Raw genomic sequence first — 230,170 nt, 5'->3', positions numbered from 1 at the left:
GTCCTAGCTCGTTCGATCACGCCGTCTCGGTGATCGTTGGCCGCAGTATCGTGATCGCTATGCAGCCACGGCCCCTTCTTGGCCGTGCCCCTGCTCCTCACCGCGGAGGCCCCGCGCGGACGCCCAACCACTTCTGGTTCGGGCCGGTTCCCCGACAGTCGTCGAGGGACGGGGCCTCCAAGTCCTCGGGGTTGCCGTCCCGGAATCGGACAGCAAGCCTTGCAGGTCAAGAAATTCTCCCGGCGCGGGGTAACCCGCGTGCTGTGGCTCAACAGTGTCAACGATGCGGGTCACGTCCCCACCCGCGCTGAGCTGACCGCCGGCACCGATCTCACGGATGCCATCGCCGCCATTGACGGCTGGACCCTGTCGAACCAGGCCATTGACGTTCCCGACCTGGGCTCGACGTTCGAGTCGAAGATTCCGGGCACCGACCAGGCCGACGACAGCAGCCTCGGCTTCTACGAGGACAAGGTGTCGGACGACATCGAACAGCTCCTCAAGAAGGACGAGACCGGCTGGGTCGTGTTCCTGCGCAAGGGCGATGTCTCCGGCTCGCGGTCCATGGACGTCTTCCCGGTGCGTGTCGGCTCCCGCAGTCCGAACTACTCGACGGACAACGAGGCCGCCAAGTTCACCGTCAGCTTCTCGATCACCGAGAAGCCGATGCAGGATGCCGCAGTCCCAGCCTCCACGGTTCCGCCGAAGGTGGAGAAGTGACGCCGGTGACGAACGACGTGCAGGCAACGCCTGCTGCACCGGCCGCCGCCGTAGCGAAGGATGCGCATTGGGCGGCGAAACTGGCGAAGCTGCGAGCCCGGCAGCTCCCCGAGTACACACTGGTGATCTGCGACGACCTGCACGCCAAGCAGCACCTGGACGAGTCACTGCGTGAGCTCGCCCGCTGCCGCAGGGCGGACGCGGAGAACGGGCGCGATTACAGCGAGGCGACCCTCGCGGCAGAACAGGCCGTCGAAGAGGCGCAAGAGTTCTTCGACAACGTTTCCACGGAGCTGACGTTCAAGGCCCTGCCCCGACCCATCCTGGACGGACTGATCAAGAGGTTCCCCCCGACCGAGGCCCAAGCCGAGGACGGTGACGCCTGGAACCCGGAGACGTTTCCCGCCGCGCTGATCGCTGCGGCACACATCGAACGGGATGATCACGGGGCGACGGTGGAGGGCATGAGCGAGGCAGATGCCCAGGATCTGCTCGACTCGTGGCCAGTCGCAGAGTCGAACACGCTGTTCGCAGCAGCGTGGCAGGCGCAGCAGATCGTGCGTACGTCCACCGTGGAGCTGGGAAAAGGCTGATCACGGACGCACAGCTCCGCGCGGAGCTGGAGCTGTGCGACCGGTACGCCATCCCGCAGTCGCAGTTCCTCGGAGCAGGCGACGGACGCTGGAGTGAGCTGGACCGCGCGAAGGCGCTTGCGTTCACCGCCTTCCGGCGCAGCATCTGTGACGGGTGCGGGACCCGGCCTGCGGAGTGGGACGAGGAGCACGGTGGGGACCGGTTCGCGTACGTCACCACGACGGTGCGCTGCCCGGGCTGCGAGCTGATCGCGCACGAGCAGGACCAGGTGCCCGATGGCGCCGACAGCTACGGGGTGCGCATCGGTTTGGTCCCGCGCGCGTAGCCGGGCGGGTGGGTGAGGGGCGGGGTTTCGAGAGGGGCGCGTGGGGAGTAAGGGCGCCGGCGGGTGTCGTCCTACACGCTCAGCGTTCAGGCGCGAGCGGACTTCGCGAACCTCCTGTCGGAGATCCGGCAGGCCTCGCGCGCGATGCGCGGGCTGGGCCGGGACACCGATGCCCTCAACCGGAACCTTCGCCGGATCGCCTCGGGCGCCCGGGGTTCCGCTGCGGGGCTTCGGGGCCTGGGCCGTGACGCGGACCGGACCCGGGCGGGGCTACGTCGTGTCGGCGCGGACGGGCATGCCTCGATGCGGCAACTGCGTCACGGGCTGCTCAGCGCCCGGCAGGAAGCCCACCACCTGCGCGGCGTGCTCGTCGGCGGGGGAATCGTTGCCGGGCTCGCGGAGATCGCGAAGGAAGGCAACGAGTACCAGCGCGCGATCAACAAGTGGGGCGCGGTCACCAATGCCAACGGGCAGGAGATGGTGCAGGCCGCCGCCAAGGCCCGCGAGCTGGGGGCGGACCTGCAACTGCCCGGTACGTCGGCGGCGAAGGCTGCGGACGCGATGCTGGAGCTCGCCAAGGCGGGCCAGACATCTACGTCGAGCATCGCCAACGCCCGCGCGGCGATGCAGCTGGCCGCAGCTGACAACCTCAGCGCCGCCGATTCCGCCCGCTACCTGGGCGACGTCATGGACCAGTTCGGGCTCAGCTCGAACCACGCCGGACGCGCCGCCGATGTGCTGGCCGCATCGGCGAACGCCGCTTCGGGCGGCTTGCAGGACATCTACTACGCGATGTCCTACACCGGCCCTGTCGCCGCTCAGCTGGGCATCTCGATCGAGGACACGTCCACAGCGGTGGCGATGCTGGCCCGTTCCGGCATCCTCGGCTCCAAAGCAGGAACGTCCCTGCGCGGGATGCTCACCAACCTGGCGCGCCCCACCGCGCGGGCCAGGCAGAGCCTGGCCGAGCTTGGGATCGAGGCGTTCGACGCCCCGGGCAACTTCAAGGGCCTGCGCACGGTGGTCGAGGGTCTGGAGAAGGCCCAGCACCGGATGTCGCAGAAGGAGTTCCTGGGCTCCCTGGCCGATGTGGTCGGCAAGCCTGCTCTGGCGGGTGCGTCGGCGCTGGCACACCAGGGTGTCGAGTCCTTCGACCAGATGCACACCGCGATCGCGCGGACGGGGGCAGCGGGTGAAATCGCCGCCTCGCAGACCAAGGGGCTGTCAGGTGCGGTCACCCAGCTCAAGACGCAGGCGAAGAACGCCGGTCAGGTTCTGTACACGGCGGCCGCGCCGGGTCTGGAGAAGGTCACCCGGCTGTTGACCGCAGGGATCTCCGCTGCGACGCCCGGTATCGCAGGGGCCCTGGATTACGTCCACGACCTCTACACGCTGGCCGGGCCGTCGGCGTCGAAGGCCGTCTCGGCCGGGCTGAGTGAGGTGAAGGGCGCCCTCGGTGGGCTAGGCAGGCCGGTGAAGGACCTGGCTTTCGACGCTGCCGCAGCGGGCGTGAACGTGTTGGTGAACGCGGGGCGCGCGCTCCTCGATGTTCTCGACAACGCGGCCTCGGCTGCGGCGCCCGTGGCGGAGGCCATCAGCGATGTCGCCAAGGAGGCCGATGCTGGTGGGACGGCGCTCGACATCATCGTCACGGCCCTGAACCTGATCACCTCCGGTGCCGGCGCCGCCTCAGCAGTGCTGGTGCCGATCGGGCATGTCGTCGCCGGACTGGTGCGCGCCTTCGGTGCTCTCCCCGGTCCGATTCAGACGGCGATCGTCGCGATGCTGATGGCACGCCGGGTCGCCCCGGTGATGGCACGGCTGGGGCAGACCGTGTCCGGGCCGGTGGTCGGCGCGTACCGGTCGCTCGGGGACCAGATGCGGGTGCAGGAGCGGCTCTCCTCCGCGCAAGGGCAGTCCATCGGCCGCATTGGACAAGCCCTGGCCGTCATGCAGACGCGGATTCCGGTCGTCGGGCAGATGACCAGCGCGTTCCGCAGCGCCTCCGGCCCGATCACCGGGGTGGCGCGGGCGATCGGCGCTGGTGTCGGTGGCGCTGCCCGAGGGCTGATGGGGGCGCTGGGCGGCCCGTGGGGTGTGGCGCTCGCAGGTGCGGGTGTGGCGCTGTCGATGCTCGCCTCGCATCAGCAGCAGGCAGCTCAGGCAGCGGCGGAGCACCAGTCGCGGATCAGCAGTCTCACCCAGGCGTTGCAAGAGTCGAACGGTGCCATCAACGGCAACGTTCGCGCGGTAGCCGCGCAGTCCGTCATGGACACGAAGGTCTTCGACGGCAAGGAACGGCTGGTCGACGTCATGTCGAAGGCCGGGGTGAAGGCTCGTGAGCTCACGGACGCCTACCTGGGCCAGGACGGCGGCCTGAACGCCCTGCAGAAGCGGCTGAACGACACGGCGGAGGCCAACGTCGAGTGGGTCGCGACGCAGGGTGGCGCGGCGAAGGCCTACAACGACCAAGGCCTCGCGGCGGGCCGGGCCGCGGATGCGCTGGGCTCGGTCAAGGGCGAGATGTCGCAGGCCGTGAAGGACGCCAAGGATCTCGCGGACGCCACAGGGTCTGGGGGGCGTTCGGCGGCCAGTGCGGTGGGACCGTTCGGGCAGTTCTCCGACGCGATGCGCCGCCTGTCGGACACGACCGCGGACGCGGACTCGCGGGCCCGCGCCCTGCACGATGCGCTGAACATCCTCGCGGGCGGATCGGTGGACCTGTCCGCGGCGGAGAGCCGGTTGAACCGGTCCGTGTCGGATGCGTCCGACGCCCTGAAGGGCGGAGTCGACCACGCGCAGGGATACGGCAAATCCCTGCTGAACATGGACGGCTCGCTGTCGACCGTCACCCGCAACGGCCAGAAGCTGTACGACCTTCTGCAAGGCCTCTCGACGAATTCCGCGGATGCCGCGCTGGCCGCGTACCAGTACGCGGAGGCGTCCGGGAAGACCGTGCCGGAAGCGTTGAAGGCCGCGCAGGCGCAGATGGCGACGGCCCGTGAGTCGGCGCTCTCTACCGCTGAAGGGTTCGGCCTGTCTGCGGAGCAGGCAGCGAGGCTCGCGGACAGTGCGGGTCTGGTGCCTGAGCAGGTGTCGCTCGTCTTGCAGACGGCCGGCATGGATGAGGCGATGGCCGAGCTGATCGCCGTCCAGCAGACGCTGAAGGCCGACCCGGACAAGAAGACGATCACCATCGCCACCCTGTCCGACGACGCTCGTGCGGACCTGGAGGACCTCGGTTTCAAGATCCACGACCTCAAGGACCGTCGCGTCGAGGTCACCGCACCCACCGAGACCGCGCGCACAGACCTGGACTCGTTGATCGCGAAGATCGCGGAGACCCCCGGCAGCAAGAAGGTCAGTGTCACGTCGGCGACGCAGTCGACGATCACCAGCCTGGAGGAGGTCAAGCAGAAGATCGCCGGTCTCCCGCCCGGCCGGATGATCCCCATCAGCGCGCCCACGGCAGAGGCCCGGCGGCAGCTGGAGGCGCTCGGCTTCTCGATCACCGCCATCCCGGCGAGCAAGAACGTCTACGTGTCGGTGCCGGTCGGCGCCGCGACGGGCAATGTGGCCACGATCCAGGGCGCCATCGACAGCTTGCACGGCAAGACCATCGGCATCGGCGTCTACCGGACCGAGTACATCAACACCGTTCACCAGCAGGGCGGCAACTACGGGCCCTACAAGGACGGGTACCGGCTCGGCAAGGCCGATGGCGGCATCGTCACCTACGCGGACGGCGGCGTCCGCAAGGAGAACCATGTCGCGCAGATCGCACGCGGCGGCACCTGGCGCGTGTGGGCGGAGGACGAGACGCAGGGCGAGGCTTACCTCCCTTTGGCCCCCAGTAAGCGGGCGCGCTCGAAGATCATCTTGAACGAGGTGGCTCGGCGCTTTGGCGGCCAGGTCGTCTACAACGCCTCTGGGGGCCTGTCCGACTGGTCGTATCAGCCGCTGGGTTCCTCCGGGCTGACGGTGTCGGATGTGATTTCCAAGTCACAGCGCAAGGGCAAGGGCGGCAAGGAGCACTTCGACCTGCGCCTGTTCGAGAAGAACCTGCGCCGCTCCGTACGCACGGCAAAGAGCTGGCGCAATGACCTGGCGACGGTGGTTCGCAGGGCGGGCACGGATGTCGCTAAGGCGTTGGAGGACATGGGCGAAGACGGTGTCGCGCTGACCCGGAAGATGGCTCACGGCTCGAACCGGTACGTGCGTGACATGGCCAGCCAGCTCACCAAGCTCGCCGGTACGGCGCGGGCAACGCTGAACGATTTCACCGGCCAGTTGAACAACGCCGTCAAGAACAACAGCGCGTTCCAGAAGAACCTGACCACGCTTGCTTCGCGCGGGTACACGGCGCTCGCGCAGCGCCTGGCCGAGCAGGGCGATGAGAACGCGGAGGCACTGGCCGCTCAGGCGGTGAAGGACCGCAAGAAGGCGCAGAAGGCCAACACCGCGGCGAAGAAGGCGGCGACCTCTCTCGACGGTGACCAGCTCGCGGACCTGGTGAAGCTGGTCGGGGCCCTGTCGAAGAACAAGGGCATCCACTCGGTGGCCGAGGCGACGGGGCTGGCCGAGGACCGGATTATCGAGGTCGGGAACCTCGCAAAGAGTCACATCAGGAAAACGGGCAAGGCCGACCGGTTCTTGTCCGACCTGGTGAAGGCGAACGCGGGCAAGGCGTACGCGAACGGCGGGATCTGGGAGCCGGGCGTGTACTCCTCACCCCGGGGGCTGATCAAGTTCGCGGAGCCCGAGACGGCCGCGGAGTCCTACATCCCGCACGCCGGCGCGAAGCGGGGCCGGGCAACAGCGGTGCTGGCTGAGACTGCGGACCGGTTCGGATACGGCCTCGCCCCGCGTCGGCTGGTCGACGCGCACGCCGGGCGCGGGCGGATCACGGTGGTACACCAGGCTCCGGCGATCGGACAGCAGACGATCCACGTCTCCGGGTCTGCCGCCACGGCCGACGACATCGCGGCGACCGTCTCCTATCAGATGCGGCGTGCCCGCCGAGGCGGTGTCCTGCGATGAGTGAACTCACCGATTTCCAGATGGAGATCGCCGGGGTGCGGCTCGGGCACGGCACGAGCGTGCCGGTCGCGCAGATCGAGGGCCTGGCCCGTCCGGCTGTGCGGGGCGAGGTGGTGGAGCAGCCAAACGCGGATGGGGCCTGGCTCGGCGCGGACTGGTACGAGGCGCGCACGCTGCGCATCGACTGCGGCGTGAAGACGCCGGGCGATCCTGCTGCTGCGGCCCGTATCGTCACCCAGCTGGAGGAAGCCACCGATGATCCGCGGGTCCGCACGGTGGGCGGCGCGGTGACCGCGCTGCGGATCAAATGGCCCGGTGCTCCGGTCCGAGTCCTGTTCGGGCGGCTGCGCAAGGTGGAAGCGTCGTGGGAGCAGGCCGCGTTGGGCTGGGTTCCTCTCGATCTTGAGTTCACCGCTCCCGATCCGCGGTATTACGCCGACGTCGAGCAGTCGGTGGGGCTGCGGCTGGGCTGGCTGTCCGGTGGCGGATTCACCGCCCCGGTTCAGGCGCCGATCCGGGTGAGCGATGGCGGCCAGTCGGGGCAGGACCGGCCGGGCTGGGTTACCAACAACGGCACCGTCGACGCCTACCCGATGATCACTGTGCACGGGCCGTGCGCGAACCCGATGATCACTCATGTGGAGACGGGGCAGCGTATCGATCTGGGGATCACCGTGCCGGTGGGTGAGTACGTGCGGGTCGATACCCGGCCCGGGCGCCGCACGGTGGCGCGGCAGGACGGCGGCACCGTCGCCACTACCTCGCCGCTGGGCAGCTTCCGGCTACCGAAGGGCCGCAGCGAAGTGCGCTGGACCGCCTCCGATCCCACTGCGTCCGCCCGCCTGACGGTGGTGTGGCGTGACGCGTTCAAGACCCTCGTGAACCCGAAGGAGAACTTCGTTTAATGACGCTCGCCCAGGCCCCGCTGCTGGTGAACGGCGCTACCCACAGTGCGCAGACGTTCCGGCAGATGATCAAGGATCTGTCGCACGGATCGGAGGGGGTGACCGAGGCCGCCGACCTCAAGGTGGCGCCGCTGCCTGTTCCGGGTGGCGGTGTGCAGATCGCGGACGGCTCTGCAGTGATCCGCGGGAAGGCGTCGGCGTGGCAGGGCTCGTACACGGCGTACAACATCGGCACGGCGACGGTGGATATCGCGCCGACGGGTGCTGCGCCGCGTTCGGATCTGATCGTGCTGCGGGTGCAGGACCCGGAGTTTGAGGGCGGGCTCGATCCGGCGAAGGACGCGGTGAACTTCTTCGACGTGATCCCCAACGTGTCCTCCACTGCCTCTGCGGTGCCCAAGGGGGTGACGGGGGTGCCGTTGGCCCGCGTGGATCTGCCCGCGAGCACGGGGACGGTCACCGCGGGGATGATCCGTGATCTGCGGCGGGTGGCGAACCCGCGCAGGGAGCGCACCCTCTACACGGCGTATCCGACGAAGATGAGCAAGGCGTGGAAGGACGACGACAAGTGGCATGACTGGCCGCCCGAGGCGCGCTGGCAGATATCGGTGCCGGCGTGGGCGACGAAGATGATAGTCACCATCACGGTGGCGGGTCTGCGGATGGACTTCGACTCGCTGTACGGGAAGCTTCAGCTCGTGTTCGGCACGGTTCACGGCCAGGACACGGTCGTGGACGACAACCAGGGCAAGGTCGTGCGTCGGCAGACGACGGTGGTCGCGGACACGTTGATGCTGCCCGCTTCCTACCGGGGCACCACGCAGGTGCTGTACATGCAGGCGAAGATGGCGAAGGACTGGAAGGGCGATCTGAGTGTCGACGGGGGGACGTCGATCATCGCCGATGTCGAGTTCACCGAAGGACCGGTGTAGCGGTCGGTGGCGTACCGGTATTTGACGCAGCACGCCTTGACCGGCGAGTGGCTGTCGCACGATCTGCCGCTGCGTGGGGTGGAGTTCGGTCCGGACTTGAACGGGCCGGGTCATCTGCGAGGCGCGCTGTCTCCTCGTCTGGCGTGGTCGCATCCTGGGCTGACGGACCCGGGGAACACGTTGCTGTACGCGGAGGCGGGCGGGCGGATCCGGTGGGGCGGCATCATCTGGCAGACCGAGCCCGATGGCGGCACGATGCAGGTTGAGGCCGCGGGGTGGTCGTCGTATTTGCAGTACCGGCATGACCTGGACGGGGAGCTGGGCGGGCGCGGCCCGTACGTGAACGCTGACCCGTGCCGGGTGATGCGTGACATCGTCACCTACGCGCAGTCGGTCCCGGACGGCAGCCTGGGCATCACCGTGGACGACACGACGTCGACGGCCAAGGTGGGCAGTCCGGCGGAGCCGTGGCATTCACGCTGGTGGGAGACACCGGTGCTCGGTGACCTCTTTGACGACCTGATCAAGGCTCCTGATGCGCCGGACTATACGTGCACCACCTGGTGGGGCAAGGACCGGCATCCGGTGCGGCGGATTCGAATCGGCTACCCGCGTCTGGGTGCGCGCCGCAGCGACATCGCGTTCAGCTCGGACACCAACATCGTCGGCCATACGCCGGTCACCTACAGCGCAGACGAGTACGCGCAGGTCGTGATCGCCACCGGGGCGGGTGAGGGGCGCTCGCAGCAGCGGGCCGTTGACGCGGTGCGCAACAAACGGCTGCGCCTGGAGCACGTGCTGGAGCTGCCGGAGGTGCGTGGCCGCGATGCGCTGGCGCAGCGGGCCCGCAGGGAGCGGGCCTGGCGGCAGAGCCTCGGCCACGTCGAGGAGATCACCGTCCGCGACCATCCCGCCGCGCCGATCGGGTCATGGCAGGTGGGTGATGACGTACAGGTGTCGGTGCGCGATGAGTGGGCGAACTGGTCGGGCTGGTGCCGCATCACCGGCTTCACGATCCGCCCCGACACCGACTCCGGCGAGACCGCCCAGCTTCAGCTCGAACCGGCAGGCGCCCACCAGTACGCCACCGCTGCCTGACCTCGAAGGAACTCTCGTGCGTAACGACATCGGCGCCCGTCTGGCCCGCCTGGAAAAGCTCGTGCAGACCATGATCCGCGCCCCCAAGCTGGTCAACGCCAGCCTGGAGAACGGCGCGTTCGACGTGTACGACGAGAACGGCTCGCCGCGCGCGGTGATCGGCCAGCAGCCGGATGGCACCAGCGGCGTCACCGCGGTCAACGGCCCCCGGCCGCCCATGCCCTCGCCGGCCGTGGTGGAGCCAGTGCTCGGTGGCGTGCGCGTCACCTGGGACGGCGGTTTCGCCGACGGCCAACCGGCCCCGCTGGATCTGTCCCGCGTGCAGGTGCACGTCCTGTCGTCAGCTACCGGGCAACCGGATCTGCGGTGGCCGACCACGACGATCGAAGCCGCGTCGGGAGCCTCGGTGACGGTCGCGGTGAACCACTACGGGCCGGTGTGGGTGCGACTGATCGCCGTGAACACGTCCGGCATACCGAGCCCGCCGTCTGAGGCGGTGGAGGCCACGGCGCGCCGGGCCGCGTCCGATGACCTGGGCCAGGGGGTTGTGCGGCGCGATCACGTTGCCGCTGGGGCGATCACCGCCGACCTGTTGGACGCGGACGCGATCAACGGCAAGATCATCACCGGTGCCACGGTCCAGACCGCCGCCGAAGGCCCTCGCGTCGTCCTGAACGCGGCCCGGCTGCGGGCGATCGGCAACAACGGCTCAGCGATCGGCATGGAACCTAACGACGTCTATCCGTACATCTACTGGGCGTCCGTCGACGGTTCGAACCAGGCCTTCATCAACGTCAGCGGCTCCAGCTCTTCGGACGCGAACATCGGCATCAACTCCGGAACGTTCACGGATGCGGACGGCAATGGCGTCTACCGGTGGCGGACCTTCTTCGGCAACGACTTCTTCACCGCTGAGCGCATCACTGCCAGGGAGGCCAAGCCGGTCGGCGGGCGCCTCTTCCTCAGCAAGAACTCCGCACAACTGGGGTCCGGGGAGGACGGAGGGAGCCTGTCGCTGAGTCAGGGCGCCGCCACCCTGTCCGCGGCATCGATCCGGGCGGCGGGCGTGCTGCGGTCGGACAACGTCTCCATGGGCACGGCGACCATCACCCCGGTGGCGAACAAGCCCACGTCCATCACTTTGAGCGGCGGGAACATCAAGGGGAAGCACTTCCGGGCGTTCGTCACCCCTGTCACCTCCGTGCCCGGCAAGACCGTCGTCGGGGTGGGCGTTACAGCCGTCTCATCGAGCGGCCTGACCATCTGGGTCCACCGCACCAACACCACTCAGACACTTGTGAACTGGATGATCATTGGAGAGGACTGAGCCACCCATGGACGACCCGACCCCGGTCACCATGACCGCCACCTGCCGCACGCCGGAATGCCCCGTGTCAGGACGGCCGTTCACGGCGACCTTATACGCGAACGCGGAGCCGCCCACCTATCGGGGGATCTGCATGCGGTGTGGTCAGGCTTTCACCGATCTCGTGCCCCTTCACGTCTAGGTCCTGCCGGTCCACCCGAGCTCATTACGGTGCCGTTCTGGTGATGGGCTCGCGTCGCGGCAGCAGGTGCATCCTCCGCAACCAGCGCCATCGTGTCCCGCCCCGGAGGCCCGCGTAGCGGATCGTCGCCTCGGGGTGCACGGTTCGAACCCACAGCGGCCTGCCCACGATGATCCGTTCAGCACCGGCAAGCGGGTCCCCTTCGTGGAAGCGCCACCGACCGGCCTCCAGGACGACGTCGGTGTAGACCTTCGCGAGCACGGTGCAATCGCCATTGTGGCCGACGGTGTAGCCGCGGGTCGGCGGCCCGCGTGTTCCTCGTCGGTACCCGTCATCCCTTGGTGCAGGGCGATCTTGAGTGCTTCCACAGCAAGGGCTTCCGTATCGTCTTCGGTCGGGGGTCCGTCTCCGTCGCCGGCCCGAAGCAGCTTGTCGATCGCGGGCGCTTCGGAGGAGATCCAGCCGCCTTCGAAGTCGTCCCAGGGGCCGAAGCCGCTGACGTTGTCCTGGCTCCCGAACAGACAGACGTCGATTCGTTGGCCCGCCGGGCTATGTGCCCGGAGGTGTAGTAGGGCCCCCGGGTTTTTCGCGTAAATGCCCTCGAACTGGGCGAACGAGACCCGTCCGGTGGCCTGGATGAACGCTGCGGGCGGCGGCATGGCGAAGTCTTCGACCACGGCTCTGCCCAGTGCTCGCCGCACTCGCCGCGCCTCCTCCAGTCGGTTGCGGGTGAGGCGTTCCCGGCCCGCGAGGCCCGCCTGGAATCCCCCGGCGCCGATACCTACCGTCCAGCGCGCTCGGCCTGTCAACTCGACGCCGTTGTCTTCCGCGAGCCTCTGGATGGCGCGGTCCGACCAGTACAAGAAGCTTCCGATCATGGGGCTGTCCTTCCGCCGTCGGGGCGACTGAGCACCACTCTGGCGGATTTAGGGATGCTCGGGGCCACAAGCGGCGAAAGGTTCCTCCGCTGTTCCGGCAATGCTGTCTCTCGCTCTGCGTCCATAAACGCGAGCCGTGGCGTCCCGGTTTTCACGAAATGGCGTCGCTGAGCCTGGTGTTCGGCTTACCCTCAACTCGTGCGTACGCGCTGCCCCTTCTGTCTCACCCACGTCCCGGCCATCGGGATCGGGACGACTTACAGGAGGTTCCGCATGCGTAAGTACAGGGAGTGGCTTCAGCGGCTGGGTCGCCGCGAGCTGGTGTTGATCGTCATCGGCGCGGTCGTGTCCGCGTTCGCGTCAGCGGTGGCAGCCAGACTCGTGGAGGCCATGCCGTAGGAGCCGACCCCGATGTCTCAACCATCGGGGTCGGCGGCTCTGCGGCCGCTCCCACAGGGCGCCCCTGTCCTGCACCCTGCGTGGTGCGGACGGGGGCGCTGTGCTGTGTGTAAGGACGAGTGCGGGCTTGTTGGCGGTCAAGCTCGCTTCGACATCCCATCCGTTAGACAGAAGGAGATGTCTAAGTTCTCATCTCTTGGCGGGTACTCCCGAGCCTAGTTGATTGCAGTAACCCGCGTCTTGGACTCCGACTAAGCAATCACCACTGACAATCTATTACTGCCACCTCATTCCTTTAGCTCTATTAAGGCGTACATTTCGGACGATTTAGATACCTTTAAATGTTATTCGCTACGTTTGAGCAGCAAGCGCACAAGAAGGAGCAGGTCAGAGCGGCTACGGCCTTCACACACGTACGATCACGGTTGGGCTCGGGGCTGCTCAGGAGTGATCGCGGTGTCCATGCCTCCCAGCGCCGAGCCGACGCTCTGGGAGCTGCACCGTGCCGTCTCGCAGCTTCGAGAGGACCTTCGTGGCGACCTCGCGCGGCTCGCGGCACGTCTTGATTACGTCGTGACCGAGGACGTGTACCGGGCGGATCAGCGCGGCGTGGAGCAGCGGATCACACATCTTGCGACGGGTTTTGGCACCTTGCGGGCCGAAGTGGATCAGAGTCTGGAGCGCACGGAGCAGCAGCGCCGTGAGGATCAGGCGCAGGCGATGGCGACGCGTCGGCTGGTGTTCAGTTCGTTCGTCTCGCCGGTGCTGTTGATGGCCCTCCAGCTGTGGCTGGCTTCGCGAGGTACCGCCTCGTAGCAGGCCTGGGGCCAGGGGTTGTAGTTGGGGCGCGGGGAGAACAGTGAGCGCCGATCGTGGCGACACCTATCAGTGCCGACCGTCTCGTTGCCGCGCTGCGTGCCGAAGGCGTGCACGTGGTTGAGCGGCCGGGGTGGAGAACCCACAACAGGAACCACAAGGGGCCGTTCGGTCCGGTGAACGGTGTGGTGATCCACCACACCGTGACCTCGGGTACCAGCAACACGGTCAGCATCGTTGAGCGCGGTTACGCGGGTCTGCCGGGCCCGCTGTGTCACGGCATGATCGCCAAGGACGGCACCGTGTACCTGATCGGTCACGGCCGCACGAACCACGCCGGCCGCGGTGATGGTGACGTGCTGCGGGCCGTCATCGCCGAGCGCGGGCTTCCCGCTGCGAACGAGGCGGGCACCGACGGCAACACGCATTTCTATGGCTTCGAGTGCGAGAACCGCGGTGATGGCACCGACCCGTGGCCGAGGGCTCAGCTTGAGGCGATCGAGCGGGCGGCGGCGGCGCTGTGCCGCGCGCACGGCTGGAGCGCGGCGAGCGTCATCGGTCACAAGGAGTGGCAGCCCGGCAAGGTCGACCCCAAGGGCTTCACCATGAGTTGGCTGCGCGAGCGCGTGGCCGCCCGGTTGAAGTCGAAGCCGTCCAGCGGAGGTTCAGGCAGCGGCTCAGCGGGTGGTTCGCCGGCGGGCTCGTCGACCTACGTAGTCAAGAGCGGCGATACGCTGTCCGGGATCGGCAAGAAGCTCGGCGTTCGCTGGGAAGTTCTCGCCCAGGCCAACAAGATCAAGAAGCCGTTCGTGATCAAGGCGGGGCAGAAGCTCACCGTTCCGGGGAAGTCGAGCGGCGGCTCCTACTCCGCTCCTCCCTTTCCGGAGGGTCTTGCTCCGGGCCGTTCGGCACCGTCTGCGCAGGGTCTACAGAAGGCGCTGAAGGACGCCGGCTGGCTTGACCGGTCGGTGCCGCTGTCCGACGCGTACGGGCCGCAGACACAGAAGGCCGTCGCCGCCTTCAACCGCAAGCACAACCTTTTCACCGCAGGTCACCCCAATGATCCGGCGATCGGCCGCCGGGGCTGGAGCCTCCTGCACGAACTCGCCTACGGGAAGTAGAACCTTGATCGGCTTCATTCACGCGCACAGCACCCGCCTCTACACCATCGCCGCAGCAGCACTGGCTCTCGTCGCCTACTCCGTCGACGGTCTACCGACAGGACTGATCCTCGCCCTGGTCGCCGCGATCCTCGGTACCGGTGAGGCCGTCCAGCGGGTGGAGGATCGCAAGACGGTCAAGGCTCTTCACCAGGAACCGCCTGCGCTTCCGTAACCGGGTAGAAAAGACGCAGTACGCCGCCTTCCCGGATTCCACCATCCACGGAAAAGGTTTACTGCGTCGACGGCACCAGAATCCAGCGACAGCGTCGCATTGCCTTTCAAGTCGTCAGCATGCGCAGGAAGGCCCGAATAGAATCGACTCATTCCACTTAGGCCATATGCCGAAAACATAACTTGAGGGATATGCCCCGCTGGTGACACCAGGAGGCATTCGGCGCCTCACCCCACGCCTAGGGACCTCGCCTCCTGTATATCCCATGGGCGAGACTCACGAAGCCCTCCTCACCCTGGAATGTGCACCGATACGCCGGCAGCGCCTGAAGCCATTTAGTTGACTCCAGGGGTGGAGCCGGGTGAGCGTGCGGCGTTACACCAACCGGAATTGAGCTTCCAGAACGGAAGCCGCGTTCAGTTCCGCGACGGCGATCAGCGGCTCACCGCTAAGGCTCATTAATCACCCTCCGCAGTCCGCCGGGTTAGCGGAGTGGGGTAAAACTCCCAAGCAGGTCACGCAACTCGGAAGAGGGACACGAAAGAGGCCTCCATCATGACAATGACGGAGGCCTCTCTCGTCAGACGTAAGGAGTCACACCCAGAGACATCGGAATGCGCCCCTTACCTACTTTCTAATCCTATGCAAGTACAAGGTTAGAAAGGTGGGACGGTCCGACCCGTCAGTCCAAGAGTCCAATATCTTCAGGAAGGCTCCGAAGAACTTCTCGGCGCTCCTCCATGGTGGCTTCATTCTCCATTTGTCGGATGATAGACGTCAGCTCCTCTCGCTCCAGCCTAGACAGAGCAGAGAGCGTCGCCGAAGCGTCCTCAACGAAAGCCGTCGCGGCTTCCAGGGACACGGACTCTTCGTCTGACAACTCCAGCGACAAGAGCAGGTCGATCAGTGCGCGAGCGACGGTCATGTTCACGGCTCTACGATCCTCGCCTTGATGTTCACTATGTTTTGTTGCCCTAGCATTCTAGTGGCTCGCCGGTAGGCACGCTGGTCAGCAACCTCCCAGATGGCGGTGCGCCCGTTCTGGGCAAGGGCCATAGATTGTCGGGCAGCAGCTAGCTTCGACTTCTGAGTAGTAGCAACCCCCAGTTTGCGGTCAATCAACTGGCCGTTGCTTATACCGTCGAACCGGACTGCTGCTGAAGTCCCATCAGCCTTAACGTAGTCAAGTGCAGGAACCAGCCGCTTCCCCGTAGCAAGTTCACTTCGGGCTCCAGCAGTTCCAGCCTCATACGCATCTGCAGCGGCCGACCTAGTTGTCCCCTCAGGGGTCCACCGCACCTTTCCGAGATTCGCACTAGTTGATGCCGCCTTGTTGAGGAGTTGCCGCTCCATCTGGCGCCCAAAAGCGAAGAATACGCTGCCTGCCCACGTGGCCCCTGCGGATGACGAAGCCGAACCGGCAACCTCACAAGCAGAGTCATCGTGGTGGACGGTGCAGTTGTAATAGTCATCGAGAACGGTCAACTCTTTGTATCCGCGCGCTGCGCGTTCACGGAATCCGGAGTCACATCCTGAACTTACGGAGAAGCCGCAGAGATTGGTGTTTGTGATCTTCGGGGCCTTCAGGCCGTAGTCGAGCGCCCGGGAGCACGAGGCGTCGCATGTGTTGATTGCCCTGGTTCCCGCGTACTGGTCGTAGTAGCCGTAGTGCGAGGTTTCCCAGGGGTATTTCTGTTCCCAAGTCTGTCCCGTGGAGAAGTCCGGGGAGGCATGGGATTCCTTGAACTGCTGCTCGCCACCACACTCAGAACCTCGACACATTACGGAGTCGGAGAGTCCCGTAGGGTCGGAGTTCGTAATCGGGTTGTTGCTCGAATACGCGTAACCATTGAGCGTGTGGGGCTCTTGGGCTTCCAGGAGCGGGTCTACGGAGATGAAGCGCCCCGTTGCCGGGTCGTACTCACGTGCGCCCAGGTGGGTGAGCCCTGTGGCTTTGGTGTCGTCGGTGCCACCGACGAATCCCTTGGAGCCGGGCCAGGACTTGGGCGTCTCTCCACGAGGCCCGCCGAAAGGCAATTGCCTGCGTTGGGTCAGGGCCAGGTCTGCTGCGCTGATGGCCAGTTGGCCAGTTCCCTGGTGGTCACCGATGGTGAAGGTGAAGGAGCCGTCGTCGTTGCGGATGGCGTTCTGCCCTCCGCCGAGGTCGAAGTAGCGGACGGCTTTGGGCTTGTCGGCTCCCTTAGCAAGGACGACTTCGGTGTGGCCGAGATAGAGGGTGGTCTCCGTGCTGGTGCGCCCGATGAGGCGGTTCCCGTCGGCGTCGTACAAGTACTGGGTGCGCTGGTCGGCTTCGCTGACCTTCGCGAGGTGGCCTTCTGCGTCCCAGTTCAACTCCTGGCCTGGACGGCGGGTGGTGTTGCCCGCAGCGTCATAGCCGTAGTCCTCCGTTTTGGTACCGGCTGGGCCGGTAGTGGTGACGGACGAGAGGGTATGCGGTTGTGGCTTGCCCGGGCCGGGGTAGTCGAAGTCGCGTTTGATGTCTTTGCCGGTGTCGCCGGCGGGGTTGTGCTGGGTTTCCGTGCTGCGGTTGCTGGCCTTGTCGTAGGTGTAGGAGTGCCAGTACGGGGCCGGGCCGTCGATCTTGTCGGCTGCGGGTGTATCCGTGCAGGCGGCGGTGGACTGCGTCCATGCTTCCGTCAGGCGAGCCAAGTAGTCGTAGGCGAAGCACTGGTTGTCGGTGCCGGTGCGAGAGACATCAGCCATCGACAGGACGTTGCCGGCCTCGTCGTAGCCGTAGGTGACGGCTCGGTCCACACCCTCCTGGCCCTCACGATCCACGCGGGTGGTGGCCAGTCGCTGGGTTCCCCGTTCGTACGTGTTGGTGACCTGGGACTTCTTGTCCCCGTTGGTCAGGCCCATGGTGTACGTCAGGGGTTTGCCGGTGAAGCTGTAGCTGACGCTGCTGGTCATACCCTGGCCGTAGACAGAGGTCGGACGCAGCGTTTGGTCTTCGTATCCGTAGTTGACCGATCCGCCGGGCAGGGCCCCGGCGGCTGAGTAGCTGGTGGTGCCGACCAGGCCGGAGGGCTTGTACTGCGTGCCGGATTGGTAGGTGCCCTGCAGCTTGCCTTCGCTGGCGGGGATGACGACGGCTGTCTTCGTCGGCCGGTAAAGCTGGTCGTAGTCGGTGACCTTGGAGGTGTAGGCCTCGCCGTCCACATAGCGAGTGGACTCGGCGAGCTGGCCCTTCGCGCCAGTGACCGTGTCGTAGACCCACTTGGCGCGCAGCGGGCCGGTGGGCGAGTCCTCGTGCAGCTCGGTCTTGCGACCGAGGTTGTCGTAGACGTATGCCAGCGCCGGTGTGTCGGTGCGGGAGCCCTTGGTGTAGGTCAGCTGCCCGCGGTCGTCGAAGCGGCTGCTGCTGGTGCCCTTGTCGGGGTCGGTGGCCTCGATCTGACGCCCAAGCTGGTCGTAGCGGTAGCTCCAGCTGCTCCCGGCTGGAGATGTGACCTTCTCCAGTTCACCGCGGGGCGTGTACTTGTAGGTGGTGGCGTCGTATGCGGCGTCCACATTGTGTGAGTGCAGTTGGCGCAGTTCAGTGGTGTTGCCTCGGGCGTCGCTGAGGGTCGTGGTCGCGGTGTCACCGGCAGGCGGGATGACGGTGACTCGGTCTCCACCGTAGATGGTCTTGGTGGTGTTGAGGACCTTGCCGCCATCACCGTTGCCGGCTATCTGCTTGACCTCAGTGGGGCGGTTTTGTCCGTCGTAAGCGGTGATGGCCTGTGAGTCGACGGCGAGCGCACTATCAGGTTTGAACAGCTCGGTGCCGGGCTTGATCGTTGCGTAGTAGGGAGCGAAGGTCCTTTCCGCAAGTCCCCGCTCGTCGTAGAAGGTGTCGGCGAGCAGCGTTCCGCCGTCGGGGCCCGGGTTCTGGGTCTGGCGCTGGCGCAGCAGGCCGTCGTACAGCGTGTACGACGTGATCTGTCCGCCGTTGTTGTCCAGTGTCTTGGTCGCCACGGCGACCGGCTTGTTCTCGGTATAGGTGTAGGTGAATTCGTAGTTGGGTGTCTGGCTGGTGGCCCGTGCGAGCCAGACCTTGCTGGAGCGCCCCAGTGCGTCGTAGGCGAATTCGGTGGTGACGCCGTTGGTGTCGGTCTGCTTGACCGTCTGCCCGCGCAGGTCGAGGTTCTTGATCGTTGTCTGTGCTGTTGAGGTGTCGAGGAGTTTCGCGGGCGGGGTGGTGACCTTGGTCTGCGTCGGCAGGCCGGTGCTCGGCGTGTAGACGGTGGTCGTGGTGCGGCCGTCGCTGCGTTTGGCGCGTACGGGCGCCGCGTCGCCGTCTGTGGTGACGTCGGCGGTGAGATCAGTGCTGGTGAGCACGCGGCCGTAGCTGTCGAAGGTGGCGCCCGTCTCCAGGTAGGTGGCCTTGGTTCCGGTGTGCTTCTTGAGTGTGGCCGTGGCGGTGACGTCGCCCTTGGCCGGCGCCTCCCCGTAGCCCTGGTTGTCGTAAGCGGTGCGGACGTCGGAGATGACGTCCTCGGCACGGTCCGGTGCGGTGTCACATGCCTTGGCGACGGTCTCGACCCTGTCGGGGAGGTTGAGGAGGTTGTCCTTGGTGTTGGTCGCGTAGGTGGTGCGGGTGCACTGGTTGTCTGCGGATGTGGAGTTGTCGCCGAAGTCGTTGGCTTCGGTGACGCGGCCTGCGACGGTGTCGTGCTGGGTGGTTGTGGAAGTGATGCGCCACTTGGTGCCGCCGCCGTTGTCGGTGGAGGTCCAGTTCTTGGTGCTGGAGGTTCCGGTGAGGTTGGCTGTGACAGTGCCCCAGTCGCGGACCTTCTTCGCGGTCTCGTGGTGCCAAGGGCGGCTGACGGCCTTGCTCAGGATCTTGCCGCCGGGCTTGTCGTAGGAGGCAGTTTTGTACTGCATGCCAGCCACGGACTCGTGGTCGGTGATGGGGTCGCCCTCGCCTTCTCCCAGGGAGACAGAGACGGACTTTGTTCCGCCGTCCTTGTTCTTGCGGTCGCCGTCCATGCCGCGCAGGAAGTAGGAGTCCTGCTGCGTCTTCATGGCAGCGGCTCCGCCCTGGCCTCCCGTCTGGACGCGGACGTGGCCGTAGCCCCGCCACTGTGACCACGTCTTGTTCTTCTTCTTGGTCAGGCCGTCGTCGTCATCGAAGTGCCACGCGGCGTCACCGAGGTACTCGTACCGGGTGAACTGGTCGGGGGCTCCACCGGTACGGTCCTTGGAAACGGCGGAGGTGACGACGTACTTGTTGAACCAGTGCTTTTCCGGGTCGCTCTCGCTGTCGCCCCCGATGTACTGGGGGAAGCATCGAGTGGTGTTTGTCTCCGGCGTGGGCAGACTGCCCCAGTTGCAGGCGGGGGCCGAGTAGTCGACTGCGACCTGCCCACCGGACTCGTCCGCTACTGCAGACAGCCGGGACTTGATGAAGGGTGCGTAACCGTCGCCGGTCTTGTCGAGGCGATTCTCCAGCTGAGTGTAGGAGAGGGTCGTCTTCGGCAGGGTGATTGCGGGGGTGGCCGACTCGCCGGTGTGCTGGATGCTGTCCAGCAGAAGCTGGTAGTCGGTGTCAGCCATGCCCCAGCGGTGGTTCAGCTTCCATGAATCAATCTTGCTGTACGTGCCATCGCTCTTGAGCACCTGTGTGGTGACTTCGGTCAGACGCTTGCGGGTCCAGAAGGACGGGGACAGGCGGCCGTTGTCACACCTGGTCCCGGCCTTGCAGTTCAGGTCCCAGGGGGTGTCGTACCAGTAGAACGCCTTGTCGCCGATGGTGTCCGCCGCGCAAGTCACCCCGGTTTGTGGCAGGCACCGCTCTGCGTTGTCGAAGACAACCTGTCCCTGTGGCTTGTCCGCGAACATGTCGGAGGACTTCAGTCCGTAGTCGATGCGCTTGAGGTAGCCGCCGCGGGTGTAGGAGGTGTCGTCCTCAGCCTTGAGGTTGCGACCGTAAGAGTTGGTCTCCTTGGCGTAGTGGTAGCCCATGGCGTTGCCGTGTGGGTCCACCGCGTAGTCGACGTTCCACCGCCAGGCCTGCTGGCACCAGGAGTCGGCGAACGAGTCCTTGTGGCAGTCCTCGCCCGATTCGTTGCCGTATACGGGCACAGTCCAGGTGGAGTTGGTGGCGTCCTTGCCCTCGGCCCAGCCGGGGAGCCGGTTGTAGCCGAAGTAGTAGCGCGTGCCGTTCGGGCTGGTCAGGCGCCAGTACTCGCCGTCGTTGTCGCCGTTGCCGCGGGCCGTGGACTTCCTCCGGACGATGCGGGTGCCGTCATCCTGCTTGAGCTTGTACTCCTCGGTCGCCTCGTCCTTGTCGGGGTTACCGGCCACATGGACGAGTTCGCCGCCCTTGCCGTTGAAGCTGATGAACGCGTTGTCGTAGTCCCAGCAGAGGTCACCGGGCTTGTTCCCGTCGGCGTTCTTCACCCCGTCGTCCGCGCACGACTTGTAGCGCCGCTCGATGAATCCTGGAGACAGGTCGAAGCCGTCGCCGGCCCAAGACCCCTGGTTGTTCGATCCCCCCGTACGGCCGTCGATCGAACCTGATGAGTACGACAGACCCACACTCGGCTTCAACCCGCCGGGTACGGCTGGCACGTTCATGTCGTAAGACCAGCTGAAGTCGCCTGTGTTGAGGTTCGTGCTCCATGCGGCGGACGGGGAGAGCGGGCTCGCCTTGTAGTCGCCCTTGTCACCGTCGGCCGACGAGGTCGCAGCCAGGACCGTGGGTCCACTCGCCGCGAGACCTACCGACTTGGCGCTCAGTGAGTGCTTGGCCGTGTCGTTGACCGCAGCGACAGGAGTGCCGGTACGGCAGGACGTCTTGGCGGGGGTGGTCAGAGCGCAGGAGGGCAACTTGATCAGTTGCATCCGCGAGGCGTAGGCGCCGCCGAAGGCCTGCGCGAAGTCGCCGTAGTCAACAGTGACTTGCAGCTTGGGCTTCGCACCGGTGGTGGATCGGGCCTGGTCTCTCGAAGTCGCTCGAGCTTTGGCCTTGGCTTGCGGGGAAAAGTCGGGTTTCAGGGTGAACAGCATGCCCTTCACCCCTACGTCAGCTGCCTGTTTGCGGCCCATGACGCGGGTCTCTACCTGTTCCAACGTGCTTCGTGTGGCCGGCTGGACCTTGTTATGGCTGCTCGCGGCACGGCCGACTCGGATGGGTGGGCCCTTGGGGGAAACAAGAGACATGCCGTCATCGGCGCTGGCTGCCGGCAGGTCCAGCGTCGAGGTCGAGGGCTTGGGCCACGCGCGCTTCGGCGCCTTCACCGGTACGCGTGGGCCCTTGGTGACGGAGCGGGGCTTGACCTTGCCGCTGTGGCTGCCCGCCACCGGTTTTTCCGACTTGGGCAGGCCTGGCAGTCCACCGTCGGCTGCGGCGGCTGGAGTTGCCGTCGTCTGGAGCAGGCTGCCGATGAGCACCGCGGACAGTACGAGCGAGGTCCGGCGGAGCCGTCTGCCTCCGCGCGAATGCGCTGGTGTGGGTTGCATGTGTTGATGAATCCATCGCTGCCGGGCGCCGCGCCCTTAGGGCGCGGCGCGGAACGTGAGAGGGGAAGGACAGCAGAGGTCGGTGTGAGCTCGGCCAGGCGGCCGAGCTCACACCTGTTGCGGGATCAGCTCCCGGCGGGTACGTCGGTGGGGATGTCGAACCAGGATCCGGCCAGTTCGCTGACCTGGCTGTCGTTGAGTGCGCCCTGGAAGGCCCATACGTCGTCGACGGTGCCGGCGAAGTAGGTTCCGGTGGCGTCGCCCTTGGCCTTGCCTACCTGGAGGGACAGCGGTGCTTTGAAGGTGAGGACGTTGTCGGCCCAGGCGGTGAGATCCTGGCAGGCCGCATCATCGGCGTCTCCGTCGCCGTCCGCGTCCCCGCAGGCGACCTCCTGCAGCACGCCGTTGACGTAGAGGCTGGCTTCTTTGGCGAAGCCGTCGTAGACCACCGCAAGGTGGTTCCACTCGCGTGCGTCGTAGAACTCGGTGTTGCTCACCCGTGTGACTGGTGCATCCGTACTGTCCTTGGCCGGGAGCGTGAGTTCCCAGCGGCCCAGGCCTTCAGGGTCCTTGTCGTCCGGCTGGAAGCGCACTGTGAAGGCATCGTTCTTGAGGCCCGCACCGCTGACCAGGGTGACACCGTGGTCCGGGATGGCTGCGGTCTGGGCCCAGGCGGTAACGGTGAAGCTGGCGCTCGTATCCATCGGCATCAGGGTGGTGCCGGCATAGGCGTCCGTGCCGTTCAGCTGCAGCCCGCTGTTGTCGATCATTCCTGTGCCGAGCTGCGCGCCGCCGTGGAGATTCATCGGGCGCTTGGCTGCGGAGGAGTCCAGCGTGGTGGTTCCGCTGCTATTGGTCTCCTCGAAGTTCCAGCGGCCTTTGACCAGGGGGCGCTGTTTGAACATCTGCTGGACCTCTTCGGCCGACACTGGCCGGTCCAGGAGGCGTAGGTCGTCGATGCTGCCCGGGAAGTGGTTCTTGACCTGGCCGCTGTAGCTGCCCGCGCCCAGATACATGGACTGATCGGCGTAGAACGCGCCGGCCAGCGGTACCGACCCGGCCTTGGCCCCGTTGACGTACAGGGTCAAGGTGTTGGCGACGGTGTCGTGCACGCCCACCAGCTGCGCCCACTCGCCCACGTAGGCGCTGGCACCGTCGTCCTGCATGGCGCGGATCGGGGTCGCGTCGGCGGCATCGGCCGAGTACTGGTTGACGGCCCACCGGTTGTAGGTGGAGGAGTAGTACAGCTCGAAGCCGGGACGTTCCTTGCCCGCTTGCGCGGCGATGATCGCTGCGCCGTCGGGCTTCTTGTCGAGCTTGGCCCAGGCGGAAACTGTGAAGCTGCGGGAGGTGTTCAGATGCGGCCCGCTGATCTGACCGATCCTGGCGTAGCCGTTGGTGCCGTTGAAAGTGGCGGCCTTGCCCGCGATGCCGGGGGTGCCGGTGGTGACACCACCGCGGTAGGCAGCGGGCAGCACTCCGCCATGCCCGGTGATCTCGGTGGCGTCCGCTGGCTCGTCCAGATCGAAAACCGCCAGCGCGGGGCGGCCCGGGTCACCCACGGTCTGCTTCGCGTGCAGCTTGTCGACCTCGTCCTGGGCCAGCGGCTTGTCGAAGAGTTGCACTGCGTCGACCGCTCCCGGGAAGAACGCCGCTGGGTTGCCGCTGTAGGAGGCGGCACCGATCTGCAGGCCGCGGCGGGCCTCCCACGGACTGTCGTAGGCAGTTTGGCCGACCAGCGTGCCGTCCACGAACAGCTCCAGAACGTCGCGCGTCGAAGAGTATGAACCGATCAAGTGTGTCCACGTGTCCGCGGCCACGCCGCCGGGCTTGTCCGCCATGGCCCGGGCGATACCTGAATCAGCGGTGTCGGACTTGTACTGGTTGAATGCCCAGCGGTCGTACGTCTTGGAGTAGTAGAGCTCGAATCCCGGACTGTGGTTGCCAGGCTGGGTGGCGATGACCGCCGCCCCCTCGGGCATCTTTGACAGCTTCACCCACGCCGAGACCGCGAATCCGCGGCTGGTGTCCACCACAGGAATGTCCGTGGCGGCATAGCCGTCTGTACCGTTGAACGACAGGGCCGCGCCCTCCATGCCGGCCACGCCCGGGGTCGCTCCGCCGTGCAGCTTCGCGGTGCGGGCCGGCGTCGAGCCCTTGGCCTCATTCGCGTCCGCAGCCTCGTCCAGCTGCCAGGTGGCTCGCTCCGGCTGGCCCGCCTTGACTCGGTACTGGTAGGTACGGATTTCGCTGCCGTTGCCCGCGCTGTCGAAGGCCTGGGCCGTGATGAAGTTCAGCCCAGGTTTGGCCGGCAACACCTTTGCGGTCTTCGCCGCGCCGCCTGACGTGGTGATCTTGTGCTTCGCACTGGGATCGCTGTTGATGCCATACCAGTAGGTGGTCACATCGCTGTCGGCGGCATCCAGTTCGAAAGACCCGTACTTTCCCACGCCGTCGTACCACGGATCCTTGGGGTCCTCCGGTTCGGAGGCCGGGTACTCACCGGAGGAGACCGCAGGTGCCTTGGGTACCTTGGTGTCGTAAACGAAGTAGCACGCGCTGGGGTTTCCCGCGTACGACCACGGTGAGTACTGCGCCCCGTCATAGACTCGCGCGTACCAGTTGACCTGCTTGTTGACCGGGATCGTCGCCGGCAGACTGATGGCGAAGCTCGAGCCAGAAGGGTCCGCCGACGTACGGCCCGGCTTCCAGCTCCCTCCGTCCCACTTGGCCTGGAACTGCACCGAGACGTCGTCGCCGTCCGGGTCCTTCACATCATTGGCATAGATCTTTCCCCGCGTGCGCACCCGGGCTGCGTTCTCGGAACTCTTGCAGGTCCCGCCGTACTCCATCTTCAGCTGCGAGCTCCGGAGCTGCGCGGGCGCACGGTTGTACTTCACCCGCAGGAACGCCTTGTCGGAGAACCGCTTCCAGCCATATGCGTCTGACTCGCTGGCAGCCTGCAGACCAAACGTCATCGTCGAGTCCCGGCTATCAGCCGCATCCTGGATCGCTGAACGGATGTCGAACTCAGCATCCTTGGCGGCGCAGCCCGAGTAACCGTGGGCGAATGACTCCGACTTGAGTTTCCTGATCCAAAACCCCGAGGCGTTCTGAGAGTTCCAGGTTGTAGAAGACGAGATGTCCTTGGTCTTCCACAGCTCCACGGTGCGGTCCGAACAGGAAGCGGACCAGGTGTTGCGGACCACAAACTCGGCCGACAAGATCGACTTGCCTGCAAACTTCGAGACCGCAATGCGGTAGAAGAGCCGCTTGGTGTCGTTGGGCTTGCAGTAGTTCCAGTTGCAATAGCCCATGCCCGCGTCATGGCTGCCGTTGAACTTCCACTGCGGTTCGTTGTCCCAGTGCTTCGACGCCATCGTCCACGCCGTCGCGCGCGGCGAATGCCATTGTGGGTCGATGAACACCGGGTACGTGGTGTCCGTGCCCTTCAGGACGTCCGCATCCGGCGTCAGCACCAGCTCCTTGCCGCCAGCAGGGACCTCCACTCCGACAGGCGCGAGCTTGCCGGATTCTCCGGCCGCAGGCTCTTCCCCAGTCGGCGAGGCTGTTACTGCGGTAGCTGCGCCTGCCCGGGGCCGCGCAGCTTTCGCACTCGGCGTACTACCGGCCCCCGGGCTGGAGTCCCACATCATGGGCTTCGGTGCCTCGAAGACCGCCCCCCTGGCGCCGTGGTCGACTGCCTGCAGCATGCCCTCGGCGGTCTCTTTCACATCCATTCCGTCAGCCGTCAGCTTGAGCCGCAGCTCAGCCAGCTCCGAACTCTCAGCGGCCTTTGCGCTCTTGACGACCAGCAGCTGTGTGAATCCGTCCTCCTGTGCCCCCATCCGCAGGTCCACATCCGGAAGCACGTCAGGGTAGATGGCGGTCGCACCCTCCAGCCGCGGTGCGGGCAACTCGCCGGGCCATGACAATGCCAGCTCCCGACCGGCCTTCGTTATCCGCACCAGCGGCTCATCACCACCGCCTGAGAACTCAAGACCTACCGTGGCAACTTTCGGCGCCACGGCTCCCCCAGCAGACTTGACCAGCTCGGTGTCCACCGCCTTCCACTGCTCACCCACCCGGGCCCGGACCGGGCGCAGGTACTCCCGCGCCTCCAGGTTCCCGTCGGCCGTCGCATAGGTATCGCTGCTCTCACCGCGCAGCGAGGTCACCTCGACTGGTTTGCCCGTGCGCTTGGCGGCTGCCAACGCTGCCTCGGCACTCGCCTCTTCGCCAGGCGAACCTTCGTGCTCAGCCTTCACCACTGGGGGTGTGGCCGGCGAGTCGGCTGTCGCGGTCGCCGCCGGGACGAGGCTCGTCACGATGGCCACACTCACCAGACTTGCCAAAGCCCCAGCACTGCCGCGCGAACACACGCGCCTCCACATATCCCACCCCGACCTGTCACAAAGATGAAAGTTCCCTTAACGAGGGAACCAAACCAGGACTGTATGTAGTCGCCAAGTAAAGAACCCAGTAGGCCATTCAGGGCGCATGCCACAAAAGGCTTGTCACAGTTGTGACTTCGGTCACGGTTGTGCCCAAGAGTGCATCGGCTTCATAACATCAGCGGTGGCGGCGGCCCCCAAACAGGGCTTCACATCCGGAAGGCCCTCCTCCCACACGCTTCGGCCCCGCCGTCAACCACGAATCCAACCCATCGAATCCTCAGTCGCTAGCACTATTCTGCTCTCCTGGATGTGTCGTCATAGAGAGGAGGCAGATGTGGCGAAGCCGCTGTTGTGTGGCCGGCAGGAGATCGGGCGGGTGTACCGCATCAAGCCCGAAGTGATCAGTAATACGTGGATCCACCGGGGCGTCCTCTCCTACGAGCACGCCGTGATCGTTTCGGGTAAGCCGGTCTGGCCCGGGGGGTTCGTCGAGTCACTGGCGTTGCCACCTGGCTCTCGTGGCCGGCAGCTCGACGCGGAGGAGCTTGCTGCACTGGAGGCCGAGCAGGGGGCAAGGGTGCGCCCCCGGAAGAAGGGCGAGCTGCCCCCGCTGGTCGGTGCGCAGGAGTACGCGGAGTTGTTCGGGGTGACGCAGGTCGCTGTGGGGCAGGCCGCGAAGGCTGGTTCGGGCCGGGTGGCGGAGCCGGACTACGCCCTGTCCGGTTCGAAGGTGTGGCTGCTGGAGTCTGTGCTCGCACATGCGCCGACCACGATGGAGAAGTCACGCAAGAAGATTTGGGTGTTGCGCGAGGATGTCGCCGAGGCACTGGAGCAGGGCCGGTACGACGGCCCGGGGTCGTTCTTCTCGCAGCGGGGGAACAAGGTTCAGTAGTTCCGCACGGCCGACTGGGGCCGCCACCAGCATCTGTCCCGGCAGCCGCCAACTTGGCGCCTGGTAGAGCGTTGTGATCAGCCGGCGGGGGGCGCCGGTAGGCGGGCCCCGCCGAGTTGCACCCCCCAAGAAGGAGAGTAGAATTTCCGTACAAGGTGTGAGGGGTGCCTGCGCTCCCCGATAAGGCATGGCGCAATATAGGTCGCGATGAAAACTATGGAGGGTTGCATGGTCCCCGTTCAGATGGAGCTATCCATCGCGCCACTGCGACACCCGGGGCCGGGGATCGCGGGGGCGAGCATCCAGGAACGCTTCGAGGCGTTCCACCAGCTCAACCCGTGGATTCTGGTGCAGCTGGAGTCGCTGACCGCCGACTGCGCAAAGCGCGGGCTGCGGCGCATCGGCATCGGGATGCTCTTCGAGGTTCTGCGCTGGCAGTACGGGCGGGCCACGAGCGGTGAACCGTTCAAGCTGAACAACGACTTCCGCTCCCGCTATGTCCGACTGCTGGTCCAGCGTCACCCCGAGTGGGCGGCCCTGTTCGAGACCAGGGAACTCCGCACACCTTGAAATAGGTCCCGATACTTAAACTGGAGATACGCGTGAACCGCCCGATACCGAAGCTGCGGACCCGTAAGCCCACCGGCGTGATCCCCTGGCCGATCGTCTTGATTGAAGGCGAGGAGAAGAGCGGAAAGAGCCACCAGGCGGCGGAGTTCACCGGCTGCGAGCAGACCGGCCAGGCGTACTGGCTGGAGCTCGGCGAGGACACCGCCGACGAGTACGCGAACGTGCCCGGTGCGGACTACCTGCTGATCGAGCACAACGGCACCTACCGCGACATCCTCGGCCAGATCGAGGCCGTGCACGCGGAGGCGACCCGCGCGGCTGTCGCGAAGGAGAAGCCGGTCGTCCTGGTCATCGACTCGGGGTCGATGCTGTGGCGGATGCTCGTGAACTGGACCAACGAGCGGGCCAGGCGCTCGCGGACGGGCCAGAACACTCTCAGGCAGGCCCCGGACGCCGAGGTCAAACCGTCCATGAACCTCTGGAACGACGCGGCCGAACGGTGGCAGCGGGTGATGTACCTGGTGCGCACCATGCCCGGCATCGTGGTCCTCCTGGCCCGCGGCAAGGAGGTCGCGGCGGTCGACGGAAACGGCGATCCGATCCCGCGCACGAAGGACTGGCGGGTGGAAGCGCACAAGTCTTTGGCCTTCGATGCGACGGTGTGGGTGCGCATGCGTCGCGAGGAGCCGCCGCAGATCATCGGCGCTCGTTCGTTGAAGTTCCAGGTGCCGCGCGGCGGGCAGCCGAAGCCGATGCCTGACTTCTCCATCGAGAAGCTCGTGTTCGGTCTGATGGGCTGCTCGATCCACAATCAGCCCAAGCCCACCCCGGAGCTGACGGGCGATCTCGCGCAGGCCTGGATGCCGAAGGTGCACGAGGCCGCCGCACAGGGCGTGGAGGAGCTGAAGAAGCTGTGGCGGCAGGTCGAGGCCGATGAGGGTTTGGACCGCGACGAGGTGCTGGTGGTGCGCGCGGCGATCGAGCGTGCGGCCACGGAGCTGAAGAACCCCAGGAAGCTCAGCGATCCCACCAGCGATGACGTGTCCCGCCTGCGGGCTGCTGCCAGCAAGCAGCAGGACCAGGACGCCGAGGGCACGTCCGTCGAGGAGCCCAGCGTCGAGTTCGCCGCCTGACCGCGCTCCGCTTCCCCCTTCCTCTTTCCCCTGCGCTGCCGGGGCCCGCCGCGTGACGGGCCGGGCCCCGGCGCGCCTTCCTGGAGAATTGCTGTGACCGCCACAACGACCAGCGCACCTGCACCCCTGTCGATCTGGGATGCCGCACGAGCCGCTGACGCCCGGCGCCCGCGCTCGGTACAGACTCAGCTCGGGGCGTCGGACACCATTTGCGCGCGCCGGCGCAGCGAAACATCATCAACTTCTACGCCACCACCGGACAGGAATGGCTGAAAACACACCAGGATCAGATCACCACGCACATAACAAACCCGCCACTAACAGGCACCTTCTCAACCCGGATGCGCACCACCTGGGCACGCAACCACACAACCCGCGGACTCACCCTGCACTGGGCCACAGCTCAACTCCCGCCCACCCTCCTCCACGAACTCATCCACCGAACCCTCAACCTCCCCCCCCATCGCCAGCAACCACGACCTCAACAACGCCCTCCGCCGACTCTGGCTCGGACGGCTCACCACCCCAACCCCACCCCTTCACTCCAACCACAAGGAAGAACAACAGCAGTGACACCCCCACGTACCAACGCGTACCGCCCCGGCCTGGGAAAGAGCTGGCACGCCGTATGGGCCGTGACCTACTACGGGGCAGCCGAAGACGGCCTCGGCCCCTCACCGAACGGACGCTGCTGGACAACCGAACTCGAAGCAGACCCACGCACGTCAAACCGAACCATCGGCCACCAGGCCTGGCTATACATCAACCACGAACGGCCAGACATACCCGAAGTCGACCTGCACAGCGCCCACATCCAACTCCAGGGCTACGCCGCCGACCCACCCGACCAGAACGGAAAGCTGCCCCGCCTGCACGACGTGCGCTGCACAGCCTGCGGCTCACCAGACGTCGAGTTCACCGAGCACCCCGACGCCTCCTGCCAGACCTGCGGAAAACACCAAACGCAACGGGAGGCCGCACTGTGCTCCTCACACTGCACGAAGTGCACACCCCTGAGGTCAAGGCCCGGGACGCCCTGAACCGCGAAAACGTACCGGCTGCTGTCCTGCACATTGCGACAGCAGCTGCGGACGCCCTCCTGCCTACTGTCAGCCGAACAGGTCGCTGATACCGCCTTGGCCATCCGCTCCATTCAAGATCGCGGCGCTCATCCAGAAGGGAAACCAAGAACCCGCGCCGGCAGAACCGGGGCGGCAACCAACCAGACGACAGGCAGAACAGTGAACAGCAGGCAGCAGACCAGCCCCCTCCTGCCAGAAGTGTGCGATTTGTCAGGCATCTGGCGAGCGTAGGCGGCGCTCACACGCCGCGCATGAGTAGCCGTACCCAGTTCGTCGCTGAACGAGGATTGCCAGTTCGTCCCGGTGAACGACCTACACCGCGCATCGGAGCAGAGCCCCGCCGGGGGGCCGGTGAAAGGCACTGGCCGCCGCCTTGCCGTCTCGGCCGCGAACTCTGAGCGGTAGTCAGGAAAAACCGTCGTGAGGGCCTACCTGCAAGGACGTCAGACTGGCGGAACAAGTAGACGCAGCAGCTGGTCCTGGAGGCTCTCCGGGGGACACGCGGGGGACAGAAGGGCAAGGACGGTCACGGAAAAGCCGGGTAAGACAGGGCACGGTCCGGAATCGAGGATCTGAGACCTCACCCACTGCCCCGCTGCCGCACCGTCGAACCCGCTCGCCCCTTCACCACCTCCAGCTGCGCGTGCACGCGTCGTCGCAGGTCAGCGACGTGGCTGACGATTCCGACGCTGCGGTCCCGTTCGCGCAGGGAGTCGAGGACGTCCAGGACCTCGTCGAGCGTCTGGTCGTCGAGGCTGCCGAAGCCCTCGTCGATGAAGAGTGTGTCGAGCCGGACGCCTCCCGCCTCGTCGGTGACGACGTCCGCGAGACCGAGCGCGAGGGCGAGGGAGGCGAAGAACGTCTCGCCGCCGGAGAGGGTGGCGGTGTCGCGTTCGCGGCCCGTCCAGGCATCGACCACGTGGAGCCCGAGGCCCGAACGGCCGCGTCCGGTGCGGCCGTCCGAGTGCACGAGCGTGTAGCGGCCCGACGACATGCGGTGCAGCCGGACGGTCGCGGCCGCGGCCACCTGTTCGAGGCGGGCCGCGAGCACGTACGACTCCAGGCGCATCCTGCGTTCGTTGTCCGCCGACGTGCCCGCAGCGAGACCTGCCATGCGGGCCACCCGGTCGTGCGCGGCGCGCAGCGGCGCGAGCCGCCGCGTCGCCGCGGCCGTGCGGGTGGAGAGCCGGTCGAGTTCGGCGCAGCGCCGTGCGGCGGCGTCCCGCGCGGAGGCCGTGTCCCTGAGGCGTCGTGCGGCGGACTCGGCGTGTTCGCCGGCGGCCCGGAGGTCCGCGGGCGGCCGCTGCGCCGCGGCCGCCGTGTCCGGTTCGGCGAGGACGGAGCGCACGGCGGCGTCGTCGTTGCGCCAGGCGTCGATGCGGTGCTGGACCTCGCGGTACCCGGCGTCGTCGAGGAGGGCGGCCGAGGCGGCCGTCGGCGTGTCGAACCCGGCGCGGAAGGCCGCGTCGGCGAGTCGCGCGTCGGCGTCCTTGAGGCGTTCGGCGGTGTCGTCGGCGGCGCGGACGGCGTCGGCGGCCTCGGTGAGCAGTGCGGCCTGCCGCTCCAGCTGGGCGGCGCGGTCGGCGACGCTGCCGGTGGCGCCCCGCGCGCGGGTCAACTCGGCTTCGAGGGACTGCTGTTCGCGTTCCAGGGCGTCTCGCAGGGTCGTCCTGGACGCGGCTCGCCGCGCGGCCTCCTGCTGCTGGGCGAGCCTGCGGTCGTACTCGCGCTCGGCCCGAGCCAGGGCCTCGCGGGCGGCGTGAAGTCCGGAGGCCAGGTCCCGCGCCTCGGTGTAATCGCGCCGCAACGCATCCACGGCGTCGGTGAGTTCGTCGGCGGTGGGGTCCTCGTCCGGGGACCCACCGGGCGAGGTCTCGTGCGGGTTCGTCGCCGGGCCTCCCCGCGCGGCGGCCTTCGCCGCGGCCAGGGACTCCCTGACCTCCCCGAGAGTGCGCTCGGCGGCCGACCGGGACTCGTCCGCGCGACGATGGGCGGCGAGCGCCGCCTCTTCGGCCTGCCGGTCCACGTGTCCGGCCACCTTCCGCGCGGGGGCGAGGTGTTCCGTGGCTCCGCACACCGCGCACGGCTGGCCGTCGGTGAGGTGGGCCGCGAGTTCGGCGGCGATGCCGGTGAGGCGCTGCTCCTTGAGGGCGAGCCAGTGTTCGTGGGCCTCCGTGGCGGACTCGCGGGCGGCGAGGGCGTGTTCCTGCGCCGCGGCCGCGTCCCGGGCGAGCCGGTCGCGGCGGCGGGCCGCGTCCAGGCGGGCCTCGGCGGGCGCGAGCTGGCCCCCCAGGCGCTCGGCGCGGGTCGCGGCCTCCTGGGCGGACTCGATGCGCTCCAGGAGCGCGGACCGGGTCGTCTCCCAGCCGTCGAGCCAGCCCGACGCCTCCTGGAGCAGCTCGTCGTCGGCGCGTTCCTGACGGTCCAGCGCGGTGCGTTCGGCGGTGATCTCCGTGGTGCGTCCCTCGGCGCGCCGGGCCGATGCCAGGCCGCCCAGCTCCTCGGCGGCCGTGCGCGCGGCGGCGGCGAGGCCCGCCGCGCCGGACGAGGCGAACGTCTCGGGCAGTCGGCCACGCGCGCGTGCCTCGGCTTCCGCGGCGCGGCGGTGTTCGGTGTCGGCGGTGTCGCGCAGGCCGAGCGCGGGCGCGACCTTCTCGGCCTTGCGGGCCCGTTCGAGACGCTCTTCGAGGACGCGCTGTTCGTCCACGCGCGCGTGGAGCTGGTCGGCGCGTGTTTGTGCCTCGGTGAACCGGCGCTGCAGCCGGTCGAGTTCGCGTACGTCGGCGAGGCGGCGTTCCGCGCCCGCTTGGGCGGATTCGGCGGCGGCGAGCGCGCAGTGGGCGACAGCGAGGCGTTCCCGCGCGCCCGCGCGGGCGACGGCCGCCCAGGTGAGGACCGCGTCCGCCAGGCCCGGGTCGCCGGGCGCCAGGTCGGGCAGGGGCAGCTCGGCTTCCTGGCCCCCTTCACTCGCGGCCTGCTGCATGCGGTGCGCGTCGGCGAGGAGGGCGGCGTCGCCCTCCTTGACCTCGGCCTCGGTGGTGCGCCGCTGTTCGGCGAGCCGCTGCTCCACGGCGGCGAACCTGCGCGTGTCGAAGAGGCGGCCGAGCAGTTTGCCGCGTGCCTCGGCGTCGGCGCGCAGGAACCGGGCGAAGTCTCCCTGGGGCAGGAGCACGACCTGGCAGAACTGTTCCTTGCTCATGCCGAGGAGCTGGCTGATCTCCTCACCGATCTCCTGGTGGGAGCGGCTGAGGGCCTTCCATCCGCCGTCCGGGCCCTCCCCGGAGTCGTACTCGCGCAGCCAGCTCTGGGCCTTCTCCGTGGTGGTGCCCGTGCCACGCTTCTTGGGACGTTCCCACGGGGGTTGGCGGGTGACCTCCAGGCGGCGTCCCGCGACGGTCAGTTCGAGGCACACCTCTGTGCGGGTGCCCTGCTGCGCGTGGTCGCTGCGCAGCGTCATGCCTTGACCGCCGCCCTGTCGGGCGCCCGGCACCGAGCCGTAGAGCGCGTAGCACACAGCGTCCAGGACGGAGGTCTTGCCCGCGCCCGTCGGGCCGTGCAGCAGGAAGAGGCCTGCGGCGCTGAGGTCGTCGAAGTCGATGTCCTGCGCGGTGCCGAAGGGCCCGAAGGCGGTGATGCGGAGTCGGTGGAGTCTCATCGGGCGACCTCGCGCAGCGTGGCGTCGGTGCGGACCGCGTCGAACGCGGAACGCAGCACTTCCTGTTCCTGCTCGTCCGGTCCGGCACCGCGCACGTGGGTCACGAAGTCCTCGGCGATCTGCTGGTCGCTGCGGTCCCTGAGCCGCTGGGCGTACGAGACGTCCGGGTCGTCCGGGGCACGGTCGGGGGCGAAGACGAGGCTGAGCGTGTGCGGGAAGCGCTCGCAGAGCCTGGCCATCGGGTCGTCGGGGCGCACCGCGTCGGTCAGGGTGGCCTCGACCCACGCGTCCTCGTGGCGGGCGAGGTCCGGGGCGTCGAGCAGCTCGTCGAGGGTGCCGCGGATGCGGGCGAGCGCGCGCGGCACCGGGCAGTCCACGCGCTCGGCCTCGATGTGCCCGTCGGCCCCCAGGTCGACGAGCCACATGCTCTTGCGGTGGTCGGCCTCGGAGAACGAGTACGGCAGGGGTGACCCTGAGTAGCGCACGCGCTCGCCCAGGGTCTGGCTGCCGTGCAGGTGTCCAAGGGCCGCGTAGTCCACGCCCTCGAAGACTCCGGCGGGCACGGCCGCCACGCCGCCGACGGTGATGTCCCGCTCGCTGTCGCTGACCTGGCCGCCGCTGACGAAGGCGTGGGCGAGGACGACGGAGCGGGTGCCGGGGGCGCGGCCTGCGAGGTCGGCCCGCACGCGGTCCATGGCGGCGCCGATGACCGCCTCGTGTCCGGCCTTCTCCACCCCGAACGCGTCCTTCACCAGGGCCGGTTCGAGGTAGGGCAGGCCGTAGAACGCCACGTCCCCGTGCGGATCGGTGAGGATCACGGGCTCCGCGCACGCGGCCGGGTCGGTGCGCAGGTGGATGCCCGCGCGGTCGATGAGGCCCGCGCCGACGCCGAGGCGGCGCGCCGAGTCGTGGTTCCCGGAGATCATGATCGTCGGTACACCGAGGTCGGCGAGCCGGTGCAGGGCGTCGTCGAAGAGCTCGACCGCCGCGAGCGGGGGCACCGCTCTGTCGTACACGTCCCCGGCCACCACGACGGCGTCCACGTCGCGCTCGCGCACGGTCGCCAGCAGGTGGCCGATGAACGCGGCCTGGGCGTCGAGCATGTTCACGCGGTGGAACGAGCGGCCCAGGTGCCAGTCGGACGTGTGCAGCAGCCTCATGATTCCCGAGACTATCGGGCGGGTCGGACATCACGGGTGGCCACTCCCGTAACTCCCCCGGTCCCCCACGCGGCTCCCTCGAATCCGCAGCCGTCAGACATCCCGGCGTCAGGCACCTCGGCGTCAGGCATCCCCGTACGCCTCTCCCCCGAGCTCGAGCACCGCGCTGCCGGCGGTGGCGTCCGCCAGCCAGCCGCGGAAGGCTTCCACATCCGCGTCGGGCAGCCCGATCTCGATCGCGACGGCTTCTCCGTAGCGCACGTCGCGCACCTCGCGGCCGGCCGCCCGCAGATCGTTCTGGACCTTGCCCGCGCGCTGGTGGTCGACCGTGACGGTGGCGAGGCGGAAGCGGCGGCGGGTGACGGTGCCGAGGGCGTCGAGCGCCTCGCCGACCGATCCTCCGTAGGCGCGGATGAGTCCTCCGGCGCCGAGCTTGACCCCTCCGTAGTAGCGGGTCACGACGGCGGCGACGTAGCGCATGTCGCGGCGCATCAGCATCTGGAGCATCGGGACGCCCGCGGTGCCGCCGGGCTCGCCGTCGTCGCTCGCCTTCTGCACGGCGGCGTCGGCCCCGATGACGTATGCGAAGCAGTTGTGGCTGGCGGTCGGGTGCTCCTTGCGGACGCGCGCGACGAATTCCTGGGCCTCCCGCTCGGTGGCCGCGGGTGCCAGGGCGCACAGGAAGCGCGAGCGGTTGATCTCGGTCTCGTGCACGCCCTCGCGGGCCACTGTGCGGTACTCGTCCTGCATCACGCCAGCGTAGGCGCTCGTCGGGGGCCGTCCGCACCCGGGAGGGCGGCCGGGTGGCGTAGGCCACAGCCCGCACTCGTGTGCGGGTCACCCGGTACCGTGATCTCCCGTGACGTCACCTTCGATACCCGCGCGCCAAGTCCCGGATCCGGCGGGACCCTTGGCCACTCTGCTCGCCGACGTGCCCGTCACCGTGGTCGAGACCCACGACGACCCTGCCGACGCGGTCCTCTTCCCCGAGGAGGAGGCCGTGGTGGCGAACGCGGTGGCCAAGCGGCGCAACGAGTTCACCACGGTGCGGCACTGCGCCCGCACCGCGCTGGCCCGCATCGGCGTGCCGCCCGCCCCGATCCTGCCGGGACACCGCGGCGCCCCCGGCTGGCCGGACGGCGTCGTCGGCAGCATGACGCACTGCGCCGGGTACCGCGCGGCGGTCGTGGCCCGCGCGGGCGAGGTGACGTCCGTCGGCATCGACGCCGAGCCGGGCGAGCCGCTGCGCGACCCCGACGTCCTGAACCTGGTCGCCGACGAGACGGAGCGCGCCGTGCTGGCCTCGCTCGGCTCGCGACAGCCGGCCACACCTTGGGACCGGCTCCTGTTCAGCGCGAAGGAGTCCGTCTACAAGACGTGGTTCCCGCTGACCGGCCGCTGGCTCGGCTTCGAGGACGCGCGGGTGGAACTCGCCCCGGACGGAACGTTCACCGCCCGACTGCTGGTCGAGGGCCCCGTGGTGGCGGGCACAGAACTGAAGGGCTTCTCCGGCCGCTGGACCGTACGGGACGGGATCGCCGCGACGGCCATCGTGCTGCGCTGAAAGCCGGGGTGGCCCGGCCCGGTCGCTCTGCGCCGGCCAGGTCGCTCCCTCACCCGACGGACGCTCCGCACCCTCACCCGCCCGCCACGTCATCCACAAATCCGACGGCCGAGTCATCCACGCGCCCGGGCGCCCGGACCGAACCGCCGATCCGGTCCCCGGCCACCCACCTGTCCGCGCGGCCCGGCCATTCACTCACGCAGGTCACCCGCCGATCCAGCGCCCCGCTCGCCCGGGCCACTGGGCCGCCGGGCCACCCGCTCGCCCAGCGCCCCGGCCGCTCACACTCGCCCGGTGGCCGGGCCACCCGCGTACCCGGCCGGCCGGGTCACCCGCCCCCCGGACCCGGATCGCCCACCCCCTCCCTATACGTGGGCCGACCCCCCAGCCACGTGCCCAGCACGCGCGCGTGGTGGATTTTCATCGGGTCGACCGCGCGGGGGTCGGCGGAGAGCAGCAGCAGGTCGGCCGGGGTGCCCGGGGTGAGGGTGCGGCGGTTGTCGGCGCAGGCCTGGTGGGCTACTCCTGCTGTCGCGGCCGTCAGTGCCTCGTCGACGGTGAGCCGCTGGTGCGGGAGCCAGCCCTCGGCGGGCTCGCCCGTGAACGTGCGCCTGGTGACGGCGACTTGGATGCCCTCAAGCGGTACGTGTGAGCTGACCGGCCAGTCGCTGCCGAAGGACAGCCGGGCTCCGCTCCGCGCCAGCTCTCCCATCGGGTACTGCAGCGCGGCACGCTCCGCGCCGATGCGCGGGATGGACAGCTCGGTCTGGAGCGGGTCCGGCTGCGCCCACAGCGGCTCGAAGTTGGCGATGACGCCGAGCTCGGCGAAGCGCGGCAGGTCCGCGGGATCGACGACCTGGACGTGGGTGATCACCGGGCGCCGGTCCCAGGCCGGGTTGGCGGCGATCGCGGACTCGACGGCGTCGAGCGACGCACGCACCCCGGCGTCCCCGATGGCGTGGATGTGCGTCTGGAAGCCGTCGGCATCGAACGCCCGCACCGCCTCGGCGAGGGCGCTCGGCTCCCACACCGGCATGCCGCAGCTGTGCGGCGCGTCCAGGTAGGGCGCGAGCATGGCGGCCGTACCGCCCTCGACGACGCCGTCGCTGAAGTACTTCACCGTCCGCGCGGTGAGCAGTTCCCCGCCCTCGGCCGCCACGCGCGTGCGGGTCGCCGCGAACGGTTCGCGCTGCTCGCGCCAGCGGTCGGGGTCGGCGCGCTGCGCCAGGTCCACGCGCAGGGATAGGGCCCCGCGCCGGACCGCGGCGAGGTACGCGTCCGCCATCTCCGACTCGACCCAGGCGTCCTGGACCCAGGTGACGCCCGCGCGCGCGTACGCGTGCCCGGCGCGGCGGATCGCCTCGACGAGCTCGTCCTCGTCCCGCGCGGGCACCTGGTCGAGCACGAGGTCACAGGCGTGCCACTCGCGCAGGGTGCCGAGCGGGCCGCCGTCCGCGCGGCGCACGATCCAGCCGAGCCGCGGCTCCGGAGTCGCCTCCGTCACTCCGGCCCTGCGCAGCGCCTCCGTGTTGCACCACACGGTGTGGTAGTCGTGGGCGCGCAGGACGACGGGCCGGTCGTCCACCGCGGCGTCCAGCCAGCGCGCGTCGAACTCGCCGTCGGGTGCGAGCGCGGGGTCGTACGAGGCGCCGACGATCCACTTCGCCTCCGGGTGCCGCCGAGCCCACCGTCGGACTTCGGCGACGATCGCCTCGACGGAGTCCAGCTCCTTGATCTGGGGCCCGAAGCTCTCCAGGCCGCCGAAGAGCGGATGGGCATGCCCGTCTCCAAAGGCGGCCATCAGCAGTCCGTCGCCGATGTCGACGACTTCGTCGGCGGTGCGGGCGAGGGCGCGGGCCTCGTCGCCGAGCGCGAGGACGCGGCCGTCGCGGACGGCGAGGGCCGTCGTGTCGGTGTCGCTTCCGGTGCGGACCGCGCCGAGGAAGACGAGAGTCGGTTCCGTCATGATGATGTCGCTGTCTCCTTGAAGTCCTTCACGCACGACGACCGGCGAATGCCTCGCACCACCGTGCCGCCGGAGATCCCGCACGCGCGCAGATCCCTCACGCGCGCTCCGCGTCCACCGTCGTCAGCCGCTCGTACGCCGCCGGTGCCCGCCGCCTCATCCGCAGCGCCACCGCCGCCCCCGCCACGAACACCACCGGCAACGGAGCGATCAGCGCCACGTTGACACCCCTGGACGCCCCGGTGAGCAGGTCGAGGTCGGCGCAGACCAGGACGATCATGACGGCGAGCCCGGCGCAGGCCAGCAGCGGTGCGGCGACCACGCGCCAGGACGGCATGCCTCTCCGGTCGCGCCGGAAGAACCCGTACACGGCGAGCGCCGCGAGGGCCTGCAGCAGCATCACGCCGAGGATGCCCGTGCCGCTGCTCCACAGGAAGGTGACCGTGTACGGATCGGCGCCGGCGACCATCGTCACGACGATCACGGCGAGCGCGACGGCCGACTGCGTGAGCACCGCGACGGCCGGCGCCCGTGTCTTCGGCGACACCGTGCCGAGCCGGGCGGGCAGCAGACCCTCCCTGCCCAGGGCGTAGAAGTAGCGGGCGGCGCCGTTGTGGAAGGCCAGCGTGGCGGCGAACGCGCTGGTGATGATCAGTACGTGCATGGAGTCGGCGGCCCAGGCACCGGCGAACCGTTCGGTGGCGGAGAACACCATGTCGGCGCCGCCGTCCCCGGAGGCGACGGCGCGGGCGCGGTCGGAGCCGTACGCGTTGATGATCATCCAGACCGTGAAGGTGTAGAAGAGCGCGAGGAACGCCACCGCCACATAGGTGGCACGGGGCACGGTCCGCTCGGGCCGCCGCGCCTCCTCCGCGTAGATCGCCGTCGCCTCGAAGCCGATGAACGCCCCTATGGTCAGGACGAACATGCCGCCGACGCCCGGCTCCCCCAGCCCGGCGGGCGAGAGCGTGCCGAAGTCCAGCCCCTGCGGGCCGCCCCCGTGCGCGAGAACGCCCGCTTCGAAGACGAAGAGCACGAGGACTTCCAGGACGAGCGCGACGCCGAGGATCCTGGCGCTGAGCGTGACCCGGAGGTAGCCGAGCACGCCGATGGCGACGAGACCCGCCGCGGCCCATGTCCACCAGGCCACGCGGACGCCCGTGAGGTCCTCGAAGCCGGACTCGGTGAACCATCCGAAGGCGGCGAGCAGTCCGACCTCGATGGCGTTGTACGCGACCAGGGCGACGTACGCGGACCCCGCTCCCGCGGGGCGCCCGAGCCCCCGTCCGACGTACGCGTAGAACGCGCCGGCGTTGCGCACGAACCGGCTCATGGCCGTGAAGCCCGTGGCGAAGACGACGAGGAGCAGTCCGGAGATGAGGTAGCCGAGCGGCGCCGCGTCGCCCGCCATGCCGATGGCCAGCGGGGCCACGCCCGCCATCACGGTGAGCGGGGCGGCGGCCGCCACGACGAAGAACACGAGGTCGCCGGTGCCGATGGCGCCGCCGCTGAGGCCGTCGGTGCCTGCGGGCGCGGAGGAGACGGGTCTGGACGAGGTGGGTGCGGTCACGCGCGATCTCCCGAAAACTAAACCCTTTAGTCCGGGCAGGACCGTACTGTGCGGGGGAATCATCTGGGAAGAGGGCATCGAGTGACGGACAGAGGACGGCCGCGCAGACCGGTGTTGAGCGCGGACCTGATCGCGCGCGAGGCACTGGCGATGATCGACGCCGACGGCTCAGGCGCTTTCAGTCTGCCGAGGCTCGCCGACCGTCTCGGCGTGCGGACCGCGTCCCTGTACAACCACTTGGACGGCCGCTCCGCCGTCATCGAGGGCGTACGGCGGCTGGTCGTCGAGGAGATGGACATCTCCGCGTTCGACGAGCTGCCCTGGTCGGACGCCCTTGCCGCCTGGGCACGTTCGTACCGCGACGCGTTCGCGCGCCATCCGCACACCGTCGAACTGCTGGCCACGACGACGATCAGCTCTCCCGCGACGCTCGCCATGTACGAGTCCGTGGTGGCGGCGCTGGCGCGCGGCGGCTGGCCGGAGCGGCATCTGGTGGCGGTCCTGACGAGCGTGGAGTCCTTCCTGCTCGGCTCGGCACTCGACCTCGTCGCGCCGCCCCTCATGATCGACCCCTCGGATCACGCTCCGCGGGTGCCCGTCCTGGCGGCGGCACTGCGAGCCGCGTACGCCGACCGCAAACCGGCACGCGCCGACCAGGCCTTCGACACGGGGCTCGACGCGCTGATCCGTGGCCTGGAAGCGCGGTTGGCCGAGGTCAGCGACCCCCGCCGGCCCCGCTCTCGCCGGCCCCGCTCTCACGCTCCGCGAGAGTCGTCCAGAACAACTGCTCGTAGTGCGCGAGGAGTCGGCCGAACCGCAGATGGGCCGCCGTGACGCGGTCCCGGTCGAGGCCTGCCCGTACCGCGGCGAGAGCCTGCCTGTCGAGGTCCGGCGCGGGCTCCGCGAACAGGTCGAAGAACCCGCACGCCTCGTCGTCGAAGCCGTAGTGGTCGCGCAGCCCGCGGGCGATCGCGGCACAGGAGTGGCCCCAGGCGGCGAAGTTGGCGGTGAGCGCGAGGACGACGTCGGCGGGTTCGCCGTTCAGGGCGAGCCAGGCGACGTAGGCCGGGTAGGCCTGGCAGCCCGGGTGCGGTTCGTACGTCGCCGCCTCGGACCTGCTCACCCCGCAGGCGTCGAACAGCGGGTCGAGCCGTTCCCTCGCGACGCTCTCGCCGTCGGCGACGGTCTCGAAGAAGGCGGCCGATTCCAGGTCCTTCGACTCGGCGGCCCGCTGTGCCAGGTACTGGAAGGACCGCCGGTCCGAGGGGATCACGTGCCGCTGCTCCAGCGCGAGGAGCGCCACAGTCCGCAGTTGCGCCCGGCCGTCGGCGACGCGCGGCACGACCGGGTTCCTCTCCGGGTCGGGGGCGAGGCGGGCGGCCGTGGTCCGCAGGAGTTCTTGTGCCGTCGGAGTCATCACGCGCACCTTCCGCTGGGCGGGAACTTCTCGGCCCGACTGCTAGTTTCTACTCTGCTGTAGAAACTGGCGGGGGCCCGGACCTGCGCGCAGCGTACCGGGGACTCGTCCAACACCCCTGATACATCGATACGTTTATGGAGTTTCCCCATGGCTCTGTGGGACCGCGTCAAGGAATCCGCATCGACGATGCAGACCCAGCTGATGGCGAAGAAGAACGACCTGAAGAGCGGAGCCTTCCGCGACGCGAGCATGGCGATGTGTGCCCTGGTGGCGGCGGCCGACGGCACCGTCGACCCGTCCGAGCGCCAGCGCGTCGCGCAGCTGATCGGCACGAACGAGGTGCTGCAGAACTTCCCCGCTGACGACCTGCGCCGCCGCTTCGACGAGTACGTGGACAAGCTGACCGCCGACTTCGCGTTCGGCAAGGTGAGCGTGCTCCAGGAGGTCGCCAAGGCGAAGAAGAAGCCGGCCGAGGCCCGCGCGGTGATCCAGATCGGCATCGTCATCGGCGGCGCCGACGGCGACTTCGACAAGGACGAGCAGGCCGTCGTGCGCGAGGCGTGCTTCGCGCTGGACCTGCCGCCGCACGAGTTCGACCTCTAGGGACTGTGCCGGAAGCCCTGCCCTGCCTGCCCCGCGGCGTCCGGGCGGACGACGGGACTTCCGACACACGCCCTGGGCACTCCAGTGGACCGCCCTCCCCGGGGCGGTCCACCCCGGCCGCCGTCAGAGCGGCGTCGCCGCCCGCAGGATGAGGACCATGGTGACGGCCGCGTTCGCGGAGGACATCGCGGACACGGCGGTGCCGAAGGCGGCGGACCACAGGGCGAGCCCGACCCCCGTGAACACGGACGGCCGGGTGGCGGCGGACGGAGCCGGGGCGAGGAGCGCGGCGACGCGGCGCGGTACGGGCCCCGGCGCCGCGAGCCCCGCCAGGGTCGGCGCGGGGGCGCTCCGGGAGACCAGCGCAGCCTTGCCGATCGCCCGGGCGACGACCCGCCGGTCCCGCACCGCGCGGGCGGCGGCCTCGTCGGCCCAGCGCTCCGCGGCGAAGGCGACGGAGGTGCGCAGCGGCCGCAGGAAGGGGTTGGCGCGGGCGGCCAGCTGTGTGACGAGCAGATGCCGGTGGTGCCGTGCCGACAGATGCGCCCGCTCGTGGGCGAACAGCGCGCGGCGCTCCGGTGCGGCGAGCCGGGACAGCATCCCGGTGGTGACGACGACGCGGCCGCCGCGGCGCGAGGGCAGCGCGTAGGCGTACGACGCCTGGTCGGCGACGACGGCGACGGAGCCGCCGCGCAGCCCTTCGAGGGCGCGGCGCCCGCGACGGCGTACCCGGGCGTGCCGCCAGAGCGTGCGCGCACAGGCCGCGCACACGACGAGCAGCGCGGGGATCGCGACCTTGCCCGCGACCTCGTCATAGGGGACGGCCGCGCGCACCTCGGGGTCGGACCATCCGTCCGGCAGCGGGTTGCCGGGCAGTTGGGCGGTGCCGACGACCATCAACAGGGCGAGGCAGAGCGTGCTGCACAGCGCCATCACCCCGGCGACGGCGGTGAGGAGCCGTGTCGCGGTACGTGGGTGGAGGTGCTGCTCGGCGAGGCGGGCGATCGGCCACGCGGTCAGCGGCAGCACGAGCGGCAGGAAGACGAAGACGCCCATCAGCGGATACCCCCCATCAGCGAATGACCCCGGTGGGGCGTCAGTCGTCGGCCTCGGCGCCGGCGTGTCCGAGCAGGTCGCGCAGGAGCTGCTCGTCGTCGGGGGTGAGCGTGGTGACGAAGCTGGCGAGCACGGCCTCGCGGTCGCTCTCGCCGTCGAGCACCTTGCGCATGCGGAAGGCGGCGAGCCCGGCCTCGTCCGACGCGGGCGTCCACGCGAAGGAGCGGCCCGCGCGCTCGCGGGTGACCACGTCCTTCGCGAGGAGACGGGTGAGGATCGTCATGACGGTGGTGTACGCGAGGTCTCCGCCGATCCGCTCCTGCACCCAGGCCGCGCTGACGGGTCCGCGCGCGGTGTGCAGCGCGGCGAGCACCTGTGACTCCAGCTCGCCCTGCGCGCGTCGGCGCAGCCGCGGCTGCCGCTCGCCGTGCGCGTCGCGCTCGCCGTGCGAGTCGTGCTCGTCGTGGTGCGTCATGCCCGCGATCCCTCCAGCCTCTGTGCGCTCCTCGGCGGACGGGGAGCGCCCTATCGTAACGGGACGCGACCGCACCACCCACTTCTACACTCCTGTAGATTTCAGTGAGCCAGATCCAGATCAACAACCCGATCCAGAACTCGGACCGTAGGAGGACATCGTGGGAGTTTCGCTGGCCAAGGGCGGCAACGTCTCGCTCAGCAAGGAGGCCCCGGGCCTCACCGCCGTCGTGGTCGGCCTGGGCTGGGACGTGCGCACCACGACCGGGACGGACTACGACCTCGACGCGAGCGCCCTGCTCTGCGACGAGTCCGGCAAGGTCGTCTCCGATCAGCACTTCGTCTTCTACAACAACCTGACGAGCCCGGACGGCTCGGTCGAGCACACCGGTGACAACCTCACCGGTGAGGGCGAGGGCGACGACGAGGCCGTGAAGGTGAACCTCGCGCAGGTGCCCGCCGAGATCTCGAAGATCGTCTTCCCCGTGTCGATCCACGACGCCGAGAACCGCGGCCAGAGCTTCGGCCAGGTCCGCAACGCGTTCATCCGCGTGGTGAACCAGGCGGACAACGCGGAGATCGCGCGCTACGACCTGTCGGAGGACGCCTCCACGGAGACCGCCATGGTCTTCGGCGAGCTCTACCGCCACGGCGCGGAGTGGAAATTCCGTGCGGTCGGCCAGGGTTATGCCAGTGGGCTGCGCGGCATCGCGTCGGACTTCGGCGTGAACGTCTGACACGCGCACGGCTCTGACGGCATCCCGCCGCGACACACGAGGAGGCAGGCCATGTACGGCGACGACGAGACGGTGCGCAGGATCCTGACGGAGCTCGGCGACACCTGGGCCGTCGTGGGCCTGTCGAACAACCGCGACCGCGCGGCGTTCCGCGTCGCGTCGGTCCTGCAGCACTTCGGCAAGCGCGTGGTGCCCATCCACCCCAAGGCGGAGACGGTCCACGGCGAGCAGGGGTACACGTCCCTGTCCGCCGTGCCGTTCCCGGTCGACGTGGTGGACGTCTTCGTGAACAGCTCGCTGGCGGGCCGGGTCGCCGACGACGCGGTCGCCGCGGGTGCGAGCGCGGTCTGGTTCCAGCTGGGTGTGATCGACGAGGCGGCGTACGACAGGACGCGCGCCGCGGGCCTGGACATGGTCATGGACCGCTGCCCGGCCATCGAGATCCCGCGCCTCGGCTGAGACGGCCGGACCAGGGCCTGTGTCGGAAGTCCCGTCGTCCGACCGGAGGGCGGGCCCCGCGGCGTCCGGTGCGTGCGATCGCAAGGCGGAGGGTCGCCCCGATACTGGTTGTACCGGGGCGACCCGACAACGCCGCTGGGGGTCCCCCCGCGCCCTTCAGGCGTGGGGGAATGCGTGCCGGACGTCGCGGGGCAGGCGGGACTTCCGACACAGGCCTTAGAACGGCTGGTCGGGCCAGTCGAGCAGGCGGGCGCCGATCACCGCGGTCTGGAGCGTGTAGCGGTGCACGGGATCGGCCGGATTGGCCCCCGTGAGCCGGTGGATGCGCTCCAGGCGGTACGTCAGGGCGCGCACGCTCAGCGAGAGGCGGCGGGCCGCCTCCGCCGCGACACAGCCCGAGTCGAAGAACGCGGTGAGCGTGTCGATGAGGGGCCGCGCGCCGCCGCGGGCGTCCCGCAGCGGGCCGAGCGTATGGACCACCAGATCGGCCATGGCCTGCCGGTCGCGGGTCAGCACGGGGTAGACCAGCAGGTCGGCGGCGTGCAGCACGGGTTCGTCGAGTTCGAGGCGCTCCGCCAGGTCCAAGGCGTTGAGCGCCTCCTCGTACGACTGGACGACACCGCCCGGGCCGGGCTGCGGGCGGCCGATGACGACGCGGGCGCCGTCGACGGCGGCGTACGCGTGCTTGGCGAAGAAGGCGAGGACCTCGCCCTGGTCGCCCGGGGCGATGCACACCAGCCGGCCCTCCTTCGTCGTGAGCAGGATGCTGCGGTCGCCGAACCGGCCGACGAGGGCGCCCTCCACCTCGCGCGGCACGGCGTCCCCCTCCTCGTAGCCGCGCGAGCCCTGGGCGACGGCGACCGCGTGTTCGTAGGAGAGGCGCAGCCCGAAGCGTTCGGCGCGTTCGGCGAGCCTGCCGAGATCGCTGCGCCCGTGGAGCAGGTCATCGACGAACTCCCGCCGGGCGGCCTCCTGTTGGCGTACCGCCAGGCGCTGCGCCCGTTCGTACCCTTCGGCGAGGGCGTCCACGGCCTGCTCGACGGCGGCCAGGACACGGTCGGCGGGGGCGTCCCCGGCAGCGGGCCAGTGGGCGCGGGTCGCCGCGAGGTGCGCGCCCACCAGAGCCCGCAGCCCGAGCCCCGCATCCGCCGCCCGCTCCCCCAGCGCGCGCCGCGAGTCCAGCTCGTCCCGGGTCAGCCGGCGCCCGGTCGCCGCGGCGGCGGCCAGGATCCGGTCATAGTCCTCGAGATAGGCCTCGGGTATGCCGTGCCCTGCCATGTCCGCCCCCGGGGTCCTGGTGAAACGGCGTCACCGTGTCGAATGATTTGCTTTGCCATCTTTCTAACCCATAAAGCCCTTCGGCCGGTAACCGCAGGGCTACGGCGCCGTCCAGGTCGTACGGAGAGCTCTGCGTACGGACCACGTGACGTTCGACGCAAACGGCGTCCGCCCGTTGTGGAGGGACGCCCCGAGCTGATCGGGTACGAGGGCCGGGACCCAGGAGAGGCGCCGGTGGAGCCGGCGAGCACAGGAGAACTCCGCATGACGACCGGGTACTTCACGTCCGTCGACGACGTCGCCGCACGCCTGGCCACCACCGGCTATCTGGCCTCGCCCGCCGTCGCCACGACCGTCTTCCTGGCCGACCGGCTCGGCAAGCCCCTGCTGGTGGAGGGCCCGGCGGGGGTCGGCAAGACGGAGCTGGCGAAAGCCGTCGCCGAGGTCGCAGGGGCGCGGCTCGTACGGTTGCAGTGCTACGAGGGTGTCGACGAGTCCCGCGCCCTGTACGAGTGGAACCACGCCAAGCAGTTGCTGCGCATCACCGCGGGCCGCGACGAGTCGTGGGACGAGACGCGCACCGACATCTTCAGCGAGGAGTTCCTGCTCGCGCGGCCGTTGCTGACCGCGATCCGCGGCGCCGAGCCGAAGGTCCTGCTGATCGACGAGACGGACAAGGCCGATGTCGAGGTCGAGGGGCTCCTCCTCGAAGTCCTCAGCGACTTCCAGGTCACGGTTCCGGAGCTCGGCACGGTCAGGGCGGAGCGCCGCCCGTTCGTCGTCCTCACCTCCAACGCGAGCCGTGAGCTGTCCGAGGCGCTGCGCCGCCGCTGTCTCTTCCTCCACATCGGTTTTCCCGAGGAGGAGTTGGAGCGTCGCATCGTCCGGATGAAGGTGCCCGGTCTCGACGAGGCGCTCGCCGCGTCGGTGGTGCGGGTGGTCGGCGCGCTGCGCGCGATGGACCTGCGCAAGGTGCCGTCGGTCGCGGAGACCATCGACTGGGCGCGGACACTGCTGGCACTCGGTGCGGACACTCTGGACGAGAACGTCGTGCGCGACAGCCTCGGTGTGGTGCTCAAGCATCAGGACGACGTGCTGAAGGCGGCCGCCAAGCTGGACCTGGACGCGGTGTGACGGCGCCGCCCGACGGCGTCACCGGGCGGATCACCGGGCTGGTCAAGACGCTCCGGTCGCACGGCCTGCGCATCGGTCCCGGCGAGACCGTCGACGCCGCGGCCGCCCTGGAGGCGCTCGGTCTCACCGACAGGGAGCGCGTCAGGGAAGGCCTCGCCGCCGCGCTGCTCCACCGGGAGAGCCAGCGCGCGGTCTTCGACCCCGTCTTCGATCTGTACTTTCCAGCGGGCGTCGGTGCGCCGGTACGCGGTGACGGCGACCGGGACGCGCTGCGCGAACGACTCGTGGCCGCGCTCGCCGCGGACGACCAGGCTCTCCTCGCACAGCTGGCGGGTGAGGCCGTGGACGGCTTCGGCGGGTACGGCTCTCCCGGCCAGGGAGGGGACGGCTGGTCCTCGTATCAGACACTGAGCAGGCTGCGGCCGGAGACGCTGCTCGCACGTGTCCTCGCCGCTCTCCGCGCGGGACCGGCCGAACAGGGCGCGGACCGGGCCGCGTTCACCGAACGGCTGCTCGCCGACGAGGTCCGGCGCCGCATCGAGGGTTTCCGTGCGCGCGTAGGGACCGAGGCGCGCCGCCGGGTCGCCGAGCGGCGCGGCACCGAGGAGATCGCCCGCCGTGCCGTGGCCCCCAGCGCCGACCGCGTCGATTTCCTCCTGGCGGGCCGGGGGCAGCTGGACGAACTCCGTCGTGCGGTGCATCCACTCGCCCGCAAGCTCGCGACGCGCCTCGCGGCCCGGCGCCGCAGGGCCGCGCACGGCAGCATCGATCTGCGCCGCACCCTGCGCGGTTCGCTGTCGACCGGCGGCGTGCCGATGCGTCCCGTACTGCGGCGCCGCCGTCCCGCGCGTCCCGAACTCGTCCTGCTCTGCGACGTGTCGGGTTCGGTCGCGGGCTTCGCGAACTTCACGATGCTGCTGGTTCAGGCGCTGCACGACCAGTTCGGCAAGGTGCGCGTGTTCGCCTTCGTCAACCGGGTCGACGAGGTGACGGACCTGCTCGCGCACGGCGGCACCGACCCGGCCGGGCTCGGCGCCCGCATCCTGGACGAGGCGACGGTGACGGGGTGGCACGGCAGCAGTGACTACGGCACGTCCCTGGGCGAGTTCGCCGAGCGGTACGTCGACGCGGTCGGCCCGCGCTCCACGGTCTTCGTCCTCGGCGACGCCCGCACGAACATGAGCGACCCCAATCTCCCCGCCCTGCGGCACATCGCCGACCGGGCCCGCCGCGTCTACTGGCTCAACCCCGAGGGGCGCGGGCAGTGGTCGAGCGGGGACTCGGCGGCGTACGCGTACGCCGAACTCGTCGAGATGCACGAGTGCCGCAACGCGCAGCAGCTCAGCGGGTTGATCGCGCGGCTGCTGCCGGTCTGAGTGCCTGCCGCGCCATTCCCGCGCACACGCATACCCAGACCGCCACCGCACGACCCGCCGACGGCCTCCTGACGTGTGCCTTTGCAGCCCATGGGCACTCGGCGGCCTGCACTGCGACAGGACGACATTCCGTGACCGCACAGGCACAAGCACACCCACAGACCCCGCCGAAGAACATCTTCGTGATCGGCCTGGACGACGCGAACTTGCCCCCTGCGCCTGCCGGTGCGGCCGACGGCGGAGCCGGAGAACGCGTCGCAGCGGCCGTTCGGCGAGCCCGAGGGCACCCCGCCGCTCGCCACCACGCAGCTGTCCCCTCCGGAGCAGCGCTGGGAGGTCAAGCGTGACCTGGTCGGATACGACTCCTCCCTGGAGATCGTCAAGGACCGGGGCACCGTGCGCTACGACGAGATCGGGCTCGACGTCGGATGCCGCGCCTTCGAGCGGTACACGGCCACCGGCGACGACTTCACGTCGGTGGGCGGCGAATCGGACTGGACGATGCGGTTGCGGCGGGACGAGTGGGACGTGAGCGTGCGGACCCGGACGACCCTCAGGTGCGACGAGGACCACTTCTTCGTCGACGCGACCCTGGACGGCTACGAGGGCGAGCGCCGCGTCTTCTCCCGCACCTGGAAGGAGACGCTGCCCCGCGACTGGCTCTGATCCACGCGGGGCCTGCCGTGGCGGCGGCGCGGCGGCCGGGTTTGGCACCGGGTCCGGAGGAGACTCGGTCCGGACGCCGACACCCTGGAGGCCGCTGTGCACGCCGTCACGGAGCCCGCATGAACGCGAAGAGGCCCGGCCCGCTGCCGGGGCGCCCCGAGTCGTACTGGATGGAGACCAGCGCGTCGACGTCCCACCCGTCGCTCGCCGAGGACATCGAGGTGGACGTCGCCGTGGTCGGCGGCGGTGTCGCGGGGCTCAGCACGGCCTGGGAGCTGGCGCGTGACGGGCGGTCGGTCGCCGTCCTGGAAGCCGACCGCATCGCCGCCGGAGTCACCGGCAACACCACCGCCAAGCTGACCGCGCTGCACTCCCTGGTCTACGACCGGCTGCGCCGCACCCGCGGTCCGGAAGGTGCCCGCCTCTACGCGGAGTCGCAGCAGCAGGCGGTGGAGCACGTGGCGGCGATCAGTGCCGAGCTCGGCATCGACTGCGAGCTGGAGCGCGCGCCCGCCTACACCTACACCACGCGGGCCGACCGCACCGACGAGCTGCGGGCCGAGGCCGCCGCGGCCAGGGACGCCGGGCTCGCCGCGTCGTACACGGACGAGACCGGGCTGCCCTTCCCCGTGGCCGGCGCGGTACGCGTCGAGGACCAGGCGCAGTTCCACCCCCGCGCCTATCTGCTGGGCCTGGCCGAGGACCTGCGGGCGCGCGGCGGTGTCATCCACGAGCGCACCCGGATCACCAAGCTGCACGACGGGGCTCCCTGCGCCGTGACGACCGAGGTCGGGCACACGGTCACCGCGCGGTCCGTCGTCATCGCCACGCACTACCCGGTCTTCGACCGCGCCCTGCTGTTCGCCCGGCTCTCCCCGCGGCGCGAACTGGTCGTCGCGGCGCCGCTCGCCGCCGGGGAGGACCCGGACGGCATGTACATCACGCAGGACGAGGGCAAGCGGTCGGTGCGGACCGCGCCCTACGGCGGCGCCGGCGGGCGTCTCCTCATCGTCACGGGTGACAGCTTCACCCCGGGCACGGGCGACCCCGCCGCCGGTTTCGTGGCCCTGGACAGGTGGATGCGGGAACGCTTCGACGTCGGCGCGACGGCGTACCGGTGGGCGGCGCAGGACAACGACGTCACGGACGGCGTGCCGATGGTCGGGCCCTTCCACCCCGGCGCCCGGCACACCTATGTGGCGACGGGGTTCGGCGGCTGGGGCATGAGCGGCGGCGTCATGGCCGGGCAGCTCCTCGCCCGGCTCGTCGCCGGGGAGAAGTCCTCGTGGGCCGAGCTGTACGACCCGCGGCGGCTGTGGAGCACCGTGCGGGAGATGCCGTCCCTGCTGGGCCAGCAGGCCGAGGTCGCCAAGCACTTCATCGGGGACCGGCTCCGCACGACCCACGTCGACTCCGTCGACGACATCCCGGCGGGCGCCGGGGCCGTGGTCCGCGTCGAGGGCCGCCGCTGCGCGGTGCACCGTGACGAGTCCGGCGCCCTGCACGCCGTCTCCGCCCGCTGCACCCACCTCGGGTGCCTGGTCGCGTTCAACGAGGCGGAGACGACGTGGGAGTGCCCCTGCCACGGCTCGCGTTTCGCCACCGACGGCTCGGTGCTGCAGGGGCCCGCGACGCGCCCGCTGGAGCCGCGGGAGCTGCCGGACTCATGAGGGCCCGGGCACCGGCCCGTCCGTGAGCGGCGCGGGCAGGCCGTCGAAGGTGCCGGTGCGGGCGAAGCCGAGCCACGCGGAACGCAGGGCCCTGCCGAGCCTCTCGGTCTCCTCGCGCGGCGTGCTGCCCAGCATCGGTGCCGACCGCCAGGCGTCACGGGTGCCGAAGAGCAGCGGCAGTTCGAGGCAGTGGGCCGCCCCGAGCGGGGACCCGGCGGGCCGCCAGTCGACGCGGTACGCGTGGACCCGGGCACCGGCCCGGGCCAGCCGCTCCGCGTGGCGCGTCAGCGGCTCCTCGTACACCTCGCGGGTGCGCACGGCCGCGTCGTCGTCCTCGCCCATGAAGACGATCATGTCGTCGGCGTTCCAGCCGTACAGGACGTCGAGGCCCCGGACGCCGTCACCGGGCGGCCCGCCGGGAGCGGGGACGGGGCCGGCGCCCTCCACCGGTATGAACGCGGGTTCCATGCGCCGGCCCGCGCCGCGCAGGTGGTGGCGGGCCGTCTCGCCCTGTGCGGCGAGCAGGGCGGGGAGGTCGGCGGTGCGCGGGTCGGTGCCGAGCGCGTCGGCGAAGTACCGGCCGAGTGCGTGGGACTCCGCCGCGGGCCGGGCGGTGATCTCCAGCGGCGCGCTCTGGAGGATCGCCCTGCGGAACAGGCCGCGCGCCTCGGGCAGTTCCATGAGAAGGCGTACGGAGATCCCGCCGGCGGACTGTCCGAGCACCGTGACGTCGGTGGGGTCGCCGCCGTATGCGGCGATGTGCGTGTGGACCCACCGCAGCGCCTCCACCTGGTCGAAGAGACCGAGGTTGCCCTCGCTCACCCCGTCGAGGAGCAGGTAACCGAGCGCTCCCAGGCGGTAGTTGACGCTGACCACCACCACGTCGCCCTCGGCGGCGAGCACTCCTCCGTCGTACCAGTCCATGAGGCCGGCGCCGCTGCTGAAGCCGCCGCCGTGCAGCCATACGAGCACGGGCCTGGGTCCCGCGTCCCGTGCCGGGGTGGCGATGGACAGGTTGAGGCAGTCCTCGCCCTGGGGGTGGACGTCCGCGGGCGGGCCCATGACGAAGTCGAGCCGGGAGGGCGGTTGCGGAGCGATCTCGCCGGAGGCGGGGCGCGGATCGTCGTCCGGTACGGGGCGGGGCCGCCCGAAGCGCTCCGCGGTGGCATAGCGGATCGGTCCCGTACGCAGCACTTCCGTACGCGGCCCCACGGTGTCGGTCACGCGACCGCCCCCTAGCTCTGGTAGTTCGTGCGTCCTTCGTCGTCGAGATCGAAGGGTTCGTCGGGGATGATGCAGAACTCGTTCCCCTCCGGGTCGGCCATGACGAGGAACCCGCCGTCGTCGTACCCCTCCAGCCTGCGTCCGCCGAGCGCCTCGACCCTTCGCTGCTCGGCGGCAAAGTCGGACGCGGCGAGGTCGAGGTGCATGCGGTTCTTCACCGTCTTGCGTTCGTCGACCCGCTGGATGCCGAGGACCGTGCCGTTCTCGCGCCGTAGCCAGATGTAGGGACCCGTGCGGCCCGCGACGGGCCAGTCGAGCAACTCGGACCAGAAGGCGGCGACCGGTTCGGGGTCGACGGCGTCGATGATGAAGGCTTTGATCTCCATGGCTGATCCTCCCAAATCAGACCAGCGCGTCGGACCGCGGAGGACCGCCGGGCGTGTCGTGGTGGATCGGTGTCAGCGCCCCGGTCAGCGGGCGGCCCGTGCCGCCCTGGCGTACCGCGACGATCTCCGCCGCGATGGAGAGGGCCGTCTCCTCGGGGGTGCGGGCGCCGAGGTCGAGGCCGATCGGCGAGCGGAGCCGGGCCAGTTCGGCCTCGGTGACGCCCTCGTCGCGCAGCCTGCGGTTGCGGTCCTCGTGGGTGCGGCGCGAGCCCATGGCGCCGACGAACGCGACGGGCAGCCGCAGGGCCGCCGCGAGCAGCGGCACGTCGAACTTGGCGTCGTGGGTGAGGACGCACAGGACGGTGCGGGCGTCCGTCACGGTGCGGCGCAGATAGCGGTGCGGCCACTCGATCACGATGTCGTCGGCGTCGGGGAAGCGGTCCCGGGTGGCGAAGACGGGGCGGGCGTCGCAGACCGTCACGTGGTAGCCGAGGAACGCGCCCACGCGGACGAGGGCGGCCGCGAAGTCGACGGCACCGAAGACGATCATGCGGGGCGGCGGCTGGCTCGACTCGGCGAGGACCGTCACGTCGGTGCCGCAGTGCGCTCCGCTCTCGGAGACGACGAACTCCCCGGTGCGGCCCGCCGCGAGGAGGGCGCGGCTCTCCCCCACGGCGGTGCGGTCGAGGTCGGGGTGTCCGCCGAGGGTCCCTTCGTCGGTCCCTGCCGGGGTCACCATGAGCGGCCGGCCGAGGAGTTCCGCCGGGCCTCTGAAGACCCGGGCCAGGGCCGTGGCCTGCCCTTGGGCGGCGGCCGACAGGGCGGCGGCGAAGACCGCCCTGTCGGGTGAGTCCGCGGCGACCGGGGCGACCAGGACCTCGATGACGCCGCCGCAGGTGAGTCCGACCGCGAAGGCGTCGTCGTCGCTGTACCCGAACCGTTCGACGACGGCTTCGCCCTGGTCGAGGGCCTGGACGCACAGGTCGTAGACGGCCCCTTCCACGCAGCCGCCGGAGACCGAGCCGATGACGTTTCCCTCGCCGTCGACGGCCAGCGCGGCGCCGGGACCGCGCGGTGCGCTGCCGCCGACGCTCACGACGGTGGCGACCGCGAAGTCCCGGCCCTCCTCGACCCAGCGGTTCAGGTCGGCGGCGATGTCAAGCACGGTGCGTTTCCCCGGGTGCGGTGCCCGCCCGCAGGACGCGGTCGGGGCGGATGGGCAGGGACCGGTGGCGGACGCCGGTCGCGTGCCGGACCGCGTTGGCGATGGCCGCGGCGGCGCCGACGATGCCGATCTCGCCGACACCCTTGATGCCGACGGGGTCCTCCGCGTCCGGGTCGTCGACCCAGTCCGCCTCGATGTGCGGCACGTCGGCGTGCGAGGCGATGTGGTAGCCCGCGAGGTCGGGGCCGACGAGGCCGCCCGTCGCCGGGTCCCTGACGGCCTCTTCGTGCAGCGCCATCGACAGGCCCCAGGTCATGCCGCCGATCAGCTGGCTGCGTGCGGTGAGCGGGTTGACGATGCGTCCTGCGGCGAAGATGCCGAGCATGCGCCGTACGCGCACCTCGCCGGTGGTGACGTCCACCGCGACCTCGGCGAACTGCGCGCCGAACGCGTGCCGTTCCTTCTCCGCGAGGGCGCCGATGACGTCACTGGTGTCCGACCGTGCGGTGAGACCGTCCGGCGGGATGTCGCCGCCGGGCACCAGCTTCTCCCGCAGTTCGCGCGCGGCGAGCATGACCGCCCAGCCCCAGGACCGGGTGCCCATGGAGCCGCCCGCGATCATCGCGGGGCCGAAGTCGCTGTCGGCGATGCGCACGCGGACCCGGTCCGTGGGCACTTCAAGGGCGTCCGCGGCGATCAGGGTGAGCGCCGTGCGCGCGCCGGTGCCGACGTCCGCGGCCGTGATGCGCACGGTGAAGGTCCCGTCGGCCTCCGCCGTCACCGCCGCCGTGCTCGGGGCGACGAGCACCGGGAAGGTGGACGCGGCGGTGCCGGTGCCGAGGAGCCAGCGCCCTTCGCGGCGCACTCCCGGGCGCGGGTCGCGGTCCGCCCAGCCGAACCTGCGGGCGCCCTCGTCGAAGCAGGCGAGCAGGTTGCGGCTGCTGAACGGCAGCCCGGACACGGGGCCCACGGCCGGTTCGTTGCGGGCCCGCAGCGCGATCGGGTCCACGCCGCACTTCTCGGCGAGTTCGTCGAGCGCGGACTCCACCGCGAAGGAGCCCGGGGCCTCGCCCGGGGCCCGCACCCAGGTCGGCGTGGGCACGTCGAGGCGTACGACACGGTTGACGGTGTGGTGCGCGTCGGCGGCGTACATGGGCCGCCCGAACCCGGCGCTCGACTCGACGAACTCGTGGACCGTCGACGACAGGCTCTGCCCCTGGTGGTCGAAGGCGAGGAGCCGTCCGTCCGGGTCGGCGCCGAGCCGGACGCGTTGCGTGGTGGGGCTGCGGTAGCCGATGAGCGAGAACATCTGACGGCGGGTCATGACGACGCGGACCGGCCGGTCGAGGACGGTCGCCGCCATGACGGCGAGCACCTGGTGGGCCCGCGGCCCCTTGGATCCGAAGGCGCCGCCGACGTGCTCGGCACGCACCCGCACCGAGGATGCGTCGAGGGAGAAGAGGCGCGACAGTTCGTCCGCGATCCAGGTGCTGCCCTGGTTGGAGTCGACGACTTCCAGTCGCCCGTCGTCCCAGCGTGCCGTCGCGGCGTGCGGTTCCATCGCGCTGTGGTGCTCTTCGGGCGTCGTGTACTCGGCGTCCACGACGTGCGCGGACGCGCCGAGCCGGGCCTCCAGGTCGCCCACCGCCGTGCGCATCCCGTCGCCTTCCGGCGTGTACGTGCCCGGGCGTCCGGCGGAGAAGGCGACGTCGTGCGGCTCCTGGTCGTAGTGCACCACGAGCGCTTCGGCGGCCTCCCTGGCCTGTTCCGACGTCTCGGCCACGACGAGCGCCACCGGCCAGCCCACGAAGGGCACCCGGTCGTGCTGGAGGACCCCGACGACCGGATCGGGCTTCCCGAGCATGCCGACGTAGTCCGCGTCGACCCGCGGGGCGTTCCCGTGGTGCAGCACGGCGAGGACGCCGGGCATCGCGAGGACGGGCGCGTCGTCGACGGAACGGATCCGGCCGCGCGCGATGGTGGACAGGACCAGCCAGCCGTGGGCGAGGTCGGTGAACGGGATCTCGCCGGCGTAGCGGGCCGCGCCGGTGACCTTGTCGACGCCTTCGATGCGGGTGTGCGCGGTGCCGACGGCGCCCGTCACCGCGGTGGTTGCGGTGGTCGTGGTCATCGGGCGGCCTCCTCGGTGAGTTCGGACAGCACGGCCACGACGAGGTTGCGCGTCAGCGTCACCTTGTAGCCGTTGTCGGGCAGCGGGCGGGCGGCGGTAAGTTCGGCGTCGGCCGCGGCGGCGAAGGCCTCGGCGGTCGCCGGGCCGCCGGTCAGCGCCTGTTCGGCCGCCCGGGCGCGCCACGGTCGGGACGCCACCGCGCCGATGCCGATGCGTACGTCCCGTACGACACCGTCCCGCACGTCGAGGGCGGCGGCGATCGAGCCGATGGCGAAGGCGTAGGAGGCGCGCTCGCGCACCTTGCGGTAGCGGGAGAGCGCGGCGACGGGGGCGGGCGGCAGCGTCACGTGGGTGATCAGCGCGCCGGACGGCAGCGCGGTCTCCAGGTGCGGGGTGTCGCCCACGGGCAGGTAGAACTCGGTGATCGGCAACTCACCGGGGCCTTCGGCGGTTTCGTAGTGGACGACCGCGTCGAAGGCGGTGAGGGCCACGCCCATGTCGGAGGGGTGCACGGCCACGCAGTGGTCGGTGGCGCCGAGGATCGCGTGGTTGTGGTGCTCGCCGCCGACGGCCGAGCAGCCGGTGCCCGGCTCGCGCTTGTTGCAGGGCTTGGAGAGGTCGGTGAAGTAGCCGCAGCGGGTGCGCTGGAGCAGGTTGCCCCCGACGGTCGCCATGTTGCGCAGCTGGCCGGAGGCGCCGGCGAGGACGGCCTGGGTCAGTGCGGGGTAGCGGCGGCGTACGTCGGGGTGGGCGGCGAGGTCGCTGTTGGTGACGGTCGCGCCGATGCGCAGCCCGCCGTCCTCGGTGGTCTCGACGGTGTCCAGGGGCAGTTCGCGTACGTCGACGAGGAGCGCGGGGCGTTCGACGCCGGTCTTCATCAGGTCGACGAGGTTGGTGCCGCCGCCGAGGTAGCGGGCGTCGGGGTCGGTGCCGAGGACCGCGACCGCGCCGGACACGTCGTACACGCGCTGATAGCCGAAGTCCCTCATGCCGCGCCCTCCTCCACTGCTGCTCCCTCTTCCGCGCGGGCGGCCTCGGCGACGGCCTGCACGATCGACACGTACGCGCCGCAGCGGCACAGGTTGCCGCTCATCCGCTCGCGGATCTCCTCGGCGGTGAGCTCGGGCACGCCCGCTTCGGGGCGCACATCGGCGGTGGCGGCGCTCGGCCAGCCCGCCGCGTGTTCCTCCAGCACGCCGAGGGCGGAACAGATCTGCCCCGGCGTGCAGTAGCCGCACTGGAAGCCGTCGCGGTCGAGGAAGGCCTGCTGGACGGGATGCAGCCGGTCGCCGTCCGCGACGCCCTCGATGGTGGTGATCTCGCGGCCTTCGGAGGCGACCGCGAGGGTGAGGCAGGAGACGGCCCTGCGGCCGTCGATCAGCACCGTGCAGGCCCCGCACTGGCCTTGGTCGCACCCCTTCTTGGTGCCGGTCAGATCGAGCCGCTCGCGCAGTGCGTCGAGCAGGGTGGTGCGGTGGTCGACGGACAGTGTGTGCTTCTCACCGTTGATGTTCAGGGTGAGGGCACTGGACGTCGATGGAGCCATGAGCAGCCTTCTTTCGCGGATCGCGTCGAACGAGGCGGTCCCGGCCGGGAGATCGGGATGAGCTCGGGGAGATCGGGGTGAGATGGCGCTGTACGGGAGGGGGAAGACGTCGCCGCTTCGGCGGCAGGGGTCGCCAGTGGACGTGGCTGCGGTATGGTGAGCCTAAGCGGACAGCTGTCCGCTCACCGTCGAACTTAGCGGACAGTTGTCCGCTCAGCAAGGCACCCTCAGGCCGTGCCGCACGGAACAGGCCACGACGCGCCGAAGGAGAGCGAATGGGTCAGCACAAGACCCCGCCCCTGCGCTCGGACGCCCAGCGCAATCGCGAGCGGATCCTCGAAGTGGCCCTGGCGGAGCTGACGCTGGCGAGTGACGCGCCGCTCAGCGTGATCGCCAAGAAGGCGGGCGTCGGCCAGGGCACGTTCTACCGCAACTTCCCGAACCGCGAGTCCCTCGTCCTCGAGGTGTACCGCTACGAAGTGCAGCAGGTCTCCGACGCCGCCTGCCAGTTGCTGGCGACCCGCGAACCCGATCGCGCCCTGCGGGAGTGGATGGACCGCCTTGTCCGGTACGCGATGGCCAAGGCGGGTCTCGCCGAGGCGATCCGCAAGGCCACCAGCACGCTCGGCAGCCTCGCCGGGGTCGGCCCCGGCCCGCTGACCGAGGCCGTCGGCCACCTCCTGCGGGCGAACGAGGAGGCCGGAACCATTCGGCCGGGGGTGACGCCCGACGACTTCCTGCTCGCCATCGCCGGGCTCTGGCACATCGACCCGCACAGCGACTGGGAGTCCCGGGCGGGCCGGCTGATGGACCTCGTCATGGACGGACTGCGGGCCGGGGCACCCGGCGGCCGGGAACGCGGATAGGTCCGCTTTTCCGCAACGCGGATGAATGCGCGGCGGCGCAGAATGCCCGGAGCGCAATTGTTGCCCGCACGTAAATGCACGGAACAAACATCGCGATCACCGCGGCCGAGCTGGGGCCGGTTCGTCAAATTCCGCTAGAGCCGAGCATGAGCCCGCTCCCACGCCGTGTCCGTTTCCATGCGGTCGACAGGGAGCGGGCGGCCGGGCATCGAGCGCCCCCCCACCCGCTCCGACCACCTCATCGACGCAGATCCGGATCCGGAGCGGATAAACAGTATCCGGCCATTCCGCCACCCCTGAAGAGCCATTTCTCACCAGGCGGGAAAACCCCGAACTCCCGCATTTTTCACCTGGTGGGAAACCCCCGGTCACGCTTGACAATCTCCCGTGCGGACGCCACATACTTCTGTCGGCGACGGATTCGGGCCATGAGTTCCCGGACCACTGTCCCAAGGGGGAAATATGTTCAGCACTATCGACGCAGTCGCGCGCAAATGCCTGCCACGCCCGTCGGGGAAACCCGATCCGCATCGCGGCCGGACACGTCGATCGAACGCGTAGCGCCGAAGCGACCGATGCCGAAGCCGTCATCCACCTGACGCCGGCGTCGACATCCGTACGTTCCCGCGCGGCACCGCCGAGCGCCGGGCCCCGGCAGCCGAGGGCCCTGCCCTCCATTTGCCCGGGCCGGCCATTCATCCGGCGCTTCCGATGAACTCGAACGGTAAAGACCATGCAGCAGACTCTGAATCCGATCGACGAGATATTCCTCTCCATTCCCCGTGAACTCACGCCCGTACAGGGCAAGTTCATTCGCTTCCGGGGTGACGTGCCGTCACTGGACGTGCTCCGCCGGCACCTGGCGGAGCGGCTTCCCGCCCTCGCCCGCCTGACGTACCAGGCCGTGCGTGCGGGGCGCCGGACCGTCTGGTCGCCGAGCGCGCGCTTCGACCCCATGGACCACGTGCTGGAGCTGAAACTGCCCGAGGGCAGCTCGCTGGACGAGGCACTCACCGACGTGATGCGCCTGCCGCTGCCCGGTTCGGGCGCGCTGTGGGACATGTACCTGGTCCACGGGTACGCCGTCGGCGAGTACGCCGTGTGCTACCGCGTCCACCACGGGCTGGAGGACGGAATGGGCACCGTGCACGTGGCCGCCGTCCTGTTCGGCGACCACGTCCCGGCGACGGCGACAGCCGGGAGCGCACGGGGGCCACTGCTGACCGCGGGCCCCGCGGAGCTGGCGAACGGCATGCTGACCGTGACCAAGGGCATGGTGCGCGGGCTGCGGCCCGCACACCCGTGGCCCAGCCTCTTCAGGTCAGGGCCCGACCAGTTGGCGGTGTGCAGCACGAGCGCCACCCGGCAGGAACTGAGCACCTTGGGGCGGAAGTACGGCGGCACGGTCACCGACGCCTTCCTCATGGCGCTGCGCGGCGCGCTGAGCGCCTGGAGCCGCTCCGCGCAGGACGACGGCGCGCCCGGGAACGGTGAGGGCCACGCCGTACGGGCGGCGGTCGGCGCGTCCCCCGTACCCGTACGCATGCCGCTGAGCACCCGGCACAAAGCGGAGGAGGCAGCTGTCGGCAACCATCTCGCGACAGCGGTCGTCACCCTGCCGGACGGGCGGCTGCCCACGGCCCCCGCCTTCCACCAGCTCATCGACCGGACGCACCGGATGCGCAGCAGCGGCCTGCGGCCGGCCAGCCGGGCGCTCGTCGGCCTGCTGCCCGCCGCCTCCACCCGCATGGCCGTCAAACTCCTGCTCAACCCGAGCACGGCCCCGCTCTACGCGTCCAGCTACTCGCTCCCCGACTCCCTCACCTTCAACGGGGACCCGGTCATCGACGTCGTCCCGATCGGCGTGCTCCTGCCGGGCAACGGACTCTCCGTCACGCTGCTGTCCTGCGGCGCCCGGGTCCAGGTGAGCTTCCTCCACGACCTCAGGCTTCCCGACGCGGGCCGGCTGGCCACGCTCTGGCGCGAAGCGCTGGACGCCCTGCCCACGTCGTAGCGAACCCCTCGGCGCCCTCGCCCCCACCAGCACCTCCCGTCAACTCCTCTGGAGAATCCCTATGTTGAGTCGGTCCAGCTCACGCGGCCATGCCGGATGGACCCTGGTCATCACCGGTCTCGCCGTCTTCATGGCAGCGCTGGACAACCTCGTCGTCATCACCGCCCTGCCCGCGATCCAGTCGTCCCTCGACACCAGCCTCCAGGACCTGGAGTGGACGGTGAACGCCTACACGCTGGTGTTCGCCGTGTTCCTGCTGGCCGGGGCCGCGGCCGGTGACCGGTTCGGCCGTCGGCGCATGTTCGTGGTGGGACTCGTCCTGTTCACCGCCGCCTCGGCGGCGTGCGCGCTGTCCGACACCTCGCAGCAGCTGGTCGTCGCCCGCGCGGTACAGGGGTTCGGTGCGGCGCTGGTCATGCCGCTGACGCTGACCCTGCTCACCGTCGCGGTGCCGCCGCGCCGCCGGGGCCTCGCCCTCGGGATCTGGGGCGCGCTGAGCGGACTCGCGGTGGCGCTCGGCCCGCTGATCGGCGGAGCGGTCGTGGAGAAGATCTCGTGGCAGTGGATCTTCTGGGTCAATGTGCCGATCGGCGTCGTGGTGCTGGTGCTGAGCCTGTGGAAGCTCGCCGAGAGCAACCGTCCCGAGAGCGCCCTCGACCCCGTCGGCACGCTGCTCGTGTGCCTGGGCATGTTCGGCGTCGTCCTCGCTCTCGTACGGACCACGGACGACGGGTGGACCGACGGCACGGTGCTGGGTTCGCTGCTCGGCGGTCTTGTGCTCCTCGGCGTGTTCGTCGGCTGGGAGCTGCGTACGCGTCATCCGATGCTGCCGATGCGCCTGTTCCGCAACCGCTCGTTCAGCGCGATCAACACCGCGGGTCTGATGATGTTCGCCGCCATGTTCGGGCTCGTGTTCCTGCTGACCCAGTTCATGCAGAACATCCAGGGGTTCTCGCCGCTGGAGACGGGCGTCCGGATGCTGCCGTGGACGGCGATGCCCGTGGTGATCGCCCCGCTGTCCGGACTTCTGACGTCACGGGTCGGCAACCGGCTCGTGGTGGCGGCGGGACTGCTGTTCCAGACCGCCGGCCTCGGCTGGCTCGCCGCGGTGGTGAGCGTGGACACGCAGTACGCGGACATGGTGCCCGGCCTGGTGCTCGGCGGCATCGGGCTCGGCCTGTTCTTCGCGCCGGCCGCCGAGATGGCGATGGGCGTCGTCGCCCCGGCCGACCAGGGCATCGCCTCCGGAGCGAACAACACGTTCCGCCAGCTCGGCGGTGTGCTCGGCGTCGCGGTGCTCACCTCGGTGTTCACGGCACGCGGCGGCTACGGCTCCCCCCAGCAGTTCGTGGACGGTCTGGAACCCGCCGTATGGCTCGGCACCGCCATCTCGGCCTTCGGATGCCTCGCCATCCTCGCCGCGCCCCGGCGATCCCGGCAGTCCCCCACCACGGAGGCGGCGCCCGCGAGCGCCACGAAGCAGGCCGCGCGCGGCGGCGACCCGCTGGAGACCTCGCACCACTGAACCCCCCGCGATCCCGGACGAAACGTTCAAGTCGGCCCATCGGCCTCGGAGGCGAGATGTACGACGTCATTGTCGTGGGAGCCCGCATCAGCGGTGCCTCCACCGCGATGCTGCTGTCGAAGGCAGGTCACAGGGTCCTGCTGCTCGACCGGGCCGTGTTCCCGGGCGGGAAGGCCGCGGCGACCAACCTGGTCCACCCGCCCGGCATCCTGCGGTTGAAGAAATGGGGGCTGCTCGACGAGCTCACGGCCACCGGCTGCCCGCCGATCCGCGAGTACGGCCTGCAGAGCGGCCCCGCACGCCTGATGGCCGAGCTGCCCAGCGTGGAAGGCGTGAACGAGGCCTACTCCCCCGAGCGCAGCCGGCTCGACCAGATCCTGCTCGACGCCGCGGTCAAAGCGGGCGCCGAACTGCGGACCGGTGTCTCGCTGCGCTCGCTCCTGACCGACGAACACGGCACCGTGACCGGCGTCCGCGGCGAGACCGAGGACCGCACCCCGGTCATCGAGCACGCCCGCCTCGTGGTGGGCGCGGACGGCTCCAACTCCACCGTCGCCCGGCTGGTCGACGCCGAGAAGTACGACGCCCACCCGGTGCTCAACAAGAGCCACTGGTCCTACTGGGAGGGCCTGCCGCACGACGGACGGGTCCGCACCTACCGCCACGCGCACAAGCACGCCTTCACCTGGCCGACCCACGACGGCCTCACCATCGTGGGCGTGGCACTACCGGTCGCCGACTTCAAGGCGAGGAGCGACGAGGACCGCGACCGGACGGTGATCTCCGCGTTCGAGGAGGTGGACCCGGCACGGGCCGAACTGCTGCGGCAGACCAAGCGGGCCGACCGCTGGATGACGGGCTCGGTGCCCAACTTCCTGCGCCGCTCCGACGGACCCGGCTGGGCCCTGGTCGGAGACGCCGGATACACCAGGGACCCGATCACGGCCGCCGGCATCACCGACGCGCTCCGTTCGGCCGAGCTCCTGTCGGAGGCCGTCGACGCGGGCCTGACCGGACGCAGGCCGCTGCCCGAGGCGCTCGCCAGTTACGGCAGGCAGCGCGACGCGCTGGTCTCGGGCCACTACCGCTACACCCGTGACCACGCGACCATCGCGAACCACTCGCGCGAAGAGATCGCCTTCATCCGCGCCATGACCAGGAGTCCCACGCACGGCCGGGACATGGTCGGCATGTTCGCCACCATGATCCACCCCTCGCAGTTCTACTCGGCCGCCAACATCCACGCCCTGCTGGACCACCTGGAGCCGGGCGCGGGCCCGGGCTGGAAGCTGCGCATGGTCCGCTGGCTCGTGCGCGGAGCCCCCCGGCACGTCCCTCCGGCGCCCCGCGTCGCCGACCGGCTCATCGCCAAGAACCTCGGGCCCATGGGCACGTATCTCGCCTGACGGCCACCGCGCCTTCTCTCCCTCTCTCACCCTTTCTCACCTTTCCGCACCACGACGGAGGATCCGACATGCCCGAAAACACGTCCACCGAGCTGCGCACCGCGATTCTCTTCCCCGGCCAGGGCGGCTTCGACGGTGAGGCGCTGCGCCTGGCCCACGCCCGCCACCCGCAGGTCCGCCAGGTCTTCGAGCGTCTCGACGCGGAGACCACGACGCTGTTCTCACGCCGAATATCAGACCTGGTCCTGGGGCCGGAGCAGGTGGAACTGCGCCGGCTCCTGGCGGAGGACCCATGGGTCTCACAGGTGGCCATCTACGGCGCCGGGCTCGCCGCGTACGAGGTGCTGACCGCCCAGGGCGTGCGGCCCGACGTCCTGACCGGTCACAGCCTCGGCGAGATCACCGCCCTGGTGGCCGCCGGCGCCTTCTCGGTCGAGGACGGGGTGCGCATCGTCGCGCAGCGCGTCGCGGTCATCGCCCGGCAGTCCGGCTTCGAAGGGCGCATGGTGGCCCTGTCCGCGGGCGCGGCGAAGGTGCGCCGACTGCTGGAACTGCTGGAGGACCCGCAACTGGCCGTCGCCACCGAGAACCACGACGAGCAGACCGTGGTGAGCGGGCCCGGAGAAGTCCTGGACCGCCTCGTGGCGATCGCCGGTGAACTGCGCATCGGCGCCGTCGAGATCGACGCCGCCTTCCCCTTCCACTCCCCCGCCCTCGCACCGGCCGTTCCCGAGTTCGCCGCGTACGTGGGGAAGCTGGACCAACTGCCGCTGCGGTGCCCCGTCTACTCGCCGATCCTCCAGCGCTACTACGAGCCCGGCGACGCCCTGAGCGACCTGCTGGCGGAGCACTTCGTCAAGCCGGTCCGCTTCGCGTCGGCCGTGCGCCACCTCCAGGAATCCGGTGTCACCACGTTCGTCGAGGCGGGCGGGCGGGCCGCGCTGACCAAGCTGGTCACCCGTCTGACGAAGGGGTCCGACGTGCGCTCCCTGGCCACCCTGGCCACCGACGACGACGCGCTGCTGACGCTCGACGCCACCTTGCGGACGCTGCGGCTCGCCGGTCTGGCCGACCCGGGCCGCGCCCCGGTCCTCGCCGAACTGCTGCCGGAATCCGTCTCCGCCGAGCTGTTCGAGGCCTACTGGAGCGAGCACGGCGACGCGGTGCTCCAGCGGATCGTCGACGACCTCGCGGCCTTCCGGCCGCAGCCGGCCACGTCTGCGGCCACGGCACCGGTCGCGGCCCCGGCCACCACCGTGGTCACGTCGTCCCTCGCCGACGAAACGAGCGGCTCCGCCGCCGCGGGCCCCGACCGCGCGGAGGTCTTCGCCGAACTGCGCAGCCTGTACGCGGAGGCCCTCGAGTACCCCGAGGAGGTCTTCGAGGGCGGGGTGCAACTGGAGGCCGAGCTCGGTGTCGACTCGGTCAAGCAGGTCGAGCTGCTGTCGAGGGTCTCGCAGCGCTACGGCCTGCCTCCGCGCGAGTCCGGTTTCCGGCTCTCGGACTACAACACCATCGACAGGCTGGTCGATTTCGTGGTCACCGCACTGGCCGGCCAGCCCACCGGCGTCACGGTCTGACGAGGGCCGACCGACTCCGTTCGCTCTCCCGTTCTCGCTCAGAAGGACATGTGTGCCATGAAAGACCTCACCGGCAAGGTGGCTCTGGTCACCGGCGGGTCCAAGGGGACAGGAAAGGCCATCGCGAGGGAGCTCGCCGCGCGTGGCGCCGACATCGTCCTCAACTACTTCCACTCGCACGACCAGGCCAAGCGGACGCGCGACGAGATGGTCGCCGAGGGCTTCCGGGTCGATCTCGCCCGGGCCTCGGTGGCCCGTCAGGAGCAGGTCGACCGGATGCTGGCGGAGGTCGACCGGCTGCACGGCCGGCTCGACATCCTCGTCAACAGCGCCGCCGACGGCGCGTTGCTGCCCATGGACGAGGTCACGGACGAACACCTCGACCGGGCGCTCGAGACGAATTACAAGGGCGGGCTGCGCGTGGCGCGCGCGGCCGCGCCGCTGATGGCACGGGGCGGCGGCGGGTCGATCGTCACGGTCTCCGCCCTCGGCGGCTCGCAGATGGTGATGGCCAACTACTTGGCGTGCGCCCCTGCGAAGGCGGCCGCGGAGGCCGCGTCCCGGTATCTGGCGGTGGAACTGGCTCCCCTCGGCATCCGGGTCAACACGGCGTCCGCCGCCATGCTGACCAGCGAGGTGGCGGACAAGTTCCCCCGGGCGGCGGAGATGCAGGACGTCATCGCCAGGGCGACGCCGTGGGGCCGGCTCGGACGGCCCGAGGAGTTCGCCGCCGTCGTGGCCTTCCTCGCCTCGGACGACGCGCGCTGGATCACCGGCCAGGTCATCCTGGCCGACGGCGGGCTGACGCTCGGTGCCGCGCTCCTCTCACCGCCGAAGACGGCTGAGGAGACGGCTGATGCGACGGCCGGGAAGACGGCTGAGGGGACGGCACCGGAGACCGCTCTGGAGGCGGCTCTGGAGACGGCTGTTGCGACAGCGGAGGCACCGGTCCGGGCGGCCGTCCCAGAGCCCATTCCGGAGCCCACGCCCGGACCCGTGCCGGCCCCCGAGCCGGACCCCGAGGACGATGCGATCGCCGTCGTCGGCATGGGGCTCGCCGTCGCGGGCGCGAACAGTCCGGAGGAGTTCTGGAAGCTCCGCATGACGGGCGACGAGCTCTTCGTCAAGGTCCCCGCGGACCGCTGGCAGCACGAGAACTTCCACTCGGCCGACGCCGAAACCGAGGACAAGGCGTACGCCGACCGCTGCGTGTTCATCACCGGCTTCGAGCCCGCGGCCGGTGCTCTCGACGGCATGGAGGGCAGCTCCGACGAGCAGGAGCAGACCACGAAGTGGCTGCGGCACAGCCTCGTCCAGGCGCTCGACGGGGTGCGCTACGGGGACAGTGACACCTGCTCCTTCGTGGTCGGCTACACGCCTGACGGAAGCCAGTACCTCGAGGAGGCCGGTGTCCTCGACAGCATGACCCGGCTCACACACGACATCGTCGACGACCTGGACCTGCCGGCCGACGAACAGTCCGCGCTGCACTCGGGTTTCGAGACGGTACTCACCCGGCGCTACGCGCACGGCGACGCGCCCGCGTCGCGCTATCTGCCCCACAGAGTCGGCGAGTCGGCGATGCAGGGCATCTTCCCGCCGTCCACCGAACTCCACATGGTCGACACCGCCTGCTCCTCATCCCTGTACGCCATCGACATCGCGGCCAAGGGTCTGATGATGGGCAAGCAGGACATCGCCGTCTGCGGCGGCGCCTTCGCCCTGGCTCCGCGCGGCACCGTGCTCTTCTCCAAACTGCAGGGGCTCTCCAAGAGCGGCCAGGTGCACGCGCTGGACGAGGCCGCCGACGGTGTGATCTTCGCCGACGGCGCGGCTCTGGTCGTCCTCAAGCGGCTCAGCAGGGCCCGGGCGGACGGCGACCGGGTGCTCGGCGTCCTGCGGGCGTTCGGCTCGTCGTCCGACGGCAAGGGCAAGGCGATCTACGCGCCCAACTCGGCCGGTCAGAGCCTCGCGGTGCAGCGCGCGCTGGAGGACGGCGACGTCGACGCCGACGACGTGGAGTGGATCAACGCCCACGCGACCGGGACCCCTGCCGGTGACCTCGCGGAGTTCACCATGCTGCGCGAGCACTTCGGCACCGCTCGGCCCACCGCGGTCACCTCCAACAAGTCGCTCATCGGGCACACCGGCTGGGCCGCGGGCGTGGTCTCGCTGATCGAGAATCTGCTGGCCCTGGAGCAGCGGACCATCCCCGGCCAGTTCCGGTTCAGCAAGGCCCGCGAGGACTTCCGGCTCTCGGAGACCGGCCTGCGGATCGGCTCCGAGCCCGTGCGGTGGCCGCCGCGGGAGGACCGTCCCCGGCTCGCCGCCGTGTCCGGTTTCGGCTTCGGCGGCACCAACGCCCATCTGATCGTCTCCGAGGACACGTCCGACACCGCACGGCACACCGCTCCCTCACCCTCGAAGAGCGCACGACCCGATGCGGCCACGGCCGCCGGAGATTCGGACCGGTCCGACCGAGTGGTGATCGTCGGCTGGTCGTCCCACCTGCCCGGCCTGACCGGGCGTGACGAGGTCGCGCGCTGGCTGGACGGCGGGCCGCGGCCCCTCGGCACCTTCGGCGCCGACTATCCGTCGCCGCCGTTCAACGAGGTCCGACTGCCGCCCAAGACGATCCGCGCCCTGGACCGCTGCCAGTTGATGATCCTGCAGTGCGCGCACCGGCTCCGGGACCAGATGCCGGAGTTCTGGGGCGACCAGGCGGCCAAGACGGGTGTGTTCGTCGGTCACATGGGCCCGACCCGCGCCGCGATGCTCTACGCCAACCGCTGCTATCTGGACGACGTCGAGCAGGCGGTCGCCACCGATGCGCGCCTGGCCGGTTCCGCCGCCGCCACGAAGGTGCTCGACCGGCTGCGCGATCAGGTCCGCGCCATGATTCCGGCGTCCAACGAGGACTCGTTCCCCGGTCAGATGCCCAACGTCATCTCCGCCCGGGTCGCCAACTACTTCGATCTGCACGGCCCGAACATGACGATGGACTCCGGGTTCGCCTCCGCCCTGTCGTCGATCAGTTCGGCGACCCGCTACCTGCGGACCGGCGAGCTCGACTTCGCGCTGGCGGGCGGCATCAACGGCAACAGCCTGCCGGAGTACCGCACCCTGATCGGGGACCTGCTGCCGGCCCAGGAGGGCGAACTGGCCGAAGGAGCCTTCCTGTTGGCCCTCACCACCGAGGAGCGCGCCCGGCAGGCGGGCCTGCGGGTCCTCGCGTACGTCGACGAACCCCTCGGCAGCACGGCCGCCCCGCCGACGACCGCCCCCGCGTCCGAACTCCCCCCGATCAGGTGCGGGGATCCGGAGTACGCGCGCTACCTGGGCGCGGCGGGCGGACTCGCCGTCCTCAAGGCGCTGCACGGCCCGGCCGGCACTGTCGAGGTCTCCTGCACCGACAGCGACGACGCCCCCGGCGTCCGGCTCCGGCTGACGGTCCCCGGATCCAGCGCCCCCGAGCGGCAGGACAGCGGTTCGCCCGAAGCCGCGGCGACCGGAACGCTGCCCGACGTCTTCGTGTCCGGCACCCACACGGGCGACGGCACGCCCTTGCGCGTACACCGGCAGGTCCCGGTGCTCGAAGCGGCACCGCCCCGACGGGTGCGGGACGTGACGCCGTTCCTCGCGGACGGCACCGTGGTCGTCACCGACGCGCCCGATCTCCTCGCCCGTGCGGCGGGCCCGGACCTCGCACTGACCGTACTTTCCACCGCTCCGCTCGACACCCCGCGGCCGGGCTGGCACCACCTGCCGCGCCTCTCCGCCGAGACGGTCGGCACAGCCCTGAAGTCCGTCGGCGGACCGGTCGGCCACCTCCGCGTGCTGACCGACCTGGGCCGGAGCGCGCCCTTCGGGCAGGAGGTGCGCGCCGAGGCGGTCAAGCCGCTGCTCGCCCTGCACGACGCCGTCTTCCTGGCGCTTCAGCACTCCTTCGACGACCTCTCCGCAGACGGGTCCTCGGTCGTCATGCTGCTCCTCGACGCGGTGCACGGCGGCACTGCGCATCCTTGCTCGGGCCTCTTCACGGGGCTGCTCAAGAGCGCGGGCAGGGAGCTCGGCGACAGCACCGGTTTTGGGCTGCTCACCTCGTGCGCCGACCCCGTGGAGGCGGTCCGGCTCGCGGAGGAGGAGAGCCGCGCGCACCGGGACTTCCCGGTGGTCTTCGACGACGACGGCGTACGCCGGATGTACCGGCTGCGCGCGGAGCCGAACGTCCTGGACACCGGAACCCCCGCCGTGCTGGACCGCGACTCGGTGGTCGTCGTCGCGGGCGGCGCCCGCGGCATCACCGCCGAGGTGCTCAAAGCGGTCGCCGAGCACATCGGCCCCCGGCTGTACGTGTTCGGCAGCAACGCGCTCGACAGCTATCCGCCGTCCGTCTTCGCCGGCAGCGACGAGGAGTTCGCGGCGGGCCGCGCGGCCTACATCTCCGCTCAGCTCGCCGAGCGGAAGGGCCGGACCGTCGCGGACATCAACCGGGCCTATGACCGGATGCTCAACGCCCGCGAGGCGAAGAGGAACCTCGACGCCATGGCGGAGCACTGCGGCGAGGGGCGGGTCACCTACCTGCCGTGCGACATGCGGGACGGCGCCGCGGTGGAGAAGGCCGTCGGCGAAGTGCTGGCGGCGCAGGGAAGCATCGATCTGCTCGTCAACGCGGCGGGGCTCCAGCGTTCGGCGCTGATCAGGGACAAGGACTTCGCGGAGTTCACCGCCATCCGCGACCTGAAGGTGGACGCGTATCTGCATCTCAAGCACGCGCTGCGTGCCGCGCCGCCCCGCCTGTGGTGCAACTTCGGGTCGCTGCTCGGGTACTTCGGCCAGCTCGGTGAGTCCGACTACGCCTCGGCGAACGACTTCCTGGCCTCCATGTCCGGCCACGCGGCCGCCACTTCGGACCGCGTCGAGTTCACGATCGGCTGGACGCTGTGGGCCAGCGTGGGCATGGGCGCCAACGAGCTGACCAAGGCGTACTACGAACGGGCCGCTTCCTACAGCAACATGGCGGTCGCCGAAGGGGTGCACCACTTCTTCCAGGAACTGCACTCTCCCGTCCGGCGGCCTTCCGTCGTCCACCTGGGGGACGCCGAGCGGGCCACGGTCGAGAAGTTCTATCCCGGCTATCTGACGGCGCCCGGTGGGTCGGACGGAGGCTTCTTCCTGCGCCGCCTGCTGTCGTCCGACGAGCGGTCCGCTGTCTTCGAGTGCCCCTTCGACCTGGAGACCGACGGCTATCTGGAGCACCACACGGTGCGCGGGGAACCGACCCTGCCCGGCACGTTCGTCACCGAGATGGCAGCGGAGGCGGCGCGGCACCTGGTGCCGGACCGGCACGTCATCGCCTTCGAGGACCTGCGCTTCGAGCACTTCCTGCGCGTCTACCGCGGCCTGTCGTCGGCCCCCCGACGGCTGAGCGCCCGGATCGTCGACACGGCGGGCGACACGACCGTCGTCGACGTACGGATCACCCAGGACGTGGTGTCGCCGGCGGGCGTCGTCCTCATCGAGGACCGGGTGCACTTCACAGCCCGGGTCGTGCTCGCCGACGCCTTCCCTGCCGCGCCCCGCTGGGAGGCCTGGGACACCGCCGACGACACCCCTGTTCCGGACCCCTACCACCTGCCGGGTTCCCCGGTGCGGCTGACCGGACCGTTCGTGTCCACGACGGACACCCGCATCCATCCCAAGGGCAAACGGGGCCGCTACGCACTGGACCTCCCGGCGGACGACCCGGCGTTCTCGCGCTTCGTCGTGCCGAGCATCCTCCTGGACGGTCTGGCCCGCGTCGGTGTGCTCGATCTGGTCGACGGTCATCTGATCCCTGTCGCGGCGCCGCTGTCGATCCGACGCATCGACCTCTACGAGGACGCCGACGACCAGGTGCTCTCCGCGCAACAGGCACCGATCGAGCTGTACGCGACACCACCGGGCTTCGACCTCGCCGCCGACCGGGTCGACAACCGGTTCGTGGCCGCCCGCTCCGACGGCCGGATGCTCCTGCAGATGAAGGACATGCGGGCGACCCTGATCGGCTACGTCGACGCGCGGACCGGCGAAGCCGTCGCCATCGAGCGCGACTGACGGGAAACGGAATTCGATCATGCTGTCCGTACACGAGGCACAGGAAGCACAGAAAGCACAGGAAGCCCGCGACGCACGGACCCGGCCCGCGGGTCAGGTCCCCCCGGACACCGACGCGCCGGTCCAGCCCGTCACCCGCATGGAGTGGCACCTCACCGCCCTGCCGGGCCCCGCGCCCGAACCCTCCGGCCTCGCGGGCATGCGGGTCCTCCTCCTGGGAGGCGACACCGCCGGCACCTCCGACGAAAGCGCCACCGCCGCCGCGGTGGAGCGGGAACTGAGCGCGCACGGAGCTCGCGTGATCCGCGACGGGCGCTCCCACAGCGGGATCGACGCCATCGTCGACCTCACCATGGGCCGGCTGCCGGAGGGCGAGGACCCGGCAGACGCCTGGCGTCGCCCGTTGCTCCGGACGGTCGCGGCGCTGCGCGGGACGTACGACGACTGGGCGGCGGAGACCTCCGCGCGGCGGCTGTTCTACCTGGCCGTCACATATCTGGGCGGCGGGATGGGCCAGCACCCCGACGACGATCTGGCGCAGCCGCTGGGCGGCATCTGGGCCGGCCTGGCCAAGACGCTCCACCGCGAACTGCCCAACTGCAATGCCCGCGTCGTCGACACCAGCCTCGCCGCGGCCGGGGATCTGCCGAGGATCGTCGCCGCCGAACTCGGCCGGACCGGCGAGCTGGAGGTGGGATATCGCGGAAGCCGACGGCTGACGCTGACCCCGATGGCACGGCCCGTGAAGGATCCCGTCCTCGGCCTGGGCGCCGACGACTGCGTGCTGATCTCCGGCGGCGGCCGCGGCATCGGCTGGGAGCTGGCCCGCTCGCTGGCGGACACCTACGGCATGCGCGTCCTGGTGACCGGCCGCGAGGCCCTGCCCACCGGGGACGAGCCGTGGTTCGGGCTGAGCGAGAGCGAACTCAAGTCGTACGAGAAGGGGTTGTGGTCGCAGCGGCGCAAAGGCCGATCGTTGGCCGACATCCGGCAGGACATCGTGCGCACCCGCCGCCTGTGGGAGCTGGCCGCCAACATCACCGGGGCCCGGGCGCGCGGACTGCGCGTCGACTACGCCCGGTGCGACTTCTCCGACCGCGAGCAGGTCCGCGCGCTGGTGCGGCGCGAGGGCGCCGCTCTGACGGGTGTGGTGCACAACGCCGGTGTGGACACGGCGGCCAGGCTGCCCAAGAAGTCGGACGACGAGATCGCACGGACCGTCCACATCAAGATCGCTGGATTCACCCACCTCTTCGCGGAGCTGCGGGGCCACCGCCTCAAGTTCTTCTGCAACGTGGGGTCCCTCACCGGCCGGCTGGGCGGCATGGTCGGCCAGCTCGAGTACGCGGCCGCCAACGAGGGGCTCGCGCGGCTGGGGCGGTGGGCGGGCCGCCTGGCGGAATTTCCCGTGATGACGCTCGCGTGGCCCACCTGGGACCGTATCGGCCTGATCGCCAACTTCTCGGCGACGCTGCGTTACATGACCGCCGTCGATGTCGGCGACGGCCTGGCCAGATGGCGGGCCGAGCTGCTCGCGGGGTCGGACGGCGAGGTCACCTTCGTGGGACCGTTGGGCAGAGCGATGAGTCCCGGTCAGGCCACGGACTACCCGGTCGTACCCGATCTGCCGGGGTTCGCCGGCACGTACCCGAGGATCCACCATCTCGGCGAGGTCACCGCGTACCGGCCCCACGACCGGCTGGTGTCGCGCGTGACGTTCGACCCGGAGACGGCGCCCGTCCTCACGGACTTCACGGTGGGCGGGGTGCCGGCCGTGCCGGTGAGCATGCTGTTGGAGAGCGCGGTGCGGGGCGCGGAGTGGATCGTGCCCGAGGACTTCCCGCAGTTGCGGGTCGGCTGCCTGGAGAAGGTGGTCGTCCCGCTGGAACTCCTGCGCCTGGACTCCGGGACCGCCGTGTGGGAACGAGAGGTGTGCGGCGCCCACGAGGGGCTCGCCTGGGTGGTCACCGTGCGCTTCCGTCGCCCGTCGGACGGCGGGGACGGGCCGGAGGCGAGTCTGCGGGTCGTCCACGACTCGCCCGAGGCACGCTCCTTCGTCCCGCCCCGGTCCGATGCGCCGCGTACGACGACCTGGCGGTCGGGTCGGCCGCTCCTGCGCTGGCGTTCGTCCGTCGTGCCGGTCGCGCTCTGGTCCGAGGAGCCGGACGGCAGACGGGTGGCCGAGGTCCCGGCGTGCCCTCCCAACGACCTGTGGGCCACGCACCACGTACCGCGCACCTCCCTTCCGGTGGGCGCGCTGGAGAACGTGCTCATGGCGTGCGCCAAGCAGAGCAACGGCCTCTCCGTGACTGTCGACCCGCTGACCGTCGGCAGGTTGGCGCTCCACTCCGAGGAACACGGGATGTCCGTCGTCGAGGGCGACCCGATCCTCGGCATCTGGAAAGTGCGGCGCCGGGACTCGGGGGCGCCGGTCATGACCGTCTCGGGCCTCACCGGGCCGCTTTGATCCGACTCGACCGTCCACACATCAGAGATCACATCAGAAGTTCTGGAGAGGAAAACATGTCGACCCTGCAGGAGAACAAGGCCGTACTGGAGCGCTACTACGAGGAGTGCCTGAACAAGGGCAACCTCGACGTCATCTACGAGGGCGCGGGCGACGACCACATCAGTCACGGCACCGCGCCGAACGGCAAGGAGGGCGTGGAACACCTCAAGGAGTGGGTGCGGCTCCAGCGCGCCTCGTTCCCCGACCTGCACGTGACGGTCGACGACTGGATCCTGGAGGGCGACAAGGTCGTCAGCCGGTTCACCGCGCGGGGCACCCACACCGGAGAGCCCTACGAGGGCGTACCGGCCCAGGGGCGTGCGTTCGCGGTGAGCGGCATCGTCATCGACGAGTTCAAGGACGGCCTGATCGTGGAGAGCTGGTTCTCCCTCGACGGACTCGACCTGGCCAAGCAGCTCGGCGCGCTGGGCTGACCGGGCGGCCCCGGCGCCTGTGGGCGCCGGGGCCCGACCTATGACGAATGGGCGAGTCCAGAGAAGGAGATTCTGATGACGGCACAGCTCCCCGTACTGATCACCGGTTGTTCCTCGGGTATCGGCCGGGCCACCGCCCTGCGGATGCACCGGTCGGGGATGCTCGTCTACGCCACGGCGCGGCGGCCCGAGACGCTGAAGCCGCTGGCCGACGACGGCATCCGCACCCTGCCCCTGGACGTCACCGACGAGGCGAGCATGCGGTCCGCGGTCGACGCCGTCGAGGCGGCGCACGGGTCGGTCGGAGCCCTGGTGAACAGCGCCGGGTACGCCCTCTCGGGAGTCGTGGAGGAGGCCGGCCTCGACGACATGCGTCGGCAGTTCGAGACCAATGTCTTCGGGCTGGCCAGGCTCAGTCAGATGGTCCTGCCCGCGATGCGCGCCGCGCGCAGCGGCACCATCGTCAACATCTCGTCGATCTTCGGCCGTTACGCGGTGCCCGGTGGGGGCTACTACCAGGCGTCCAAGCACGCGGTCGAGGCGCTGAGCGACGCGCTGCGCCTGGAGACGGCCGACTTCGGCGTCCGCGTCGTCCTCATCGAGCCGGGTCCCGTGCGCACGACGGAGTTCGGGACCACGTACGTCGCCAACTTCAAGCCCGTGAGCGAGGACTACGCGGAGTTCCGTCGGCGTACGGCCGAGTACTTCGACGCGATCTACACCGGCAGCCGGCGCACCTTGGCGGGCACCTTCACGATCCAGGCCGACGATGTCGCGCGGGTCGTGGAACGTGCCGTGCGCAGCGGGCGCCCGCACGCCCGTTACCCCGTCGGTTTCCTGGCCCGCAGCACCATCGCGCTGCGTCGTCTCGCGCCCGACGTCGTCTTCGACAACCTCTTCGTGCGGCGCGCCTTTCCCGTGCCGCGGAGACTCGACCGCCAGGCGGCGCCCGCCCCTTCGCACCTCCGACAGCAGGGAGAATCTCGATGACGACCACCGCATCCGCCGACTCGCCGCTCGCCTTCGCCACCGCGGTCGGCGCCACGGCTCCCGGCCCCAAGGGGGCGCCTCTGGTGGGCAGTCTCAGCTCCTGGCGGCGCAACACCGCCGAGTTCCTGCTGGGGCTGCAGCGCGACTACGGCGAGGTGGTGCGGCTGCGCCTCGGGCCGATGACGGTGCATCAGGTCACCGGTCCCGAAGCGGTGCACCAGGTGCTGGTGAAGAACCACGGGAACTACGTCCGCGGCCCGCTGTACGAGCAGTTCGGCGTGGTGATGGGAAAGGGCCTGCTCACCACGGACGGCGAGTACTGGCGGAGCCATCGCCGTGCGGTGCAGCCGGTGTTCTCGAAGCACGCCGTGCCCGACATCATCCCGAACATCGTCCGGGCGACCGGCGAGATGCTCGACGAGTGGGAGGGCAAGGCGGCGCGCGGCGAACCCGTCGACCTGATGACCGAGATGCTGCGGCTCACCCTGGTCACCCTCAGCCGTTCCCTGTTCGCGTACGACATCAAACCGTCGTCGCGGGTGCTCAAGCAGATCGTCGACGACGTGGTCGAGGTGATGTTCCGCCGCGGCACGCTCTCCGAGATGCTGCCGTCCTGGCTGCCGACCGACCGCAAGCAGAAGATCGCCCGTATCCACCACGTGTTCGACAAGATCGTGGCCGATGTGCGCAAGAGCCACGCGGAGACCGGCGAGGGCCCGCTGATGGCCCTGATGGAACAGGCCAAGGACCCCGTCACCGGCGAGCCCTGGACCGATCAGCAGATCCGTGACGAGCTGCTGACCATCTACCTCGCGGGTCATGAGACGACCGCGGTGTCGCTCTGCTGGACCCTGCTCTCCATCGCCAACCACCCCGCGGTGCAGGAGGAACTGGACAGTGAGATCGACCAGGTCCTGGGAGGCGGGCTGCCGGACGCCGAGAACACCGAAGCCCTCGCGTACACCCGGATGGTGGTGGACGAGAGCCTGCGGATGCACCCGCCGATCTGGATCTTCCCGCGGGCCGCTGTCGGCCCGGACACTCTGGACGGCTATGCGATCGAGGCGGGCTCCTCGATCCTCCTCTCGCCGCTGGTGTCCCACCACAACCCGCGCCATTGGGAGAACCCCCTGGCCTTCGACCCCACCCGCTTCACGCCCGAGGCCGTACGGGAACGCCCGCGCATGGCGTACCTCCCCTTCGGGGCCGGACCGCGCCAATGCGTCGGAAACACCATGGCGCTGCTGGAACTGCGGACCATCGTGGCCATGATCAACCAGCGGTTCAAGGTCAGCATGATCCCCGGCGACTCGCTGGGGTACGGGTCGCCGGTGATCTCGCTCAGGCCGCTCAAGGACGTGATGGTGCGGCTGACCTCCCGCGAGCGCACGTCCGGGGCGGCATCACGGACTCCCGTGGTCCCGCGGGCCGCCGCGGTCAGCCGTCAGAGGTGCCCGCGGGCAGCCGGAACCCTGGAGGACCAGGCCCCGGAGTCGCTCGCCTGAGTGAAGCGCGCGGCGGCCCCCATGACGGCCTGGACGCAGGCGGCGGGCCGTCGTGGCCCGGCGCCCTCGGGCCTGAGAACCAGGACGGACCCCATCACGAGACCGTCCCAACTGACGGGAGCGGCCCAGCCGTTCCAGCCGCGGGCCCACTCCTCGCTCTCGACGGCGTACCCCGACTGCCGGATGTCCTGGAGCGACGTGCGCAGCTCGCCGTCGTCGCGGTAGGCACCGGGGCCCGCCTCCCCGGGCGGCGGTTCGGCCAGCACCTGGTCCTGGATGACCTCGGGCAGGTGGGCGAGGATCGCCCGGCCGCAGGCGCCGGTGCGCAGCGACTGGGAGATGGAGAGCAACGCGCGGTGTCCGATGCCCAGTTCGGTGAGGTCGGAGTCGCCCACGGCCATGTCGAGGCACTGCTTCCTGGCGCCTCCGAAGGGGGCGAGGACGAACAGGAACACCAGGCCGCCGTCGGTCTCCTCACGCAGTTCCTCCAACGCCGCGTGCGCCACCGCGGCGTTGGGTTCGTGCATCAGCGCCTTCAGGCCGAGCCGCGCCGCTCCGGAGCCGAGCCGGTACAGGCCGCGCGACTCCCGTACGAACGTGCCGTCGTGGACACCGGACTGCAGGATCCGGTGGACCGTGGAGTCGTCGAGACCGGTCGTCTCGGCGAGTTCGCCGGGGCCGTGCGCCGGCCCGCCGAGCTCGGTGAAGGCCCGTTGGACCCTGAACACCCGGGCAGCGTGGACGCTTCCGCCCTGGGCAGCGGATCTTGTCACCGTTTTCCCCTTCCCCGTCGACCACGCGGCCGGGCCTCACGGCCCGTACCGCGTCGCGCCGCGAGCATGGATCGCCCCGACGCGGCCCCATGGTTCCGCACGCAGCCGCCGCAGCACCGTCCGGAGCCCGAACACCCCGTTCTTCCGTCGTGCCTCGAGGCGGACGCGTGCGTTTCTCGAGGCGGACCGTGCGCGTCTCGAGCGTTTCCGCTCGCTCAGGCTCCCCGGCCCCCTGGCTCTCCCTGGCTCGCCTGCGGGCGGGCGTGGCCCAGATAGGTGACGACGGGCTTGCCCTCGGGTTCCAGCACGAAGTCGGTCATCCGCGGGATCGCCTCGTCGGTGATCTTTCCGCCGCGGCGGGCGATGGTGGCGCGGACCAGGCCGACCACGCTCTTGGGCTTGAAGGAGCAGATGTCCTCGTTGCGCAGGCCGTGCGCGGCGAGCGCGGCCGCGATCTCCTGCGGGGTGCGGAACCGATCGTTCGTGTAGCGGTCGCCGGGCATGATCCGGGTGAGCGGCAGGGACTGGAAGGCACCGAGGTAGATGAGGCGGGACACGGGCGTCCTGTTGACCGTGTCGTAGAAGAGGACACCGTCGGGGAGCAGCAGCTCGGAGGCGCGTGCCACGACCGCGTCGAGATCGCCGGTGATCTCGAAGGTGTCCGTGCAGAAGACGACGTCGAAGCGCCGGCCGGAGAGGCCGGGATCCTCGGCGGGCGCCGTCACGTACTCGACGGATTCGTCACCCGCGGCCTGTCGGGCAAGGTCGGTCGCCCGGGCTGCGGGATCCAGGGCGACGACGTCGAAGCCGAGTCCGGCGAGCCCGCGCGCGAGGAGGCCCCGCCCGCTCCCGATGACCAGGGCGCGGCGCCCGGCCGGGTCCACACCGAGCCGCTGGAGGACCGTCGTCAAGTACTCCATGCGCACCTGCTGAAAGGTGAGGGCCCGGATGTGCCGGCCGTCGACCGCGTCAGGTGCGAGCGAGTTGAGTTCGATGAGCGGAGCCATGACACCCTCCCGATTGGTTCCCTTAGGGAACCCAACTCTAGTGTCTTAAGGGAACTCGGATAGCCTCGAGGGGTGACCCGAACCTCCCTCACCGACGTGGCCTGCTCGATCGCCCGGGCGACCGACCTGTTCGCCGACGCATGGACGGCGCTGATCATGCGGGACGTCCTGATGGGCGTCACGCGCTTCGATGACATCGCCCACGACTTGGGCATTTCGCGCAAGGTGCTCGCGGCGAGACTCTCGCGGCTGGTGGAAGAGGGCGTCCTGCGGCGTGAGCGCTACCAAGACCATCCGCCGCGCGAGCACTACGTGGCGACGGAGAAGGGCGCGGACCTGTATCCGGTACTGCTCGCCCTGATGCGGTGGGGGGACCGCTGGCAGAGCGGCGGGTCCGGGCCGCCCCTGCGCCTGCACCACGTGGAGTGCGGGCACGACACGGAGCCGGTGACGGTGTGCGCGCGCTGCGGCGGCGCGCTCACCGTCGACAACACCACCCACCTGCCCGGGCCGGGCGGCCGCGTCGGTCCGGGCACCCGGGTGGTCGGCCCGCTGGTCGCGGGGCGGCGGCAGGCCGACTGAACGGCCGCGGAGGCCGCCATTGGTTTTCCGATACCTCCTATTCGTTTTGTCATTGGCTCCCTATGTCCGATGGATTTACGTTGGGGACATCGCCGTCCTGACGTTCTGCACCCAGAACGTCAGACCGACCGCCCGACCACCCCGCCCATCCCGTTCATCGGAGGCCCCCCATGTCGAAGATCCTGTTCGTAGTCACCGGCGTCGACCACTGGACCCTGGCCGACGGAACCCGGCATCCGACCGGGTTCTGGGCCGAGGAGGCCGTCGCGCCGTACGAGGCGTTCAAGGCCGCAGGCCACGAGATCGTCGTCGCCACGCCCGGCGGCGTCGTCCCCACCGTCGACGGCGGCTCCCTCGCTCCCGAGGTCAACGGCGGACAGGAAGGCGCCGAAAAGGTCGCCGCCTCGCTCGCCGCGTTCACCGAGCCCCAGCACCCGGTCAAGCTGGCGGAGGTGAACCTCGACGACTACGCCGCCGTCTTCTACCCCGGCGGCCACGGCCCCATGGAAGACCTCGCCGTCGACGCGGAGTCCGGCAGGCTGCTCACCACCGCCCTGGAGTCGGGCAAGCCGCTCGGCATCGTCTGCCACGCCCCCGCCGCGCTCCTGGCCGCCGTCTCCGCCGACGGCCTGCCCTCGTTCGCGGGCTACCGCCTCACCGGCTTCACCAACGCCGAAGAGACCCAGGCCGGCCTCGCCGACCGGGCGAAGTGGCTGCTCCAGGACCGCCTGGTGCAGGGCGGCGCCGACTTCCAGGAGGGCGAGCCCTGGGCCCCGCACGTGGTCGTCGACCGCAACCTCGTCACCGGCCAGAACCCCGCGTCCTCCGCGCCGCTCGCCGTCGAGCTGCTCGGGAAGCTGGCCTGAGTCATGGGCACCGACCGGCTCGACGAGGTCCTCGACGCCGCCTACGACTGCCTCACGCGGTACGGCGCGCGACGCACCACGATGGACGACATCGCCTCCGCCATGGGCGTGTCCCGGTCCGCCGTCTACCAGTACGTGCGCGGCAAGGACGACGCCTTCCGCAGGCTCGCCGGACGCCTCCACGAGCAGGCGCTCCGGCGGGCCAGAGAGGCCGCCACCGCCGACGCCCCGTACCCGGAGAGACTGCACGGCGTCCTGGCCGCCAAGCTCGACCTCGTCCTCCAGCTCGCCGGAGACTCCCCGCACGGCGCGGAGCTGCTCGACGGGAAGGCCCGTCTCTTCGGGGACATCTGCACGGCGTTCACCGGGGAGCTGCGCGAGGTGCTGACCGGCCTGTTCAGCGAGGCGGGCACGGTCGCGGGCGCCACGCCCGGCGAGGCCGCCGACATCTGCGTGGCGCTGGTCGTCGGCCTGGAGGGGGCGCCCGAGCCCCGCGGGCTGCTGGCCCCGGCCACCGAGGCCCTCGCCGTCGGCCTGCTCGGCACGGCGGCCCCGGCACGGGACGGATGACGCACCACGGGCAACTCGTAACGCATGAGGCGTCACGCGTCACGCATCACCAAGAACACACCGCACCGCACCAAGTACTCCTGAGGATTTCCCGCATGACCAGCACAACCACCACGCCCAGCACGACCAGCACCACCCCCGACGCCGCCCTCACCGACCGGACCGCCGCCCTGGTCGCCCGGCTCCGCGCCGCCTTCGCCACCGGCCGCACCCGGCCCCTCGCCTGGCGTCAGGAGCAGCTGACCCGGCTGCGCGCGCTGTTCACCGAGAACCGCGAGGCCATCGCCGACGCCCTCCACAGCGACCTGCACAAGCCCCGCCCCGAGGCGTACGGCGCCGAGGTCGACCTGCCCGTGCACGAGATCGACCACACGCTGGCGCACCTCGCACAGTGGCTGGAGCCGCAGCGGCTCGACCAGGCCTCCCTCGCCGGACTGCCCGAGGGGTCCACGGCCGGCACGCAGTACGAGCCGCTCGGCACCGTGCTGGTCATCGCCCCGTGGAACTACCCGGTCCAGCTCTCCCTCGTACCGGTCGCCGGAGCACTCGCCGCGGGCAACACCGTGGTCCTCAAGCCGAGCGAACTCGCCCCGGCGACCTCGGAGTTGATGGCGCGCCTGGTACCCGAGTACCTGGACCCCGCGGCCGTCGCGGTCGTCGAGGGCGGCATTCCCGAGACCACGGCACTGCTCGCCGAGCGCTTCGACCACATCTTCTACACCGGCAACGGCACGGTCGGCCGCATCGTGATGCGCGCCGCCGCCGAGCACCTCACGCCCGTGACCCTGGAACTGGGCGGCAAGTCGCCGGTGTTCGTCGACCGTGACGCCGACGTCGCCACCGTCGCCGCCCGGCTGGCCGACGCCAAGTTCCGCAACGCCGGGCAGACCTGCGTCGCGCCGGACTACGTCCTGACCGACCCGGGCACCGCCCGCGCCCTCGCAGGCGCGCTCGCGGAGGCCGTGGAGCGTCTCTTCGGCGCGGACCCGCAGTCCTCACCGGCGTACGGGCGGATGGTGAACGAGCGGCACTTCGACCGCGTGAGCGCCCTGCTCGATTCGGGTACGACGGTGTTCGGCGGGCGGACCGACCGGGGCGACGTGTACATCGCGCCGACCGTCCTGACCGGCGTGACGGCGGACGACCCCGTCATGGCCGAGGAGATATTCGGCCCGGTCCTGCCCATCGTGGAGGTCGCGGACCTGGACGAGGCCATCGCGTTCATCAACGACCGCGACAAGCCGCTGGCCCTGTACGGCTTCACGGAGAACGAGACGACCCGGCACCGCCTCGCCACCGAGACCTCGTCCGGCGGACTGGGCTTCGGACTGCCGATGGCCCATCTGCGCGTGTCCGACCTGCCGTTCGGCGGGGTCGGCGAGAGCGGCATGGGCAGTTATCACGGCCCGCACTCCATCGCCGCGTTCAGTCACCGCCGCGCTCGCTTGGACGTGCCGCTCAGCACAGGCAAGTAGCCCTACAGCAGTGTGCGCAGGCGAGTTGAGGAGGGAGACCCACCAACTCGCCTGCGCACACAGGGGTTCACACCGCGGAGCGTTACGCGCCGCTCGCCTTCAGCATGTCCTCGCGCTCGACGATCTTCACGCGCTCACGGCCGTGCGGCTCGCCGAGGGACTTCTCCGCGGCGTCGAGGCGGTACCAGCCGTCCCACGTGGTGAAGCGGACGTTGCGCTCACCGAGGAAGGCGTCGACGGCCTCCGGCTCCGGCGACGCGGGCGTGTGCAGTCGGCCGTTCTCACGGTCGTCGAGGAGGCTCGCGACGGTCTCGTTGGCGTCGCCCTTGGTGTGGCCGATGAGGCCGACCGGGCCGCGCCGGATCCACCCGGTGACGTAGGTCGACCGGAGGTGCTCGCCGGACTCCTCGATCACCCGGCCCGCCACGTCCGGAACCGTGCCGGACGCGACGTCCCAGGGCAGCTTGGGCAGTTCGTCGGAGAGGTAGCCGACGGCGCGGTAGACCGCCCCGAGGTCCCAGTCCTTGAACTCGCCGGTGCCCTCGACGTTCCCGGTACCGTCGAGGGCGGTGCGCTCCGTGCGCAGGCCGACGACCTTGCCGTCCTCGCCGAGGATCTCGACGGGCGACTCGAAGAAGTGCAGGAACAGCTTGTGCGGGCGGTCGCCGACGTCGCGGATCGCCCAGTTCTCCAGGGTCTTGGCGACCATGTCGGCCTGCTTGTTGCCGCGCCGGGTCGCGATCGAGCCGTCGTCGTAGTCGATGTCCTCGGGGTCGACGATGACCTCGATGTTCGGCGAGTGGTCCAGCTCGCGCAGCTCCATCGGGCTGAACTTCGCCTGCGCGGGGCCACGGCGGCCGAAGACGTGGACCTCCAGCGCCTTGTTGGCCTTGAGCCCCTCGTGGACGTTCGCCGGGATCTCGGTCGGCAGCAGTTCCTCGGCGGTCTTGGCGAGGATGCGGGCGACGTCGAGCGCCACGTTGCCGACGCCGAGGACGGCGACCTTCTCGGCCTCCAGCGGCCAGGTGCGCGGCACGTCGGGGTGCCCGTCGTACCAGGACACGAAGTCCGCGGCTCCGTACGAGCCGTCGAGGTCGATGCCGGGTATGTCGAGCGCGCGGTCGGCGGTGGCGCCCGTGGAGAAGATCACGGCGTCGTAGAAGCTGCGCAGGTCGTCCAGGCTGATGTCGCGCGGGTAGTCGACGTTGCCGAAGAGGCGGATCTGGGGCTTGTCGAGCACCTGGTGCAGGGCCGTGATGATGCCCTTGATGCGGGGGTGGTCCGGGGCGACGCCGTAACGGATCAGGCCGAACGGCGCCGGCATCCGCTCGAAGAGGTCGATCGACACACCCGGCTCGACCGCCACTGCGGACTTGAGCAGCGCGTCGGCGGCGTAGATACCGGCGGGGCCGGCTCCGACAATGGCTACCCGCAGAGGGCGAGGCATGTTGGGGTTCCCTTCGAGCGGTGATGGAGTGACTCGAGGGAAAGCCTAAACTAAGGCAAGCCTAAGTAAGTAGGCGGGTCTGATTTATGACCTCATAAGGCAGCCTTATGTCTCCCATCATATCCGCTTGGGTCCTGTGCCAGGTCCACGCTTCACACGCTCGCGAGGAGTCCTTCGAGCGGGGCGGGCACTTCTCCGGGGGCGAGGGCCTCCGTCAGCAGACCGCCGTAACGGATCTTGCGTCCCTTCTTGGTGCCGAGGAAGCGCCGCAACTGCTGGTGACGCGGCGTGCCCTGGTGGGCGGGCTGCCGCTGCAGAGTCTGCCAGGCCCGAAGGTCGCCCTCGTCCCGGACGATCTCCTCGACCCTCGCCGTGCCCAGCGCGCGGATGAGCTCGTCCTCCAGGTCCGCGGCGCAGACATAGATGTCCCGCCGCGACGCCCCGGCCCGCTCGAGACCGCGATCGTAGAAACCCTGCTCGCGCACGTCGCACAGCCCCGTCAGGCGCAGGCCGAGACCGGGCGGCCCGAGCAGCCCGGCGTACCGCCCGACGCTCATCGCCCCGCCCATCGGTACGACGCACACTCCCTCGGCGGCGAGATCCCGCCCCCGCCGCGCGGCCAGCGCGTCGACGGCCGCGAGGTCGCTGGGCCCCTCCAGCAACACGGCGGTCCGCAGCCCCAGCCGCGCCGCCAGATCACTCGCGGGCCCACCGGGACCACCCGCCGCCCAGTCGCCGACCGCGTCCCTGAACGCCCACATGTCCGCCATGGGAACGAGTCTGCACGTCGGCCGCCCGGCACGGCACCGAATATCGGCGGGACAATCGCCCCATGACAGGCTCCACACCCACATCCGACACCCCCGCCGGCCCTGCCGGCCGCGACACCCCCATCGACCACGGCTATCTCCTGGACAACGCGCGTTCCGAGGCGGGCATCCGTTTCGACGCGCTGAGCGAGCTCTTCGACCCGGTGACCTTCCGGCACGTCGAGGCCTTGGGCATCGCTCCGGGGTGGAAGTGCTGGGAAGTCGGGGCGGGCGGGCCCTCCGTGGTGACGTGGCTGGCCGACCGGGTCGGCGGTACGGGCCGGGTGCTGGCGACCGACATCGACACCTCCTGGGCCTCCGGGGCCGCGGGAGACGTCGTCGAGGTCCGTCGCCACGACGTGGGCCGGGACGACCCGCCGGTGACCGGCTACGACTTCGTGCACGCGCGGCTGGTCCTGGTCCACGTGGCCGACAGGGAGCGGGCCCTGCGCTCGATGGTCTCCGCGCTGCGGCCAGGCGGATGGCTGCTCCTCGAGGACGCGGATCCGGCGTCTCAGCCACTGATCTGCCTGGACGAGTACGGACCCGAGCAGGTACTGGCCAACAGGCTGCGCACCGGGTTCCGTTCCCTGCTCGCGACCCGCGGGGCCGACCTGTCCTACGGCCGCAGACTCCCCCGCCTGCTGCGGGAGTCGGGCCTCACCGACGTCACCGCGGACGCCTACTTCCCGATCACGTCCCCGGCCTGCGACGTCCTGGAGGCGGCGACGGTGCGGCACATCCGCGCACAGCTGGTCTCGGCGGGGCTCGCCACCGACGAGGAGATCGACCGGCATCTCGACAACGTCACGTCGGGCCGCCTCGACCTCGCCACAGCACCCTTGGTATCCGCGAGGGGCCGACGCCCGACGTGGTGGTGATCGGCCGGGCCCGGCGCGTCCAGAGGGCCATCCTGGGCGCGCCGGTCAGTCAGCCGAGCCACCGTTCAACCGGCGCTCGTGTCACGCGACATCGAACCGGTCCAGCTCCATGACCTTGACCCACGCCGCGACGAAGTCACGTACGAACTTCTCCTTCGCGTCGTCGCTCGCGTAGACCTCGGCGAGCGCGCGGAGCTCGGAGTTGGAGCCGAAGACCAGGTCGGCGCGGGTGCCGGTCCACGTGACGGCGCCGGAGGCGTCGCGGGCCTCGAACGTGTCCTGTGCCTCGGACGTCGACTTCCACTCCGTGTCCAGGTCGAGCAGGTTCACGAAGAAGTCGTTGGTGAGGGTGCCGGGGCGGGCGGTGAGGACGCCGAGCTTCGAGCCCTGGTGGTTGGCGCCGAGGACGCGCAGACCGCCGACGAGGACGGTCAGCTCCGGGGCGCTCAGGGTCAGCAGGTTCGCCTTGTCGAGCAGCAGGTACTCGGCGGGCAGACGGTTGCCCTTGCCGACGTAGTTGCGGAACCCGTCCGCGGCCGGCTCGATCTCGGCGAACGACTCCACGTCGGTCTGTTCCTGCGTCGCGTCGACGCGGCCCGGCGTGAAGGGCACCTCGACGGCGAACCCGGCGTCCTTGGCGGCCTGCTCGACGGCGGCGCCGCCCGCGAGCACGATCAGGTCGGCGATCGAGACCTGCTTGCCGTCCGTGCGGGACGAGTTGAAGGACTCCTGGATGCCCTCCAGGCCGCGGAGGACCGTCGCCAGCTCGTCGGGGTTGTTGACCTCCCAGCCGCGCTGCGGCTCCAGACGGATCCGCGCGCCGTTCGCGCCGCCGCGCTTGTCGCTGCCGCGGAAGGAGGACGCGGCGGCCCACGCCGTGGACACGAGCTGCGACACCGACAGATCCGAGGCGAGGATCTGCTCCTTGAGAGCCGTGACGTCCGCGGCGTCGATGCTCTCGTACGTCACCTCGGGCAGCGGGTCCTGCCACACCAGCGTCTCGCTCGGGACCTCCGGGCCGAGGTAGCGCACGATCGGGCCCATGTCTCGGTGCGTCAACTTGAACCAGGCGCGCGCGAACGCGTCCGCGAACGCGTCGGGGTCCTCCTTGAAACGACGCGAGATCTGCTCGTAGACCGGGTCGAGCCGGAGCGACAGGTCGGTCGTCAGCATCGTCGGCGCGTGCTTCTTCGTCGCGTCGAAGGCGTCGGGGACGGTGCCCGCGCCCGCGCCGTCCTTCGGCCGCCACTGGTGCGCGCCCGAGGGGCTCTTGAACAGCTCCCACTCGTAGCCGAAGAGGATCTCGAAGAAGCTGTTGTCCCATGTGGTGGGGGTGTCGGTCCAGATGCCCTCGAGCCCACTGGTGATCGCGTCGGCTCCGACGCCCGTGCCGTGCGTGCTCCGCCAGCCCAGGCCCATCTGCTCCATGGGCGCGGCCTCGGGGTCGTCGCCGACCGCGTCGGCCGGGCCCGCGCCGTGGGTCTTGCCGAAGGTGTGGCCGCCCGCGATGAGGGCGACGGTCTCCTCGTCGTTCATCGCCATCCGGCGGAACGTCTCACGGATGTCGCGGGCCGCGGCGATCGGGTCCGGATTGCCGTTGGGGCCCTCGGGGTTGACGTAGATGAGGCCCATCTGGACCGCGCCGAGCGGGTTCTCCAGCTCGCGGTCGCCGGTGTAGCGCTCGTCGCCGAGCCAGTCGGTCTCGGGGCCCCAGTAGACGTCCTCGTCGGGCTCCCACACGTCGGCGCGGCCGCCGCCGAAGCCGAAGGTCTTGAGGCCCATCGTCTCCAGGGCGACGTTGCCGGTGAGGATCAGGAGGTCGGCCCACGAGAGCGACTGGCCGTACTTCTTCTTGACCGGCCACAGCAGTCGGCGGGCCTTGTCGAGGCTGGCGTTGTCCGGCCAGCTGTTGAGCGGGGCGAAGCGCTGCTGGCCGGCGCCGGCGCCGCCGCGGCCGTCGCTGATGCGGTACGTGCCGGCGCTGTGCCACGCCATGCGGATCATGAACGGGCCGTAGTTGCCGAAGTCGGCGGGCCACCAGTCCTTGGAGGTCGTGAGCACCTCGGCGATGTCCCGCTTCACGGCGGGCAGGTCGAGGGTCTTGAACGCCTCGGCGTAGTCGAACTCCTCACCGAGCGGGTTGGCCACGGCGGGGTTCTTCGCCAGGATCTTCAGGTTGAGCCGTTCCGGCCACCACTGCCGGTTTCCACCGCCCTGCGTCGGGTGCGGCGCGCGGTGCACCACCGGGCAGCCGCCCGTCTCCTCCGGTTTGGGGTCGGTGACGATCGCGTCGTGGTTCTCGGTCATGTGGGAATCCTTCCGGAGGGGCGGATCGCGGTGCTCAGGAGCTGAGGGTGGTGGTGCGGGTGCACGCGCGGGTCGGAAGGCGATCCGGTGACGTGAGGTGTTCCGGTGAAGTCACGTGTGATTTCCTGCCGTTGCCCTGACCCTTGGCTGCCAGCCGGATCCGATCCTACGATGGACGAAATCCAAGTCAATACGACAGACAGGCGCACGCGTATTCATTCGCGAGGACTCTGCACAGTGAGGGTTGGTGGCCATGAGTGACCTGCTGCAACGGCTCCGCGGACGCGGCTGGCGGATGACCGCCCAGCGCCGCGTGGTCGCCGAGGTGCTCGCCGGCGAACACGTCCACCTGACCGCCGACGAGGTGCTCGCCCAGGCCACCGCCAGGCTGCCGGAGATATCCCGCGCTACCGTCTACAACACGCTCGGCGAACTCGTCCTGCTCGGCGAGGTGATCGAGGTGACCACGGACGGCCGCGCCAAACGCTACGACCCCAACGCGCACCGCCCGCACCAGCACTTGGTGTGCTCGGGCTGCGGCACGATCCGCGATGTCCACCCCTCCGGTGACCCCCTGAGCGACCTGCCGGACTCCGAACGGTTCGGTTACGCGGTCTCCGCGGCGGAGGTGACGTATCGGGGGCGGTGCCCGGGATGCGCGACGGAACAAGGGCCGTGACGAAGGAGCCGAGCCGGGCCCTCCGATTTCTCTGGGACGTACAGGCGGAGGTGGCCACCGCGCGGGGCAAGAGGGGCTTCGACGCGGAGCGTGCCGCCTCCCTCATGCATGTGGCCGTCGACAAGATGAACCTCGAAGGGTTCCCGGGTCCTCGCGGCGACGTCCTCGACCGCTTCCGTAATCCGCCTGCGCACTGGCCCCCGGCGGGGCCGCACGAAGACCGCGGGATCCACCAGTTGATCCACTCGCTCGCCGACACGGTCGAGGAACACCTCACCGGCCCCTTCGCCCGGCCGGTCCTCGGCTCGCTCGCCACCGGCGAGATCAACGCGGTCACCCTGCGCGTGCCGGGCTCGTCCGAGCACATCGTGCTGTTCGAGGACGAACTGCCCACCTATCTTCTGCTGTTCAGCAAGGCTGTCGCCTATGCCCTCCCGAAGGCGGGTGACGGACAGACCGCCTTCGCCCGCAGCCAGGACCGGGTGCGCGACATCGTCGAGAACTCGCCCGAAGCACTCCTCCGGTTCAGGGAGGTCGTGCTGGCCTATCTGCTGCACGGCTCCCCGAACCGGGCACCGCAGTACTTCGCGCCGAGCAGGATCAACCACACGGCCGTCCACCTGCTCCACGCGATGGAATGCTTCGTGCTCGGCCACGAGTACGGCCACATCGCGGCCGGCCATCTGTCCGAGAAGGTCGGCCGACGGCGGCTGCTCGGGGACGAGGACCTGGAGTTCGACGAGGTCGAATGGTCCTGGCAGCAGGAGTTGGTGGCGGATCAGCTCGGCTGGCGGGCCGCGCTTTTGACCACGTCGTCGGAGGAGGAACCCAGCCTCTACGGCCACATCGGCGCCGAACTGTTCCTCTTGGCGTGCGAGGTCCTGGAGAACGCCCGGAACCTGTTCACGACGGGGGCCGAGGCACCCGACGCGTCCGCGGGCACCCACACCCACGCCGACGCCGACGCCGACGCCGACGCCGACGCCGACGAGCGGAACGGCTCGCACCCCCCTGCCTGGTTGCGCCGCGAGATGCTGCGCGAAACCCTGACGAATACCTTCACTGAGGACTCCGACCTGTACGTCGAAGCAGCGCAGAGCATCGAGGAAACTGTCGCCGTGCTGTGGGAGCACACGGCACCCCTCGTGGAAGAACTGCGCCGCACCGGCCACACGCCGGACGCCCGTTGGACCTGACACCTGACCGTCCCGAACCACGAGACCCGGGCGACCTGCCTCTCACCGCTTGGGACAGCCCCCGGGCACCGGCTTGGCCGAGACAACACGGGACAGCTGAATCCGCCGCTCCTCGGCTCCGCTCACCCGGATCCGCACGAACTTCTCATCCATGGAGAGGAGTTCGCCGCAGCGTGCGGTGCCCGATGTCTCCACCACCCGGAAGCCCGGCGCGGCGACCCGCTCTCCGTACCAGGTCAGTCCGACGGCAGCCGTCACCGCCGCGAGCGCCGTGAAGCCCGCGACGATCGCACGCCGCAGATCGGTCACGGCCCGGCGCGTGACGGTCCGCTGTCGGACGAGGAGTTCCTCCAGGGAAGCCTCCGCGAGCCTTCGCCGAGGCATGCCGAAGGCCGCCCGCATGGCGAGGAAGGCGCCGAGTGCGGCGAGCGCCAGGCCGCCGAGCAGCAGGATCCCGACCGTACGACGCGTACCCGCCGTGAGCCCCTGAATGCTGTCCGGGCCCTTGACCACACCGACCGTGGTCAGCAGGGCGAGCAGCGCGGCCAGGCCGTTGCGCCAGCTCTCCGCCTGCTGGCGGACCCTGGACAGCTCCTCGTCGAGCAGGCGGCGCGCCTCCTCGGCCCGCCGTCGTCCGGCCGGGGTGCTCGCCGGTCCGGCCGTGACCCGTATGGCCACCTCACTGCCCCCATTCCACGGTCAGCACCCAGGAGGCGCCGCATCCCGACTCCTCCCCGGCGTCCGGGTGGGCGCCGCCGCACGAGCAGATCACCTCGATGTCGCGCCGACCGCCGCGGGCCGCGGCCCGCCTGAGGGCGCGGGCGAGGAGGCCGCGTCGTCCGGAGCCCGCGCCGAGCATGTCGGAGTAGGCCACGAGCCGTTCCGAGAACACCGTGTGGTGCTCGCAGCGCGGGCAGGGGCCCGACACCACGACGACCTCGGCGAGTTCCTCGCTCGGATGCACTCCGACCGATGCGGTGGCCGCGGCGGCCGCGTTCCACTCCGGCTCCGACACCACCCGGTACGGCAACTCGACCGATTCCTGCTCCGGTGAGCTCTGCATGGCCCCTGCCCCCTTCTCCCGGCTCTCGGTTCGAGAGAACAGGGTGCCTCACCCTCAACCGAGGAACGACAACCGCACCTTCCGCTCCGGATTGTCGACGTTCGTATCGACCAGGCACACCGACTGCCACGTCCCCAGCTCCAGCCGGCCCTCGACGACCGGCAGGGTCGCGTGGGGCGGGACCAGGGCGGGGAGGACGTGGTCGCGGCCGTGGCCGGGGCTCCCGTGGCGGTGCTGCCAGCGGTCGTCCGCGGGGAGCAGCGTGTGCAGCGCGGCGAGCAGGTCGTCGTCGCTGCCCGCCCCCGTCTCCAGTACGGCGATGCCCGCCGTGGCGTGCGGGACGAAGATGTTGAGGAGGCCGTCGCGGCCGTCGGCCGCCTCGCGCAGGAAGGCCTCGCAGTCGGCGGTGAGATCACGGACGACCTCGGTCGATCCGGTGGTGACCTGCAGGACTCGGGTGGTGAACGCATCGGGCATGGGTCCATCCTCCCCCACGCCGGCTCCCATTCCCTGATACCGGGAGTCCGCCTTTCGAGACGCCATTGACCGTGCGCTGACGAAGTGGCTACGTTCTGCCGCATGTTGCGTTCAGCCCTGCTCACCACGCGCGGTCACATCGACCTGCTGCGGGTGGCCTCCTCCGCGTGTCGTCGCGGCCGCTGACGCCCTTTCCCCGCTTTCGCGTTCTCCTCTCTCCCGGTTCCTGCCGTTGAGCAACCCGTGCCGCTCCCGCGTGTCCGCATGCGGGGCCTGAGCTCGGGTCCGGGCTCGGCCTCGCGGTCGAGCCGCCGCCTCGGCCGCCGGTGACCCCGTCACGTCTGCCTCTCCCCCCGTGGAGCCCCCGTGAGCATCAGTCACGCCCCGCCGCATCCATCCTCACCCGACATATCCCCTAAAACGGGTTCTGATCCTGAGCTTGAGACCGGGCCCGAGCCTGAGCCTGAGCTCGAACTCGAAGCCCTCGTCCCCTCCTCCACCCGCCGCGCCCGCGTCCCCCGCTGGCTGCGCCGCACCTCGGGACCGCTCGCGCTGCTCGCGCTCTGGCAGGTCCTGAGCGCCACCGGCGTACTCGCCGGTGACGTGCTCGCCTCGCCCGGGACCGTCGCCCGCGTCGCCGGCGATCTCATCGAGAACGGATCCCTGCAGAACGCGATGGGCGTCTCCCTGCAGCGCGTCGCGCTCGGGCTGCTCTTCGGGACCGTCGTCGGGACGACGCTCGCGCTCGTCTCCGGGCTCTTCCGCATCGGCGAGGACCTCGTGGACGCCAGCGTGCAGATGCTGCGCACCGTGCCGTTCGTCGGGCTGATCCCGCTGTTCATCATCTGGTTCGGCATCGGCGAGGCACCGAAGATCGCGATCATCACGCTCGGTGTCTCGTTCCCGCTCTACCTCAACGTGTACGCCGGGATCCGAGGCGTCGACGCCCAGTTGATCGAGGCCGGGGAGTCGCTCGGCCTGTCGCGGTGGGGCCTCGTGCGGCACGTCATCCTGCCGGGCGCGCTGCCCGGTGCCATGACAGGGCTGCGCTACTCGCTGGGCATCTCCTGGCTCGCCCTCGTCTTCGCCGAGCAGGTCAACGCCGACGCCGGTCTCGGCTTCCTCATGGTCCAGGCCCGCGACTTCCTGCGCACCGACGTGATCGTCGTCTGCCTGGTCGTCTACGCCTTCCTCGGCCTGACGGCCGACTTCGTCGTCCGAACCCTCGAAAGGCTGCTGCTGCAATGGCGACCGACGTTCACCGGCCGGTGACCACGACTGTGCCTTCCGTGCCCTCCGTGTCCTCCGCCGTCCGCGTCGACGGCCTCACCCGCACCTTCGACGGTCGTGCCGTCATCGACGACCTGCACCTCGACGTGCGTCCCGGCGAGTTCGTGGCACTCCTCGGCCGCAGCGGCTGCGGCAAGTCGACACTGCTGCGCATCCTCGCCGGGCTCGACCGTGACATCGAGGGCACCGTGCTCGTGCCGCGCCGCAAGGCCGTCGCGTTCCAGGCGCCCCGGCTGATGCCGTGGAAGCGGGTGTGGCGCAACGTGCTGCTCGGGCTGCCGGGCAGGCCCGACCGGGACGTCGCCGAGCAGGCCCTGACCGAGGTGGGCCTGAAGCACCGCACCAACGCCTGGCCCAAGACCCTGTCCGGCGGCGAGGCCCAGCGCGCCTCGCTGGCCCGCGCGCTGGTGCGCGAGCCTGATCTGCTCCTGCTCGACGAGCCGTTCGGCGCGCTGGACGCGCTGACGCGCATCAAGGCCCAGCGTCTCGTCGACGAGTTGTGGCAGCGGCGCGGATGCGCGGTCCTCCTCGTCACGCACGACGTCGAGGAGGCGGTGCTCCTCGCCGACCGGGTCCTGGTCATGGACGACGGCGTCATCGCGTACGAGACGGAGATCGACCTGGAACGGCCGCGCGGCATCTCCGACCCCCGCTTCGGCGAGCTCCGCGCGGAGCTGCTCGAACGCCTCGGCGTCGAGGCGCCCGCCAAGGGGTCCATCGAGGCGCCCGCCAAGGGGTCCGTCGAGGCGCCCGCCAAGGGGTCCGTCGAGGCGCCCATCGACGTGCCCGCCTCGTCCGCCGAGGAGTCCACCAAGGTGCCCGCCGAAGCCGCCGCCCCCTGATCCCCCCTCTCCCGCTCCCTCTCCCGCTCCCGCTCCACGCACCGCCGCCCGTCCCCACGTACCGAAGCGAACGGAACCGCCATGCGACGACCACGCCCCGCCCCCGCCGCCCTGCTCCTCCCCCTGGCCCTGCTGCTCGCCGCCTGCTCCGGCACCTCGTCCGCCGACAGCTCCATCGGCGGCTCGGGCGGCGGCACCGACGGAAAGGGGTCGTTGACCCTCAACGTCGGCGACCAGAAGGGCGGTTCGGAGGCCGTGCTGCGCGCGGCCGGAGAGCTCGACGACCTCGACTACAAGATCCGCTGGTCCACCTTCACCTCCGGACCGCCGCTCCTGGAGGCCATCAACGCCAAGGCCGTCGACATCGGCGGCATCGGCAACACCCCGCCCGTCTTCGCGGCCGGCGCGGGGTCGAAGATCTCCGTGGTGGCGGCGAGCCACGGCGCGGCCGCCGGTGACACGATCCTCGTGCCGGACGACTCACCGCTGAAGAAGCCGCAGCAGCTGAAGGGCAAGTCCGTTGCCGTGGCGCAGGGTTCGTCCGCGCATTTCAATCTGGTCGCGTCCCTGAAGAAGGCCGGGCTCGACTTCAAGGACGTACAGGTCAAGTATCTGCAGCCGGCCGACGCGCTCGCCGCGTTCACCAGCGGCAAGGTGGACGCCTGGGCCGTCTGGGACCCGTACACCTCGCAGGTCCTGCGGGCGAAGACCGGCCGCGTCCTGACCGACGGCGACGGGCTGTCGAACGGCCTCGCCTTCCAGGCGGCGGCGCCCGGCGCCCTCGCCGACAAGAAGAAGGCCGCCGCGATCTCCGACTACCTGGACCGGCTCCGCAGGGCGCAGGACTGGGTATACAAGCACCCCAAGGCGTGGGCGAAGGTCTGGGCGCGGGACACCGGCCTCCCCTACGAGGTCGCGCTCGACGCCGTCAAGCGCACCAACGGCACCCGCGTCCAGGTGGCCGTGGACAAGAACGTCATCGCGTCCGAGCAGGAGATCGCGGACACCTTCACCGATCTGAAGCTGATCCCGCGCCGCATCGACTTCGGCGACTTCGTCGACACCCGCTTCAACGGCGACCTGCCGCCCTCCACCACCGAGCCGCGCTCGTACCGCAAGGAGTCCTGACCATGAACGTCCACCTGCACTGGTTCCTGCCGACGGGCGGCGACGGCCGCACCCTCGTCGACCGGCACGCCTACACCGACGGAGGCATCACACGCTCCCGCGTCACCCCGGTGAGCGGCGTGCGCGCGCCCGACATCGAGTATCTGGCCCAGATCGCCAAGGCCGCGGAGCAGTTGGGGTTCGAGGCCGTGCTCACGCCCACCGGTACGTGGTGCGAGGACGCCTGGCTGACGACGGTCGCGCTCGCCCAGCACACGGAGCGGCTCAAGTTCCTCGTGGCGTTCCGCCCCGGCGTCATCTCCCCCGTGCTGGCCGCGCAGATGGCGGCGACGTACCAGCGCATCACCCGCGGCAGGCTGCTCCTGAACGTGGTGACGGGCGGCGACTCGACCGAGCAGCGGCGGTTCGGCGACCATCTGGACCACGACCGCCGCTACTCCCGCACCGACGAGTTCCTCTCGGTCGTACGAGGGGTGTGGGGCGGCAAGCCGTTCGACTTCCGGGGCGAGCACTTCCAGGTCGACGGCGGGCTCACCGCGCTGCCGCCGGATCCGCTGCCGGAGATCTTCTTCGGGGGCTCGTCGGCCGCTGCGGGGCCGGTCGCGGCCCGGCACACGGATGTGTACCTGACCTGGGGCGAGCCGCCCGAGCAGGTGAAGCGGAAGATCGACTGGATCCGAGGGCTCGCCGAGCAGGAGGGCCGCACGGTCCGGTTCGGCATCCGGCTGCACACGATCTCCCGCGACTCGGCCGCCGACGCCTGGGCGACCGCGAACCGGCTGCTCGACGACCTCGACCCCGACACGATCGCTGCGGCCCAGGAGGCGCTCGGCCGCAGCGAGTCGGTGGGCCAGCAGCGGATGCTCGCGCTGCACGGCGGCTCGCGCGACAAGCTGGAGATCTCGCCGAACCTGTGGGCCGGTGTCGGTCTGGTGCGCGGCGGGGCGGGCACGGCGCTGGTCGGCAGCCATGCCGATGTCGCCGACCGGATCGAGGAGTACCACGCGCTCGGCGTGGAGCACTTCGTACTGTCCGGCTATCCGCACCTGGAGGAGGCGTACTGGTTCGGCGAGGGCGTGATTCCCGAGCTGGCCGCGCGCGGGCTGCTGCCGCGGATCCCGGCGTCGCCGCTGTCCGGTGTGCCGGCGGCGAACGGACGGCCCGCCTCCGCACCGGGCGGCGCGCCGCTCCTGGTCGCGGGCGGCCGCTGAGACGAGCCGGTCCCGACGGACGCCGAGGCCGGTTCCGGCGTCCGTCGGGAGAATCTGGCGCCCGTCGGGAGGTTCCGAAGCCGTCGGTAGGATCCGGCGTCCGTCGGGAAGATCCTGGACTCCGGTGAAGTTAGTAGAAACGTGAACGACATCGGGGTACGAGACGCATCCGCCGCAACCACGGTCCGTGACGTGGACGTCGTGGTCATCGGCGCCGGGCAGGCCGGCCTGTCCGCCGCCTACCACCTGCGGCGGGTCGGCTACGAGCCGGACCGCGACTTCGTGGTCCTCGACCACGCTCCCCGGCCCGGCGGTGCCTGGCAGTTCCGGTGGCCGTCCCTGACGTACGGGAAAGTGCACGGGATGCACGCGCTCCCCGGGATGGAGCTGACGGGCGCGGATCCCGCACGCCCGTCGTCCGAGGTCGTCGGGGAGTACTTCGAGGAGTACGAACGACGCTTTGACCTGCACGTACGACGCCCCGTCGACGTGCGCGCAGTCCGTGAGGGCGAGGCCGGCAGACTGCTCGTCGAGACGTCGGCCGGCACGTGGTCGACACGTGCCCTGATCAGCGCGACGGGCACCTGGGACCGGCCGTTCTGGCCTCGCTACCCGGGCCAGGACTCGTTCCGCGGACGCCAGCTGCACACCGCGATCTACCCGGGCCCCGAGGCTTTCGCGGGACAGCGAGTGATCGTCGTGGGCGGCGGCGCCTCGGGCACGCAGCACCTCATGGAGATCGCCCCGCACGCGGCGTCGACCACCTGGGTCACCCGCAGCGAGCCGGTGTTCCGCGAGGGGCCCTTCGACGAGGACTGGGGGCGCGCGGCCGTCGCCATGGTCGAGGAGCGCGTACGCGAGGGCCTGCCGCCGCGGAGCGTGGTGTCCGTGACGGGGCTGCCCACGAACGACGCGATCCGGCGGGCGCGGGCCGAGGGTGTCCTCGACCGGCTGCCGATGTTCGACCGCGTCACACCGACAGGCGTCGAGTGGACCGACGGCCGCCGTGTCGACGCGGACGTGATCCTCTGGGCGACCGGTTTCCGCCCCGCCGTCGACCACCTGGCCCCGCTGCGGCTGCGCGAGCCGGGCGGCGGCATCCGCCTGGAGGGCACGAGGGTCGCCGCGGACCCCCGCATCCACCTGGTCGGATACGGACCGTCGGCCAGCACGATCGGCGCCAACCGCGCGGGGCGCGCGGCGGTGCGCGACGTCCAGCGGCTGCTGGCCGGAACCTCGGTCCCGAGCCCGGCCTAGCCGAGGTACAGCGTGTAGAGCAGCTTGTCCGGCGTGACGGGTGGGGTGCCCTGCAGCGCTCCTGTGGTGGCGTTGTCCACGAGGCCCTTCTTGACCTGCGCCGGAGTGTCCGTGGGCCGGAACCCCAGATGCAGCGCGGCCGCGCCGGCCGCGTGCCCGGTGGCCATCGACGTACCGCTGAGGGTGGCCGTCGCCGTGTCGCTGTCCTTCCAGGCGGAAGGTATCTGCACGCCTGGTGCGAACAGGGAGACGCATGAGCCGTAGTTGGAGGAGGACGCCCGGCGGTCGCCGCGGTCGCTCGCGCCGACGCTGATGGTCTCCGGCACGCGGGAGGGCGAGGTGTTGCAGGCGCCGCCGGCCTGGCCTGAGCTGCCCGCGGCGACCGTGTACGTGACGCCGGAGCGGATGGAGCGCCGCACCGCGCTGTCGAGGACGTCACTGGCCGCCCCGCCGAGGCTCATGTTCGCGACCGCCGGCTTCGCGGCCTTCGCCGTCACCCAGTCGATGCCCGCGACGACCCCCGACGTGGTGCCCGACCCCTGGCAGTCGAGGACGCGCACCGCGACCGGCCTGGCCTGCTTGGCCACGCCGTACGTCTTCCCCGCCGCGATGCCGCCCACGTGCGTGCCGTGCCCGTTGCAGTCGTCGCCGTTCCTGCCGTCGCCGACGGTGTCGGTCCCGACGGAGGCGCGCCCGCCGAACTCCGCGTGGGTGGTGCGCAGCCCGGTGTCGATGATGTAGATGCTCACGCCGGGGGCGGTGGTGCGGTAGGTGTACGTGGTGGACAGCGGGAGGCGGCGCTGGTCGATGCGGTCGAGACCCCAGGGCGCGTTGGGCTGGGTCTGCTCCTTCGCGGTTCGGCCCTTCGCGGCCTGCTCCTTCGAGCCGTCGATACGGACACGGGTGTCCTGGCGGACGTACGCGACACGGGGATCCGCGGCGATCCGGGCCGCCTCCGCACGGTTCATCCGGGCCGAGAACCCGTGCAGCGCCGCCCGGTACACATGTCCGAGCCGCGCTCCCTCGGCCCGCCCGACGAGCTCACGCGCCAAGCCGGACACGGACCCGGACCCGGACCCGGTCCCGGCGGAGTCCGTCAGCCGCCCGGAGTCCTTCAGCACGACGATCCAGCCGTCCGGAACGGCGGTCTCGGAACCGCTGGCAAGCCGCAGGTCCCCGCCGGAGGAACCGGGAGCGGCCTCGGCGTGGGAGGAGGGCGTGGCGACGATGAGACCGGTGGCCGTCAGCGCGGCGGAGAGCAGCACCGCTGTCTGCCGCCGACGGGAGGGCATTCTCATTCCCGGTGCACCTGAACCTTTCATCGACTGACCAGGGACGGGGTCGGGCCATGTGCGGTGCAGTGCGGTACTGGATGAGCCGCGCCGGTTGACGTCGCGCGCGCCTGCCAGCCTCTCGCGCCGCTCAACGCGGCACAAGAGGCCGAACCGGTCCAGCGGGAGGGCTGAGGTGACCGCCGCTCAGGGTGCCTCGACGTTCACCAGGCTCTTGTACGGGAGATAGCGCGGCACACCCAGCTGCGTCGGAGCCGGAGCGACGCCCTCCAAGCCCTCGATCAGCATGCCCATCTCGACCGTGCCGCCGCTCTCGGCGAAGCGCCGCCAGGCGGACATGTCCCGCCACTCGGCGTGGTTGAGGACCCCGTGCCCGTCCTTGCTCATGTGGAAGTGGGCCGCGAGCAGCCCCGGCGGCCGGGTCCGCTCCAGGATCGCGATGACGCCGTCGATGAACGCGCGCTGGCTGTCCGGCCCTTCGGTCTCGAAGGTGGGGGTGACGAGGGCGCCGGGGGCGCTGTCCGCTTCCTCTTCGGACGTGTAGCTGCGGTGGAGCGAGTAGCGCACCTCGCCTGGCCGTTCGATGCCGAGCACCATGCGCTCGACCCCGCCGATGTCATGGGAGCGCCGGGCCGCGCGCGTCCACTCCCGCTGGGAATCGTCGTCCGTCCACTGGGCGTAGTTGAGGACCTCGCGGCCGTTCTCGCTGAGGAAGGTGGTGAACGAGAGCATGGCGTCCGGGCGTTCCTGGTGTTCCCACTTCTCGATCGCCAGGTCCGCGGCCTGCTTCTGCACCCCTGGGGCCGGCAGGGTCCAGGAGCTGACGAGGATCGTCCCGGCGTCCGCCCGCCGGACATCGGGAAAGGCACGTGTTATTAGTGCGGCCATGGTCGGCTCCTCCTGCACACTGAGCGGCACGTTCAGAGAAAAGCGTTCTACCTGAACCACGGTTGAGGTCAAGACGGAGCAGACACGATGGCCGAGCGCACCCCCCTGGACATTGCCACTTTTCGCCCTCCCGCTACTTCGCCTTGTTGAACTCCCCTACGTTCTTCTGGTGTTCCTGAAAGTCTGATGTGAAACGCGTGTCTCCTGGTTTTACGGTGACGAAATAGAGCCAGTCCCCCGGAGTCGGGTTGATCGCCGCCCGCATCGCTTCCTCGCCGGGGTTGCCGATCGGCGTGGGTGGCAGGCCCATGCGCGCGTAGGTGTTGTACGGGCTGTTGATCTTCGTGTCGCGTTCACTGGTGGCGAGCGTCGAGCGGTTGAGCGCGTAGTTGATGGTGGAGTCCATCTGCAGGGGCATGCCCCGGTCGAGGCGGTTGTAGATGACCCTGGCGACCTTGCCCATTTCGTCCTTGGAACCGGCTTCCGCCTCGATCATGCTGGCAATGGTGACGCTCTGGTAGACGTTCAGCGCATTCCGGTCCGCGCCGGCCGTGACTTGGCCGGCACCGAACTTCTTGTTGGCCGTGTTCACCATGTACGACAGGACGGATGCCGGGGTCGACTGTGAGCTGATCGGATACGTCGCCGGGAAGAGATATCCCTCGGGGTTGCCGCCCGCGTCTTTGGGGAGTTTGAGGTCGGCCTTCGGGAGTGCCTTCTTCGTGGTGCCCGCGGGCACCTCGAGGGCCTTGTCCACGGCCGCGTACACCTGGCCGGAACGCCACCCCTCGGGGATGGTCAGCGTCTCGGGCCGTTCGTCGTCGTCGGGAAGCAGCAGCGGCACCGCCACGGCGGCGGCCACGGCGGCGGCTCCGGCCGCGATCAGGGCGATCCGGCCCCGTCGCGTCAGTCGAATCGTTCCGCGTCTCGGAGTCTTGGTCTGCATGCGGGCACGGTAACCCGCAAATGGTCATATTCCTGGCATATCTTCATGTCGCGGGCTCCAGTTGGGCGTCTCTGCGAACCAGGGCGGCGTAACGGCCGTCCCGCTCCATGAGTTCCTCATGGGTGCCGCGCTCCGCGGCCCGGCCGCCGTCCAGGACCACGATCTGGTCGGCGCCGCGGACGGTGGAGAGCCGGTGGGCGATGGTGAGGGTGGTCCGGCCCGCCGACAGTGAGTCGATGGCCTCCTGCACGGCCCGCTCCGTGCGGGTGTCGAGGGCGCTGGTCGCCTCGTCGAGTATCAGGACCGGCGGGTCGCGCAGGATGGTGCGCGCGATGGCCAGGCGCTGCTTCTCGCCGCCGGAGAACCGGTGGCCGCGCTCGCCGACGACCGTGTCGTACCCCTCGGGGAGGGACGCGATGTGGTCATGGATCTGGGCGGCGCGCGCGGCGGTGAAGAGCTCCTCGTCGGTGGCGTCGGGCTTGGCGAAGCGCAGGTTGTCCGCGACGGAGGCGTGGAAGAGGTACGTCTCCTGGGAGACCACGCCGACGGCGCGTGCGAGGGTGTCGAAGTCGAGGTCACGCACGTCGACGCCGTCGAGGGTGACGCGTCCGCCCGTGACGTCGTAGAGCCGGGGGACGAGGTGGCTCAGCGTCGACTTGCCGGAGCCGGTGGGGCCGACCACGGCGAGGCTGCCGCCCGCGGGTATGACGATGTCGATGCCCTGGAGCGTGGGGGCCGCCTTCTCGTCGTAGCGGAACTCGACGTCGTCGAAGCGGACCTCGCCCTTGATCTTGTCGAGGTGCACCGGCCGCTCGGGCTCGGTGATGTCGACGGGCAGGTCGAGGTACTCGAAGATGCGCTGGAAGAGCGCGAGCGAGGTCTGGATCTGCACGCCGGTCGACAGCAGGCTCACGGTCGGCCGGAAAAGTCCCTGCTGGAGCGAGACGAAGGCGACGAGCGTGCCGATGGAGACCGTCGGGCCGCCCATCTGGAAGGCGATGCCGGCGGTCCAGTAGATGACGGCGGGCATGGCGGCCATCACGATCGTGATGACGGCCATGCGCCAGCGGCCCGCCATGTTGGACCGGATCTCCAGGTCGACCAGCTGCTCGGACTCGTCGGAGAAGGACTTGGTCAGGGAGTCGGCACGCCCCATCGTGCGGCCGAGGAGGATGCCGCTCACGGAGAGCGACTCGGTGACGGTCGCGGCCATGACGGCCATCTGCTTCTGTCGCTGCGTGGCGATCTTCTTGCGCTCACGGCCGACGCGACGGCTGATCCACACGAACACCGGGAGCAGCAGGAGCGAGACGACGGTGAGCCGCCAGTCAAGGGCCAGCATCGCGACGACGGTCGCGACGACGCTGGTGAGGTTCGAGACCAGGGACGTGGCGGTGGAGGTGACGGTCGCCTGCATACCGCCGATGTCGTTGGCGATCCGGGACTGGACCTCGCCCGTTCGGGTGCGGGTGAAGAAGGCCAGGGACATGCTCTGCAACCTGCCGTACACCGCGGTGCGCAGGTCGTGCATGACGCGCTGCCCCACGGACGTACTGATCAGGGTCTGCAGGACGCCGAAGACGCTCGTGACGACCGCGCTGAGGATCATGCCGAGCGCGAGCAGGCTCAGCAGGCCCGTGCGCCCCTGTGGCAGGGCGGTGTCGAGGATCTCCTTCAGCAGGAACGGAGTCGCGACCGATACGAGCGAGGCGGCGCAGACCAGGAGGCCCACGATCGCGAGGCGGCCTCGGTAGGGACGGAAGAGGCGAAGGATGCGGCGCATCTGGCGCGGCTGGGGCTCCTCGCCGGGGGCAGGGGGCTGCGGCGTCCAGGTGGTTTCGTCGTGACGCATGGGCTCCTACGGGATTTCGGACGACAATGACTCAGGGAGCATAGCTCACTGTTACCTATACTCACAATGCACAAGATCCTGGTAATGTTCCCGCATGAACACCCCGGACCCCGACGGCCTGCTCGCCGAACAGTTGCTCCGACTGACCCGCAGGCTGCAGCGGATCCAGAAACGCCATCTGGTGCCGACCGGCATCACACCCGCGCAGTCCCGCCTCCTGCGCACCCTCGCGCACTACGAGACGCCGCCGCGCATGGCCGATCTCGCCGAGCGCCTGGAGGTCGTGCCCCGCGCCGTGACCACGCTGGTCGACGGCCTGGAGGCCGCCGATCTCGTGCGCCGCGCGCCCGATCCCACCAACCGCCGGGTGATCCGCATCGAGCTCACCGACGCGGGGCTCAAGGCCCTGGGCGAGCTGCGCGGCGCGCGCCGCGCCGCCGCGGAGGACATCCTTGCCCCATTGGACGCCGAACAGCGGGCACAGTTGGGCGTGCTGCTGAACGCGCTGTTCGACGTGCCGGACGTCCGCCGCTGCTGAACCCCGGCCCGCTGATGTGCCGGGGACGACCGCCGAGGAGAGCTCATGCCACTGCTGGAGCCCGAGCCCGACGCCCTGCGCCCCGGTGCCGCGTCGCGCACGGACGGCCCCGCCCACGACCGCGTGCCGGACCGGCGCGGCGGCGGCACCCCGGAGCCGCTCCGCTCGGAACTGATCGCGCTGCTCGGCGCGGACAAGGTCCTGACGAAGGTCTCGGACCTGGTGCGGTACGCCTCGGACGCCAGCCCCTACCGCTTCGTGCCGCAGGTCGTGGTCGTCCCCGAGGACATCGACGACCTGTCGGCCGTCCTGTCGTACGCGCACGGCAAGGGCCGCGAAGTCGTCTTCCGCGCGGCCGGTACGTCGCTGAACGGCCAGGCGCAGGGCGAGGACATCCTCGTCGACGTGCGCAAGCACTGGTCGGGCGTGGAGGTGCTCGACGGGGGCGGGCGCGCGCGCATCGGCCCCGGCACGACGGTCGTGCGGGCCAACGCGGCGCTCTCCCGGTTCGGCCGCGTGCTCGGCCCCGACCCCGCGAGCGCGATCGCCTGCACGGTCGGTGGCGTCGTCGCGAACAACGCGTCGGGCATGACGGCGGGCACCACCCGCAACTCGTACCGCACGGTCGCCTCGCTCACCGTCGTCCTCCCCTCCGGCACGGTCGTGGACACGGCCGAGCCTGACGCGGACGAACAGCTTGCGCACGCGGAGCCCGATCTGTGCGCGGGCCTGCTGACGATCAAACGCGAGATCGAGGCCGACCCGGAGCTGGTGGCCCGGATCCGCGAGAAGTACGAGATCAAGAACACCAACGGCTACCGCCTCGACGCGTTCCTCGACGGCACGACGCCCGTGGAGATCCTGCGAGGCCTGATGGTCGGCTCCGAGGGGACCTTCGGCTTCCTCTCCGAGATCGTCTTCGACACGCTGCCGCTGGACCGGCACACGAGCACCGCTCTGCTGTTCTTCCCTTCGCTGCCCGCGGCCGCCGCCGCTGTGCCGTTGTTCAACGCGGCGGGCGCCCTCGCCGTCGAGCTCATGGACGGCAACACCCTGCGGGCTTCGGTCAGCGTCCAGGGAGTGCCCGCCGACTGGGCGGAGCTGCCGAAGTCGACGGCCGCGCTCCTGGTCGAGTTCCGCGCCCCCGACGAGGCCGCGCAGGAGGCGTACGAAGCGGCGGCCGCGAAGGCTCTGGAAGGCCTGGAACTGACCGCTCCCGTGCCGTCGGTGACCAACGCGTTCACGCGCGACGCCAGGACGATCGGTGGCTACTGGAAGGCGCGCAAGGCGTTCGTCACCGCCGTCGGCGGCTCCCGTCCCTCGGGCACGACGCTGATCACCGAGGACTTCGCGGTTCCGCCCACTCGGCTGGCCGAGGCCTGTGAAGCGCTGCTCGACCTCCAGACGCGGCACGGCTTCGACGCCGCCGTCGCGGGCCACGCGGCGCACGGGAACCTCCACTTCCTGCTCGCCTTCGACGCGGCGGTCCCCGCCGACGTCGAGCGCTATGCCGCCTTCATGGACGAGTTCTGCCGGCTGACCGTGGAGCGCTTCGACGGGTCCCTCAAGGCGGAACACGCCACGGGCCGCAACATCGCGCCGTTCCTGGAGCTCGAATGGGGCCCGAAGGCAACCGAGCTGATGTGGCGCACGAAGCAGGTCATCGACCCGGACGGAGTGCTCGCTCCCCGCATCGTCCTGGACCGGGACCCGAAGGCACATCTGCGCGGCCTGAAGACCATCCCGAGGGTGGAGCCGATCGCCGACCCGTGCATCGAGTGCGGCTTCTGCGAACCGACATGCCCCAGCGAGGACTTGACCACGACACCGCGCCAGCGCATCGTGCTGCGCCGCGAGATGATGCGCCAGCCGGCGGGCTCCCCGGTGGAGGACGGCCTCGTCGAGGCGTACGGGTACGACGCCGTGGACACCTGCGCGGGCGATTCGACGTGCAGCATCGCCTGCCCTGTGGGCATCGACACGGGCGCCCTGATGAAGGAGTTCCGGCACGCACGGCACTCACCGCGCGAGGAGAGGGCGGCCGCTGTCGTCGCGAAGAACTTCAAGGCCGTCGAGGCGTCGGCGCGGCTCGCGGTGGCCGCCGCCGACCGGATCAGCGACCGCCTGCTCACCGCGGTCACCCGCGGCGCACGCAAGGCCGTGCGCCCGGACCTCGTCCCGGAATGGCTGCCGCGGATCCCCGGGGCAGCGGCGCGCAAGCTGCCGCGCACCGCGCGCGTGGGAGCATCCGCCGTCTACTACCCGGCGTGCGTCAACCGCATCTTCGGCAGCCCCGGCGACCGCTCCCTGGCGGAGGCCGTCGTCGCCGTCTCCGCTCGCGCGGGGAAGGCGGTGTGGATTCCGGACGATGTCGCGGGAACGTGCTGCGCGACGATCTGGCACTCGAAGGGGTACGTCGCGGGCAACCGGGTCATGGCCAATCGCATCGTCGAGGCGGCGTGGGGCTGGACGGCGGGCGGCCGCCTGCCGCTGGTCGTCGACGCCTCGTCCTGCACGCTCGGCATCGCCCACGAGGTCGTGCCCTATCTCACCGCGGACAACCGGGAGTTGCACCGGGAGCTCACGGTCGTCGACTCGATCGTCTGGGCCGCCGACGAACTGCTCCCCCGGCTGACGGTGCACCGCACGGTCGGCTCCGCCGTCCTGCACCCCACCTGCTCCATGCAGCACCTCGGCGACGAGGCGCAGCTCCGTGCCGTCGCCGAGGCGTGTGCGGACGAGGTGGTCGTCCCGGACGACGCCGGGTGCTGCGCCTTCGCGGGCGACCGGGGCATGCTCCACAAGGAGCTCACGGAGTCGGCGACGCGCAAGGAGGCCGCGGAGGTCATGTCCCGCCCCTTCGACGCGCATCTCTCCGCGAACCGCATGTGCGAGGTGGGCATGGACCACGCTACGGGTCGCGGCTACTACTCCGTACTCCTGGAACTGGAGCGCGTGACGCGCCCGTGAGGGGCGGGCCCGCGAGAGAGGTGGGCTCGCCAGGGGGGCTCGCCATGGGGGGGGCGTGGGCCTTCGATAAATCCAACTCTTCGGCACCTCCTGTCTCTTGCGCCCCGACCGGACCTCCTACCAGGGTGGCTTCCGCCCCAGTGGTAGAGACCAGCCGCCCTGAGCTACGGAGGTCCGATGCACGACGAGAACGTCACACCGCACCCTGAAGGCACCATTCCGGACGGCACCGAGAGCGGCGGGGCGGGTGACGGCCATTCACGTCGCGCGGTACTCCGTACTGCGGGCCTCGCCGGCGCGGGGCTCGGTGTCGCCGCCTTCGCGAGCGGTACGGCGCACGCAGACGCCCACGGCTCGGCCACCACCGGAGCGGCCGGGCCCGGAGCCGCGGAGGACACGGCCGCGGCGCCCGCGCGCAAGGGCAAGACGATGATCGGCGTGCCGTTCCAGCGCCGCTCGACGGTCCGGGTGGGGATCATCGGACTCGGCAACCGCGGCGGCAGCATGATCGACCTGTTCCTCGCGATCCCCGGCGTGCGCGTCGTCGCGCTCTGCGACCCGGTCAAGGACAAGACCGCGGCCGCCGCGAAGAAGGTCACGGCCGCGGGCCAGCCCGCCCCGGCGACGTACACCAAGGGCGACCACGACTACGAGAACCTGTGCAAGCGCGGGGACATCGACTTCGTGTACGTGGCGACGCCCTGGGACTTCCACTTCGCCATGGCCAAGTCGGCGATGCTGAACGGCAAACACGTGGGCGTGGAATGTCCCATCGCCCTGCGCCTCGACGAGCTGTGGGAGCTGGTCGACCTCTCCGAGCGCACCCGCAGACACTGCATGCAGCTGGAGAACTGCTGTTACGGCAGGAACGAGATGCGCGTCCTGCGGATGGCGCACGCGGGCAAGTTCGGCGACCTGCTGCACGGCGCGGGCGCCTACAACCACGATCTGCGCGGCCTGATGTTCGACCCCGACTACTACGAGGGGCCGTGGCGGCGCCTCTGGCACACCCGGCTGCGCGGCGACCTCTACCCCAACCACGGCTTCGGTCCCGTCGCCAACTACATGGACGTCAACCGCGGCGACCGCGCCACCCACATATCCAGCTTCGGCACGCCCTCCCTCGGCCTCGCCGAGTACCGCAAGGAGCACATGCCCGCGGGGGACCCGAGCTGGAAGGAGACGTACATCGAGAGCGACCGCACCATCAGCCTGGTCCAGACGGCGAAGGGCCGGGTCATCCGCCTGGAACACGACGTCAGCACGCCCCACCCCTACTCGCGGATCAACAGCCTCGGCGGCACACGGGGCGTCTTCGAGGACTACCCCGAGCGCATCTACATAGAGCCGGACCACACGAACGACGAGTGGGGCGACTTCGCCAAGTACGCCGACTTCGACCACTGGCTATGGAAGGAGCACTCCAACCCGCCCGGCGGCCACGGCGGCATGGACTACATCATGATCTTCCGTCTGATGCAGACCATGCAGCTCGGCCTGGTCCCCGACTTCGACGTGTACGACGCCGCGACATGGACGGCCCCCGTTCCGCTGAGCCACCTGTCGATCAAGGCGAAGGGCGCGCCGCAGGCGATCCCCGACTTCACGCGTGGTCTGTGGAAGAAGGAGCGGCCGGGAGTGGACTCGGAGAAGCCCAAGGCGTAAGGGGCATGGCCTAGGGGGCGAAGGGGCCGCCGGCTCGGGGTGGTGGGCGGCGCATGCGTCGCCCACCACCCCTTCTCGTTCAGCAGCGCCGATGGTCCCGCGTCAGGGTTCCTTGCGCGGTGGCGATCGTCCGGTCGTAGCAGCCCGTGTCGCCGGTCAGGCGGTAGCGCTCGCGCGATGTGCCCACGGCGTGCCGCTGATCGCGGGGAACGTTCGCCGTGTACGTCGCGTCGCCGTCGTAACGGTCGTCCAGCACGGACCAGCCGGTGCGCCGGCCTCCCGTCCTGGTGACGCTCTCGGCGCGGTCGCCGAGGGAGATCTCGGTGCGCAGCCGGTCACCGGCGCCCAGGGTCGTGGTGCCGTCCATGGTGTACGTCCGGTCGGTGCGCACGGCGCGGCGACCCGCGGTGACCGTCTCCCGGTCCGTCCAAGTGGCCTTGAGCGCGTCCGTCGACTCACCCTCGGTCCAGCGGTGCAGGGACGTGTTCGCGAGGCTGCGGGTCACGGTCGTCGCCACCCGTCCGTGCGACGTGTTCACGTACCCCGACACGCGGAGCCGGTGACCGCCCTCGGTGTCCAGCCGGTGCGCCTCTTCGCCCGTCCCGGGCATGTACTTGGTCGTGTTGACCGGGGTGTTCTCCTGGTGGCCGGTCAACCTGCCCGTGACGCGGTCGCTCTTCTCGTCCTGCCAGACCAGCACGTTGACCGGTGTGCTCCATCCCGTCTGCGCCTCGGGGACACCGACGACGGAGACCTCCACCCGGTGGGCGCGGCCGTCGTTGAGAACGCCCGCGAAGGGAGTCAGGTCGTACTCGATGGGCTTGATGTCGAAGGCGCGGGGCCCCGGGATCACGTACCAGAGGAAGGGGTTAGACCAGCCACCGGTCCAGACGGTCGGGAACGGCGCGGCGATGCCCGCCAGTTGTCCGTCGACCTTGACCTGCACCTCGCGGTAGGGGCCGTGATCGGCCTTGCAGGAGTAGGGCGCGGCGCCGGGCACGGTCAGATACCAGTACTCCTCACAGCCTCCGCCTGAGCCGGTGGCGTACACCTCGGCGACGATGCGTTCGCTGTTGCGCGGCGTGGTGAGGGTGGCGCCGTCCTTGCCGTCGCCGAGCGGGAGGACACGGTCAGGCACTGTCGTCGGCTTGGCCGCCTCGTAGAACGTCAGCGTCGCCTTGACGTCGATGATGCCGGTGTACGTGTCGTTGACGACGTTGCCGATGAGCATCTCGACCTGCTGGTCGCGGCTCAGCGTCTCGCGGTAGCGGGTGACGTCCTTCTCCACGGACCAGGTGATGCCGTCGACCGACGGCTCCGGAGTCGATGTGCGCAGAACTTCGACCCCGCCTATGCGCAGGTACCCGAGACGGTCGTACTGCCGCCCCTTCACCTTCCCGTCCAGCCGCAGCACCACCTTGCCCCATCGGCCCTTGCCGCATTTCGTCGGAGGCGTGTACTCACCTTTGTACGGGGTGAAGTCCTTGAACTGTGCCTCGGCGACCGTCACTTCGCAGGACTTGGTGTGCGGTTTCGGTACGGGCGGCGCGGCAGTGACCGGGTCGTGCCAGTCGTCGCCGAATTCCACGGGGGGCGTACCGGCCGCTGTGCCTACCGCCGTGTCGGCCGCTACTGGACCGGCACCGAGGAGGGTGCTCGCCGCGAGGGTCGCTCCGGCGAGCATGGACATGACGCGTCTTCTCATGGGGGATTTCTATGGGCAGTTGCCGATCACCGCAATGGTGCCGCCCGCGCAACACGCCTACCGCTTGAGGCCTCACGCCTTACGCCTTACGCCTCCAGATGTGCCCGATCGCCCATGACCACGACCGGATGCTGCTTCGGGTCGAGCGTGCGCAGCAAGTACTCCATCGCCGGCTTCGACAGACTCACGCAGCCCGACGTGCCGCTGCCGTGGTCCATGTGCAACCAGATGCTGCCGCCTTTGGCCTGGCCTTGTGGCCGCGTCGGATCGTTCGGCGGGGTGCCCTTGGCGCGGTTGTAGTCGATCGCGATGACGTAGTCAAAATCGTGCCAGTGCGTCTTGGGCCAGTAGTGCGGGGCCTGAATGGACGACGATTTCGTGTACGGGAACTTGGCCCCCGGGTCGGCGAGGACGCCACCCGCGTCGGTGAGCGTGAACACGCCGACCGGACTGCGCTTGTCGTTCTCGCGGTGGTCGGTCGTCCAGCCCTTCTTGCCGTTGTGCGCGGGCCAGCTGCGGGCCTTCTCCCAGGTGGTGCCCTTCGCCCCCGACTTCGTGTAGAGCACGACGGTCGACTTCGCCGAATCCTCACCGTCGCCGTAGACCGCGACGACCTGGCGGGACTGCGCGGGAATCTTGGACTGCAACCGGTCGCCGACATCGGGGATTGTCCGCGAGTCGGCGGCCCCGGCCTGAGGACTCTTTCCATGGTCGGCGCCGGCGTCGCCCTTCTTCGCGCTGTCGTCACTTCCACTCGCGCAGGACGTCAGAAGGACACCGCAGGCCGCTGCCGCGACCACCACTCGCACCGTACCGGCTATTCGCATCCGCCCATGGTCGCACCCCGTCCGCGTAACCCTCGTCAAGCCCCGCTACCCACGCCGCGACCGGGCTGATTCTTTACCTCAGGGCGGAAAACCGTTTGCCTCGGGCCACCGCGTGAGGCGAACCTTTCACGGTTTGTAACCGCCGTGCGCTCCCGCTACGCATTCGCCCGGGCGACGGCCGCCGCACCGATTCCTGGGACGTCATGCAGATTCGCGACCTTCCGTATCCCGACCCCGGCGTCCCCGATGCCCGCTCGGGGCCACGCTTCCTGCTGTGGCTGGGCCGCAACCAGCTCGGCGGACAACTCAAGTCCCTCGCCTGGGGCCTGCTGCACTTCGGCTCCATCGCGGGCCTGCCGTACATGGTCGGCGTCGCCGTCGAGGCCGTCCTCGACCGGTCCGGCGGACGGCTCGCCCTCGCGGGCTCGCTGATCGTCCTCCTCGGCATCGCCATCGCGCTGGGCGACATGATGCTGCACCGCACCGCGGTCACCAACTGGATCACCGCCGCGGCCCGTGTACAGCAACTCCTGGCCCGCAAGACAGCCACGCTCGGCTCCGCGCTGACCCGGCGCGTCGCCGCGGGCGAGGTCGTGGCCGTCTCCACCGGCGACGTCGAGAAGATCGGCTGGTTCGTGGAGGCCCTGTCGCGGTTCGCCGCGGCGGCGCTCACCGTTGTCCTCGTCTGTGTCGGCCTCCTCGTCTACCAGCCCGCACTCGGCATCATCGTCGCGATCGGCATCCCGGTGCTCGCCCTCGCCGTCCTACCGCTGCTGCCCCGCGCCACGCGCCGAGCGGACCACCAGCGCGAGAAGGCGGGTCGGGCCACCGAGCTGGCATCGGACACCGTCGCCGGACTCCGGGTGCTGCGCGGCATCGGCGGCGAGGAACTCTTCCTCGACCGGTATCGCACCGCGTCGCAGGAGGTCCGCACAGCCGCCGTCCGCAGCGCCCGCATGTGGGCCGTCATCTCGGCCATCCAGGTCCTGATGCCCGGCCTGCTGCTGGTCGCGGTCGTCTGGCAGGGCGTACACCTCGCCCGCGAAGGCCGTGTCACGGTCGGCGAGCTCGTCACCGTCTACAGCGCCATCATGATCCTCAACTATCCGCTGCGGCACTTCGAAGAGATCGCCATGGCGTACTCCTTCTCGCGGCCCTCCGCGAAGCGGGCGGCACGCGTGCTCTCGCTCCAGCGAACGACGGAGAGCGCGGGCGCGCGGGACGCGTCCGAGCGCCAGGCCGATGGTCCCGTCGACCCCCTCGGTGATCGTCTCGGTGATCGTCTCGGCGAACACCTCGGTGAACGTCTCGGTGATCGCCTCGGTGAACGGGCCTCCGCGAAGGCGGCCAAGCTCCCCACGGGCGGGTCCCTCACGCCCACCGGCGACCTGTACGACCCGGCGACCGGGCTGCTCGCGCCCGCCGGACGGCTCACCGCGGTGGTCTGCGGCGACCCGGACGAGGCAGGCCGTCTCGCCGAACGTCTCGGCGGGCATCCCGCGTTCGACGGGGCCACGGACCTGCCTTCCGTGCGCCTCGGCGACGTACCGCTGGACGACCTGTCGCTGGCCACCGCACGCACCGCCGTCCTGGTCCAGGACAAGGACCCCGTCCTCCTCTCCGGAACGCTGCGCGAGCTCCTCGACGTACCGGCGTCGGGGGCCGTCAGCCCCGAGGAAGCGCTCGACGCGGCCCAGTGTTCCGACGTCCTGGACGCCCTGGCCCAGGCCTCGACCGACGACGACCCGATGGCCGCCCACCTCACGGAACGCGGCCGCTCCCTCTCGGGAGGCCAGCGCCAACGCCTCGCCCTGGCGCGCTCCCTGGTCACGGACCCCGAGGCACTGGTACTCGACGAGCCGACGTCCGCCGTCGACTCGCACACCGAGGCCCGGGTCGCCGAGGGCATCAGGCACCTGCGCGGAGGACGCACCACCGTGGTGCTCACGTCGTCGCCGCTGCTCCTCGACCGCGCCGAGCGTGTCGTCTTCCTCGCCGACGGCGAGGTCGCGGCGGTGGGGGCGCACCGCGAGCTGGTGCACACCGAGCCGCGGTACCGCGCGGTCGTCACCAGGGAGACCGACGCGGAACGCTCCGCCGCGGACGCCCGCACAGCGACGAACGCGAACGCGGACACGAGTACGAGTACGAGTACGCACGCCCATACGAAAACGCACATCCTGACCGATTTCGACATCGAGGAGACGGCATGATCGGCCTGGTGCCCCCGGCTTACGATCCGGCGGCCCCCACGACGGCGGAAACCCTGCCCGTCGGCTCGGCCGCGACCGTACGCACCTACGTCACCGAACTGTTCAAGCGCCACCGCAGGGCCTTCCTCCTGCTGATCCTGGTGAACACGCTCGCCGTCGTCGCCTCGATGGTCGGCCCCTATCTGCTCGGCGACCTGGTCGAGAAGGTGTCGGACGACGCTCGCGACCTTCACCTGGAGTTCACGATCTCCCTGTTCGTGATCGCGCTGCTCGTACAGGCCCTTTTCGTACGGGAGGTGCGGCTGCGCGGCGCGATGCTCGGTGAGCGGATGCTGGCGGATCTGCGCGAGGACTTCCTCGTGCGGTCCGTCGGGCTGCCGCCGGGCGTCCTTGAGCGGGCCGGCACCGGAGACCTGCTCTCTCGCATCACCACGGACATCGACCGTCTCGCCAACGCCATGCGCGAAGCGGTGCCGCAGCTCGCCATCGGTGTGGTGTGGGTGGTGCTGCTGCTCGGCGGGCTCGTCGTGACGGCGCCGCCGCTGGCGCCCGCCGTGCTCGTCGCCGTGCCTCTGCTCGTGGTGGGCTGCCGCTGGTACTTCAAACGGGCGCCCGCCGCCTACCGCTCCGAGGCCGCCGGTTACGCCGCCGTGGCCGCCGCCCTCACCGAGACCGTCGACGCGGGACGCACCGTCGAGGCGCACCGCCTCGGCCGTCGCCGCGTCGAGCTGTCGGAGCGCCGCATCTCGGAATGGACAGCTTGGGAACGGTACACGCTCTACCTGCGGTCGGTCCTCTTTCCGGTCATCAACTTCACGCACACGACCGTGCTGTGCTCGACCCTGATGATCGGTGGTGTCTTCGTCCTCCAGGGCTGGATCGGTGTGGGGCAGCTGACCACCGGCGTCCTGATCGCCCAGATGCTCGTCGACCCGCTCGGCATCATCCTGCGGTGGTACGACGAACTGCAGGTCGCCCAGGTATCGCTGGCCCGGCTCGTCGGTGTCCGTGACATCGAGCCGGATGCCGGGGACGCTTCTGTCTCCCCGGATGGGCGCGATGTCCGTGCCGACGACGTGTACTTCGGCTACCGCCCCGGCGTCGACGTGCTTCGCGAGGTCTCCCTCGCCGTCGAGCCCGGCTCTCGTGTCGCCCTGGTCGGCCCGTCGGGCGCGGGCAAGTCGACGCTGGGCAGGCTCCTGGCCGGGATCTACGGTCCGCGCACCGGTCACGTCACCCTCGGCGGTGCCGCGCTGTCGGCGATGCCCGCCGAGCAGGTACGAGCACATGTCGCCCTGGTCAACCAGGAACACCATGTCTTCGTGGGGTCCCTGCGCGACAATCTCCTCCTGGCCAGGACCGGAGCCCGGGACGCCGAACTGTGGGCGGCGCTCGGCGCGGTCGACGCGGCCGACTGGGCACGCGGCCTCGACGAGGGCCTCGACACCGAGGTCGGATCCGGCGGTTTCGCGCTGACACCCGCGCAGGCCCAGCAGATCGCTCTGGCCCGTCTGGTCCTCGCCGACCCGCACACGCTGGTACTGGACGAGGCGACATCGCTCCTCGACCCACGCGCGGCACGGCACTTGGAGCGTTCCCTCGCCCGCGTGCTGGACGGCCGCACGGTGGTGGCGATCGCCCACCGGCTGCACACCGCGCACGACGCGGACGTCATCGCGGTGGTCGAGAGCGGCCGGATCGCGGAACTGGGCAGCCACGATCAACTGGTGGCAGCAGACGGCGCGTACGCAGCGCTGTGGCGGTCCTGGCACGGGTAGGCGGTCTCCCCATAGGGGGCCTGTTACCGCTGGTGCGGGGGTAGTTAGGGTACGAAGATGGCTGCACCGTCCACGAATCCTGGCGCCCCCGACCGGCGCGGGCCTGCCCGCTACCTGTGGTGGGCGATCGTCAGCCAACCCCAACGTGTGGTCCTCGGAGCCCTGTTGGGCAGCGTGTGGATGGTCTGCCTCACCCTGCCCCCGTACGTCCTTTCGCGCGCCATCGACGACGGTCTGCGACCGGGCGACCGCTCCGCCCTCGTCGGCTGGTGCGCGGCCCTGTTCGGCATCGGGCTCCTCAACGCCTGGCTGGCGATCATGCGGCACCGCACCATGACCCGGATCCGCCTCGACGCCTACTTCCGTACCGTGCGCGTCGTGGTCGACCAGGCGACCCGCCTCGGCGCGGCCCTGCCACGTCGCGTCTCGGCCGGTGAGGTCGTCACGATCGGTCACTCCGACGTGGGTGTGATCAGCCAGACCCTGACCGTGACGGGCCCCGGAGTGGGTGCCGTGATCGCCTACTTCGTGGTGGCCTCGCTGCTGCTGTCCGTCTCTCCGCCGCTCGCCGTCGTGGTGTTGGTGGGCGTGCCTCTCCTCGCGGTGCTGATCGGTCCGTTCCTCGGCCGCCTGCAGGGAGCCGAGTCGGCCTACCGGGAGCGTCAGGGCGCACTCGCCGCGATTCTCGGCGACCTCGCCGGCGGTCTCCGTGTCCTCAATGGCCTGGGTGGCAAGGGTGTGTTCGCGGCCCGGTACCGCGAGGGGTCGCGACGGCTCCGTGACGAGGGCTACCGGGTCGGTTCGAGCATGAGCTGGGTCCAGGCCTTCGGCATCGGCCTGCCCACTCTGTTCCTGGCCGCCGTGACCTGGCTCGCCGCGCGCATGGCTGCCCAGGGCACCATCACCGTGGGCGAGTTGGTGGCCGTCTACGGCTACGTCGCGGTGCTCGTCCTGCCGGTGACGTTCCTCATCGAAGGCAGCTACGACATCAGCCGGGGCCTGGTCGCCGCACGGCGGGTCGTGGACTTCTTGAACCTGGCACCCGGGGAGTGGGAGTCCTCCGCGCGTGCGGAGCCCGTGCCCGGGCCGCGGGAGCCGTCCGTGCTGCGCGACCCGCTGTCCGGTGTGGAGGTCGTGCCCGGGCTCCTCACCGCGCTCGTCAGTGCTCGCACCTCCGACGGAGCGGACATCGTCGACCGTCTGGGTCGGTTCGCTCCTTCCCTGGCCACCTGGGGTTCGGTACGCATCGACGCCGTCGCTCTGGACGAGGTCCGCACCCGGATCCTGGTGGCGGACAACGAGGCCGACCTCTTCGCAGGTACGGTGCGCGCCGCCGTCGCCGGCCGCTGCGCGCCGGACGAGCAAGCAATCGCCCGCGCGGTAGACGCGGCCATGGCCCGTGACATCGTCCTCGGCCTGTCGGACGGGCTCGATGCCACGCTCGACTCCCACGGCCGCAACCTGTCCGGTGGCCAGCGTCAGCGTGTCCGCCTGGCCCGGGCCCTCCTCGCCGAACCGGAAGTCCTCCTGGCCGTCGAACCCACCTCTGCCGTCGACGCCCACACCGAGGCGAACATGGCCACCCGGCTGCGCACCGCCCGCACAGGCCGCACGACTCTCGTCACCACCACGTCCCCCCTCGTCCTGGACCGAGCAGACGTCGTCCACTACCTGGTCGACGGTCGGGTCAGCGCGACCGGCAGTCACGCCGACCTGTTCGCCCGGCACCCCGACTACCGGCGCCTGGTCTCGCGCGGCACGGACGAAGGCGCCGAGACGGAGAGCCACGTGGCCGAGGACCGTGATGCGAAGGGCCGCGAGGGTGAAGGCCACGAAGCGGGCAACCAACACGAGGCAGAAGACCGCACTCGCCCTGACCCTTCCGACGAGCCGACTCATGAGGCCCTCCGATGACGTCGTCCCGCCGCGGCCGGGCTGCCGTGCCTTCCGTACCCGGTCAGCTGCCCGTGGCCGACCGCCACCAGGTCCGCCGCGCCGCCGTCCACCTCATCCGCCAGGACACCGGCGCGTTCGCCACGATGATCGCCTTCAACGCACTCGCGGCGGCAGCGGGCCTCACCGGTCCCTGGCTGCTCGGCCGCATCATCAACACGGTCAGGGACGGCGGTGGCGTCGACGCCGTCGATCGCCTCGCCCTCGGCATCCTGGCCGGTGCCCTCGCCCAGCTCCTTCTGGCGCGCCACGCCCGCTACCTCGCCCACCGCTTCGGCGAGCGGACCCTCGCCCGCATCCGTGAACAGTTCGTCGACCGGGCACTCGCGCTGCCCGCCTCGGTGGTGGAACGAGCCGGTGCCGGTGATCTGACGGCACGCGGCACCACCGACGTGGCGACGGCCGGACAGATGCTGCGCGACACCGGGCCCGATGTGTTCGTCGCGGCGGTGCAGGCGGTGTTCATCCTGGCCGCGGTCTTCCTTCTCGACCCGCTGCTCGGTGCCTGTGGCGTGCTCGGCCTCACCGGCATCTGGTTCGCCACCCGCTGGTACCTGCGCCGTGCGCGTTCCGCCTACCTCGACCAGGGCGCGGCACACTCCGCACTGGCGGAAGTGCTCGCGGCCACCGCCTCCGGAGCCCGCACCGTCGACGCTCTGCGGCTGCGCGAGCGTCGTATCGCGGACAGCGAGGCGGAGATCGAGCGGTGCGTCGCCGCTCAGGACCGCACATTGTTCCTGCGCAGCGTCCTGTTCCCCTCCATCGACATCTCGTACGCGATCCCGGTCGTCGCCGTGCTGTTCCTCGGAGGCGTACTGCATCACCAGGGGTCCGTGAGCCTCGGCACAGTCGTCGCCGCGGCCCTGTATCTCCAGCAGCTCTCCCAGCCCCTGGACACGATCCTTCAGCAGGTCGAACGGGTTCAGTCGAGCGGCGCCTCCTTCGCCCGCGTCGAAGGACTGGCCGCCGCCCCGAAGGGACCTTCCGAGCCCTCCTCCGGCAGCACCCCCGAGGGCGACCGCATCGAGGTGCGGGAAGTGCGCTTCGCGTACGACACTGGCGGCGACGTCCTGCGCGGGGTCAGCCTCTCCGTTCGTCCCGGTGAGCGTCTCGCCGTCGTCGGGCCCTCGGGGGCGGGAAAGAGCACCCTGAGCCGCCTCCTGGCCGGTATCGACACGCCCGACACCGGAACGGTGACCGTCGGCGGCGTACCGATTGCCGACCTGTCCCCCGGCCGACTGCGTCAGCAGGTCGTCCTCGTCACCCAGGAGCACCACGTGTTCCTCGGCACCGTCCGGGACAACCTCCTGATAGCGGCGGAGTCCGCCACGGACGCCGAACTCGAAGCGGCCCTCACCGCGGTCGGCGCCGACTGGTCGGTCGCCCTGCCGGCCGGCCTCGACACCGAGCTGGGGCCTGGAGGCCACCGGTTGCACGGAGCGCAGGCCCAGCAATTGGCCTTGGCCCGAGTCGTGCTCGCCGACCCGCACACAGTGATCCTCGACGAGGCCACCGCACTTCTGGACCCGACGACAGCACGCCACACGGAGCGGGCCCTGGCCGCGGTCCTTCGGGGGCGCACCGTCATCGCCATCGCCCACCGGCTCCAGACGGCCCACGACGCGGACCGCGTGGCGGTGATGCGGGACGGCCGAGTGACCGAGCTGGGCCCCCACGAGGAGCTCGTCGAGGCCGACGGCGCGTACGCCGCGCTGTGGCACTCCTGGCACGGCGAACCGCGGCGTTCCCCACACGGTGACGAGCCGGGCGGGGCGTGAGCCGAAGCCGACGGGTCCGACGCGACCGTCCTCCGGACGAGGGTGCCTCTCGCAGTGCGGGAGACCCCTCAGATGAAGTTGAGCGCGGCCGCGCCGCCCACTCCCCCGAGCAGCATGAACACCGGCATCAGCACCTTGAGCTCGATCCAGCTGCCGGCCCGGAACCGCATCACCTTCGGCGGCCCGACCGGGTACCAGCGCTTGCGGCCGATGGGGATGGGCCACAGGATCGGGCACCCGGAGACGGTCAGCGCGTCCCCGATGTCGTGCACCAGGGCGCCGAGCACGATCGGCAGCCCCAGCCACAGATACTCCTGGCCGGGCTCGGTGAACAGCCAGTCCGCGCCGTTGCCCGGCTTGTCCAGGACCCCGGCGAGGATCCAGGCACTCGTCGCGGCGAGCAACCACACGAGCACATCGCTGCTGGACCCGCGGGCGGCCCGCCACAGCAGGCCCTCGATCGCGAGCACCATGTGGACGAAGAGGATCCCGAGGACCGCCCAGCGGCCGCCGAAGATCGCCAGGGCCGAGGCGCCCGCTCCGATCAGCACCGCCCAGAGCCAGGTGTGCGTGAGCGTACGGTGTCCGCCCGAGCGACGCGGGTCCCCCTGCTTGCGGGTCGCCTTGTAGACGGCGTACGAGAGTTTGTCGACGATCTCGCACAAGCCACGGGAGACCGGTCCGAAGGCTCGCGAGATGGTCGCAGATTTGTGGTCCAGGTCGGGCGCGAGCGCCGCTCCTGCGCAGATCAGCGCCCCTACGAGGAGGACCGGCCAGGGCATGGTGTGCCCTGCGGCCGCCGCGGCAGCGCCGACCCCGAGCCAGGCCGCCGCTCCCGACAGTGAGTGTGCCGGTCCCATCATCGCTGTTGCCCGCCCCATTTCCCTTGGTCTGACGCCCCGTCGGCGACACAGCGTAGCGTTCGTGATCTTCGTGGGGACCTCCGGTTCCCTCATCGGGTGGGAAGGAAGGCAAGATGGGGGTGTGACCCTTATCGATCAGCTGCCGCCCGACGCCGACCCCGATGCCCTCTTCGAAGCCTTCTCGTCGTGGGCCGAGGACCAGGGCATCACTCTCTACCCGGCCCAGGAGGAGGCGCTGATCGAGGTGGTCTCCGGGGCGAACGTGATCTTGTCCACGCCCACCGGCTCCGGCAAGAGTCTGGTCGCGGCGGGGGCGCACTTCACGGCGCTCGCCCAGGACAAGGTCACCTTCTACACGGCGCCCATCAAGGCACTGGTGTCCGAGAAGTTCTTCGACCTGTGCAAGCTCTTCGGCACCGAGAACGTCGGCATGCTGACGGGCGACGCGTCCGTGAACTCCGACGCTCCCGTCATCTGCTGCACGGCCGAGGTCCTCGCCTCGATCGCGTTGCGGGACGGTAAGGACGCCGACATCGGCCAGGTCGTGATGGACGAGTTCCACTTCTACGCCGAGCCGGACCGCGGCTGGGCCTGGCAGATCCCGCTCCTCGAACTTCCGCAGGCGCAGTTCATCCTCATGTCGGCGACGCTCGGCGACGTCTCCATGTTCGAGAAGGACCTGACGCGCCGCACCGGCCGACCCACCTCGGTCGTGCGGTCGGCGACGCGCCCGGTGCCGCTCTCGTACGAGTACCGTCTGACGCCGATCACTGAGACGATCACCGAGCTCCTGGAGACCAAGCAGGCGCCGGTCTACATCGTGCACTTCACCCAGGCCCAGGCGGTCGAGCGCGCACAGTCGCTCATGAGCATCAACATGTGCACGCGCGAGGAGAAGGACAAGATCGCCGAGCTGATCGGCAATTTCCGCTTCACCACCAAGTTCGGCCGCAACCTCTCCCGCTACGTGCGCCACGGGATCGGCGTGCACCACGCGGGCATGCTGCCCAAGTACCGCCGCCTGGTGGAGAAGCTCGCGCAGGCGGGTCTCCTGAAGGTCATCTGCGGCACCGACACCCTGGGCGTCGGCGTCAACGTCCCGATCCGCACTGTGCTGTTCACCGCCCTCACCAAGTACGACGGCAACCGGGTCCGCACGCTGCGCGCGCGGGAGTTCCACCAGATCGCCGGGCGTGCCGGGCGTGCGGGTTTCGACACGGCGGGCTTCGTGGTGGCGCAGGCGCCCGAGCACGTCATCGAGAACGAGAAGGCGCTGGCCAAGGCCGGCGACGATGCGAAGAAGCGCCGCAAGGTCGTCCGCAAGAAGGCGCCCGAGGGTTTCGTCGCCTGGTCCGAGAGCACCTTCGAGAAGCTCATCGCTTCCGAGCCGGAGCCGTTGACGTCCCGCTTCCGGGTCACGCACACCATGCTGCTGTCCGTGATCGCCCGGCCGGGCAACGCCTTCGAGGCGATGCGTCACCTCCTCGAGGACAACCACGAGCCGCGGAAGCAGCAGCTGCGGCACATCCGACGGGCCATTGCGATCTACCGCTCCCTGCTCGACGGCGGGATCGTGGAGAAGCTCGACGTGCCGGACTCCACGGGCCGCATCGTGCGCCTGACCGTCGACCTTCAGCAGGACTTCGCACTCAACCAGCCACTGTCGACGTTCGCTCTCGCCGCCTTCGAGGTCCTCGACCCCGAGTCCCCCTCTTACGCCTTGGACATGGTGTCCGTCGTCGAGTCCACCCTCGACGATCCCCGCCAGATCCTCGCGGCCCAGCAGAACAAGGCGCGCGGTGAAGCCGTGGCGCTGATGAAGGCGGACGGCGTCGAGTACGAGGACCGCATGGAGCGGCTCCAGGACATCACGTACCCCAAGCCTCTGGAGGAGCTGCTCTTCCACGCGTACAACACGTACCGCACGAGCCACCCGTGGGTCGGCGACCACCCGCTGTCCCCGAAGTCGGTCATCCGGGACATGTACGAACGGGCGTTGTCCTTCACGGAGTTCACGTCGTTCTACGAGCTCGCCCGTACCGAAGGCATCGTGCTGCGCTACCTCGCGAGCGCGTACAAGGCCTTGGAGCACACCATCCCGGACGACCTGAAGTCCGAGGACCTTGAAGACCTGATCGCCTGGCTCGGCGAGATGGTCCGGCAGGTCGACTCCAGCCTCCTCGACGAGTGGGAACAGCTGGCCAACCCCGAGGTCATGACGGCCGAGGAGGCTCAGGAGAAGGCTGACCAGGTCAAGCCGGTCACGGCCAACGCGCGCGCCTTCCGCGTCCTGGTCCGCAACGCGCTGTTCCGCAGGGTCGAGCTGGCAGCTCTCGACCACGTCGAGGAGCTGGGCGAGCTGGACGCCGAGTCCGGGTGGGACGCGGACGCCTGGGGTGAGGCCATGGACAAGTACTGGGACGAGTACGAAGATCTCGGCACCGGTCCCGACGCCCGCGGTCCCAAGCTGTTGCTCATCGAGGAGGATCCCGAGCACGGTCTGTGGCGCGTCCGGCAGACGTTCGCCGACCCGAACGGCGACCATGACTGGGGCATCAGCGCGGAGGTCGATCTCGCCGCTTCCGACGAGGAGGGTCTCGCCGTCATCCGGGTCACGGACGTCGGTCAGCTCTGAGGGCCCCGAGGATCCGCGTGCCCCGGACAGGAGTCGAGGAACTGCCATGAACAATCCCGCCGACAAGTTGGTCGACCTGCTGGACCTGGAGCAGATCGAGGTCAACATCTTCCGGGGCCGCAGCCCGAACGAGTCCTTGCAGCGCGTGTTCGGCGGACAGGTCGCCGGCCAGGCTCTGGTGGCGGCGGGCCGCACCACCGAAGGCGACCGTCCGGTGCACTCGCTGCACGCGTATTTCCTGCGCCCGGGCCGCCCGGGCGTGCCGATCGTGTACCAGGTCGAGCGGGTCAGGGACGGGCGCTCCTTCACCACGCGCCGCGTCACCGCGGTCCAGCAAGGCAGGACCATCTTCAATCTCACCGCCTCCTTCCATCAGCCCGAACAGGGCGCCTTCGAACACCAGCTGCCGCCGCGCCTGGCGGCCCCTTCTCCGGAGTCGCTGCCGACGGTCGCCGAGGAGATCAAGGAGCACCTCGGCGCGCTCCCCGAGCAGTTGGAACGCATGGCCCGCCGTCAGCCCTTCGACATCCGCTACGTCGACCGGCTGCGCTGGACCGCCGAGGAGATCAAGGACGCCGAGCCGCGCAGCGCGGTGTGGATGCGCGCCGTGGGACCGCTGGGCGACGATCCGCTCGTGCACACCTGTGCGCTCACCTATGCGAGCGACATGACGCTCCTCGACGCGGTCCGCATCCCGGTCGAGCCGCTCTGGGGGCCACGCGGCTTCGACATGGCGTCGCTCGACCACGCCATGTGGTTCCACCGCCCCTTCCGCGCCGACGAGTGGTTCCTCTACGACCAGGAGTCCCCCATCGTCACGGGAGGCCGCGGCCTCGCCCGGGGGCGCATCTACGACACGGAGGGCCGTCTCCTGGTGTCGGTGGTTCAGGAGGGGCTGTTCCGGCCGTACGGAGAGCGCCACATGGACAGCCCGACATCGGGCGCCTGACCGGCGAGTGGCCTGAGCGGGCAGGAGGCGGGGGATATGTGGTGGGCATCTGTGTCTCCGTTCGCGACAGGTTGCGGGCACGATCGAGCACCCGGGCGTGACAGAGCTGCTGAGACTGTGAAGGGGCGGGGGCATTGAACGGGCATTCGGGCGCGGACAGGGATCGGCTGCTGTCGCAGGCCGTGCGGCTTCGGGAGACGGGGCGGCGCGAGGAGGCCAGGGAGCGCCTTGTCGCTCTGTCCGCCGAACTTCCTCACGACGCGGAGGTCGCGTACCAGGCGGCGTGGGTCCACGACACGCTGGGCCTTGAGGCCGAGGCGGTGCCGTACTACGAGCGCGCGCTGAGCGGATCGGCGTTGACGGATGACGACCGTCGCGGAGCGCTGTTGGGCCTGGGCAGCACGTACCGAATCCTCGGTCGCTACGCGGAAGCGGTCGCCACCCTCAGCGAGGGTGTGGCCGAGTTCCCCGAGGACAACGGACTCAAGACGTTCCTGGCCATGGCCTTGTACAACACTGGTCGAACGCACGAGGGGATGCAGCTGCTTCTGACGCTGCTCGTCACCACGACCGGAGACCCTGAGCTCGCGGGCTACCGTCCCGCCATCGAGGAGTACGCCAAGGATCTGGACGCGACGATGGGATGACACCGTCGCAGACGGGACGGTTTGGCCCTCACCTGCCTAGGGTTTACGGCGGCGAAGCCACTTCAGCAGGCCTCTGGGCGGCTCCTCCACCGCGACGGTATCGCCTGGCGCTGTCCACTCCGTGGCGTGGGAGCTCGGTTCATGGTCGGTTCGCGGTGCCGGCCGTGGCGCCGGACGCTGCGCGCGGGCCTGGACGAGACCGATCAGAAGGCTGGAGCGCAGCCATCGGATCTCGTCGGGATCGTCTGCCGTCGTGATCCTTTCCACGATGCGCGCCCCGGGCGATTCCGGCCCTCCATGGCTGTTGCGCGGCGCGGGCTTGAGCCGGTTGAGGTAGGCGCGTTCGTAGGGGTCCCGGACGATCTCCGCGATCTGTACCGGGTCGAGCAGCGAAGCCATGACCGCCACCCGCTCCCACGCGTCCTCCGACTGCCGGAGCAGGAATCCGGCGTGCCGTCCCCGCCAATTGCGGGCCCGCAGGTCCTGGCCCTCTTCGAGCCGTCCTCGCATCGATTCGGGCAGGCGGCCCGTGAGAAGTGCGGCGTTGAGTTCGGAAGCGGCGAAATGCTGCAGCTCTTCGGCGAGATAGAGCCAGACGACAGTGCGGTACCGATTCAGGTACCACTTCACGGGCGTCAGGAAGCCCGCGCGGGCAAGGCGGGTGAAGCGGGCCGTGGTGATGTCCATGAGCTCGGCACCCTCCGTGGTGCCCACGGCTCTGACGCCCTCCCGCAAAGCTTCGAGGCAGCCCTCTCCTCCGCGCACGCGGTCGATCTCCCCGCGGGTGACGCGGCGTTGCCCACCCGGCGCCTCCCCTACCGTGCGGATGCGCCCGAGCATGACGGCCAGGTCGAACTCCCCGCGCTTCAATCCCAGTTCCCTGGCTGCCCAGCTCGGTGTGACGGTCGGCCGGACGGTCGTCTGCCCGGCCTGGTGCGTGATGGTGTCACCGGTCATCGTGGTTCTCCCCCGTGCTTGGTGAATTGCTCTCGGGAAAAACCGTAGACCGACCTCCGCGATTCTCGCTGAGCCTGTGGATAACTCTTGACGTGGCAGCGTCAGTGCAGGTCAGAGGTCCACGACCGGGGTGCGTTCCGGTTGCCGTGCGTCCACGCCGAGGTGCTCGCCGACCCGGTTCACGAGCAACGTCATCTCGTAGGCGACCTGGCCGATGTCCGCCTCCGCCGAGCTCAGGACGCACAGGCAGCTGCCGTCGCCGGCGGCGGTGACGAAGAGAACCGCGTCGTCGAACTCGATCATCGTCTGACGGACGTTTCCGGCGTGGAAGTGGCGGCCCGACCCCTTGGCGAGGCTGTGCAGCCCCGAAGAGACCGCCGCCAGGTGTTCCGCGTCCTCCCGCTTCAGGTCCGAACTGGCGGCGGTCACCAAGCCGTCGTTCGACAGCACCAACGCGTGTCGTACGTGCTCCATTCGCTGGGTCAGGTCGTCCAGCAGCCAGCCGAGCCCCATGCTCTGCCCCATGTTCCTGTCTCCCCGTGTGCGTTCCGCGTCGAATCCCCCTGGCTGGAGGATCTGACCTGCCAGCCTTCCCCACGACCGGCGCCCCGGCAAGCATGATGAGGACATGGCACAGAAGATGACCGATGACCAATGGCGGGCTTTCGTCTCGCACGGCACACGCACCGGCAAACTCTCGACCGTCCGGGCCGACGGCAGCCCGCACGTCGCGCCGATCTGGTTCCTCCTCGACGGGGACGACCTCGTCTTCAACACCGGCAGGGAAACCGTCAAGGGACGCAACCTCGCGAGGGACGGACGGATGGCGCTGTGCGTCGATGACGATCAGCCGCCGTTCGCTTTCGTCGTCCTCCAGGGACGCGCCGAGCTGAGCGAGGATCTCGACGAGGTGAAGCACTGGGCGGGGCGGCTCGGTGCGCGCTACATGGGCGAGGACCGCGCCGAGGAGTTCGCCGAGCGCAACGGTGTTCCGGGTGAGCTCCTGGTCCGCGTGCGCATCAACAAGGTGCTCGCGTACGCCGCTGTCTCCGACTGACGCAGTCGACTCGCGGGTTTCGTCGCGGTCCGGCTGACGCGCTTACCGCCGGTCCGTCCGAGGCTCATCCGACGGAGTCGAGCAGCCGGGCGGTATGCACCCGCCCGGCGTACTCGACCAGACGTATCAGCACCTCCTTTCCCGAGTCGCGGTCCCGGGCATCGCACAGCACCACCGGCGTTCCACGGTCGAGGTCCAAGGCCCGTGACACTTCGTGCGCGCCGTACGTACGCGTCTGCGCGAAGCAGTTGACTGCCACGACGAACGGGATGCGACGGTGCTCGAAGTAGTCCACGGCGGGGAAGCAGTCCTCGAGCCGTCGGGTGTCCGCGAGGACCACGGCACCGAGGGCGCCCTGCGACAACTCGTCCCACAAAAACCAGAAGCGGTCCTGGCCCGGAGTGCCGAACAGGTACAGCGACAGGCCGGATCGGATGGTGATGCGGCCGAAGTCCATGGCCACAGTCGTCGTGGTCTTGCGGTCGATCCCTTCGGTGTCGTCCACCGACTGGCCCACCTCACTCAGCAGTTCCTCGGTGCGCAGCGGGCGGATCTCACTGACAGCACCCACCAGGGTGGTCTTGCCCACCCCGAAACCGCCCGCGACCAGAATCTTCAGCGCCATGGCCGTCGTCTCGGTACCCATGGCGTCAGAGCGCTCGGAGCCCATCGATCACCTCTCGGAGGATCTTTTCGTCGGGAAGCTGTGCGGGTGGCACGGGACGGCTGACTTTCACGCAGCCCATCTCCAGCAGGTCGCCCAGGAGCACCCTGACCACGCCGACGGGCAGATCGGCGCCGGCTGCGAGCTCGGCGACGGACTGCGTCTCCGCGCGGCACAGCTCGATGAGTGCCCGGTGTTCTGGTCCGAGTGCCGTGCTGTCCCCGGTTCCGGGCGCGCCGTCGTCCAGCGTCACCAAGGCGATCAGATCGAAGCGGACTCCACGCGGTCCCGGTTTGGTCCGTCCGCCCGTCATCGCGTAGGGCCGGACGAGGGGACCCGCTTCGTTGTCGTACCACTGGCTACCCGGCTGCTCCGGGGTGCCGCTCATGTCCTCGGTCATCGGTACCACCGCCCCCGGTCATCCGGCGGCCGGTGGCTGCTCGGCGAAGCGCGCCGGAGTGTAGAGATGCTCTCCCACTCGTTTGACCATGCGCGCCATCTCGTATGCCACCAGGCCGATGTCCGCCGTCACCGCGGTGAGTACGGCGAGACAGGAGCCGTCGCCTGCGGCGGCCACGAACAGGAACGCGTCGTCCATCTCGACCATGGTCTGACGTACGCCGCCCGCACCGAAGTGTCGGCCCGCTCCCTTGGCGAGACTGTGGAAGCCCGAGGCGACAGCAGCGAGGTGCTCGGCGTCCTCGCGCGTGAGGGCGGTCGACGCGCCAACCGGGAGTCCGTCGTTGGACAGCACCACCGCGTGCCGCACCTCGCTGACGCGAAGGACCAAGTCGTCAAGCAACCAGTCGAGTTCTCCGGTTCGCCCGGTGGGGAAGCTCCGGTCCTGGATCATGCGGGATCTCCTTCGATGCGGTCGCTGCCCGGGACGGACCCCAAGGGCGTGGGTGCCGAGCCGCCGGTGCCAGGAGGCCGCCCGCCACCACGTGCCCAGCCGTCGCGGTAGGCGGTCATGCGGTCGCGCACCTCTTCGGGACTCCGCTCGTCGCTCCCGACGCCCTCTGCCTCGCGTCCGCCGCTAGCGGGATGGCGTTCGCGCAGTTGAGGGGCGAGGCTCGCCTGCCGTACGCGGCGCGGCAGTTCACTCGACGCGTCCTGTGCGGCCTCCTCCGCGTCGGGTCCGGCGATGTCGAGGGCGTCCGTCTCCATGGGCGTGGTCCTCGTGCCCGGCGCCTCGCGGGTGTCCCGGCCGTGGTGCAGCCGCAGCGTGGTGACGCCGGGTGGCGACGAAGCCTCGACCGCGGCAGCCAGAGCGGGTCGGGTGGCGGGGGGTGGGACGGAGTCGACGTTCATGTCCTGGCCCGTTGGTTCGTGCACGCGCGCGTGCTCCTTGTAGAGATCAGCCCTGGCGTCAAGATCAGCCGCGGCACCAGTCCCACGCGCCATCCGCTGGGCCTCCGAGCGAGGTTGTCGGCTTTCCGGTGTACCGCTGTGCAGGAGAGCGGTCGGCAGCAGGACGACCGCCGTGGTGCCTCCGTAGGGGGAGGTGCGCAGGTGCACTTTGATGTCGTGGTGTGCCGCGAGCCTGCTGACCACGAAGAGGCCGAGTTGGTCGCTGTCGAAGAGGTCGAGCGCCTCGGAATGCTGGATACGACGATTGGCTTCCTCGAGAGTCTCCTTGCCCATGCCCAGTCCGCGGTCCTCGATCTCCAGGGCATAGCCGTTGCCCACCGGTTCGCCGCTGACGCGCACCTTGGTGTGCGGGGGCGAGAACTGTGCGGCGTTCTCGACGAGCTCGGCAAGGAGGTGGGTGAGGTCGGCCACCGCGGTGCCCAGGATCGAGGTTGCGGGAAGTTGTCGCACCTCCACGCGCGCGTAGTCCTCGACCTCGGAGACGGCAGCGCGCACGACGTTCGTCAGGGAGACGGGCCTCCGCCAGGCCCGGCCGGGCGCGGCTCCGGAGAGAATGATCAGGCTTTCCGCGTGGCGCCTCATCCTGGTGGTCAGGTGGTCCAGCCTGAAGAGGTCGCTGAGCTCGTTGGGGTCGTCGGCCCTGCGCTCCATGGTGTCGAGGAGGCTGAGCTGGCGGTGGACGAGCACCTGCGTCCTGCGGGCCAGGTTGACGAAGACTCCGGAGATGCCGCTTGCGAGCTCCGCGCGCTCGATCGCGGCGCGCAGGGCTGCTCGATGGACGGTGCCGAGCGCTTCGGCGACTTGACCGATCTCGTCATCCGCAGGTGGCCCCTGAGGCGCCTCCGCGCGCGTCTCGATCTCTTCGCCTGCGCGCAGCCGCCGCATCGCCTGGGGAAGTTTGCGTCGTGCGATTTCCAGGGCTCCGTTGCGGAGGCTCACCAACTCGACCACGAGTTCTCGACCGATGCGTACGGAGATGACGAGTGAGGCCGCGACGGCGGCCAGTCCGAGCAGGACCGCGGCACCCGCCGGGGTGAGCACCCCGTGTGTCAGGGGATCGGAGCGGCCGGCGGCGCTGCGGTCCGACCTTTCCTCGATCGCGTGGAGTTCGCTCCGCACGGTCGCGTACGCCTCGTTCCACGTCGTCGACGGGGCCGCGGCGAGAGCCTTTCGCCCGGGCTCGGCCACGAGGACCTTGTCCTCGATCGCCCGAACGTCCCCGTAGGCCCGGGCTCCCTCAAGTCCGCGCCACGCCGCCCGCTCAGGACCGCGTAGATCCGCGACCGCTGTTTCGGTCAAGGTGCGGCGGGTGTCGACGGCTCCGGTGAACAGCCGGAGTCGCTCGCCCTCCAGGGCTCCGGCTCTCCGGGCCGCGGCGAGCACGGCGTCCTCACGGGCCAGCATCTCCCCCGCCCTGGAGAATTCGAGCAGCACGCGCGCGTGGGAACCCTGCGTGCTGTCCGGCATGCCGGTGAGGGCACCTCCCACCGCGAAGGCCTGGGAGATCGCCCTGGTGTACTGGCCGTACGTCGCGTCCCAGCCGGTACGCCGGTCCAACACGTCGGCCCGCAGCGGTCGGAGACCTTCGGCGCCGGTCACGAAGGTCTCCAGGCGGTCGCCCACCCCTTCGGGAAAGCCTGCTCCGTCGGCGACGGTCCGTTTGCCCCCGAGGCGCAGTTCTGCCACGGCGCGGTCGGTCACCGCGGCCCGGCGCCGCAGCTCGTCCCTGCGGTCGGCTCCGGGCTCGACCGCGTAGCGCACGGCGGCGACGCGTTCGGCCTGGAGGGCGGTGACGGCCTTCTCGACCGGACCGCGTACGTCGGTGTCGGCGCGCTGCACCTGCCGTAGACGGGCTACGTCCTGCGCGGTGGTGACGGTCGCGTACCCCCACAGGGCGAGGAGCGAGACGACGGGCACCATCAGCAGGCACACGATCTTGGCCCGGACGGTACGCGGACGCAGTCGCCACCACCCCGCGCGCGTGGTGGCCCCGTAGGTCGCGGGCTCTACGGACTGGTCCTCGTCTTCCGGGCGCTCGTCGGCCGGCGGGCCCGCGTGGGCACGACGGCCGCGCGTCGGCTGTCCAGGAGGCACGGCATGAGAGGCCGCGCCTGCGGCAGGATCGGAGGTGCTTCGGGTGGTGTCCATGGCCTCCTCGCTCGGTTGGATGGGGTGCGGCGTCCCGGCCGTCCCCGGATGCCTCCTCAGGAGGCGACACCGTCAACGGGTCGCTGGGCCGACACGGAGGCCTCACGCTCGCCCTTGGTGGGGGACAGTGCGACGAAGGCAGAGGTCAGGAACAGGTAGGAACCGAGGCCGACGGCGACGGGAAAGATGAACTGCATCGTGGTGGCTCCGGGCAGGGCGGCCTCCGAAGGGGTCACCCGCACACTGACCGCGAGCATTCCGGTGTAGTGCATGCTGGTCACGGCTCCGCCCATGACCAGAGAAGCCGCAACGACCGCGAGCGGAGACTTGATGTTGAGACCGGCCCAGAGCGCCGCGGTCGCCGCAACGACCGCGATGACCACGGAGAGCCCTACCAGGACCGGGTCGTAGCGCACGTCACCGTGCAGGTTCAGGGCCGCCATGCCGAGGTAGTGCATGCTCGCGACGCCGAGCCCTGTGGTGAGTCCGCCCAGCGCGAGGGCGCGTCCTCGGTCGCGGCCGTATCCGACGGCGAAGACCCCGGCGCCGACGACGGCCATCGCGACGAGGAGGCTCACGAAGGTGAGGAGCACGTCGTAATGGATCTCCGTGCCCGTGACGCCGAAGCCGAGCATGGCGACGAAATGCATCGTCCAGATGCCGGTCCCGAGGGCGGAGGCGGCGGTGATGAGCCAGTTCCGCCGTGACCTGCCTGTGGCGTCCAGGGCGCGGACGGTGCAGCACAGCCCGAGGGCGGCGCCGATACTGGCCATCGCGTACGACAGCACGGGGGTCAGCCAGCCGAAGGTGGCGTGGTCCAGGTGTCCCATGGCCCCGGGACGGTAGTCCGAGGGCAGGCGCACGACGGGGGCGCATTTCGAAAGCTGCTGCAATGTGACAGAGAGACGGCCCTGAACGATCGCGTCACGCTCGAACGAGTGCGCCCAACGTACGTGCGGCACTGTGCGGGATCATGGGTCGTATGAGCGACGACCACACGCAGGTCCAAGAGTTCTTCACGGCCCGCGCGGCCGACTGGGACACACGCTTTCCCGACGACGGGCCCGCCTATCGAGCCGCTGTTGCCGAACTCGCCCTGAGCCCCGGCTCCACCGTGCTCGACGCCGGCTGCGGCACAGGGCGGGCGCTGCCGGCGCTGAGAGACGCCGTAGGGCCCTCGGGCGTCGTGCTCGGCGCCGACTTGACGCAGGCGATGCTGGAGGCCGCGACGCGGGCAGGCAGGGACCTCGCCGGGCAGCTGCTGCTCGCCGACGTGACACGTCTGCCGGTGCGCACGCAGTCACTCGACGCCGTGTTCGGCGCCGGACTGATCTCACATCTGCCCGACCCCGGCGAGAACCTCCGGGAGTTGCGGCGGGTCGTCCGCCCCGGAGGGCTGCTGGCACTCTTCCACCCCATCGGCAGGGCGGCGCTCGCGGCACGTCAGGGGCGGCAGATCACCCCCGACGACCTGCGGGCCGAGGCCAACCTGGGACCGCTGCTCGCGGGTTCCGGCTGGCTCATGACCTCGTACGTCGACGAGGACGCCCGCTTCCTCGCTCTGGCCGTGCGCCAGGACTGATCGCGACCCGGGCAGCGGGCGACAAGACCGGTCAGATCATCCCCCGGCGATCGCGGCGGCGAAGGCGTCCGCGTTGTCGAACATGACGTTGTGTCCCGCTCCTGGCACGGTGACCACGCGCACCCCTGCCGCCGTCAGTTCGTCGCGCCCAGCAAGCTCTCCGCTCGCGTCGCCCTGCAAGTAGACGCGGTCGACCGGCAGCCCCAGGAGCATCCGCCGCATCGTCGGGTGAGTTCCCGCGACGAGTCCGGTCGCGCTCCGGTGAAGAGCCACGGGGTCCGCGAGGCGCATGGTGGCCGCCCAGGTGGGGCCGGCCTTCTCCAGCACGCGGGCGTAGCCACCCGCGATGAAGTCGTCTTCCGTGTACGAAGCGATGCCGCTGCTGCCTGCCGTCGCGGGAGGACGAGGATCGAGGTTGGCCTCGGTGAGGACCAGCCTGGTCACGAGCTCGGGGCGCCTGTGTGCGAGCACGATGGCCACGGAGCCGCCCATACTGTGCGCGATGATTTCCGCCCCTGTCACCTGCGCCTCGTCAAGGACGGCGGCCACTGCGTCCGCGTGGTCTTCCAAGGAATAGCCGAAGTCGGCAGGCCGGTCACTGAGGCCGTGTCCGGGCAGATCCACGAACAGAGTGCGCCTCCCGGCCAGTTCGGGCCGTGCCGCTATGTGGGCGTGATAGACCGTGGACGCCGCCCCGAGGCCATGGACGTAGATCCGCGCCGGGCCGGCCCCATCCACCTCGGTCCACCGCACTCGGCTGCCCTGCGCATCGAACTGGGCCTCCTTCACCACCGCACCCCGTTTCCTTGATCGTGTCGTTCACTCGGCCCACTGCCTGGGCTTTCCGGAGACAATACATCGGTGCCGATGTATTGCGTAGTAGAGGTACAGCGGGCGAGTAAGCGTGAGGCAGAATGCAGTCATGCTCGAACTGGCCATCCTCGGATTCCTCTACGACGCAGCCCTGCACGGCTACGAACTGCGCAAGCGCATCACCGCGCTGACCGGGCATGTGCGGCCCGTGGCGGAAAGCACCCTCTATCCCGCCATCAAGCGGCTGGAGAAGGCCGGGCTGTTGGCCAGGGAGACTCAGCCGGGTGCCGTGGCCGCGCCGCGCCACGTCCTCAGCCTCACTCCGGCCGGCGGGCAGGAACTGCGGAAGCGACTCGCCGAGCCGGCGCGGGGGGACATCACCGACGAGAACCGATGGTTCACACTTCTCGCCTTCCTGCGCCACCTCGACGACGTGGAGGCACAGGCTGGGGTGCTGCGGCAGCGCCTCGCCTTCCTGGAGGAGCCGGCCAGCTTCTTCTATGACGGTGAACGGCCGCTGCGCGCCGAGGAGCTCGAGGACCCCTTCCGGCGCGGGATCCTCACGATCGCCCGAGCGACGAGCCGTGCCGAACTGGCCTGGCTGCGCGACACCTTGGCATCACTCGACGGAAGTACTCGCTGACGTGCCCTTGTGCGGCACCGGGCAGCCGCGAACACCCGGCACGGGGAACGAGCCGAGTTCGGCAACCTCGTACCCGTCGGGGTACCCCTTGATCTCCCGGTTCTGACGCGCGTAATGCGGCAGCCTGCGCGGCGGCATGAGGCGCACGACCCGCCCCCGCAGCCGTACTGCGCCACGAACCAGCGAGCGGGTGAGCGCGTCCGGATCCTCGTAACGGAAGGCCCGCAGCAAGGGCTCATCCAGTAGCGCGATGGTCGCCTTGCGCAGCACGGGCGCCAGGGGGCTCGGATACCACGACGCCATCAGGTCCAGAGTCGCGTCGGAGACGCTGCGGGCCCCTTGGTCCCAGCCGAAGTTCGCCTCTTCGTACGCGTCGAGGAAGTTCTCGAACTCTTCGTAGGAGTCCGGAATCTCCTTGATGCCCATGTGCTGGCCGAGGGTGCGGTAGTACATGGCGGCGGCGGCCATCTCGTGACGCGAGAGCCTGCGCCAGCCGTAGGCGTCGATCCACCTCTTCGGCACCACCACGAACGTGCACAGCACGTATCGCATGTCGTCGTTGCTGATGTCGTAGCTACGGTGCATCTGGTTGATGCGACGGATGGCGATGCGGCCCTCGTCGCCGGTGAATCCGTGCTCCACGACGGTGTCGAGCAGGAGGGCCGTGTCGTCGTACCTCTTCTGCGTACGCCCCGTCAGCTCTGCCGTCTGCGCGAGCAGTCGCCCGATACTGGGCACCGCATACGTGCGATAGAGGGCGAGTTCGAGAGCGCGCGTGTAGTCCCACGGAAACTCGAACGTCGTGGTGAGACGGTAGATCTCGAGGTAATCCCGCTCCGGATCCAGGAGCCTGATCTGCTCAAGTCGCTCGAAACGCTTCACCGCGCGGTCCCCCTTCTGTCACCGGATCAGCAACTCTACGTTGGCGTAGGGCAGATGCAGGGAACAACGGTGGTGCCGCACACCGGGGGAAGGTAGACCGCATGTTTGACGCACTCCGTAAGTTCTGGCGCGCCGACAAGCCACCACAGCCCGAGAAGGGCTCTGCGCGCGGCAGCGGCAAGCACGAACGCCCGCACAACCTCTTCGAGGCGGCCGCCGTCTATGTCGCCGCATGCGCGGAGGACGATCAGACCAGGATGGACGAAGCGACAGGATGGGTCTCTCCGGAGGCGCTGTCCTTCGGTGTCAACGAACTCGCGTGCCGCGCGGTCATAGCTCTGGCGCGCGAACGCGATGAGTCACCTCGAGACGTGGCCCGATTGCTCCTGGGGCTGCCCGCCGCTTGAGGGGCTCCCCGCCGATCTCGTCCCCAATAAGGCGATGGGCCGGTGATTTTCCTGGTCATCCACCTCTCGACGATTTCCGGGGCCAGTGGTTAGGGTGCGCCGACGGATGAAGCGATGGGGAGGCTGGCATGGCCGGGACGGACGACGCTGTCGCCGCCGACGACGACGCGCTGTACGTACTGACGGCAGTGCTCCTGACGCCCGCGAAGTTCCCCAGCGTGCTGGGCGACGACTATCCGGAGGCCTGCGGGGCGTTGGATCTGCCGCCGCTGGCCGATGGCTATGGTCTGGTGCTGGGCCAGGACGCGGCGGGAGCGCGCTGGACGGTCGTCGTCGACGATGTCTCGCTCGTGGCCGTGGCGATCGCCTCGTGGGACTGCGGCATGGAATACGACCTCTCCCCTGACGAACGCACCGTGGTCACCGCACTGCCCGGATGGCCGCTCGCTGTCGCGGTGGCCGCTCCCGGAGTACCTGCCCCGCACGACCCCGAACCGGACCCCGAGTCGGGCCGACCCCCGCTGGCGCCACCGTTGGCCGGAGAGTGGGGCCCCGCACAGCGGCGACTGGGTGCGGACGAGATAGCGCTGCAGTGGGCGGCCTGGCGGGCACAGATCGACGACAGTGACTTCGATACGGAGGGGGCCGGGGAGGCCGAGAAGAAGGACACTCCGGCGGGTGCCGAGGCGGCGCCTCTGACCGGTGTCAGGCGCATCCTGGCGGAAGCCCGTGCCTACGTGGACACGCCGCCACCCCTCGGACGGGTGCGGTCGGCCTTCGCCTCGGGTGACGCGCGCACTCTGCGGGCCGACGGTCCGGGCTGGTCCTTGGTCGCCAGGACCGACGACATCGCCTTCGTGCTCCTCGACGAAGAGCCGGGGGAGGTACTCCCCGTGGGCCGTGGCCCCGAGCTTCCCGCGCTCCTGGAGGCCCTCGACAAGATGGCGGTGCGTCCGTCCTGAGTCGCCTGCCGGCTCATCCGTGGCCTTCGCCTGCCGGACCGTCCGGGACGAGCGGTCTCAGTGGCCTATCTCCTTGCGAGTGACGCGGCGCAGTCGGCGCCGCTGGCCCGAGTCGAGCGTGAGATAGGCCGCCGCGGGGACTCCGAGCACGATCAGGAGCGCTGCCCACCACGGCAGCCAGATCAGCAGAATGATCCCGGCCGCCACACCACCTGCGGCGATCTTCGCCTTCTTCGACATGTGCGTCGCCTCCTTCGCGGCGTGTGCCGCTGTCTGTCTTGGAAAACGGCAGCCGCTCCCTCACAGTTCCTGGCCGCGACCCTGAGAGACCCCTGAGTCGTGCCCCCTACTGGTTGCCCGCTGCTCGTCCTGGCTCCCTGCCTGCTCGACCGGCTTCCCGGCCTACTCGACGCGGAGCGGCTCGCCGACTTCGTACATGTGCCGCAGGACCTGCCGGTAGGAGTCGACAAAGCCGGCCTCCGTGTAGGACATGCCCACGGCGGCACAGTGGGCGCGGACGACAGGCTGGGCGAGGCGCAGGTGGGGCCGGGGCATGCTCGGGAACAGGTGGTGCTCGATCTGGTAGTTGAGTCCGCCGAGGAACCAGTCGGTCACCGGGCCACCGCGGATGTTCCGCGAGGTGAGCACCTGGCGACGCAGATGTCCCCAGCGCTCGCCGTTCGGGTCCGGCATCTCCATGCCCTTGTGGTTGGGCGCGAAGGCCAGTCCGAGATGCAGACCGAACAGTGCCTGGTGGACCGCGGCGAAGGCGAAGGCGTGACCGAGGGGCATGGCAGTGAGCAGCAACGTCACGTAACCGACGAGGTGCGCCACCAGCAGCAGGCCTTCGACGACGCGTTCACGCGGAGCCTGGCGCCGCAGGTCCTGGAAGCCGTAGATCTTCATGGCGACGCCCTGGAGGAGCGTCAGCGGAAAGAACAGCCAGGACTGGTTACGGGTCAGCCATCGCCGGAATCCGACGCGGACCTTGGCCTGCCGACTGGTCCACACGAGGACGTTCGCGGCGACGTCGGGGTCCTTGTCGATGTGATTGGGGTTGGCGTGGTGGCGGTTGTGCTTGTCGGTCCACCACGCCGAGCTCATTCCGAGCAGGAGATTGCCGTGCACGAGACCGATGGCACGGCTCACGGCACGGTCGGCCGATATCTGTGAATGGCCCGCGTCATGGCCGATGAACGCTGTCCGGGCGCACAGGATGGACAGCATCGGCGCGAGCAGGAGCACCCACCATGAGGTCCCGAGAAGGAACATGCCGACGCCCACGGCGATCAGGCCGACGGCATTCACCGCGATGGTTCGCGCATACCAGCCGGTGCGTCGGTTGAGGAGGCCTCGGTCCTTGACCGTGCGCAGAAGAGGTGCAAAATCACTTCCGGCGCTCCGCCCGCCTGTGCCGGATGGGGAGCGTGTGCCGGATGGGGAGCGTTCCGCTACTGCGGCGGCCTGGGACATGGTGGGTCTCCGGTCTTCATGACAACGGGCTGACCTCATAGAACGTACGGATCAGTGACCTGGGGCAACCATGGCGGCACCACCCGTGTCCAACCGGGGGCCAGCACCGCCTGCCAGGGGGGCTGGCTACACCCTCCGAAGGGAAAGTGTCATGGATCACTGAGCCGTGGGCTTCGCGAAGGCTTCCATGTGCTGTACTCTCGGCCGCTCCGGTCTCAGTAGTCAAATTTGAGGAATGCGCCATCGCTGTGCACAGGCTCCCTGTCGTGTCCCCCTCCGAGATCTCCGAACTATCACGCTGTTCCGTTCTCTTCGTGCCTGCCGACCCGCCCCGCGACGGACGCGTGGCGTTCTGGCACGCCGACGGCACCGAGCCGCCCCATACCTCTGCCGGTGCCCACGAAGAGCTGACCCTCGTCGTACCGGGGGAGGAGGGCGTCGAGCTCGCGGCCGTGTCCGCGACACTGGTTCCCGTCCGCGCCGCGCTGCCCGTCCTCACGCGCGCGCGTGCCGCTGCGGAGACACATCCGACAGGCGCTTTCTGGGGTACAGCGGGAGTGCTGGCCCTTCAACTGGCGGCTCGAGGTCTGCTGTTGCCGGGGCTTTCCGCCAGCGATCACGACGCGTGGCGCGCCGGTCCGTTGAGTGCCGAGGATCTGCAACGGCTGCGCGAGCTGGCCGCCGCAATGCCGCCCGCCGCCCACGCCCTGCCGCTGGACGACAGCGTGCCGCTGCGACTGTCCGACCCGGAGCATGTGCTGCGTCAGTTCCTCGACGCCGTGGCCGACACACTCCCGCGCTCCCCCGCCGCGCCGCTGGCCGCGGGAGGGCCCGTATTCGCCGCTGCCGAGCCCCAACATGTGCCGGAGCAGCGCTCCTGGGCACTGGACGTCGCGGCCGGGCACGACGCCGGGGTGCGGATCTCTCTGCGTGTGGAGATTCCTGGTCTCGCCACGCTGTCCGACGACGGTACTCGACTGCCTTTCCGGGCCGTGCTGCAGTTGCACAGTGTCAGCGATCCTTCGCTGGTCGCGGACGCCGCGGAGGTGTGGGCGGGATCCGGCCCCTCGGGCAAGTCCTTCGGCCCGCGTGCTCGCATGGACGCCCTGCTCGCGTTGCGTCGCGCCACGCGCGCGTGGCCGCCGCTGGCCCCTCTCCTGTCGGCCGGCGTCCCCGACGCGATCGAGCTGGCCGACGAGGACGTCACCGCGCTCCTGAGCGACGGCGCCCGCATGTTGGCGGCTGCGGGCGTCGACGTGCACTGGCCCAGGGAACTGGCGCGCAATCTCACCGCACACGCCGTCATCGGCCCGGTTGACGACGGTGAGAGCGACCAGAAGGGCCCGCACAAGCTCTCCTCGGATACGCCGTCCTTCCTCTCGGCCGACGCACTCCTCGCCTTCAACTGGCGTTTCGCGCTGGGCGACCAGCAACTCACTCGGGCAGAGCTGGACCGCCTCGCGGAGTCGAACCGCCCGGTCGTGCGGCTGCGCGATCAGTGGGTTCTGGTCGATCCGGCTGAAGTCCGCCGCGCTCGCGACCAGCAGGATCACAAAGTCACCCCGATCGACGCACTTGGTGCCGCGCTGACGGGCACGGCCGAGGTCGGAGGGCAGCGAGTCGACGTGGCGCCGACGGGGTGGCTCGCCACCCTGCGCGAGCGGCTCGCCGACCCGGAAGGCATGGAGCCCGTCGGGCAACCCGCGGCCCTCGCCGCCGAGCTGCGCGACTACCAGCTGCGCGGCCTGAACTGGTTGGCACGCATGACGTCGCTCGGACTGGGCGCCTGCCTCGCGGACGACATGGGCCTCGGTAAGACGATCACGCTGATCTCCTTGCATCTGCACCGTCAGACGCAGGAAGAGTCCGCCGGACCCACCCTGGTGATCTGTCCGACGTCGCTCATGGGCAACTGGCAGCGCGAGGTCGAGAAGTTCGCACCGGGAACGCGCGTACGCCGTTTCCACGGTTCCCAGCGCAACCTCGACGATCTGGCACCCGGCGAGTTCGTCCTGACCACCTACGGGACGATGCGCCTCGACGCGGAGAGGCTCGGCCAGGCCTCCTGGGGCATGGTCGTCGCCGATGAGGCACAGCACGTCAAGAATCCGTACTCGGCCACAGCCAAACAGTTGCGCACCATCACTGCACGCGCGCGCGTGGCGCTCACCGGCACACCTGTGGAGAACAACCTCTCCGAACTGTGGGCCATCCTCGACTGGACGACCCCCGGTCTGCTCGGCCGGCTCGGCACCTTCCGTACGCGGTACGCCCAGGCCGTCGAGGGCGGCTCGGATCCCGCTGCCGCCGAGCGACTCGGACAGCTCGTGCGTCCGTTCCTGCTGCGCCGTCGCAAGTCGGATCCGGGGATCGCTCCCGAGCTGCCGCCGAAGACGGAGACCGACCGCGCCGTCTCGCTCACCGCGGAGCAAGCGGGCCTCTACGAAGCAGTGGTGCGGGAAACACTCGCGGATATTTCCGGCGCCGACGGATTCGCGCGCAGGGGTCTGATCGTCAAGCTCCTCACCGGGCTCAAGCAGATCTGCAACCACCCGGCGCAGTACCTCAAGGAGGACGAGCCCCGCATCACGGGCCGTTCCGGAAAGCTGGAGCTGCTCGACGAGTTGCTTGACACGATCCTCGCGGAAGAGGCAAGCGTGCTCGTCTTCACGCAGTACGTCCAGATGGCGCGGCTCATCGAGCAGCATCTCTCGGCGCGTGGCGTTCCCTCGCAGTTCCTGCACGGGGGCACTCCTGTACCGCAGCGCGAGGCCATGGTGCAGCGCTTCCAGGACGGTGAGGTGCCTGTCTTCCTGCTGTCCTTGAAGGCGGCGGGAACAGGCCTGAACCTGACGCGTGCCGAGCACGTCGTGCACTACGACCGCTGGTGGAACCCCGCCGTGGAGGCGCAGGCCACCGACCGCGCGTACCGCATCGGGCAGACGCAGCCGGTGCAGGTGCACCGGCTGATCGCGGAGGGGACGATCGAGGACCGCATCGCCGACATGCTGCTGCGCAAGCGGGAGTTGGCGGACGCCGTCCTCGGATCCGGCGAGGCCGCTCTCACCGAGCTGACCGATGCCGAACTGTCGGATCTTGTGGAGCTGCGAGGGGGCACGCGATGAGTGACATCCACGATGAGGCGTACGACGAAGGGGACGGCACGCGCGCGGGAGCGGGGTCGGAGGAGCGTACGTTCGCGGCGTTGCCGCCCGCACACGGGCGGGGGTTCGCCCAGAGCTGGTGGGGTCAGGCCTGGTTGAAGGCTCTTGAGGACACCGCCCTGGACCTGCAGCAGTTGAAGGCCGGACGTCGGCTCGCTCGCGCGGGCGCCGTGGGTGCCGTTTCCGTGCGTCCCGGCCGCATCACGGCAGTGGTCAAGGATCGGGACGGTACACCGCACCGTTCCGATGTGCTGCTGCAGGAGTTGAGCCCGGAGGCGTGGGACCGCTTCCTGGAGATGGCCATCGAGAGAGCGGGTCACATCGCCGCGCTCCTGGACCGTGACATGCCGCCGCACCTGGTGGAGGATTCCGCGGCGGCCGGTGTCGAACTCCTGCCGGGCATCGGGGATCTCGAGCCGGAATGCGACTGCGAGGCGTGGGACCACTGCGGGCACACGGCGGCTCTCTGCTATCAGGTGGCACGTCTGCTCGATGAGGACCCGTTCGTACTGCTGCTGATGCGAGGGCGCGGGGAGCGGGTGCTTCTCGACGAGTTGCAGGCACGCAGCGCCTCGACGGCCGAGGCCCAGGAAGCACGCGGGGACGCCCAGGAGGCCGGTCCGGTGGGCGTGGACGCCGCGGAGGCGTACGCGGACGGCGCCATCCTTCCGCCGCTGCCCGCCCTGCCTCCGCTGCCCGCGGAGCCCGGCGTGCCGCCGACGCTCGACACGGAGGCGGAGCCCGCTGCGGGGCTGGACGTGGCCGCGGTCGAGTTCCTGGGCGCACAGGCTGCCGTCGAGGCGTACCGCGTCCTGGCGGATGCGCTGGCACCCGGCCACGATCGCCTTCCTGTCGAAGACGACTTGTCGACTGAGGAGGACGCTGTCCGCCTGGCCGCGGCGCGGCCCGGGACCGCGATCGAGACGCGGCTCGCGGCGGCTTCCGAGCGCGGTCGGGACGGGCTCGATCTTGCCGTCCGGGCTTGGAGGCTCGGGGGCCGGGCCGCCCTCCACGTCCTCGAAGAGACGTGGACGCCGGAGGACGAGGCGCTGGCACGCGCGCGTGCCGCACTGGACGCCGCCTGGGACGAGGACGAGCGGCCCCGACTTCACGCCGCGTACAACCGCTGGACCGTGGTCGGCGCTGATGTACAGCTGCGCCACGGGCGCGACGGGCGCTGGTGGCCCTACCGCAAGGAAAGCGGCCGTTGGGCTCCCGCAGGGCCTGCGGCCCAGGACCCGGCGACGGCACTGGCCGTCGCCGACGGAGACGAGTGACGCGGCCCGCCCGGGTGCCCTAGGTCCTCCTGCCCGCGCGGGAGGCGCCGTCGGCACGTCTCCCTTCGTTCACCCGGAGGCCTCCTCGGGTTCGTGATGGCGGCGAAGTCTGGCCGCTGTCACGAACCCTGTGCCTCAGGAGGCCTCGATGTCCCCGCACACCGCCCGTAAGGGCCGTGTCCGCCGTTCCATAGCCATCGGCCTGCCGCTCGCCGTGGTCGCTGCCCTCGCGGTGACGGGCACCGCGACAGGCCGGTCGGCCGGCGGGCACGGTGAGGCGCGCGTGACCGCCGCCGCGACCCTCGACGACATTCCGCTCGGCACCTTCAGCAACAAGCTGCTGCCGGGCACGGTGAAGGACGACCGCGGCGTCGACCTCGGCGGCATCGGCAGCGACCTGTACCCGACGGGCCGCAAGGGTGAGTTCTGGACAGTGGCCGACCGAGGACCCAACGGTCAGATCAAGGTCGACGGCAAGAAGCGCCGCACCTTCCCGGTCCCCGGTTTCGACCCGGCGATCGTGAAGATCCGGGTCCGTGGGGACAAGGTCGAGGTCGTCTCCGCACTGCCCCTGACGACCTCCTCCGGGAAGCCCGTCACCGGGTTGCCGAATCAGGAGGGACGCGACGAGGCCCCGTACTCGTACGACGCGAAGACCCCGGTGTCGTACGACCCGAACGGACTGGACACGGAAGGGCTCGTGCGTGCCCCGGACGGCACCTTCTGGCTGGTCGACGAGTACGGGCCGTCCCTCATCCATGTCTCCGCGCGCGGGAAGGTCATCAAGCGGTACGTGCCGCGCGGGCTGAAGCTGCGCGGCGCCGACTATCCGGTGGTCGAGGCGCTGCCCGACGTCCTTCTGCACCGCAAGACGAACCGCGGCTTCGAAGGGCTCGCCCAACTTCCCGGCGGTGACCTGGTGATGGCCGTGCAGAGCCCGCTCTCCCTGCCTGACGAGGGCGCGGGTGAGGAGTCGCGGACCGCCCGGCTGCTGCGCTTCTCGCCGGCGAAGCAAGCCGTCACCGCCGAGTACGCCTACCGGTTCGATCCCGTGGGCCTCGTCGACCCCGGTGAGGACGACACGTCCGAACTGAAGATCTCTTCCGTCGTCGCCACAGGACGCGACAAGCTCCTCGTCCAGGAGCGCACCGACAAGGCCGCACGCCTCCAGGCCGTCACACTGGACCGTGGCGCGAACATCCTGGGCAGCAAGTGGGACAGGAGCACGACGCGGCCCTCCTTGGAGGAGCTCGACGACCCCGCCTCCTACGGAGTACACGTTCTGAGGAAGCGTCTGGTGGTCGACCTGAACACGGTCGAGGGCGTGCCGGACAAGATCGAAGGCGTCGCCCGGGTCGACAGGCGCACTCTGGCCCTCATCAACGACAACGACTTCGGTATGAGTGACGGCCCGGAGGCATTCGACAAGGACGGCCGCCTCGTGGACAGCGGCACCGAGACCACAGTGACGTACGTACGGCTCCCCCGGCGGTACTGACTCGGTCAGGACAGTGGCTTGGTGAGCTTGTGCTTGCCCGGGCCGCTGTCCCCCGCCAGGCTGCACGCGACGTTGTCGATGCCCACCTTGTAGCCCGTGGCGTCCGGGTACTGCACCAGGGTCCCGCGCACCGTTCCGGACGGCTGGCTGCTGGCCTTGCGTGCCAGCGGTCGTTCGCAGAGGGCGGCCGCCGCCTTCTTGAGGGCTGCGTCGGTCGTGTAGGAGCCCTGGAGCTCAGCGAACTTGACGACTTCTGCGTCGTGGGGTTCGTTGCACGACCTCTTCGCGGCCTGGCCGGGTTGGCTACTGTCGACGTTGAAGCAGTCGCCTGTCTTCAAGAGGTAGTACGGGACCTGGTCATCGGCGGGCGAGGGGGCGGCCGAGCCGAGATCACTCGGGAAATCGGTCGGCAGCGTGGGGAAGTCGGTCGGTAGCGAGGGGACGTCACTCGGCAACCCTGTGGGCAACTCGCTCGGAATCCGGGACGGGATACTCAAGGAGGGTGTGGGTTCGCGCGCAGTGCTGCTGTCGGACTTGGTGGGTTCCTTCTTGTCGTCGCCGTCGTCGCCGGTGACCAACAGAACCACCGCGGCGACGGCTCCGAGAGCCACGATGATCGCGAGCAGGACGAACAGGCCGCTCCGCCGCCCCGGCGGACCGCCGGGAGGCGGGGTCGGCGGCCAGCCCCCTGCTCCTGGGGGCGGCGCTCCTGGGGGCGGCCCGAAACCGCCGCCCGGCGGGGGACCGAACCCTCCCCCACCGGGCGGCGGACCACTGGGCGGCGGGGGCGGCTGCGGCGGTACGGGCGGCATGGCCATACCCACCAGAGTCGCCTCGTACCGGTCATATGGCGAGCCCCTTGCGCGGGGTCGCTCGAACGCGGGGGCGGGATCAGCCCCGAGCCGCCAACAGGTGGTCCATGGCCAGCTGGTCGAGCCGCTCGAAGGCCATCCCGCGCTTCGCGGCCTCCTCCACGTCGAACGTCTCGTAGGCGCTCCTGTCGGCGAGCAGGCCGGTGAGGCCGTCCTCGGCCGTGGGCACGGCCAACTCGTCCAGGCGGGCGGCACGCAGCGCCTCACGCACCTCGGGGTCCGCCCGGAACGCGGCCGCACGCTCACGCAGGATCAGATAGTTCCGCATGCAGCCCGCGGCCGAGGCCCACACTCCCTCGAAGTCCTCCGTGCGCGGCGGCTTGAAGTCGAAGTGCCTTGGGCCCTCGTACCCACCCCTCTCCAGGAGGTCCACCAGCCAAAAGGCGCTGCGCAGATCACCGGCGCCGAACCGCAGGTCCTGGTCGTACTTGATACCGGTCTGGCCGTTGAGGTCGATGTGGAAGAGCTTGCCCGACCACAACGCCTGAGCGATGGAGTGCGGGAAGTTGAGGCCCGCCATCTGTTCGTGCCCCACCTCAGGGTTGACGCCAAACAGTTCCGGACGCTCCAGGCGCTCGATGAAGGCGAGGGCGTGGCCGACGGTGGGCAGAAGGATGTCGCCACGCGGCTCGTTGGGCTTCGGCTCGATGGCGAAACGCAGGTCGTAGCCCTGCGTGGTCACGTACTCGCCGAGCAGGTCGAAGGCCTCCTTCATGCGGTCGAGCGCAACAGTCACATCCTTCGCCGCGCCCGACTCCGCGCCCTCCCTGCCGCCCCACGCCACATAGGTGCGGGCACCCAGCTCCACCGCGAGGTCGACGTTGCGCATCGTCTTCCTCAGCGCGTACCGCCGCACGTCGCGGTCGTTCGCGGTGAATCCGCCGTCCTTGAAGACGGGGTGGGTGAAGAGGTTCGTGGTGGCCATCGGGACGACGAGGCCCGTGGCGTCCAGCGCCTGCCGGAACCGCTTGACGTGCCCCTCCCGTTCCGCGTCGGAGGACCCGAAGGGGATCAGGTCGTCGTCGTGGAAGGTCACTCCGTAGGCACCCAGTTCGGCGAGGTGCCGCACTGAGTCGGCCGGGTCGAGCGCGGCTCGGGTGGCGTCTCCGAACGGGTCTCTGCCCTGCCAGCCGACCGTCCACAGACCGAAGCTGAACTTGTCCTCAGGGGTGGGCTGATAGTTCATGTGCGGCTCCCTCGCCTATTTCGTCATGGCGCTTTACAAATTAGTATCCGAGGGCGCTGCTGGGAAGGTCGAGGAGTGAACTCCGGAGCGCACCCGGGGACAGCCGCAGGAACGGAGACCGTCATGTCGTCAGCGCCCACCGCTCAGGGACCTCTTGTCGTCGGGGTGGACAGCTCCACGCAGTCCACCAAGGTCCTTGTCGTCGACGCGTCCAGTGGCCGGGTGGTCGCGCGTGGGCAGGCCCGGCACCGCGTCAGCACCGGGGAGCATCGCGAGAGCGACCCTCAGGAGTGGTGGGACGCTCTGTGCACAGCCCTGGAGCAGTGCGGTCAGGCGGCGCGGGAGGCCGCCGCCGTATCCGTCGGAGGGCAACAGCACGGGCTCGTCACCCTGGGCAAGGACGGCAGTCCGGTGCGCCCGGCGCTGCTCTGGAACGACGTGCGATCGGCCCCGCAGGCGCGCGGCCTCGTGGAGCGTCTGGGCGGTCCCACAGTGTGGGCCGACCGGGTCGGCAGCGTCCCGGGGCCTTCCTTCACCGTGACCAAGTGGGCCTGGCTCACCGAGCACGAACCCGCCTCGGCCCGCGCCACCGCCGCCGTGCGCCTGCCCCACGACTACCTCACGGAACGACTGACCGGCCTCGGCACGACCGACCGCGGCGACGTCTCCGGAACGGGCTGGTGGGCATCGGGTCCTGAGCAGTACGACGAGGGCATTCTCGACATGGTGGGGCTCGACCCCGCGCTGCTCCCCCGCGTCGCGCGGCCCGGGGAGATCGTCGGAACGGTCCGGGGCGGCGGTGAACTGCCCTTCTCCAAGGGCACACTGGTCGGCCCCGGCACCGGCGACAATGCGGCGGCGGCACTGGGGCTCGGTCTTCGCCCCGGGACACCGGTGCTGAGCCTCGGCACGTCGGGCACGGTGTACGCCGTCGCGGAGCGCCGTCCCGCCGACCCGACCGGTACGGTGGCGGGCTTCGCCGACGCGTGTGGCGCGTGGTTGCCGCTGGCCTGCACCCTCAACTGCACCCAGGCCGTCGACCGAGTGGCCGAACTGCTCCACCTGGAGCGTGAGGCGGTGGATCCGGGCGGTTCGGTCACTCTCCTGCCCTACCTGGACGGTGAGCGCACACCGAACCTGCCCCGCTCCTCCGGAGTGCTGCACGGTCTTCGACACGACACGACGCCCGGGCAACTGTTGCAGGCCGCGTACGACGGTGCGGTGCACGCACTGCTCGGCGCCCTCGACCTCGTCCTGGACACCGACGCCGACCGGTCGAGCCCGCTGTTGCTCATCGGAGGCGGGGCGCGCGGCAAGGCCTGGCAGCACACGGTGCGGCGGCTCTCCGGACGACCCGTGCAGGTCCCGGAAGCCCAGGAGCTGGTGGCACTCGGGGCCGCGGCGCAGGCGGCCGGCCTACTCACCGAGGAGGATCCGCGCGCCGTCGCGAGGCGCTGGGAGACGGCTCGGGGGCCCGTCCTCGACCCCATGGAGCGCGACGAGGCGGCGCTGTCCAGGATCTCCGGGGTACTCTCCGACGCGGCGCCGCTCCTGGACAGGGCGCCCACTGGGGAGTGAGGACTGACCGAGGCATGACCGCACCGCTGCACGACCGGCGCCGGGGGACATCCGGCGCGGGGCTTCCCGACACCCAGCAAGGGATGCGCCGCCGGAATCTGTCCCGGGTGATGCACGCGGTGGCCACGCACGGCCCGCTGTCCCGTGCCGCGGTGGCCTCCCACATCGGACTCACACGCGCGGCCGTCTCCACGCTGGTGGACGAACTGATCCGGTCGGGTCTACTGGACGAGCTGGGTCCGGAGCGTCCTGGACGGGTGGGACGCCCGGGGTCGGCGCTGGCCGTCAGCGCGATGGGGCCCGTCGGGATCGGCGCCGAGGTGGGGGTCGACCATCTGGCGGTGTGCGCGGTCGATCTTCGGGGGGACATCCGCGCACGCGCCGAACGACGGTCCGCCAACCGCGACCGCTCCCCCGCCCCCGTGCTGAAGGAACTGGCCGCTCTCGTACGGCAGGTGTGTGCCGAGGCGCAACAGCAAGGGCTCGGCCCCGCGGGCCTTGCGGTGGCGGTGCCGGGACTGGTCGCTCGTGACACCACGACGGTCGTCCGCGCCCCGAACCTCGGCTGGCGCGACATCGACCTGAGCCGACTCCTGCCCGGCGGTCTGCCGCTGACGGTGGACAACGAGGCCAACTTCGGCGCGCTCGCCGAACTGTGGCTCGGCGACGAATCGCCCGAGGACTTCCTCCACGTGTCGGCGGAGATCGGCATCGGCGCGGCACTCGTCGTCGATGGACGGCTGCTGCGGGGGGCGCGGGGGTTCGCCGGAGAGTTGGGCCATGTGCCCGTCCGGCCCGATGGGCCCGCTTGTCCCTGTGGAGGACGCGGGTGCCTGGAGCAGTACGCGGGTGAGGGTGCGGTTCTGCGTGCTGCGGGCTTGGGTGGCGTACGTGGCTCGGGTGGCATGGGCGACTCGGGCGGCTTGAGCGACTCGGGTGAGGTGCGCAGCGAGGTGCTTGCCGAGCGCGCCGCCGCGGGCGACGAACGGGTGCGGCGAGCGCTCAGCGATGCCGGAGCGGCCTTGGGTATCGCCCTCACCGGCGCGGTGAATCTGCTGGATCCGCAGGCCGTCGTGCTGGGCGGTGCGCTGTCACGCCTCGCGCCGTGGCTGCTGCCCGCTCTCGAGCAGGAGTTGTCGGAGCGCACCGCGGGCCGGACCTGCGGGGTGCGGGTGTCCGAGATCGGACCTGACGGGCCGTTGCTGGGGGCTGCGCACTCGGTGGCACGGGCGGTGCTTGACGATCCGGCCGGCGTCAGAGCGGGCGGAACGCGCTAAGCGGGCTTCCACTCCCCCGAACGGGTGGCCGGGATATCCACAATCACGCGGCTGTGCACAGATCCGACGCGGGCTCTTCCACCTCAACCGGCGGCCGCCGTAACGTAATTCACGCGGGGCCACGCAGCGGTGACGACAAGTCAGCGGTGGGGTGGCTTCGCGGATCGGGAACCCGAGCGAGGCGCGCGGCCCACCCCGGTCGGACCGACGGCCCATCCGGCCAGAGTGGAGCGGCGTAGCGATGAACGATGCTCAGATCCTGACAGTACGGCCCGAGCCGGGCGAGTACGCCTGGACGTTCGGCGGTGTGCCTCCCGTGGCGCGCACGGCCCCCGGCACGGTCCTCGACCGGGCCCGCCGCACCGCGCGGTTCAGTGCCCGGGACAGTGATTTCACCGTCGAACTCCCCATGGATCCCATGCACGGCACGATCGGCGTCGCCCCCGCGAACCTCGAGGTGCGCTCGGCTCTCGTGCCGGACGCCCACGGCGGCAACATGGACACGCCCGAAATGCGCGCCGGGGTGACCTGCTATCTGGGCGTGAACGTCGAGGGCGCCCAGCTGAGCCTCGGCGACAGGCACGCGCGACAGGGCGAGGGAGAGGCCTGTGGAGCAGCCGTCGAATGCGCCATGAACACCGTGGTGATCGTCGAGCTTCTCAAGGGAATCTCCACACCCTGGCCGCGCATCGAATCCGATACGCACATCACCTCGACCGGGTCGGCGCGCCCGCTGGAGGACGCGTTCCGAATATCCCAACTCGACCTGGTGCAGTGGCTGGTGCGTGACTACGGATTCAACGAACTGGATGCGTATCAGTTCGCGACGCAGACCGTCGAGTCCCCGCTCGCCAATGTCTGGGACACCAATTACACGTGCGTCGCCAAGATCCGCAAGGAATGGCTGCCCGCGCGTGAGACACACCGTGGACTGCACGCACGGTTGCGCGAGACAGCGACCTCGTTGTCGTAGGGCACGAACCCGCGCCCCGCATAGAGCTCAGCTCCATTCACCAGGGCGGTGCCCCCGCTCCGACATCCCCCTCCACCCTCGCCCCACCGAGAGGCAGGCCAGTCATGGATCGAGTGAGACGCTTCCCCAGTCGGCGCCGACTCCTGCAGGGCGCGGTCGCAGCCGCCGTGCCCGCGGTGCTCCTGCCCGCCACCCACGCGACCGCTCAGGCTCGCGCGGTCGACTATCCCCTGGCCGAATGGGTGCCGGCCAGTTCCTCCAACTACACGGCGGCCAGCCGCCCCACCACCTATCCCATCGACTACGTGATCGTCCACGTCACGCAGGAGACTTACGCGGACACGCTCGCCATCTTCCAGAACCCGGCGAAGAAGGTATCGGCCCACTACGTCGTGCGCTCCAAGGACGGACACATCGCCCAGTGCGTCCGTGAGCGCAACGTCGCGTGGCATGCCGGGAACTGGAGCTACAACACGCGCAGCATCGGAATCGAGCACGAAGGGTGGGTCGACAAACCCCAGTACTTCACCGACGCGATGTACGAGCAGTCCGCCGCGCTGACCGCCGCCATCTGCTCGAAGTACGACATCCCGAAGGATCGCGAACACATCCTCGGCCACCACGAGGTACCCGGCGCGGACCACACCGACCCCGGCCCGTACTGGGACTGGTCGCGCTACCTGCGCCTCGTCAACTTCGCTTGAGCGGCTGCGCGTCCTTGTCGGCTTCCGTCTCCGGGACGACGATGGCAACACCGCATCGCCGTCCTGGGAGGCAGAGTTGTCAGATCCGTGGGTGGCCCTGGAGCCCGGCGTGGATCCCGCGGAGCGGGTGCGGGTGGTGCGCAGGGCTCACGAGAGGTTCACCGATGCGGGGACGATCACTCGTCCGGTGCGTTCGGTGGTGGCCGACTCGTGGCGGAGGTCGGCCAGGGCGCGGGTGAGTCCGGAGTGCACCGGCGCGGTGGTCGAGCTGAGCGACGGCGACCTCGGTGCGTACCGGTCGGAGCATCCGCTGGCGCGAGTGATGCCGTTGTTCCGTGAGTTGATGGGCACCTTCGCGGCGGACGGGGAACATCTGCTGGCCGTGTGCGACGCGCAGGGCAGGCTGTTGTGGGTCGAAGGTCATGCGGTGACGCGGCAGCGGGCGGGGCGGATGAACTTCGTGCCGGGCGCGCGGTGGGCGGAGTCCGCCATGGGGACGAACGCGCCGGGGACTGCGGTCGCCGTGGGCCGGCCGGTGCAGGTCTTCGCGACCGAGCACTACATGCGACGGGTACAGCCGTGGACGTGCGCGGCGGCTCCTGTGCATGATCCCCGAACCGGACGATTGATCGGCGCGGTCGACATCACCGGTGGTGACGGGCTCGCGCACCCGCACAGTCTCGCCTTCGTGCAGGCGGTCGCGCGAGCCGGGGAGTCGCAACTGGCGCTGCTCGCACCGCCGGTGCGGTCGGACGAGAAGGTGGAGCTGGCCGCGCTCGGGCGGGATGAGGCGTTGTTGTTCACGGAGGGGCGCAAGGTGCGGCTCAGCCGTAGGCACAGCGAGATCGTCGTGCTGCTGGCTCGACACCCGGAGGGGCTGTCGGGGGACGAGTTGCTGTGCGCGTTGTACGAGGACGAGTCGGTGTCGCAGGTGACGTTGCGGGCCGAGATGGCGCGGCTGCGGCGGGTGCTGGGGGCGGAGTTGCTGCGGTCGCGGCCGTACCGGTTGGTGGTGCCCGTCGAGTGCGATGTCGACGCGGTGGAGCGTCGCCTGGGTGCGGGGGCGGTGGCGGCGGCCGTGGCAGCGTACGCGGGACCGTTGCTGCCGCAGTCCCAGGCCCCCGCTCTCGTCCGGCTCCGTCGCAGGCTGGCGGGCCAGATGCGGGCGGCGCTCGTGGAGCGCAATGATCCGGACCTGCTCGCGGACTGGGCACACGCTCCCTGGGGCGAGGAGGACCTCGTGGTGTGGCGGGCGCTGGCGGGGCTGCGTCCGACAGCTCCCGTGCTGGCCCGCCTGGGAGAGCTGGACGCGGAACTGGCGTAGCCACGCGCGGAACTGAAGCGAATTTCGTGCGGCCACGCGCCTGTACGGCTACTTCGGTCACCCGGCGACGCAGCCAGACGGCTGCTTCGGTCACCCGGCCAGACGGCCAGCGCGCCACCCGGCCCAACGGTCACCCGGCCACATGGCCCCACGGTCACCCCGGTCACCCCGGCCCCCCCGGTCGTAGGGGGTCGTAAGCGTCCAGAGCGCGGCGTCCCGGAGCGCAACGTCGATGCAACGTCGGCGCTCCTAGCCTCCGGACGAGAGCTGCCCAACGGCGGGCAGCCTTCCCCGGGAGGCCAGCCAAAGATGACCCGTTACGCAGCGCCCGGCACCGAGGGCGCGATCGTCTCCTACCAGTCGCGCTACGACCACTTCATCGGCGGAGAGTATGTGGCGCCCGCCCGTGGTCAGTACTTCGAGAACCCGAGCCCGGTCAACGGCCGGACCTTCACCGAGGTGGCGCGGGGCACCGCGGAGGACGTCGAGCGCGCCCTCGACGCGGCGCACGCGGCGGCGCCCGCGTGGGGACGTACGTCGGCCACCGGGCGGGCGGACGTACTCCTGAAGATCGCCGACCGGATGGAGGCGAACCTCGAACAGCTGGCGGTGGCCGAGAGCTGGGAGAACGGCAAGCCGGTCCGCGAGACGCTGGCCGCCGACATCCCGCTCGCGATCGACCACTTCCGGTACTTCGCGGGTGTCATCCGCGCGCAGGAGGGGTCGCTGAGCGAGGTCGACGAGGACACCATCGCGTACCACTTCCATGAGCCGCTCGGTGTCGTCGCGCAGATCATTCCGTGGAACTTCCCGATCCTCATGGCCACGTGGAAGCTGGCGCCCGCGCTCGCCGCGGGCAACGCCGTGGTCCTCAAGCCCGCCGAGCAGACCCCGGCGTCCATCCACTACTGGATGAGCCTGGTCGCCGATCTGCTGCCGGCCGGGGTCGTCAACATCGTCAACGGGTTCGGCGTCGAGGCGGGCAAGCCGCTGGCGTCCAGTCCGCGCGTCGCCAAGGTCGCCTTCACCGGGGAGACCACGACGGGGCGGTTGATCATGCAGTACGCCTCCGAGAACATCAAGCCGGTGACGTTGGAGCTGGGCGGCAAGTCGCCGAACATCTTCTTCGACGACGTGTGGTCCGCGAATGACGACTTCCGGGACAAGGCGCTCGAAGGCTTCACCATGTTCGCGCTCAACCAGGGGGAGGTGTGCACCTGCCCGTCGCGCGCGCTGGTACAGCGCGGACAGTACAGCGAGTTCCTCGAAGCGGCCGTCGCGCGCACCGAGCAGATCAAGGCCGGGCATCCGCTCGACACCGACACCATGATCGGCGCGCAGGCGTCCAACGACCAGCTGGAGAAGATCCTCTCCTACCTGGACATCGGCCAGCAGGAGGGCGCCAAGGTGCTGACCGGTGGTCAGCGAGTGGAGTACGACGGCGAGCTGGCCGGCGGGTACTACGTGCAGCCGACGATCTTCGAGGGTGACAACCGCATGCGGATCTTCCAGGAGGAGATCTTCGGCCCCGTGGTCTCGGTCGCGTCGTTCAACGACTTCGACGACGCCATCAAGATCGCCAACGACACGCTGTACGGCCTGGGGGCCGGTGTGTGGACGCGTGACATCAACACGGCGTACCGGGCGGGCCGCGCGATCCAGGCGGGCCGCGTCTGGACGAACTGCTACCACGCGTATCCGGCGCATGCGGCGTTCGGCGGGTACAAGCAGTCGGGCATCGGCCGCGAGACCCACAAGATGATGCTTGAGCACTACCAGCAGACGAAGAACCTTCTGGTGTCGTACTCGGCGAAGAAGCTCGGCTTCTTCTAGGGGTACAAAAATAGGCGCCTGACCTGGGCTTTTGCCCGTCAGGCGCCTTCCATGCGGCCCGCTCAGCACAGGGCCTGGTTTACGTTGTACCTCCCACTTTCTCCCACCGCTGTCCCCCTTCTGACCAGCTGTTCCGGACCAGTCACGGACCAAAACCCGACTCAGCCCTAACTCGCCACCCCCCTGCTAACGCGGTCCCACTCCTCCATCGACTGCTCGATGAGGCGGTTGGCCTGCTCCCGGACGCCGTCCAGGAACTTGGCGTAGTGGCGGAAGAGGACCTCGATGCTCTGGCCCGCACGGCGGGCGCATTCAGCCGGGTCCACACCGGAGTACAGCCAGAACGAGATCCCGGCGTGCCGAAGATCGTAGGGCCGCTCGGCCAACCCGGAGGCGCGTTCCGTGCGGGTCAAGACGCATTTCCGCGCCCGCGCCCAGGTGGTGCCGTACGCGGCTGCGTCCACGTAGTTGCCGGCCTGGTTCCGGAACATCCGCCCGTCCGGCGCCACGCCGAACCGGCCGATGTGCGCACGCAGGATGCGCACGAACTGCGGCGGGATCGGCACAGGTCGGGTCGCGGTAGCCGCGCGGCGCTTGAGCGAGTGCACTCGTGCACCGCGCCGTCGCCCGTCCAGTCCTTGCCTGCTGTGATGACGCCGCCCGAAAGGTAGAGCATCCCCCACCCAGTTTTGGGGAGGTGACACGGGTCGAGCCGGAGGTGGATGACCTCTGCGGGCCGCATGGCCGCGTAGTACATGCATCCGAAGAACGCCTCCAGGTGAGGACCGCGTCCTCGCTGGTGAGCCACCGCCGCAAGCAGCCGGGCGACCTGGGCCGGATTGGGGACAGCAGCCGGGTCCACCTCCTCGTTGACGGGCGGAGCGTTCCACCTGAGCCCATTGAGGGGGTTATCTCCGAAGTAACCTTTCTCCACTGCGGTGTTGAGCACTTCACTGAACGCAGCCCTCTTGCGCCGCGCTGTCTTGGCTGCAGCCGCCTTGCCGTCCAACTTGCGGCACAGGGCGTCCAGCGCCCGTCGCAGGACATCGGCCTCCGCGAGGGCACCAACGGGCAGGGAGTTGCGCTTTATCCAGTCCAGGGCCTTCCGCCACTCCTCGTTCGGCCCTTTGGCCCATGCGTTCTTGTTGAAGGCCCACGAGTACAAGGCGCGCCGCAGGACCCGCGGCTCCGGATAGGTCGCGCCAGGGTGCACCAGGGCAGGCGTGATGGCGGCGAATGCGTCGGCCAGAGTGCGACGGGTGTTCCCGGGCGTACGCTCTCACCGTTGGTCAAGGTATTCGTGGACAAGGTCGTACCACGTCGTCCGCTGCTTGATAGCTCGTAGCTCGGACGCCGGCAAACCCGTGAGCACATCAAAAGGCTCGCCTTCGCGCGCCGCCGTCATCAGTTTCGAGCGCCTGCTGTCGGCGAGCCCGAAGGTCATGAATGACTCGGATTTTTCGCGCCCATCGACCGTCCACCGGACCGTAAACGGCGCCCGCCGGTCAGGGCGCTCGCGTATGTCCCAGCAGCGGACGTTGTAACTTATCGCCAAGTGTCAAAATCTCTCTCACACGCATCCCACCTGGCGTCCAGGTCTGCGCGACGGCACCGGAGTTCACCATTGGGCAACTTGATCATGTGGGGTGCTTGTCCGCGAGTGCGCATTCGGTAGAACGCGGGAGACCCGGCGGCGCATCGTCGAGGGCGCGGCTGAGGAGATCCGCGAGCGGGGAGCCGCCGGTGCGACCCTCGACGGCATCCGTGCCCGCACCGCGACCAGCAAGAGCCAGATCTTCCACTACTTCCCCGGCGGGAAGGAGGAGCTGCTCCTCGCGGTGGCCGTCCGCGAGGCAGACCGCGTCCTGGAGGACCAGGAGCCCCACCTCTCCGACCTCCGCACATGGTCGGCCTGGCGGGACTGGCGCGACGCGGTGCTGCGGCGTTATGAGCAGCAGGGCGTCAACTGCCCGCTGGGGGTGCTGATCACCGAACTGGGCCGCACCACTCCAGCCGCGCAACAGCTGACGGGCCAGTTGATCAGCACGTGGCAGGCGGCCCTGCGCGAGGGCATCCTGGCCATGCAGGAGGCCGGCGAGATCGACCGCCGGCTGGACGCCGACCGGACGGCGGCCGCACTCGTCGCCGTAGTGCAGGGCGGGGTGACCATCCTGATGGCTACCGGCGGCATCGCACACCTCGAGGCGGCTCTCGACACGACGCTGTCCCTGTTGCGGACCGGTGCTCAGGATCGGCAGTGACCAGACGTGTGAGGGGTCTCTCATGCCTATACGCACTTTTTTGTCAGTACTTCCAGTGACAAGTCATACCGCCGTACGGCGCGGTCATACCGTACAACGCAACGCGGCAGAACGCCGGACACTCCCTTGAGCAGCGCCTTCAGTACCTGGAGGACCGCGTCGAGATCCAGGACCTGATGGTGCGCTACGGCCTCGGCCAGGACCTGCACGAAAACGGCGACAACGACGTCCTGGAGCAGTGGGACTCGGTGTTCGCACCCGCGGCGCGTCGACTACTCGGCGGCCGGCGGCGCGCACCTGAAGGACATCCCCTTCAGGGACCTCGTCGAGGTGATGCGCGACCCGACGGATCGATGAGCGGGCTGCTCAAGTGGCAGCATTTCCAGGGGTTTTCCACTGTCGACATCGATGGTGACCGCACGGTTACCCGTACCCAGCACCTGCACACGCACAAGGGCGACACCGACGGACAGGGCTGGAATCTCATTCAGACGGGCTTCCTCGTCGACCGGCTGGAGCGGCGTGCGGAGGGGTGGCGCATCGCCCACCGCACCCTGGAGATCATCTGGATGGGCACCTTCGCCACGGTGTGACGGGGCGCGTCAGGCCGCCTCCCCAGCCCCGGAGGCGGCGCTGCACGACCGTTCCGCCCAGTCATGCAGGGCATAGAGCGCCGTTGCCAACTCCGCTCCGACGGAGGTCAGTTGGTACTCCGCATGGGGCGGCACCTCGTCGTAGACGAAGCGGCGCACGACGCCGTCGCTCTCCAGCGCGCGCAGCTGCTGGACGAGCATCTTCTGCGTCACCTCCGGGATGGCCCGCTCGAGGTCGGAGAAGCGGCGCGGCTGGCGGATCAACAGGTGATGGATGATCAGCAGTTTCCATCGGCCGCGCAGGATCCCCAGGGTGTGCTCGACACGGCTGATGGAGCACGTCGAGGCCGGTGAGGCGGTGGGGCGAGAGTCAGGGTCATGGCGCTGGGGAACCGTTCCCGGTAGGGGCTTCCTGTGAGGAGTGGACAGTCGTCAGAGCGGCCACCAGCCGCCGGTTGGCCTCGTGGGGTGTCATCCCCCAGTCCCACTCGGTCTTGTGCAGGCGCAGGGAGACGACACCGTGCCAGGCCGACCACAGCAGGAGCGCCGCGGCGAAGGGGACCTGCGGGTCGACGCGGCGGGCGAGTTCCACGATGCGCTGCTGCAGGCGGAGCCCGTGTTCGGCGCGGGTGGCCGGAAGCTCGTCGTCGCTCTCGAAGAGCAGCTGATACGCGCCGGGGTGCTCCAGCGCCCAGGTGATGTAGGCGTCGCCTGCGACGACCAGCCGGTCGGTGTCGTCGGGTGCGCTGTCCAGCGCCGCTTCGACCGTGCAGATCAAGGAGGTGTACTCGGTGTCGAGCACGGCCGAGCGCAGGTCTGCCTCCGAGGGGAAGTGCCAGTAGACCGCGGACGGGGCGACCTGGCAGGCCCGCGCGATCGAGCGCAGGGACGGCACGGCGACGGGCTGCGGTTGCGCCAGCATCTCCACCGCGGCTGCGACGAGCTCGCCGCGCAGATCGCGGCGAGCTCTGGCGTTGGCTCCTTCTCGGGATCTGCTCACCACCCCATTGAACACCTGTTCACTGTAGGCTTCAATGAACAGGTGTTCAGGAAGGTGGATACGGCGATGCTCACGCTCATGACAGTGATCCGCAAGCGGCCCGAGGTCTCCACGGAGGACTTCCGCCGCTTCATGGAGCACGAATACGGACCGACCTACGCGGCGCTGCCCCAGGTGAGGGAGTACGTGCAGTACTACCTCACCGACGCGGTGAGCGACGGCGCGGAAGAACCCATCGACGCGATCGTGCGGATCAGCTTCGACTCGCAGTCCGCGATGCGCGAGGCGCTCGCGACACCGGAGTACCAGCGGGCACACGAGCTGCGCGGGGCCTATATGCGGGAGGCGTCCACCGGTATCCACTCGACGGTCCTGGACCGGCAGGTGCAGCTGGTCTGACGGGAGACGCCTCGATCACGCGGCGCCGGTGATCAGGTCTTGCGACAGGTCCCACAGGCGCCGCGCGCCCGCCGGGTCGACGGCGTAGCGGGCGACGCCGTGCAGGGTGCCGGAGCGTCGGTCGACGATCTCGGTCTCGTTGCAGTCGACGAAGTAGCGTCCGCCGATGCCGTCGAGCAGCGGCGAGGTGGCCAGGAGCGCTGACGTGGCGGCGCCCTGTTCCACGGGCTTGATCAGCTCGGCGGGGACGCGGCCGCTGCCCCGGCCGCCGGTATGCCGCTGCAGGTTGGTGTAGATGGCGCCCGGCATCAGGGCGTTGGCGGTGATGTTGTCGCCGGCCCAGCGTCGGGTCGCCTCCACCGCGAACAGGACGTTGGCCGTCTTGGACTGTCCGTAGGCCAGCCACGGGTCGTAGGGGCGGAAGGCGAAGTTGACGTCGTCCCACACGACCGGTGACTGCTGGTGGCCGGTGGAACTCACCACGACGATGCGGGCATTGCCGTCGGCGGCCAGCGCGCTGTGCAGGCCGGTGGCGAGGGCGAAATGGCCGAGGTGGTTGGTGGCGAACTGCCATTCCCAGCCCTGCTCGGTGTACTGCTCGGGGCAGGCCATGACGCCCGCGTTGTTCACCAGGACGTGCAGCGGGCCCTGCCAGGCGGTGGTGAAGGCCGTGATGGACGCGGGGTCGGCCAGGTCGAGGTGCATGGCCCGCACGTCCTGGTTGCCGGTCGATCCGGTGATGTCCTTGGCGACGCGTTCGCCCGCCGCCACGTCCCGCACGGCGAGGGTGACGGCCGCGCCGGTGGCCGCCAGGGCGCGGGCCGTCTCCGCCCCGATGCCGGAGGAGGCGCCGGTGACGACCGCGCGGCGGCCGGAGAGATCGATACCTGACACGACCTCGCCAGCGGTGCTGGCAGAACCGAACGGGGTGGTGAGGGCACTCATGAGGGGGCTCCTTGTTGAAAGGGCTGGATGGTGAAGCGGCCAGGGGCGCTGCGGGCGGGCGGAAGCCGGTGCGGTCAGGGCACGAGCAACGCGTCCTGCTCGACCGGTGGCGTGCCGTCGTGCCAGGGCAGGACCTTGCCGAAGCGCACCAGCTCGCCGTAGAGCTCCGGGGCGATGTGCTCGGCGACGACCAGATCGAGGACGGCCTCAGCGGCCCGGGCGGGTGACTGGGCCTGGCTGTAGTCGCTGAACCACGGGCGCGAGGTCGCTGTGTCGACCATGCCGGGGCAGACGGCGGCGACGAGCGTGCCGTCTGCCAGGTCCCTGGCGCGGCGTTCGGCGGCGACGGCGCGCACGGCGGCGACCTGGGCCACCTTCGAGGGCACGTTCAGCCACAGCGGCCAGCCGGCCTCCTGCGCGGTCTTGTGGTGGATGGCGCTGCGCCACGACTCCACGGCGTACTCGACCTGGTCCAGGCTCGCGCCGTCGAACAGGTGGTGCAGGCGGCCGTCGAGGTGGCCCAGCGTCCCCAGGCTGCTGGCCACGATGAGCAGGCGGCCTCCGGGACGCAGTACCGGGCCGAAGGAGCGCAGCATCGCGTGCGTGGCGGTGTTGGAGACGTCGATGAACTCATCGGCCCGCTCAGACTGTGACTGCTCGGGGAGCAACCGGGCGACCGCGTTGGAGATGACGACGTCCACCCCTCCGTGGCGGACCCGCAGGTCCTCGGCGAGACGGGCGATGGCGTCGGTGTCCGTGACATCCAGGACCAGGCCCTCGACCCGGGCCCGGGTGGCGGGCAGCTGGGCGATGTCCCGGGCGGCGTCCGCCACCCGCTGCTGGCTGCGGCCGGTGAGCAGGACCAGGTCCTGCGGATGCATGCGGGCCGCCAGCCCCTCGGCGAAGGCCCGGCCGAGCCCCTGGTTGGCGCCCGTGACGAGGGCGATGCGTGAAGTGGTCATGCCCCCACGCTAGGAATCCGTCATCCATGAGTCCAACGAAAGTTTGGAACAGCTAGCATGCGTAAACATCATGGACTTCACGGATGTGTCACTGACTGCGTTGCGCGTCCTGCGGGCCGTGGCCGAACAGGGAACCTTCACCGCGGCCGCCGCGTCGCTCGGCTACACCCAGTCCGCGGTCTCGCGACAGATCGCCGCGATCGAGCGCGCGGCAGGCACCGAACTGCTGGAGCGGCGGCGCGACGGGGCTCGGCTCACGCCCGCCGGCCGCGTCGTCATGCGCCGCGCGACGGTCGTGCTCGATGAGATCGCCGCGACCGCCAGGGAACTGTCGGGCCTGCCGGAGCAGACCGGAACGGTCCGGCTGGGATGGGTGCCTAGTGCCGGTGCCGTGCTGGTACCCCGAGCCCTTGCCACACTGCGGGAAAGCGATCCCGGACTCGAGGTTGTCGGCCGCGAGGGAGGCACCCCGGCGCTGGTCCGTGCGCTCCGGGCGGGCAGCCTGGATCTGGCCCTGCTCGCCTCGGCGCCACCGTTCCGCGCGCCGGACACCGAGTCGCCCCCACTCGCACTGCAGACACTCACCGAACGCCCGCTGCTTCTCGCGGTGCCCGCCATGCACCCCCTCGCCCGCGGCGCATACGTGGACGTGACCGACCTGCGGGGACAGCGCTGGATCACCGGGTCCTCATCAGGAGAGGACCGCCTGATGGGCGTGTGGCCAGGTCTGGACGAACGCCCCGAGATCGCTTTCACCGCCCGCGACTGGCTGGCCAAACTCCACCTCGTCGCCGCAGGGTGCGGACTGACCACGCTTCCCGCCTCACTCGTCTCCGCGGTACCCACCGGCGTGCGGGTCCTCCCCGTCCGCGGCGGCCCGCAAGAACAGCGACGCCTGCTCCTGGCCCGCCTGCCCGACCCGCCGGCCCAGTCCGTGATACGTGTGGCCGCCGTCCTCCGCGCGACGGTACTCGACGTCCACATGCCCCATCCCACTGCTTGAGCAGTGCCGTGCTATGCCGGGCCGGACCTGCACCACTCAGGACGTCTCGATCAGCTCCAGCAGATTGCCCTCCGGGTCAGCGACGTACGCGTAGCGCATGCCTTCACTGGCGCCGGGTGCGGGCTGGGAGACCCCGGTAGCCCCGCAGTCCTGCGTCAGGCGGGCGAACGCGTCGTCGAGTTCCGGGACTTGAAGTGCCAGATGAGTGAAGGTCTGCACGGCGGTGGCGGCAAAAGCATCGGCGTGCGAGACGGGGCGCGAGCCGGACCGCTCGACGAACTCCACCCGCAAGCCCGCCGCATCGCTCAGAACGACGGTACGGACTCCCGCCTCGGGCATCTCCAAACGCTCTTCCACCTGCGTGAGACCGAACGCGTCGGCGTACCAAGATTCCTGCGCGGCAAGGTCCGCGACCGAGAGGCTGACGTGGTGAAACCGGGCAGCAGACATGATGACCTCCATGGTTAATGCCATTTACCTGGTAAGCGATGTTAACCTATCGGGCATGGCTCCCCCCGCTTCTCGACGTCCCGTCGGCCACCATCACGGCGACCTGCGCAACTCCCTCCTGCGGGCGTCCTTGGAGCTGGTCGGCGAGCGAGGTCCGCACGGCTTCACCCTCGCCGAAGCGAGCCGCCGGGCCGGAGTGAGCGTTGCGGCGCCGTACAAGCACTTCGCCGACCGGGACGCACTGCTGGCGGAACTCGCCACACAGGGCTACCGCGAGCAACGTCATCGCTTCGCCACGGCCGTGAACGGCATCGAGGACCCCGCTGAACAGCTGGCGTCCTTCGCGGCGGCGTACGTCAGATTCGCCGCCGAGGAACCTGCTCTGTTCGATGTGACCTTCAATGCCGGCCTCGAAAAGTCCAGGTTCGCCGAACTGGCCACGGCGGGCGACGAGGTGGCCCGCCTCCTACTGCCGGTGGCCCGACAACTCGCCTCCACCCCTGAGACCGCATTCGACCTGCTGCTCAGGGTCGCTGCTGCCGCGCACGGCCTAGCGGTTTTCCTGCGGCAGGGCCTGTTCGGTGTGGGAGATGCGGCCCTCTCGGACACCGAGGAGAAGGCCGCCCGCACGGCGCGGGCCATCACGCGACAAGACGCCGATTCGTAATCACCTGAGTGGTGAACTCTGGCGCGCAGCCCCAGGCCCGAGAAAGGCCACGTTCGTGAGATTGATCCGCTGGGACACGGAGTAAGACACAGCCTGAAGCCGCAGGTCACAGCATCGCTACGAGACACGGCCGTTGAGATCCCACACATCCAAACCAGTCGTTCTGGCAATGAAGTCAGGCCAACAGCGCTAAGGGCCGACGGACTGCGACTGAGCCGTCGCGTCCGCCGTACTGGACTCCCCGCGCGGCGATGAAGGAGCTGCTGTCATACGTGGAGGGCGCCCGGGCCGCCGCGGTGCGCCGCGCCCAGGCGGCCGGCCGCTATGAGCGGCTCAGCGGGGCGCGAATGGTACTGGCGGTCCGCGGAACGGGGTCTGTGATCCTGGAGGGGGCGCACGGCGGCGTCGAGCGTCGGCGGTGGAACGACATCGGTCCGCGGACCCGGCTGCGTCTGCTACGACGCACGCCCCTGGGGCTGGAGCCGGTGGCTCTGTGGCTGAACGAGGACGGGCTGCCGCGCGACGGGCGAGGCTGGGAGCACACCTTCGATGTCGCGAACGAGCGCATCGCGATGCTCGGGTCGGCCGGGTTCACCTGTACCGCCCATATGCTGCGCCACTCGTGCGCGTTGAGGTGGTACGCGATCGGCAGGCTGGTGCATGCGTGTCGGCTTGGGCATCTCACGGTGGTGCAGCGGCAGGACTTCCGGGAACAGTTCGGTGATACCTGGCACTTGGTGCAGACGATGCTCGGACATCTGAGGGTCGAGACGACCAAGGCGGTCTACCTCGAGCCGTTTCGGACGCTGGACGTCGAGATGCTGCTGGCCCACGCGGACGGGTTCGCCATCGAGATGTTCATGGCGGAGGTGTTCACCGGGCACTCTCGGGTGCGGACCGATCCACTGGCTGGTGTGCGGTGAGCCCGCGCGGGCGCAAGGCATCGCTGCCCGGTCAGGGACCGAGGACGCACCGTGGCCTGTTGATCGAGCGGGACGGGGCGCTGGTGGTGCACTGCTTCAGTCAGGACGGTCAGGAGCGGCGGGACTTCGACTTCGCCCGTTGGGTATGGCGCCAGAGCTGCGCGATGCGCTGGTGGCCGCGTTCGTGAAGCGGACCGCGCCGGGGGCCGGGCAGACGTCGCTGCACTCGGTGGGCCACGTCTACAAGGCGGTGGTGCGGCTGGACCGCTACCTGACGACGTTGACCTGGCCGCCGACGCGGCTGGCGCATCTGACGGCCGCCCACATCGACGGCTTCCACGAGAGCCGCAAGCACATCGACAGTATTCGCGTCGACCTCAGCCAGCTGCGGCAGTTGCTGGCCGTGGCCGACGGGGTCAGCGATGCCGTGTCCGCCCGGTTGGCGGGCCCACTACCGAAGCAGATCCGGGGCGAGGGGCGACACAGCTGCAGCCGTACGGAGCTGAAGCGGATAGCGGAAGCCTCCCGCGCGGACCTCCGTGTGGCGGCGGCGCGTATCCGCGGCAACCGCGACCTGCTGCGGTGCTTTCGGAGCGGGGAGGACATCGCCCGGGGCAACGAAACGGTGGCGCGGCGGCTGTAACTGCTCGACTGGGACGACCACTTCGCCGATGTCCCGCGGATGTCCGCGCCCTGTCCGTCGGCCACCAGTCCCGCTCCCCGCCCCTGTACCTGGGTGAGCAGGCTGGGTTCGGTGGTGGAGTTCGTCTCAGCCCTGCACCTGACGATCGCCGAGACAGCGGCCCGGCGCGGTGCTGTTGGCCGCGATGACAGGCGAGAACCCGGACGTGATCTTGAAGACCCCGGCGGTGCACCATCGTGCGGACGGGTACACAGGCGGGCCGGGGACGGCCATCGTCGGCCTGGTCAAGCCCCGTCACGGGCGACGCGCCTCCATGGACCTCGCGCTGTCGGAGATCCCGGACTGGATCAGCATCCCGGCCAAGCCCGAGGAGGTCACGGCGCGAGACGAGCTGCACACCCCGTTCGGCCTCTATCTGCTGCTGCATGAGCTGACGGCCCGCTCGCGGGAACTGACCGACGGGGACCGTCTGCTGGTCGGCCATTGCGCGGCGGGCGGACGCGGCGCCAGCCGGGCCTGCGCCCCTTGAACGACGCGGGCCTGCACGTCGCGCAGCTGGGCAGGACGCAGGGCCTGCGGCGCGACGAGCTCGATGAGCGGGGCGAGCCGGTGCCTCTCCCCCTCCGACGCAGCCTTCCTGAGACTGGAGTTGTCGGGAGAGCTAGATGTCACCAACATCGCCAAGCTCTGCGACATCACCGTCCTGGCGATCGAGAAGGACCACCGGCGCCTCCTGCTGGACCTGGCCGCCATCACCACCTGCGACAACGGGAGCCCGTACACCCTGCTCGGCATCTCGCACGCCGCGGGCCGTGCCGGGGGCAGCCTTACCGTGACCGCTGCCAGCGAACCGGTCCGTGACGCCCTTCACCGCACAGGAGCCGACTCTCTCCTGGCCGCCCCGCCCTTTTGAGCCGCGTTGCCAGGGGGCCCATCGGTGCATGACATCAGGGCACCACGCACGAATGTCCCCGCCCAGGCCCTACCGCAGCGTTCAGGGGCCGCGGGAGCCTGGACAGCTTTTTGCGGCCCCCTGCTGCGCCAGCGCGGGTCAGTGGCTTCCGGTGAGTTCGCCGCTGAGCTTGTCGTGGATCTGGGCGCTCGGCTGGTTCAGGCCGATGATCTCGACGGTCTTGCCGCGCTGCTTGTACTTGGTCTCGATGGCGTCGAGGGCGGCGACGGAGGAGGCGTCCCAGATATGGGCGGCCGTGAGGTCGATGACGACCCTGTCGGGGTCGGTGGCGTAGTCGAACTGACCGACGAGGTCGTTGGAGGAGGCGAAGAACAGCTCGCCGGTCACGGAGTAGACGACGCTGCCCCCGTCGGGGTCGGTAACCGCGGTTACGTTGGCGAGGTGCGCGACGCGCTTGGCGAAGATGACCATGGCGGTGACGGAGCCGACGACGACGCCGATGGCGAGGTTGTCGGTGGCGACCACACAGGCCACCGTGATGACCATGACGGCGATCTCGCCCGCAGGCATCCGCTTGAGGGTTCTGGGGGCGATGGAGTGCCAGTCGAAGGTCGCGAAGGACACCATCACCATGACGGCGACCAGCGCGGCCATCGGGATGTCGGAGACGACGGGTCCGAAGACGATGCACAGCACACCATCTCCTGGCGAGACCCGACGTCACCACATCAAAGACACATACCGGGATAAAACAACAAGATGAAACGACGTCTAAGAGCCCACCTTTGAACCTCTCTTGATCTCGTACATCCCCCGGGGGAGGACTCCGTACGCCCTGGGCTCTCCGTAGACACGCCGCGCTCACGCCTCTGTCATACAGCTGCGTCGGCACCTCGGCAGGGGGCAGGGATGGGTTCTGGTCAGTGGATTGTCCACGCCTCAGGAGGCAGGAAGCTCACCGGTGCGTCCATGGCCTCCGCGGGGAGGAACACCGGTCGGGTGAGCAGGTGGTCCCCCGATCTCTGGACGCCGATCACTACGCCCAGGCTCCGTGATCCGGGTTCACCGAGGTTCGCATAAAACAGCTCGGAGAAGGGCTCGCGGATCCCGGCACGGTCGACAATCCACTGCTCGAGTTCCGAGGGCGTCCGGCCGACCAGCGCGACGCAGTCCGCGTAGACCTGAGGGCCCTTCAAGGCGTCGACCGATATCCCGCGCAGCCGCTCCTCCCGACCGTAGTAGAACGTCAGCCCCAGCCCCCAGCACTCTCCCTTGACCGTGCTGTACCGATCTCGCGAGAGAGCCGCACGCGTGTGGCGCTGGGGGTTCCGTACGAGGGCACCCAGCGCTGCGGTGACCTCCTCTGGCCGCATCCCGAAACGCAGCGGACCCACCCCCTCGAACGGTTCCAGCAACCATCGCCGCCGCCCGCTGTCCGGAAGCACATCCCACACACCCCACCGGTCGAACATTCACTCAATCCTTCATCCAAGATTCCTGCTTCACGATCCGGCCTTCCGTGTCCTGCTCGGTGGTAGTACGAGCCGGGCCGTGCTGGGCCACACCCCCAACCGCCGTACCAGCAACCAATGCCGCCCTCAGGCACGGTGCGTCGGCCATCCGAGGGCCAGGGCCCGTCCAAGGTCCGCCGCCGGGAGGCTCCGGCCGCGAGCCGTTTCCTCCCGGTGGCCCGCCCACGTCGGCCGTCGCTCAGGCGGTGTGACGGCGACGGCTGTGGGCGGCGGCGGCCAGCGCCGCGCCCAGGGTGATCGAGGCACCGCCAGCCCCGAGCATCCAGCCGGAGCCGGCGGTGCTGCCGGTCGCGGCCAACGTGGCGCCCGAGTCGGCGTCGCTGCCGGTCTCGGTCAAGGTGGCACCCGAGTCGGCCCGGCCGACGGTGCCTCCCGTGTCGGTGGCCGAAACCTGTGGCAAGTCGCCCTGCGAAGCGGGCTTGTTGCCGGGGTCCTGCGGCTTGCTGCCGAGCTCGCCCGTGGCCGGCGGCTCGCTCTTCTCGACCACGATGTCGAAGTCGTAGGGCATCGCATCCGACATGATGAGGGTGTCGTCCTCGTCGAGGTATCCGCCGAGCGCCGAGGCGTAGCCGACGCCTACCGGCGTGCCGACGCCGACCTTCATTCGCAACTTGATGTCGGTGTGCTCACCGGGCGCCAACCCGGCGAGCGTGGTGAGGTGGCCGATGTTGGGGTCGACCGTCTTCCAGACACATGCGTCCTCGTCGTACCACTGCAGGGTCAGCAGGTGCCACCTGTCGCGATTATTGTGGCCGAAGGCCGCCAGCAGAGCGTAGACGTCGACCGTCTTGATCGCCTTGGCAGAGGAATTGATGGCGCGGAAGGTGAAATTCTTCCAGCCGGAGCCGGGCACGACCTTGCTGGGCAGGCCGTGCAGCGTAGTGCTCAGTGCCGACTCGTCCAACTCCGCCGCACCGGCCGGGCCTTCTTCGGATTCCCGGGCCGGCCCGGCGGCAGGCTGGGCCGAGGTGACGGACTCGGCGGTCCCGGTCGGCTCGATGGTGCCGTTCGGGGTGGTGGTGGGGGAGGACGGCCGGGTTCCGCTGCCCGTCTCCTCTCCTGCGGCCGTGTCCACGGTGCCAGGGGCTTCGGGCTGCGTGGTGGGGGCGCCGGTCGGTACCGACTCGGCAGCGCCCGGCGTCGGCTCGGCAGGAACTCCGGCCGGGGGCGCCGCCGGGCTAATTCTTGCCTCGGATGCCGCAGCGGCCTGCGGCGATGCCGCGGCACCGGAGCTGGCCGGATCACCGGCTGACGGCTCTCCTTGCCCAGTCGGGAGCTCCGGGCTCCCGGGCTCCGGAGCGGGCTCCGGTATGGAGAGGGCCGGCGGGCTGACCTCTGCCGCCGCCGCGGGTGCAGCGGCCAAGAGCGTCGGGGTGGCCATCGAGACGGCAGCCAGGGCTGCCATACGCATGTACTTCAAGAGAAAATCAAATCTGTCGCTATGGGATGGAGTCCCCTAATCTTTCGCGGTTGTCAAAGTTTCCACTACCTTGCATCAATTTATGGACTCATAAGCCATGCTTTGGACAGGGCGCGGCACTGCTGCCCCTGGAGCGGGCGCCAGGCATATCGGGTCAGCGGCGGGAGAAGTCGGCTGCGTAGGTGACTCGGGGAGCCTGGAGCGGCGTGTCCAGTGGGCCGCGGTCTGGACCGTGATGCCCAGGAGGCGGCTCAGAACGACGGCAGGAAGTTCGCCCACAAGGTCCAGAAGAGCCGTGTTCCGGGCCGGCTTGACGCGGATGCCGAGGCGGTGGAGCCGTCGCATCAACTGCTTGTTCGTCATCGGGCGGCCGGCGAAGGCGCCGGGGAACAGCCATGGATGATCGTCAATCTGTCCGATGACAGCAAATCCCTTGCGCTCATTGACCAGGCGAAGGATCAGGATGTCCAGCGGCGGCGGCATCTGCAGTGGATGGCTGCCCAGGGACAGACTGACCGCAGCGTCCTCGTGGGTCACGTGAGTGGCGGTGAGGGCCGTGATGGTACTGAGGCGCTGAGCGAAGAGCAGGACAAGTAGCCCGGCGACGCGGTCGGTGAGGTCGAGTGTCTCGTCATGGAGAAGCTGACGCACGAGTTGCCATCGGCTGGTCTGCTCGATCCCGCTCGTCTCGTCCTGCCTAGCCGACAGGGGGATCTCAAAACCGGTTGCGTGACGGTGTTCGACGGCCCACAGGGGGAAGGTCCGCGCGATGTGCCGCAGCCAGGGGCCTTCGTCCACCCATTGGTCGATGTCAAATTGGGTGCAGGTGGCCAACGAGGTGCCGGACTCGCTTAGCCAGGCCAAGAGTTGGATGGCGGCTCGGACATCTCTGCGAGCACCGCTGGTCTGCCCGTAGGTGTTCGATGCGTTCTGCCGCTGTGCTCCATCGGCGGCGCCGCCAAAGGCGCGGTCGACTTCGCCAGTGCCCCGGGCAAGGTCATCGGCGACTGGATGGCCAAGTCGGCCGGCGAACTCGCCGCCGCCTCGGCCGATCTGACCGCCAAGGCCGTGAACAAGACGATCAAGGTCGACCTGAACGCGGGCTGGTTCCGCGACAACTACGAGATGATCTTGCCGATCGGTTTGATCATCCTGGTCGCCACCTTCTGCGCCCAACTCATACGGGCCGCGATGAAACGCGACGGTCAGGCGTTGCCCCAGGCATTCACCGGCACCGCTTCCGGCGTGCTCTTCGCCTTCAGCGCCATCGCGTTGACCACCGTCGCGATCGAAGTGGTCGACGCGTTGTCTGACGGCCTGTTCAAAGCAGCACACCTGTCGATCGAATCCGCAGTGCGGCGCATGGTCAAGGTGAATCAGATTCCCGGCCTGACCGGGATGGGCTGGCTCGTCGCCGTCTTCGCCGCCATCGGAGCTGCCATCGGAGCGGTTCTGTACTGGTGCGTGATGATGGTCCGCAAGGTCGGCATCCTGGTCATGGTCACCCTGGCCGTGTTCGCCGGAGCCGGCGGCGGCTGGGAAGCCGCCCGCCGCTGGCGACGCGGCTGGATCGAAGCCACCGCCACCCTGGTCGTCAGCAAGCTCCTGATGACCGTGATCTTCGTGCTCGGGATCGCCGCGATGGGCAAGACCGAGGCCAAGAACGGCCTCGGCGCCCTGGCCGACGTCATGTCTGGCATCGTGATCATGGTCCTGGTGCTGCTCTGCCCGTACGCGACCTTCAAGTTCGTTCACTGGGCCGCAGAAGGCACAGACGGCGAATCGATTCACCGGGCCGGTGGAGCCGGCGCCCAGATGGCCCGGCAGCACACCGAGCGCGCGGGCCGCAAGGCCGCCGCCATGGCAGCCACCGCCGGAACCGGTGGCGCGGCGGCCGGAGCGGGCGCCGCATCGCAAGGGCCCGACTCGGTGCCCGGCGGTGGCTTCCCCGGCGATATCGCCGCCAACTCCACGGGTGGCAGCGGCAAGGAATCCGGCAGCCCCGGTGGTTCCTCGGGCGGCCAGGGCATGGAGGACGGGCTGGAGAAGGCTGTTCCGCCCACGCGCCCCACCGAGGACACCAGTGGTCATTTCGGCGGCACCCCCGGCCAGGGCGGTCCCGGTTCGGGTGCACAGTCCCCCTCCGGCGGCGGGTTCTTGTCCAACCCGCCCGGCGCTTCCACGCCTCCGCCGCAGGGCGCTCCCCCGGCCCCGAACTCGTCCTCCATCGACGGCGCCAGCGGCGCCGGAGCGCCCCCTCCGCTTCCCCCGCCCACCGGCCTCTGACCCCGTCCCCTCACGCCGGAGCGGCACGCACCACGCCGTGTGTGCCGCTCCGGCCCCGCCCTCGCACCACCGGAACGGCCCTTGTCTGAACTCACGATCACCCCCCTCACGGTCAAATTCCCGCACAGGTCCAAGCGCGGCATCCTGCTCGGCCTCACTCTTCCCCAGACGGCCGCCCTGGAGGACCACGAGCTCCCCATCAATCACCAGGTCCTCCTCCAGCCGGGCGGCAGCAACCACGAGATCTGGGAAGGCGCCGCTGAGATCGGCGCCACGGCGGGATTGGAGGTGGAGCTTGCCGGACCGGATGTAAGCAATGCCCCGGTAACCGTCGGGGATCCGGCGGGACAGCGTCGGGGGCGCAGGGTGCGTTTCTTCTTGAGTGACGAGAAACCCCAGGTCATCGCCTCGCACCTGCGAAGAGCGGGGCAGTCGAGGTCACGCTGGCCGCCAAGGGCCGATGCGTCCGTGCTGGCCAACAGCGAGGTCCCTCCAGAAGAAACGCACCCTGCCCGGGCACAACGGATCCGTTGCGAACGAGGTTCGTTGGCGCTTCTTCTGAGCCAGGCTGGCACTGGTATCCGGGGAGCGCACGCCATGGGGAGTGCTGTGGGGCCACGTAGGTGGCTGTCGTTCGGAGATGCATTGGTGCTGCTGGGCGAAGATCTTCCTGCGATGGCGGCGCTAGACCGCGCGCTCGGCGGAGCGCTCAACCTAGCGACCGGTGGCTTAAGATGCCATTTCACTTGGTCAGTCTGCGGTGACATATGAGGGTTGCGGCGATGGCGGTGAAGGCCAGGAAGTGTTGCGGCTTGCGCTCGTAGCGGCGGTGCAGGCGTCGACAGCCGGACAACCAGGACACGGTCCGCTCCACGACCCAGCGGTGTCGTCCCAGGTGCTGGGACGACTCGATGCCCTTGCGGGCGAGGCGGTGCCGGATGCCGCGGGATGCCAGCCATCGCCGCAGGTGGCGGTAGTCGTAGCCCTTGTCTCCGTGCAGTTTCCCCGGCCGTCGGCGTCGCGGGCCGCGACGGGAGCGGATCGGCGGGATGCCACGAACCAGAGGGATGAGGGCCTGGCTGTCGTGGAGGTTGGCGGCGGAGATGCCGATCGACAGGGGCAGACCCTGCCGGTCGACGATGAGGTGGATTTTCGATCCCTTCTTGCCGCGGTCGGTCGGATTCGGTCCCGTCAGCTGCCCCCTTTGAGGGCGCGGACACTGACGGAGTCGATCGCACACTGCGTCCAGTCCAGCCCGCCCTGGGCGCCGAGTTCGTCCAGGACCAGGCGATGGAGTTTGGCCCACACCCGGGCTTCGGTCCACTCGGTGAACCGGCGAAAGGCGGTCACCCCCGACAACCCGAAGCCCGGCGGCAGTTGGTTCCATGTGCAGCCTGAGGTGGCCACGAAGATGATCGCGGCGAGCACCTCGCGGCCCCCGCGCCGGCGATGGCCTCCACCCTGCGGGCGAACCGGCGCCGGCGGCACCACTCGCTGGAACAACTCCCATAAGTCTTCCGGCGCCATCCGCTCGACGAGCGCAGCAGTCATCACCCCAGACTGCCGCAAAATCACGCCAACTGAAATGGCTTCTAAGTAGTGGGTTGCTCGGCATGGTCGATGCACGCGGGAGAATCCTCGGCTTGGATCGCGACGCGGCACCTGGCCTGGGCGAACGACTGGGACGTGCCGACGGGCGCGTTGAACGGACCCGTGTTCTAGAGGCGGCGCACACGGTGATTGTCGTGCTCGGCTTCTTCGATGCTTTAGAGAAGGCCGAACTTCCTTTCTCCCTAGATAATTTGGAGCTGACCCGCCAGGAACAACTCACCCTGGCGGTCGGACGGCTCCCCTCCGGCGACAGTTTTGCGTACACCATGGCGCAGGTGGACGCGCCACGTCCCGGGCCGCACCTTCCCTACGAACACCACATCGCCGAACTCCGCAGCTGGTATAGGCATCTGGCGTCCCGTGCACGCCTTCTTCCAGGGCCTGGCCGCGTGGGAGCGACTGCCTGAGGTCGCGCGCCGCGAGGCTGCGGACACCGTGCGCGAGTTGGTTCCGCAACATGCAGTCGAAGAGTACGAGAGTCTGTACGCACCTGACCGCCGAGGTGCAGCAGTGGTGGCAGTCGCTGCTCGGAAACGACGAGGCGACCGTGTGCGAGACGGTCAACTACGCCTTCTCCGACAACCCCGCCGCCGGCTGCGCGGTCGGGGTCGAAGGCTCCGTGATGTCCGTGGTGATGCGCCAACAGGACATCGACTCGCTGCCCGACCAGACCCCCCGGAATCACCTCCAGCGGACGCCCCACGCTGAAAACGCTCGCCAAACGGGACCGCGTCATGTGGTGGCTCACAGCTATGGGGTCCAACATCATCGCCACCCTCAAGGAGGGCTTTTCCGTCGCACCCGGGATCACCGCGATCGACCTCGCGGTCATCACGCGTATGCCGGACACGCAGCGGCTCGGGTTTGTGGCGTACGGCAGGTGGACCCGCCAGGCCATCGAGGCAGGCCATCGAGGCAGGCCACTGGCAACAGCCCGAGGACGCACTGAGGTTCCTCGACATCGGCCATGATGTCGCCTGCGCCGTCGCAACCACCGCCTCCGGAAACCTGTCCAGCACCATCAAACCGCTCGACACCAGCCGGGTGTCCGGCCTACAGAGCCTGCTCGACCACGCCCAGGACGACGCCGCCACGTCCGACTCCACCCTGGCCGGCCTGGACGGCGACCTCCGCGCCACCCCCCCAACCGCCCCCGATACGCCGGCCCCGGACCACTACCGGATCCGTACCTTCGCCGAGTGGAAGACCCACGCCCCCACCACGGCCCAGCCGCCCGTAACCAGCGAGCCCGCCTCCACTCCCCCGACGGCGCTCACACCGGGGCAGAACCTCGCACTGCCCGAGGAGGCGTGGGAAGGACTGACCATCGCGTTCAGGTTCGGCGGGGCAGATGCCGACCTCACCCTCTTCCTCACCGACGCGCAAGGCCGGGTCGCCTCCGACCAGGACTTCGTCTTCTACAACCAGCCCTCTGCCGCCCAAGGGGCCGCGCGACTCCTGGGCAAGGAGATCCATGGCACGCGCACCGTCGAGCGCGCCGCCGTCCACCTCGCAGCCCTCCCAGAACACGTCCAGCGTATGACGATCGTGATCAACATGGACGTCGACACCGGACTGACAAGCGGCGCCCTCACCCACGCAGAACTCGACATCGGATGCGTCACAGCCACCTGGACCTTCCAACCGCCCTCCGACCCTGCCATCCGAGCCATGGTCATCGCGGAGCTGTACCGCCACCGGTCCCCCGACGGCCAACCCGTATGGAAACTCCGCGCAGTCGGACAGGGCTGGGCAGACGGACCCGACGGCCTGGCCAGAGCCCACGGCGTCGACGTGGGCTAGTTCCTGTCCCCCTTGACGACGAGGCCACCCAGCTGAAGCGAAAGGTATGGCGACCGAAGGGAGCACTTGCCTACTGTCCCCGCGGAGGTAAACCGTGTCCTGGCCATCAGTGATCATCCTTGTCCCCGCAAAGCAACGCCCGTCGCTCGAGCGACGACTCCGCGCCTTTGAACTCGTGCCGGATCCTGTGACGGGTGACGAAAGGTTGCACTGGCACGGGTACTCCTTCTACCTCGACCTCTCGGGCGGGATCCTGACGGACTACGAGCCGGACGAGCTCGAGCAAGTGATGGCCTCAATCGGCGAACCGTATGCCGTCTACGTGTCGTGCCAGTCCGTGGACGCCGCCCGGACATTCCTCCGCGATGTTCTCCCGGGTGTCCAGGGTCTCGTCGACACCAACCATTTCGAAATCTTGCCGACGAGCGAGTTCCTCACCCTGGTGGACCGTCATCCCAGCTGGGACTGGCGTCGCCAACCAAGCACCGACCTCCGATAGACCGGCCTACTCCGGCTCCCTGTCGTATGCAGACCCAGATCAGGATGGCAACGAGGTGCAATGCGGTCTGATATGCGACTGCGAGCGTCTCCGTCCGCAAGGGTCACAGAGACACTCTCTAGTGGTCTCTGTGACCCTTGCGGACGGAGCTGAGCCCACGTCGGGGGGGGCGTACGCGGACCTGACGATCCGGTGGTCTCCGCGCGAGCGGAGGTGAACCGTTCGGATCGCCTCGCCCTGTCCCCTGGGCGCCGGACCGGACCAGATTGAACACTTCACGGGCGACTTAGCGTTTGAGGCAGCGGGTGATCTCGCGTCGTGTCCTACCCTCCTCCGTACGCCGCTGAAAGTACGCCTGAGTGCGCAGGTCCCAGCGCAGTCGAGTCAGCACAATGCGGTGGAGAGCGGCATGCGCTCTGCGGTCGCCGCCGCGATTGCGCCGATGATGTCGCCGCTGGAGCCCTGAGTGATACGCGACGGGACTCGCCCCGCACAAAGCGGCAAAGGCAGCCTCACTACACAGCCTCCCGACGTTGCCTCCCATCGTGACCAGTAAGGCGGCGGCGCTGTCTGGCCCAATGCCCACCGCGGCGAGCAGCTGCGGAAAGTGCGTCCCAATGAGCTGGGCCAGGCGCCGCTCGACTTCCCGGATCTGAACAGTCAGTTGCCCAATACGCTGAGCCAGCAAGCACAGAATGAACCGCGTGGCCTCCTGGATAGGGTCGCGGTCCCCCTCCTCTTCCCTCAGCGCCGCGCAAGCGCGGATCAGTGATCGGCGGTTCAATCCGGCCAGTGTCTCCCGCAGTGCCGGACAAGCGGTGACCAAGACCGCCTTCAGCTGATTAGTGGCCTGAGTGCGAGCTTTCACGGCAGAGTCTTTGGCCACCTTGTACAGGCGGATGCTCTGCACCGGCCCGTCACCGGACTTGGCGAAGGCGTGTGCGCGGCCGGCCACTCAGTACAACCATGGCAGCAGCCTGTGCGTCGACCGTATCGGACTTCCCCTGCCGCCGGCGAAGCGATCGGTCCGGCCGGTTCACTTCGATCACCACGACGTTGCGGGCGAGGAGATATCGAGACAGGGCAGCTCCATAGCTCCCGGTTCCCTCTACCCCGGCTCGCCGTACGACGCCCAACCCATCAGCCCACTGCAAAAGTTCTAAAGCGACCTCATCTAGAGCTGACGAGAATCGTTCGGTATATGCAACCAGAATCGATCATCTCCCGTGTCAAGCGTCCCCTTGCCACCGGCCCGCCAAAGCAGTCAGCCGTGAGAAAATGCAGGCTCACCGCAGGTCCATTCTGGAGACACGCCTCACCGGGCCGGTGCCACTATGCACTGCCCGGTTCCGGCACCGACGCTCGCCGGTAAAGACACCCCGGTCCAATCGCTCATGAGTCAGATCCCAGCCCGCAGCAACGCCTACATATGGTCCCAGACCAATACCGAAAGATAGTGAGCCTTCAGGCGTTAGCCGGTTCCGCACCACATGGCTCGGCATGAGGCAGAAACGGGCCGCTCTATCGCCTCATCGGATCCCTTTCTCGACCACTATTGACCCACGCGCCAGGTAGAGCCCTAAACACGAAGACCGGGAGCTATGCGGACGCCAGGGGAGGTCGCGCTGCACGCGCGGATCGGCCTTTGCCTCGACCCTTAGATCTCGTAACAGGATCTTGCTGAATGGCCCTGGTTGGGCGTGACTGTTGTGACGATCTGACCGTTCGGATGGGTGTGACGACTCGGCCGTGGATCGTGGATGACGACTTGTGGGAGCTGATCGAGCCGCTGCTGCCTCCCTGGCCCGAGCGGTCGCCGGGGCCGAAGCCGGTGGCCGGCCGCTTGTGCTTGCAGGCATCCTGTCCGTCTTGCACCAGGGCATCGCCTGGCAACTTCTGCCTCTGGAGTTGGGGTTCGGCTCCGGACAGACCTACTGGCGGCGGCTGGATCGCTGGCAACAGGCGAGGGTTTTCGAGCAGTTGCACCGCATCCTGCTCGCGAAGCTGAACGCGGCCGGCGAACTCGACTGGTCCCGCGTGTGTGTGGATGGCTCCCACATCCGCGCGAAAAGGGGGAAGCCGCGACCGGTCCGTCGCCGGTCGACCGGCGGAAAACAGACAGCAAACACCACCTGATCTGCGACGGGCGCGGCACTCCGTTCCACTTCATCACCACCGCGGCGAACGTCAACGACATCACCCAGGCCCTCGCCCTGGTCGACGGTCTGCCACCCGTGGCCGGACGCCCCGGCCGACCGCGACGTCGACCCGACGCTCTCCTGGGCGACAAGGCGTACGACTCCAAGGCCGTCCGGCGCGGACTGCGCAAGCGCCGGATCATGCCCGTGATCTCCCGAAAGGGCGCCCCCAACATCAAGGGCCTTGGCAAGCTCCGCTACGTCGTTGAGCAGACCTTCGCCTTGCTCCACCAGTTCAAGCGACTCGCCGTGCGCTGGGATCGACGCCTCGAACTCCACGACGCTTTCGTCTCATTGGCCTGCAGCCTGATCTGCTGGCGCCGCCTCAAGAAGGCCCATTCATGATCCTGTTACGAGCTCTTACTCTCAAGGCCGCCCACCCAGCTCCAGCCGATGCCCCCACCCCTGGCGCCATCGAAGATCCCCACGGATGGCCCGCACACCTCGGACCCTCAACCTTCAGAAGCAGCGGTACGTCAGAGCTCAGTCCCCGCGCCTCAGCCAGGTCTCCAGATGCGACAGGGCCCCGCCAAACGGTTCCGGCGGGGCCCTCACATCTCACACGCAACTCACCAACCACGTAGACGCACGATAACCACAACGAGCTGACCTGGCCTTATGCGCCTCACCTGGACCGCCTTGGACCCCACAAGACGCGATCTACAACCTGTGCCATGTGGGACCGGATCGCGCCGTCGCCCAGAGTGGTCCGGTCCACGATCAGCAGTGGGCCACCGCCGCCGGCCTTCCGGACGGCGCCCCGACTGCGGGAGGCCACAAAGCGCCCTAGAGACCCCGACACCCGCCCCCACCTGACAACCAATCACCGACGCCTGAGCATCGCCCGGCAAGAAGAGCCTCCAGCAGGCCATCGCGACGATCGCCGGCGTCCAGGACCACCGCATCGCAGCCACCCGCCCAGTAATCATCCCCAGGCTTCGCCGGGTCAGCCGCCCCCAACACCCCCTGCGGCCCGCCCAAGACGGCCATGCGCGCCGAGGTATCACGCGTTATCTCGCTCGCCGCCTGTCCCCTGCTACCAACCAAACCATCGCTATACAACACGCCCCACTACCACCAAGATCCGGACCATACGCGGGCCAACTCCCCACATTGAAACTGTCGGACCGGCATCCTTGCTGGTCAGAAGGCTGCACCGCCTGTACCACCAGCAGACGAAGAACCTTCTGGTTTCGTACAGTCCAAAGAAACTTGGGTTCTTCTAGAGCCTTGAGCCGGTTGCCTGGAGAGGCCGTTGCGCTCCAGGCAGTCCGACACGGGAGTCACTCTGGGTAAGCCACAGGCTGCCCGAGTCGACCGTCGACCTGCACGAGGACTGTCCCCGGACCGGTCACGGACCAGCCTGCCGTCCGGGGTGCGGCAGGCGACAGCGGCTGCCGTACGCGCCCTGCCCACGCCTCAGTTCTCCGGCGATCCCGGCTTCGCCGGGTTGGGAGCGGAAGCGGAGGGACCACGAAAGCCTCACCCATGCGTGACCTCACGCTGTCAACTCGTCGCCGACACGGCCGTGATCAGGTCCCGGGCAGCCTGCCCGTATCGGGACCGATCAGCTGCGCGGCAGTGGCGAGCCGAGCAGCCAGTTGCCGGGTGCCTCGGTGTCGGTGCTGAGGTAGAACTCCTCGATGGCGGTGCGGAACTCGTCGTGGGTGATGGTGCCGCTGCCGTTGCGGTCGAGGCGCTGGAAGGCCGCGCTGGAGGTGGCCGGGTCGATACCGAGGGCCTCGTACATGCGGACGTACTCATCAGCGGTGAGCATGCCGCTCTTATCGGTGTCCAGGGCGCGCATGAGGGCGTCGATGATGGGCGTCACCAGGCGTTCGACGGTCTTGGCGTCAGCGGCGATGTGGGAGCGCATGGCGGTGATGAACTCTTGGCGCCCGATGCGGCCCTGAGCGTCCGGAGCAGCGGCCTCGCCCAGAACGTCCCACCAGAGCATGAACGCCTCGCGCAGCGCGCTCTTGTTGCTCTCGTCCGGCGCTACCGCGGCGAACACCTCGCCGATCTGCTGGAAGTCATCGCGGGTGAGGTAGCCGTCGCCAGTGCGGTCGAACCATGTGAACAGGAAGGTGAACTTCTGCTCGGTGCTGTTCTGCGCCATGGCGGCCTCCTTGAACGGAGCGGTTGGTCTGGGCGTTGAGGCTGGTCGGCCCGACCTTGGAACCTGGGGTCGGCACTCTGGGGTTCCATCGCAGCTCACCCATAGGCGCACGGTAAATGCGCCTCAGTGGTGCGACTAGGCCTATTCCCGGCCGCCGACGCGAACCGTCGGCACTTACTCCCGCCCCCGGCGAAAGGCTTCGGCCGCGCGGGCGGGGCGATACTGGTGGTGACAGTCGCCCCACCGCCGCGCCGGTCTCGGACGCGGGCCCGGTGGGTGGGGACGCACCTTCGTCGATGTCTCCGAGGGGAGCCGTTCATGACCACGGCGAAAGACCTGTTCATCATCGCCATGGACCTGAAGCATTCCGTGGGACAGGGCGATCTGTCCCTCGCACTCGCGGGGGCCGAGCTGATCGATCTCATCGGTGCGGGGGTGGTCACCGTGGACGGCGACCGCATCGTGCCGGGTGGACAGCCGACGCTGGAAGATCGGTTCATGGGCGAGGCTGCGGCAGGGCTCACTCGGCAGGCGCCCTACGAGCGGATCGAGGACTGGATGTGGCGCCGGGGTCGAGACCTCTCGGCCGCGTACCAGGCCGTCATGGAGGAGAACGATGAGCTGAAGCCGCAGTTCAGCGGCCGGTTGCCCGTCGGCTCGCAGCGCGTGGAACTGGTCGATACGCCCGCGCGCCGGCGTGCGGCCGACCGCTGGAAAGAGAAGGAACCCGTCCTGGCCTCCCTCGCCTCGGCCGTGGGCATCGACGACGAACGAGCCGACGATGAGCCCGGCCTCGATGACGAGGCGGTGACGACCGTGCTGGCCGCCGTCCACGACGCGGTGATGGAGCTGGAGGCCGTACGCCAGAGGCGGACCATCGAGAACGCCGCCTTCGCCAACCTCTGGCGCGGACCGTGAGCCGAGCCCGCCTTCGGGAGCGCGGTCGAGTCCGACGGCGACGCGGTCGCGCGGCCGTCGGTCGGCGTCTACTGCATGTCCGTGGACCAGTTCCGGCCAGGTTGCCGCGGCCTGCACCTGGGACCTGGGTGTGCGTCCGGCGCCGCCATCATCTGATCGCGGTGTCTCAGGGCAGCGCAGTTTTCAGTGACGAGTCGTGTCCGCGTGCGGAGGGAGTGCCGCGTCGAGGGTTTCTCGGATGACTTCGTAGCAGCTGCAGGCGTGGGCCTGGAGGCGGGCGCGGTCCAGGATGGTGATCGTGCCGCGGCTGTAGCGGATGCAGCCGTCCGCGGCCAGCGCGCCGGCGACCTCGCTGACGGAGGACCTGCGGACGGCCAGCATCTGCGCGAGGAACTTCTGCGTGAGGTCGAAACGTTCGCTGTGCATGCGGTCGGCGGTCATCAACGTGCATGCGGTCGGCGGTCATCAACAGCCAGCGCGCGCAGCGCTGGTGGGTGCGGTGGCCGCGGATGCACGCCCCGTTGCGTGCGAGCTGGGTGAACATGGACTGGGTGAAACGCTGCAACGCCTGTTGCAGTCGCCCGTCCAGCAACGCGATCTCGTGACGGAACCGGTCGGCGTCCATCCGCAGGGCCCTGCCGGAGACCTGGCAGAGCGCGCGTTCCGTGGCGGTCGCCACGCCGAGGAAGACAGGGAGGCCGACCATGCCCTCGTCGCCGACGGTGGCGACCTCGACGGTCGGGCCCTCCAGGTCGGTGACGCTCGAGCACACACCGATCAGGGGGAAGTACACGGCGTCGATGCGCTCACCCCGGGCGGTAGAGCACATCGCCGGCGGCCCATTCCGTCGGTTCCAGATGGGGACGCAGATACTCGCGGGTGGAGCTGGGGAGAGCGGCGAGGATTCGGTTGCCCACCGGGTCGTACGAGCCGCCAGTGTCGCTCGCCATGCGGTACGCCTCTCGTCCTGTGTCAGGTGGCCATTGCCGACGGGATCACGGCCGCCCAGGGCGGCAGCGACACCCGCATCATGTCGGCGGCGCCCGGCACCATCACCAAGCTGATCAGCGCGTGTGCAAGCACCGGCAGGAGCAGCACGAAGTCTGCGCAGCCCGTCGCCATCGCCACGCTCGGCATGCCGGGCGCCTCCGACGTGGCGAGGACCTGGGCCAGCGCGCGGCCGCCCGCGCCCCGGACATGACGTACGCCCAAAGCCCCGTCCTGCTGTCGGCCGGTCAGTACCGCGACCAGCAGGCGGGGGCCGAACGCGGCCGCGGCGGAGGTGAACGTCGGGTCCGCCGCGCTGTGATCGTGCACGGGGTGCAGGGAGACCCCGCACTCCGGCGAGAAGGCGGCTCGGAGTCCCGCCGGCACCACATGGACCACGCCGGGCGACAGCTGGTCGGCGTCCCGCAGCAAACGCACGGGCAGCGCGGACAGAATCTCGCGGTACGCGCTCACGCCGGCCAGCGACGCGGTCAGGCAGACCACGTCGAAGGCGGCGGAAGGACTCTGTGCGGCAGCGAACATAGGAGCCGTCTAATGCCCGCTACCGAACACAGCGTGCGCGCGGCGTCGAACCAGCCATCGGCTCGGTGTGGGAGTGCGCTCCCGGGGCAGCCGTAAGGCATTCACGAGGGTGACGAGGGCTCGGAGAGAGCGCTCGGAGAAAGTGTTCGGAAGGGAGCATGTGGTCGTGCTGAAGCCGGAACCGCGCCAGGTGAGGAGCTTGCTGACCCGGTACGCGAACGCGCGCATCGCCCTCGCGGAGAAGCCCGTACCCGCGTGGCAGCGTGAGTTGGCGGACGTGTCCCAGATGCTGTGCGCGATGACCGGGAAACGTTCCGTCACCGCCGCGATCACGGCTGCCGACGAGATGCTGGCGGCGGGCCGGTCCCGGGCACCCCGTCGCTCCTCCCCCACGGCGGACGCGCCCCTTTCCGCCTGAATCATCGAGCAGGGCCCCGCACGGTGCGGCGGGGCCTGGCTATGGGGCGATGACCTCGGCGTGGCGTGCCAGGCCTTCCGCCATGCCCTGCATGAACTTCTGCAGGTAGCGCGGCAGGAACAGGCGCTTCAACCCGCTCGTCTCGTACTCGCCGTGCCAGTGGATGACCGTGCCCGAACCGGCTGTCGGCTTCAGCTCGATGCGGGCGCGGTAGTTGTGCATCGGCGTGTTGAACGCGTCCTCGTAGCCCAGGAGGCTCGGCTCGACCTTCTCCGTCAGCCGTTCGCCGGTCACGACCCGTCCGGTGCGGAACGCCCGGACGGCGCCGACGCCGTCGTCGCCGTCCGGGTCGAGCCCCTCCGACCGTGCCGTGTCCAGGCTGTCCACCTTCGACCACAGGGGCCAGCTCGTCGCGTCGACGAGGAGCTTCCACACGATTTCCGGCGGGGCGGCGGTGGTCACGGTGACGTCGTATCTCTGCATGAGGGGAGAGTCTTGCCGGTCATTGGGCGTCCCGGCACGGAATCTTGCGGATCGGCAAGAAACCGCAAGAACCCGCAAGGATCAGCAAGGACCGGCAAGATTCGCATGGCTACTTCAGGCCGCGATCCAGCGCGTTGAACAGGATGTTGTTCGACGTGTCTCCCGACATTTCCCAGATCATTCCGCCGAGCAGCCCCTTGGACTTGATGTACTGCGTCTTCTTCTCGATGGACCAGGGATCGTCGAAGGACCACCACTGGCCGTTCGCCCCGGTGTAGCCGTACGTGGAGACGGACTGCTCGTCGTGGTAGACGGTCAGGTTCGGGTAGCTCGCGACCAGGTTGTCGTAGCCGCGCGTGCCCGCCTCCTCCTGGAACTGACCGGGCGCGGCGCCGTTGGCGCTCTGCCACTCGCCGTGCGCGCCGCCGTCGGCGACCTGCTGCCAGCCGCGCCCGTAGAACGGGAAGCCGATGGTCAGCTTGCGCGGCTTGATGCCCTGATCGGTGTACGCCTTCACGGCGTCGTCGACGCTGAAGTCGGTGGGGTACGGGCTCTGTGCGTCCTTGTAGAGGTTGGCCTGGTGGCCCGTGCGGTTGGGTTCCCAGGAGTTGTCGCTGCCCGCGCCGTGGAAGTCGTATCCCTGGACGTTGCCGAAGTCCAGGTACTTGAAGACCTCCTTGAGCTCCCAGCCTTCGTTGATCTTCTTGGGGTCGGCCGGGGTGAAGGCGGTGAGCAGCCGGTGGCTGCCGCCGAGCGCGTCGAGCTGTTGGCGGAACTCGGCGATCAGAGCGGTGTTGTTGGCCTTGTCGTCCGTGCTCCAGTGGTTGCCGGGGTGCCCGTCCGGCGATCCGGGCCACTCCCAGTCCAGGTCGAACCCGTCGAAGATGCCCGCGGCGACGCCGTCACCACCCGCTCCGTTGTACGCGGGCAGGTTGCCCTTGATGTACATGTCGATGCAGGACTTGACGAACTTCTTCCGCGATTCGTCGGTCTTGGCGACGTCGGAGAAGTACTTGGAGTAGGTCCAGCCGCCGAGCGAGACGACCACCTTGAGGTTCGGGTGCTTCGCCTTGAGCTTCTTGAGCTGGTTGAAGTTGCCGCGCAGCTTGCCCCAGCCGTCGTCGGCGACGCCGTCCACGGACTGCCCTGCGGGGAAGGCCCGGCCGTAGTCGGCCTCGGCGTCCCCGGCTCCGTCGCCCTGGTTGGGGTCCTGGGGGTTCTGCGTGGTCCCCTTGGTGACGCCGTTGAGGCAGGTGAGGTTCTTGGGGTCGATGTTGGCGAAGGCGTAGTTGATGACGTCGAGCTTGGCGGCGGCGCCGGACGTCTCCAGGTCCCGGACGAAGTACTGCCGGCCGTAGATGCCCCACTGCACGAAGTAGCCGACCTTGGCGTAGCCGTCCTGGCCGACGGGGTCCTTGGTGGTGAGGGAGAGTGCGTTGCTCGCGGGCGACGCGTTGTCCGCCGCGTCCCGCGCCTTGACGGTGAAGGAGTACTCCGTGGCGGGCGTCAGGCCGGTCACCGTGCTGGTGAGGGTGTCGGCGGGCAGGCTCTCCACGAGTGTCGTGCCGCGGTACACGTCGTACGCGGCGACGCGCTGGTTGTCGGTGGCCGCGTCCCACGCGAGCTTCACGGTGCTCGAAGTGACCTCACCGGCGCGGAGGTTGCGGGGCGGCGTGGGCGGCACGGTGTCGGTCGCCGGGTCCACGGTGGTCGCGCCGACCGGGGCGCTCGGCTCTCCGGTGTTGCCGCGCGTGTCCTTGGCGCGGACGCTGAACTGGTAGGCGGTCGCCGGTTCCAGGCCGCGCACCGTGGCCTGGGTGGTGGCGCTGGCCGCGACGACGGTGGTGCCGCGCAGCACCTCGTACGAGGCGACGGGGAAGTCGCCCTGCGTGGCCGCCGTCCACTTCAGGCTGACGGTACGGGCGGTGGCGTCGGCGACGCTGAGCCCGGTGGGTGCCTTCGGGGGCACGGCCGCGGTGCCGTCGCATTTGTCGCCGTTGATGAGGCAGCCGGTGGGCGGCTTGAGCTGGCCGCTGCCACGGAAGGTGTAGCTGTACGGCTCGGTGTCGCGGCCCGCGGGGACGCGGGCGTTGTAGTAGGCGGGCGTCACGACGACGTGCTTGCCCTTGATCTCGGCGGTGCCGTGCGTGTGGTCGCTGATGGTGACGCCGTCGGGCAGGTCGAATTCCAGGGACCAGGTGCTGACCGCGGTGTCGCCGCTGTTCTTCACGACGAACTTGCCGGTCCAGGACGTGCCGCTGCCCTCGCTGACGAAGGTGGCGGTGAGCTTGGCGGCCGCGACGGCGGGGGCCGCGAGTGCGGTGAGTCCGGCCAGCGCCAGCGCGAAGACGGCGAGGACGGCGATGAGGCGTCGGGGGCGGGCCGGGCCCTCGTGGGGTCCGGCGGCGGGTCTGAGTAGGGACACGGCTCTCCTTGGTGAGGTGAGAGCCTGTGTCATAACCCCGGCCGGATCAGTGGGCGTCGTCTGGTGCGTGCGATCGCAAGGCGCCGGAGCGCCCTCGGTGGGGGTCCCCCCGGGCCCTTCAGGCCTGGGGGAGGAGCTACCAGGACGTTTCGGCAACGCGGCGAGCGTGCGTGCCAGAGGACGCCCACCCGGCCGGGGTTATGACACAGGCTCTGAGGCGGGTCGGACGCGCGTCCTGCGGTACAGACCTCTCAGGGAACCACCGCTCGTGAGCATGTCAACGCGGGCGGAAGGGTGCACGGGCGTACCAATGCGCGGCGCCGAGCCCCTCCGCGACGCTCCCGCGTCCACAAAGGACCGGGGCAATGGACTGGACCAACTCGGCTATATTTTGCCTCCCCTTGACGCGGCGTCGGGCCGAGCCGGGTCGCGGCGTGAACCGAGAAGACACCGGCTCGCACGCGACGGACAAGATCGTTTTGCTACGGGAACATTGCGACCCCTACGGGAACATTGCGCGCCCCACGTCTGTATTGCGGCCTCATGGCGGAAGCGGTCAAAAGCTGGCGTGCCCGGTCAGTGCGGATCAAGCTGACATTCGCCCCTTCACGGCACCGTTCCCCACCCGTACGTCCCGAGAAAGCACCACCACACATGTACTCCACTTGTCTGCCCGGCGCCCTTCCGGCGCGTCCTACGTGTGTGGTGAAGGGACGGTCCGCGCCGTGCGCCATGTAATGCGCAAGGCGGGTGGCTGGCTCCTGATGATCGTCGTCGCGACCAACGCGACGTACTTCCTGGCCAGTTGGTTCCTCGACCCGCGTTCGAACTACAAAGAGCTGCGGCCCGCCCGCAGCGAGGCGCAGATCTCCAACGCCCTCGCCCCGTACAACCTCGACCCCGGCGTGCCGTTGGTGCAGCGGTGGTGGGACTGGCTCACCTCGGTGACCCTCCACTTCGACTGGGGCCGGTCCCCCACCGGCGTCTCCGTCAACGACGAAGTGGGCCACCGCGCCCTCGTCAGCGCGGAGTTGGTCGTCATCGCGACCGTTCTGTCCGTCGTGATCGGTGTCGCCCTCGCCGTCTACACCGCCACGCGCCAGTACGGCCCGGCCGACCGCCTCTCGCAGGCGATGTCCATCGCGCTGTTCAACGTCCCGACACCCGTCGCGGCGCTCGCCGTGGTCTTCGTCGCCATCTGGCTCAACCAGCACGCCGGGTTCCACTTCCTCTACGTCGCAGGGGAGAACTCACCCGACGTGGCGGGGCTGCTCCCGACGATCGGTGACCGCCTCCTCCACCTGATCCTGCCGACCCTGACGCTGACGCTCATGGGGTACGTGGGTTACCACCTGACACAGCGGTCCCTGCTGCTCGACACGATCAACTCCGACTTCGTGCGCACGGCCCAGGCCACCGGTCTGACCCGGAGCCAGGCAGTCCGCAGGCACGCGCTGCGCGCCGCGCTGATACCCACGGCGGCCTCCGTGGCGTTCAGCGTGCCCGCCGTCTTCACCGGCGCCGTCATCACCGAAACGATCTTCGGCTGGAACGGCATGGGCCGCTACTTCATCCAGACCATCGGCAAGAACGACGTGCACGGCACGGTCGCGACGGCCGCGTTCGCCGCGGTGCTCACCGCCATCGGCGCGATCCTCGCGGACATCGCCACGGTCTTCCTCGATCCGAGAGTGCGGGTGAGCTGACATGGCGACAGCAACCGACGCCGTCCACCCGCGGACCGACACGGCCCGGCCCCGTCGTGAGCTCGGCCGCGGCCGGCTCTACCTGCGTCGATTCCTGCGCAACCGGCTCGCCGTCGCAGGCGTCGTGATCTTCGCGCTGCTCGTGCTGTTCAGTGTGTTCGGCGGCCTGTTCACGTCCTACACCCACACCGACGCCGACTTCGCCGCCCTCACCCGACCGCCCGACGGCGTGCATTGGTTCGGCACCAACCAGGGTGGCAACGACATCTACGCCAGTGCGGTGCACGGGCTGCGGCGGTCGCTGGTGATCGCCGTGAGCGTCTCCGTCCTGACGATCCTCGTCGCCGCGGTGATCGGCGCGAGCGCCGCGTACTTCGGCGGCCGGGTGGAGCGGCTGACGCTCGCCGTCATCCACTTCCTGCTGATCGTCCCCTCGTTCCTGATCCTCGCGCTGGTGTCCAACCGCCTCGCCGGAGACTGGCGCGCCCTGATCCTCGTCCTGACCCTGTTCGGCTGGATGTCCACGGCCCGGGTCATCTGGTCCGTCTCGACGTCGCTGCGCGAGCGGGACTACGTGACGGCCGCGGAGTTCATGGGCGTACGCCCCCTGCGCATCATCCTGCGCCACATCATCCCCAACCTCGGCTCCCTGCTCATCGTCAATCTGACGCTCGGCGTCGTCGCGACCGTGCTCAGCGAGACCGCGCTCTCGTTCCTCGGGTTCGGCGTCCAGACCCCGGACGTCTCCCTCGGCACGATGCTCGCCGACGGGGCGGCCACCATCACCAGCGCACCCTGGCTCTTCGCCTTTCCAGCGGGCCTCGTCGTGCTGCTCACCGTGTCGATGACCTTCATCGGCGACGGGCTGCGCGACGCCCTCGACCCCACCTCTGTGACCGGCGCGGCGGGAGGCCGACGATGACACTCACCACCCCGGTGCGCGACGAGGTCTCCCCCGTCGCCACCTCCCCCGTGCTCTCCGTACGGGACCTGCGGATCTCCTTCCCCTCCGAGGCCGGGCCCGTCGAAGCGGTGCGCGGCGTCAGCTTCGATCTGCTGCCGGGCCGGACGCTCGGCATCGTCGGCGAGTCCGGCTCGGGCAAGTCGGCCACCGCGATGGGAATCATGGGGCTGCTGCCGCCCGCCGCCGACGTGCGCGGCCGGGTACGGCTCGGCGACCAGGACCTGACCGGCCTCGACGACCGGGCGCTGTCGCGGATACGCGGCAGATCCATCGGCATGGTCTTCCAGGACCCGCTGTCCGCCCTCACCCCCATCTTCTCCGTGGGCCGCCTGCTCTCGGACGCGCTGCGCGTCCACCAGGACCTGTCGAAGAAGGCGGCCTGGGAGCAGGCCGTCGAACTGCTCGACCTCGTCGGCATCCCCGACGCACGGGGCCGCGCCGCGTCCTTCCCGCACCAGTTCTCCGGCGGCATGCGCCAGCGCGTGGTCATCGCCATGGCCATCGCCAACCGGCCACGGGTGCTGGTGGCCGACGAACCCACGACCGCGCTCGACGTCACCGTGCAGGCGCAGATCCTCGACGTACTCCGCCTCGCGCAGCGGGAGACCGGTGCCGGGCTCGTCCTGATCACCCACGATCTGGGGGTCGTGGCGGGCCACGCCGACGACGTCGCCGTCATGTACGCGGGGCGCATCGTGGAGAAGGCGGACGTGCACGCGCTGTTCCGGCGGCCCACGATGCCGTACACCGCACGGCTCCTGGCTGCGGTGCCGACGGTGGACGGCGGGGTCCGCCGCCCCCTCGTCCCGATCAGCGGCGAGCCGCCCGCCCTGTCGGCCCTGCTCGGCGGCTGCCCCTTCGCGAGCCGGTGCGCCGTCGCGCTCGACGCGTGCCGCGCCGACGAGCCGGAGCTGCGCCACGTCACGGGGCACGGCGATGTGGCGTGCCTGCGGGCCGCCGAGATCGCGGACGGCACGCTGGATCCGGCCGGGGACATCGTGCCCGTCGCCGAGGAGGCGGCCTCCGAGCCCGCCGCTCGTGGTGATGTGGTGCTGCGCGTCGAGGACCTCGTCAAGACGTTCCCCGTCACCAAGGGCGCGTTCGTCAAGCGCAGGGTCGGCACGCTGCACGCGGTCAACGGCATCGGCTTCGAGCTGCGTGCCGGGGAGACGCTCGGTCTGGTGGGCGAGTCGGGCAGCGGCAAGACGACGACGCTGATGGAGATCCTGCGGCTGAGACGACCCGAGGGCGGGCGGATCGAGATCGCGGGAAGCGAGGTCGGGGCGTCGGTGGGCACGGATGCCGCCGCCACGTCCGACGGGCACGGGCGTACCTTGCGGCACGACGTGCAGATCGTCATGCAGGACCCGATGGGCGCCCTGGATCCGCGCCTCACCGTCCACCAGCTGCTCGCCGAACCCCTGCGGGCCGTCGGTCGCGACCGCGACGCCATCCGCTCCCGCGTCCACGAACTGCTGACGCTGGTCGGTCTCGATCCCTCGATGAGCGACCGCTTCCCGGCCGCGCTCTCGGGCGGCCAGCGCCAGCGCGTCGGCATCGCCCGCGCCCTGGCCACGGACCCGAAACTGCTCGCCCTCGACGAACCGCTCTCCGCCCTGGACGTGTCGGTGCAGGCCGGGGTGATCAACCTGCTCGGCCGGCTCAAGCGTGAGCTGGGGCTCGCCTACCTCATGGTCGCCCACGATCTCGCCGTGGTCCGCTACATCTGCGACCGCGTCGCGGTGATGTACCTGGGGCACATCGTCGAGTCCGGCGACACGGAGAGGCTCTTCTCCGACCCGAGGCACCCGTACACGCGGGCGCTCCTGTCGGCGATCCCGATCCCCGACCCCGCGCGCGAACGCACCCGCGAGCGGATCGTCCTGAACGGCGAGCAGCCGGGCGCCACGGACCTGCCGCGCGGCTGCGTGTTCGTGGACCGGTGCCCCTTGTACCGGTCCGCCGACGACGACGTACGGGAGCGCTGCCGCACGGAGCGTCCCGCGACCAGGCCGGTGCCCGGGCAGCGGACCCACACGTACGCCTGCCACGCCGCGTAGCCCCCGCCGCCACCCCATCTCTCACTCCACTACAACGCAAGGACGCTTTCCCATGCGCGCAAGACTGGCCCTGCCCGTCGCCCTCGTAGCAGCCATCTCCGTCACCGCCACGGCATGCCAGTCGTCGTCCGGTGACGGTGCGGGCTCCGGCTCGAAGAGCACCTCGTCCGCCGCCTCGGGTGCCGCCGACTACAACCCGAAGGCGTACGGCAAGCTCAAGGACGGCGGAACCTATACGACGGCGGGCACGTTCGACGAGCAGGGCAACCCGTTCCACGTCAATGGCACGCTCACGGCGTCCCGGGTATGGGCCTGGTACAACGCGAACGCGATCACCTTCTCCCCGACCGGCGAAGTGCAGTACAACCCGGACTACTTCAGCGACGTGAAGGTGTCCGTCGAGGACGGCGACCAGAAGGTCGTCCTGACGATCAACAAGAAGGCCGTCTTCAACGACGGGACACCGATCGACTGGACCGCGATCAAGGCCACTTGGAAAGCCAACAACGGCTCCGACAAGGCCTACGCGGCCGGGACGACGGAGGGCTACGACCAGATCACCGATGTCGCGCGGGGCAAGGACGACAAGCAGGCCGTGATCACTTTCAAGGGCGTCTTCCCCTCGTGGCCGAGCCTGTTCACCACGTTCCTCCACCCGAAGGCGGCGAAGGCCGACAACTTCGACAAGGCGTACGTGAAGAAGGCGCGTCCCGAGTGGGGCACGGGCCCGTACACGGTCGGCAAGTGGGACACCCACTCGGGCAACATCACGTTCGTCCGCAACGCGAAGTGGTGGGGCAGGAAGGGCAAACTGGACAAGCGTGTCTACGTGAACCTCGAATCGACCGCGGCGGTCAACGCGTTCAAGAACGGCCAGCTCGACTACGTATCCGCCGTCGACGCCGAGAGCCTGAAGCAGGTGAAGGGACTCAAGGGCACCGAGATCCGCAGCGGCGGCAGCCCGTTCCAGTACTCGCTCTACTTCAACACCAAGTCCTCGGTCCTCGGCGACAAGGCGGTGCGCAAGGCGATCCAGGAGAGCGTGGACCGCAGCCAGATCGCGAAGATCCAGTTCCAGGGCCTGGACTACGAGGAGCCGCTGCCCGGCTCGGCGCTGCTCTACAGCTTCCAGAAGGGGTACGAGGACAACGTCTCGGCCGTCCTGAAGTACGGGCCCGACCGGGCGAAGAAGGAACTCGACGCGGCGGGCTGGAAGCCCGGGAGCGACGGGATCCGCGAGAAGGGCGGCAAGGAGCTCGAGGTCGGCTACACGCTCATGGGCGACGACCCGCTGGGCAAGGCGACGGCCGGCGCGCTCGCCGCGATGCTGAAGCAGTCCGGCATCCGCCTCACCATCAAGAAGGCCGACCAGGCGGACTTCTCCAGCATCCTCAGCGAGCGGAAGTTCGACCTGTTCCTCTCGGGCAACCGCTCCATGGACCCCTTCGGGGCCCGCTACCTCTGCGAGTCGTACTGCTCGGACCGTGAATCCAACCTCACGGGTGCCGGGTCCCCCGAGCTGGACAAGGAGATCCGCGCCACGAGCGACATCGCCGATCCGGACAAGCAGGCAGCGGCGGCGAACAAGGTCGAACGAAAGGCCCTCCAGGAGTACGCCCGGCTCCCCCTCTACAGTGGCCCGTCGACGTACAGCGTCAAGAAGGGGCTGGCCAACGTGGGCGCGACCATCTTCCACAATCCGCTGCCGGAGACAGTGGGTTGGGAGAAGTAGTCCGCCGGTGGCCGAGGCGAACGCTCACCGTCCCGGCTGCGTTCCCGGGTACAGGTCGATCCTGATTTCGTCGTCGTCTTCCACCACGTAGGTGGCGTCCGTGTCGTGACGCCAGCCCAGCGGGAGCAGGTAGTAGCGCCGCTCGCGTTCGACCAGCAGGCGCAGGCCGCTGTAGCGGTAGCGGAAGTGGGTGTCCTTGCCCAGGTCCTCCACCTTCAGTCCGGGGCCGTTCATGCTCAGCGTGTCGGTGCTGAGCACCACCACCGACACGCGGCGCACGAGCTGACCGGCGTCCCGGTGGGCGTCCTGTCGGCCCAGCTCGCCTGCCGCGAGAGCGACGACCCACATGAGGAACAGGCTCGCGGCGATCACGGCCACCGCCCGGTGCCCCGGCCTGTGCCGATGGCCCGGGGCGGTGGTCGCTGCGTCGGACTGCCCCAGCAGGAGCCCGACCGCCACGAGCAGCGGCGCCGCCCACCGGAAGGACCACGGGTGGCCGTAGCGCCACGCGAGCATCAGCAGCAAGCCCGCCGCCACGAACGCGAGATGGGCCCGCGCCACGGCACGGGCCGCCCGGGCCACGGCCCTGACGGTGCGGTCCGGCACGCCGAGCGAGGGCAGCAGCTGGGGCAGCACCGGAAGCACGCCCACCAGACTCAGTGTCATGAGGACGGGGAAGGTGGCGAGCCGAAGGCTGCGCAGCGCCATCTCGATCGGGTCGAAGCCGACGGCGAACACGTCGAGACGGAAGTAGCCGTAGTAGGCGCGGCTGTGCACGAATCCCGTGTAGAGCATCAGCCCGACGATGAACGAGCCCGCGCCGAAGAGGGAGTTGGCGATCTCGGAGGCCTTGCCGCTCGTCCCGGCGTCCGGTCGCGCGCCTGTCGTCGCCCGTGGTGCGGCCCGGCGGGCGGTGCGACGCCGTCTGCGGCGTCGGTCGCGGGACGGAGGCGCGGGTGAACGCGCGTGAGGAGGCGCGGGCCCGGGCGGGGGCGGGGCCTGAGGGACGCCGTCCGGCGTGTCCGGGGCGTTCATCGGGCATCAGGACGCGCTGGGTCCGAGGCTGGAGGGGTCCGGGGAGGGGGAGCAGGTCGAGGCGGGGGTGGGCATGTCCTCGCACGGCGTCTCGTCGGGCACGTCCGTGAGTTCGGGCGACGGCTCCGGCGTCTGCCCGGTGTCGGTCGGCGGCGATCCCACGGGCCTGATGTCGTCGCCGCCCTCGCCGCCCTCGCCATCGGGCTGTCCGGCCGTCGCCGTCAGGCCGTCGGTCGAGTCGTCAGGCACTCCCCCGCCCGGCGCGGACACCGAGGACGGCTCCTGGGGATCGGGCGCGGGGACGTCTCCTCCGCCGCCACAGCCTGCTGTGCCGAGAGCCAGCACGGCCGCGGCGACCACGGCCCCTTTCCCGGCCCTCACCTGCGACTGGGTGCGCATGGTTCCTCCCCCCGCCGACGTCGTGTGCACGTCGCTGTGCTGGAGGATCCCACCGGTGGCTGACGTTGCCTAGGGTTGCGGCCCGGTGCGCGGCCCCGCGGGGTTCTCCGTCCAGGACGGTGTCCAGATTCCGTCGCGGGGACGGCCGGGGTAGGCCGAGGTCAGATGGTCGCGGAGGACGGTCAGGGCCGGGTGGGGGTTGTCCGGGCGCCAGACCAGGGCGTGGGGGTAGACCGGGGTCGGGTCGGTGAGGGGGATGCGGCGCAGGTCGTGGCCCGCGGGCCAGACCAGGGGGGTCTGTTCGCTGACGAAGGTGCTTAGTGTCGTGGAGTCGGCGATGGTGTCGAGCAGGTGCTCGATGCCGAAGTCCGGGCCGACGGCGTCGACGGTGAAGCCGAAGGCGGCGGCGAGTTCGTCGTAGTAGGCGGTCCACTCGGTGCCGGGCGTGTTGCCGGGCATCCAGATCCGGTGGCCCGCGAGTTGGTCGGGCCGGATCGCGGGGGCGTCGGCGAACTCGTGGTCCGGGCCCGTGAACAGGTGCAGCGGTTCGTCGAGGACGGGGGCGGCCTCGACGCCTGGCGGGAGTCGCAGGACCGGCGTCGTGACGGCGCGGAACGTAGCGTCGATGACTCCGTCGCGTACCGCGGACAGCGCCGAGGCGGAGTCGAACAGCGTCACGACGTCCAGCTCGGTGTCGGGGTGGGCCCGGTGGAAGCCGCGCAGCAGGCCGGCGAGGGAGAGCCGGCGGCCGATCACGTCGACGCGGAGCGCGCGGTGTCCCGGCCGCACGGACGCCATGGCGCGCTCCGCGGCGTCGAGGAAGGCTCGGGCGTGGGGCAGGAAGGCCTGCCCGTCGATGGTCGGCTTCGCTCCGCGGGCGTCACGTGTGAACAGCTGGACGCCGAGTTCCCTCTCCAGCGCGGCCACCCGCTTCGACACCGCCTGCGGGGTGACCCCCAGGTCGATCGCGGCCTCCTGGAACTGCTCGGCCTCCACGACGGCGACATAGGTGCGCACAGCGGTGACGTCCATGCCGCCCAGCCTAGGCGGACAACCGAACGTTGTTCTCGCCCGCACCGATCGTTGCTTGATGGAGGTGGGGGGCGGTCTGTTCCATGTCTCGGGCCAACCTTTGGTTGGCCGCGCATCGCTTCGGCGGGCCTTCGCGCCCCGCCCTCGTTGGGAGTCCTCATGCCTGATCAGAACCGTCTCTACATCCACACCGCCGAGTGGGCCCGTGTGGCCGAGCGCATCGAGTACGTCACCGGCCTCACCTCACGGCTCAACGTCCTGCCCTTTGACGACAAGGCCGGGCGTGCGGCGCTGCTGTCCGACATCATCGGCAGGCCGCTGCCCGCTTCCGTCACCGTCTATCCGCCCTTCTACACGGATCACGGCCTCCGCATCGAGTTCGGCGAGAACGTCTTCGTCAATCAGAACTGCACCTTCTACGACCAGGGCGGCATTCGGCTCGGCGACGGGGTGCTCATCGGCCCCAAGACCAACCTCATCTCCTCCGACCACCCTGTCCGGGCGTCCGAGCGGCCCGAGTTCATCACGCGGGCGCCCATCACCATCGGATCCGGCGCCTGGCTCGGTGCCGGGGTGACGGTTCTGCCCGGTGTGACCATCGGTGCCGGTGCCGTGGTCGGCGCCGGTGCCGTGGTCACCAAGGACGTTCCCCCGCACACCCTCGTGACCGGGCCCGCGGCGTTCGAGCGCAAGACCTGGGACGACTGAGCCCGGGGCGACTGAGGCCTGGCACGACTGAGGACGACTGCGCGGGCGGACACACCCCGGAGCTGGCTCACACCGGAGCGGGCAGGTTCAGCCGGGCCAGCTTCGCGGGGTCGTTCACGATCCTGATGTTCGTGATCCGGCCGTCGGCGACCGTGAACGCGAGCAGCGAGAGGGGGGCGCCGTCCTCGCTCCAGGACACGTATCCGGGGAGGCCGTTGACGCGTACCGCACGCCCTTGTGCCGCCGCGGAGGCGGACAGCCGCGCACCCGTCGCGACCTTCGTGGCGCCGAGGACGACGACCGGGCCGGACGGAGTGTCGACGGTCAGTCGCACCTCGGGGTCGAGGACGCGCAGCAGGCCTTCGAAGTCGCCGTCGCGGGCCGCCGCCAGGAAGGCCTGGACCACCTCCCGCCGTTCGCGTCCGGTACCGGCCGGGCGCTCGGCGCCCTGCACCTTCCTGCGCGCGCGGCTGGCCAGCATCTTGGCGGCGGCGGTGGACTTGCCGAGGATCCGGCCGATCTCGCCGAACGGCACCGCGAACAGGTCGTGCAGCACGAACGCGAGCCGCTCGTCGGGTCCCAGCGAGTCCAGGACGACGAGCAGCGCGAGTCCGACCGAGTCGGCGAGCACCGCGTCGTCCTCCGGAACCGGTCCGTCGTCGGCCGTCACGACGAGCTCGGGCAGCAGTCCGTCGTCGTACGGCGCCTCAGGGCGCGCCTGGCGGGAGCGCAGGACGTCGAGACTGATCCGTCCGACCACCGTGGTCAGCCAGGCCGCGAGGTTGCGGATGCCCGCCGTGTCCTGCCGCGAGAGCCGCAACCAGGTCTCCTGGACGGCGTCTTCGGCGTCGGCGTGCGATCCGAGCATGCGATGGGCGATCGCGCGCAGCCGGTCTCGCTCGGCTTCGAACGCCTCGGCCATCGGGTCCGTCGCGCTGGTGTCGGACATGTCGTTACCTTCCTCGGGACTGCTCCGTCATGGGGATGACGGGCCCGGAGGGGCACAGGTAACCGATGAAGGAGCAGCACCGATGGAAGCACGCCTGAAGGCCGCGGCGAACCCCGACGTGACCACCGCGATCCAGCACCTCTACAAGGCGATTCACTCCGGGGGCGTCGATCAGCGCCTGCTGGGCCTCGTCCATCTGCGCGTCAGTCAGATCAACGGATGCAGTCCGTGCGTGCACGCCTCGGTCACGGGGGCGCGGAAGGCGGGCGAGAGCGACGAGCGGCTGGACCACGTGGTCGCGTGGCGCGAGACGCCGTTCTACTCCGAGGAGGAGCGCGCCGCCCTCGCCCTCGCCGAGGCCGCCACCCGGATCCAGGACGGCGCGCCGGGCGTGACCGACGAGATCTGGGAGGCCGCCGCCGGGCACTTCAACGACGAGCAGCTGGGCTCGATCGTCCTGGAGGCGTCGCTGACCAACCTCTTCAACCGGATCAACCGAGCGGTGCGGGAACAGGCCGGCAAGACCTGGTGAGTTGAGGCGTGGCGACGAGCAGCGCCGGTGGTGTGAGGGGCCTCTCACCACCGGCGCTGCTCGCTTTCGTACTGCGGCACATGTGCCTACGCCGCCCGGTAGGCCCGCAAGAACGTCCGTACCCCTTCGACCACCAGTGGCCTGACCCGTGTGTCCTCCGTGGCGTTCGCGGAACCGAGCCTGTCGAGTGCGACGCCGAAGGTCAGCGCGATGAACTGGTCCGCCGCGAGGCGGGGGTCGGGGACGTGCAGCAGGCCGGCCCCGGCGAGCGCGGCGAACCGCTCGGCGAGTGCCTCGTCGGGGGTGTCGGCCATGGAGTTGTAGCCCCGGTGCGGCAGGTGGCCGGACTCCGCGCGGACCAGGCGCTGAAGCGTCGCGTACTCCGCCGAGCCGAGCATGTCCGTGGAGATCCGCATCGAGAACGTGACCAGCGCGTCTTCGAGGTCGGCGGATCCGGTGAGGCCGTCGACGTCGGTGAGGGTCTCGTCCAGGGTGCGGCGGATCGTGGTGATCATCGACTCGCCGATCGCGTCCACGACGGCCTGGAGCAGCGTCTGCTTGTCGCCGAAGTAGTCGTAGACCGTCCGCTTGGACACCTCGGCGCGGGCGGCGACCGCGTCGACGCTGGAGCGGTCGAAGCCGTCCGCGAGGAACAGTTCGCGGGCCGCCGAGAGGATCGCGGCCCGCTTCTGGGCGGACCCAGCGCGCAGTGTCTTCGTGGTCGGCGTCTTGGTCGTCGGCATGGCTCCATCCTAGCCGCCCCACTGGCTACACTGCACGGTGTAGTGTAGTGCTGGTGCACCTCCCACTCGTTCGGCAAGGAACAGAAAGGACGTCCATGACCGCGACAACAACGCTCGCTCCCCCGGCCCGCATCGGGAAAGCCGCCGTCGGGGCCCTCGGCATGCTGGCCGTCGCCACCGGTGCCCTGGAGTCGGTGGTGACACCGACGCTCCCTCTCCTGCAACGCGAACTCGGCATGAGCCGCGCCGAAGGGGCGTTACTCAGCGTCGTGCTGCTCATCACCGGCGCGCTCGTGACCCCGGTCGCGGGCAGGTTCGGCGATCGCTACGGCGGAAAGCGGGTCCTCATACGGCTGATGGCGGTGGTCGCCACCGGCGGCCTCGTCTCCTCGCTCGCGCCGAGCCTGCCCGTACTGCTGCTCGGCCAGGTGCTGCAGGGAGCGATGGTGGGCGCGCTGCCGCTGTCGTTCATCCTGGTGCGCGACCACCTCCCCGCCGGGGAGTCGAAGGTGGCCATCGGCGTGGTCAGCGGGCTCTTCGTGGCGGGCGGGATGGCGGGCACGCTGTCGGCGGGACCCGTGGCGGAAGGACTGTCCCGGCACTGGATGTTCGCGCTGCCGACGATCGCGGTCGCGGTCGCCACGGTGCTGGTGAACATGCTGATGCCGCGGGACACGCCGCGCCGTTCGGACGCGTCGGGGGTCGACTGGCCCGGGCTCCTCCTGCTGAGCGGGACGCTGGTCACGCTCATGCTCGTCCTCGCGCTCGCGCCCGATCTCGGCGCGCAGCCCCTCGTCCTGTGCGCCCTCGTCCTGCTGCTCGCCGGCTTCGTGACCGCATGGGTCGCCGTCGAGCGTCGGGCCGACTCGCCGATGGTCGATCCGCGCATGCTGGCGCGTCCCTCGGTCTGGAAGTCGTGCGTGCTGACGTTCGTGATCTGCGCGGGCACCTCGGTGCCGGTCTATCTCCTCCCGCAGCTGTTCGAGGTCTCCTCCGACGCGTACGGCTTCGGGGCGAGCGCCACGGAGATCGGCTTCTATCTGCTGCCCGGCGCCGTGGCCGCTTCGGTGGCCGGGCCGATCAGCGGAATGGCGGCGCGCCGCCACGGCTCGCGCGCCGTGGTCACCGCCGGGATCCTCATCATGGTCGCCGCCCTGGTCGGCCTCGCGGCCGTGCACGGCGAGATCTGGCACCTCGTCCTCGGCAAGGTCCTGGTCGCGTTCGCCAACGGCCTGTGCGTCACGGCGATGGTGACCAGGACCGCCACCTCCGTCGACCAGGGCGACACCGGCATCGCCACGAGCCTGGTCCTGGTGACCCGCGTGCTCGGCTTCGCCGTGGGCGTGCAGGTCAGCGGCGCGATCCTCACCGCGGGCACCCCCGCGGGTGCGGACGAACCGGCCGAGTCCGCTTTCGTCATCGGTTTCGCCCTGGCCGCCGTCGTCACCGCGCTGTCCCTGCTCGTCACCCGCACCATGCACAAAGGAGTCAAGGAATGAGCCACACCCGAAACCGCTCCCGCGTCCTGATCTCCGGCGCCAGCATCGCGGGGCCCGCCCTCGCGTACTGGCTGAACCGCCACGGATACGCGGTCACCGTGGTCGAGAAGGCCAGTGCGCTGCGCGGCGGCGGCTACCCCATCGACATCCGCGGCACCGCTGTGGACGTCGTCCGCGACATGGGCCTCCTGCCGCAACTTCGCGACGCCCACATCGATGTGCGCCGGCTGACCTTCCTCGACGGCGACGGCACCCCGGTCGCCTCGGTCGATCCGCACCGTCTCACCGGCGGCGTCGCCGGGCAGGACCTGGAAGTGCGGCGCGGGGATCTCACCGAGGCCCTCTACACGGCGGTCCGTGACGACGTGGAGTTCCTGTTCGACGATCGCATCGACTCGCTCGACCAGTCGGACCAAGGAGTCGACGTCACGTTCCGCAAGGGCGGCAGCCGTGCGTTCGACATGGTGTTCGGCGCGGACGGCGTGCACTCGCGCACCCGCGAGTTCCTGTTCGGGCCCGAGGAACGGTTCCACCGCTACCTGGGCCACTGCTTCGCCGGCTTCACCCTGCGCAACACCTTCGGGCTCCGCGACGAGGTCACGATGTGGAACACCCCGGGCAGAACCGCCGCGCTCTATGCCGCCGGGGACGACGGCCACGTGCACGCCCTGCTCGCCTTCGCCCATCCGGAGCCGCCGCTCCACGCGTTCCGGAACCCGCGGGCCCAACGCGACCTGGTGGCCGATGTGTTCGCCGACGCGGGGTGGGAGGTCCCCGGTATGCTCGCGGCCCTGCGCGACACGGACGACCTGTTCTTCGACGTGGTCAGCCAGATCCGCATGCCCCGCTGGTCCAGCGGCCGGGTCGCGCTGGTGGGCGACGCCGCGTACGCGCCCTCGTTCCTGACCGGGCAGGGGTCGAGCCTCGCGCTCATCGGCGCGTACTCGCTCGCCGGTTCCCTGGCGGGCGGGGACCACGCCGCCGGCTTCGCCGCGTACGAGGACGGCGCACGCCCGTTGGTGACGGCCACTCAGGACCAGGTCGGCGACGGTGACGTCACGCTCTTCCCGACCACCGCCCCCGCCCTGGAGCGGCGCAACGCGATGCTGCGGAAACTCGCGCTCTCCGTGTAGGCAGAATTCGCTTTTCCGCCAGGGATTTTCGGTGGCATAGCCAGGTGGGCATACCCGTACTTCCCGTGGAATACCGATGCGGAATTCCATAGACTCGATGTCCGACCCTCACGGAAATACCGACTCCTGGGCAGGTGTACCTTGCTGGTTCGCTCGGTTGAAGATGTCGTCGGCAGCGAATGTGACGTGGACTGGGGCAACGGAACGAGCCGGAGGCTGCTCGTTCAGGCCGATGAATTGGGTTTCAGCCTGACCGAGACGTATGTACAGCCCGGGAGTGAGTCGTATCTGCGGTACGACAACCACCAAGAGGTCTGCTACTGCGTGTCCGGCTCCGGTTCCGTGGAGACGGCGGACGGGCTGTTCGACATCAAGCCGGGGATGCTGTACGCCCCGGGCATGGGCGAACCGCACATACTCCGCTCGGAAGACGGCATGACTCTGATGTGCGTCTTCTCCCCGGCCCTGAACGGACCGGAGAAGCACCTGCTCACGCCCGGTGTGCATTCCAGCTACTAGGAGGGGGCGGGTGAGCATGCCCGACACCGTTGATCTGGTGGTCCCGAACGTCGTCGAGTTCAACCTGAAACGCGAGTTGCTGGATTTCGACCCGGGTGTGGAACACGACCTCGTCCAGCACGGCACGGGATTCACCGATCAGTGTGTGTTCTGGAGCGCCGACGACCGCGTGCTCGTGCTTCCGGCGGGCTGCTCCCAGGAGTGGCTGACGCATGTGCACGCCGGTCTCGGCAGCCCGGTGCCTCCCGTCGTGTCCCCGCTGCCGCGCACCGGCCGCCTGGTCCACGACCTGCTCGCCGACGACCGGGCGTTGGCCGCCCTCTCCGCCGCCCTGGGCGGGGCGCGGGAGGTGCGGCTCCTGTCCTTCGGGGCCTCGCCCGACCTGTACTCCCTGGCCTCGGTGCTCCGCAGCCAGGGCCGGGAGGTACGGCTCGACGTCGCGGGGCCGGAGCACTACTGGTCGTACGAGTACCTGGAATCCAAGCTGTGCTGCGTCGACCTCGCCTCGCACGTCCCCGGGTTCCGCGTGCCGCGCGGCATCTCCGTCACCAGCTGGGAGCAGCTCAAGGGCGCGGTCGCGGCGATCGTGGGCGACGGCGGCCGCGCCGTGGTCAAGAGCATGTACGGGGTGGGGGGTTACGGCTCCGCCGTCGCGCAGGCCGACGCCGACGGCACCGTGCGGCGCTTCTGGCAGACCCTGCGGCGCGAGCCGTTCTTCGGCACGTTCCCGCTCACCGTGCAGGACTACATCGCGCACGGCACCGACTGCCCCGCCGTGGACGTCCTCGTCGACGACGTCGAGGTGCCGCGGATGGAGTACAGCATGCTCGGCGTCGACGGGCTGCGGTACCGCAGCCTGGCGCTCGGGCCCGGGGTTCTCGACCCGGGCCTGGAGGAACGGCTCGCCGCGCTCGGCACGGCCGTCCACGCCTTCGCGCGATCCCTCGGCTACCGGGGCTGGATGACGATCGACTGCCTCCGCGGTCTCGACGACGCGCTCTACGTCACCGAGATCAACGCCCGCCGCTCCGGCGCCATGCACGCCGTCGCCCTCGCGGAGCGGTGGGCCGACGAACTGCCGATCGCCTACGTCAACGACGCCTTCCCGCTGCGCTCCACGGGCACGGTGTCGTACGCGGCGCACATCCGTCCCGTCTTCGACGAGCTGTGGGCGCGCGGCGTCCGGGCCTACCCGTCGACCGTCCGGGCCCTCGCGGGGCACCGGCCGTCACTGGGCATCGTCGTGTGCGCCAGGAGTGCGGCGGACGGCGAGCGCATCGCCCTGGAGGCGCACCGGGCCGTCAACGCCGCTGTCGCCGCGACCGCCCCCGGCCCCCGGAAGACAGCCGTCGTGGGATGAACCCTGCCGACACCGCGCACAACGGCGTCGGGCCGAGGCAACCGCCTCGGCCCGACGCCCTTCTCGGCTCACGCGTGCGCGCCGCAGCCCTTCTCCGCGAGGAACTCCGCCTGCGTCATCGCCGTGGCGTTCTCGAAGAGACGGTTGAGGAGCTCGCCCTCCCACTCCACCGCCTCCACCTCGTCGACCCCGTACTCCGCCAGGATCCTGCCGATGGCCTGCAGGGCGAGCAGCGAGTAGCCGCCCATCTCGAAGAAGTCGCTGTGGTGGACGTCGACGGAGTCGGGGCTCACCTCCAGGACCTGCGCCCAGATCCTGCGCACCACTTCCGCCGCGGCTTCCACGTCGCCCGACGTGGACGGGAGTTGAGCGGCCAGGTTGTCCGTCACTGTTCCTCCATTGTCTCGATGTGTCATGGGATCAGCACCACCTTGCTGGCCTCGCCGGAGTCGAAGAGCCGGAACCCCTCGGCGGCCTCCGACAGCGGCATCCGGTGCGAGATGAGGTAGGTAGGGTCGACGCGGCCGCCGCGCACCAGGTTCATCAGCGGCTCGAAGTCGGCGACGGGATCGCCGACCGCGAAGCGCAGCGTGACCTCCTTGGCGAAGGCGAGCCGGGTCGGCATGGGCATCGTCTCGGAGGCGTGGGAGCCCACGGCGCAGACCACCCCGCGCGGTCGTACGACGTTCAGCGCGGTCAGCAGCGAGGCGTCGGTGCCGACGGCCTCCAGGACGGCGTCGGCGCCGCGCCCCTCGGTCAGGTCGGCGACCTGCCGTCGCACGTCGGGCGTGGTCGGGACCGGGCAGGCGCCGCGTTCGGCGGCCAGTTTCCTGCGGCTCTCCAGCGGGTCGACGGCGAGCACCCGGGCGGCGCCGAGGAGCCAGGCGGCCTCAAGGGCCATCAGGCCCACGGGACCGCAGCCGACCACCGCCACCGTGTCCCCGGGACGCACCCCGGCGCCCGCCGCGCACGCGTACCCGGTGGCGAGGACGTCGCCGACGAACAGCGCCCGCTCGTCGCCGACGTCGCCGGGGATCGGGAACAGCACCGTGTCGGCGAACGGCACTCGGACGAACTCGGCGTGTCCGCCCGCGTAGGCCCGCGTGCCCACCACGGTCGCGTAGCCGAACAGGCCCACTCGGTCGCACTGGTAGTGCCAGCCTCTGCGGCAGGAACGGCAGTGCCCGCAGGCGATGATGTCCGACGCGACGACACGGTCGCCGGCACGGAGGCCGCGCACCTCGGGGCCCGTCTCCTCGATCACGCCGGTGAACTCGTGGCCGGTGACCGTCCCCGCCGGGAAACCGTCGATCTCACCCCGGTACGGGTGGAGGTCCGTGCCGCAGATCGCGCTGCGCACGACCCGGACGACGGCGTCCCGGGGCTCCTCGATACGGGGCATGGCGACGTCGTCCGCGACCTCCGCGCGGCGCGTGCCGTGCCATCGCAGCGCTCTCATGCGTCCTCCAGTTCGCGGCAGCCCGCGTCGAGTTCGTCGAACAGGTCGTCGAGGAGGAGTGCGGCGGCCTTGTCGCCGTACTGGGCCGGGTCGTGGCTCAGCAGAACGCGCAGCGCGCCCGCCTCCTCGAAGAAGCCGAGGTCCAGGGGGTGTGCCGAGAAGGGGTCGTGGTTGACGAGTGCCGTGTCGAGGCCTTCGAGGGTGGGCGGCACCTCCGGTGCGGTCTGGAAGGTCACGCAGGCTCCGATCACCGGCCGGAAGCCGGGCCGCCACAGCCCGAGCACCTGCGCCACCCGCTCGAACGGCATGTCACGGTGGGTGTAGGCGCCGATCAGGTTGCGGCGGACCCGGTGCAGCAGGTCGCGGAAGTCCGCGTCCGCGGCCACCTGGGTCCGTACCGGCAGCAGGTTCACGAAGAGGCCGACGGCCTTCTCGAACTCGGCGCTGGTGCGGAATCCACCGCGCGTGCCCACGAGGATGTCGTCGGTGTCGACATGGCGGCGCAGCATGCGCTGGGAGGCGGCGAGCAGCAGCATGAAGAGGGAGACGTGCTCACGCCGTGCGGCTGCCCGCAGCCGTTCGCACAGAGGCTGGGGAACGGCCATCCACTGGGTGCGCGCGGGCTGTTCGGCCTCCGGCGACGCCGAAGGGGATGTCAGGTCGAGCGGAGGCAGACCGGTCGCATCAGCCAGCACTTCCTTCCAGTAGGCGAGTTGTCGCGCGCCGACCGGCCCGGCGAGCCACTCCCGCTGTCTGCGCGCGAAGTCCCCGTACTGGGCGGGCACCGGCGGCAGGGGCGAGGGACGTCCGTGCAGGTGTGCGGTGTAGAGCTGCTCCAGTTCCCGCAGAATCACCGTCCACCACGACCAGGCGTCGGTGACGAGGTGGTGCGCGGAGACGCGCACGATGTGCTCGCGCGGCCCGAGCCCGAGCAGCGCCGCACGGACCACGGGCCCGCGGGCCAGGTCGAAGGGGCGCCGCAGGTCCTCGGCGAGGAACTGCGCGGCCACCTGTTCGCGTTCCGCATCGGGGAGCGCCGTGAGATCCGTCAGGGGCAGCGGCACCTCGGCCCGCGGGGACACGCGCTGGACGGGGAGTCCCGCCACGACGGGGAAGCGGGTGCGCAGCGCTTCGTGCCGGTTGACGACGTCCTCGATGGCCGCCCGCAGGGCCCCGGCGTCGAGGTCGCCGACGAGCCGGAAGGTCACGGCGCTGGTGTGGCGGGCGTGACCGGCACGGCGTTCCAGGAACCACATGCCCTGCTGGGCGTACGACAGCGGTGCGTCGTCGCCCACGTCCTGGCTCACTTGACGCCCCACGTGAACAGCCAGCGCCGGGGCACCCCGGTCAGCTCCAGTTGCTCGAAGGTGGTGCGCAGGCCCCGGATCAGCGCTTCGGAGCCGAGGGCGAGGTCGCTGATGCCGGTGGCACCCTCCACGAACACGGAGTACGCGCAGAGGGCCTCCCAGTCCTGGAGCGACCACGTGTACGCGACCTCCTCGGACTTGGTCTGGGAGAACCCGGCGTCGGCGAAGAGGTCTTCGTGCCGGCGCGGTGTGAGGGTCTGCATCGCCACCGGTGCCTCGCGTGCGAGGACGAGGTCCGTGCCGCGCTCCCGGAGGACGGCGCGGGCGGCGCGCAGCCAGTGGGTGTAGAAGGGCCGGGTCGCGGGGAGTATGGCTCCCTCGTAGAAGAGGGTGTTGAGGGCGCAGCGTCCGCCCGGTGCGAGCAGGCGGTGGCAGCCGGCGAGCACGGCGCCGCGCTCGGCGGCCGGGATCTGGTGCATCACGTTGCTCAGCACGGCGACGTCCACCGGTCCGGTCAGGGACTCGACGTCCTGGGCGCGGCCCTGCACGAAGCGCACCTTGGGATCGCGCAACCGGTCGCGTGCGATGGCCAGTTCGTGCTCGGACGGGTCGATGCCGATGATGGCGCCGACGTGCCCGGAGCGTTCCAGGAGCAGTTCGGTGGCGAGGCCCGAGCCGCAGCCGACGTCGGCGACGACGCCGCCCTCCGGGGCCTCGCAGATGTCGACCAGGCGCTGGGTGACGTCGCCGTAGAGGGGGCGGCGCGACATCGCGTCGAACTCGTATCCGTGGGCGAAGGTCATGACACCTCAAGACGTCGGTTCGGGCGGGGCGGTCGGGGAGCCGGCGCGGCGTGGGGTGTGGTGGAGGCGAGCAGCCGCGCCGCTGTGCCTCCCATGAGGTCCTCGTACTCACGCGGCGAGAGCGGGTCGCTGCCGTCCGGCCACGGCTCGGGGTCCCGGGCCAGTTCCGCCGTGCGGGCCACGGACCCGGTCATGGACGCGAAGGGGAAGTCGGTGCCCCACAGGAGTCGGTCGAGGACGCCGCGGTCGCGGGCGTGGGCCAGGGCCTTGGCGACGGTGGCGGGCGGCTGGTAGGACCCGAAGATGGACAGGTCCGCGTACAGGTGGGGGTGCCGGGCGAGGAGTTCGACGCAGGGCCCGGTCCAGGGGGTGCCGAGGTGGGCGAGGATCACTTTCAGGCCGGGGAAGTCCTTGGCCACCTGTTCGACGAGGAGCGGGGAGAAGAACCGGGGGTCCGCGTTGCGGGAGGGCGTGTAGCCGGTGTGGATCAGTACAGGGACGTCCAGGTCCGCCGCGGTCTCGTACACGTCGTACCACCGGCGGTCGGCGGGTGACATGCGCAGATAGCAGGGGGCCGTCTTCAGTCCGCGCAGGCCCAGGTCGGTGACGGCCTCGCGCAGGCGTCCGGCGGCGCCGGGGGTGCCCGCGTCGACGGAGGCGAAGCCGGTCAGGCGGTCGGGGTGGCGGGCGCACAGGTCGGCGACGAACTCGTTCGGCACCGAGAACCCCTCGACCCGCCGCACGTCGAAGGCGAGCAGGAAGACGCGGTCGACGCCCGCCGCGTCCATCTCGGCGAGCAGCCTGTCTTCCGGCGCGGTGAGCTCCTCGGGTGCCAGGTCGGTGGTGGCCGTCATCTGTTCGGCGAAGCGGGCCGAGTAGTGGCGGTAGTACTCGCCCGCGTGCACGTGCGCGTCGATGATCACGGCTGCCGCCTCTCGGGCCGCGCCGGGCCGTCGCCGTGCCAGAACAGCAGGCGTACGCCCTTGGGTTCGAGGCGCAGCAGCTTCTCGCACTCCGGGGAGGCGTCCGCCGTCCGGCGGCGCAGGACCGTGTCCACCGGTTGGGGGGCGTGGTTGATCACCACGCCGCAGCGTTCGTCGCCGCGTCCGAGGACGGTGGTCTCCACCGACGGGTCGTCCGCGGTCAGCGGCGCGCGGACGCCCGCCTCCTCGGCGACCGCCTCGTACAGCCGGTGCCAGTCGGCTTCGCCCAGGCGGTAGGGGGCGTTGAGCTGTGCCTCCAGCGGGGCGTTGAGGTAATAGACGCTGCCTTCGCCGAGGCGGTGGCGGGTCAGGGCGGGCGAGGCGTCGGCGAACGCGGCCAGGGTCTCGGCGCCCGCCGTGTCGATGACCGGGATCGGGCCCGCGTCCCAGCTCAGCGGGAAGCGCACGCCCGCCCAGGTGAACTCGGCGTGGGTGTCGTCGGCCCGCGTGAAGTCCCGTACACGGACGCCGAACAGCTCCTCGTCGCCCGCGGCGTCCAGCAGGCTGCCGGTGGAGTACAGCAGCACTCCCCCGGAGGCCACATACCGTGCCAGGCGGCGGCGCTCGGGCAGCGACAGCCGGCGTGCGGACGGGCAGATCACCAGCGCGTGCCGCTCCAACTCCGCGTCGCGGCCCGTGAACTCGTACGGCAGGTGCGCCTGTTGGAGGAGCAGGTGGGCGTAGAAGGGGGCAGGTGCGTCGCTGCCCGAGGGGGTGAGGTAGCCGGCTTCTTGCCGCTCCTCGGCCTCGGGGACGTATACGCCCACAGGGGCGGGCAGCGGCCTGAATCCGGCCAGTTCGCCGGTGACTCGCCGGATGTACGCCCGGTACTCGGCGAGGGCGGGCTTCTCGCCGCCGTCCGCGTCCAAGAGGCCCACGCGCCGCTCGTTGGGCCGCAGCGCGTAGGGCTTGCGTTCGGTGGTGAAGTCCTGCCAGCACCAGACCGCGGTGCCGACCGCGCCCGCCGCGAACGCGGAGTGGGAGGCGGCCCGCAGGTACTGCGCGGCCGTGGCGTCGTCGCAGCCGTAGCTGCCCAACTCATCGACGTATACAGGCCGGTGGGCACTTCCGCGCCGCACCAGATAGGGAACGAAAGCGGTGGCCTTGCGGGCCGCGACGGACTCGACGTGGAACGGCGTCCACACCGGGAATCCGTGCAGCCCCACCATGTCGAGGCTGTCCGCGTGCTCCGGTCGGAAGGCGTGGCCGCCGAGGACTGCGGAGGGCTCGTTGGCCTGGAGGACCAGGGCGTCCGGGTCGGCGTCGCGGATCGCCGACGCGAGCATCCCCCACCATGCGCGCACCTCGTCGGGGCCGAGGGCGGCGGACGACCGGGAGTCGACGTGGATCACCTCGTCGCCCAGGTCGTACGCGAGGACGTTCGGCTCGTCCCGCAGCCCGGCGGCGATGTGGTGGACGAAGGCCCGCTGCCGCTCGCGCAGGTCCGCGTCGCGCCACAGGTCCCGGCCGTCGCGCCACGGAAGGTCGAACCGCTGGCCGTTCATCCAGATCGTCAGGAGCGAGGGAAGACACAGCAGGCCGTGCCGCCCCGCGGTCCGGACGAGTTCGCGCAGCCGGTCCGTCGCCGTCGCGTCGTAGACGCCTTCCTTGGGTTCGAAGTCGGCCCAGAAGACGAAGAAGCGGACGGTGTTCAGACCCTCCGCGGCCATCCGGCGGAAGTCGTCGTCGATGCGGTCGCCGTCCCACTCCCGCCAGTAGTCGCACCCCGTCGGCGAGGGGTGGTAGTTGACGCCGACGCTCATGAACGGACGCCCGTCGCGGTGCAGTGCGCCGTCGGCGAACGTGACCCGCCCGCCGCTCACGCGGTCTCCGGCCATGCGGCGCTCACCGCCTCGACGACCTGCCGTACCTCGTCCTTGCCGATGCCGGGGTGCAGCGGCAGGGAGAGCTGGCGTGCCATCACGTCCTCGGTGACCGGGAGCCGGCACGGGCCTCCCCTGCTGCGCCGTTGGTAGGCGGAGAACAGGTGCGTCGGCGGATAGTGCACGCCGCTCTGGATCCGGGCGGCGCGCAGCCGGTCCTGCACCGCGTCGCGGTCGACGCCCTCGGGCAGCACCACCGCGAACAGGTGGTGGGCGCTCTCCGCCACCGGCCGGTCCGCGTACGGCACCGTGAGGCCGGGCAGCGAGGCCAGCTGCTCGCGGTACGACGCGACCGCTTCCTGGCGTCTGACCTGACCCGCGGGCAGCGCTTCGAGCTGTACGCGGCCGATGGCGCAGCCGATCTCCGTGGGCCGGTAGTTGAGGCCGAGCGTGTCGACGTCGTACAGGGAGGAGCCGCCGTGGTGGCGCTGCTGGGCGCTGACGGTCAGGGCGTGCGAGCGCAGCCGCCGAATGCGGTCGGCGACGGCGGGGTCGCGGGCGACGACCATGCCGCCCTCCCCCATGGCCAGGTTCTTGGTGGCGAAGAAACTGAAGCAGCCGATGTCGCCGACCGTCCCGAGCATCCCGTGGGGCGAGTCGGTGACGGGGGCGTGGGCGCAGTCCTCGATGAGGGCGAGGCCGTGCGTGCGGGCCAGGTGGGCGAGGGCCGTCAGGTCGGCGGGGTGGCCGCCGTAGTGCATGGCGACGATCGCCCGGGTGCGCGGGGTGATCCTGCGGGCGGCGTCCTCGGGGTCGATGCACAGGTCGTGCGCGCCCTTGACGTCGGCGAAGACGGGGGTGGCGCCGGACAGGGCGACGGTCGCGGCGGCCGACACGAAGTTCAGCGAGGGCAGGACGACCTCGTCGCCCGGGCCGAGGTCCAGGCTGAGGACGGCGAGGTGCAGGGCGGCGGTGCCGTTGCTGACGGCGACGGCCGATCCGACGCCGAGCGCGGCCGCGTACCTGCTCTCGAAGTCCTCGGTGACCGGCCCGGTCGACAGCCAGCCGGAGCGCAGGACCTGGGTGACCGCGTCGATCTCGGCCTGGCCGATCTGCGGGCGGTACAGCGCGATGTCGAACGCCGTCATCCGGAACCCACCTCCTGGAAGGCGCCGGTGTCCGCGCCGAGCACGGCCGCGGCGCCCCGGCCCAGATAGCGGAGACGGTCGTCGCGGAAGGCCGCGGTGGCCCGGTTCAGCTGCTCGGGTGTGCCGATGTCGTGCCAGTCCCCTTCGATGACGTGGCCCTCGATGCGCTCGCCCTGGGCCCGTGCGCGGTCGAGGAGGGCGGGCATGTCGTCCCGGACGCGGGGCGTGAGCAGCCGCAGCAGGGACGGTTCGAGTACGTAGATGCCGCCGCTGACCAGGAGGCTCAACCGGGGCTTCTCCCGGAAGTCGGTCACCTTGCGGTCGTCGTCGAGTTCCACCACGCCGTGCGCGATGTCGATGTACTGGCGGCTGAGCGCGACGGTGGCGGCGGCCCGCGACTTCTTGTGGCGTGCGACCAGGTCGGCGAAGTCGATGTCGGTGAGCAGGTCCGCGTTCATCACGAGCGTGGAGTCCTCCAAGGGCGGCAGCAGCGCCAGCGGACCCGCCGTGCCCAGCGGCTCCTCCTCCAGGAAGAAGTCCAGTTCGAGGTCGGCCCAGCGGTTCCCGGCGAAGCTCGCCTCGATCATGTGGGCCCGGTGGCCGAGCGAGAGCGACACGTGGGTGAAGCCGGCACTGCGCAGCTGCGCCAGGATGATGTGCAGGATCGGTATGCCGTCGATGGGTACGAGGGGTTTGGGGATGGTCAGCGTGTGCGGCCGCAACCGTCGGCCCACACCTCCGGCCAGTACCACTGCTCTCATCGGGCCTTCTCCGTTTGCTTCCGGGCGGCGGTCAGCGTGCGGTAGACGGTGTGGACCCGGTCGGCGACCGCGTCCCAGCCGAGTTCACGGCGCACCTTGTCGTGGCCGTGCTCTCCCATGGCGCGCCGTTCGGCCGGGTCGGCGAGGAGCCGGTTGACCGCGTCGGCGACGGTCCGCGGGGTGGGACGGACGAGCAGGCCGTCCCGGCCGTGGGCGACGATCTCCCCACTGCCGAGGAAGGTGGACGCGACGACGGGTTTGCCGCAGGCCCACGCCTCCACGTACACGAGCGGGAAGAGGTCGACGGTGGAGGGCACGCACAGCAGCTCGCAGGCGGCGAGGGCGCTGTGCTTGATGTCCTCGTCGACCATGCCGAGCTCGATGACGCGGGGTGACGCGTACCGGGCGAAGTGTTCGGCGCAGTCGTCGTCCCAGCGCGGGCCGAGGAACACGAAGGACGTGTCGGGGTGGTCCCGCCAGATGTGCTCGGTGGCCTCCAGGAGCGTGACGTAGCCCTTGGAGCGCGTCTTGCGTCCGAGGAAGAGCACCATCGGACCCTCGATGCCGTGTGTGCGGCGGAACCCTTCGGGGTCGGGGGTGCCGGGCAGGTGCGGTCCCTGGCCGATGATGTGGAGTCTGCGTCCTTCGACGCCCGCGTCCCGGAGCATGTCGCGCTCCGCCTCGGACAGGGCGAAGACGGCGTCCGCGCTCCGGCATCCGTCGAGTACGGTCTCGCGGTCCGGCCAGACGTCGGGGGCGGACGCCGGGGTGACGGCGAACGGCACGTTCCAGGCGCGGGCGAGGTCGAGCCCTGCCGCGATGTCCTGCGGGTGGAAGGCGTCGATGGCGTGGACCAGGTCGGCCCGGTCGGTGTCGTCGGGCGTGCCGGGCAGCGGCTGGATGCTCACGCCGGAGCCGCGCATGAACGCCGCCGTGTCCTCGTCGACGGGGTTCGAGTACACCCCGGCCTCCCAGCCGAGGCGGCTCATCGACGCGGCGAGGTACTGCGTCATCAGTTCGGCCCCGGCGCGCGCCGGGAAGTAGCCGCGGTGGACGTACCGTACGCGCACGCCGCTCACGCTCCGTTTCCGCGGACCGTGGCGGCCCGGGGGTGCCGGGCGTACCACTCGCAGGTGCGGCGCAGTCCCTCGCGCAGCGGTATCGCCGGACTGTGACCGGTGAGTTCGCGCAGCCTGGTGATGTCGGGGAGGCGGCGGGCCGGGGACAGCGGGGGCGCCGGGTGGACGTCGAGGGCCGGGTGGCGGTCCAGAGCGTCGAAGACGTGCCGGGCCAGATCCCTGATGAGGATCTCCTCCTGGTCGTTGCCGACGTTGACCAGCAGCGGCTCCTTGGTGGGCAGCGCGGTCAGCGCGACGAGGGCCTCGACCGCGTCGTCGACGTAGCAGAACGCGCGTGTCTGGTCGGCGCCGTGGATCGCGAAGGGGTCTGCGCCGCCCAGGAGCCGCTCGACGAACTGCGGGATCACGTGGTCGTACCCCATGCGGGGGCCGTAGACGTTGTGGAAGCGCACCATGCGCAGGGCGAAGCCGTGGGTGCGCGCGTACGTGCGGCACAGCAGCTCGCCGGTGATCTTGCTGAAGCCGTACGAGGAGCGGGGCACCGTCAGGTCGGGGACCATCAGCGGCACGTCCTCGTCCGTGGGGACGGACGCAATGCCGGCCTCGACGCTGCCCGCGTAGGCCTCGCTGGACGAGGCGAAGCAGAGGGTGGCGCCGGTGAGGCCGGAGAACCAGTCCAGGAGGTGGACGGTGGTGAGCAGGTTGGTGCGCAGCACCCGCCGGGGGTTGTCGTTGGACTCGGCGACGCCGACGACGGCGGCCAGGTGGTAGACCTCGGCGTAGTCGTCCCCGAGCAGCCCGTCGGGCACGGGCGTGGTCAGGTCGTGCTCGACGAGCTCGACGGAGCCGAGCAGTTCGGAGAGCTCCGCGTCGGACCGGCCCCTGCTGAAGTCGTCGAGCAGGGTGACGTCGCAGGTGGCGGCGAGCCGGCGGGCCAGGTGCAGGCCGATGAAGCCCGCTCCTCCGGTGATCAGGATCTTCTTACGCACGGCCGAGCCTCATCGCCTTCGTCGAGGGCGGGAGGACCCGCCAGGTGTCATAGACCAGCGCCGGTTCCGCCATGCGCGCCACCAGGTCGGCCGCGTCGACGTCGCCGTATCCCGCGTGGTCGTTGAGGAGGATCGCCGCGTGCGCTCCGGTGAAGCCCTCGGTCAGGTCGACGGGACGCACGCCGAGCGACTCGATGCGGGCCGCGGGCACCACGAAGTCGTGGCCGACGATCTCCTTCACCCGGTCCTTGAGGAACGGCAGCAGCCGCTCATACGGTGCTCCGCGCAGGTCGTCGGTCTCGGGGCGGCCCTTGTAGGCGAAGCCGGAGATCAGGATCGTGGCGTCGGCCGGGTCGAGGCCCTGTTCCGCCAGCGCGGCCAGGACGCGTTCGCCGACCCGGCGCGGCATGGACTCGTTGAGGGTGCGGGCGGCGGTGATCACCTGCGGGACGTGGTCGTGCCGCGCGACGGAGTGCGCGAGCAGGTACGGATCCTTGGTGAGGCAACTGCCGCCGACGAAGCCGGGCTTGTGCAGGGTGGGCCTCGGGTAGTCGAGGTTGGCGGAGTCGATGACCTCCCGCGCGTCGAGGCCCAGTTTCTCGGTGATGAGAGCGACCTCGTTGCCGAAGCCGTAGATCAGGTCGGTGTGGCAGTTGCACACCAGCTTGACGAGTTCGGCGGCCTCCAACGAGGAGACGGGCACGACCTGGTCGGTGAGCGTGCCGAAGAACTCCGCGGCCCGCTTGCCCGCGTCGTCGCCGATGCCGCCGACGATCTGCGGCAGGGAGAGCAGCTCCGCGAGCGCCTGGCCCTGGATGGTGCGCTCCGGGCAGTACGCGATCAGCGGCTCGGGGACCCGCTCGCTCAGGATGGGCAGCACCAGGCTCCGTGACGTGCCCACCGGCACCGTGCTGCGCACGATGACGAGGGTGGTCTCGTCGATGCCGCCCGCGATCGCCTCGGTGGCGGCCCGCAGATGGCTGAGGTCGGGTGTGGTCCCGCCGACCTCGATCGGTGTGCCGACGCAGATGATGACGACGGGCGGCAGCTTCTGCCCGCGCACGTCGGTGGTGACACCGAAGGCGCCGCTCGCGGCCGCGCCCCTGATCTCCTCCTCGACGCCGGGTTCGGCCAGTTCGAGTACGCCCTGGGCGAGTTCGGCCGCCACCTTGGGGTTGGTCTCGTGGCCGAGCACGCTTCTGCCGGTGGTCAGCAGCGCGGCGGTGAGGGTGACGCCGACATAGCCCTGCCCGACGACGCACACGTCGTAGTCCTCGTACGGCCTGGTCGATGGCATTGACATAGCTCCCTGGGGGTGGCGTTCATGCGGTCACGACTTCAGGTCTTCGCGGTCTTCGCGGTCTTCGCGGTCTTCGCGCGGTGATGGGTTCAGGAGTCCCGGGGCGGCTTGCCGAGGAGGTCGACGACGCCGTCGACCAGCTGCCGGAACAGGCGCTCCCCCAGTTCCGCGGAGGCGCCGACGGCGGACGACAGCACCCCTCGGTCCGAGATCGCGTCCACGTCGACGGGGTGCCGATAGACCCCCGCGGGCGGCGGCGCGTCGTGGCTGGGGCGTTCCGCGCGGACGGTGTCGGGGCGGAGGTACATCATCAGGCTCGTCTCGGTCAGGCCCGCGTGCTCCGCGTGCCAGCCCGGGAAGTGCGGGATGTGCTCGGCGAGCCACTCGTCGGCGACCAGGCTCCACCAGCTGAAGGCGAGCACCTCGGTGTCCGGGAACAGGGTGGCCTGGGCGCAGTCGTCGATCGCCTCGAAGAGCAGGCCTTCGTTCTCGTAGTGCCCGTTGATGACGACGAGCCGGGCGGGCCGGAGGCGGGCGAGGGACGTCAGGCAGTCCGTGAGGTAGTCGATGAACGTGCTGCCGCCGAGGTGCACGGTGCCCGGGAAGTGCAGTCCGCCGCCGCTCTGCGGCAGCGATCGCGCCGAGAACGGCTGGCCGGGCAGCAGCAGTCCGCCGGTCTCCGCGACCACCTGCCGGGCCACGGCGTCCGGGATGTCCAGGTCGACGGAGAGCGGGAGATGGGGGCCGTGCTGTTCGAGGCCGCCCACCGGCCAGACCAGAGTGGCGCCGTCCATGGCCCGGCGGACCTGCGCGCTGGTCAGGTCGCCGTAGCGCGGTACGTTCGTGGCGCGTTGCCGCATCGCGTTCACCTCATGCCCCCTTGACGCTCCGTCCCACCAGGTCCGCGACCGTGCCTCCGTGCGAGGCCAGCCAGTCGTCGAAGCCCTGGCGGATGGCGCGGAGCGTGGCGTGCATGTTCTTGTGCAGCACCGTGTAGACCTGCACGGCGTCGGCGCCGACGCTCAGGTACTCGGCGACGTCCACGGCGTCGTTGACTCCGCCGCTCGCCATGACGGGCACGGTGAGGCCGTCGCGGCGCAGGCCGTAGATCTCGGCGAGCACGAGCGGTTTGATGCCGGGCCCGGAGTAGCCGAAGGCTCCGCCCAGGCGCACCTCGCCGGTGTCCGCGTCGACGGCGAGGCCCGTGATGGTGTCGCTCAGGGTGAGCGCGTCCGCCCCGGAGGCCGTGGCGGCGTCGACGCGCTCCCGCACCCGCTCCCCGATCGCCAGCTTCACGCTGATCGGCACCGGGGTGCGGCCGCGCACCGCCTCGGTGTACGCGGCGACGCGCTCGGGAGTGTCCTCCAGACCGCCGTCCCCCTCGTTCAGGCACGAGATGCCGAGTTCGAGCGCGGTGCTGCCCGCCTCGGTCACGCGCTCGGCCAGGTCGGCGAGTTCGGCCGGCGTGTCCGCGTGCACGGACGTGATGACCGGCAGGCCGTCGTCGGCGAACCGGCGCAGCATCGCGCACCAGTCGTCCACCGAACGGCGGGAGTACGTGGTGCTGTTCAGCATGCCGGTGGGCAGGCGGAGCAGGCGTTCGTTGCCCGGCGGCCCCGGGCTGGGGTGGATGGTCTTGGTGACCACGGCTCCCGCGCCGCCCGCGAGGAGCCGCCGGATGTTGCGCTCCTGGTCGGTGAGCAGGCCGGAGCCCACGACGACGGGGGACTGCAGGCGCAGGCCGAGGAGCTCCAGCGGGGCCGTGGTAGCGGCGGCCCCGGGCGCCTCGGGCCGGTTCTCTCCGCCCTCGGCCGCGGTCACTGCGCCATCACTGCTTCCTGGCCCAGCTTTTCGAGGAGCCGGAGCAGTTCGAGGGGGTTGGTCCGCGCCTCCACCAGGTCGAAGACGGTGACGTCGGCGACGGACGGCAGCCCGCGCAGCAGGTGGCTCGCGTTGGGGGCAAGCGGCATCGGGGTGACGACGACGATGGGCTTGTCCAGGGCGGACGCCCAGCCGAGTTCGACGTGGGTGCCGTCGGTGCGCATCAGTTCACCGGCCGCGTCCACGGGGAGCACCGGTACGAACACGTCGCAGCGGCGCATCCAGCCGATGTCGCGCACGCTGACCTGGTCCGGCGAGAACAGCGGTGTGTCCACGCCGAACTTCTCGGCCACGTGGGCGGAGAAGACCGTGCCGTGCGCGGCGGTCACCGCCTCGATGATGTCGCCGATGGCGTGCTGCAACGGCTGGTGGAAACCGTCGTCGCGGATCGCGTGCTGGATGGGGCCGCCGACGAACACCTTGACTCCCGTCAGGTCGATGCCGTCCGTGCCGTCGACGCGGACCACCGTGCTGTCACTCATGACGTCTCCCGATCTGCTTGGCGAAGGCGAAGCGCGATGTGGTGCACCTTGAGCTGCGTGTACTCGTTCAGACCCCACGCGCCGTACTCGACGCCGATCCCGGAGTGCCGGTGTCCGCCGAACGGCACGTCGTGCCGCAGGGCACCGTGGGTGTTGATCCACACGGTTCCGCACCGGGGCCGCCCCGCCAGTCCCCGCGCCCGGTCCTCGTCGCCCCACAGGGAGCAGCCGAGCGCGTACGGCGAGGCATTGATCCGCCCGAAGACCTGGTCCAGGTCGTCGTAGGGGATGACGGGGACCACCGGGCCGAACTGTTCCTCCTCCTCCAAGCGGCTGCCGGGCGGCAGGTCGGTGACAACGGTCGGGGGATAGAAGTGGCCCGGCCTTTCAAGGGGCCGGCCGCCTGCCAGGACGTCCGCTCCCGCCGCCACGGCGTCGTCCACCAGGCCCGCGACCCGCTCCAGTTGGGCCCGGCTGACGAGCGGGCCGTACTCGGTGGCCGGATCGAGCCCGTCGCCCACGATCGCCGTCCGCGCCTGCTCCGCCATGGCTTCGGCGAGCCGACGGTACGTGGCACGGGGCGCGTAGACGCGTTTGACGGCGGCGCAGAACTGGCCGCTGTTGGTCATCGCGGCGGTGAACAGGTCCGGTGCGGCGGACAGGACGTCGGTGCCGGGCAGTACGACGGCCGGATCGTTGCCGCCGAGTTCCAGCACGACCCGTTTCAGGTCGGCCGAGGCCTGCCGGGCGATGGCGCGGCCCGCGGCGACCGACCCGGTGAAGGACACCAGCCGGACCGCCGGGTGGACGGTCAGCCGGGCACCGAGCTCGACGTCGCCGTCCACCACCGCGAAGGTCCCTGCGGGCAGGGCTCCGCCGAGGATCCGGCCCATCATCAGGCTGGACAGCGGGGTGTCCGGGGAGGGCTTGAGCACCACGGTGTTGCCGGCGAGGAGCGCGGGGGCGATCTTGCAGACGGCCAGCAGGACGGGGTAGTTCGAGGGCGCGATGGCGGCGACCACGCCGTGCGGCACCCGCTCCAGGTCGACGCGGGCGGCGGTCTCGTCGACGAGCCGCTCCGCCTCGATCCCCAGCTCGGCCGTACGGGCGAACCAGTCTGCCGCCAGGCGGACTTCGGACCTGGCGTGCCTCAGGGGCTTGCCCTGTTCCCTGGTGAGCAGTTCGGCCATCGGGTCCACGGCCCCGAGCAGGGCGCGGTGGCACGAGTGGAGCCGCTCGCGGCGTTCCTCCAGAGGGGTCGCCGCCCAGCCGGGGAAGGCGCGGGCCGCGTCGTCCAGCACGGCGTCGAGCTGTTCGGGCGTGCATCCCGGGGCTTCGGCGAAAATCTTGCCGAGTGCCGGGTTCTCGACCGGGGTCGGCCCGTACCGCGCGGACCCGGGGCCCACCGGGGTGAACTCGGCATGGGGGGGGGCGAGTTGATCAACAGATGAGGACATGGGTTCCCGTCACGAGGGGGTCGCGTAGGGGCGGTTGTCGACTGTCGACTGCTGATGGGGGCTCGGGGCCGCGGGGAGGAAGGAAAGGGGGGACGGTGCGGTGCTGCGGTGAGAGCGGCGGGGACGGCGGGAGGGGTGTGTCCCGCCGCCGGAACTCCGCGTCTTCCGTGACCTGCCGTGATCGAACCGGGCGGCCCGTGGAACAGTCTTGCCGGGACCCCGGTGATCGGACACCCCCACTTTGGGCTAGGGTCATCCGGCTACTCCGAACGCCCGGTCCGATGCACATGGCGGCCACGCTGACCTGCCGGGATCATCGTGCGCCCGGGGTCCGCGCCCGAGATGCGCGCCCGAAGTCCTCACACGGGGTCGACCTCCAAGCACCCGGGCATGCCGACGCGCCGGCCGTCGGCGGGTGGAAGCCGGACGGTCGGCGCGCGTCGATGTGATCCCTTGCCCTTACGTGTCGGCGGGGGCACCCCTCCTCGCGCCGCTCACCGCTGCTGCCCGACCGTGCTCTTGCCCGGCGTTCTCGACGTACTCGACCAGCAGGCGTTCGATGTCATGGAGGAAGTCGTGGACCTCGGACGGGGTGAGCGCCCGGTGGTCCGCGTTCAGCATCACGCGGATCCAGCCGGGGACCTCGTCGTCGATCACGATGAAGAAGGTCTCGCCCTCCTCGAACTCGTCGGGCCCGACGACGGTGTCGGCCATCGCGGCCCGCAGGCTGTCGCCGGACACCGGCTCGTCGTCCTCTGCCGCGTCGGGCAGGGCCTGCTCCTCCCGTATGTCGTTGAAACAGTAGGAGAGGTCGACGGGTGTGCCGGGTCCCCGGGCGGAGGAGATCAGCCGAGCCACGTCGTCGGGGTCGTAGAGGCCGTTCGCGTAAGCGGCCGTGGACGCGGCGAGGGCGCGGCGCGCGATGTCCTCGACCCGGTCGCCCGCCAGGCCGATCGTCACCGGCACCTCCGCGTGCAGGTTGGCGACGGTGGCGCGCACATCGGGGTCCGACCGGTTGGCGGTGAGCAGCCGCAGCGTGCACGACGGCACCCCGGCTCGTCGGCACAGGAGTTGGGCGACGACGGTCAGCAGCACCACGGACGTGCTCACCCGCCAGCGCCGGGCCAGCACCGGCACCGCGAGTGCCACGGCGCGGGAGCTCATGCCGGCGCTGTACCGGACCGGGGCCGCCGGGCCGCCCCGGTCCGGGAACAGGGTCGCGGGCGCGCCTTCCAGCTGACGGCACCAGTAGGCCCGCGCCCGCGCCTGCAGGGCACGACCGCGCGGGGAGTGCTCCAACTGGGCCTGCTCGACGGGCTGCCGTGCCGGTACGGCGGGCGGCAGGGGGCGTCCGGCCGCCCGCGCGTCGAGGAGCCGGGTCATCTCGTCGGCCAGCAGCCGCACCGACGTGAGGTCCACCGCGAGGTGGGAGACGCAGAACGCGGCGAGCACGGGAGCTCCGTCGACGACGGTCACCATGAAGCGGATGAGCGGGGCCCGCGCGGGGTCGAAGGGGGTGTGCCGCATACGGCGTTCCCAGGCCTGCCGCACGCCGTCCGGGTCGTCGTGCGGGGCGAGCGTCCACACCTCGACCTCGAACTCGGCTGCTTTCAGCACGTGTTGGACGAGGGAGCCGTCCGCGTCCCGGCGGAACGCGGTGCGCAGCGACTCGTGCCGCGCGAGCAGCTCGGCGCAGACGTCGAGGAAATCCTGTGCGGTGCCGTGGCCGGGCAGAGCCACCCAGTAGCTCACGTCGTAGAAGGCGGCGTCGGGCAGCTGTCCTTGCATCAGGTTCCAGATGTGCCGCTGGGCGCAGGTGGCCGGCGCGGTGACCGACCGTCGTCCAGCGAAGGGGATGCGGTGCCGGACGAATGCGGCCACGGCTCGGTCCTTTCCGGCTCGATGAGGCGAAGGGGGACGCGCTGATGCACCGTAACGCCCGCTTCACGCGAGCGTCACCCGCGCTTTCGGGGCTGACCGTTCGGTCACCGTCCACGGGCCCGGGCTGCCCGATACGGCGCACCGAACGGGCGCCCAGTGGGGGCTTCCCACAGCATTCGGGCACCACGAACATCGGGTGCATGCGAGTTATCCGACGCGTCACGCCGCCCGGCATGCGGATTTCCGGATATTCGGAAAGGCCGGCCCGTGTGACGTAGGTCCTGCGAAAAGGGAGCGTCCCTGTCCGCCCGCTGAGACGAACCCCGTGCCACCGGGACGCGGGCCACCGAACGGACCGGGACATGATGTCCCGTCAGGCGATGAGACCGTTCTGTATGGCGGTGACCACCGCGGCCGTGCGGTTGGGCGCCCCGAGTTTGAGGAGCAGGCTGGCGACAATGCGTTTGACGCCGTGACTCGAGATGCCGAGGCGCCGGGCTATCTGTTTGTTGCTCAGCCCCTCGGCGAGCAGCGGCAGCACTTCGTTCTCCCGGCCGGTGAGGTTGCCGACGCGACGCCGGCGCTGCTGTTCCGGCTCCCGGACGCGCCGCAGAAGGGCCCGGGTGACGGATGTTGGCATGGGCACCTCACCGGCGGCTATCCCCTGGAGCGCGTCCTCGACAGCGGTGGCGGTCAACTCGTTCTCGACCAGGAATCCATCGGGTACCGAGGGGCCCGCGAGTATTTCTTCGGGGACCTCCGTGGTGGTGAGCAGAAGGAGGATCTTCGGCCGTCGGCGCCGGGCGTCCACGAGCACACCCAGATCCGGGCTGTAGTCCTTCTCGTGCAGGAACAGCACATCCACTTGGTTGTTGCCTAAGGTTTCCTCCACCTCGCCCCAGTCGCCGCAGTGTCTGACGTCCCTGACCAGGGGAGTCGTCGACAGCGCGGCCCGCAGCCCGAGCTGCAGGAATCCGTTGCGCACGAGAGTGGTCACCACGAGCTGCTCTCCTGGGAACGGGGGGTGGCACAGCGCCTGACTCACTCGCATTCCTCCTCACTGTCGCCACGTGCCCTGCCGTGCCCGACGTGGGGAGATGACGCCGCCCCGCGCCGTCCGCACCGGCAGGCCGCGGCCGGCTCACCACTGCGACAACCTGCAATAGGAACGCAGTTGCAAGCGCTTTTCAGCACTGGACGCCCATCACAGTACCCAGACGTTTCAAGCGACTTCAACCATTCAAGTGGACGCGACACGTTCAGGCCGAGCGGCCCGAAAAAGACGTCGGCACACCACTCGTACCGCTGATTTAATTTTCAACTCAGAGCTATTCGAGCGCCCTGGATGCGGACTTTCCTTTCGGGGTGAAAACCAGTAGCTTCCATGTCACGGCACGCCCCGCCTCGCCCACCCCACCTCGCGGGCGCGCCGGGTGATCCGCTCGCGCGGGCACCTGCGGCGGCACTCCCCGGTCGTCCAAAACGAATTCGCATTGGCGGCCGGAAAACTCTGCGTGCCGCTCGCCCACAAATTCGCTGAATGATGGCCGAAAACCATGCGTCGCTGTCTTTTCCGGACCTCCGGACCACCGGACCTCTCCTGGCCCGAGGACGCTACGGCCCCCGACACGGAGAAGGAGCGCCGATGACCGCCGACACCATGGCGGGCGCCACGGCAGCCGAGAACACCGACGACGCCGACGACGCCGACCGGCGCGGCGTCCCCCGCTGGCTGCTCGCCCAGATGCGGCCCTTCCGGCCGTACATCGCCCTGTTCCTGCTGGGCAGTCTCGCCTGGCAGTCGCTGACCGCGGCGATCCCGCTGGTCACCGGTCTGGCCTTCGACGCCGTCCTCGACCAGGACGACGGATCGCCCGACTTCGGAACGTTCCACGCCGTCACCGGAGGGCTGCTCGCGCTGGTGGTCGTGCGGGCGCTCGCCGGGATCATGTCCACGTACAGCCTGGAGTCCTTCGCCAGCGGGCTCGAACGCAACGCGCGCGCCCAGGTCTTCGCCAGTCTGCTGCGCAAGAGTCAGGGCTACTTCAACCGGCGGCGGGTGGGCGACCTCTCCGCACGGGCCACCGGCGACGCCGAGTCGCTGAACCTGATGGTGTCACCCGGCTTCGACCTGGCCGTCGACCTCGCGCTGAACATCATGATGCCGATCGTGTTCATCGCCCTGGTGGACCCGCGGCTGCTGGTCTCCCCCGTCGTCTTCGTCCTGCTGTTCGCGGTGGCGCTCGCCGAACACGGGCGGCGCCTGGAGCCCGTGTCCGACGCGGCACGTGAGCGCTTCGGCGACATGACGGCCCAGGCGTCGGAGAGCATCGCCGGGATCGAGGTGGTGGGGTCGACCGGCGGGGCCGACCAGGAACGCGCCCGGTTCACCGAGCTGGCCCGGGAGTACCGGGACGCTTCGGTACGCCAGATCCGCACCCAGGCCCTCGCGCTGCCCCCACTGCTGCTGGCCCTCGCCACCGTCGGCGCCCTGGTGCACTCCGTGATCCTGCTCCGCGACGGCTCCCTGAGCATCGGCGAACTCGTCGCCGTCCTGGGGCTGATGGGCACCTTGCGCGCCCCCACCCAGCTGGCGTCCTTCAGCCTCGGGCTCATCTATCTCGGCATGGCGGGAGCGCAGCGCATCAAGGAGGTCGTCGACGACCCCGAGGGCGAGGACGAGCGGGGCGGCCGCCACAGCGCGCCCGTCGTCGGCGAAGTCGCCATGGAGAACGTCACGTTCGGCTACGAACCCGGCAAGCCGGTCCTGCGCGACGTGTCGTTCCGGGTGGCCCCGGGCACCACCGTGGCCGTCGTCGGCGCCACGGGCAGCGGCAAGTCCACCCTCCTGCACCTGCTGAACCGCACCTACACGCCCGACGACGGACACGTCCTCGTCGACGGCGTGGCCACCACGGACTGGGACATCGGGGCGCTGCGCTCGCGCACCTCCGTCATCGAGCAGGACGTCATGCTGTTCTCCCGCACCATCGCGGAGAACCTCAGCCTCGGTTCGGACAACGGAACCGACCGCGCCCGCATCGAGGCCGCGGCCCGCATCGCGCAGGCGCACGACTTCATCGTGGCGAGCGAGAAGGGCTACGACACCGTCGTCGGCGAACGCGGGGTCACCCTCTCCGGCGGGCAGCGCCAACGCGTCGCCATCGCCCGCGCGTTGATCTCCGACCCGCGCGTCCTCGCCGTCGACGACGCGACCAGTGCCGTCGACAGCGCCACCGAGTACGAGGTGCAGCGCGCCATGCGGCAGGCCTCGGACGGGCGGACCACGTTCCTCGTCACGCCCAGGCTGTCCCGCATCCGGGCGGCCGACCACATCCTCGTCCTGGACGCCGGCCGGATCGTCGACCAGGGCAGCCACGAACAGCTCCTGCGGGACTGTTCCCTGTACCGCAGGATCTTCGCGCCCTATCTGAGCACGCCGGCACCCGGCGGCCCGGACTCCGCGGGCACCAAGGAGGAGAGCCACTGATGGCGCATCTGCTGGAGGGCCTCGACCCGGAAGGCTACGACCGCCGGTACGGCGACCGCGAGCTGGCCCGCCGTATCGCCCCGTACTTCCGCGGCAAGGGCCGGGCCGTCGTCTTCGTCACCCTCGCCGTGATCGTCGCCGCCACGGCGGGCAGCGCCGTGCCCCTGCTGCTGGCCAGGACCGTCGACTCGGCTCTGGAGGACGACGGAGACGGCCGACTCGCGTGGCTGGTCGCGGCCATCCTCGTCGCCGGCATCACCGCCTGGCTGCTGAACCTCCTCCAGGAGCGCGCGGCCGGAACCATGGCCGGAGACGTCGTGCTCGAACTGAGGGAGCGGGCGTTCGCGGCGGCCATGCGGCAGGACATGGCGTTCCACGACGCCCACCCCACCGGTGTCGTCGTCAGCCGCGTCACCAACGACACCCAGGCCTTCGCGACGCTGATCACCCTGATGCTGAGCCTGCTCGGCCAGGTACTGATGATCGCGATCCTGCTGACCGCCCTGTTCGTCATCAACGTACCGCTGGCCCTGGTCACCGCCTTCGTGGCCGCGGTCATCGTCGCCGTCAGCCTCGCCTTCCGGCGCGCGGCACGCAGCGCCTCACTGCACCAGCAGCAGACCCTCGCCGAGGTCAACGGCTACGTGCAGGAGACGCTGCGGGGCATCGCCGTGGCGCGCAACCACAGCCACCAGCAGTCCGCACAGACGGGCCTCGACGAGGTCAACCACCGGTGGTTCAAGGCGAGTGTGCGGCTGAACCGCCTGTTCAGCGGCATCTTTCCGCTGCTGATCTCCCTCACGGGACTCGGCACGGTCGCGGTGGTCCTGGTGGGCGGGCACGGCGTCGACTCGGGTTCGGTGTCGGCGGGCGAGTGGGTGCTGTTCCTGGAGGCCCTGGCCCTGTTCTGGTCGCCGCTCACCAGCATCGCCTCCTTCTGGAGCCAGCTCCAGCAGGGTCTGGCCGCGGGCGAGCGGGTCTTCGCCCTCGTCGACCGCGAGTCGTCGGTGCGCCAGCGCGACCGGATCCCCGTGCCGCGCCTGCGCGGTGAGATCACCCTGCGAGACGTCCACTTCGGATACGACGACGAGCATCCCGTGCTCGACAGCGTGAGCCTCGACATCCCCGCGGGCCGCACCGTGGCACTCGTCGGCCACACCGGCGCCGGCAAGTCGAGCGTGGTGCGGCTGATCATGCGTGCGTACGAATTCCAGAAGGGGAGCATCGAGGTCGACGGCCTCGACGTGCGCACCCTGGACCTGGACCAGTACCGGCGCTGCCTCGGCGTGGTGACGCAGACGCCGTTCCTCTTCTCCGGGACGGTCGCGGACAACATCGCCCGTGGCCGGCCGGGCGCCGGACGCGACGAGATCGAGGCGGCGGCCCGCGCGGTGGCGGGCGGCGACTGGCTGGAGCAGCTGTCGCAGGGTCTGGACACGCCCACCGACGAAGGCGGCAGGAACCTGTCGACCGGCCAGCGCCAGATCGTCGCGCTCGCCCGCGTCTTCCTCCAGGACGCCCCCGTACTGATCCTCGACGAGGCCACCGCCAGCATCGACCCGCTGACGGAGGCACAGATCCAGGAGGGCCTGGAGGCGCTCGCCGCGGACCGCACGACGATCGTCGTCGCGCACCGCCTGCCCACGGTCCGCAAGGCGGACACGATCGTCGTCGTCGACGACGGCCGGATCATCGAGGAGGGCGACCACGCCACGCTCCTTGCCCGGGGCGGAGCGTACCGCCGCCTCTACGACCGCTACTTCCGCCACCAGCAGCCCGACGAGGACCCCGCCGAGCCCATGGCACTCCTGTCCGCCGCACCCGAGCCGTACGCGAGCACGGGGACCTCGGCGAACGGACACACGCACCCGGACGGAGAGGAGAGCGTGGTCGATGGCCACCGCGTCTGAGAGCACAGCCGACGGGCCCGACCGGCCCGGCCCGACAACCCTCTGGGAACTCCTCGACAGCGCTGCCCGGGCCCGTCCCCGCGCCGTCGCCGTACGCGGCGAGGACGCCGTCCTGACCTACGGCGAACTGCACGAGAAGGTGCGGGCCGCCGCGCGCCGCTTCGGGGCGCTCGGCGTCACGGCGCACGGTACGGCTGGGCTGCTCCTGGAGAACACCCCGGACTGCGTCGTCGCGCTCCTCGCCGCGGCCCGTCTGGGGGCGCGTCTCGTTCCCCTGGAGCCCGGCACCCCGCGCTCACAACTCTTGACCGTGCAAGCCAAGTTGGGTCCGCTTACCGTCGTGGGGCACGCCGCGAGGCTCGCCGCGCTGGGCGGCGCGGAGGGCACGGACCCGCTCGTCCCCGTGGAGGACCCGGCAGGCGACACACCCTCCCACGCCCCGGAAGGCGACGGGGCCGCCGCGCCCGACTCCCCCTTCCTCCACCAGTACACGTCCGGCTCGACCGGCGAGCCCAAGGTCGCCGTCCACACGCAGCGCAACCTCGTCAACGGCGGTGACAGCTACGCCCGTTCGTACGCGATCACCGAGGACGACCGCATCCTGGCCGCCGTCCCCCTGCTGCACTCCTTCGGCCTGGTGGCCGGGCTGGTCACCGCCCTGCGCGCCGGGGCGGAGCTCGTCCTCCTCGGCCGCTTCACCCCCGCACGGCTCCTGCGCGCCCTGGACGAGCACGCCTGCACGGTCCTCGTCGCCGCCCCCATGGCATACGACCTGACGACGCGCGCGGCCGGCGCCAGTGCATCCGCGCCGCGCGCCCTCCGCCTCTGCCTGTCCTCGGGCGCGGCCCTGCCGCCCGCCGTGGCGCGGCGCGCGAAGGACCGGCTCGGCCTGGACGTCCAGCAGGTCTACGGCTGCACGGAGGCCGGCGTCATCGCCGCGCGGCGCCCGGAGGACGGCGGTGCGGCGGACCTCGGCGTGGGCCGCCCCATGCCCGGCGTGCGGGTCCGTGTCGTCGACGAACGGGGGGACGAGGTGCCGCGCGGTGCGGAAGGCTCGCTGCTGGTACGGACACCCGCGATGTTCACGCACTATCTCGGGGACGCCGACGCCACCCGACGGGCCTTCGCCGACGGCTGGTACCGGACCGGCGACGTGGTCCGCGTCGGTCCCGAGGGACATCTGCACCTGGTCGGGCGCAAGGACTCCTTCGTCAACGTGGGCGGCAAGAAGGTGAACCCCCTCGAAGTGGAGCAGGTCCTGCTGGCGCACCCCTCGGTCGTGGAGGCGGTCGTCTGGGGCGAGACGACCGACGACGGCGGCGAGCGCGTACGGGCGTCCGTGGTGGCGCGGCCCCCGCTGCCCGCGACGGAGCTGACCTCCCACTGCCGCGCCCGGCTCCTGCCCCATCAGGTCCCCGCCGAGGTCGACTTCGTCGCCTCGCTGCCGAAGAGTTCGATGGGCAAGGTCCGGCGCGACGCGGTGCGCGCCGCCACGGCCGTCAGGAAGTCCTAGCCTGTTCGAGAGTGGTGTGACAGGGGATCACCGCGTCGAGGCCGATGAGCTGGATGACGCGGAGCACGGACTCGCGGGGAGCGGCGATGCGCAGCCATCCCTGCGTCTCCTTGACGGCGTGGTGCGCGGCGATGAAGACGTTGATGCCGCTGGAGTCCATGAAGGTCACGTCGCTGAGGTCGACGACGGTCCGCGGCGGCGCCACGCCGTCCTCGGGGATCAGGGCCTCGCTGAACTCGTCCTTGACGGCGTGGTCGATCTCTCCGTGCAGAGCGAGGATGCGGACGCCGTCGACGGCGGAGCGCACGACGGAGAGCCTGCCGTGCCTGGCCTGTCTGCTCTGCCTGCCGTATCGGCCGGGGTTCGGGGTGTCGGCCACGGTCTCCTCGACGGTGCCTGGGTCGTTCCGCGTTCCGGGTGGGTCGTACCGGACCGAGTCTGCCCCATTTCCACCGGCCGACGCGGGGAATCCGGATGAAGTCCCCCCGTGGGTATCCGTACCCGCAGAATGAGGCGCATGAAGGAAGGCGACGTATGACTGCGCAGACCGACGTATCCGCCGGGCGGCCGCTGTACGGGTGCATGGGGCTCGGCGGCACCTGGGACGACGCCCCGTACACCGCCGCGGACATCGCCCACGCCGAGGCCGCCGTCGAGGCGGCGCTGGACATCGGCATCACCACGTTCGACCACGCCGACATCTACCGTCGCGGAAAGTCGGAGGCGGTCTTCGGCGAGCTGCTCGACCGGGCGGCCGGGCTGCGCGAGCGGATCGTCCTGCAGACCAAGTGCGGCATCCGGCAGGCCGACGGGCACCACCCCGGCATGTACGACCTGCGGTCCGGGCACATCGTCCGGTGCGTCGAGGAGAGCCTCACCCGGTTGCGCACCGACGTGCTCGACGTACTGCTTCTGCACCGTCCCGACCCGCTGGCCGATCCGCAGGACACCGCGAAGGCGCTGACCTCGTTGCACGGGCAGGGGCTCGTGCGCCGCTTCGGCGTGTCCAACATGAGCGCCGCACAGATCCAGCAGCTCAAGGCCCACCTCGACATCCCGCTGGTCGCCGACCAACTGGAGATGAGCCTCGGCAGCCGGGACTGGGTCGAGGCGGGCGTCCTCGTGAACACCCCGGCGGCGGCCGAGAACGGCTTCCCGCACGGGACGGTCGAGTACTGCCGGGAGCGCGGCATCCAGCTCCAGGCGTGGGGCGCCCTCGCCCAGGGCCGCTACACGGGCCCGCCGAACGCGACCGGCCCCCTGGACGCCCCGGCCTCGGAGCTCGTCGCCGACCTCGCCGAGCGCAAAGGGACGACGCCGGAGACGATCCTGCTGTGGTGGCTCCAGCGCCACCCGGCCGGCATCGCTCCGGTCATCGGCACCAGCCGTCCCGAGCGCATCCTCGCCTGCCGTGACGCCGTCGTACGGGAACCCGAACTGACCCACGAGGAGTGGTACGACCTGTGGGTCGCCGCCCGCGGAGGCCCCCTGCCCTGACGGCAGCGCGGCGGAAGCGGGTGGGATCGCGGCCGCCGCGGTAGGGATGCACCGTGCAGACCTTCCTCCCGTACCCCGAATTCTCGCGGTCCGCCGCGGCCCTCGACCAGGCCCGCCTGGGCAAACAGCGCGTCGAGGCGCTGCAGGTGCTGCGCGGCCTGACCGTGCCCGGCTACGGCTGGCGCCACCACCCCGCCGTCCGCATGTGGACCGGCTATGAGGAGGCCCTCGTCCGCTACGGCCTCGACGTGTGCGCGGTGTGGGTGGCGGAGGGCCGCACCGACACCTGCGCCACCACCCTCGTCACCGACTTCACCCGGCACCGCCCGGACACCGCCGTGCGCGCCCAGGAGGAGCTCGCCGACGAGGGCGAACTGCCGCCCTGGCTCGGGGACCCGGCCTTCCACCGCAGCCATCAGTCGGCGCTGGTACGCAAGGCACCGGAGGTCTATGCCCCGCTCTTCCCCGGTGTCCCCGACGACCTGCCCTACGTGTGGCCGTCCTCCGACCGGTCCGCCGCGTAGTCCACCGCCCCCTGCCGGTCCAGGGCCAGCCAGACGCGGTCACTGGTCGTCGGCGTCTCGGTGAACCGGATGCCGGTGGCGTCGCGCGGGGCGGTGGCGAAGGCGGGGGCCACCGGGTTGAAGGGGCTCTCTCTCATCGACTCGGCTCCCAGCGGGCCGATCGTGTCGGTCGTCTCCGCGAAGTGGACCTCGATGCGCGGCACGTCGGCGAAGTGCGGGAAGCGGTACTGACGGAAGGCCGCCGTGGTCACCTCCCCGCGTCCATCGAGACGCACGTTCTCGAAGGGCGTGGCACCCAGCGCCTGGGCGACCGCGCCCTCGACCTGTCCGCGGCACTGCAGCGGGTTCAGGACCCGGCCCGCGTCCGCGGCGTGCACGCCGCGCAGGATGCACGTCTCGCTGGTGTCCCACGGCGGCGGAAGCCGTCACGGCGGCGGTGGCGGCGGGGGTTGCAGCAACTCGAGCCAGGACCACGACAGTTCGTCGTCGAACAGCTCGGGTACGTCGGGGTCGTCGACGTCGGGCGGTTCGTCGACGTCGGGTTCGGGCTACGACGACGATGACGACCTGTACGGCAGCGGCGGAAGCGGCGACAGCAGCAGGGACCGGGGCCGCAACGGCACGCACAGGCGGCTGCCGACCGACGACTCCACCGGCACCGGCACTTCCGGGTCGGGAGGCAAACGTACGCGGGACGCGACGGCGAAGTTGGTGCGCTGCGCGACGAAGGCAGTCCCGTACGCGACGGTCAAGGTCACGAACAAGAACGGCAAGGCGGGCCGCTTCTGGGTATCCGTCACGTTCGTGGACGCCGACGGCATCACCGTCATCGAGCAGTCCGAGAAGGTCAAGGCCCCCTGGAACGGCGAGGCGACGGCCCGGGTTGAGGTCGGCGGCGGCGGCCTCGCCGAGGTGGTGGAGCACTGCGAGGTGGGTCCGCAGGCGCTGCCCGTCTCCGCCTGACTGGTCGGCGGGGGCTGCGCAGCAGCCTGACCGCTCGGCGTGGCTGCGCAGATACGCCCCCGCCACCCTCACACCTCTTGCACTTCCGGCAAAGAAGGTTGCTTCGCGGCGACCACAAGGCGCACGTTGACGTCGGACGGAGGCGGCTTGCAGTGCCCCCTCCCCTCACCGAGGAACCGACGAGAGGACCGGGTGCCGTGGACGCCGCACACTGGGACGACATGTACCGCAGCCGCGACCAGCTCTTCAGCGGCAACCCCAACGGGGTGCTGACGACGGAGATCCCCGGCCTGCCGCCGGGCCGGGCGCTGGACGTCGGATGCGGCGAAGGCGCCGACGCGCTGTGGCTGGCCCGGCAGGGCTGGCGGGTGACCGCGGTCGACATCTCCGAGGTCGCCCTGCGCCGCGCGGCCACGACGGTCGCGGCCGAGGGCCTCGAAGGACGCGTGACCTGGGAGAGGACGGACCTCTCCAGCGCCCCGCCCCGGGCGGGCGCCTACGACCTCGTATCGCTCCAGTACTTCCCGCTCCGCCGACAGGACGACGCGGCGCTGCGCGGCCTCCTGGACGCCGTCGCCCCGGGCGGCACGCTCCTCTTCGTCACGCACACGCTCGCGGACCTGGCCGGACACGGTCCGGAGGACTTCGACCCCGCGGACTACTACTGGTCCCAGGACATCGCCCCGCTCCTCGACGCCGCGTCCTGGACCGTCCTGACCGACGAGGACCGCCCCCGCACGACTCCGCCCCCGGCAGGCACGCCCCACACCCACGACGGTGTGCTGCGGGCGCTGCGCCTGCCCTGAGAACCCGGCTGCGTGCGGGCGGGCGCCGCATTGACAATCTATCAGCGATAGAAGAATCTGGCAGGGAATCAATCACCGATAGATTACGGGGGGGGCTCGTCGCATGGCTGCCGTACTGCGGCTGCAGTACGGGCGGGTGTCGGCAGGCGCAGGACGACGCGGGGGCGCCCGCCGCGAACGATGGAGGGCGAGCCTCGGACCGCAGCGCGCTCGGCGCGCACCGGGCGGCCGCGGCGACCTCGTCCTCCTCTTCGACTGGAGTGCCTTCATGGCTTCCCTGCTCTATCGGCTCGGCCGGTTGTCCTTCCGGCAGCGCCGCTGCTTCGCTCTGCTGTGGGTGGCGGTCCTGGCGGCCTGCTCGTTCGCCGCTCTCAGCGCTCCGGCCGCGGAGGAGGACGGGTTCTCCATCCCGGGCACCGAGTCGCAGAAGGCGTTCGACCTGCTCGACGAGCGCTTCCCCGGCGACAACGCCGAGGGCGCGGACGCGCGGATCGTGTTCGCCGCGCCCGACGGGCAGAAGGTGACCGCCCGCGAGAACCGGGCGGCCGTCGAGAAGGTCGTCGACACCGTGGCGCGCGGCGAGCAGGTGAAGGACGCCTCGAACCCGTTCGCGCCGGAGGCCGTCAGCGAGGACTCCGGTACCGCATTCGCGACCGTCACCTACAGCGCCTCCGGCGACGACCTGAGCGAGGCGACGTCCGCCGCTCTGCTGGAGGCGGTCGAGGACGGCCGGGCGGCGGGGCTGACCGTGGAGGTCGGCGGGTCGGCCGTCGACGGCGGGCCCGAACTCGGCGGGATCACCGAGCTGATCGGCATCGCGGTCGCCGCGCTGGTGCTGTTCATCACCTTCCGCGCACTGGTCGCCGCGGGCCTTCCCCTGGTCACCGCCCTGATCGGGCTCGGCGCCGGGGTGTGCGCCATCGTCGCCGCCGGCATGTCCACTACGACGATCACCCTGGCCCTGATGCTGGGCCTGGCCGTGGGCATCGACTACGCCCTGTTCATCGTCTCCCGCTACCGCGCGGAACGAGCCGAGGGGCAGGGCGCGGAGGAGGCCGCGGGCCGGGCGGTGGGCACCGCCGGATCCGCCGTCGTCTTCGCCGGCGCCACCGTCGTCATCGCGCTGGCCGGCCTGTCGGTGGCCGGGGTGCCGATGCTGACCGACATGGGTCTGGCCGCCGCCGGGACCGTCGTCATCGCCGTCCTCGTCGCCCTGACGCTGCTGCCCGCCCTGCTCGGCTTCTTCCCCCAGGCCGTCCTGCCCCGTACCCGGCGCCACGCCCCCGCCTCCGCCGCGCCCGCGGTCGGGCGGGGCAAGGAGCCCGCGGGCAGCCGGTGGGCCCGCCTGGTCGTCCGCCGCCCGCTGGCGACGCTCCTGCTGAGCGTGGCGGGCCTGGGCATCGTCGCGATACCGGCCCTGGACCTGCGGCTCGGCCTGCCCGGCGACGAGGCGCAGCCCACCTCCACCACCCAGCGCCGCGCCTACGACGCGCTCGCCGACGGCTTCGGCCCCGGCTTCAACGGCCCCCTCACCGTCGTCGTCGACGCCAAGGACGCCGACGACGCCAAGGGCGCCGCCGCCAGGGCCCGCGGCGCCCTGTCCGCCACCGAGGGGATCGCGGAGGTGTCCCCCGCCACCTTCAACAAGACCGGTGACACCGCGACCATCGCCGCCGTACCCAGCACCGGACCGGCCGCAGGCGCGACCAAGGACCTGGTGCGGACCATCCGCGCCTCGGCCCCGGAGCTGAAGGCCGAGACCGGCGCGTCCATGTGGGTGACCGGGCAGACCGCGATGAACATCGACGTCTCCACCAAGGTCACCGCCGCCCTCGCCCCCTACCTCGCGGTCGTGGTGGGCCTGGCGGTCCTGCTGCTGATGGTCGTCTTCCGCTCCGTCCTCGTCCCGCTCAAGGCGGCACTCGGCTTCCTGCTCTCGGTCGCCGCGTCCTTCGGCGTGATCGTCGCGGTCTTCCAGTGGGGCTGGCTCGCCGACCAGCTCGGCGTCGCCCAGACCGGGCCGGTGATGAGCATGATGCCGATCTTCCTGATCGGTGTGGTCTTCGGCCTGGCCATGGACTACGAGGTGTTCCTCGTGACCCGCGTCCGCGAGGCGTACGTCCACGGCGCATCGCCTGCCCAGGCCATCGTCACCGGCTTCCGGCACAGCGCCCGCGTCGTCGTGGCCGCGGCCGTCATCATGATCGCCGTCTTCGCAGGCTTCATCGGCATGACCGACTCCATGATCAAGATGCTCGGTCTGGGCCTGGCCGCGGCCGTCCTCTTCGACGCGTTCGTCGTCCGCATGACCATCGTCCCCGCCGCGCTCGCCCTGCTGGGCAACGCCGCGTGGCGGCTGCCGAGGTGGCTGGACCGCATCCTGCCCGACCTCGACATCGAGGGCGAGAAGCTCACCCGCGCTCTGGCCGCGGAACCCACCAGCCCCCGGGAGGAGTCGGTGAACGCCTGACCGCCGTACCGGCCCCCGGCGCCCGCGAACCCCTGCGGGTGCCCGGGGCCGGGCCGTCAACCGTCGAATCCATGCCTAGGACACGTCGAGGACCCGTCGAGGAAGGAGCAGAGATCATCGCTGAGATCCGGTCATGGGCCCAGCGCCACCCCGGCGCCTTCGACATCGCCGTCGCCGCGGCCCTGTGCGTGCTGGCGGTGCTGACCACCACGATGGCGGAGCCACCCCGCATCGTGCGCCGGCCCCCGCCGGCCGCCGCCGCGGTCGCTGTCCTGGCGTGCGCCGCGCTGCTGCTGCGCCGCACCCACCCGCGCCTGACCGTGACCATGGCAACCGGCTCCACCGCGGTCCTCGGCGCGCTCGGCCCTTCTCACGGGTACGAGTTCGGCTCCACCCTCACGGGCCCCGTGATGGCGGCGCTCGCCTCGCTGGCCTGGCGCACCGACGGGCGCACCGCGGCCCGTTGTTCCGCCGCCGCGGCGGCGGTGCTGCTGGCCACGTCCGTCCTGTGGTCGCCGGGCGAGCCGCAGCTGCGGCCGGACCAGGTGGGCCTGGCCGCCGTCACCCTCTTGCCGGCCGCCGTGGCGGACGCGCTGCGCAGCCGCCGCGACTACGTCACGGCTGTCGAGGCCCGCGCGGAGATGGCCGAGCACACCCGCGAGGAGGAGGCCCGCCGCCGGGTGGGCGCCGAGCGGATGCGCATCGCCCGCGAGCTGCACGACGTCGTCGCCCACCACATCACCCTGGCCCACGCCCAGGCCGCCACCGCCGACTACCTCCTCGCCACCCGCCCCGACGCGGCGGCCGAGGTCACCGGCAGCCTCACCGCCACCCTCACCGCCGCTCTGGGCGAACTGAAGGCGACCGTGGGCCTGTTGCGCGAACACGACGACCCCGCCGGGTCGACCGAGCCCGCGCCGGGGCTTGCGCAACTGTCCGACCTGCTCGCGTCCTTCGAGAGCGTCGGCCTGACCGTCACCCTCACCCGCGAGGGCGAGGCCCGGCCGCTGTCGCCCGGCGTCGGCCTCACCGCCTACCGCATCACCCAGGAGGCACTCACCAACGTCTCCAAGCACGCCCTGACCACCACCGCCGCCGTACACCTCCACTACACCGCCGACCGGCTGACCCTGACCGTCACCGACGACGGCCCGGCCCCCGCGTTCCCCCCGTCGCGGGGCGTGGCCGGGTACGGGTACGGGCTGATCGGCATGCGCGAGCGGGCCCACGCCGTCGGCGGACACCTGCACGCCCACCCCCGCGGCGGGGCGGGCTTCGAGGTGCGGGCCGAGCTGCCCACCCGCACCGCTCCCGGCCCGCCGCCGACCGCACTCAGGGACGCCCCGTGACCATCCGCGTGCTGCTCGCCGACGACCAGGCGCTCCTCACCGGGACCTTCCGGGTCCTCATCGACGCCGCCGACGGCCTCGAAGTCGTCGCCACCGCGGGCGACGGCGAAGAGGCGGTGCGTCTGGCCCGCAGCACCGCACCCGACGTCGTGGTCATGGACATCCGCATGCCCCACAAGGACGGTCTGTCCGCCGCCGAGCAGATCTCCGCCGACCCGCGGCTCGACGGCACCCGCGTGCTGATCCTGACCACCTTCGAGACCGGCGACCACATCACCCGCGCCCTGCGCGCGGGGGTGAGCGGGTTCCTCGGCAAGGGCGTCGGACCCGCCGAGTTCCTCGCCGCCATCCGTACCGTCGCCGCCGGAGACATGGTGCTCTCTCCGCTCGCCACCCACACGGTGGTCACCCGCTACCTCGCCGCAGCAGGACCCGACCGCCCCGAGGCATCCCCGCGCGAGATGGACCACCTCACCCCCCGCGAGCAGGAGGTGCTGTTGTGCGCGGCCGAGGGCCTGACCAACGACGAGATCGCCGAGCGTCTGTTCGTCAGCCCGCTGACCGTCCGCACCTTCGTCCAGCGCATCATGCACAAGCTCGGCGTCCATCACCGCGCGCAGCTCGTCGCGCTCGCCTACCGGACCGGCTTCGCCCGCGTGCCGCAGCCGCCTCCCGCCCGCCCGCGCACCGGCCCGGCGCCCTAGCGCCGGGCCGTCAGGTCACGCGTTCTCGCCGTCCAGCACGCGCTGGACGGCCTGCTGGGCCGCGTAGAAGTCCGTGTCGGAGACCTGCGGGTCGTTCTCGACGGTGTCGAGCCAGTCCGCGATCTCCTCGGGCGTCCAGAGGTCGAAACCCTTGGGAATGTCGAGCGTCGTGGTGTCGGCGCGCAGCTGCTCGGCGGCGGCTGCTTCCTTGACGCTGCGGGTGCTCACTTCGATCATCGTGGTTCTCCCCTCGGATCCGGTAACGGACGGGCGACGTTGCCAGACGTGGGCCGGGGATGTCCAACTCCGGCGGCCGTCGCGCCCGGATCCGTGTCAGGCGGAGGGCAGGACCTGCCGCACCACGTCGGTGAGGGCGCGGCCCAGGGGGAGGTCGACGCGGGTGGCCAGGCCGTCGCCGCGGGTGGGGCCCTGGTTCACGATCAGGACCGGGGTGCCGGACTGTGCGGCCCGGCGCACGAAGCGGAGGCCGGACATGACCGTCAGGGACGAGCCGAGGACCAGTACCGCGCTCGCTCCGTCGATGAGGCCTCGGCATACGGCCACCCGCTCGGGCGGGACGTTCTCGCCGAAGAACACCACGTCCGGCTTGAGCACACCGGTGCCGCAGACCGTGCACGCCACGGTCCGGAATCCGCTGACCGCCTCGTCGGGCAGATCCACGTCGCCATCCGGGTTCACCTGCGCCGCACGGTGCCGGGCGGCGACCTCCTCGAAGCCGGGGTTCGCCCGGCGCAGCCGGTCGTCGAGCGTCGCACGGTCGCCTGCCGCGCCGCAGTCCAGGCAGATGACACGGTCCAGGCTGCCGTGGAGCTCCACCACGTTCGGCGCTCCGGCGGCCTGCTGCAGGCCGTCGACGTTCTGCGTGATCACACCGGTGACGAGGCCAGCTTCGGCCAGGGCCGCCACCGCGCGGTGTCCCGCGTTCGGGCGGGCCCCCG

Annotated in this window: 194 protein-coding genes and 7 pseudogenes (2 of these 201 running past the window's edge); 109 read left to right on the top strand and 92 right to left on the bottom strand. The window is 70.1% G+C overall.

Annotated elements, in window-relative coordinates:
- From DEJ48_RS36630 to DEJ48_RS36590, 9 genes are all read left to right on the top strand, one after another.
- Positions 1–7, top strand: the 3' portion of a protein-coding gene (locus DEJ48_RS36630; RefSeq protein ID WP_150220412.1) for a hypothetical protein. It extends 287 nt beyond the left edge of the window; only the last 7 of its 294 coding nucleotides appear in the window; its start codon lies beyond the left edge, outside the window; it ends in the stop codon at positions 5–7.
- A gap of 212 nt (positions 8–219) precedes the next feature.
- Complete coding sequence (locus DEJ48_RS36625; protein ID WP_150220411.1) at positions 220–720, top strand: hypothetical protein; 501 nt, start codon at positions 220–222, stop codon at positions 718–720.
- Entirely contained in the window at positions 717–1,313 is a 597-nt protein-coding gene (locus DEJ48_RS36620; protein ID WP_150220410.1) for a hypothetical protein, read from the top strand. The genes DEJ48_RS36625 and DEJ48_RS36620 overlap by 4 nt, the downstream gene beginning before the upstream one ends.
- Complete coding sequence (locus DEJ48_RS36615) at positions 1,259–1,639, top strand: hypothetical protein (protein WP_150220409.1); 381 nt, start codon at positions 1,259–1,261, stop codon at positions 1,637–1,639. The genes DEJ48_RS36620 and DEJ48_RS36615 overlap by 55 nt, the downstream gene beginning before the upstream one ends.
- A gap of 63 nt (positions 1,640–1,702) precedes the next feature.
- Positions 1,703–6,679 carry a phage tail tape measure protein gene (locus tag DEJ48_RS36610; RefSeq protein WP_150220408.1) on the top strand — a complete coding sequence of 1,659 codons (4,977 nt, stop codon included), beginning with the start codon at positions 1,703–1,705 and terminating at the stop codon, positions 6,677–6,679.
- Entirely contained in the window at positions 6,676–7,584 is a 909-nt protein-coding gene (locus DEJ48_RS36605; RefSeq protein ID WP_150220407.1) for a phage tail domain-containing protein, read from the top strand. The genes DEJ48_RS36610 and DEJ48_RS36605 overlap by 4 nt, the downstream gene beginning before the upstream one ends.
- The gene (locus DEJ48_RS36600; RefSeq protein WP_150220406.1) at positions 7,584–8,516 is read left to right on the top strand and encodes a hypothetical protein; all 933 of its coding nucleotides are present in this window, start codon (positions 7,584–7,586) and stop codon (positions 8,514–8,516) included. The genes DEJ48_RS36605 and DEJ48_RS36600 overlap by 1 nt, the downstream gene beginning before the upstream one ends.
- 36 nt (positions 8,517–8,552) lie before the next feature.
- On the top strand, positions 8,553–9,614 hold the full coding sequence (locus tag DEJ48_RS36595) for a hypothetical protein (protein WP_150220405.1): 1,062 nt from the start codon (positions 8,553–8,555) through the stop codon (positions 9,612–9,614).
- Between the two features lie 16 nt (positions 9,615–9,630).
- Positions 9,631–10,941, top strand: a complete 1,311-nt coding sequence (locus DEJ48_RS36590) for a hypothetical protein (RefSeq protein WP_150220404.1) — start codon at positions 9,631–9,633, stop codon at positions 10,939–10,941.
- Positions 10,942–11,146: 205 nt separating this feature from the next.
- On the opposite strand, the gene DEJ48_RS36585 is transcribed toward DEJ48_RS36590, so the two are convergent.
- Positions 11,147–11,383, bottom strand: a complete 237-nt coding sequence (locus tag DEJ48_RS36585) for a hypothetical protein (RefSeq protein ID WP_150220403.1) — start codon at positions 11,381–11,383, stop codon at positions 11,147–11,149.
- An 890-nt stretch (positions 11,384–12,273) separates the two neighbouring features.
- Here DEJ48_RS36585 and DEJ48_RS40840 point away from each other — a divergent pair.
- From DEJ48_RS40840 to DEJ48_RS36570, 5 genes and pseudogenes are all read left to right on the top strand, one after another.
- Complete coding sequence (locus DEJ48_RS40840) at positions 12,274–12,399, top strand: hypothetical protein (RefSeq protein WP_263399471.1); 126 nt, start codon at positions 12,274–12,276, stop codon at positions 12,397–12,399.
- Positions 12,400–12,855: 456 nt separating this feature from the next.
- Positions 12,856–13,215, top strand: coding sequence for a hypothetical protein (locus DEJ48_RS36580; protein ID WP_150220402.1), 360 nt, complete (start codon positions 12,856–12,858; stop codon positions 13,213–13,215).
- 56 nt (positions 13,216–13,271) lie between these two features.
- Positions 13,272–13,856, top strand: a pseudogene (locus tag DEJ48_RS36575) (N-acetylmuramoyl-L-alanine amidase); the annotation flags it as partial.
- Positions 13,842–14,336, top strand: a complete 495-nt coding sequence (locus tag DEJ48_RS41185; RefSeq protein WP_411757564.1) for a PGRP and LysM peptidoglycan-binding domain-containing protein — start codon at positions 13,842–13,844, stop codon at positions 14,334–14,336. The pseudogene DEJ48_RS36575 and the gene DEJ48_RS41185, both read left to right, overlap by 15 nt.
- A 4-nt stretch (positions 14,337–14,340) precedes the next feature.
- Entirely contained in the window at positions 14,341–14,550 is a 210-nt protein-coding gene (locus DEJ48_RS36570; protein WP_150220400.1) for a hypothetical protein, read from the top strand.
- Positions 14,551–15,232: 682 nt separating this feature from the next.
- Here the strand turns inward: DEJ48_RS36570 and DEJ48_RS36565 are convergent.
- From DEJ48_RS36565 to DEJ48_RS36555, 3 genes are all read right to left on the bottom strand, one after another.
- Positions 15,233–15,481, bottom strand: coding sequence for a hypothetical protein (locus tag DEJ48_RS36565; protein ID WP_150220399.1), 249 nt, complete (start codon positions 15,479–15,481; stop codon positions 15,233–15,235).
- A complete protein-coding gene (locus DEJ48_RS36560; protein WP_150220398.1) occupies positions 15,478–22,017 on the bottom strand; it encodes an RHS repeat-associated core domain-containing protein in 6,540 nt (2,179 codons plus the stop codon). The genes DEJ48_RS36565 and DEJ48_RS36560 overlap by 4 nt, the downstream gene beginning before the upstream one ends.
- Positions 22,018–22,142: 125 nt before the next feature.
- Positions 22,143–26,411: a LamG-like jellyroll fold domain-containing protein gene (locus tag DEJ48_RS36555; protein WP_150220397.1), complete on the bottom strand. Its 4,269-nt coding sequence runs from the start codon at positions 26,409–26,411 to the stop codon at positions 22,143–22,145.
- Positions 26,412–26,748: 337 nt separating this feature from the next.
- Between DEJ48_RS36555 and DEJ48_RS36550 the strand changes: the two genes are divergently transcribed.
- From DEJ48_RS36550 to DEJ48_RS36540, 3 genes are all read left to right on the top strand, one after another.
- Positions 26,749–27,306: a hypothetical protein gene (locus tag DEJ48_RS36550; protein WP_150220396.1), complete on the top strand. Its 558-nt coding sequence runs from the start codon at positions 26,749–26,751 to the stop codon at positions 27,304–27,306.
- Positions 27,307–27,534: 228 nt separating this feature from the next.
- The gene (locus tag DEJ48_RS36545; protein WP_150220395.1) at positions 27,535–27,876 is read left to right on the top strand and encodes a hypothetical protein; all 342 of its coding nucleotides are present in this window, start codon (positions 27,535–27,537) and stop codon (positions 27,874–27,876) included.
- 32 nt (positions 27,877–27,908) lie between these two features.
- Positions 27,909–29,009, top strand: coding sequence for an AAA family ATPase (locus tag DEJ48_RS36540; RefSeq protein WP_190537803.1), 1,101 nt, complete (start codon positions 27,909–27,911; stop codon positions 29,007–29,009).
- Between the two features lie 1,662 nt (positions 29,010–30,671).
- Here the strand turns inward: DEJ48_RS36540 and DEJ48_RS36530 are convergent.
- From DEJ48_RS36530 to DEJ48_RS36520, 3 genes are all read right to left on the bottom strand, one after another.
- Entirely contained in the window at positions 30,672–33,746 is a 3,075-nt protein-coding gene (locus tag DEJ48_RS36530; RefSeq protein ID WP_150220392.1) for an AAA family ATPase, read from the bottom strand.
- Positions 33,743–34,906 (bottom strand): exonuclease SbcCD subunit D, encoded by a 1,164-nt coding sequence (locus DEJ48_RS36525; protein ID WP_150220391.1) that lies wholly within the window; start codon positions 34,904–34,906, stop codon positions 33,743–33,745. The genes DEJ48_RS36530 and DEJ48_RS36525 overlap by 4 nt, the downstream gene beginning before the upstream one ends.
- A gap of 123 nt (positions 34,907–35,029) precedes the next feature.
- A complete protein-coding gene (locus tag DEJ48_RS36520) occupies positions 35,030–35,656 on the bottom strand; it encodes a YigZ family protein (RefSeq protein ID WP_150220390.1) in 627 nt (208 codons plus the stop codon).
- A gap of 160 nt (positions 35,657–35,816) precedes the next feature.
- Here DEJ48_RS36520 and DEJ48_RS36515 point away from each other — a divergent pair, with 160 nt between their 5' ends.
- A complete protein-coding gene (locus tag DEJ48_RS36515) occupies positions 35,817–36,470 on the top strand; it encodes a 4'-phosphopantetheinyl transferase (RefSeq protein WP_150221611.1) in 654 nt (217 codons plus the stop codon).
- A gap of 328 nt (positions 36,471–36,798) precedes the next feature.
- Here DEJ48_RS36515 and DEJ48_RS36510 read toward each other — a convergent pair whose 3' ends face one another.
- Both DEJ48_RS36510 and DEJ48_RS36505 read right to left on the bottom strand, forming a co-directional pair.
- Positions 36,799–38,436 (bottom strand): amidohydrolase, encoded by a 1,638-nt coding sequence (locus tag DEJ48_RS36510; protein WP_150220389.1) that lies wholly within the window; start codon positions 38,434–38,436, stop codon positions 36,799–36,801.
- A 97-nt stretch (positions 38,437–38,533) separates the two neighbouring features.
- Positions 38,534–40,006, bottom strand: a complete 1,473-nt coding sequence (locus tag DEJ48_RS36505) for an APC family permease (protein ID WP_223832327.1) — start codon at positions 40,004–40,006, stop codon at positions 38,534–38,536.
- An 81-nt stretch (positions 40,007–40,087) separates the two neighbouring features.
- Here DEJ48_RS36505 and DEJ48_RS36500 point away from each other — a divergent pair, with 81 nt between their 5' ends.
- Positions 40,088–40,840: a TetR/AcrR family transcriptional regulator gene (locus DEJ48_RS36500; RefSeq protein WP_223832326.1), complete on the top strand. Its 753-nt coding sequence runs from the start codon at positions 40,088–40,090 to the stop codon at positions 40,838–40,840.
- On the opposite strand, the gene DEJ48_RS36495 is transcribed toward DEJ48_RS36500, so the two are convergent.
- Complete coding sequence (locus DEJ48_RS36495; RefSeq protein WP_150220388.1) at positions 40,722–41,423, bottom strand: transcriptional regulator; 702 nt, start codon at positions 41,421–41,423, stop codon at positions 40,722–40,724. The genes DEJ48_RS36500 and DEJ48_RS36495 overlap by 119 nt on opposite strands.
- A gap of 150 nt (positions 41,424–41,573) precedes the next feature.
- Here DEJ48_RS36495 and DEJ48_RS36490 point away from each other — a divergent pair, with 150 nt between their 5' ends.
- Entirely contained in the window at positions 41,574–42,029 is a 456-nt protein-coding gene (locus DEJ48_RS36490; protein ID WP_150164242.1) for a tellurite resistance TerB family protein, read from the top strand.
- 123 nt (positions 42,030–42,152) lie between these two features.
- Here the strand turns inward: DEJ48_RS36490 and DEJ48_RS36485 are convergent, their stop codons facing one another.
- Together DEJ48_RS36485 and DEJ48_RS36480 are read right to left on the bottom strand one after the other, a co-directional pair.
- Entirely contained in the window at positions 42,153–43,085 is a 933-nt protein-coding gene (locus tag DEJ48_RS36485; protein WP_150220387.1) for a M56 family metallopeptidase, read from the bottom strand.
- 40 nt (positions 43,086–43,125) lie between these two features.
- The gene (locus tag DEJ48_RS36480; protein ID WP_150220386.1) at positions 43,126–43,560 is read right to left on the bottom strand and encodes a BlaI/MecI/CopY family transcriptional regulator; all 435 of its coding nucleotides are present in this window, start codon (positions 43,558–43,560) and stop codon (positions 43,126–43,128) included.
- 160 nt (positions 43,561–43,720) lie between these two features.
- Between DEJ48_RS36480 and DEJ48_RS36475 the strand changes: the two genes are divergently transcribed.
- Together DEJ48_RS36475 and DEJ48_RS36470 are read left to right on the top strand one after the other, a co-directional pair.
- Entirely contained in the window at positions 43,721–44,296 is a 576-nt protein-coding gene (locus DEJ48_RS36475) for a TerD family protein (RefSeq protein ID WP_150220385.1), read from the top strand.
- Positions 44,297–44,347: 51 nt separating this feature from the next.
- Complete coding sequence (locus DEJ48_RS36470; RefSeq protein WP_150220384.1) at positions 44,348–44,755, top strand: CoA-binding protein; 408 nt, start codon at positions 44,348–44,350, stop codon at positions 44,753–44,755.
- A 216-nt stretch (positions 44,756–44,971) separates the two neighbouring features.
- Here the strand turns inward: DEJ48_RS36470 and DEJ48_RS36465 are convergent, their stop codons facing one another.
- Positions 44,972–46,033, bottom strand: a complete 1,062-nt coding sequence (locus tag DEJ48_RS36465; protein ID WP_150220383.1) for a PucR family transcriptional regulator — start codon at positions 46,031–46,033, stop codon at positions 44,972–44,974.
- Between the two features lie 264 nt (positions 46,034–46,297).
- Between DEJ48_RS36465 and DEJ48_RS36460 the strand changes: the two genes are divergently transcribed.
- From DEJ48_RS36460 to DEJ48_RS36445, 4 genes and pseudogenes are all read left to right on the top strand, one after another.
- Complete coding sequence (locus DEJ48_RS36460) at positions 46,298–47,167, top strand: AAA family ATPase (protein WP_150220382.1); 870 nt, start codon at positions 46,298–46,300, stop codon at positions 47,165–47,167.
- Positions 47,164–48,543 (top strand): vWA domain-containing protein, encoded by a 1,380-nt coding sequence (locus DEJ48_RS36455; RefSeq protein ID WP_150220381.1) that lies wholly within the window; start codon positions 47,164–47,166, stop codon positions 48,541–48,543. The genes DEJ48_RS36460 and DEJ48_RS36455 overlap by 4 nt, the downstream gene beginning before the upstream one ends.
- 213 nt (positions 48,544–48,756) lie before the next feature.
- A pseudogene (locus DEJ48_RS36450) lies at positions 48,757–49,209 on the top strand (peptidase S15); the annotation flags it as partial.
- Between the two features lie 119 nt (positions 49,210–49,328).
- A complete protein-coding gene (locus DEJ48_RS36445) occupies positions 49,329–50,879 on the top strand; it encodes an FAD-dependent oxidoreductase (protein ID WP_150220380.1) in 1,551 nt (516 codons plus the stop codon).
- Here the strand turns inward: DEJ48_RS36445 and DEJ48_RS36440 are convergent.
- The 6 genes from DEJ48_RS36440 to DEJ48_RS36415 are packed head-to-tail and all read right to left on the bottom strand — an operon-like array spanning position 50,874 to position 57,331.
- On the bottom strand, positions 50,874–52,103 hold the full coding sequence (locus tag DEJ48_RS36440; RefSeq protein ID WP_223832325.1) for a carboxylesterase family protein: 1,230 nt from the start codon (positions 52,101–52,103) through the stop codon (positions 50,874–50,876). The two genes, DEJ48_RS36445 and DEJ48_RS36440, sit on opposite strands and share 6 nt — an antisense overlap.
- Before the next feature lie 11 nt (positions 52,104–52,114).
- On the bottom strand, positions 52,115–52,489 hold the full coding sequence (locus DEJ48_RS36435; protein ID WP_150220379.1) for a VOC family protein: 375 nt from the start codon (positions 52,487–52,489) through the stop codon (positions 52,115–52,117).
- Between the two features lie 16 nt (positions 52,490–52,505).
- Positions 52,506–53,654, bottom strand: a complete 1,149-nt coding sequence (locus tag DEJ48_RS36430; RefSeq protein WP_150220378.1) for an XdhC family protein — start codon at positions 53,652–53,654, stop codon at positions 52,506–52,508.
- Positions 53,647–55,785: a xanthine dehydrogenase family protein molybdopterin-binding subunit gene (locus DEJ48_RS36425; RefSeq protein WP_150220377.1), complete on the bottom strand. Its 2,139-nt coding sequence runs from the start codon at positions 55,783–55,785 to the stop codon at positions 53,647–53,649. The genes DEJ48_RS36430 and DEJ48_RS36425 overlap by 8 nt, the downstream gene beginning before the upstream one ends.
- Positions 55,782–56,774: an FAD binding domain-containing protein gene (locus tag DEJ48_RS36420; RefSeq protein WP_150220376.1), complete on the bottom strand. Its 993-nt coding sequence runs from the start codon at positions 56,772–56,774 to the stop codon at positions 55,782–55,784. The genes DEJ48_RS36425 and DEJ48_RS36420 overlap by 4 nt, the downstream gene beginning before the upstream one ends.
- On the bottom strand, positions 56,771–57,331 hold the full coding sequence (locus DEJ48_RS36415) for a 2Fe-2S iron-sulfur cluster-binding protein (RefSeq protein ID WP_150220375.1): 561 nt from the start codon (positions 57,329–57,331) through the stop codon (positions 56,771–56,773). Before DEJ48_RS36415 ends, DEJ48_RS36420 begins: the two co-directional genes overlap by 4 nt.
- A 275-nt stretch (positions 57,332–57,606) precedes the next feature.
- On the opposite strand from DEJ48_RS36415, the gene DEJ48_RS36410 reads away from it, so the two are divergent.
- The 10 genes from DEJ48_RS36410 (at position 57,607) to DEJ48_RS36365 (ending at position 76,256) form a co-directional block, all read left to right on the top strand.
- Complete coding sequence (locus tag DEJ48_RS36410) at positions 57,607–58,197, top strand: TetR/AcrR family transcriptional regulator (protein ID WP_150220374.1); 591 nt, start codon at positions 57,607–57,609, stop codon at positions 58,195–58,197.
- 733 nt (positions 58,198–58,930) lie between these two features.
- Positions 58,931–60,211 carry a wax ester/triacylglycerol synthase domain-containing protein gene (locus DEJ48_RS36405; RefSeq protein WP_150220373.1) on the top strand — a complete coding sequence of 427 codons (1,281 nt, stop codon included), beginning with the start codon at positions 58,931–58,933 and terminating at the stop codon, positions 60,209–60,211.
- A 61-nt stretch (positions 60,212–60,272) separates the two neighbouring features.
- Positions 60,273–61,736, top strand: a complete 1,464-nt coding sequence (locus DEJ48_RS36400; protein WP_150220372.1) for an MFS transporter — start codon at positions 60,273–60,275, stop codon at positions 61,734–61,736.
- Between the two features lie 56 nt (positions 61,737–61,792).
- The gene (locus DEJ48_RS36395) at positions 61,793–63,142 is read left to right on the top strand and encodes an NAD(P)/FAD-dependent oxidoreductase (protein ID WP_190537802.1); all 1,350 of its coding nucleotides are present in this window, start codon (positions 61,793–61,795) and stop codon (positions 63,140–63,142) included.
- 68 nt (positions 63,143–63,210) lie between these two features.
- Complete coding sequence (locus DEJ48_RS36390) at positions 63,211–64,722, top strand: acyltransferase domain-containing protein (RefSeq protein WP_150220370.1); 1,512 nt, start codon at positions 63,211–63,213, stop codon at positions 64,720–64,722.
- Positions 64,723–64,779: 57 nt separating this feature from the next.
- Positions 64,780–70,818: an SDR family oxidoreductase gene (locus DEJ48_RS36385; protein WP_190537801.1), complete on the top strand. Its 6,039-nt coding sequence runs from the start codon at positions 64,780–64,782 to the stop codon at positions 70,816–70,818.
- Between the two features lie 19 nt (positions 70,819–70,837).
- Entirely contained in the window at positions 70,838–73,285 is a 2,448-nt protein-coding gene (locus tag DEJ48_RS36380; RefSeq protein WP_150220368.1) for a KR domain-containing protein, read from the top strand.
- A gap of 56 nt (positions 73,286–73,341) precedes the next feature.
- The gene (locus tag DEJ48_RS39955; RefSeq protein WP_190537800.1) at positions 73,342–73,761 is read left to right on the top strand and encodes an ester cyclase; all 420 of its coding nucleotides are present in this window, start codon (positions 73,342–73,344) and stop codon (positions 73,759–73,761) included.
- 75 nt (positions 73,762–73,836) lie between these two features.
- Positions 73,837–74,751: an SDR family NAD(P)-dependent oxidoreductase gene (locus tag DEJ48_RS36370; RefSeq protein WP_150220367.1), complete on the top strand. Its 915-nt coding sequence runs from the start codon at positions 73,837–73,839 to the stop codon at positions 74,749–74,751.
- Entirely contained in the window at positions 74,748–76,256 is a 1,509-nt protein-coding gene (locus DEJ48_RS36365; protein ID WP_150220366.1) for a cytochrome P450, read from the top strand. The genes DEJ48_RS36370 and DEJ48_RS36365 overlap by 4 nt, the downstream gene beginning before the upstream one ends.
- On the opposite strand, the gene DEJ48_RS36360 is transcribed toward DEJ48_RS36365, so the two are convergent.
- On the bottom strand, positions 76,196–76,984 hold the full coding sequence (locus DEJ48_RS36360) for an IclR family transcriptional regulator (protein ID WP_223832324.1): 789 nt from the start codon (positions 76,982–76,984) through the stop codon (positions 76,196–76,198). The genes DEJ48_RS36365 and DEJ48_RS36360 overlap by 61 nt on opposite strands.
- 260 nt (positions 76,985–77,244) lie before the next feature.
- A complete protein-coding gene (locus tag DEJ48_RS36355) occupies positions 77,245–78,036 on the bottom strand; it encodes a class I SAM-dependent methyltransferase (RefSeq protein WP_150220364.1) in 792 nt (263 codons plus the stop codon).
- A 72-nt stretch (positions 78,037–78,108) separates the two neighbouring features.
- Here DEJ48_RS36355 and DEJ48_RS36350 point away from each other — a divergent pair, with 72 nt between their 5' ends.
- From DEJ48_RS36350 to DEJ48_RS36335, 4 genes are all read left to right on the top strand, one after another.
- Entirely contained in the window at positions 78,109–78,618 is a 510-nt protein-coding gene (locus DEJ48_RS36350; RefSeq protein ID WP_150220363.1) for a winged helix-turn-helix transcriptional regulator, read from the top strand.
- Positions 78,619–78,788: 170 nt separating this feature from the next.
- Positions 78,789–79,484 carry a type 1 glutamine amidotransferase domain-containing protein gene (locus tag DEJ48_RS36345; RefSeq protein WP_150220362.1) on the top strand — a complete coding sequence of 232 codons (696 nt, stop codon included), beginning with the start codon at positions 78,789–78,791 and terminating at the stop codon, positions 79,482–79,484.
- A gap of 3 nt (positions 79,485–79,487) precedes the next feature.
- Positions 79,488–80,054 (top strand): TetR/AcrR family transcriptional regulator, encoded by a 567-nt coding sequence (locus DEJ48_RS36340; RefSeq protein WP_150220361.1) that lies wholly within the window; start codon positions 79,488–79,490, stop codon positions 80,052–80,054.
- Positions 80,055–80,149: 95 nt separating this feature from the next.
- A complete protein-coding gene (locus DEJ48_RS36335; protein WP_150220360.1) occupies positions 80,150–81,529 on the top strand; it encodes an aldehyde dehydrogenase family protein in 1,380 nt (459 codons plus the stop codon).
- A gap of 82 nt (positions 81,530–81,611) precedes the next feature.
- Here the strand turns inward: DEJ48_RS36335 and DEJ48_RS36330 are convergent, their stop codons facing one another.
- Both DEJ48_RS36330 and DEJ48_RS36325 read right to left on the bottom strand, forming a co-directional pair.
- Entirely contained in the window at positions 81,612–82,976 is a 1,365-nt protein-coding gene (locus DEJ48_RS36330) for an FAD-dependent oxidoreductase (protein ID WP_150220359.1), read from the bottom strand.
- A gap of 152 nt (positions 82,977–83,128) precedes the next feature.
- Positions 83,129–83,746 (bottom strand): TOPRIM nucleotidyl transferase/hydrolase domain-containing protein, encoded by a 618-nt coding sequence (locus tag DEJ48_RS36325; RefSeq protein ID WP_150220358.1) that lies wholly within the window; start codon positions 83,744–83,746, stop codon positions 83,129–83,131.
- Positions 83,747–83,808: 62 nt separating this feature from the next.
- Between DEJ48_RS36325 and DEJ48_RS36320 the strand changes: the two genes are divergently transcribed.
- Positions 83,809–84,666 (top strand): methyltransferase domain-containing protein, encoded by an 858-nt coding sequence (locus tag DEJ48_RS36320; RefSeq protein WP_150220357.1) that lies wholly within the window; start codon positions 83,809–83,811, stop codon positions 84,664–84,666.
- Positions 84,667–84,747: 81 nt separating this feature from the next.
- On the opposite strand, the gene katG is transcribed toward DEJ48_RS36320, so the two are convergent.
- Entirely contained in the window at positions 84,748–86,973 is a 2,226-nt protein-coding gene (gene katG / locus DEJ48_RS36315) for a catalase/peroxidase HPI (RefSeq protein ID WP_150220356.1), read from the bottom strand.
- A gap of 253 nt (positions 86,974–87,226) precedes the next feature.
- Here katG and DEJ48_RS36310 point away from each other — a divergent pair, with 253 nt between their 5' ends.
- Positions 87,227–87,652, top strand: coding sequence for a Fur family transcriptional regulator (locus DEJ48_RS36310; RefSeq protein WP_150220355.1), 426 nt, complete (start codon positions 87,227–87,229; stop codon positions 87,650–87,652).
- A complete protein-coding gene (locus DEJ48_RS36305) occupies positions 87,649–88,848 on the top strand; it encodes a hypothetical protein (protein ID WP_150220354.1) in 1,200 nt (399 codons plus the stop codon). The genes DEJ48_RS36310 and DEJ48_RS36305 overlap by 4 nt, the downstream gene beginning before the upstream one ends.
- A gap of 42 nt (positions 88,849–88,890) precedes the next feature.
- Here the strand turns inward: DEJ48_RS36305 and DEJ48_RS36300 are convergent, their stop codons facing one another.
- From DEJ48_RS36300 to DEJ48_RS36290, 3 genes are read right to left on the bottom strand one after another with little or no spacing between them, the layout of a single operon-like run.
- Complete coding sequence (locus tag DEJ48_RS36300; RefSeq protein ID WP_150220353.1) at positions 88,891–89,526, bottom strand: hypothetical protein; 636 nt, start codon at positions 89,524–89,526, stop codon at positions 88,891–88,893.
- A gap of 1 nt (position 89,527) precedes the next feature.
- Entirely contained in the window at positions 89,528–89,911 is a 384-nt protein-coding gene (locus tag DEJ48_RS36295; protein WP_150220352.1) for a hypothetical protein, read from the bottom strand.
- A 54-nt stretch (positions 89,912–89,965) separates the two neighbouring features.
- Positions 89,966–90,388 carry a secondary thiamine-phosphate synthase enzyme YjbQ gene (locus DEJ48_RS36290; protein WP_150220351.1) on the bottom strand — a complete coding sequence of 141 codons (423 nt, stop codon included), beginning with the start codon at positions 90,386–90,388 and terminating at the stop codon, positions 89,966–89,968.
- A 102-nt stretch (positions 90,389–90,490) separates the two neighbouring features.
- On the opposite strand from DEJ48_RS36290, the gene DEJ48_RS41180 reads away from it, so the two are divergent.
- The 6 genes from DEJ48_RS41180 (at position 90,491) to DEJ48_RS36265 (ending at position 96,116) form a co-directional block, all read left to right on the top strand.
- Positions 90,491–90,574, top strand: coding sequence for a putative leader peptide (locus tag DEJ48_RS41180; protein WP_362638461.1), 84 nt, complete (start codon positions 90,491–90,493; stop codon positions 90,572–90,574).
- A gap of 180 nt (positions 90,575–90,754) precedes the next feature.
- A complete protein-coding gene (locus tag DEJ48_RS36285) occupies positions 90,755–91,660 on the top strand; it encodes an ABC transporter permease (RefSeq protein ID WP_150220350.1) in 906 nt (301 codons plus the stop codon).
- A complete protein-coding gene (locus DEJ48_RS36280; RefSeq protein ID WP_150220349.1) occupies positions 91,633–92,520 on the top strand; it encodes an ABC transporter ATP-binding protein in 888 nt (295 codons plus the stop codon). Before DEJ48_RS36285 ends, DEJ48_RS36280 begins: the two co-directional genes overlap by 28 nt.
- Before the next feature lie 81 nt (positions 92,521–92,601).
- A complete protein-coding gene (locus DEJ48_RS36275; RefSeq protein ID WP_150220348.1) occupies positions 92,602–93,648 on the top strand; it encodes an ABC transporter substrate-binding protein in 1,047 nt (348 codons plus the stop codon).
- A 2-nt stretch (positions 93,649–93,650) separates the two neighbouring features.
- Positions 93,651–94,859 carry an LLM class flavin-dependent oxidoreductase gene (locus DEJ48_RS36270; RefSeq protein ID WP_150220347.1) on the top strand — a complete coding sequence of 403 codons (1,209 nt, stop codon included), beginning with the start codon at positions 93,651–93,653 and terminating at the stop codon, positions 94,857–94,859.
- 141 nt (positions 94,860–95,000) lie between these two features.
- Positions 95,001–96,116 (top strand): NAD(P)-binding domain-containing protein, encoded by a 1,116-nt coding sequence (locus DEJ48_RS36265; protein ID WP_150220346.1) that lies wholly within the window; start codon positions 95,001–95,003, stop codon positions 96,114–96,116.
- Here the strand turns inward: DEJ48_RS36265 and DEJ48_RS36260 are convergent.
- The 4 genes from DEJ48_RS36260 to DEJ48_RS36245 all read right to left on the bottom strand — a co-directional run bounded on the left by DEJ48_RS36260 (position 96,113) and on the right by DEJ48_RS36245 (position 101,094).
- Positions 96,113–97,408 carry a S8 family peptidase gene (locus tag DEJ48_RS36260; RefSeq protein ID WP_190538104.1) on the bottom strand — a complete coding sequence of 432 codons (1,296 nt, stop codon included), beginning with the start codon at positions 97,406–97,408 and terminating at the stop codon, positions 96,113–96,115. The two genes, DEJ48_RS36265 and DEJ48_RS36260, sit on opposite strands and share 4 nt — an antisense overlap.
- A 186-nt stretch (positions 97,409–97,594) precedes the next feature.
- Positions 97,595–98,296, bottom strand: a complete 702-nt coding sequence (locus DEJ48_RS36255) for an antibiotic biosynthesis monooxygenase (RefSeq protein WP_150220344.1) — start codon at positions 98,294–98,296, stop codon at positions 97,595–97,597.
- A gap of 133 nt (positions 98,297–98,429) precedes the next feature.
- Positions 98,430–99,242 (bottom strand): endolytic transglycosylase MltG, encoded by an 813-nt coding sequence (gene mltG / locus DEJ48_RS36250; protein WP_150220343.1) that lies wholly within the window; start codon positions 99,240–99,242, stop codon positions 98,430–98,432.
- Between the two features lie 43 nt (positions 99,243–99,285).
- Positions 99,286–101,094, bottom strand: coding sequence for an ABC transporter ATP-binding protein (locus DEJ48_RS36245; RefSeq protein ID WP_150220342.1), 1,809 nt, complete (start codon positions 101,092–101,094; stop codon positions 99,286–99,288).
- Positions 101,095–101,188: 94 nt separating this feature from the next.
- Here DEJ48_RS36245 and DEJ48_RS36240 point away from each other — a divergent pair, with 94 nt between their 5' ends.
- The 3 genes from DEJ48_RS36240 (at position 101,189) to DEJ48_RS36230 (ending at position 106,267) form a co-directional block, all read left to right on the top strand.
- Positions 101,189–101,632 (top strand): MarR family winged helix-turn-helix transcriptional regulator, encoded by a 444-nt coding sequence (locus DEJ48_RS36240; protein WP_150182089.1) that lies wholly within the window; start codon positions 101,189–101,191, stop codon positions 101,630–101,632.
- A 45-nt stretch (positions 101,633–101,677) separates the two neighbouring features.
- On the top strand, positions 101,678–104,602 hold the full coding sequence (locus tag DEJ48_RS36235) for an FAD-binding and (Fe-S)-binding domain-containing protein (RefSeq protein WP_150220341.1): 2,925 nt from the start codon (positions 101,678–101,680) through the stop codon (positions 104,600–104,602).
- A gap of 177 nt (positions 104,603–104,779) precedes the next feature.
- Entirely contained in the window at positions 104,780–106,267 is a 1,488-nt protein-coding gene (locus DEJ48_RS36230) for a Gfo/Idh/MocA family oxidoreductase (RefSeq protein WP_150220340.1), read from the top strand.
- A 79-nt stretch (positions 106,268–106,346) separates the two neighbouring features.
- Here the strand turns inward: DEJ48_RS36230 and DEJ48_RS36225 are convergent, their stop codons facing one another.
- Complete coding sequence (locus DEJ48_RS36225) at positions 106,347–107,972, bottom strand: peptide-N4-asparagine amidase (protein ID WP_150220339.1); 1,626 nt, start codon at positions 107,970–107,972, stop codon at positions 106,347–106,349.
- Positions 107,973–108,058: 86 nt separating this feature from the next.
- Positions 108,059–108,799 carry a L,D-transpeptidase family protein gene (locus DEJ48_RS36220; RefSeq protein ID WP_190537799.1) on the bottom strand — a complete coding sequence of 247 codons (741 nt, stop codon included), beginning with the start codon at positions 108,797–108,799 and terminating at the stop codon, positions 108,059–108,061.
- 203 nt (positions 108,800–109,002) lie between these two features.
- Here DEJ48_RS36220 and DEJ48_RS36215 point away from each other — a divergent pair, with 203 nt between their 5' ends.
- From DEJ48_RS36215 to DEJ48_RS36200, 4 genes are read left to right on the top strand one after another with little or no spacing between them, the layout of a single operon-like run.
- The gene (locus DEJ48_RS36215; protein WP_150220338.1) at positions 109,003–111,012 is read left to right on the top strand and encodes an ABC transporter transmembrane domain-containing protein; all 2,010 of its coding nucleotides are present in this window, start codon (positions 109,003–109,005) and stop codon (positions 111,010–111,012) included.
- Positions 111,009–112,790: an ABC transporter ATP-binding protein gene (locus DEJ48_RS36210; RefSeq protein ID WP_150220337.1), complete on the top strand. Its 1,782-nt coding sequence runs from the start codon at positions 111,009–111,011 to the stop codon at positions 112,788–112,790. Before DEJ48_RS36215 ends, DEJ48_RS36210 begins: the two co-directional genes overlap by 4 nt.
- Positions 112,791–112,847: 57 nt before the next feature.
- Positions 112,848–114,704, top strand: coding sequence for an ABC transporter transmembrane domain-containing protein (locus DEJ48_RS36205; protein ID WP_150220336.1), 1,857 nt, complete (start codon positions 112,848–112,850; stop codon positions 114,702–114,704).
- Entirely contained in the window at positions 114,701–116,521 is a 1,821-nt protein-coding gene (locus DEJ48_RS36200; protein ID WP_150220335.1) for an ABC transporter ATP-binding protein, read from the top strand. The genes DEJ48_RS36205 and DEJ48_RS36200 overlap by 4 nt, the downstream gene beginning before the upstream one ends.
- 68 nt (positions 116,522–116,589) lie before the next feature.
- On the opposite strand, the gene DEJ48_RS36195 is transcribed toward DEJ48_RS36200, so the two are convergent.
- Entirely contained in the window at positions 116,590–117,384 is a 795-nt protein-coding gene (locus tag DEJ48_RS36195; protein WP_150220334.1) for a metal-dependent hydrolase, read from the bottom strand.
- A gap of 61 nt (positions 117,385–117,445) precedes the next feature.
- On the opposite strand from DEJ48_RS36195, the gene DEJ48_RS36190 reads away from it, so the two are divergent.
- The 3 genes from DEJ48_RS36190 to DEJ48_RS36180 all read left to right on the top strand — a co-directional run bounded on the left by DEJ48_RS36190 (position 117,446) and on the right by DEJ48_RS36180 (position 121,615).
- Entirely contained in the window at positions 117,446–120,019 is a 2,574-nt protein-coding gene (locus tag DEJ48_RS36190; protein ID WP_190537798.1) for a DEAD/DEAH box helicase, read from the top strand.
- A 46-nt stretch (positions 120,020–120,065) separates the two neighbouring features.
- On the top strand, positions 120,066–120,968 hold the full coding sequence (locus DEJ48_RS36185; RefSeq protein WP_150220333.1) for an acyl-CoA thioesterase: 903 nt from the start codon (positions 120,066–120,068) through the stop codon (positions 120,966–120,968).
- A 134-nt stretch (positions 120,969–121,102) separates the two neighbouring features.
- Entirely contained in the window at positions 121,103–121,615 is a 513-nt protein-coding gene (locus DEJ48_RS36180) for a tetratricopeptide repeat protein (RefSeq protein WP_150220332.1), read from the top strand.
- 36 nt (positions 121,616–121,651) lie between these two features.
- Here the strand turns inward: DEJ48_RS36180 and DEJ48_RS36175 are convergent, their stop codons facing one another.
- Together DEJ48_RS36175 and DEJ48_RS36170 are read right to left on the bottom strand one after the other, a co-directional pair.
- The gene (locus tag DEJ48_RS36175) at positions 121,652–122,572 is read right to left on the bottom strand and encodes a DUF6397 family protein (RefSeq protein ID WP_150220331.1); all 921 of its coding nucleotides are present in this window, start codon (positions 122,570–122,572) and stop codon (positions 121,652–121,654) included.
- 111 nt (positions 122,573–122,683) lie between these two features.
- Complete coding sequence (locus DEJ48_RS36170; RefSeq protein ID WP_150220330.1) at positions 122,684–123,097, bottom strand: roadblock/LC7 domain-containing protein; 414 nt, start codon at positions 123,095–123,097, stop codon at positions 122,684–122,686.
- A 103-nt stretch (positions 123,098–123,200) separates the two neighbouring features.
- Here DEJ48_RS36170 and DEJ48_RS36165 point away from each other — a divergent pair, with 103 nt between their 5' ends.
- Entirely contained in the window at positions 123,201–123,629 is a 429-nt protein-coding gene (locus DEJ48_RS36165) for a PPOX class F420-dependent oxidoreductase (protein ID WP_150220329.1), read from the top strand.
- Positions 123,630–123,693: 64 nt separating this feature from the next.
- Here the strand turns inward: DEJ48_RS36165 and DEJ48_RS36160 are convergent, their stop codons facing one another.
- The 5 genes from DEJ48_RS36160 to DEJ48_RS36140 are packed head-to-tail and all read right to left on the bottom strand — an operon-like array spanning position 123,694 to position 128,642.
- Positions 123,694–124,299, bottom strand: coding sequence for a GTP-binding protein (locus tag DEJ48_RS36160; RefSeq protein WP_150220328.1), 606 nt, complete (start codon positions 124,297–124,299; stop codon positions 123,694–123,696).
- On the bottom strand, positions 124,280–124,693 hold the full coding sequence (locus DEJ48_RS36155; RefSeq protein ID WP_150220327.1) for a DUF742 domain-containing protein: 414 nt from the start codon (positions 124,691–124,693) through the stop codon (positions 124,280–124,282). The genes DEJ48_RS36160 and DEJ48_RS36155 overlap by 20 nt, the downstream gene beginning before the upstream one ends.
- An 18-nt stretch (positions 124,694–124,711) precedes the next feature.
- The gene (locus DEJ48_RS36150; protein WP_150220326.1) at positions 124,712–125,146 is read right to left on the bottom strand and encodes a roadblock/LC7 domain-containing protein; all 435 of its coding nucleotides are present in this window, start codon (positions 125,144–125,146) and stop codon (positions 124,712–124,714) included.
- Positions 125,143–127,812 (bottom strand): nitrate- and nitrite sensing domain-containing protein, encoded by a 2,670-nt coding sequence (locus DEJ48_RS36145; protein WP_150220325.1) that lies wholly within the window; start codon positions 127,810–127,812, stop codon positions 125,143–125,145. The genes DEJ48_RS36150 and DEJ48_RS36145 overlap by 4 nt, the downstream gene beginning before the upstream one ends.
- A 56-nt stretch (positions 127,813–127,868) precedes the next feature.
- Positions 127,869–128,642 carry an MHYT domain-containing protein gene (locus tag DEJ48_RS36140; RefSeq protein WP_150220324.1) on the bottom strand — a complete coding sequence of 258 codons (774 nt, stop codon included), beginning with the start codon at positions 128,640–128,642 and terminating at the stop codon, positions 127,869–127,871.
- Between the two features lie 152 nt (positions 128,643–128,794).
- Between DEJ48_RS36140 and DEJ48_RS36135 the strand changes: the two genes are divergently transcribed.
- The gene (locus DEJ48_RS36135) at positions 128,795–129,394 is read left to right on the top strand and encodes a class I SAM-dependent methyltransferase (protein WP_150220323.1); all 600 of its coding nucleotides are present in this window, start codon (positions 128,795–128,797) and stop codon (positions 129,392–129,394) included.
- A gap of 36 nt (positions 129,395–129,430) precedes the next feature.
- Here the strand turns inward: DEJ48_RS36135 and DEJ48_RS36130 are convergent, their stop codons facing one another.
- Positions 129,431–130,183: an alpha/beta fold hydrolase gene (locus DEJ48_RS36130; protein ID WP_150221604.1), complete on the bottom strand. Its 753-nt coding sequence runs from the start codon at positions 130,181–130,183 to the stop codon at positions 129,431–129,433.
- Between the two features lie 133 nt (positions 130,184–130,316).
- On the opposite strand from DEJ48_RS36130, the gene DEJ48_RS36125 reads away from it, so the two are divergent.
- Positions 130,317–130,850, top strand: coding sequence for a PadR family transcriptional regulator (locus tag DEJ48_RS36125; RefSeq protein WP_150220322.1), 534 nt, complete (start codon positions 130,317–130,319; stop codon positions 130,848–130,850).
- On the opposite strand, the gene DEJ48_RS36120 is transcribed toward DEJ48_RS36125, so the two are convergent.
- Entirely contained in the window at positions 130,827–131,732 is a 906-nt protein-coding gene (locus DEJ48_RS36120) for an oxygenase MpaB family protein (RefSeq protein ID WP_150220321.1), read from the bottom strand. The genes DEJ48_RS36125 and DEJ48_RS36120 overlap by 24 nt on opposite strands.
- A gap of 101 nt (positions 131,733–131,833) precedes the next feature.
- On the opposite strand from DEJ48_RS36120, the gene DEJ48_RS36115 reads away from it, so the two are divergent.
- Together DEJ48_RS36115 and DEJ48_RS36110 are read left to right on the top strand one after the other, a co-directional pair.
- Positions 131,834–132,139 carry a hypothetical protein gene (locus DEJ48_RS36115; protein ID WP_150220320.1) on the top strand — a complete coding sequence of 102 codons (306 nt, stop codon included), beginning with the start codon at positions 131,834–131,836 and terminating at the stop codon, positions 132,137–132,139.
- A 128-nt stretch (positions 132,140–132,267) separates the two neighbouring features.
- Entirely contained in the window at positions 132,268–133,101 is an 834-nt protein-coding gene (locus tag DEJ48_RS36110) for a hypothetical protein (protein ID WP_150220319.1), read from the top strand.
- A 57-nt stretch (positions 133,102–133,158) separates the two neighbouring features.
- On the opposite strand, the gene DEJ48_RS36105 is transcribed toward DEJ48_RS36110, so the two are convergent.
- A complete protein-coding gene (locus tag DEJ48_RS36105) occupies positions 133,159–133,341 on the bottom strand; it encodes a hypothetical protein (RefSeq protein ID WP_150164367.1) in 183 nt (60 codons plus the stop codon).
- Positions 133,342–133,503: 162 nt separating this feature from the next.
- Positions 133,504–134,574, bottom strand: coding sequence for a fatty acid desaturase family protein (locus tag DEJ48_RS36100; RefSeq protein ID WP_150220318.1), 1,071 nt, complete (start codon positions 134,572–134,574; stop codon positions 133,504–133,506).
- A gap of 248 nt (positions 134,575–134,822) precedes the next feature.
- Here DEJ48_RS36100 and DEJ48_RS36095 point away from each other — a divergent pair, with 248 nt between their 5' ends.
- The 3 genes from DEJ48_RS36095 (at position 134,823) to DEJ48_RS36085 (ending at position 140,513) form a co-directional block, all read left to right on the top strand.
- Positions 134,823–137,699 (top strand): DEAD/DEAH box helicase, encoded by a 2,877-nt coding sequence (locus DEJ48_RS36095; RefSeq protein WP_150220317.1) that lies wholly within the window; start codon positions 134,823–134,825, stop codon positions 137,697–137,699.
- A complete protein-coding gene (locus DEJ48_RS36090) occupies positions 137,696–139,015 on the top strand; it encodes an SWF or SNF family helicase (protein WP_150220316.1) in 1,320 nt (439 codons plus the stop codon). Before DEJ48_RS36095 ends, DEJ48_RS36090 begins: the two co-directional genes overlap by 4 nt.
- A 148-nt stretch (positions 139,016–139,163) precedes the next feature.
- Entirely contained in the window at positions 139,164–140,513 is a 1,350-nt protein-coding gene (locus DEJ48_RS36085) for an esterase-like activity of phytase family protein (protein ID WP_150220315.1), read from the top strand.
- Between the two features lie 5 nt (positions 140,514–140,518).
- On the opposite strand, the gene DEJ48_RS40570 is transcribed toward DEJ48_RS36085, so the two are convergent.
- Positions 140,519–141,100: a hypothetical protein gene (locus tag DEJ48_RS40570; RefSeq protein WP_223832323.1), complete on the bottom strand. Its 582-nt coding sequence runs from the start codon at positions 141,098–141,100 to the stop codon at positions 140,519–140,521.
- A 304-nt stretch (positions 141,101–141,404) separates the two neighbouring features.
- Positions 141,405–142,571 (bottom strand): xylose isomerase, encoded by a 1,167-nt coding sequence (gene xylA / locus DEJ48_RS36075; RefSeq protein ID WP_150220314.1) that lies wholly within the window; start codon positions 142,569–142,571, stop codon positions 141,405–141,407.
- 123 nt (positions 142,572–142,694) lie between these two features.
- Here xylA and xylB point away from each other — a divergent pair, with 123 nt between their 5' ends.
- The 6 genes from xylB to DEJ48_RS36045 all read left to right on the top strand — a co-directional run bounded on the left by xylB (position 142,695) and on the right by DEJ48_RS36045 (position 150,260).
- Entirely contained in the window at positions 142,695–144,149 is a 1,455-nt protein-coding gene (gene xylB / locus DEJ48_RS36070) for a xylulokinase (protein ID WP_150220313.1), read from the top strand.
- 14 nt (positions 144,150–144,163) lie between these two features.
- Positions 144,164–145,426, top strand: a complete 1,263-nt coding sequence (locus DEJ48_RS36065) for an ROK family transcriptional regulator (RefSeq protein WP_150220312.1) — start codon at positions 144,164–144,166, stop codon at positions 145,424–145,426.
- Between the two features lie 241 nt (positions 145,427–145,667).
- The gene (locus tag DEJ48_RS36060) at positions 145,668–146,399 is read left to right on the top strand and encodes an acetamidase/formamidase family protein (RefSeq protein WP_150220311.1); all 732 of its coding nucleotides are present in this window, start codon (positions 145,668–145,670) and stop codon (positions 146,397–146,399) included.
- Positions 146,400–146,503: 104 nt separating this feature from the next.
- The gene (locus tag DEJ48_RS36055) at positions 146,504–147,103 is read left to right on the top strand and encodes an N-acetylmuramoyl-L-alanine amidase (RefSeq protein WP_150220310.1); all 600 of its coding nucleotides are present in this window, start codon (positions 146,504–146,506) and stop codon (positions 147,101–147,103) included.
- A 76-nt stretch (positions 147,104–147,179) separates the two neighbouring features.
- The gene (locus tag DEJ48_RS36050; RefSeq protein ID WP_150220309.1) at positions 147,180–148,427 is read left to right on the top strand and encodes a GAF domain-containing protein; all 1,248 of its coding nucleotides are present in this window, start codon (positions 147,180–147,182) and stop codon (positions 148,425–148,427) included.
- A 309-nt stretch (positions 148,428–148,736) separates the two neighbouring features.
- Complete coding sequence (locus tag DEJ48_RS36045; protein WP_150220308.1) at positions 148,737–150,260, top strand: aldehyde dehydrogenase family protein; 1,524 nt, start codon at positions 148,737–148,739, stop codon at positions 150,258–150,260.
- A gap of 167 nt (positions 150,261–150,427) precedes the next feature.
- Here the strand turns inward: DEJ48_RS36045 and DEJ48_RS40980 are convergent, their stop codons facing one another.
- Positions 150,428–150,826 carry a hypothetical protein gene (locus DEJ48_RS40980; RefSeq protein ID WP_317850945.1) on the bottom strand — a complete coding sequence of 133 codons (399 nt, stop codon included), beginning with the start codon at positions 150,824–150,826 and terminating at the stop codon, positions 150,428–150,430.
- A gap of 979 nt (positions 150,827–151,805) precedes the next feature.
- Positions 151,806–151,940 (bottom strand): annotated as a pseudogene (locus DEJ48_RS40565) (DNA-binding protein); the annotation flags it as partial.
- On the opposite strand from DEJ48_RS40565, the gene DEJ48_RS36030 reads away from it, so the two are divergent.
- Entirely contained in the window at positions 151,907–152,521 is a 615-nt protein-coding gene (locus DEJ48_RS36030; protein ID WP_150220307.1) for a TetR/AcrR family transcriptional regulator, read from the top strand. The pseudogene DEJ48_RS40565 and the gene DEJ48_RS36030 sit on opposite strands and share 34 nt — an antisense overlap.
- A gap of 65 nt (positions 152,522–152,586) precedes the next feature.
- On the top strand, positions 152,587–153,114 hold the full coding sequence (locus tag DEJ48_RS36025; protein ID WP_317850959.1) for a nuclear transport factor 2 family protein: 528 nt from the start codon (positions 152,587–152,589) through the stop codon (positions 153,112–153,114).
- A gap of 9 nt (positions 153,115–153,123) precedes the next feature.
- On the opposite strand, the gene DEJ48_RS36020 is transcribed toward DEJ48_RS36025, so the two are convergent.
- Positions 153,124–153,417, bottom strand: coding sequence for a winged helix-turn-helix transcriptional regulator (locus tag DEJ48_RS36020; protein WP_223832555.1), 294 nt, complete (start codon positions 153,415–153,417; stop codon positions 153,124–153,126).
- Between the two features lie 73 nt (positions 153,418–153,490).
- Entirely contained in the window at positions 153,491–154,114 is a 624-nt protein-coding gene (locus DEJ48_RS36015) for a TetR/AcrR family transcriptional regulator (protein WP_150220304.1), read from the bottom strand.
- Positions 154,115–154,192: 78 nt separating this feature from the next.
- On the opposite strand from DEJ48_RS36015, the gene DEJ48_RS36010 reads away from it, so the two are divergent.
- Entirely contained in the window at positions 154,193–154,513 is a 321-nt protein-coding gene (locus tag DEJ48_RS36010; RefSeq protein ID WP_223832322.1) for an EthD family reductase, read from the top strand.
- A 15-nt stretch (positions 154,514–154,528) separates the two neighbouring features.
- Here DEJ48_RS36010 and DEJ48_RS36005 read toward each other — a convergent pair whose 3' ends face one another.
- Both DEJ48_RS36005 and DEJ48_RS36000 read right to left on the bottom strand, forming a co-directional pair.
- Positions 154,529–155,458, bottom strand: a complete 930-nt coding sequence (locus tag DEJ48_RS36005; protein WP_150220302.1) for an SDR family NAD(P)-dependent oxidoreductase — start codon at positions 155,456–155,458, stop codon at positions 154,529–154,531.
- Between the two features lie 74 nt (positions 155,459–155,532).
- Positions 155,533–156,420 carry an SDR family NAD(P)-dependent oxidoreductase gene (locus DEJ48_RS36000; RefSeq protein WP_150220301.1) on the bottom strand — a complete coding sequence of 296 codons (888 nt, stop codon included), beginning with the start codon at positions 156,418–156,420 and terminating at the stop codon, positions 155,533–155,535.
- A gap of 70 nt (positions 156,421–156,490) precedes the next feature.
- Here DEJ48_RS36000 and DEJ48_RS35995 point away from each other — a divergent pair, with 70 nt between their 5' ends.
- Entirely contained in the window at positions 156,491–157,423 is a 933-nt protein-coding gene (locus DEJ48_RS35995; RefSeq protein ID WP_150220300.1) for a LysR family transcriptional regulator, read from the top strand.
- 36 nt (positions 157,424–157,459) lie between these two features.
- On the opposite strand, the gene DEJ48_RS35990 is transcribed toward DEJ48_RS35995, so the two are convergent.
- Positions 157,460–157,873 (bottom strand): VOC family protein, encoded by a 414-nt coding sequence (locus DEJ48_RS35990; protein WP_223832321.1) that lies wholly within the window; start codon positions 157,871–157,873, stop codon positions 157,460–157,462.
- Between the two features lie 55 nt (positions 157,874–157,928).
- Between DEJ48_RS35990 and DEJ48_RS35985 the strand changes: the two genes are divergently transcribed.
- The 5 genes from DEJ48_RS35985 (at position 157,929) to DEJ48_RS35965 (ending at position 161,019) form a co-directional block, all read left to right on the top strand.
- The gene (locus tag DEJ48_RS35985; RefSeq protein ID WP_150220298.1) at positions 157,929–158,540 is read left to right on the top strand and encodes a TetR/AcrR family transcriptional regulator; all 612 of its coding nucleotides are present in this window, start codon (positions 157,929–157,931) and stop codon (positions 158,538–158,540) included.
- 251 nt (positions 158,541–158,791) lie between these two features.
- Positions 158,792–159,463 carry a hypothetical protein gene (locus tag DEJ48_RS35980; RefSeq protein ID WP_223832320.1) on the top strand — a complete coding sequence of 224 codons (672 nt, stop codon included), beginning with the start codon at positions 158,792–158,794 and terminating at the stop codon, positions 159,461–159,463.
- A gap of 139 nt (positions 159,464–159,602) precedes the next feature.
- Complete coding sequence (locus DEJ48_RS35975) at positions 159,603–160,106, top strand: hypothetical protein (RefSeq protein ID WP_150220297.1); 504 nt, start codon at positions 159,603–159,605, stop codon at positions 160,104–160,106.
- Between the two features lie 205 nt (positions 160,107–160,311).
- Positions 160,312–160,635, top strand: a complete 324-nt coding sequence (locus DEJ48_RS35970; protein WP_150220296.1) for a hypothetical protein — start codon at positions 160,312–160,314, stop codon at positions 160,633–160,635.
- Positions 160,636–160,698: 63 nt separating this feature from the next.
- Positions 160,699–161,019, top strand: a complete 321-nt coding sequence (locus tag DEJ48_RS35965) for an STAS domain-containing protein (RefSeq protein WP_150220295.1) — start codon at positions 160,699–160,701, stop codon at positions 161,017–161,019.
- 138 nt (positions 161,020–161,157) lie between these two features.
- On the opposite strand, the pseudogene DEJ48_RS35960 reads toward DEJ48_RS35965, so the two are convergent.
- From DEJ48_RS35960 to DEJ48_RS35945, 4 genes and pseudogenes are all read right to left on the bottom strand, one after another.
- A pseudogene (locus tag DEJ48_RS35960) lies at positions 161,158–161,715 on the bottom strand (STAS domain-containing protein); the annotation flags it as partial.
- A 224-nt stretch (positions 161,716–161,939) separates the two neighbouring features.
- Positions 161,940–162,491 (bottom strand): hypothetical protein, encoded by a 552-nt coding sequence (locus DEJ48_RS35955; protein ID WP_150220294.1) that lies wholly within the window; start codon positions 162,489–162,491, stop codon positions 161,940–161,942.
- Positions 162,492–162,729: 238 nt separating this feature from the next.
- A complete protein-coding gene (locus tag DEJ48_RS35950; RefSeq protein WP_150220293.1) occupies positions 162,730–163,626 on the bottom strand; it encodes a hypothetical protein in 897 nt (298 codons plus the stop codon).
- Between the two features lie 420 nt (positions 163,627–164,046).
- On the bottom strand, positions 164,047–164,769 hold the full coding sequence (locus DEJ48_RS35945; RefSeq protein ID WP_150220292.1) for a hypothetical protein: 723 nt from the start codon (positions 164,767–164,769) through the stop codon (positions 164,047–164,049).
- A gap of 108 nt (positions 164,770–164,877) precedes the next feature.
- Here DEJ48_RS35945 and DEJ48_RS35940 point away from each other — a divergent pair, with 108 nt between their 5' ends.
- Positions 164,878–166,257: an ATP-binding protein gene (locus DEJ48_RS35940; protein WP_411757563.1), complete on the top strand. Its 1,380-nt coding sequence runs from the start codon at positions 164,878–164,880 to the stop codon at positions 166,255–166,257.
- A 742-nt stretch (positions 166,258–166,999) separates the two neighbouring features.
- Here DEJ48_RS35940 and DEJ48_RS35930 read toward each other — a convergent pair.
- Positions 167,000–167,808, bottom strand: a protein-coding gene (locus DEJ48_RS35930) for an IS5 family transposase (RefSeq protein WP_223832262.1) whose coding sequence is annotated in 2 segments (ribosomal slippage) — positions 167,000–167,458 and positions 167,461–167,808 — 807 coding nt in all. Because the reading frame shifts where the segments join, the coding sequence is not laid out codon by codon here.
- A gap of 62 nt (positions 167,809–167,870) precedes the next feature.
- Here DEJ48_RS35930 and DEJ48_RS41175 point away from each other — a divergent pair.
- From DEJ48_RS41175 to DEJ48_RS35915, 3 genes and pseudogenes are all read left to right on the top strand, one after another.
- Positions 167,871–168,576: pseudogene (locus DEJ48_RS41175) on the top strand (hypothetical protein).
- A gap of 156 nt (positions 168,577–168,732) precedes the next feature.
- Entirely contained in the window at positions 168,733–169,671 is a 939-nt protein-coding gene (locus DEJ48_RS35920) for a TerD family protein (RefSeq protein ID WP_223832319.1), read from the top strand.
- A gap of 109 nt (positions 169,672–169,780) precedes the next feature.
- Positions 169,781–170,170, top strand: coding sequence for a hypothetical protein (locus DEJ48_RS35915; RefSeq protein WP_223832318.1), 390 nt, complete (start codon positions 169,781–169,783; stop codon positions 170,168–170,170).
- Between the two features lie 286 nt (positions 170,171–170,456).
- Here DEJ48_RS35915 and DEJ48_RS35910 read toward each other — a convergent pair whose 3' ends face one another.
- Complete coding sequence (locus DEJ48_RS35910) at positions 170,457–171,125, bottom strand: transposase (protein ID WP_150220288.1); 669 nt, start codon at positions 171,123–171,125, stop codon at positions 170,457–170,459.
- Between the two features lie 774 nt (positions 171,126–171,899).
- Between DEJ48_RS35910 and DEJ48_RS35905 the strand changes: the two are divergent.
- Positions 171,900–172,713 (top strand): annotated as a pseudogene (locus tag DEJ48_RS35905) (IS5 family transposase).
- A gap of 1,222 nt (positions 172,714–173,935) precedes the next feature.
- Here the strand turns inward: DEJ48_RS35905 and DEJ48_RS35900 are convergent.
- Positions 173,936–174,487 carry an EF-hand domain-containing protein gene (locus tag DEJ48_RS35900; RefSeq protein WP_150220287.1) on the bottom strand — a complete coding sequence of 184 codons (552 nt, stop codon included), beginning with the start codon at positions 174,485–174,487 and terminating at the stop codon, positions 173,936–173,938.
- A 318-nt stretch (positions 174,488–174,805) separates the two neighbouring features.
- On the opposite strand from DEJ48_RS35900, the gene DEJ48_RS35895 reads away from it, so the two are divergent.
- Entirely contained in the window at positions 174,806–175,405 is a 600-nt protein-coding gene (locus DEJ48_RS35895; RefSeq protein WP_150220286.1) for a GOLPH3/VPS74 family protein, read from the top strand.
- A 183-nt stretch (positions 175,406–175,588) separates the two neighbouring features.
- Here the strand turns inward: DEJ48_RS35895 and DEJ48_RS35890 are convergent, their stop codons facing one another.
- From DEJ48_RS35890 to DEJ48_RS35885, 3 genes are all read right to left on the bottom strand, one after another.
- Complete coding sequence (locus DEJ48_RS35890) at positions 175,589–175,831, bottom strand: helix-turn-helix domain-containing protein (RefSeq protein ID WP_190537797.1); 243 nt, start codon at positions 175,829–175,831, stop codon at positions 175,589–175,591.
- 380 nt (positions 175,832–176,211) lie between these two features.
- Positions 176,212–176,355 (bottom strand): hypothetical protein, encoded by a 144-nt coding sequence (locus DEJ48_RS39945; RefSeq protein ID WP_190537796.1) that lies wholly within the window; start codon positions 176,353–176,355, stop codon positions 176,212–176,214.
- A 22-nt stretch (positions 176,356–176,377) separates the two neighbouring features.
- Positions 176,378–176,935, bottom strand: coding sequence for a chemotaxis protein CheB (locus tag DEJ48_RS35885; protein WP_150220284.1), 558 nt, complete (start codon positions 176,933–176,935; stop codon positions 176,378–176,380).
- 109 nt (positions 176,936–177,044) lie between these two features.
- Here DEJ48_RS35885 and DEJ48_RS35880 point away from each other — a divergent pair, with 109 nt between their 5' ends.
- The gene (locus tag DEJ48_RS35880; RefSeq protein WP_317850944.1) at positions 177,045–177,353 is read left to right on the top strand and encodes a DUF5133 domain-containing protein; all 309 of its coding nucleotides are present in this window, start codon (positions 177,045–177,047) and stop codon (positions 177,351–177,353) included.
- A gap of 39 nt (positions 177,354–177,392) precedes the next feature.
- Here the strand turns inward: DEJ48_RS35880 and DEJ48_RS35875 are convergent, their stop codons facing one another.
- Both DEJ48_RS35875 and DEJ48_RS35870 read right to left on the bottom strand, forming a co-directional pair.
- Positions 177,393–177,836, bottom strand: a complete 444-nt coding sequence (locus tag DEJ48_RS35875; RefSeq protein ID WP_150220282.1) for an SRPBCC family protein — start codon at positions 177,834–177,836, stop codon at positions 177,393–177,395.
- 109 nt (positions 177,837–177,945) lie between these two features.
- Positions 177,946–180,294 carry a glycosyl hydrolase family 18 protein gene (locus tag DEJ48_RS35870; RefSeq protein ID WP_150220281.1) on the bottom strand — a complete coding sequence of 783 codons (2,349 nt, stop codon included), beginning with the start codon at positions 180,292–180,294 and terminating at the stop codon, positions 177,946–177,948.
- A 704-nt stretch (positions 180,295–180,998) separates the two neighbouring features.
- Here DEJ48_RS35870 and DEJ48_RS35865 point away from each other — a divergent pair.
- From DEJ48_RS35865 to DEJ48_RS35850, 4 genes are read left to right on the top strand one after another with little or no spacing between them, the layout of a single operon-like run.
- A complete protein-coding gene (locus tag DEJ48_RS35865; protein WP_150221601.1) occupies positions 180,999–181,967 on the top strand; it encodes an ABC transporter permease in 969 nt (322 codons plus the stop codon).
- Between the two features lies 1 nt (position 181,968).
- The gene (locus tag DEJ48_RS35860; RefSeq protein ID WP_150220280.1) at positions 181,969–182,889 is read left to right on the top strand and encodes an ABC transporter permease; all 921 of its coding nucleotides are present in this window, start codon (positions 181,969–181,971) and stop codon (positions 182,887–182,889) included.
- Positions 182,886–184,991: an ABC transporter ATP-binding protein gene (locus DEJ48_RS35855; protein WP_150220279.1), complete on the top strand. Its 2,106-nt coding sequence runs from the start codon at positions 182,886–182,888 to the stop codon at positions 184,989–184,991. Before DEJ48_RS35860 ends, DEJ48_RS35855 begins: the two co-directional genes overlap by 4 nt.
- Before the next feature lie 52 nt (positions 184,992–185,043).
- Positions 185,044–186,723 carry an ABC transporter family substrate-binding protein gene (locus tag DEJ48_RS35850; protein WP_190537795.1) on the top strand — a complete coding sequence of 560 codons (1,680 nt, stop codon included), beginning with the start codon at positions 185,044–185,046 and terminating at the stop codon, positions 186,721–186,723.
- Between the two features lie 24 nt (positions 186,724–186,747).
- Here the strand turns inward: DEJ48_RS35850 and DEJ48_RS35845 are convergent, their stop codons facing one another.
- From DEJ48_RS35845 to DEJ48_RS35835, 3 genes are all read right to left on the bottom strand, one after another.
- On the bottom strand, positions 186,748–187,758 hold the full coding sequence (locus DEJ48_RS35845; protein WP_223832315.1) for a hypothetical protein: 1,011 nt from the start codon (positions 187,756–187,758) through the stop codon (positions 186,748–186,750).
- A gap of 6 nt (positions 187,759–187,764) precedes the next feature.
- The gene (locus DEJ48_RS35840; protein WP_150220278.1) at positions 187,765–188,157 is read right to left on the bottom strand and encodes a hypothetical protein; all 393 of its coding nucleotides are present in this window, start codon (positions 188,155–188,157) and stop codon (positions 187,765–187,767) included.
- A 69-nt stretch (positions 188,158–188,226) separates the two neighbouring features.
- Positions 188,227–189,189, bottom strand: coding sequence for a LysR family transcriptional regulator (locus DEJ48_RS35835; RefSeq protein ID WP_150220277.1), 963 nt, complete (start codon positions 189,187–189,189; stop codon positions 188,227–188,229).
- 159 nt (positions 189,190–189,348) lie between these two features.
- Here DEJ48_RS35835 and DEJ48_RS35830 point away from each other — a divergent pair, with 159 nt between their 5' ends.
- Positions 189,349–189,897: a DapH/DapD/GlmU-related protein gene (locus tag DEJ48_RS35830; protein WP_150220276.1), complete on the top strand. Its 549-nt coding sequence runs from the start codon at positions 189,349–189,351 to the stop codon at positions 189,895–189,897.
- Positions 189,898–189,964: 67 nt separating this feature from the next.
- Here the strand turns inward: DEJ48_RS35830 and DEJ48_RS35825 are convergent, their stop codons facing one another.
- Positions 189,965–190,846 (bottom strand): sigma-70 family RNA polymerase sigma factor, encoded by an 882-nt coding sequence (locus tag DEJ48_RS35825; protein WP_150220275.1) that lies wholly within the window; start codon positions 190,844–190,846, stop codon positions 189,965–189,967.
- Positions 190,847–190,928: 82 nt separating this feature from the next.
- On the opposite strand from DEJ48_RS35825, the gene DEJ48_RS35820 reads away from it, so the two are divergent.
- A complete protein-coding gene (locus DEJ48_RS35820) occupies positions 190,929–191,378 on the top strand; it encodes a carboxymuconolactone decarboxylase family protein (RefSeq protein WP_150220274.1) in 450 nt (149 codons plus the stop codon).
- 86 nt (positions 191,379–191,464) lie between these two features.
- On the opposite strand, the gene DEJ48_RS35815 is transcribed toward DEJ48_RS35820, so the two are convergent.
- Positions 191,465–192,121: a TetR/AcrR family transcriptional regulator gene (locus DEJ48_RS35815; protein WP_150220273.1), complete on the bottom strand. Its 657-nt coding sequence runs from the start codon at positions 192,119–192,121 to the stop codon at positions 191,465–191,467.
- A gap of 95 nt (positions 192,122–192,216) precedes the next feature.
- Here DEJ48_RS35815 and DEJ48_RS35810 point away from each other — a divergent pair, with 95 nt between their 5' ends.
- The 4 genes from DEJ48_RS35810 (at position 192,217) to DEJ48_RS35795 (ending at position 196,632) form a co-directional block, all read left to right on the top strand.
- Positions 192,217–193,620, top strand: a complete 1,404-nt coding sequence (locus tag DEJ48_RS35810) for an MFS transporter (RefSeq protein WP_150220272.1) — start codon at positions 192,217–192,219, stop codon at positions 193,618–193,620.
- Positions 193,617–194,753 (top strand): FAD-dependent monooxygenase, encoded by a 1,137-nt coding sequence (locus DEJ48_RS35805; RefSeq protein WP_150220271.1) that lies wholly within the window; start codon positions 193,617–193,619, stop codon positions 194,751–194,753. The genes DEJ48_RS35810 and DEJ48_RS35805 overlap by 4 nt, the downstream gene beginning before the upstream one ends.
- A gap of 141 nt (positions 194,754–194,894) precedes the next feature.
- Complete coding sequence (locus DEJ48_RS35800; RefSeq protein WP_150220270.1) at positions 194,895–195,272, top strand: ectoine synthase; 378 nt, start codon at positions 194,895–194,897, stop codon at positions 195,270–195,272.
- A 16-nt stretch (positions 195,273–195,288) separates the two neighbouring features.
- Positions 195,289–196,632, top strand: coding sequence for a hypothetical protein (locus DEJ48_RS35795; RefSeq protein ID WP_150220269.1), 1,344 nt, complete (start codon positions 195,289–195,291; stop codon positions 196,630–196,632).
- A 68-nt stretch (positions 196,633–196,700) separates the two neighbouring features.
- Here the strand turns inward: DEJ48_RS35795 and DEJ48_RS35790 are convergent, their stop codons facing one another.
- The 17 genes from DEJ48_RS35790 to DEJ48_RS35710 all read right to left on the bottom strand — a co-directional run bounded on the left by DEJ48_RS35790 (position 196,701) and on the right by DEJ48_RS35710 (position 215,030).
- A complete protein-coding gene (locus tag DEJ48_RS35790) occupies positions 196,701–197,021 on the bottom strand; it encodes an acyl carrier protein (protein WP_190537794.1) in 321 nt (106 codons plus the stop codon).
- 23 nt (positions 197,022–197,044) lie between these two features.
- Positions 197,045–198,091: an alcohol dehydrogenase family protein gene (locus tag DEJ48_RS35785; RefSeq protein WP_150220267.1), complete on the bottom strand. Its 1,047-nt coding sequence runs from the start codon at positions 198,089–198,091 to the stop codon at positions 197,045–197,047.
- A complete protein-coding gene (locus DEJ48_RS35780) occupies positions 198,088–199,398 on the bottom strand; it encodes a condensation domain-containing protein (RefSeq protein ID WP_150220266.1) in 1,311 nt (436 codons plus the stop codon). Before DEJ48_RS35780 ends, DEJ48_RS35785 begins: the two co-directional genes overlap by 4 nt.
- Entirely contained in the window at positions 199,395–200,201 is an 807-nt protein-coding gene (locus tag DEJ48_RS35775) for a class I SAM-dependent methyltransferase (RefSeq protein ID WP_150220265.1), read from the bottom strand. Before DEJ48_RS35775 ends, DEJ48_RS35780 begins: the two co-directional genes overlap by 4 nt.
- Positions 200,198–201,124 carry an amidohydrolase family protein gene (locus DEJ48_RS35770; RefSeq protein WP_190537792.1) on the bottom strand — a complete coding sequence of 309 codons (927 nt, stop codon included), beginning with the start codon at positions 201,122–201,124 and terminating at the stop codon, positions 200,198–200,200. The genes DEJ48_RS35775 and DEJ48_RS35770 overlap by 4 nt, the downstream gene beginning before the upstream one ends.
- A complete protein-coding gene (locus tag DEJ48_RS35765; protein WP_150220264.1) occupies positions 201,121–203,022 on the bottom strand; it encodes a beta-galactosidase trimerization domain-containing protein in 1,902 nt (633 codons plus the stop codon). The genes DEJ48_RS35770 and DEJ48_RS35765 overlap by 4 nt, the downstream gene beginning before the upstream one ends.
- A complete protein-coding gene (locus DEJ48_RS35760) occupies positions 203,004–204,155 on the bottom strand; it encodes a DegT/DnrJ/EryC1/StrS family aminotransferase (protein WP_150220263.1) in 1,152 nt (383 codons plus the stop codon). Before DEJ48_RS35760 ends, DEJ48_RS35765 begins: the two co-directional genes overlap by 19 nt.
- Positions 204,152–204,916, bottom strand: a complete 765-nt coding sequence (locus DEJ48_RS35755) for a sugar phosphate nucleotidyltransferase (RefSeq protein ID WP_150220262.1) — start codon at positions 204,914–204,916, stop codon at positions 204,152–204,154. The genes DEJ48_RS35760 and DEJ48_RS35755 overlap by 4 nt, the downstream gene beginning before the upstream one ends.
- Positions 204,913–205,986 (bottom strand): glycosyltransferase family 4 protein, encoded by a 1,074-nt coding sequence (locus tag DEJ48_RS35750; RefSeq protein ID WP_150220261.1) that lies wholly within the window; start codon positions 205,984–205,986, stop codon positions 204,913–204,915. The genes DEJ48_RS35755 and DEJ48_RS35750 overlap by 4 nt, the downstream gene beginning before the upstream one ends.
- Positions 205,987–205,991: 5 nt before the next feature.
- Positions 205,992–206,984: an NAD-dependent epimerase/dehydratase family protein gene (locus tag DEJ48_RS35745; protein WP_150220260.1), complete on the bottom strand. Its 993-nt coding sequence runs from the start codon at positions 206,982–206,984 to the stop codon at positions 205,992–205,994.
- Positions 206,977–208,281 (bottom strand): nucleotide sugar dehydrogenase, encoded by a 1,305-nt coding sequence (locus tag DEJ48_RS35740; protein ID WP_150220259.1) that lies wholly within the window; start codon positions 208,279–208,281, stop codon positions 206,977–206,979. Before DEJ48_RS35740 ends, DEJ48_RS35745 begins: the two co-directional genes overlap by 8 nt.
- Before the next feature lie 92 nt (positions 208,282–208,373).
- Positions 208,374–209,144, bottom strand: coding sequence for a creatininase family protein (locus DEJ48_RS35735; protein ID WP_150220258.1), 771 nt, complete (start codon positions 209,142–209,144; stop codon positions 208,374–208,376).
- Between the two features lie 10 nt (positions 209,145–209,154).
- Positions 209,155–210,105: a tRNA-dihydrouridine synthase gene (locus DEJ48_RS35730; RefSeq protein WP_223832314.1), complete on the bottom strand. Its 951-nt coding sequence runs from the start codon at positions 210,103–210,105 to the stop codon at positions 209,155–209,157.
- On the bottom strand, positions 210,102–210,647 hold the full coding sequence (locus DEJ48_RS35725; protein ID WP_150220257.1) for a nucleoside 2-deoxyribosyltransferase: 546 nt from the start codon (positions 210,645–210,647) through the stop codon (positions 210,102–210,104). Before DEJ48_RS35725 ends, DEJ48_RS35730 begins: the two co-directional genes overlap by 4 nt.
- Positions 210,644–212,104: an aldehyde dehydrogenase family protein gene (locus tag DEJ48_RS35720; RefSeq protein ID WP_150220256.1), complete on the bottom strand. Its 1,461-nt coding sequence runs from the start codon at positions 212,102–212,104 to the stop codon at positions 210,644–210,646. The genes DEJ48_RS35725 and DEJ48_RS35720 overlap by 4 nt, the downstream gene beginning before the upstream one ends.
- Positions 212,105–212,563: 459 nt before the next feature.
- Positions 212,564–213,985, bottom strand: coding sequence for a condensation domain-containing protein (locus DEJ48_RS35715; protein ID WP_150220255.1), 1,422 nt, complete (start codon positions 213,983–213,985; stop codon positions 212,564–212,566).
- 373 nt (positions 213,986–214,358) lie between these two features.
- Positions 214,359–215,030 (bottom strand): response regulator transcription factor, encoded by a 672-nt coding sequence (locus tag DEJ48_RS35710; RefSeq protein WP_190537791.1) that lies wholly within the window; start codon positions 215,028–215,030, stop codon positions 214,359–214,361.
- A gap of 600 nt (positions 215,031–215,630) precedes the next feature.
- Here DEJ48_RS35710 and DEJ48_RS35705 point away from each other — a divergent pair.
- From DEJ48_RS35705 to DEJ48_RS35695, 3 genes are read left to right on the top strand one after another with little or no spacing between them, the layout of a single operon-like run.
- Positions 215,631–217,475, top strand: coding sequence for an ABC transporter ATP-binding protein (locus DEJ48_RS35705; RefSeq protein ID WP_190537790.1), 1,845 nt, complete (start codon positions 215,631–215,633; stop codon positions 217,473–217,475).
- Entirely contained in the window at positions 217,475–219,385 is a 1,911-nt protein-coding gene (locus DEJ48_RS35700) for an ABC transporter ATP-binding protein (protein WP_150220252.1), read from the top strand. Before DEJ48_RS35705 ends, DEJ48_RS35700 begins: the two co-directional genes overlap by 1 nt.
- A complete protein-coding gene (locus DEJ48_RS35695; RefSeq protein ID WP_150220251.1) occupies positions 219,369–220,898 on the top strand; it encodes a class I adenylate-forming enzyme family protein in 1,530 nt (509 codons plus the stop codon). Before DEJ48_RS35700 ends, DEJ48_RS35695 begins: the two co-directional genes overlap by 17 nt.
- Here DEJ48_RS35695 and DEJ48_RS35690 read toward each other — a convergent pair.
- A complete protein-coding gene (locus DEJ48_RS35690; protein WP_150220250.1) occupies positions 220,885–221,277 on the bottom strand; it encodes an STAS domain-containing protein in 393 nt (130 codons plus the stop codon). The two genes, DEJ48_RS35695 and DEJ48_RS35690, sit on opposite strands and share 14 nt — an antisense overlap.
- Before the next feature lie 155 nt (positions 221,278–221,432).
- Here DEJ48_RS35690 and DEJ48_RS35685 point away from each other — a divergent pair, with 155 nt between their 5' ends.
- Positions 221,433–222,395, top strand: coding sequence for an aldo/keto reductase family oxidoreductase (locus DEJ48_RS35685; RefSeq protein WP_223832313.1), 963 nt, complete (start codon positions 221,433–221,435; stop codon positions 222,393–222,395).
- Positions 222,396–222,448: 53 nt separating this feature from the next.
- Positions 222,449–222,919: an MSMEG_6728 family protein gene (locus DEJ48_RS35680; protein ID WP_150220249.1), complete on the top strand. Its 471-nt coding sequence runs from the start codon at positions 222,449–222,451 to the stop codon at positions 222,917–222,919.
- Here DEJ48_RS35680 and DEJ48_RS35675 read toward each other — a convergent pair.
- Positions 222,883–223,323, bottom strand: a pseudogene (locus DEJ48_RS35675) (molybdopterin cofactor-binding domain-containing protein); the annotation flags it as partial. The gene DEJ48_RS35680 and the pseudogene DEJ48_RS35675 overlap by 37 nt on opposite strands.
- Between DEJ48_RS35675 and DEJ48_RS35670 the strand changes: the two are divergent.
- From DEJ48_RS35670 to DEJ48_RS35650, 5 genes are all read left to right on the top strand, one after another.
- Positions 223,307–223,882, top strand: a complete 576-nt coding sequence (locus DEJ48_RS35670) for a hypothetical protein (RefSeq protein ID WP_150220248.1) — start codon at positions 223,307–223,309, stop codon at positions 223,880–223,882. The pseudogene DEJ48_RS35675 and the gene DEJ48_RS35670 overlap by 17 nt on opposite strands.
- Positions 223,883–224,079: 197 nt before the next feature.
- Complete coding sequence (locus DEJ48_RS35665; protein ID WP_150220247.1) at positions 224,080–224,688, top strand: class I SAM-dependent methyltransferase; 609 nt, start codon at positions 224,080–224,082, stop codon at positions 224,686–224,688.
- A 268-nt stretch (positions 224,689–224,956) separates the two neighbouring features.
- Positions 224,957–227,158 carry an MMPL family transporter gene (locus DEJ48_RS35660; RefSeq protein WP_150221595.1) on the top strand — a complete coding sequence of 734 codons (2,202 nt, stop codon included), beginning with the start codon at positions 224,957–224,959 and terminating at the stop codon, positions 227,156–227,158.
- Positions 227,159–227,229: 71 nt separating this feature from the next.
- Positions 227,230–228,507: a sensor histidine kinase gene (locus tag DEJ48_RS35655; protein WP_150220246.1), complete on the top strand. Its 1,278-nt coding sequence runs from the start codon at positions 227,230–227,232 to the stop codon at positions 228,505–228,507.
- Positions 228,504–229,211, top strand: a complete 708-nt coding sequence (locus DEJ48_RS35650) for a response regulator (RefSeq protein ID WP_150220245.1) — start codon at positions 228,504–228,506, stop codon at positions 229,209–229,211. The genes DEJ48_RS35655 and DEJ48_RS35650 overlap by 4 nt, the downstream gene beginning before the upstream one ends.
- A gap of 15 nt (positions 229,212–229,226) precedes the next feature.
- Here the strand turns inward: DEJ48_RS35650 and DEJ48_RS35645 are convergent, their stop codons facing one another.
- Both DEJ48_RS35645 and DEJ48_RS35640 read right to left on the bottom strand, forming a co-directional pair.
- Complete coding sequence (locus DEJ48_RS35645) at positions 229,227–229,448, bottom strand: hypothetical protein (protein ID WP_150220244.1); 222 nt, start codon at positions 229,446–229,448, stop codon at positions 229,227–229,229.
- A gap of 96 nt (positions 229,449–229,544) precedes the next feature.
- Positions 229,545–230,170: the 3' portion of an NAD-dependent protein deacetylase gene (locus DEJ48_RS35640; protein WP_150220243.1), read on the bottom strand. The gene runs 274 nt beyond the window's last position; only the last 626 of its 900 coding nucleotides appear in the window; the start codon falls outside the window, past its right edge — the gene reads right to left on this strand; it ends in the stop codon at positions 229,545–229,547.

Origin of the sequence: Streptomyces venezuelae (genome assembly GCF_008642315.1) — a bacterium.
GTDB classification, from domain to species: domain Bacteria; phylum Actinomycetota; class Actinomycetes; order Streptomycetales; family Streptomycetaceae; genus Streptomyces; species Streptomyces venezuelae_D.
This window is presented reverse-complemented; position numbering and strand designations above follow the sequence as displayed.

Excerpts from the sequence above, each read along its gene's own strand:
- DEJ48_RS36605 (WP_150220407.1), top strand. The coding sequence starts at position 6,676 with ATGAGTGAACTCACCGATTTCCAGATGGAGATCGCCGGGGTGCGGCTC.
- DEJ48_RS36600 (WP_150220406.1), top strand. The coding sequence starts at position 7,584 with ATGACGCTCGCCCAGGCCCCGCTGCTGGTGAACGGCGCTACCCACAGT.
- DEJ48_RS40840 (WP_263399471.1), top strand. The coding sequence starts at position 12,274 with ATGCGTAAGTACAGGGAGTGGCTTCAGCGGCTGGGTCGCCGCGAGCTG.
- DEJ48_RS36560 (WP_150220398.1), bottom strand. The coding sequence starts at position 22,017 with ATGCAACCCACACCAGCGCATTCGCGCGGAGGCAGACGGCTCCGCCGG.
- DEJ48_RS36555 (WP_150220397.1), bottom strand. The coding sequence starts at position 26,411 with ATGTGGAGGCGCGTGTGTTCGCGCGGCAGTGCTGGGGCTTTGGCAAGT.
- DEJ48_RS36545 (WP_150220395.1), top strand. The coding sequence starts at position 27,535 with ATGGTCCCCGTTCAGATGGAGCTATCCATCGCGCCACTGCGACACCCG.
- DEJ48_RS36530 (WP_150220392.1), bottom strand. The coding sequence starts at position 33,746 with ATGAGACTCCACCGACTCCGCATCACCGCCTTCGGGCCCTTCGGCACC.
- DEJ48_RS36525 (WP_150220391.1), bottom strand. The coding sequence starts at position 34,906 with ATGAGGCTGCTGCACACGTCCGACTGGCACCTGGGCCGCTCGTTCCAC.
- DEJ48_RS36520 (WP_150220390.1), bottom strand. The coding sequence starts at position 35,656 with ATGCAGGACGAGTACCGCACAGTGGCCCGCGAGGGCGTGCACGAGACC.
- DEJ48_RS36510 (WP_150220389.1), bottom strand. The coding sequence starts at position 38,436 with ATGACGGAACCGACTCTCGTCTTCCTCGGCGCGGTCCGCACCGGAAGC.
- DEJ48_RS36495 (WP_150220388.1), bottom strand. The coding sequence starts at position 41,423 with ATGACTCCGACGGCACAAGAACTCCTGCGGACCACGGCCGCCCGCCTC.
- DEJ48_RS36490 (WP_150164242.1), top strand. The coding sequence starts at position 41,574 with ATGGCTCTGTGGGACCGCGTCAAGGAATCCGCATCGACGATGCAGACC.
- DEJ48_RS36485 (WP_150220387.1), bottom strand. The coding sequence starts at position 43,085 with ATGGGCGTCTTCGTCTTCCTGCCGCTCGTGCTGCCGCTGACCGCGTGG.
- DEJ48_RS36480 (WP_150220386.1), bottom strand. The coding sequence starts at position 43,560 with ATGACGCACCACGACGAGCACGACTCGCACGGCGAGCGCGACGCGCAC.
- DEJ48_RS36470 (WP_150220384.1), top strand. The coding sequence starts at position 44,348 with ATGTACGGCGACGACGAGACGGTGCGCAGGATCCTGACGGAGCTCGGC.
- DEJ48_RS36465 (WP_150220383.1), bottom strand. The coding sequence starts at position 46,033 with ATGGCAGGGCACGGCATACCCGAGGCCTATCTCGAGGACTATGACCGG.
- DEJ48_RS36460 (WP_150220382.1), top strand. The coding sequence starts at position 46,298 with ATGACGACCGGGTACTTCACGTCCGTCGACGACGTCGCCGCACGCCTG.
- DEJ48_RS36445 (WP_150220380.1), top strand. The coding sequence starts at position 49,329 with ATGAACGCGAAGAGGCCCGGCCCGCTGCCGGGGCGCCCCGAGTCGTAC.
- DEJ48_RS36435 (WP_150220379.1), bottom strand. The coding sequence starts at position 52,489 with ATGGAGATCAAAGCCTTCATCATCGACGCCGTCGACCCCGAACCGGTC.
- DEJ48_RS36425 (WP_150220377.1), bottom strand. The coding sequence starts at position 55,785 with ATGACCACGACCACCGCAACCACCGCGGTGACGGGCGCCGTCGGCACC.
- DEJ48_RS36420 (WP_150220376.1), bottom strand. The coding sequence starts at position 56,774 with ATGAGGGACTTCGGCTATCAGCGCGTGTACGACGTGTCCGGCGCGGTC.
- DEJ48_RS36415 (WP_150220375.1), bottom strand. The coding sequence starts at position 57,331 with ATGGCTCCATCGACGTCCAGTGCCCTCACCCTGAACATCAACGGTGAG.
- DEJ48_RS36410 (WP_150220374.1), top strand. The coding sequence starts at position 57,607 with ATGGGTCAGCACAAGACCCCGCCCCTGCGCTCGGACGCCCAGCGCAAT.
- DEJ48_RS36405 (WP_150220373.1), top strand. The coding sequence starts at position 58,931 with ATGCAGCAGACTCTGAATCCGATCGACGAGATATTCCTCTCCATTCCC.
- DEJ48_RS36400 (WP_150220372.1), top strand. The coding sequence starts at position 60,273 with ATGTTGAGTCGGTCCAGCTCACGCGGCCATGCCGGATGGACCCTGGTC.
- DEJ48_RS36395 (WP_190537802.1), top strand. The coding sequence starts at position 61,793 with ATGTACGACGTCATTGTCGTGGGAGCCCGCATCAGCGGTGCCTCCACC.
- DEJ48_RS36390 (WP_150220370.1), top strand. The coding sequence starts at position 63,211 with ATGCCCGAAAACACGTCCACCGAGCTGCGCACCGCGATTCTCTTCCCC.
- DEJ48_RS36385 (WP_190537801.1), top strand. The coding sequence starts at position 64,780 with ATGAAAGACCTCACCGGCAAGGTGGCTCTGGTCACCGGCGGGTCCAAG.
- DEJ48_RS36380 (WP_150220368.1), top strand. The coding sequence starts at position 70,838 with ATGCTGTCCGTACACGAGGCACAGGAAGCACAGAAAGCACAGGAAGCC.
- DEJ48_RS39955 (WP_190537800.1), top strand. The coding sequence starts at position 73,342 with ATGTCGACCCTGCAGGAGAACAAGGCCGTACTGGAGCGCTACTACGAG.
- DEJ48_RS36370 (WP_150220367.1), top strand. The coding sequence starts at position 73,837 with ATGACGGCACAGCTCCCCGTACTGATCACCGGTTGTTCCTCGGGTATC.
- DEJ48_RS36365 (WP_150220366.1), top strand. The coding sequence starts at position 74,748 with ATGACGACCACCGCATCCGCCGACTCGCCGCTCGCCTTCGCCACCGCG.
- DEJ48_RS36355 (WP_150220364.1), bottom strand. The coding sequence starts at position 78,036 with ATGGCTCCGCTCATCGAACTCAACTCGCTCGCACCTGACGCGGTCGAC.
- DEJ48_RS36345 (WP_150220362.1), top strand. The coding sequence starts at position 78,789 with ATGTCGAAGATCCTGTTCGTAGTCACCGGCGTCGACCACTGGACCCTG.
- DEJ48_RS36340 (WP_150220361.1), top strand. The coding sequence starts at position 79,488 with ATGGGCACCGACCGGCTCGACGAGGTCCTCGACGCCGCCTACGACTGC.
- DEJ48_RS36335 (WP_150220360.1), top strand. The coding sequence starts at position 80,150 with ATGACCAGCACAACCACCACGCCCAGCACGACCAGCACCACCCCCGAC.
- DEJ48_RS36330 (WP_150220359.1), bottom strand. The coding sequence starts at position 82,976 with ATGCCTCGCCCTCTGCGGGTAGCCATTGTCGGAGCCGGCCCCGCCGGT.
- DEJ48_RS36325 (WP_150220358.1), bottom strand. The coding sequence starts at position 83,746 with ATGGCGGACATGTGGGCGTTCAGGGACGCGGTCGGCGACTGGGCGGCG.
- DEJ48_RS36320 (WP_150220357.1), top strand. The coding sequence starts at position 83,809 with ATGACAGGCTCCACACCCACATCCGACACCCCCGCCGGCCCTGCCGGC.
- katG (WP_150220356.1), bottom strand. The coding sequence starts at position 86,973 with ATGACCGAGAACCACGACGCGATCGTCACCGACCCCAAACCGGAGGAG.
- DEJ48_RS36310 (WP_150220355.1), top strand. The coding sequence starts at position 87,227 with ATGAGTGACCTGCTGCAACGGCTCCGCGGACGCGGCTGGCGGATGACC.
- DEJ48_RS36295 (WP_150220352.1), bottom strand. The coding sequence starts at position 89,911 with ATGCAGAGCTCACCGGAGCAGGAATCGGTCGAGTTGCCGTACCGGGTG.
- DEJ48_RS36290 (WP_150220351.1), bottom strand. The coding sequence starts at position 90,388 with ATGCCCGATGCGTTCACCACCCGAGTCCTGCAGGTCACCACCGGATCG.
- DEJ48_RS41180 (WP_362638461.1), top strand. The coding sequence starts at position 90,491 with ATGTTGCGTTCAGCCCTGCTCACCACGCGCGGTCACATCGACCTGCTG.
- DEJ48_RS36280 (WP_150220349.1), top strand. The coding sequence starts at position 91,633 with ATGGCGACCGACGTTCACCGGCCGGTGACCACGACTGTGCCTTCCGTG.
- DEJ48_RS36275 (WP_150220348.1), top strand. The coding sequence starts at position 92,602 with ATGCGACGACCACGCCCCGCCCCCGCCGCCCTGCTCCTCCCCCTGGCC.
- DEJ48_RS36270 (WP_150220347.1), top strand. The coding sequence starts at position 93,651 with ATGAACGTCCACCTGCACTGGTTCCTGCCGACGGGCGGCGACGGCCGC.
- DEJ48_RS36260 (WP_190538104.1), bottom strand. The coding sequence starts at position 97,408 with ATGCCCTCCCGTCGGCGGCAGACAGCGGTGCTGCTCTCCGCCGCGCTG.
- DEJ48_RS36255 (WP_150220344.1), bottom strand. The coding sequence starts at position 98,296 with ATGGCCGCACTAATAACACGTGCCTTTCCCGATGTCCGGCGGGCGGAC.
- mltG (WP_150220343.1), bottom strand. The coding sequence starts at position 99,242 with ATGCAGACCAAGACTCCGAGACGCGGAACGATTCGACTGACGCGACGG.
- DEJ48_RS36245 (WP_150220342.1), bottom strand. The coding sequence starts at position 101,094 with ATGCGTCACGACGAAACCACCTGGACGCCGCAGCCCCCTGCCCCCGGC.
- DEJ48_RS36240 (WP_150182089.1), top strand. The coding sequence starts at position 101,189 with ATGAACACCCCGGACCCCGACGGCCTGCTCGCCGAACAGTTGCTCCGA.
- DEJ48_RS36235 (WP_150220341.1), top strand. The coding sequence starts at position 101,678 with ATGCCACTGCTGGAGCCCGAGCCCGACGCCCTGCGCCCCGGTGCCGCG.
- DEJ48_RS36230 (WP_150220340.1), top strand. The coding sequence starts at position 104,780 with ATGCACGACGAGAACGTCACACCGCACCCTGAAGGCACCATTCCGGAC.
- DEJ48_RS36225 (WP_150220339.1), bottom strand. The coding sequence starts at position 107,972 with ATGAGAAGACGCGTCATGTCCATGCTCGCCGGAGCGACCCTCGCGGCG.
- DEJ48_RS36220 (WP_190537799.1), bottom strand. The coding sequence starts at position 108,799 with ATGCGAATAGCCGGTACGGTGCGAGTGGTGGTCGCGGCAGCGGCCTGC.
- DEJ48_RS36215 (WP_150220338.1), top strand. The coding sequence starts at position 109,003 with ATGCAGATTCGCGACCTTCCGTATCCCGACCCCGGCGTCCCCGATGCC.
- DEJ48_RS36210 (WP_150220337.1), top strand. The coding sequence starts at position 111,009 with ATGATCGGCCTGGTGCCCCCGGCTTACGATCCGGCGGCCCCCACGACG.
- DEJ48_RS36205 (WP_150220336.1), top strand. The coding sequence starts at position 112,848 with ATGGCTGCACCGTCCACGAATCCTGGCGCCCCCGACCGGCGCGGGCCT.
- DEJ48_RS36200 (WP_150220335.1), top strand. The coding sequence starts at position 114,701 with ATGACGTCGTCCCGCCGCGGCCGGGCTGCCGTGCCTTCCGTACCCGGT.
- DEJ48_RS36195 (WP_150220334.1), bottom strand. The coding sequence starts at position 117,384 with ATGATGGGACCGGCACACTCACTGTCGGGAGCGGCGGCCTGGCTCGGG.
- DEJ48_RS36185 (WP_150220333.1), top strand. The coding sequence starts at position 120,066 with ATGAACAATCCCGCCGACAAGTTGGTCGACCTGCTGGACCTGGAGCAG.
- DEJ48_RS36175 (WP_150220331.1), bottom strand. The coding sequence starts at position 122,572 with ATGACCGGTGACACCATCACGCACCAGGCCGGGCAGACGACCGTCCGG.
- DEJ48_RS36170 (WP_150220330.1), bottom strand. The coding sequence starts at position 123,097 with ATGGGGCAGAGCATGGGGCTCGGCTGGCTGCTGGACGACCTGACCCAG.
- DEJ48_RS36165 (WP_150220329.1), top strand. The coding sequence starts at position 123,201 with ATGGCACAGAAGATGACCGATGACCAATGGCGGGCTTTCGTCTCGCAC.
- DEJ48_RS36160 (WP_150220328.1), bottom strand. The coding sequence starts at position 124,299 with ATGGGCTCCGAGCGCTCTGACGCCATGGGTACCGAGACGACGGCCATG.
- DEJ48_RS36155 (WP_150220327.1), bottom strand. The coding sequence starts at position 124,693 with ATGACCGAGGACATGAGCGGCACCCCGGAGCAGCCGGGTAGCCAGTGG.
- DEJ48_RS36150 (WP_150220326.1), bottom strand. The coding sequence starts at position 125,146 with ATGATCCAGGACCGGAGCTTCCCCACCGGGCGAACCGGAGAACTCGAC.
- DEJ48_RS36145 (WP_150220325.1), bottom strand. The coding sequence starts at position 127,812 with ATGGACACCACCCGAAGCACCTCCGATCCTGCCGCAGGCGCGGCCTCT.
- DEJ48_RS36140 (WP_150220324.1), bottom strand. The coding sequence starts at position 128,642 with ATGGGACACCTGGACCACGCCACCTTCGGCTGGCTGACCCCCGTGCTG.
- DEJ48_RS36135 (WP_150220323.1), top strand. The coding sequence starts at position 128,795 with ATGAGCGACGACCACACGCAGGTCCAAGAGTTCTTCACGGCCCGCGCG.
- DEJ48_RS36125 (WP_150220322.1), top strand. The coding sequence starts at position 130,317 with ATGCTCGAACTGGCCATCCTCGGATTCCTCTACGACGCAGCCCTGCAC.
- DEJ48_RS36115 (WP_150220320.1), top strand. The coding sequence starts at position 131,834 with ATGTTTGACGCACTCCGTAAGTTCTGGCGCGCCGACAAGCCACCACAG.
- DEJ48_RS36110 (WP_150220319.1), top strand. The coding sequence starts at position 132,268 with ATGGCCGGGACGGACGACGCTGTCGCCGCCGACGACGACGCGCTGTAC.
- DEJ48_RS36105 (WP_150164367.1), bottom strand. The coding sequence starts at position 133,341 with ATGTCGAAGAAGGCGAAGATCGCCGCAGGTGGTGTGGCGGCCGGGATC.
- DEJ48_RS36100 (WP_150220318.1), bottom strand. The coding sequence starts at position 134,574 with ATGTCCCAGGCCGCCGCAGTAGCGGAACGCTCCCCATCCGGCACACGC.
- DEJ48_RS36090 (WP_150220316.1), top strand. The coding sequence starts at position 137,696 with ATGAGTGACATCCACGATGAGGCGTACGACGAAGGGGACGGCACGCGC.
- DEJ48_RS36085 (WP_150220315.1), top strand. The coding sequence starts at position 139,164 with ATGTCCCCGCACACCGCCCGTAAGGGCCGTGTCCGCCGTTCCATAGCC.
- xylA (WP_150220314.1), bottom strand. The coding sequence starts at position 142,571 with ATGAACTATCAGCCCACCCCTGAGGACAAGTTCAGCTTCGGTCTGTGG.
- xylB (WP_150220313.1), top strand. The coding sequence starts at position 142,695 with ATGTCGTCAGCGCCCACCGCTCAGGGACCTCTTGTCGTCGGGGTGGAC.
- DEJ48_RS36065 (WP_150220312.1), top strand. The coding sequence starts at position 144,164 with ATGACCGCACCGCTGCACGACCGGCGCCGGGGGACATCCGGCGCGGGG.
- DEJ48_RS36060 (WP_150220311.1), top strand. The coding sequence starts at position 145,668 with ATGAACGATGCTCAGATCCTGACAGTACGGCCCGAGCCGGGCGAGTAC.
- DEJ48_RS36055 (WP_150220310.1), top strand. The coding sequence starts at position 146,504 with ATGGATCGAGTGAGACGCTTCCCCAGTCGGCGCCGACTCCTGCAGGGC.
- DEJ48_RS36045 (WP_150220308.1), top strand. The coding sequence starts at position 148,737 with ATGACCCGTTACGCAGCGCCCGGCACCGAGGGCGCGATCGTCTCCTAC.
- DEJ48_RS36010 (WP_223832322.1), top strand. The coding sequence starts at position 154,193 with ATGACAGTGATCCGCAAGCGGCCCGAGGTCTCCACGGAGGACTTCCGC.
- DEJ48_RS36005 (WP_150220302.1), bottom strand. The coding sequence starts at position 155,458 with ATGAGTGCCCTCACCACCCCGTTCGGTTCTGCCAGCACCGCTGGCGAG.
- DEJ48_RS36000 (WP_150220301.1), bottom strand. The coding sequence starts at position 156,420 with ATGACCACTTCACGCATCGCCCTCGTCACGGGCGCCAACCAGGGGCTC.
- DEJ48_RS35995 (WP_150220300.1), top strand. The coding sequence starts at position 156,491 with ATGGACTTCACGGATGTGTCACTGACTGCGTTGCGCGTCCTGCGGGCC.
- DEJ48_RS35990 (WP_223832321.1), bottom strand. The coding sequence starts at position 157,873 with ATGTCTGCTGCCCGGTTTCACCACGTCAGCCTCTCGGTCGCGGACCTT.
- DEJ48_RS35985 (WP_150220298.1), top strand. The coding sequence starts at position 157,929 with ATGGCTCCCCCCGCTTCTCGACGTCCCGTCGGCCACCATCACGGCGAC.
- DEJ48_RS35980 (WP_223832320.1), top strand. The coding sequence starts at position 158,792 with ATGAAGGAGCTGCTGTCATACGTGGAGGGCGCCCGGGCCGCCGCGGTG.
- DEJ48_RS35965 (WP_150220295.1), top strand. The coding sequence starts at position 160,699 with ATGAGCGGGGCGAGCCGGTGCCTCTCCCCCTCCGACGCAGCCTTCCTG.
- DEJ48_RS35955 (WP_150220294.1), bottom strand. The coding sequence starts at position 162,491 with ATGTTCGACCGGTGGGGTGTGTGGGATGTGCTTCCGGACAGCGGGCGG.
- DEJ48_RS35900 (WP_150220287.1), bottom strand. The coding sequence starts at position 174,487 with ATGGCGCAGAACAGCACCGAGCAGAAGTTCACCTTCCTGTTCACATGG.
- DEJ48_RS35895 (WP_150220286.1), top strand. The coding sequence starts at position 174,806 with ATGACCACGGCGAAAGACCTGTTCATCATCGCCATGGACCTGAAGCAT.
- DEJ48_RS35890 (WP_190537797.1), bottom strand. The coding sequence starts at position 175,831 with ATGCACAGCGAACGTTTCGACCTCACGCAGAAGTTCCTCGCGCAGATG.
- DEJ48_RS39945 (WP_190537796.1), bottom strand. The coding sequence starts at position 176,355 with ATGGCGAGCGACACTGGCGGCTCGTACGACCCGGTGGGCAACCGAATC.
- DEJ48_RS35885 (WP_150220284.1), bottom strand. The coding sequence starts at position 176,935 with ATGTTCGCTGCCGCACAGAGTCCTTCCGCCGCCTTCGACGTGGTCTGC.
- DEJ48_RS35875 (WP_150220282.1), bottom strand. The coding sequence starts at position 177,836 with ATGCAGAGATACGACGTCACCGTGACCACCGCCGCCCCGCCGGAAATC.
- DEJ48_RS35870 (WP_150220281.1), bottom strand. The coding sequence starts at position 180,294 with ATGACACAGGCTCTCACCTCACCAAGGAGAGCCGTGTCCCTACTCAGA.
- DEJ48_RS35865 (WP_150221601.1), top strand. The coding sequence starts at position 180,999 with ATGCGCAAGGCGGGTGGCTGGCTCCTGATGATCGTCGTCGCGACCAAC.
- DEJ48_RS35860 (WP_150220280.1), top strand. The coding sequence starts at position 181,969 with ATGGCGACAGCAACCGACGCCGTCCACCCGCGGACCGACACGGCCCGG.
- DEJ48_RS35855 (WP_150220279.1), top strand. The coding sequence starts at position 182,886 with ATGACACTCACCACCCCGGTGCGCGACGAGGTCTCCCCCGTCGCCACC.
- DEJ48_RS35850 (WP_190537795.1), top strand. The coding sequence starts at position 185,044 with ATGCGCGCAAGACTGGCCCTGCCCGTCGCCCTCGTAGCAGCCATCTCC.
- DEJ48_RS35845 (WP_223832315.1), bottom strand. The coding sequence starts at position 187,758 with ATGAACGCCCCGGACACGCCGGACGGCGTCCCTCAGGCCCCGCCCCCG.
- DEJ48_RS35840 (WP_150220278.1), bottom strand. The coding sequence starts at position 188,157 with ATGCGCACCCAGTCGCAGGTGAGGGCCGGGAAAGGGGCCGTGGTCGCC.
- DEJ48_RS35835 (WP_150220277.1), bottom strand. The coding sequence starts at position 189,189 with ATGGACGTCACCGCTGTGCGCACCTATGTCGCCGTCGTGGAGGCCGAG.
- DEJ48_RS35830 (WP_150220276.1), top strand. The coding sequence starts at position 189,349 with ATGCCTGATCAGAACCGTCTCTACATCCACACCGCCGAGTGGGCCCGT.
- DEJ48_RS35825 (WP_150220275.1), bottom strand. The coding sequence starts at position 190,846 with ATGTCCGACACCAGCGCGACGGACCCGATGGCCGAGGCGTTCGAAGCC.
- DEJ48_RS35820 (WP_150220274.1), top strand. The coding sequence starts at position 190,929 with ATGGAAGCACGCCTGAAGGCCGCGGCGAACCCCGACGTGACCACCGCG.
- DEJ48_RS35815 (WP_150220273.1), bottom strand. The coding sequence starts at position 192,121 with ATGCCGACGACCAAGACGCCGACCACGAAGACACTGCGCGCTGGGTCC.
- DEJ48_RS35810 (WP_150220272.1), top strand. The coding sequence starts at position 192,217 with ATGACCGCGACAACAACGCTCGCTCCCCCGGCCCGCATCGGGAAAGCC.
- DEJ48_RS35805 (WP_150220271.1), top strand. The coding sequence starts at position 193,617 with ATGAGCCACACCCGAAACCGCTCCCGCGTCCTGATCTCCGGCGCCAGC.
- DEJ48_RS35795 (WP_150220269.1), top strand. The coding sequence starts at position 195,289 with ATGCCCGACACCGTTGATCTGGTGGTCCCGAACGTCGTCGAGTTCAAC.
- DEJ48_RS35785 (WP_150220267.1), bottom strand. The coding sequence starts at position 198,091 with ATGAGAGCGCTGCGATGGCACGGCACGCGCCGCGCGGAGGTCGCGGAC.
- DEJ48_RS35775 (WP_150220265.1), bottom strand. The coding sequence starts at position 200,201 with ATGACCTTCGCCCACGGATACGAGTTCGACGCGATGTCGCGCCGCCCC.
- DEJ48_RS35765 (WP_150220264.1), bottom strand. The coding sequence starts at position 203,022 with ATGGCCGGAGACCGCGTGAGCGGCGGGCGGGTCACGTTCGCCGACGGC.
- DEJ48_RS35760 (WP_150220263.1), bottom strand. The coding sequence starts at position 204,155 with ATGACGGCGTTCGACATCGCGCTGTACCGCCCGCAGATCGGCCAGGCC.
- DEJ48_RS35755 (WP_150220262.1), bottom strand. The coding sequence starts at position 204,916 with ATGAGAGCAGTGGTACTGGCCGGAGGTGTGGGCCGACGGTTGCGGCCG.
- DEJ48_RS35740 (WP_150220259.1), bottom strand. The coding sequence starts at position 208,281 with ATGCCATCGACCAGGCCGTACGAGGACTACGACGTGTGCGTCGTCGGG.
- DEJ48_RS35735 (WP_150220258.1), bottom strand. The coding sequence starts at position 209,144 with ATGCGGCAACGCGCCACGAACGTACCGCGCTACGGCGACCTGACCAGC.
- DEJ48_RS35725 (WP_150220257.1), bottom strand. The coding sequence starts at position 210,647 with ATGAGTGACAGCACGGTGGTCCGCGTCGACGGCACGGACGGCATCGAC.
- DEJ48_RS35720 (WP_150220256.1), bottom strand. The coding sequence starts at position 212,104 with ATGTCCTCATCTGTTGATCAACTCGCCCCCCCCCATGCCGAGTTCACC.
- DEJ48_RS35705 (WP_190537790.1), top strand. The coding sequence starts at position 215,631 with ATGACCGCCGACACCATGGCGGGCGCCACGGCAGCCGAGAACACCGAC.
- DEJ48_RS35700 (WP_150220252.1), top strand. The coding sequence starts at position 217,475 with ATGGCGCATCTGCTGGAGGGCCTCGACCCGGAAGGCTACGACCGCCGG.
- DEJ48_RS35695 (WP_150220251.1), top strand. The coding sequence starts at position 219,369 with ATGGCCACCGCGTCTGAGAGCACAGCCGACGGGCCCGACCGGCCCGGC.
- DEJ48_RS35685 (WP_223832313.1), top strand. The coding sequence starts at position 221,433 with ATGACTGCGCAGACCGACGTATCCGCCGGGCGGCCGCTGTACGGGTGC.
- DEJ48_RS35670 (WP_150220248.1), top strand. The coding sequence starts at position 223,307 with ATGCACGTCTCGCTGGTGTCCCACGGCGGCGGAAGCCGTCACGGCGGC.
- DEJ48_RS35660 (WP_150221595.1), top strand. The coding sequence starts at position 224,957 with ATGGCTTCCCTGCTCTATCGGCTCGGCCGGTTGTCCTTCCGGCAGCGC.
- DEJ48_RS35655 (WP_150220246.1), top strand. The coding sequence starts at position 227,230 with ATGCCTAGGACACGTCGAGGACCCGTCGAGGAAGGAGCAGAGATCATC.
- DEJ48_RS35645 (WP_150220244.1), bottom strand. The coding sequence starts at position 229,448 with ATGATCGAAGTGAGCACCCGCAGCGTCAAGGAAGCAGCCGCCGCCGAG.